The sequence below is a fragment of the gamma proteobacterium symbiont of Axiagastus rosmarus genome (assembly GCF_059730925.1).
In genome coordinates, this window is record NZ_AP035926.1 from 114141 (window position 1) to 344826 (window position 230686).

At 58.2% G+C, this 230686-nt stretch carries 196 protein-coding genes and 1 pseudogene (1 of these 197 running past the window's edge); 99 read left to right on the forward strand and 98 right to left on the reverse strand.

Going from position 1 to position 230686, the window contains the following annotated elements:
• Window positions 1-536: 536 nt before the first annotated feature.
• The 3 genes from AC6I8F_RS19965 to AC6I8F_RS19975 all read right to left on the reverse strand — a co-directional run bounded on the left by AC6I8F_RS19965 (window position 537) and on the right by AC6I8F_RS19975 (window position 2274).
• Window positions 537-755 carry a tyrosine-type recombinase/integrase gene (locus tag AC6I8F_RS19965; protein ID WP_082678709.1) on the reverse strand — a complete coding sequence of 73 codons (219 nt, stop codon included), beginning with the start codon at window positions 753-755 and terminating at the stop codon, window positions 537-539.
• Window positions 756-788: 33 nt separating this feature from the next.
• Window positions 789-1046 carry an excisionase gene (locus tag AC6I8F_RS19970; RefSeq protein ID WP_058785627.1) on the reverse strand — a complete coding sequence of 86 codons (258 nt, stop codon included), beginning with the start codon at window positions 1044-1046 and terminating at the stop codon, window positions 789-791.
• A 421-nt stretch (window positions 1047-1467) separates the two neighbouring features.
• Complete coding sequence (locus tag AC6I8F_RS19975) at window positions 1468-2274, reverse strand: helix-turn-helix transcriptional regulator (protein ID WP_498028950.1); 807 nt, start codon at window positions 2272-2274, stop codon at window positions 1468-1470.
• A 111-nt stretch (window positions 2275-2385) separates the two neighbouring features.
• Here AC6I8F_RS19975 and AC6I8F_RS19980 point away from each other — a divergent pair, with 111 nt between their 5' ends.
• The gene (locus tag AC6I8F_RS19980) at window positions 2386-3465 is read left to right on the forward strand and encodes a zinc-binding dehydrogenase (protein WP_211725359.1); all 1080 of its coding nucleotides are present in this window, start codon (window positions 2386-2388) and stop codon (window positions 3463-3465) included.
• A gap of 111 nt (window positions 3466-3576) precedes the next feature.
• On the opposite strand, the gene AC6I8F_RS19985 is transcribed toward AC6I8F_RS19980, so the two are convergent.
• The 5 genes from AC6I8F_RS19985 to AC6I8F_RS20005 all read right to left on the reverse strand — a co-directional run bounded on the left by AC6I8F_RS19985 (window position 3577) and on the right by AC6I8F_RS20005 (window position 5479).
• Entirely contained in the window at window positions 3577-3804 is a 228-nt protein-coding gene (locus AC6I8F_RS19985; RefSeq protein ID WP_021508704.1) for a YgdI/YgdR family lipoprotein, read from the reverse strand.
• A gap of 22 nt (window positions 3805-3826) precedes the next feature.
• The gene (locus tag AC6I8F_RS19990; protein ID WP_021508703.1) at window positions 3827-4054 is read right to left on the reverse strand and encodes a YgdI/YgdR family lipoprotein; all 228 of its coding nucleotides are present in this window, start codon (window positions 4052-4054) and stop codon (window positions 3827-3829) included.
• A gap of 187 nt (window positions 4055-4241) precedes the next feature.
• Entirely contained in the window at window positions 4242-4496 is a 255-nt protein-coding gene (locus AC6I8F_RS19995) for a biofilm development regulator YmgB/AriR family protein (RefSeq protein WP_498028951.1), read from the reverse strand.
• Window positions 4497-4514: 18 nt separating this feature from the next.
• Window positions 4515-4718: a hypothetical protein gene (locus AC6I8F_RS20000; RefSeq protein WP_498028952.1), complete on the reverse strand. Its 204-nt coding sequence runs from the start codon at window positions 4716-4718 to the stop codon at window positions 4515-4517.
• A 143-nt stretch (window positions 4719-4861) separates the two neighbouring features.
• On the reverse strand, window positions 4862-5479 hold the full coding sequence (locus tag AC6I8F_RS20005) for a TetR/AcrR family transcriptional regulator (protein ID WP_166710702.1): 618 nt from the start codon (window positions 5477-5479) through the stop codon (window positions 4862-4864).
• Between the two features lie 187 nt (window positions 5480-5666).
• Here AC6I8F_RS20005 and AC6I8F_RS20010 point away from each other — a divergent pair, with 187 nt between their 5' ends.
• Together AC6I8F_RS20010 and AC6I8F_RS20015 are read left to right on the forward strand one after the other, a co-directional pair.
• Window positions 5667-6395 carry a YoaK family protein gene (locus AC6I8F_RS20010; RefSeq protein ID WP_010615793.1) on the forward strand — a complete coding sequence of 243 codons (729 nt, stop codon included), beginning with the start codon at window positions 5667-5669 and terminating at the stop codon, window positions 6393-6395.
• 11 nt (window positions 6396-6406) lie between these two features.
• On the forward strand, window positions 6407-6979 hold the full coding sequence (locus AC6I8F_RS20015) for a pyridoxamine 5'-phosphate oxidase family protein (RefSeq protein WP_166710704.1): 573 nt from the start codon (window positions 6407-6409) through the stop codon (window positions 6977-6979).
• A gap of 3 nt (window positions 6980-6982) precedes the next feature.
• Here AC6I8F_RS20015 and AC6I8F_RS20020 read toward each other — a convergent pair whose 3' ends face one another.
• From AC6I8F_RS20020 to treZ, 5 genes are all read right to left on the reverse strand, one after another.
• A complete protein-coding gene (locus AC6I8F_RS20020) occupies window positions 6983-8179 on the reverse strand; it encodes an MFS transporter (protein WP_498028953.1) in 1197 nt (398 codons plus the stop codon).
• 187 nt (window positions 8180-8366) lie between these two features.
• Complete coding sequence (locus tag AC6I8F_RS20025) at window positions 8367-10010, reverse strand: methyl-accepting chemotaxis protein (protein ID WP_498028954.1); 1644 nt, start codon at window positions 10008-10010, stop codon at window positions 8367-8369.
• Between the two features lie 573 nt (window positions 10011-10583).
• The gene (glgX, locus tag AC6I8F_RS20030) at window positions 10584-12659 is read right to left on the reverse strand and encodes a glycogen debranching protein GlgX (RefSeq protein WP_104093542.1); all 2076 of its coding nucleotides are present in this window, start codon (window positions 12657-12659) and stop codon (window positions 10584-10586) included.
• 59 nt (window positions 12660-12718) lie between these two features.
• A complete protein-coding gene (gene treY, locus AC6I8F_RS20035) occupies window positions 12719-15214 on the reverse strand; it encodes a malto-oligosyltrehalose synthase (RefSeq protein WP_498028955.1) in 2496 nt (831 codons plus the stop codon).
• Window positions 15211-16995, reverse strand: a complete 1785-nt coding sequence (gene treZ, locus AC6I8F_RS20040; protein ID WP_152390841.1) for a malto-oligosyltrehalose trehalohydrolase — start codon at window positions 16993-16995, stop codon at window positions 15211-15213. The genes treY and treZ overlap by 4 nt, the downstream gene beginning before the upstream one ends.
• 328 nt (window positions 16996-17323) lie before the next feature.
• On the opposite strand from treZ, the gene AC6I8F_RS20045 reads away from it, so the two are divergent.
• Window positions 17324-17533: a CsbD family protein gene (locus AC6I8F_RS20045; RefSeq protein ID WP_021509571.1), complete on the forward strand. Its 210-nt coding sequence runs from the start codon at window positions 17324-17326 to the stop codon at window positions 17531-17533.
• A gap of 226 nt (window positions 17534-17759) precedes the next feature.
• Here the strand turns inward: AC6I8F_RS20045 and AC6I8F_RS20050 are convergent, their stop codons facing one another.
• Together AC6I8F_RS20050 and proP are read right to left on the reverse strand one after the other, a co-directional pair.
• The gene (locus tag AC6I8F_RS20050; RefSeq protein ID WP_498028956.1) at window positions 17760-19043 is read right to left on the reverse strand and encodes an MFS transporter; all 1284 of its coding nucleotides are present in this window, start codon (window positions 19041-19043) and stop codon (window positions 17760-17762) included.
• Window positions 19044-19178: 135 nt separating this feature from the next.
• Entirely contained in the window at window positions 19179-20612 is a 1434-nt protein-coding gene (gene proP, locus AC6I8F_RS20055) for a glycine betaine/L-proline transporter ProP (RefSeq protein ID WP_031280122.1), read from the reverse strand.
• A gap of 285 nt (window positions 20613-20897) precedes the next feature.
• On the opposite strand from proP, the gene AC6I8F_RS20060 reads away from it, so the two are divergent.
• A complete protein-coding gene (locus AC6I8F_RS20060) occupies window positions 20898-21116 on the forward strand; it encodes a hypothetical protein (RefSeq protein ID WP_498028957.1) in 219 nt (72 codons plus the stop codon).
• Here the strand turns inward: AC6I8F_RS20060 and AC6I8F_RS20065 are convergent.
• Complete coding sequence (locus tag AC6I8F_RS20065; protein ID WP_498028958.1) at window positions 21097-21636, reverse strand: nuclear transport factor 2 family protein; 540 nt, start codon at window positions 21634-21636, stop codon at window positions 21097-21099. The two genes, AC6I8F_RS20060 and AC6I8F_RS20065, sit on opposite strands and share 20 nt — an antisense overlap.
• A gap of 120 nt (window positions 21637-21756) precedes the next feature.
• Between AC6I8F_RS20065 and AC6I8F_RS20070 the strand changes: the two genes are divergently transcribed.
• From AC6I8F_RS20070 to AC6I8F_RS20085, 4 genes are all read left to right on the forward strand, one after another.
• Window positions 21757-22650 carry a LysR family transcriptional regulator gene (locus AC6I8F_RS20070; protein ID WP_498028959.1) on the forward strand — a complete coding sequence of 298 codons (894 nt, stop codon included), beginning with the start codon at window positions 21757-21759 and terminating at the stop codon, window positions 22648-22650.
• A gap of 230 nt (window positions 22651-22880) precedes the next feature.
• Entirely contained in the window at window positions 22881-24200 is a 1320-nt protein-coding gene (locus tag AC6I8F_RS20075; RefSeq protein ID WP_164861073.1) for an MFS transporter, read from the forward strand.
• Between the two features lies 1 nt (window position 24201).
• Window positions 24202-25392 carry an enolase C-terminal domain-like protein gene (locus AC6I8F_RS20080; protein WP_498028960.1) on the forward strand — a complete coding sequence of 397 codons (1191 nt, stop codon included), beginning with the start codon at window positions 24202-24204 and terminating at the stop codon, window positions 25390-25392.
• Between the two features lie 129 nt (window positions 25393-25521).
• A complete protein-coding gene (locus AC6I8F_RS20085) occupies window positions 25522-26220 on the forward strand; it encodes a GntR family transcriptional regulator (protein ID WP_498028961.1) in 699 nt (232 codons plus the stop codon).
• Window positions 26221-26259: 39 nt separating this feature from the next.
• Here the strand turns inward: AC6I8F_RS20085 and AC6I8F_RS20090 are convergent, their stop codons facing one another.
• Entirely contained in the window at window positions 26260-26835 is a 576-nt protein-coding gene (locus AC6I8F_RS20090; protein WP_127834824.1) for a TetR/AcrR family transcriptional regulator, read from the reverse strand.
• Window positions 26836-26923: 88 nt separating this feature from the next.
• Between AC6I8F_RS20090 and bdcA the strand changes: the two genes are divergently transcribed.
• Complete coding sequence (bdcA, locus tag AC6I8F_RS20095) at window positions 26924-27637, forward strand: SDR family oxidoreductase (protein WP_498028962.1); 714 nt, start codon at window positions 26924-26926, stop codon at window positions 27635-27637.
• Window positions 27638-27639: 2 nt separating this feature from the next.
• Here the strand turns inward: bdcA and AC6I8F_RS20100 are convergent, their stop codons facing one another.
• The 4 genes from AC6I8F_RS20100 to gcvA form a co-directional block, all read right to left on the reverse strand.
• On the reverse strand, window positions 27640-27885 hold the full coding sequence (locus AC6I8F_RS20100) for a hypothetical protein (RefSeq protein ID WP_127834826.1): 246 nt from the start codon (window positions 27883-27885) through the stop codon (window positions 27640-27642).
• A gap of 173 nt (window positions 27886-28058) precedes the next feature.
• Window positions 28059-28949: an oxidoreductase gene (locus AC6I8F_RS20105; protein ID WP_498028963.1), complete on the reverse strand. Its 891-nt coding sequence runs from the start codon at window positions 28947-28949 to the stop codon at window positions 28059-28061.
• Between the two features lie 19 nt (window positions 28950-28968).
• Window positions 28969-29796, reverse strand: coding sequence for an EamA family transporter (locus AC6I8F_RS20110; protein ID WP_021509559.1), 828 nt, complete (start codon window positions 29794-29796; stop codon window positions 28969-28971).
• Window positions 29797-29871: 75 nt separating this feature from the next.
• The gene (gcvA, locus tag AC6I8F_RS20115; RefSeq protein WP_031280119.1) at window positions 29872-30777 is read right to left on the reverse strand and encodes a transcriptional regulator GcvA; all 906 of its coding nucleotides are present in this window, start codon (window positions 30775-30777) and stop codon (window positions 29872-29874) included.
• A 272-nt stretch (window positions 30778-31049) separates the two neighbouring features.
• Between gcvA and AC6I8F_RS20120 the strand changes: the two genes are divergently transcribed.
• Window positions 31050-31751, forward strand: a complete 702-nt coding sequence (locus AC6I8F_RS20120) for an OBAP family protein (RefSeq protein WP_132463639.1) — start codon at window positions 31050-31052, stop codon at window positions 31749-31751.
• Window positions 31752-31765: 14 nt separating this feature from the next.
• On the opposite strand, the gene AC6I8F_RS20125 is transcribed toward AC6I8F_RS20120, so the two are convergent.
• Genes AC6I8F_RS20125 through AC6I8F_RS20140 form a run of 4 tightly spaced genes read right to left on the reverse strand, consistent with a single transcriptional unit; the run spans window position 31766 to window position 36601 of the window.
• Window positions 31766-32545 (reverse strand): SDR family oxidoreductase, encoded by a 780-nt coding sequence (locus tag AC6I8F_RS20125; protein WP_104187187.1) that lies wholly within the window; start codon window positions 32543-32545, stop codon window positions 31766-31768.
• 10 nt (window positions 32546-32555) lie between these two features.
• Window positions 32556-33635 (reverse strand): M24 family metallopeptidase, encoded by a 1080-nt coding sequence (locus AC6I8F_RS20130; protein ID WP_498028964.1) that lies wholly within the window; start codon window positions 33633-33635, stop codon window positions 32556-32558.
• Entirely contained in the window at window positions 33628-35271 is a 1644-nt protein-coding gene (locus AC6I8F_RS20135) for a GMC family oxidoreductase (RefSeq protein WP_498028965.1), read from the reverse strand. The genes AC6I8F_RS20130 and AC6I8F_RS20135 overlap by 8 nt, the downstream gene beginning before the upstream one ends.
• A gap of 10 nt (window positions 35272-35281) precedes the next feature.
• A complete protein-coding gene (locus tag AC6I8F_RS20140) occupies window positions 35282-36601 on the reverse strand; it encodes an MFS transporter (protein ID WP_059011891.1) in 1320 nt (439 codons plus the stop codon).
• A gap of 207 nt (window positions 36602-36808) precedes the next feature.
• Between AC6I8F_RS20140 and AC6I8F_RS20145 the strand changes: the two genes are divergently transcribed.
• Window positions 36809-37981, forward strand: a complete 1173-nt coding sequence (locus tag AC6I8F_RS20145; RefSeq protein ID WP_498028966.1) for an ROK family protein — start codon at window positions 36809-36811, stop codon at window positions 37979-37981.
• Window positions 37982-38083: 102 nt separating this feature from the next.
• Complete coding sequence (locus tag AC6I8F_RS20150) at window positions 38084-39520, forward strand: sugar porter family MFS transporter (protein WP_498028967.1); 1437 nt, start codon at window positions 38084-38086, stop codon at window positions 39518-39520.
• 61 nt (window positions 39521-39581) lie between these two features.
• Here the strand turns inward: AC6I8F_RS20150 and AC6I8F_RS20155 are convergent, their stop codons facing one another.
• Window positions 39582-40331 carry an SDR family oxidoreductase gene (locus AC6I8F_RS20155; RefSeq protein ID WP_498028968.1) on the reverse strand — a complete coding sequence of 250 codons (750 nt, stop codon included), beginning with the start codon at window positions 40329-40331 and terminating at the stop codon, window positions 39582-39584.
• A 144-nt stretch (window positions 40332-40475) separates the two neighbouring features.
• On the opposite strand from AC6I8F_RS20155, the gene AC6I8F_RS20160 reads away from it, so the two are divergent.
• Window positions 40476-41381 (forward strand): LysR family transcriptional regulator, encoded by a 906-nt coding sequence (locus AC6I8F_RS20160; protein ID WP_372774695.1) that lies wholly within the window; start codon window positions 40476-40478, stop codon window positions 41379-41381.
• 213 nt (window positions 41382-41594) lie between these two features.
• Window positions 41595-42458, forward strand: coding sequence for a DMT family transporter (locus AC6I8F_RS20165; RefSeq protein ID WP_498028969.1), 864 nt, complete (start codon window positions 41595-41597; stop codon window positions 42456-42458).
• Between the two features lie 29 nt (window positions 42459-42487).
• Here AC6I8F_RS20165 and AC6I8F_RS20170 read toward each other — a convergent pair whose 3' ends face one another.
• Both AC6I8F_RS20170 and AC6I8F_RS20175 read right to left on the reverse strand, forming a co-directional pair.
• Entirely contained in the window at window positions 42488-44302 is a 1815-nt protein-coding gene (locus AC6I8F_RS20170) for a glycoside hydrolase family 15 protein (RefSeq protein ID WP_498028970.1), read from the reverse strand.
• A gap of 74 nt (window positions 44303-44376) precedes the next feature.
• A complete protein-coding gene (locus tag AC6I8F_RS20175) occupies window positions 44377-45270 on the reverse strand; it encodes an SDR family oxidoreductase (RefSeq protein ID WP_498028971.1) in 894 nt (297 codons plus the stop codon).
• Window positions 45271-45573: 303 nt separating this feature from the next.
• Here AC6I8F_RS20175 and fdhF point away from each other — a divergent pair, with 303 nt between their 5' ends.
• Genes fdhF through AC6I8F_RS20195 form a run of 4 tightly spaced genes read left to right on the forward strand, consistent with a single transcriptional unit; the run spans window position 45574 to window position 51356 of the window.
• On the forward strand, window positions 45574-48546 hold the full coding sequence (gene fdhF / locus AC6I8F_RS20180) for a formate dehydrogenase subunit alpha (RefSeq protein ID WP_498028972.1): 2973 nt from the start codon (window positions 45574-45576) through the stop codon (window positions 48544-48546).
• On the forward strand, window positions 48546-49031 hold the full coding sequence (locus AC6I8F_RS20185; RefSeq protein WP_498028973.1) for a DUF1641 domain-containing protein: 486 nt from the start codon (window positions 48546-48548) through the stop codon (window positions 49029-49031). The genes fdhF and AC6I8F_RS20185 overlap by 1 nt, the downstream gene beginning before the upstream one ends.
• Window positions 49024-50394, forward strand: a complete 1371-nt coding sequence (locus AC6I8F_RS20190; protein ID WP_031280112.1) for a cytochrome ubiquinol oxidase subunit I — start codon at window positions 49024-49026, stop codon at window positions 50392-50394. The genes AC6I8F_RS20185 and AC6I8F_RS20190 overlap by 8 nt, the downstream gene beginning before the upstream one ends.
• An 11-nt stretch (window positions 50395-50405) precedes the next feature.
• On the forward strand, window positions 50406-51356 hold the full coding sequence (locus AC6I8F_RS20195) for a cytochrome d ubiquinol oxidase subunit II (protein ID WP_498028974.1): 951 nt from the start codon (window positions 50406-50408) through the stop codon (window positions 51354-51356).
• A 130-nt stretch (window positions 51357-51486) separates the two neighbouring features.
• Here the strand turns inward: AC6I8F_RS20195 and AC6I8F_RS20200 are convergent, their stop codons facing one another.
• Both AC6I8F_RS20200 and AC6I8F_RS20205 read right to left on the reverse strand, forming a co-directional pair.
• The gene (locus AC6I8F_RS20200) at window positions 51487-52626 is read right to left on the reverse strand and encodes an ABC transporter substrate-binding protein (RefSeq protein WP_021509541.1); all 1140 of its coding nucleotides are present in this window, start codon (window positions 52624-52626) and stop codon (window positions 51487-51489) included.
• A complete protein-coding gene (locus AC6I8F_RS20205) occupies window positions 52616-54748 on the reverse strand; it encodes a TonB-dependent siderophore receptor (RefSeq protein WP_127834833.1) in 2133 nt (710 codons plus the stop codon). Before AC6I8F_RS20205 ends, AC6I8F_RS20200 begins: the two co-directional genes overlap by 11 nt.
• A gap of 407 nt (window positions 54749-55155) precedes the next feature.
• On the opposite strand from AC6I8F_RS20205, the gene AC6I8F_RS20210 reads away from it, so the two are divergent.
• The 4 genes from AC6I8F_RS20210 to AC6I8F_RS20225 all read left to right on the forward strand — a co-directional run bounded on the left by AC6I8F_RS20210 (window position 55156) and on the right by AC6I8F_RS20225 (window position 59421).
• The gene (locus AC6I8F_RS20210) at window positions 55156-56049 is read left to right on the forward strand and encodes a MurR/RpiR family transcriptional regulator (protein ID WP_021509539.1); all 894 of its coding nucleotides are present in this window, start codon (window positions 55156-55158) and stop codon (window positions 56047-56049) included.
• A 208-nt stretch (window positions 56050-56257) separates the two neighbouring features.
• The gene (locus AC6I8F_RS20215) at window positions 56258-57172 is read left to right on the forward strand and encodes an alpha/beta fold hydrolase (protein WP_498028975.1); all 915 of its coding nucleotides are present in this window, start codon (window positions 56258-56260) and stop codon (window positions 57170-57172) included.
• A 131-nt stretch (window positions 57173-57303) separates the two neighbouring features.
• Window positions 57304-57900 carry a TetR/AcrR family transcriptional regulator gene (locus AC6I8F_RS20220; RefSeq protein ID WP_088517674.1) on the forward strand — a complete coding sequence of 199 codons (597 nt, stop codon included), beginning with the start codon at window positions 57304-57306 and terminating at the stop codon, window positions 57898-57900.
• 48 nt (window positions 57901-57948) lie between these two features.
• Window positions 57949-59421 (forward strand): MFS transporter, encoded by a 1473-nt coding sequence (locus tag AC6I8F_RS20225; protein WP_058758832.1) that lies wholly within the window; start codon window positions 57949-57951, stop codon window positions 59419-59421.
• A gap of 55 nt (window positions 59422-59476) precedes the next feature.
• Here AC6I8F_RS20225 and AC6I8F_RS20230 read toward each other — a convergent pair whose 3' ends face one another.
• Entirely contained in the window at window positions 59477-61657 is a 2181-nt protein-coding gene (locus tag AC6I8F_RS20230) for a TonB-dependent siderophore receptor (protein ID WP_058781407.1), read from the reverse strand.
• A gap of 492 nt (window positions 61658-62149) precedes the next feature.
• On the opposite strand from AC6I8F_RS20230, the gene AC6I8F_RS20235 reads away from it, so the two are divergent.
• The 4 genes from AC6I8F_RS20235 to AC6I8F_RS20250 are packed head-to-tail and all read left to right on the forward strand — an operon-like array spanning window position 62150 to window position 67067.
• Window positions 62150-63046, forward strand: coding sequence for an ABC transporter substrate-binding protein (locus AC6I8F_RS20235; protein WP_021509534.1), 897 nt, complete (start codon window positions 62150-62152; stop codon window positions 63044-63046).
• Window positions 63043-63966, forward strand: coding sequence for an amino acid ABC transporter permease (locus tag AC6I8F_RS20240; RefSeq protein WP_498028976.1), 924 nt, complete (start codon window positions 63043-63045; stop codon window positions 63964-63966). The genes AC6I8F_RS20235 and AC6I8F_RS20240 overlap by 4 nt, the downstream gene beginning before the upstream one ends.
• Window positions 63959-64720 (forward strand): amino acid ABC transporter ATP-binding protein, encoded by a 762-nt coding sequence (locus AC6I8F_RS20245; protein WP_498028977.1) that lies wholly within the window; start codon window positions 63959-63961, stop codon window positions 64718-64720. Before AC6I8F_RS20240 ends, AC6I8F_RS20245 begins: the two co-directional genes overlap by 8 nt.
• A gap of 34 nt (window positions 64721-64754) precedes the next feature.
• A complete protein-coding gene (locus tag AC6I8F_RS20250; protein ID WP_498029015.1) occupies window positions 64755-67067 on the forward strand; it encodes a molybdopterin-dependent oxidoreductase in 2313 nt (770 codons plus the stop codon).
• Here the strand turns inward: AC6I8F_RS20250 and aptA are convergent.
• Entirely contained in the window at window positions 67060-68391 is a 1332-nt protein-coding gene (gene aptA / locus AC6I8F_RS20255) for an omega-aminotransferase AptA (protein WP_498028978.1), read from the reverse strand. The two genes, AC6I8F_RS20250 and aptA, sit on opposite strands and share 8 nt — an antisense overlap.
• Before the next feature lie 99 nt (window positions 68392-68490).
• Here aptA and AC6I8F_RS20260 point away from each other — a divergent pair, with 99 nt between their 5' ends.
• Complete coding sequence (locus AC6I8F_RS20260) at window positions 68491-69408, forward strand: LysR family transcriptional regulator (RefSeq protein ID WP_498028979.1); 918 nt, start codon at window positions 68491-68493, stop codon at window positions 69406-69408.
• A gap of 173 nt (window positions 69409-69581) precedes the next feature.
• Here the strand turns inward: AC6I8F_RS20260 and betA are convergent, their stop codons facing one another.
• Genes betA through betI form a run of 3 tightly spaced genes read right to left on the reverse strand, consistent with a single transcriptional unit; the run spans window position 69582 to window position 73369 of the window.
• Complete coding sequence (betA, locus tag AC6I8F_RS20265) at window positions 69582-71261, reverse strand: choline dehydrogenase (protein ID WP_021509528.1); 1680 nt, start codon at window positions 71259-71261, stop codon at window positions 69582-69584.
• A 25-nt stretch (window positions 71262-71286) separates the two neighbouring features.
• A complete protein-coding gene (gene betB, locus AC6I8F_RS20270) occupies window positions 71287-72759 on the reverse strand; it encodes a betaine-aldehyde dehydrogenase (protein ID WP_222987074.1) in 1473 nt (490 codons plus the stop codon).
• A 13-nt stretch (window positions 72760-72772) separates the two neighbouring features.
• Window positions 72773-73369, reverse strand: coding sequence for a transcriptional regulator BetI (betI, locus tag AC6I8F_RS20275; RefSeq protein ID WP_058758824.1), 597 nt, complete (start codon window positions 73367-73369; stop codon window positions 72773-72775).
• A gap of 241 nt (window positions 73370-73610) precedes the next feature.
• On the opposite strand from betI, the gene AC6I8F_RS20280 reads away from it, so the two are divergent.
• Together AC6I8F_RS20280 and AC6I8F_RS20285 are read left to right on the forward strand one after the other, a co-directional pair.
• Complete coding sequence (locus AC6I8F_RS20280) at window positions 73611-75641, forward strand: choline transporter (RefSeq protein ID WP_021509525.1); 2031 nt, start codon at window positions 73611-73613, stop codon at window positions 75639-75641.
• A 105-nt stretch (window positions 75642-75746) separates the two neighbouring features.
• Complete coding sequence (locus AC6I8F_RS20285) at window positions 75747-76703, forward strand: apurinic/apyrimidinic endonuclease family protein (RefSeq protein ID WP_498028980.1); 957 nt, start codon at window positions 75747-75749, stop codon at window positions 76701-76703.
• An 8-nt stretch (window positions 76704-76711) separates the two neighbouring features.
• On the opposite strand, the gene yfiB is transcribed toward AC6I8F_RS20285, so the two are convergent.
• The 5 genes from yfiB to ascF form a co-directional block, all read right to left on the reverse strand.
• Complete coding sequence (gene yfiB / locus AC6I8F_RS20290; protein ID WP_059011298.1) at window positions 76712-77185, reverse strand: outer membrane lipoprotein YfiB; 474 nt, start codon at window positions 77183-77185, stop codon at window positions 76712-76714.
• Window positions 77182-78396, reverse strand: coding sequence for a diguanylate cyclase DgcN/YfiN (dgcN, locus tag AC6I8F_RS20295; RefSeq protein WP_058770539.1), 1215 nt, complete (start codon window positions 78394-78396; stop codon window positions 77182-77184). Before dgcN ends, yfiB begins: the two co-directional genes overlap by 4 nt.
• A 1-nt stretch (window position 78397) precedes the next feature.
• Complete coding sequence (gene yfiR / locus AC6I8F_RS20300; RefSeq protein WP_498028981.1) at window positions 78398-78961, reverse strand: regulatory sequestration protein YfiR; 564 nt, start codon at window positions 78959-78961, stop codon at window positions 78398-78400.
• A gap of 326 nt (window positions 78962-79287) precedes the next feature.
• The gene (locus AC6I8F_RS20305) at window positions 79288-80721 is read right to left on the reverse strand and encodes a 6-phospho-beta-glucosidase (protein ID WP_141496052.1); all 1434 of its coding nucleotides are present in this window, start codon (window positions 80719-80721) and stop codon (window positions 79288-79290) included.
• Window positions 80722-80746: 25 nt separating this feature from the next.
• Window positions 80747-82186: a PTS cellobiose/arbutin/salicin transporter subunit IIBC gene (gene ascF / locus AC6I8F_RS20310; protein WP_498028982.1), complete on the reverse strand. Its 1440-nt coding sequence runs from the start codon at window positions 82184-82186 to the stop codon at window positions 80747-80749.
• 263 nt (window positions 82187-82449) lie between these two features.
• Between ascF and AC6I8F_RS20315 the strand changes: the two genes are divergently transcribed.
• Window positions 82450-83469 (forward strand): LacI family DNA-binding transcriptional regulator, encoded by a 1020-nt coding sequence (locus AC6I8F_RS20315; protein ID WP_371221443.1) that lies wholly within the window; start codon window positions 82450-82452, stop codon window positions 83467-83469.
• 2 nt (window positions 83470-83471) lie between these two features.
• Here the strand turns inward: AC6I8F_RS20315 and AC6I8F_RS20320 are convergent, their stop codons facing one another.
• A complete protein-coding gene (locus AC6I8F_RS20320; RefSeq protein WP_058770544.1) occupies window positions 83472-84146 on the reverse strand; it encodes a GntR family transcriptional regulator in 675 nt (224 codons plus the stop codon).
• Between the two features lie 114 nt (window positions 84147-84260).
• Here AC6I8F_RS20320 and AC6I8F_RS20325 point away from each other — a divergent pair, with 114 nt between their 5' ends.
• From AC6I8F_RS20325 to AC6I8F_RS20340, 4 genes are read left to right on the forward strand one after another with little or no spacing between them, the layout of a single operon-like run.
• On the forward strand, window positions 84261-84941 hold the full coding sequence (locus AC6I8F_RS20325; RefSeq protein WP_477529994.1) for a DUF2848 domain-containing protein: 681 nt from the start codon (window positions 84261-84263) through the stop codon (window positions 84939-84941).
• Between the two features lie 10 nt (window positions 84942-84951).
• The gene (locus AC6I8F_RS20330) at window positions 84952-86307 is read left to right on the forward strand and encodes an amidase (protein WP_498028983.1); all 1356 of its coding nucleotides are present in this window, start codon (window positions 84952-84954) and stop codon (window positions 86305-86307) included.
• Between the two features lie 2 nt (window positions 86308-86309).
• Window positions 86310-86951: a hypothetical protein gene (locus AC6I8F_RS20335; RefSeq protein ID WP_498028984.1), complete on the forward strand. Its 642-nt coding sequence runs from the start codon at window positions 86310-86312 to the stop codon at window positions 86949-86951.
• Entirely contained in the window at window positions 86938-88251 is a 1314-nt protein-coding gene (locus AC6I8F_RS20340) for an MFS transporter (RefSeq protein WP_021509513.1), read from the forward strand. Before AC6I8F_RS20335 ends, AC6I8F_RS20340 begins: the two co-directional genes overlap by 14 nt.
• A 30-nt stretch (window positions 88252-88281) precedes the next feature.
• Here the strand turns inward: AC6I8F_RS20340 and AC6I8F_RS20345 are convergent, their stop codons facing one another.
• The gene (locus tag AC6I8F_RS20345) at window positions 88282-90876 is read right to left on the reverse strand and encodes a bifunctional diguanylate cyclase/phosphodiesterase (protein WP_498028985.1); all 2595 of its coding nucleotides are present in this window, start codon (window positions 90874-90876) and stop codon (window positions 88282-88284) included.
• Between the two features lie 450 nt (window positions 90877-91326).
• Here AC6I8F_RS20345 and AC6I8F_RS20350 point away from each other — a divergent pair, with 450 nt between their 5' ends.
• A complete protein-coding gene (locus AC6I8F_RS20350; RefSeq protein WP_104093578.1) occupies window positions 91327-92394 on the forward strand; it encodes an acyltransferase family protein in 1068 nt (355 codons plus the stop codon).
• 32 nt (window positions 92395-92426) lie between these two features.
• On the opposite strand, the gene AC6I8F_RS20355 is transcribed toward AC6I8F_RS20350, so the two are convergent.
• Complete coding sequence (locus AC6I8F_RS20355; protein WP_021509510.1) at window positions 92427-93713, reverse strand: methyl-accepting chemotaxis protein; 1287 nt, start codon at window positions 93711-93713, stop codon at window positions 92427-92429.
• Window positions 93714-94122: 409 nt separating this feature from the next.
• On the opposite strand from AC6I8F_RS20355, the gene AC6I8F_RS20360 reads away from it, so the two are divergent.
• On the forward strand, window positions 94123-95181 hold the full coding sequence (locus AC6I8F_RS20360; RefSeq protein ID WP_498029016.1) for an NAD(P)H-dependent flavin oxidoreductase: 1059 nt from the start codon (window positions 94123-94125) through the stop codon (window positions 95179-95181).
• 30 nt (window positions 95182-95211) lie between these two features.
• Here AC6I8F_RS20360 and AC6I8F_RS20365 read toward each other — a convergent pair whose 3' ends face one another.
• Window positions 95212-95598 (reverse strand): acyl-CoA thioesterase, encoded by a 387-nt coding sequence (locus AC6I8F_RS20365; protein ID WP_021509508.1) that lies wholly within the window; start codon window positions 95596-95598, stop codon window positions 95212-95214.
• A gap of 335 nt (window positions 95599-95933) precedes the next feature.
• Here AC6I8F_RS20365 and AC6I8F_RS20370 point away from each other — a divergent pair, with 335 nt between their 5' ends.
• On the forward strand, window positions 95934-97274 hold the full coding sequence (locus tag AC6I8F_RS20370) for an MFS transporter (RefSeq protein WP_021509507.1): 1341 nt from the start codon (window positions 95934-95936) through the stop codon (window positions 97272-97274).
• Between the two features lie 123 nt (window positions 97275-97397).
• Here AC6I8F_RS20370 and AC6I8F_RS20375 read toward each other — a convergent pair whose 3' ends face one another.
• Genes AC6I8F_RS20375 through AC6I8F_RS20390 form a run of 4 tightly spaced genes read right to left on the reverse strand, consistent with a single transcriptional unit; the run spans window position 97398 to window position 101363 of the window.
• Window positions 97398-98765: an MFS transporter gene (locus AC6I8F_RS20375; protein ID WP_058775064.1), complete on the reverse strand. Its 1368-nt coding sequence runs from the start codon at window positions 98763-98765 to the stop codon at window positions 97398-97400.
• Window positions 98766-98803: 38 nt separating this feature from the next.
• Entirely contained in the window at window positions 98804-99736 is a 933-nt protein-coding gene (locus AC6I8F_RS20380; protein ID WP_238562288.1) for an SMP-30/gluconolactonase/LRE family protein, read from the reverse strand.
• The gene (locus AC6I8F_RS20385; RefSeq protein ID WP_104187238.1) at window positions 99733-100671 is read right to left on the reverse strand and encodes a hydroxyacid dehydrogenase; all 939 of its coding nucleotides are present in this window, start codon (window positions 100669-100671) and stop codon (window positions 99733-99735) included. Before AC6I8F_RS20385 ends, AC6I8F_RS20380 begins: the two co-directional genes overlap by 4 nt.
• Window positions 100671-101363 (reverse strand): RraA family protein, encoded by a 693-nt coding sequence (locus AC6I8F_RS20390; protein ID WP_058781426.1) that lies wholly within the window; start codon window positions 101361-101363, stop codon window positions 100671-100673. Before AC6I8F_RS20390 ends, AC6I8F_RS20385 begins: the two co-directional genes overlap by 1 nt.
• A 170-nt stretch (window positions 101364-101533) precedes the next feature.
• Here AC6I8F_RS20390 and AC6I8F_RS20395 point away from each other — a divergent pair, with 170 nt between their 5' ends.
• The 9 genes from AC6I8F_RS20395 to AC6I8F_RS20435 all read left to right on the forward strand — a co-directional run bounded on the left by AC6I8F_RS20395 (window position 101534) and on the right by AC6I8F_RS20435 (window position 108861).
• On the forward strand, window positions 101534-102247 hold the full coding sequence (locus tag AC6I8F_RS20395; RefSeq protein ID WP_021509502.1) for an IclR family transcriptional regulator: 714 nt from the start codon (window positions 101534-101536) through the stop codon (window positions 102245-102247).
• Window positions 102248-102394: 147 nt separating this feature from the next.
• Entirely contained in the window at window positions 102395-102820 is a 426-nt protein-coding gene (locus tag AC6I8F_RS20400; protein ID WP_021509501.1) for a RidA family protein, read from the forward strand.
• A gap of 13 nt (window positions 102821-102833) precedes the next feature.
• Entirely contained in the window at window positions 102834-103508 is a 675-nt protein-coding gene (locus AC6I8F_RS20405) for a DUF1028 domain-containing protein (RefSeq protein ID WP_498028986.1), read from the forward strand.
• A gap of 15 nt (window positions 103509-103523) precedes the next feature.
• Window positions 103524-104675: an acetylornithine deacetylase gene (gene argE / locus AC6I8F_RS20410; protein WP_132463735.1), complete on the forward strand. Its 1152-nt coding sequence runs from the start codon at window positions 103524-103526 to the stop codon at window positions 104673-104675.
• A 38-nt stretch (window positions 104676-104713) separates the two neighbouring features.
• Window positions 104714-105856, forward strand: a complete 1143-nt coding sequence (locus AC6I8F_RS20415; RefSeq protein WP_325924253.1) for an ABC transporter ATP-binding protein — start codon at window positions 104714-104716, stop codon at window positions 105854-105856.
• 3 nt (window positions 105857-105859) lie between these two features.
• Window positions 105860-106867: an NAD(P)H-quinone oxidoreductase gene (locus AC6I8F_RS20420; RefSeq protein WP_498028987.1), complete on the forward strand. Its 1008-nt coding sequence runs from the start codon at window positions 105860-105862 to the stop codon at window positions 106865-106867.
• Entirely contained in the window at window positions 106864-107478 is a 615-nt protein-coding gene (locus AC6I8F_RS20425; RefSeq protein WP_498028988.1) for a glutathione S-transferase, read from the forward strand. Before AC6I8F_RS20420 ends, AC6I8F_RS20425 begins: the two co-directional genes overlap by 4 nt.
• Window positions 107479-107488: 10 nt before the next feature.
• Entirely contained in the window at window positions 107489-107935 is a 447-nt protein-coding gene (locus tag AC6I8F_RS20430; RefSeq protein WP_058758800.1) for a type II 3-dehydroquinate dehydratase, read from the forward strand.
• Window positions 107932-108861: a 2-hydroxyacid dehydrogenase gene (locus tag AC6I8F_RS20435; protein WP_195910940.1), complete on the forward strand. Its 930-nt coding sequence runs from the start codon at window positions 107932-107934 to the stop codon at window positions 108859-108861. Before AC6I8F_RS20430 ends, AC6I8F_RS20435 begins: the two co-directional genes overlap by 4 nt.
• A gap of 5 nt (window positions 108862-108866) precedes the next feature.
• Here the strand turns inward: AC6I8F_RS20435 and AC6I8F_RS20440 are convergent, their stop codons facing one another.
• Window positions 108867-109829, reverse strand: a complete 963-nt coding sequence (locus tag AC6I8F_RS20440) for a LysR family transcriptional regulator (RefSeq protein ID WP_498028989.1) — start codon at window positions 109827-109829, stop codon at window positions 108867-108869.
• A gap of 364 nt (window positions 109830-110193) precedes the next feature.
• Between AC6I8F_RS20440 and AC6I8F_RS20445 the strand changes: the two genes are divergently transcribed.
• The 4 genes from AC6I8F_RS20445 (at window position 110194) to AC6I8F_RS20460 (ending at window position 114328) form a co-directional block, all read left to right on the forward strand.
• The gene (locus tag AC6I8F_RS20445; RefSeq protein WP_058758799.1) at window positions 110194-111225 is read left to right on the forward strand and encodes a polyamine ABC transporter substrate-binding protein; all 1032 of its coding nucleotides are present in this window, start codon (window positions 110194-110196) and stop codon (window positions 111223-111225) included.
• A gap of 69 nt (window positions 111226-111294) precedes the next feature.
• On the forward strand, window positions 111295-112149 hold the full coding sequence (locus tag AC6I8F_RS20450) for an ABC transporter permease (protein ID WP_021509491.1): 855 nt from the start codon (window positions 111295-111297) through the stop codon (window positions 112147-112149).
• Window position 112150: 1 nt separating this feature from the next.
• A complete protein-coding gene (locus AC6I8F_RS20455) occupies window positions 112151-112969 on the forward strand; it encodes an ABC transporter permease (protein WP_058781434.1) in 819 nt (272 codons plus the stop codon).
• A gap of 108 nt (window positions 112970-113077) precedes the next feature.
• Window positions 113078-114328, forward strand: a complete 1251-nt coding sequence (locus tag AC6I8F_RS20460; protein WP_058775056.1) for a flavin-containing monooxygenase — start codon at window positions 113078-113080, stop codon at window positions 114326-114328.
• A 109-nt stretch (window positions 114329-114437) separates the two neighbouring features.
• Here AC6I8F_RS20460 and AC6I8F_RS20465 read toward each other — a convergent pair whose 3' ends face one another.
• The 3 genes from AC6I8F_RS20465 to mqo all read right to left on the reverse strand — a co-directional run bounded on the left by AC6I8F_RS20465 (window position 114438) and on the right by mqo (window position 117305).
• On the reverse strand, window positions 114438-115199 hold the full coding sequence (locus tag AC6I8F_RS20465; RefSeq protein ID WP_348879611.1) for a Fic/DOC family protein: 762 nt from the start codon (window positions 115197-115199) through the stop codon (window positions 114438-114440).
• Window positions 115196-115459: a hypothetical protein gene (locus AC6I8F_RS20470; protein ID WP_104187249.1), complete on the reverse strand. Its 264-nt coding sequence runs from the start codon at window positions 115457-115459 to the stop codon at window positions 115196-115198. The genes AC6I8F_RS20465 and AC6I8F_RS20470 overlap by 4 nt, the downstream gene beginning before the upstream one ends.
• 199 nt (window positions 115460-115658) lie before the next feature.
• Window positions 115659-117305, reverse strand: a complete 1647-nt coding sequence (gene mqo, locus AC6I8F_RS20475) for a malate dehydrogenase (quinone) (RefSeq protein WP_021509488.1) — start codon at window positions 117303-117305, stop codon at window positions 115659-115661.
• 367 nt (window positions 117306-117672) lie between these two features.
• Between mqo and leuC the strand changes: the two genes are divergently transcribed.
• Genes leuC through AC6I8F_RS20495 form a run of 4 tightly spaced genes read left to right on the forward strand, consistent with a single transcriptional unit; the run spans window position 117673 to window position 121623 of the window.
• Window positions 117673-119094 (forward strand): 3-isopropylmalate dehydratase large subunit, encoded by a 1422-nt coding sequence (leuC, locus tag AC6I8F_RS20480; protein ID WP_058775055.1) that lies wholly within the window; start codon window positions 117673-117675, stop codon window positions 119092-119094.
• Window position 119095: 1 nt separating this feature from the next.
• Window positions 119096-119719, forward strand: a complete 624-nt coding sequence (gene leuD / locus AC6I8F_RS20485; protein ID WP_058775054.1) for a 3-isopropylmalate dehydratase small subunit — start codon at window positions 119096-119098, stop codon at window positions 119717-119719.
• Complete coding sequence (locus tag AC6I8F_RS20490) at window positions 119716-120630, forward strand: alpha/beta fold hydrolase (protein WP_338671318.1); 915 nt, start codon at window positions 119716-119718, stop codon at window positions 120628-120630. Before leuD ends, AC6I8F_RS20490 begins: the two co-directional genes overlap by 4 nt.
• Before the next feature lie 30 nt (window positions 120631-120660).
• A complete protein-coding gene (locus AC6I8F_RS20495; protein ID WP_021509484.1) occupies window positions 120661-121623 on the forward strand; it encodes a LysR family transcriptional regulator in 963 nt (320 codons plus the stop codon).
• A 25-nt stretch (window positions 121624-121648) separates the two neighbouring features.
• On the opposite strand, the gene AC6I8F_RS20500 is transcribed toward AC6I8F_RS20495, so the two are convergent.
• The 5 genes from AC6I8F_RS20500 to AC6I8F_RS20520 all read right to left on the reverse strand — a co-directional run bounded on the left by AC6I8F_RS20500 (window position 121649) and on the right by AC6I8F_RS20520 (window position 126924).
• On the reverse strand, window positions 121649-121954 hold the full coding sequence (locus tag AC6I8F_RS20500) for a YdgH/BhsA/McbA family protein (protein WP_058770126.1): 306 nt from the start codon (window positions 121952-121954) through the stop codon (window positions 121649-121651).
• Window positions 121955-122237: 283 nt separating this feature from the next.
• Window positions 122238-124106 (reverse strand): low affinity potassium transporter Kup, encoded by a 1869-nt coding sequence (gene kup / locus AC6I8F_RS20505; RefSeq protein WP_058775052.1) that lies wholly within the window; start codon window positions 124104-124106, stop codon window positions 122238-122240.
• 709 nt (window positions 124107-124815) lie between these two features.
• Window positions 124816-125616 carry a MetQ/NlpA family ABC transporter substrate-binding protein gene (locus tag AC6I8F_RS20510; RefSeq protein ID WP_021509481.1) on the reverse strand — a complete coding sequence of 267 codons (801 nt, stop codon included), beginning with the start codon at window positions 125614-125616 and terminating at the stop codon, window positions 124816-124818.
• A gap of 114 nt (window positions 125617-125730) precedes the next feature.
• On the reverse strand, window positions 125731-126534 hold the full coding sequence (locus AC6I8F_RS20515) for an MBL fold metallo-hydrolase (RefSeq protein ID WP_058775050.1): 804 nt from the start codon (window positions 126532-126534) through the stop codon (window positions 125731-125733).
• A gap of 48 nt (window positions 126535-126582) precedes the next feature.
• A complete protein-coding gene (locus tag AC6I8F_RS20520) occupies window positions 126583-126924 on the reverse strand; it encodes a gamma-glutamylcyclotransferase family protein (RefSeq protein ID WP_058775049.1) in 342 nt (113 codons plus the stop codon).
• Window positions 126925-127138: 214 nt separating this feature from the next.
• Here AC6I8F_RS20520 and AC6I8F_RS20525 point away from each other — a divergent pair, with 214 nt between their 5' ends.
• The gene (locus AC6I8F_RS20525; RefSeq protein ID WP_282954355.1) at window positions 127139-128158 is read left to right on the forward strand and encodes an MBL fold metallo-hydrolase; all 1020 of its coding nucleotides are present in this window, start codon (window positions 127139-127141) and stop codon (window positions 128156-128158) included.
• Between the two features lie 42 nt (window positions 128159-128200).
• Here AC6I8F_RS20525 and AC6I8F_RS20530 read toward each other — a convergent pair whose 3' ends face one another.
• Together AC6I8F_RS20530 and AC6I8F_RS20535 are read right to left on the reverse strand one after the other, a co-directional pair.
• Window positions 128201-128737 (reverse strand): RNA polymerase sigma factor, encoded by a 537-nt coding sequence (locus tag AC6I8F_RS20530; protein ID WP_088517637.1) that lies wholly within the window; start codon window positions 128735-128737, stop codon window positions 128201-128203.
• A gap of 5 nt (window positions 128738-128742) precedes the next feature.
• Window positions 128743-129189 (reverse strand): hypothetical protein, encoded by a 447-nt coding sequence (locus tag AC6I8F_RS20535; protein WP_282954356.1) that lies wholly within the window; start codon window positions 129187-129189, stop codon window positions 128743-128745.
• Window positions 129190-129355: 166 nt separating this feature from the next.
• On the opposite strand from AC6I8F_RS20535, the gene AC6I8F_RS20540 reads away from it, so the two are divergent.
• Window positions 129356-129940 carry a TetR/AcrR family transcriptional regulator gene (locus AC6I8F_RS20540; protein ID WP_088517635.1) on the forward strand — a complete coding sequence of 195 codons (585 nt, stop codon included), beginning with the start codon at window positions 129356-129358 and terminating at the stop codon, window positions 129938-129940.
• A gap of 10 nt (window positions 129941-129950) precedes the next feature.
• Here AC6I8F_RS20540 and AC6I8F_RS20545 read toward each other — a convergent pair whose 3' ends face one another.
• Together AC6I8F_RS20545 and AC6I8F_RS20550 are read right to left on the reverse strand one after the other, a co-directional pair.
• Entirely contained in the window at window positions 129951-133457 is a 3507-nt protein-coding gene (locus AC6I8F_RS20545) for a response regulator (protein ID WP_498028990.1), read from the reverse strand.
• A complete protein-coding gene (locus AC6I8F_RS20550) occupies window positions 133457-134080 on the reverse strand; it encodes a response regulator (RefSeq protein ID WP_498028991.1) in 624 nt (207 codons plus the stop codon). Before AC6I8F_RS20550 ends, AC6I8F_RS20545 begins: the two co-directional genes overlap by 1 nt.
• Window positions 134081-134897: 817 nt before the next feature.
• Here AC6I8F_RS20550 and AC6I8F_RS20555 point away from each other — a divergent pair.
• The 4 genes and pseudogenes from AC6I8F_RS20555 (at window position 134898) to AC6I8F_RS20570 (ending at window position 142584) form a co-directional block, all read left to right on the forward strand.
• Complete coding sequence (locus AC6I8F_RS20555; RefSeq protein WP_498028992.1) at window positions 134898-138431, forward strand: autotransporter outer membrane beta-barrel domain-containing protein; 3534 nt, start codon at window positions 134898-134900, stop codon at window positions 138429-138431.
• Between the two features lie 353 nt (window positions 138432-138784).
• Window positions 138785-141202: pseudogene (locus AC6I8F_RS20560) on the forward strand (autotransporter outer membrane beta-barrel domain-containing protein); the annotation flags it as partial.
• 85 nt (window positions 141203-141287) lie between these two features.
• On the forward strand, window positions 141288-142085 hold the full coding sequence (locus AC6I8F_RS20565) for an autotransporter outer membrane beta-barrel domain-containing protein (protein ID WP_498028993.1): 798 nt from the start codon (window positions 141288-141290) through the stop codon (window positions 142083-142085).
• Between the two features lie 73 nt (window positions 142086-142158).
• Window positions 142159-142584 carry a thiol-disulfide oxidoreductase DCC family protein gene (locus AC6I8F_RS20570; RefSeq protein WP_058758774.1) on the forward strand — a complete coding sequence of 142 codons (426 nt, stop codon included), beginning with the start codon at window positions 142159-142161 and terminating at the stop codon, window positions 142582-142584.
• On the opposite strand, the gene arsC is transcribed toward AC6I8F_RS20570, so the two are convergent.
• The 3 genes from arsC to AC6I8F_RS20585 form a co-directional block, all read right to left on the reverse strand.
• Complete coding sequence (arsC, locus tag AC6I8F_RS20575) at window positions 142581-143009, reverse strand: arsenate reductase (glutaredoxin) (RefSeq protein ID WP_498028994.1); 429 nt, start codon at window positions 143007-143009, stop codon at window positions 142581-142583. The two genes, AC6I8F_RS20570 and arsC, sit on opposite strands and share 4 nt — an antisense overlap.
• Before the next feature lie 17 nt (window positions 143010-143026).
• On the reverse strand, window positions 143027-144310 hold the full coding sequence (locus AC6I8F_RS20580; RefSeq protein WP_127834867.1) for an arsenic transporter: 1284 nt from the start codon (window positions 144308-144310) through the stop codon (window positions 143027-143029).
• 69 nt (window positions 144311-144379) lie between these two features.
• Window positions 144380-144733, reverse strand: coding sequence for a metalloregulator ArsR/SmtB family transcription factor (locus AC6I8F_RS20585; RefSeq protein ID WP_021509466.1), 354 nt, complete (start codon window positions 144731-144733; stop codon window positions 144380-144382).
• A 348-nt stretch (window positions 144734-145081) separates the two neighbouring features.
• Here AC6I8F_RS20585 and AC6I8F_RS20590 point away from each other — a divergent pair, with 348 nt between their 5' ends.
• Window positions 145082-146377 (forward strand): MFS transporter, encoded by a 1296-nt coding sequence (locus AC6I8F_RS20590; RefSeq protein ID WP_222952343.1) that lies wholly within the window; start codon window positions 145082-145084, stop codon window positions 146375-146377.
• Here the strand turns inward: AC6I8F_RS20590 and psrA are convergent.
• From psrA to AC6I8F_RS20625, 7 genes are all read right to left on the reverse strand, one after another.
• Window positions 146374-147273: an L-proline-binding transcription factor PsrA gene (psrA, locus tag AC6I8F_RS20595; protein WP_104093600.1), complete on the reverse strand. Its 900-nt coding sequence runs from the start codon at window positions 147271-147273 to the stop codon at window positions 146374-146376. The genes AC6I8F_RS20590 and psrA overlap by 4 nt on opposite strands.
• A 142-nt stretch (window positions 147274-147415) precedes the next feature.
• Window positions 147416-148531, reverse strand: coding sequence for a M20 family metallopeptidase (locus AC6I8F_RS20600; RefSeq protein ID WP_127834869.1), 1116 nt, complete (start codon window positions 148529-148531; stop codon window positions 147416-147418).
• On the reverse strand, window positions 148531-149286 hold the full coding sequence (locus AC6I8F_RS20605; RefSeq protein ID WP_127834870.1) for a glutamine amidotransferase: 756 nt from the start codon (window positions 149284-149286) through the stop codon (window positions 148531-148533). Before AC6I8F_RS20605 ends, AC6I8F_RS20600 begins: the two co-directional genes overlap by 1 nt.
• Window positions 149287-149300: 14 nt before the next feature.
• Entirely contained in the window at window positions 149301-150380 is a 1080-nt protein-coding gene (locus AC6I8F_RS20610) for a phosphotriesterase family protein (protein ID WP_059012264.1), read from the reverse strand.
• 3 nt (window positions 150381-150383) lie between these two features.
• Complete coding sequence (locus AC6I8F_RS20615; RefSeq protein ID WP_164861075.1) at window positions 150384-151385, reverse strand: ABC transporter permease; 1002 nt, start codon at window positions 151383-151385, stop codon at window positions 150384-150386.
• An 18-nt stretch (window positions 151386-151403) separates the two neighbouring features.
• Window positions 151404-152150, reverse strand: coding sequence for an ATP-binding cassette domain-containing protein (locus tag AC6I8F_RS20620; protein ID WP_021509459.1), 747 nt, complete (start codon window positions 152148-152150; stop codon window positions 151404-151406).
• A gap of 360 nt (window positions 152151-152510) precedes the next feature.
• Window positions 152511-153548 (reverse strand): LacI family DNA-binding transcriptional regulator, encoded by a 1038-nt coding sequence (locus AC6I8F_RS20625; protein WP_127834871.1) that lies wholly within the window; start codon window positions 153546-153548, stop codon window positions 152511-152513.
• 341 nt (window positions 153549-153889) lie between these two features.
• Between AC6I8F_RS20625 and AC6I8F_RS20630 the strand changes: the two genes are divergently transcribed.
• Window positions 153890-154840 carry an ABC transporter substrate-binding protein gene (locus AC6I8F_RS20630; protein WP_058758765.1) on the forward strand — a complete coding sequence of 317 codons (951 nt, stop codon included), beginning with the start codon at window positions 153890-153892 and terminating at the stop codon, window positions 154838-154840.
• 35 nt (window positions 154841-154875) lie between these two features.
• Here AC6I8F_RS20630 and AC6I8F_RS20635 read toward each other — a convergent pair whose 3' ends face one another.
• Window positions 154876-155739, reverse strand: a complete 864-nt coding sequence (locus AC6I8F_RS20635; RefSeq protein WP_021509456.1) for a PfkB family carbohydrate kinase — start codon at window positions 155737-155739, stop codon at window positions 154876-154878.
• 27 nt (window positions 155740-155766) lie between these two features.
• Between AC6I8F_RS20635 and AC6I8F_RS20640 the strand changes: the two genes are divergently transcribed.
• Genes AC6I8F_RS20640 through AC6I8F_RS20670 form a run of 7 tightly spaced genes read left to right on the forward strand, consistent with a single transcriptional unit; the run spans window position 155767 to window position 162256 of the window.
• The gene (locus AC6I8F_RS20640; protein WP_021509455.1) at window positions 155767-156612 is read left to right on the forward strand and encodes a BtpA/SgcQ family protein; all 846 of its coding nucleotides are present in this window, start codon (window positions 155767-155769) and stop codon (window positions 156610-156612) included.
• Window positions 156612-157268, forward strand: a complete 657-nt coding sequence (locus tag AC6I8F_RS20645) for a TenA family protein (RefSeq protein ID WP_159377741.1) — start codon at window positions 156612-156614, stop codon at window positions 157266-157268. The genes AC6I8F_RS20640 and AC6I8F_RS20645 overlap by 1 nt, the downstream gene beginning before the upstream one ends.
• Window positions 157261-158028, forward strand: a complete 768-nt coding sequence (locus AC6I8F_RS20650) for an ATP-binding cassette domain-containing protein (protein ID WP_325970923.1) — start codon at window positions 157261-157263, stop codon at window positions 158026-158028. Before AC6I8F_RS20645 ends, AC6I8F_RS20650 begins: the two co-directional genes overlap by 8 nt.
• Window positions 158029-158052: 24 nt before the next feature.
• On the forward strand, window positions 158053-159024 hold the full coding sequence (locus tag AC6I8F_RS20655; RefSeq protein ID WP_498028995.1) for an autoinducer 2 ABC transporter substrate-binding protein: 972 nt from the start codon (window positions 158053-158055) through the stop codon (window positions 159022-159024).
• Window positions 159025-159035: 11 nt separating this feature from the next.
• Window positions 159036-159977, forward strand: a complete 942-nt coding sequence (locus tag AC6I8F_RS20660; RefSeq protein ID WP_058758759.1) for an ABC transporter permease — start codon at window positions 159036-159038, stop codon at window positions 159975-159977.
• Entirely contained in the window at window positions 159974-160918 is a 945-nt protein-coding gene (locus AC6I8F_RS20665) for an ABC transporter permease (protein ID WP_498028996.1), read from the forward strand. Before AC6I8F_RS20660 ends, AC6I8F_RS20665 begins: the two co-directional genes overlap by 4 nt.
• 3 nt (window positions 160919-160921) lie before the next feature.
• On the forward strand, window positions 160922-162256 hold the full coding sequence (locus AC6I8F_RS20670; RefSeq protein ID WP_498028997.1) for a M20 family metallopeptidase: 1335 nt from the start codon (window positions 160922-160924) through the stop codon (window positions 162254-162256).
• 50 nt (window positions 162257-162306) lie between these two features.
• Here AC6I8F_RS20670 and AC6I8F_RS20675 read toward each other — a convergent pair whose 3' ends face one another.
• The 5 genes from AC6I8F_RS20675 to paoA form a co-directional block, all read right to left on the reverse strand.
• Complete coding sequence (locus AC6I8F_RS20675) at window positions 162307-162594, reverse strand: type II toxin-antitoxin system RelE family toxin (protein WP_058770149.1); 288 nt, start codon at window positions 162592-162594, stop codon at window positions 162307-162309.
• Window positions 162591-162842 carry a type II toxin-antitoxin system Phd/YefM family antitoxin gene (locus tag AC6I8F_RS20680; RefSeq protein ID WP_104093611.1) on the reverse strand — a complete coding sequence of 84 codons (252 nt, stop codon included), beginning with the start codon at window positions 162840-162842 and terminating at the stop codon, window positions 162591-162593. The genes AC6I8F_RS20675 and AC6I8F_RS20680 overlap by 4 nt, the downstream gene beginning before the upstream one ends.
• 131 nt (window positions 162843-162973) lie before the next feature.
• Window positions 162974-165163, reverse strand: coding sequence for an aldehyde oxidoreductase molybdenum-binding subunit PaoC (paoC, locus tag AC6I8F_RS20685; RefSeq protein WP_283342291.1), 2190 nt, complete (start codon window positions 165161-165163; stop codon window positions 162974-162976).
• Window positions 165160-166116, reverse strand: coding sequence for an FAD binding domain-containing protein (locus AC6I8F_RS20690; protein ID WP_498028998.1), 957 nt, complete (start codon window positions 166114-166116; stop codon window positions 165160-165162). The genes paoC and AC6I8F_RS20690 overlap by 4 nt, the downstream gene beginning before the upstream one ends.
• A complete protein-coding gene (gene paoA, locus AC6I8F_RS20695; protein ID WP_498028999.1) occupies window positions 166113-166733 on the reverse strand; it encodes an aldehyde dehydrogenase iron-sulfur subunit PaoA in 621 nt (206 codons plus the stop codon). The genes AC6I8F_RS20690 and paoA overlap by 4 nt, the downstream gene beginning before the upstream one ends.
• Before the next feature lie 236 nt (window positions 166734-166969).
• Between paoA and cscK the strand changes: the two genes are divergently transcribed.
• From cscK to AC6I8F_RS20720, 5 genes are all read left to right on the forward strand, one after another.
• Entirely contained in the window at window positions 166970-167896 is a 927-nt protein-coding gene (cscK, locus tag AC6I8F_RS20700) for a fructokinase (RefSeq protein WP_498029000.1), read from the forward strand.
• Window positions 167897-168026: 130 nt separating this feature from the next.
• Window positions 168027-169583, forward strand: coding sequence for a carbohydrate porin (locus tag AC6I8F_RS20705; protein ID WP_498029001.1), 1557 nt, complete (start codon window positions 168027-168029; stop codon window positions 169581-169583).
• Between the two features lie 64 nt (window positions 169584-169647).
• Window positions 169648-171018 carry a sucrose-specific PTS transporter subunit IIBC gene (locus AC6I8F_RS20710; RefSeq protein ID WP_498029002.1) on the forward strand — a complete coding sequence of 457 codons (1371 nt, stop codon included), beginning with the start codon at window positions 169648-169650 and terminating at the stop codon, window positions 171016-171018.
• Window positions 171018-172427, forward strand: a complete 1410-nt coding sequence (locus tag AC6I8F_RS20715; RefSeq protein ID WP_166710307.1) for a sucrose-6-phosphate hydrolase — start codon at window positions 171018-171020, stop codon at window positions 172425-172427. The genes AC6I8F_RS20710 and AC6I8F_RS20715 overlap by 1 nt, the downstream gene beginning before the upstream one ends.
• A 29-nt stretch (window positions 172428-172456) precedes the next feature.
• On the forward strand, window positions 172457-173467 hold the full coding sequence (locus tag AC6I8F_RS20720; protein WP_058770156.1) for a substrate-binding domain-containing protein: 1011 nt from the start codon (window positions 172457-172459) through the stop codon (window positions 173465-173467).
• Between the two features lie 24 nt (window positions 173468-173491).
• On the opposite strand, the gene AC6I8F_RS20725 is transcribed toward AC6I8F_RS20720, so the two are convergent.
• On the reverse strand, window positions 173492-174196 hold the full coding sequence (locus tag AC6I8F_RS20725; protein ID WP_498029003.1) for an MgtC/SapB family protein: 705 nt from the start codon (window positions 174194-174196) through the stop codon (window positions 173492-173494).
• A gap of 294 nt (window positions 174197-174490) precedes the next feature.
• On the reverse strand, window positions 174491-175153 hold the full coding sequence (locus tag AC6I8F_RS20730; protein WP_498029004.1) for a class I SAM-dependent methyltransferase: 663 nt from the start codon (window positions 175151-175153) through the stop codon (window positions 174491-174493).
• A gap of 548 nt (window positions 175154-175701) precedes the next feature.
• Here AC6I8F_RS20730 and AC6I8F_RS20735 point away from each other — a divergent pair.
• On the forward strand, window positions 175702-176394 hold the full coding sequence (locus AC6I8F_RS20735) for a hypothetical protein (protein ID WP_278706693.1): 693 nt from the start codon (window positions 175702-175704) through the stop codon (window positions 176392-176394).
• A 263-nt stretch (window positions 176395-176657) separates the two neighbouring features.
• Entirely contained in the window at window positions 176658-177050 is a 393-nt protein-coding gene (locus AC6I8F_RS20740; RefSeq protein WP_498029005.1) for a VOC family protein, read from the forward strand.
• A gap of 29 nt (window positions 177051-177079) precedes the next feature.
• Here AC6I8F_RS20740 and AC6I8F_RS20745 read toward each other — a convergent pair whose 3' ends face one another.
• From AC6I8F_RS20745 to AC6I8F_RS20755, 3 genes are all read right to left on the reverse strand, one after another.
• The gene (locus tag AC6I8F_RS20745) at window positions 177080-178471 is read right to left on the reverse strand and encodes an ISNCY family transposase (RefSeq protein ID WP_498029006.1); all 1392 of its coding nucleotides are present in this window, start codon (window positions 178469-178471) and stop codon (window positions 177080-177082) included.
• Window positions 178472-179098: 627 nt separating this feature from the next.
• A complete protein-coding gene (locus tag AC6I8F_RS20750) occupies window positions 179099-179653 on the reverse strand; it encodes a hypothetical protein (protein WP_136546502.1) in 555 nt (184 codons plus the stop codon).
• Between the two features lie 1127 nt (window positions 179654-180780).
• The gene (locus tag AC6I8F_RS20755) at window positions 180781-181857 is read right to left on the reverse strand and encodes a LacI family DNA-binding transcriptional regulator (protein WP_498029007.1); all 1077 of its coding nucleotides are present in this window, start codon (window positions 181855-181857) and stop codon (window positions 180781-180783) included.
• A gap of 195 nt (window positions 181858-182052) precedes the next feature.
• Here AC6I8F_RS20755 and AC6I8F_RS20760 point away from each other — a divergent pair, with 195 nt between their 5' ends.
• The 7 genes from AC6I8F_RS20760 (at window position 182053) to AC6I8F_RS20790 (ending at window position 189818) form a co-directional block, all read left to right on the forward strand.
• The gene (locus tag AC6I8F_RS20760; protein ID WP_058759175.1) at window positions 182053-182874 is read left to right on the forward strand and encodes an ABC transporter substrate-binding protein; all 822 of its coding nucleotides are present in this window, start codon (window positions 182053-182055) and stop codon (window positions 182872-182874) included.
• Window positions 182875-182947: 73 nt separating this feature from the next.
• A complete protein-coding gene (locus tag AC6I8F_RS20765) occupies window positions 182948-183754 on the forward strand; it encodes an amino acid ABC transporter permease (protein ID WP_241798454.1) in 807 nt (268 codons plus the stop codon).
• Window position 183755: 1 nt separating this feature from the next.
• Window positions 183756-184502 carry an amino acid ABC transporter ATP-binding protein gene (locus AC6I8F_RS20770; RefSeq protein WP_021509433.1) on the forward strand — a complete coding sequence of 249 codons (747 nt, stop codon included), beginning with the start codon at window positions 183756-183758 and terminating at the stop codon, window positions 184500-184502.
• Complete coding sequence (locus AC6I8F_RS20775; RefSeq protein WP_498029008.1) at window positions 184502-185575, forward strand: Gfo/Idh/MocA family protein; 1074 nt, start codon at window positions 184502-184504, stop codon at window positions 185573-185575. Before AC6I8F_RS20770 ends, AC6I8F_RS20775 begins: the two co-directional genes overlap by 1 nt.
• Before the next feature lie 33 nt (window positions 185576-185608).
• Entirely contained in the window at window positions 185609-186727 is a 1119-nt protein-coding gene (locus AC6I8F_RS20780) for an NAD(P)/FAD-dependent oxidoreductase (protein ID WP_498029017.1), read from the forward strand.
• A 271-nt stretch (window positions 186728-186998) separates the two neighbouring features.
• Complete coding sequence (locus tag AC6I8F_RS20785) at window positions 186999-188009, forward strand: GlxA family transcriptional regulator (protein ID WP_498029009.1); 1011 nt, start codon at window positions 186999-187001, stop codon at window positions 188007-188009.
• 159 nt (window positions 188010-188168) lie between these two features.
• Window positions 188169-189818: a methyl-accepting chemotaxis protein gene (locus tag AC6I8F_RS20790; protein ID WP_498029018.1), complete on the forward strand. Its 1650-nt coding sequence runs from the start codon at window positions 188169-188171 to the stop codon at window positions 189816-189818.
• A gap of 83 nt (window positions 189819-189901) precedes the next feature.
• On the opposite strand, the gene alsS is transcribed toward AC6I8F_RS20790, so the two are convergent.
• A complete protein-coding gene (gene alsS, locus AC6I8F_RS20795) occupies window positions 189902-191581 on the reverse strand; it encodes an acetolactate synthase AlsS (RefSeq protein ID WP_021509428.1) in 1680 nt (559 codons plus the stop codon).
• Between the two features lie 14 nt (window positions 191582-191595).
• Entirely contained in the window at window positions 191596-192378 is a 783-nt protein-coding gene (budA, locus tag AC6I8F_RS20800; RefSeq protein ID WP_031280091.1) for an acetolactate decarboxylase, read from the reverse strand.
• A gap of 104 nt (window positions 192379-192482) precedes the next feature.
• On the opposite strand from budA, the gene AC6I8F_RS20805 reads away from it, so the two are divergent.
• Entirely contained in the window at window positions 192483-193364 is an 882-nt protein-coding gene (locus tag AC6I8F_RS20805; protein WP_166719201.1) for a LysR family transcriptional regulator, read from the forward strand.
• A gap of 498 nt (window positions 193365-193862) precedes the next feature.
• Window positions 193863-195644 carry an EAL domain-containing protein gene (locus AC6I8F_RS20810; RefSeq protein ID WP_498029010.1) on the forward strand — a complete coding sequence of 594 codons (1782 nt, stop codon included), beginning with the start codon at window positions 193863-193865 and terminating at the stop codon, window positions 195642-195644.
• 117 nt (window positions 195645-195761) lie between these two features.
• Here AC6I8F_RS20810 and AC6I8F_RS20815 read toward each other — a convergent pair whose 3' ends face one another.
• From AC6I8F_RS20815 to malT, 3 genes are all read right to left on the reverse strand, one after another.
• Window positions 195762-196049 carry a type II toxin-antitoxin system RelE family toxin gene (locus AC6I8F_RS20815; RefSeq protein ID WP_021509424.1) on the reverse strand — a complete coding sequence of 96 codons (288 nt, stop codon included), beginning with the start codon at window positions 196047-196049 and terminating at the stop codon, window positions 195762-195764.
• On the reverse strand, window positions 196049-196288 hold the full coding sequence (gene relB / locus AC6I8F_RS20820) for a type II toxin-antitoxin system antitoxin RelB (RefSeq protein WP_058759167.1): 240 nt from the start codon (window positions 196286-196288) through the stop codon (window positions 196049-196051). Before relB ends, AC6I8F_RS20815 begins: the two co-directional genes overlap by 1 nt.
• Window positions 196289-196415: 127 nt before the next feature.
• Window positions 196416-199118, reverse strand: a complete 2703-nt coding sequence (malT, locus tag AC6I8F_RS20825; RefSeq protein ID WP_278427287.1) for an HTH-type transcriptional regulator MalT — start codon at window positions 199116-199118, stop codon at window positions 196416-196418.
• 276 nt (window positions 199119-199394) lie between these two features.
• On the opposite strand from malT, the gene malP reads away from it, so the two are divergent.
• Both malP and malQ read left to right on the forward strand, forming a co-directional pair.
• Complete coding sequence (malP, locus tag AC6I8F_RS20830) at window positions 199395-201797, forward strand: maltodextrin phosphorylase (RefSeq protein WP_166710323.1); 2403 nt, start codon at window positions 199395-199397, stop codon at window positions 201795-201797.
• Window positions 201798-201805: 8 nt separating this feature from the next.
• Window positions 201806-203875 carry a 4-alpha-glucanotransferase gene (malQ, locus tag AC6I8F_RS20835; RefSeq protein WP_498029011.1) on the forward strand — a complete coding sequence of 690 codons (2070 nt, stop codon included), beginning with the start codon at window positions 201806-201808 and terminating at the stop codon, window positions 203873-203875.
• A 94-nt stretch (window positions 203876-203969) separates the two neighbouring features.
• Here the strand turns inward: malQ and malM are convergent, their stop codons facing one another.
• The 3 genes from malM to malK all read right to left on the reverse strand — a co-directional run bounded on the left by malM (window position 203970) and on the right by malK (window position 207448).
• A complete protein-coding gene (gene malM, locus AC6I8F_RS20840; protein WP_166710327.1) occupies window positions 203970-204881 on the reverse strand; it encodes a maltose operon protein MalM in 912 nt (303 codons plus the stop codon).
• Window positions 204882-204995: 114 nt separating this feature from the next.
• Window positions 204996-206297, reverse strand: coding sequence for a maltoporin (locus AC6I8F_RS20845; RefSeq protein ID WP_127834896.1), 1302 nt, complete (start codon window positions 206295-206297; stop codon window positions 204996-204998).
• Window positions 206298-206338: 41 nt separating this feature from the next.
• Complete coding sequence (gene malK, locus AC6I8F_RS20850) at window positions 206339-207448, reverse strand: maltose/maltodextrin ABC transporter ATP-binding protein MalK (protein WP_127834897.1); 1110 nt, start codon at window positions 207446-207448, stop codon at window positions 206339-206341.
• A 361-nt stretch (window positions 207449-207809) separates the two neighbouring features.
• On the opposite strand from malK, the gene malE reads away from it, so the two are divergent.
• The 3 genes from malE to malG are packed head-to-tail and all read left to right on the forward strand — an operon-like array spanning window position 207810 to window position 211491.
• A complete protein-coding gene (gene malE, locus AC6I8F_RS20855) occupies window positions 207810-209000 on the forward strand; it encodes a maltose/maltodextrin ABC transporter substrate-binding protein MalE (protein ID WP_164861076.1) in 1191 nt (396 codons plus the stop codon).
• A 58-nt stretch (window positions 209001-209058) separates the two neighbouring features.
• Entirely contained in the window at window positions 209059-210591 is a 1533-nt protein-coding gene (gene malF / locus AC6I8F_RS20860; protein ID WP_141495996.1) for a maltose ABC transporter permease MalF, read from the forward strand.
• A 9-nt stretch (window positions 210592-210600) separates the two neighbouring features.
• Window positions 210601-211491: a maltose ABC transporter permease MalG gene (gene malG / locus AC6I8F_RS20865; protein ID WP_058759158.1), complete on the forward strand. Its 891-nt coding sequence runs from the start codon at window positions 210601-210603 to the stop codon at window positions 211489-211491.
• A 133-nt stretch (window positions 211492-211624) separates the two neighbouring features.
• Here the strand turns inward: malG and AC6I8F_RS20870 are convergent, their stop codons facing one another.
• From AC6I8F_RS20870 to AC6I8F_RS20885, 4 genes are all read right to left on the reverse strand, one after another.
• On the reverse strand, window positions 211625-213682 hold the full coding sequence (locus tag AC6I8F_RS20870) for a pyrroloquinoline quinone-dependent dehydrogenase (protein ID WP_498029019.1): 2058 nt from the start codon (window positions 213680-213682) through the stop codon (window positions 211625-211627).
• A gap of 31 nt (window positions 213683-213713) precedes the next feature.
• Window positions 213714-214097 carry a hypothetical protein gene (locus AC6I8F_RS20875; RefSeq protein WP_150360275.1) on the reverse strand — a complete coding sequence of 128 codons (384 nt, stop codon included), beginning with the start codon at window positions 214095-214097 and terminating at the stop codon, window positions 213714-213716.
• A 349-nt stretch (window positions 214098-214446) separates the two neighbouring features.
• The gene (locus AC6I8F_RS20880; RefSeq protein ID WP_211727145.1) at window positions 214447-215475 is read right to left on the reverse strand and encodes a methionine synthase; all 1029 of its coding nucleotides are present in this window, start codon (window positions 215473-215475) and stop codon (window positions 214447-214449) included.
• A gap of 27 nt (window positions 215476-215502) precedes the next feature.
• On the reverse strand, window positions 215503-216486 hold the full coding sequence (locus tag AC6I8F_RS20885; protein WP_132463844.1) for a DUF1852 domain-containing protein: 984 nt from the start codon (window positions 216484-216486) through the stop codon (window positions 215503-215505).
• Window positions 216487-217061: 575 nt separating this feature from the next.
• On the opposite strand from AC6I8F_RS20885, the gene AC6I8F_RS20890 reads away from it, so the two are divergent.
• Complete coding sequence (locus tag AC6I8F_RS20890) at window positions 217062-218102, forward strand: tyrosine-type recombinase/integrase (protein WP_498029012.1); 1041 nt, start codon at window positions 217062-217064, stop codon at window positions 218100-218102.
• Window positions 218103-218246: 144 nt separating this feature from the next.
• Complete coding sequence (locus AC6I8F_RS20895; protein ID WP_498029013.1) at window positions 218247-219941, forward strand: thiamine pyrophosphate-binding protein; 1695 nt, start codon at window positions 218247-218249, stop codon at window positions 219939-219941.
• Here the strand turns inward: AC6I8F_RS20895 and AC6I8F_RS20900 are convergent.
• Together AC6I8F_RS20900 and AC6I8F_RS20905 are read right to left on the reverse strand one after the other, a co-directional pair.
• On the reverse strand, window positions 219931-220851 hold the full coding sequence (locus AC6I8F_RS20900) for a LysR family transcriptional regulator (protein ID WP_498028811.1): 921 nt from the start codon (window positions 220849-220851) through the stop codon (window positions 219931-219933). The two genes, AC6I8F_RS20895 and AC6I8F_RS20900, sit on opposite strands and share 11 nt — an antisense overlap.
• Window positions 220852-220974: 123 nt before the next feature.
• Window positions 220975-221877 carry a LysR family transcriptional regulator gene (locus AC6I8F_RS20905; RefSeq protein WP_238562340.1) on the reverse strand — a complete coding sequence of 301 codons (903 nt, stop codon included), beginning with the start codon at window positions 221875-221877 and terminating at the stop codon, window positions 220975-220977.
• Between the two features lie 137 nt (window positions 221878-222014).
• On the opposite strand from AC6I8F_RS20905, the gene AC6I8F_RS20910 reads away from it, so the two are divergent.
• Together AC6I8F_RS20910 and AC6I8F_RS20915 are read left to right on the forward strand one after the other, a co-directional pair.
• Window positions 222015-222608, forward strand: coding sequence for a UbiX family flavin prenyltransferase (locus tag AC6I8F_RS20910; RefSeq protein ID WP_104093282.1), 594 nt, complete (start codon window positions 222015-222017; stop codon window positions 222606-222608).
• Between the two features lie 10 nt (window positions 222609-222618).
• A complete protein-coding gene (locus AC6I8F_RS20915; RefSeq protein ID WP_498028812.1) occupies window positions 222619-224118 on the forward strand; it encodes a UbiD family decarboxylase in 1500 nt (499 codons plus the stop codon).
• On the opposite strand, the gene AC6I8F_RS20920 is transcribed toward AC6I8F_RS20915, so the two are convergent.
• A complete protein-coding gene (locus AC6I8F_RS20920; protein ID WP_498028813.1) occupies window positions 224115-225668 on the reverse strand; it encodes a GGDEF domain-containing protein in 1554 nt (517 codons plus the stop codon). The two genes, AC6I8F_RS20915 and AC6I8F_RS20920, sit on opposite strands and share 4 nt — an antisense overlap.
• 606 nt (window positions 225669-226274) lie before the next feature.
• Between AC6I8F_RS20920 and AC6I8F_RS20925 the strand changes: the two genes are divergently transcribed.
• Window positions 226275-227006: an N-acyl amino acid synthase FeeM domain-containing protein gene (locus AC6I8F_RS20925; protein ID WP_127834908.1), complete on the forward strand. Its 732-nt coding sequence runs from the start codon at window positions 226275-226277 to the stop codon at window positions 227004-227006.
• Between the two features lie 42 nt (window positions 227007-227048).
• Here the strand turns inward: AC6I8F_RS20925 and AC6I8F_RS20930 are convergent, their stop codons facing one another.
• Entirely contained in the window at window positions 227049-227963 is a 915-nt protein-coding gene (locus tag AC6I8F_RS20930) for a LysR family transcriptional regulator (protein WP_058776352.1), read from the reverse strand.
• A gap of 118 nt (window positions 227964-228081) precedes the next feature.
• On the opposite strand from AC6I8F_RS20930, the gene AC6I8F_RS20935 reads away from it, so the two are divergent.
• The 3 genes from AC6I8F_RS20935 to AC6I8F_RS20945 all read left to right on the forward strand — a co-directional run.
• Window positions 228082-228819, forward strand: a complete 738-nt coding sequence (locus AC6I8F_RS20935; RefSeq protein ID WP_498028814.1) for an SDR family oxidoreductase — start codon at window positions 228082-228084, stop codon at window positions 228817-228819.
• Window positions 228820-228855: 36 nt separating this feature from the next.
• On the forward strand, window positions 228856-229770 hold the full coding sequence (locus tag AC6I8F_RS20940; RefSeq protein ID WP_498028815.1) for an SDR family oxidoreductase: 915 nt from the start codon (window positions 228856-228858) through the stop codon (window positions 229768-229770).
• 360 nt (window positions 229771-230130) lie between these two features.
• Window positions 230131-230686, forward strand: partial view of an NADH:flavin oxidoreductase/NADH oxidase gene (locus AC6I8F_RS20945; protein ID WP_058759145.1) — the 5' portion only. 545 nt of this gene lie beyond the right edge of the window; 556 of the gene's 1101 nt are visible here — the first part of the coding sequence; its start codon is at window positions 230131-230133; the stop codon falls past the right edge of the window.

Sequence of the window (230686 nt, forward strand, 5' to 3'; positions counted from 1 at the left end):
GTGAGACGGTCGTAAAAAGCATTATCTGCGAATCTGTAGTGACAGCCCCTATCATAAGTGCCTTTCGCATAAAACTTATTCCTGTCAGTTACCTCACTCAGACATTTTTCTTAAGATTTTACCCTAAATAAACGCTATCGCTGCATTACAAAACCGGCAATTTGTCGGACACTGAGGCCCGCTTGCATGGTATCCAGAACGCTTCACCATAACCTGATGTTTACCACTGCCAGTCGCGCCATGCTTTTTCTTCTCAGTCCAGGTAAACTTTATTCTGGCTGGTAAGGGCGGGCCGAAATCCGTCCGAAAAAGGCCAAAGAAAAATCTAACTGTCTGATTATAAAGTTATGAATTAGTAAGTATTACTACCATTTATATGCAGGCATCGTGCCCATATATCGTTGAATTTTCTGGATTAAGCGGGCGGTTTTTAACAAATATGATACATATACCGCATATTCAGAAATGCATGATTTGCAAGTTCAGATTTTCGCCTGTACGAAAATGTCCGAAATTTGTCCGTAATTACATATGCCTCATACCAGTACGTACTCATCGCCACGGAAGTCGGGATACTTCTGCGTCATCGAGAGATTCTTATGACCCAGCAACCGCTGTGTAAACACCTCACCATAATGCGCTTCAAATAACCTTCCCGATAAACTGCGGATCTCATGGAAAGCTGGCGGGTTGTCCGCCTCATCCAGACCGCAGCGGGTTCGCGCCTGCGTCAGATTTTCCGGGCGCGGCGGCAGGTCTGGTTACGGTGGAGGTTAGCATCATAAGTTTCAGGCCTTTTGATCATATTTTACTTTTTCCATCAGCAAATTACCCCCGACAACACTATGCGAATGAACGTTTGGATTCCTGGCGTGTTTATGGGAATTGAGATAAATCGCTTCCGGATGAAGCCGGCACTCTTTGCCGTGTAGCTCCGGGCATGGGTAGATTCGCCCTTCGCGTGCCCAGCGGCGCATAGCGGACAGGGAAGGCGGCTGAGAATAGGTTTCGCTCGCCCACTCGGTCAGGGTGAGCAGCTTAGCCATGATTAACTTCCAGATTTCGGTCCATTAAAAAACCCCGCAAAAACGGGGTTTCATTGTTTATCTCTGTCACGTTTATCCTGCTCAGGCTTCCATTCAAGCCCGCACATATCGCAGGAAAACTTCCCGTCAGGGCGCTTTCGTGGTCCCACAGCGGCTTAAAATGCGCCCTGACGCAGCGGTTTCACCGCGGGCGTTAATGAATGGCGCCTTATCTCATCACTCCGGACCTTAGCCCCCAATAGACCGGGTCTAACACCAGATTCCAGGTGAAATGGAGCGGCAGCAGCCTGAAGAAATGTGTAATTACATCCGTGAACGCCTGGCGTGAAGTTAATGCGTATTTTTCGTTTCATGGCAACGCCCCCTGATTAAGATAGCGTTGCATCGAACCGTTGAACTCACAGCGCAGAGCGGCCTGAGATTATATCGATTGCTCTGCTGACATGCGGACGTCAGCAGATACCAGCGGGACATAAATTGCCAGTTTGAGTGCAGGGGAGTCATTTGACGTAAACGTTGAATAGCAGTATGTCCGCGTTATCCCGTCCTTCCCTGTGAGTTTTTTCTCTCCGGAAACCGGCGCCGTTATCACATGCTCGCTCCACCATGTATCAAACTCCGGGCATTCACGGCTTAAGCGTTCTACCAGCGCAGTGAAGGTCTCATCGTCTGCATTTCGTGAATAACTGGAATGAAACAGGCCAAGCATTCTCTGTGCCTCTGCAGGCCAGGTGTCGCCAAAAAGGTATCTGGCCTGCTCTGTAGTGAACATGAAAACCATGATATTTCGCTCATCTGCAGCCAACAGGCTGAAATCCGTGATGAACTGTTCTGCTGCAGAATTCCACACCAATACATCCCATCTGTCATTGGTGACGTAGGCAGGCTCACTCAGCGCCCTGACCAGATGCGATAAGCTAGCCGGGACTTCATGTTCGATATCTGCACTTTTTTTCCGGCCTGTCAGTGTTTTCAGGTGCAGAAATTCTGCCTTGCTCAGCTGCAGAGCTTTAGCCAGGGCGTTAACTATCCGTGCGGAAAGCGTGCTGACCCGTCCCTGTTCGATTTTGGTATACCATTCCGTACTTATTCCCAGCATCGCCGCAACTTCCTCACGCCTTAGCCCGGGCGTTCGCCGTCTTTCTGGCCCGGCAGAGGGGGGACGCTCAGGCTTAACCCTTGCACGTCGTGAACGTAAAAACTGACTGAGCTCAGTATTCTTAACCATTTTTTTAACCTGGTAGTAAATTATACCTGTATAAAAATAGTGTATTTTACGCCGTTTTTGGTCGCCCTATGATGGTTTCATATTGTTCTATGCCCTCAGGAGAATATGACCATGAAAGCTGCTGTGCTTACTGCCTTTGGCCGTCCGCTAGACGTTAAGAATGTGCCTGCACCGGTGATGGGAACCGGGGAAGTCATTGTCGATGTGGTTGCGGCGCCCGTTCTTTCCTACACGAATGAAGTACTGAGTGGGGAAAGAAAATATCTTTTACCTGTGCCGGTCATCCCGGGCTGTGGTGCCATCGGAAAGGTTCGCCAGACCGGCCCTGACTCAGCCTGGCTGAAACCAGGAGACTGGGTATTTTGCGATCCGACGGTGCGTTCCCGTGACAACGCGCTGTCGCCAGAAATTGTCCTTCAGGGCTGGAGTGCCCGTGGTGAAGGAGGACAAAAAATCCAGCAATATCACCTGAATGGCAGTCTTGCTGAACAAATACGCATTCCGACTGAAAACGCAGTGCCGATTGGCGACATATCGCCTGCAGAAGCGGGGCGGTGGTGTGCCATCAATACGCTGCTTATAGCCTATGGCGGATTGTTATCTATGGATTTGAAAGCGGGAGAGCGCCTGCTGGTCAGTGGTGCAACCGGTAATTTCGGCAGCTCCGCTGTGCTTGCTGCCCTGGCCATGGGAGCCCATAAAGTCATCGCACCGGGCCGTAGTGAACGGGTACTGAACGATTTGAAAAAACGTTTTGGATCGCGTGTGGAAACAGTAAAGCTCACAGGTACAGCAGAGATCGATATTTCTGCCATGAAACACATGGCCGGGGGACCTATTGATGCGGTCCTTGATTTCCTTCCGCCGTCTGCGCAGGCCTCTGTCGCCCGGAATGCGATTATGTCAGTCAGACCTTATGGTCGTGCAGTCCTTATGGGCGGTGTTGGCATGCTGGGAGGGGACGATCTTTCGCTACCTTATCCCTGGATAATGCGCAACCTCATTACCGTAAAAGGGCAGTGGATGTATGACCCTTCGGCAGTCCCTACGCTCTGCGGCCTTATACGCGCGGGACTGCTTGATCTGAGCCACTATGACGTAACCGAGTTTCCGCTTGAGAGAGTGAATGATTCAATCGCGCATGCTGCGAAAAACAGCGGGCCGTTTAAACTCACCGTCGTGCGTCCCTGACCAAAGGCGCCGCGATGGACCGGATGGCTCTCTTGCGACGGCCCTGCGTATGGGTTCAATCACAAAGTTCTGGCACAAAAAAGCCCGCTGCGCGGGCTTGATAAGAACCGATTAATGCGGAATCTCAGAGACCTCTTTGACATCCGCTTTGTTGATCTGCTGTTTGACACCATTGGCATCAACGTAGCCCAGCAGTCCGCTTTCCGCTTCCTGCGGTTTACCATCGCTGACAATGGTACGGCCATCATTGGTATGAATGGCGTAGCTGGTACGGGTACAGCCGGTCAGGGCGCTCAGTGCCACAATGGCTGCCAGTGGTAACAAAATCACTTTTTTCATGTCGCTCTCCCTATCGAGTAGATCAGTTGTTCAGTTCACTCATATTGGTGATCTGATCACGGTTAATCTGTTCTGTTTTACCGGTTTGCGCATCTTTATAAGAGACCAGGCCAGTATCACTATCCACCTGTGGCTTACCATCGGTGACGATAGTGCGTCCGTCGGTGGTTTTAATCGCCTGATTCGATGAACAGCCGGCGATGGCAAAAATCGATGTCAATAACACAGCCGCTACAGTCAGTTTCTTCATAGTAATTTCCCTGATTGGTCTGAAGTCCAGCTATAAGCGTAGAACAAAATCCGGATTCTGGTCTGACCTGACTCGCTTTCTTTGCACAATTAATGCGGTTTAGCGTGCAATTGATGAGGAGGAAATTACCAGGCGCGGCTAATGTGTTTCGCCGCGTATATTGGGAAGGCAGGATAGCGTTGCGATATTACTCAGCGGCCAGGCGACCAAGCAGCAGAGAAAAAATAGCCTCGTAATGCGTTTTCAATATTACATCGTCGCACTGGTCGAGACGTGCTATTAGCGCGACAAACAGGGTTTTTCGGTTCAGCAACTTGCCGCTACACACAATTTCCTGCACCAGCGTGCCAAGTAACTCATGCTGCTTTGCCTGCAGCGATCCACCAGTCCATGGTAATGCATCTTCAGAATTATTATGAAAAGGATCGTATCGCATCATCATTACCCTGATAGCAGTGCGTTAATTCAGCTTTTTGGCCAGCAGCATGATCGCATTATCGCAGGCCTGCTGGATGGCCGGATTCTCCGAGCGCAAGCCCGTGCGATACAGCGCGCCAATTATTTGCTGAACAGATAAGGTTTCACCCGGTTGTACAATCTGTGTGACGACTTTGCCCAATAAAAGATAGATCTCATCGGCATCTTCTAATTCATCGTGCTTCACTCAACCCCCGGAACAAATAAACATAAATCTAAGTAATATGTTACTGACTGATAAATATTATTAAGCGCGCGATTCCAGGGTTTAAAAAATTATCGCGGCGAATATTAATTAGGAAACGCCTATTTCCTAATAGGCCAGACGAATCAGTCCAGAATGCCGAGCACCATATTAATGGTTTCTTTGCCATTAGTCACATCCTGAATTTTGCCTACCACGCGCATACCAAATGCCACGCAAAGCAGCAGTCCGGCGGCGGTGTCGGCATCCAGTCGTGGCGAAATCGATCCGTCCTCTTGTCCCTGTTCAACCAGCGAAGTCAGGAAGTTGCGGTTGCGTAATACCGCTTCACGCACCAGCTGGGATAACTCTTCGTCCAGCGTTTGCAGTTCCACGGTACTGCCAACCACCAGGCAGCCGCGTCTGCCCTCGATCTCGCTGGCTGAGTCGAGATAAAACTGCAACAGCTCAGCAATGCGCGCCCGGCCGGTCGGGTACTGTTGCAAACGGGCGCGCAGGTCCACGTTGCGCAGCAGGATGTAGCGCTCAAACACCCGCAGAAACAGGGAACGTTTATCCTGAAACGCTTTATAGATACTGCCCGCCGTCAGGTTCATCGCTTCACCTAAATCGGCAATCGAGGCCGCATGAAAACCCTTCTGGCGGAACACGATCATGGCGCTGTCGAGCGCTTCGTCGATATCAAAATTGCGCGGTCTGCCGCGCTCTCTGGCAGCCGGCGCCGGATTGGGTTTACTGGTCATAATGCGGGCTATTTAGAATGAATCGTTTCCAAATTATCCGGCTTATCGGTGACAGGGTCAAATCCTGCCCAAACGCCTGGCCCGGCGTACGCTGATCGACAGCGAGCCGCGTTAATGTCAGCCCTGCTAGTTGAGAATTTTTGACCGCCGGAGGATGATAAACCTTTTGCCGGGCCGGGACCTTTTCATGCTGATCTCCACTGAGGATACGCGCACTTTCAACACCGACATCCGCCTGGCGGCGACGCTGGCCGCCGTGGCGGGCGCACTGAACACTGCAGCGTTCGAAACGGTTGGTTTCTTCTCCGCCAACATGACCGGTAACGTCTCATCCCTGTCCGATCATCTGGCGAAAGCCAATCTGCATATCGGGCTGTTCTTCCTGCTGATTGTGCTGTTATTCATCGCCGGTTCGTCTGTCTCGACGCTGATCATCAATTCCGGCCGCAGGCGGCAGATACGCGGCATCTACGCCATCAATATTCTGCTGGAGGGCATCGCGTTGCTGGTGCTGGGGATTGTCGAAAGCGGCTTTCATTTCAGCGAGGGCGGTGTGTTACTGATTCTCAGCCTGAGCTTTCTGATGGGGCTGCAAAATGCGGTAGTAACGCGCATCTCCAATGCCCGGGTGCGCACGACGCATGTCTCTGGCACGTCAACCGATATCGGCATTGAGCTGGCGATGCTGTTCGACGTGCTGCGTCGCAAAGAGTCACCGAAAGACGCGCCGCTGTACATTGAGCGGCTAAAACTGCATTGCTACACCGTGCTGGCATTTCTCGCTGGCGGGGTGCTGGGCATTCTGCTGCTGCAGTGGCTAAGCTACGCGCTGCTGATCGTCATTGGGTTACTGCTCAGCGCGCTGGCGCTGTCGGCGCTGAAACGTGCTGGCAGCAACCCGCTTCACGCCCGCTAAGGAAGGGAATCATGATCTCGCTCGACGACCGCCTGCAAGTTATCTGGCAGTTGCTTAGCACTGCCACCACATCGCGTTCAGCTTTCACCCTGATGCAGCTGGCAACGGTGAGTGCCGACGGTCAGCCCAGCCTGCGCACCGTGGTGATACGGCAGTTTTTGCCCACGCTGCCGGCCCTGCGTTTTACCGCCGATCGGCGCAGCGCCAAAATGCAGGATATTGCAGCCCAGCCGCAGGTGGCGTTACTGGCTTATGATGCCGCCAGGCGCGTTCAGCTCAGGCTGGCAGGCACGGCTCAGCGCGTTGACGATGCACAACAGCGTGCCGCAGCCTGGCATGCATTGCGCCCGCATTCGCACGCGTTGTTTCAGTCACCGGTCAGGCCGGGCAGCGTGATTGCTCATCCTGATGACGCACTGCCTGCCAGCGCGCAAAAGGCGGGCACCGGGCCCGACGAGCACTTCGCGCTGGTGCAGATCACCTTGCATAGCGTGGAGTGGCTGGATGTCAGCCGCGAGCCCCATCAGCGCGCGCGATTCGAGGCCACTGCGGCTGGCTGGCAGGGCAGCTGGCGCGTGCCCTGAGATTTATTGTTCCGCCGGTGTTTTTGCCTGACGCGGGCGGCCAGCCGCACCGGCGCACACCAGCGCAAGTAGCACCATGATCAGTACCGGCAGCATCGCCATGCGCAATCCGGCATGTTCACCGATAAAGCCCAGTCCGGGCGGGCCGACCAGAAATGCCAGATAACCCAGCGTGGCGGCAATCGTGACGCGCACCGCGCTGTTATGGTCATCGCCCGCCGCCGAGACCGTTAGTGGGAAGCCGAGCGACGCGCCGACGCCCCAGAACAGCACGGCCGCCGCCGCCAGCCATGGGTTATCGGAGAAAATCACCAGCGTCAGCCCCAGCGCGGCGGAGAAAGCGCTGGCGCGCAGTACCCAGACGCGGCCCAGACGATCAACCACCAGCCCACCGAGAAAGCGCCCCAGCGTCATGCCAGCGGTGAAGCCCGCGTAGACCAGCGTGCTTAGGGTATGATTGAGGTTATGGCCGTCGATCATCAGTAACGGCAGCCAGTCGTTAGCCGAGCCTTCCGCCAGCGCCATCGCCAGAATCACCACGCCGAGCACCAGCAGCTGGCGGTCACGCAGTTCACGTCCTACCTGGGCCAGAAAGCCGCCGTGATGCGGCTGTTCACTGCGTTCGCTGTCGCTGGTGGCGGGCAGATGGCGCAGCGCCAGGGCGGCAATCAGCAGGTTTACCAGCAGCACCACGCTAAAGTGCCAGTGGGTGCTGATATCGGCTGCGGTCATGGCCAGCCCCGCCAGTGCGCCGATCAGCGTGCCGAAACTGAAGAAGCCGTGAATGATCGTCATGATTGACTTGCCGATGCGCCGCTCAAACGCTGCCCCTTCGACATTAACCACCACATCCATCAGCGCGGTTCCGCCGCCCAGCAACACCAGACTGGTAAACACCAGCCCGCTACTGGCGAGCGTTAACGCAACGGTCATCAGCACCAGGCCACCGAGCAGGATCAGGTAACCCGTGCGCATCACCCGGCTGGTGCCAAAGTGCGCGACCAGCTTACCGGCAAGCAGCACGCCCAGCATGGAGCCACAGGAGAAGCTAAACAGAATCAGGCCCATCATTTCCGTCGAGGCGTGCAGCACATCGCGCATAAAGGGGGTGCGGCTAACCCAGGAAGCCCAGGTAAAGCCAGGAATAAACATCAGGCCAAAGATGGCCCATTTACCGCGTGTCTGTTGCTGAGGGTGCATAAGATTCCTTTAGGGAGCGGCGGGCATGCGGAGGTGAAACGCTTTCGTTGCTGATTACCATTAGTATGGTTCACAGAATAGCAGTTTTGCTGACGCTCGTTGAGGCAATGTCGCTCGCGCCAGCGCGCCGGGGGAGTTTGTCAGTGGGAGAAAGCCCCTCCGCGCGACGACGCGGAGGGCAAAGGGATTAGAAACTCTGCCAGTCGGCATCGCTGGCCACTGCCAGGCGCGCAGGCTGTGGCGCTTTGTGGCTGACTGCCGCAGGCCTGATCGCCGGCGTTGCGCCGGATTCCGCCAGCACGAATCTGGCGACCAGCTGGTTGAGGGTTTCGGCCTGCTCCTGCAGCGATTGCGACGCGGCTGAGGCCTGTTCCACCAGCGCGGCGTTCTGCTGCGTCACATCATCCATCTGATTCACCGCCTGCTGCACCTGGCTGATGCCCTGACTCTGCTCAACCGCGGCCGCGGCGATTTCGCTCATCAGTTCGCTGACCTGATGGATAGCGTCATTCATCACCTGCATATTGCTGCTGACGTCGCTGGCCTGGGCGGCCCCGGCTTCAGTCAGGCGGTGTGACTCTTCGATCAGTCCCTTAATTTCGCGTGCGGCCGAGGTTGAGCGCTGCGACAGGCTGCGTACTTCACCCGCCACCACCGCAAAGCCCTTGCCGTGCTCACCGGCGCGTGCCGCTTCGACTGCCGCGTTGAGCGCCAGAATATTGGTCTGGAAAGCGATACCTTCGATCATCGAAACAATGTCCGTGACCTTACGCGAGCTGCCACGAATGTCATCCATGGTCGAGAGCATGGTGCTGAGCGAGATACCACTTTTTTCCGACAGCGAACTGGCGTTAGCCGCCAGCTGGCTGGCCTGACGCGTGTTATCGGCGGTCTGACGTACGGTTTCACTCAGTTCAGTCATGCTGGCCGCGGTCTGCTCCAGCGAGGCGGCTTGCTGTTCGGTACGCGCAGAGAGATCTTCATTGCCGGCGGCGATTTGCACCGATGCGCTGCTTACCGAATGCGACGCGCTGCGCACGGCACTCAGCGAACCGGCCACGCTGCGCATCAACTGATTAAAGGAGCGCGCCATATTGCCCACCTCATCGCGACGGCTTTCGTCTGCGCTGAGCGTCAGGTCAAGATTTTCACTGGCGCGCATCATCACTTTGCCGACATCGGACAGACTGCGACGAATGCGCAGCACGGTGAACAGGGCGAACAGGCCAAAAATAATCACTGTGGCTATCACGCCGGTAATGGTGGTCCACAGCACTTCATGGAAGGTGCTGAGGTTGGTGGCGCGTAACTCATCGCCGATAGAAATATTTAGCATCAGCTGCTGCTGGTAATTGGTGACCAGCTGGCGAATGGCGGCACCAATGCCGTTCTGCCCCTCGATCAGATCAAGGCTGATGGCGTTCTGATGCGCGCGCGAGGCAGTGAGAAACGCCGGCAGCCGCTCGCTCACGCGCCGAATATTGGCAAAAGCCAGCTCGGTCAGGCGTTTATCTTCCTCGCTGGAAATGTTGTGAGTCAGGTAGTAATCGGTGAGCGATTTCAGGCCGCCGATCTGTTTATCAATGTCCGCTTCAACCGCAGGCATATTGCTGTCCTGCAGCTGAGTCTGGTGTTTGTAGAGCGTCAACGCCAGCTGATTGCTGCGATCAATTAACGTGTTGAGGTCTTTGATCGAAGGGATGGCGTTGGTTTGCACATATTCAAAGCGCTCCTGGAAGCCGGAAAGCAGTGAGATGGCGAGCACGGCTTGCAGAATGATGGCGCCAAACAGCATGGTAAAGGTCAGTAACAATCGTTGGGAGATGTTCATCTTATTATCCTTAATCTAAACGCACCCCGACGCCTGACGCGGCGGGTACAAGGGCAGATTAAAGAACATCGGCAGATTGTGGTTTTTAGTTAATGAAATTTTAGTGCCGGGTAGCAGACGAGTCTGGCGGGTTAACAGTGGAGCCGGTCGCCGTGAACGGCGACCCTACGGTGCATGTCCCGTTATTTCCGTAGGGTGCGCATTCATGCGCACCTGGATACCGGGAGTGCATGTCCCGTTATTTCCGCAGGGTGCGCATTCATGCGCACCTGGAAACAGGGAGTGCATGTCCCGTTGTTTCCGCAGGGTGCGCATTCATGCGCACCTGGAAAGCGGGGTGCATGTCCCGTTTTTTCCGCAGGGTGCGCATTCATGCGCACCTGGAAACCGGAAGTACATGCCCCGTTTTTTCCGCAGAGTGCGCATTCATGCGCACCTGGAAACGGGGAGTGCATGTCCCGTTGTTTCCGCAGGGTGCGCATTCATACGCACCTGGAAACGGGGAGTGCATGTCCCGTTGTTTCTGTAGGGTGCGCATTCATGCGCACCTGGAAACCGGCACCCGTGTTCCACTCACGGCCGGCGGAACAGCGCCAGGCTGCGGCCCTCCAGCTCAAAATCCTTCTCTTTGGTAATCACCAATCCCTTACTGGCGCTGTCGGAGGTGGTCAGCTCCAGCACCCAGCCGCCTTCACCAAACTGCGGGATGCGGAACGGCACATTGCCTTCAAACGGATTGAACAGCATCAGCACATCGTGCCAGATACCCTCTTCGGTTTGCAGGTCCGGACGCCCGATGTACACGCCGAGCGTCGAGCCCTCATCCCACTGTTCCGCCTGCTGGAAACCGCCGCCGGCGTTAAACCATTTAATCTCCATGCCGTCGCGCCAGCTTTCACGTCGCAGCAGCGGCTGCTGTGCGCGCAGTGCAATGATTTGACGGGTGAAATCGCGTAACGCATCAGCGGAAGCCGGCAGATCTTCCCAGTGCAGCCAGGAAATCTCGCTATCCTGACAATAGCCGTTGTTGTTGCCCATCTGGCTGCGGCCAAACTCATCGCCCGCCAGCAGCATCGGTGTGCCGTGAGAGAAAAACAGCGTGGCGAGGAAGTTACGCTTCTGCCGCTCGCGTACCGCGTTGATGCCTTCGTCGTCGGTGGGGCCTTCGGCACCGTAGTTGTATGAACGGTTATCGTTGTGGCCGTCGTTGTTATCTTCCCCGTTGGCATCGTTGTGCTTGTCGTTGTACGAGACCAGATCATTCAGCGTAAAGCCATCGTGCGCGGTGATGAAATTGACGCTGGCCCACGGGCGGCGGCCGCGTTGATCGTACAGATCGCCGGAACCAAGCAGGCGCGCGGCAAAGTCGGTTGAAACGTTGTCGCCTTTCCAGTACTCACGCACCGTGTCGCGATATTTGTCGTTCCACTCAGCCCAGCCGGGCGGGAAACCACCCACCTGGTAGCCACCAGGGCCGATGTCCCAGGGTTCGCCGATCAGCTTCAGCTTTGACAACACCGGATCCTGCGTCATGGCATCAAAGAAGCCGCCACGCTGATCGAACCCTTCCGGCTCGCGGCCGAGAATGGTGCCGAGGTCGAAGCGAAAACCGTCGATATGCATCGATTCTGCCCAGTAGCGCAGCGAATCCGTCACCAGCTGCAGCACGCGCGGATGGGAGGTATTCACCGTGTTGCCAGTGCCGGTATCGTTGATGTAATAACGGTGCTGATCCGGCAGCGTGCGGTAGTAGGAGAAGTTATCAATCCCTTTGAACGACAGCGTCGGCCCCAGTTCGTTGCCTTCCGCGGTGTGGTTATACACCACGTCGAGAATCACTTCGATGCCGGCATCGTGGAAAGCGCGCACCATGTCGCGAAAGCCCTGAATACCGCGCGGGCCAAAATAGCGGCTGGCAGGCGCGAAAAAGGCCAGCGAGTTATAGCCCCAGAAGTTTTTCAGTCCGCGATCCAGCAGATGCTGATCGTCCGGGAACCAGTGTACCGGCAGCAATTCCACTGACGTCACGCCGAGGCTTTTGATGTAGTCGACGGTGGATTTGTGGCTCATGCCGTCATAGGTGCCGCGCATCTCTGCCGGAATCGCCGGATTAAGCTGGGTGAAACCTTTGACGTGGGTTTCATAAATCACCGTACTGGACCACGGAATGCTGGGCCGGTTATGGTCCTGCCAGTCAAACTCATTAGTGTCAATCACCCGGCACTTGGGAGTAAACGGCGCGCTGTCACGGGTATCCAGCGTCAGATCTTTATCTTCGTGCAGTAAATCGTAAGCGAAGTGCGCTTCATTCCAGTCGATGTTGCCCTGCAACTCGCGGGCGTAGGGATCAATCAGTAATTTGCTCGGGTTAAAACGGTGACCGTTTTCCGGATCGAACGGTCCGTGAACGCGATAACCATACAGCGCGCCGGGTTTCAGCCCGGGCACGTAGCCGTGCCAGATTTCGTGGGTATATTCCGGCAGATCGAAGCGGGCAATTTCATGCTGACCGCTCTCATCGTACAGACAGAGTTCGACCCGTTCCGCGTGTGCTGAAAACAGCGCAAAATTTACGCCGTCCCCATCAAAGTTGGCGCCGAGCTGGTGCCCCGATCCAGCGGTGATTTCTAAAGGTTTACCGTTAGACATTCAATCCTCTCCATCCAGTGAATAGATAGTCATGTAAAACAACAGGTTTATCGGGGACACTACTGGCTAATCAGCACCAGCGGCGCGCTATAGCTCACATTGTCCAGCGTAATATCATCATTAATCACTACGGTTTCACCGGTCAGCACATTGCGATAGTGGCGATGCGCCAGCGATTCCGGCAGTGCCAGTCGGGTATGACTCCACTGTGCACCATTGAAAATCAGCCGTGGCGTGATCACCAGCAGCGCGTAGTCGCTGTCCTGACGGGAAAAGGCGATCACTTTTTCCGCATGTTCGCCCGATGCACTGAGCGGTTGATAATCACCGAAGCGGAACAGCTGCGCATGGTCGCGGCGCAGATGCAGCAGGCGCGCAACCATCTGCTGCTTCAGCCGGCCGCTCAGCCAGTCCTGCTGGCTGGCGAAATCCGGCGCGGCGTGGACATCCAGCTGCGCCGTCAGCTGAGCGAAATCCGGCTCGCGTCGGTTATCCGGATCGACCAGGCTGAAATCCAGCGCTTCGCAGCCCTGATAGATATCCGGCACGCCCGGCGCGGTCAGTTTGATCACCGTCTGGCTCAGGCTGTTAACCAGTCCGGCCCGGATGAACGGCTGCAGTGCGTGGCTGAAGTCCTGCAGAAACGCCGGATTGGTGGGTGACAGCAGCTGGCGGGCGTACTCCAGCACGGCATTTTCATAAGCTTCATTGCTGTCCGCCCAGTCGGTGCGTAACTTCGCTTCGCGCAGGGCTTTTTCCACAAACGGCAAAAAGCGATCGCGCAGCGCGTCCAATGCCGCCGTGTCCTCCGGCTGCAGCGTGGTGGGCCAGACGCCGGCCAGCGCCTGGTACAGCATCCACTCAACCGGCGGTTCGGGCGCCGGTCCGTCCGCCAGCGCGACCACGTGCGGCTGATTCATCTGGCGCCAGCGCGTCACATTCTCCGCCCACAGCGCCGGCGCTTCACTCAGGGTATACAGCCGCGCGCGTGCATCCTCGCCGCGTTTGGTATCGTGCGTGGAGGTACCCGACAGCCCATCCGGCTGGTGCTGCAGGCGGGTTTGCATTTCGTGGTGAAAGCGTTCAAGCGAAAACGCATGCGGCAGCGGTTCGGCACCCACTTCGTTGATCGCCAGCGCCACGTGATTGCGGAAAAACAGCGTGTCTTCGACCGATTTCGCCATCAGCGGGCCGGTCAGCTGCTGGAAGCGGGCGCGGAATTCCGCCGCATCCTGCTCGCCCTGTTCAGTGATCGCCCCCAGCAGTAATGCCTGCAAAAAGCTCAGCGCCGCAGGCGAGGCGCTGTGTTTAACCTGCTCCAGCACCTGTAATAGCAACGCTTCGCCTTCCAGCGGCATACCGGCTTTCCGGCCGTAGGTGCGATACACCGGGAAGGCGATCAGCAGCTCGCGCAGCGCCACGTGCAGCTCAGCCTCACTGAAGTTGCGATGCACCAGATCGGCTGCCTCGGTAGCCAGCGCCAGCAGGCGGCTGAATTCCCCGGCAAAGTTACGATCGACCATCAGTTCACGTGCCGCACGCAGGCCAGCCGCCACGTCGTTACGTTCAGCGGATACCGCTTCATAGGCCAGATGCAGCATATCGATCTGATTATCATCAATCAGCGCATGCGACAGCGCGGCGATAAACTCGTAACCGGTGGTGCCGGACACCGGCCAGTCGGCGGGCAGTTGCTCACCGTCAGCGAGAATCTTCTCCACCGTGATATAACACGCGTCGCCCGCGGCCTGACGCAGCTGTTGCAGATAGCCGAGCGGATCGGCCAGCCCGTCAACGTGATCGACGCGCAGCCCGCTCACCACACCGCTGTGTACCAGTTCAAGAATCAGGCGATGCGAAGCCGCGAACACCTCTTCATCTTCGACGCGCACGCCGACCAGCCCGGTAATTTCAAAGAAGCGGCGGTAGGAGAGCGCGCTGCGCGCCTCACGCCAGTTCATTAGCTGCCACGGCTGTTGCGCATGCAGTTCCGCGATGGCCGCGCGATCGCGCAGCGCCAGCACCTCGTCTTTACGCTGCTGCCAGCTGGCGGGCGTCAGCGGGTAGTAACTGTCGTAATAGACCAGCGCCGGATTGCCGCTGTGCGGATCGGCCTTGATGCTGAGTTCATCATTGGCCAGCACGCGGTCAAAATCATCGCCAAGGAACGGCAGCGTCAGCCTGCGTGACCAGTCGATATCAAAGTAGCGCGCGTAGCGGCTGGCTTCCCCGTGTTCAATCACATCGCGCCACCAGGCATTTTCCAGCGACGCCGCCATGTGGTTAGGCACAATATCGAGGATCAGGCCAATCCCGGCCTGCTGCAGCGCCGCGCTGAGGCGGTCAAAACCGGCGCGTCCGCCAATTGCCGGGTCAATCTCATTGGCGTCGGTGACGTCATAGCCGTGCGTCGAGTCGCGGGTGGCGGTAAAGATCGGCGAGGCGTAAAGATGGCTGATACCCAGCTGCTGCAGATAGGGCACCAGCTGCGCCGCGCGGTCAAACGTCATGCCGTTACGGAACTGGATACGGTAAGTCGCGGTTGGAATACTCATTGCGCTGCTCCTTTTGCCAGACGCACGATGAGAGAGTGCTGCGGCAGCTCGCCGCTTTCCTGTGGCCACGCAAAGAGCGTCTCGCCGGGCATAGCGGGCAGCGGCTGGCTCTGCTGTCCAATATTCAGCGCCAGCGACAGCTGGCCCTGCGGGAACTGCCAGCTGACGGCGACAAAGCCTGGTGCGGTGCGCAGCACCTGGCCGTTATGCCTGCGGGCATCCGGCAGCAGCGGCACGATGTGCTGCTGGCGCAACGCCAGCAGCTGGCGCGTAAGCGTCAGCCACGCCTGGCCTGCGGGATTTTCCACTTTGCTCCAGTCCAGTTTCGAACGCGTGAAGGTCTCTTCAGCATTGGGATCCGGTACCGTATCGTCATGACCGGCGTGACCGGTAAATTCGCGCGCCCGTCCTTCACGCACCGCTTTCGCCAGATCGCCGTGGAAATCGGTAAAGAACAGGAACGGGTTGGTTTCACCGTACTCTTCGCCCATAAACAGCAGCGGAATATGCGGTGACAGTAGCAGGGTGGCGAGCAGCACTTTGGTGCGATCGACACCGGCCAGGCTAATCAGGCGTTCGCCCTGGGCGCGATTGCCCACCTGATCGTGGTTCTGGATGAAGTCGACAAACGCCACCGGCGGCTGGCCTGCGCTGGGTACGCCGCGCCGCTGGCCACTCTGTGGTGACAGCTCGCCCTGATAAGCAAAGCCCTCGGTGAGAATGCGCGCGATTAATTTCTCCGGTACGTCGGCGAAATCCTGGTAATACGCGTGCGTCTCGCCGGTGGCAAAGACGTGAATGGCATTATGGAAATCGTCGTTCCATTCACCGCTGAACAGTGGCGCGTTACCGTCCGCATCGCGCGGATGCAGGAAGATCACGTTGCGGCTGTCTTCGGTAGTGAGATGGATCGGGCGAGAGTGGATTTCACTGCGAATGCGTTCGGCAATCTCGATCAGCACATGCTGGCTGGACGTATCTTCAATCTGGTCGATGGCATCGAAGCGCAGGCCGTCGAGGTTAAACTCTTTCAGCCAGTAGAGCGGCGCTTCGACGATATAACGCCGCGCGGCATCGACATCGTACGCAATCCCGGCACCCCACGGCGTCATGCGCTCTTCGTGGAAAAAGGCCGGTGCCAGCAGCGGCAGGTAATTGCCTTCCGGACCAAAGTGGTTGAGCACAATATCCAGCACCACCGACAGTCCCAGCGCGTGCGCGGCATCGACAAAGGCCTTGAAATCATCCGGTGAGCCATAAGCCGAGTGCGGCGCATACAGCAGAACGCCGTCATAGCCCCAGCCGCGCGTGCCGCCAAACTGCGATACCGGCAGCACTTCGATCATGGTGATACCAAGCTCTGCCAGCGCAGGGAGTTTTGCGATAGCCGCGCGGAAGGTGCCTTCGGCGGTAAAGGTGCCGATGTGCAGCTCGTAGACCACCGTTTCATGCCAGGGCCGTCCCTGCCAGTTGCGCTGCTGCCAGGCATAATGGTGTGGGTCGATGACCAGAGAAGGGCCGTTGACATCGGCGCGTTGTGCCCGCGCGGCCGGATCGGGCACCGTGCTGCCATCGGCCAGCTCGTAGTGATATTCGCTGCCGTGACCAGGTCCGCGCAGCGTCAGGCTGAACCAGCCATCCTGCTGCGGCTGCATGGCATGCTGCTGACCATCGGCGTGAAGGGTAATTTGCTGCTGACCGGGTGCCCAAAGGCGAAACCGCACGCTGCCGTCAGCAAGGATTTCAGCACCCCAGGATTTTTCCAACGTTGTGGATTCCATTCTATTGCCTCGTTAAGCCCCGCACGGGGAATGGACGACATCAAGCGATTCGCGTTCCTTAAAACCATTTACTCTCTGAATACAAAAGACTAAATGCCCTGGTAGCAAACGGGTACGCAGATAAATCACTGAGTACCCTGAAAAATCATAGCCTATATTTTCAGATTTAACTCCCGCTGCGCTTTAAACAGTACCGTTACGTAAATTTTCCGATTTGTTCGCTTAAGCACCTTTTAATCTCAGTCATAGGCTACGCTTATCTCTGCGCAGTTAACCGATGCGCGAAATAATGCCAGGCGGCACTGTCACCTAAATGAGGAGAACACTGATGAACGAAGATCGTATCAGCGGAAACTGGAAGCAGTTCAAAGGAAAAGTGAAAGAGAAATGGGGCCAGCTTACAGATGACGATTTAGACGTAGCCGAAGGGAAACGCGATCAATTAGTCGGCCGCATTCAGGAGCGCTACGGCTACGGTAAAGATCAAGCAGAGAAAGAAGTCAAAGAGTGGGAAGATAGTAATAAATTTAACTGGTAGTGTTGGTTATCCCCGGCACACTGATGTGCCGGGGTTTTGTTATTTATAATGGCACTGTTTTTGAGCTGGATAAAATATCAGGCATGTCTTGATTTATTTTCTATGTTATTTCAGACATATATATGCCTATATATTCATCACTCCTGTAAAAAAAATCTTTCGGCCCCTGTAGGGTCGCCATTGATGGCGACCAATGATAGGTGCTTACCTGCACAAACGCTTTTTCTCAAAGGGGTCTGCGGTGATCGTCCTTATTTAGCGAAAGCAGCGCGACAAAACTCACTACGGCGGTGGCCATCACATACCAGGCGGGAATGTCGGCGTTGCCGGTTTGCTTCATCAGGCCGGTAATGATCAGACCCGCGCAGCCGGAAAACAGCGCGTTGGAGAGCGAATAGGCCAGCCCCAGCCCGGTGTAACGTACGCGGGTCGGGAACATCTCGGCCAGCATCGCCGGTCCCGGTCCGGCCAGCATGCCCACCAGCGCACCGGCGATAAATACCACCAGCGCCTTGATCGCCATACCGCTCTCCGGATGCTGCAGCACTTTTAGCAGCGGGAAAGCCAGCACCAGCAGCAAAAACGTCGCCAGCAGCATTAATGTGCGGCGGCCATAGCGATCGCTGAGTATGCCGGCCGGCAGAATGGTGGCGGCAAAACCGAGGTTAGAGATGACCGCAATCAGCAGCGCCTGGTTAAAGCCGGTATGCAGCGCAGCCTGCAGATAGGTAGGCATAATCACCAGGTAGGTATAACCGGCGGCCGACCATACCATTAACCGGCCAATGCCCAGCCCGATAGCGCGCAGCGTGACACCCAGCGATGCCTGCTGTTGTGGTGCCGCCGGTGTCTGGCTGAACTGCGGTGATTCGTCGAGTCCGCTGCGCAGCCACAGCGCCACTGCGCCGAGCGGCAGCGCCAGCAGGAAGGGAATGCGCCAGCCCCAGGCGTTCATGGCGGCGTCTCCCAACAGCAGCGGCAGTACTGCCACCACGCCCGCGCCCGCCAGCAGTCCGAGCGCCACCGTCAGCGACTGCCACGCGCCATAAAATCCGCGCTTGCCGGGCGGCGCCGATTCGGTCATCAGCGAGACCGCACCGCCGTATTCTCCGCCCGCAAACAGTCCCTGCAAAATGCGTAGCAGTGTAATCAGCAGCGGCGCAGCCACGCCAATGCTGGCATAAACCGGGACCAGACCGATGGCAACGGTGGCCAGCGTCATCAATACCAGCACCGCGATCAGCACCGGTTTACGGCCATAGCGATCGCCCAGGCGGCCAAACAGCATCGCCCCTAACGGGCGAAAAAAGAACGCCACCGCAAAGGCCGCATAGGTGAGGATCAGGCTGGTGAGGGCGCTTTCTCCTTCCAGCTGGAAGAAATGTTTAGCGATTAGCGTGGCCATGAAACCGTATACGGCGAATTCATACCACTCGATAAAATTGCCGACGGATCCGGCAATCAGTACGCGTTTTTGATTAACGGCGGGAGCCACGGCAGATGACATCATTATCCCTTAATGAGTAAAAAACAGTCAGAGAGGGGCAGTCTACCGCAGCCCGGGGCGATTATCTGAGTTATAAGTCTGACGCAGGGCACAAAAAAGGTGCGCATTGAGCGCACCTGATGTGAATATCAGCGGGGATTATGCTGGCTGCTGTTTTTTACGGCTGCGCTGTTTACGCAGTTTATCAATCAGTTTATGCGCTTCGGCTTTGGTCGCCACCGCAGGGGATGAACCTTTCAGTGGCTTACGTGCTGTCTCACTCAGCGTTAATACTGTTAACAAACCAATCACGCCGGCACCCATCATGTAATACGCCGGCATCATGGTATTGTGCGTGGTGTCGACCAGCCATGCGGTAATCAACGGTGTGGTGCCACCGAACAGCGAGACTGACAAATTAAAGCCGATAGCCAGCGCGCTGTAACGAATATCGGTGACAAACAGTGCCGGTAATGTCGCTGGCATGGTGCCGCTAAAGCAGGTATGTAGTAAGCCCAGCACGGCCAGACCGGCAAATACCCATAGCATGTTGCCAGAACCAATCAGCATGAACGCCGGGATCGCCAGCACTAATAATCCCAGCGCGCCGAAACCAATCACCGGTTTACGGCCGATGCGGTCGGTAAAATGGCCCCACATTAAGGTCAGCGGCATCATGATAAACATCACCACCATCACCAGCAACAGGCCGGATATTTCGCTCAGCCCCAGAATGCCGGTTAAATAACTTGGCATGTAGGCGGTCAGCATATAATTAGACACGTTAAACAGCAGCACCAGACCAATACACTTCAATAGCGGCTTACTCTGCGTGCGCAGCATTTGCCACAGCGTGAGCTGCGGCTTGTTATGTTCGGCCTCTTCACGCTTATCCATATGCTCTTTAAACGCGGGGGTCTCTTCCAGCTTCAGGCGGATATACAGGCCAAACAGCCCCAGCGGCGCGGCCAGGAAGAACGGAATGCGCCAGCCCCAGTCCATCATCGCCTGATGCGGCAGCAGCGCAATCATACCTGTCACCAGGCTGGCGCCCAGCAGATAGCCGGCCAGCGTACCAAACTCCAGGAAGCTGCCCATAAAACCGCGGCGTTTGTCGGTGGAGTATTCCGCAATAAAGGTGGCGGCACCGCCATATTCACCGCCGGTGGAAAAGCCCTGCACCAGACGCGCCAGCAACAGCAGGATCGGCGCGGCAATACCGATACTGGCATAGCTGGGAATCAGGCCAATACAGAAGGTACCAATCGACATCATAATCATGGTAAAGGCCAGCACTTTCTGCCGGCCAAAGCGATCGCCGAGTGGACCAAATACCATGCCGCCAATCGGGCGCACTAAAAACGCGGCCGCAAAAGTACCAAACGACGCAATAAGCTGCGCGGTATTACTGGCGTCCGGGAAAAATACCTGGCCGATAATCACGGCAAGGTAACTATAAACGCCGAAATCAAACCACTCCATGGTATTACCCAGCGCTGCGGCGCTGACGGCGCGTTTCAATAATTTGTTGTCAATGACGGTAATATCGTCAACGGTCAAATCAGGTTTATTGGTCATCGTTCCGGTGCTCATAAACTCCCCATGAGTAAAATTGGAGCGATCTTATAGCTTTCGCAGCCGGCACTTCACAAAGGGAAATGAAAGCTATAAGAGGCTGAAAGGCGGTCACCTTAGGAAATATTTTATCTTTACGCAAGTTTGCGACATATATCCTTGCAATTAAGCGTAGCGTTAGAGTATGGGACTGTCAAAAGGCGCAGCGGCTGAAATAACCCATTATGCTGATGTTTAAGGCTGATAGCATTCTGCACATGATATTCTTTGGTGAGGCGATGATTTATAGGGGAATATGCTGCATTGCTACAGGATAAGAATGTCGGCTTTGATAAATTTCATACGTTACAGGCAAGTACATCATCAAAGAATTTGGCTGAAAGGAATAGCCAGACTGTTGCCATGCTGGACACCAACCTGCGCCGCCAGTCTCGTAGCGGATTGTCATTGATGACGTCGCTGCATATCGTGGTCTGGCTCAATGACTGTCTTGTCGCGTTAATTATCGTGATTGTCGGCTGAATACATCTTTCAGACCCTGGGAAAGCAATGCGCGTGATAAACCGCTACCGTCCACCGGAATCAACGTCCTGCGATGAATTTTCCATTGATCCGCAATGCGTTTTAACTCCCAGCGATTCACTACAACGCGGTGTATGCGATACCCAGGAGAGCTGCCGTGATTGGCCAGCATGCGTGATTCGCCTTTATCATCCAGATAAATTAACTGTAAATAAGAGGTGACTACCGCGCTGTCTCCGCGCAGATCAATCAAGGGTAATCCGGTAAAATGCGCTAATCCGCTAGCCAGTGCTTCCTCATGCTCAGGCCGCAAAATAAAGGCGGCTATCGCCTCTGCACCCTCCGCACCATCAAGATGAGGGCCACGATTGAATTCACTCTTTTCCAGATAAACCGATAATGTATATTCCGCCATTGCAGTATCTGCGCTGGGAGGATGTGACGCAATCAATTCATAAATCGCCAGTTTGTCTTCGATAATTTGTAATCTCTGCGCTAATTCAGGGTTTTCCTGCAGCATAAAGTGCTCCTGGTATTATTTATTAATTATGATTTGAGTGATTATAACGAGATACTTACAGGCGTGAAGTTCCTGTATCTTAATGGTGTGTTAAGTGGCAATTAATAAAGGACATCAATAATGATTAACAGCGCGGAGTATCTGGCTTTACGGGCTTTTGTCGTGGTTGCTCAGCAACTGAATTTCAGAGCCGCTGCGGAAGTACTAGGGGTATCCGCGTCAGCCGTCAGTCAGCAAATCACCGCGCTGGAAGCACAACTCGGGCAACGTTTGCTGAACCGGACCACCCGGGCGGTATATCTTACCGATGATGGCAAGTCCCTGTTTCTTCAGACTGCACCCATTATGACTAATCTGCATGAGACCCTGCAGCAGGCACACGCCAGAAGCCAGGATATTAAGGGGCTGATTCGCGTTCATGCTTTTCGATCGGGGGCTGAAATGTTTCTTGATCACAATATTGCCGGGTTTCTTACTGATTATCCCAACGTGCAGCTGGATATCACAACCAGCGATGCGCCGGTCGATCTGAGCCGCGGCGGCTATGATTTATCACTGCGCTTAGGCGAGGTGCTGGAACCGGGATTTGTTGCTATTCCATTAGGCAAGCCGCTCCATCAGATTGTGGTCGCTGCGCCAGCATATCTGGCAAAGCATGGTGTGGTTGAAGTCCCGGAAGATCTGCTCAATCACAATTGCATCGGCTGGCGCTGGCCGGGAAGTAGCAGGGTAGAGCCCTGGCAGTTTTTAAATGAGGGGAAAATTTTTGATATTCCCGTGCATGGAAATCTGGTGGTAGACGATCGCGAAAGGCAGCGGCAGGCCGCTATTGCTGGCGCAGGGATTGCCCAGTTAACGGCGGAACGGGTCAGTGCATCGCTGGCCGCCGGCAAGCTTTGTCGCCTTCTGCAACCCTGGGAGATGGAATTCCCGGGTTATTCACTTTGCTGGATAGCAGGTAAAGCCATGTCACCTGCCATGCGCGCGTTTATACAATGGCTGCGCATAAAATAATCCTGCCCGGAGTGTGCCAGCGCACTCTGTTCACTTCGAATAATCACCACGTATTTAGTTCATCTTCGCCCGGCTCAACCCTCTTATAAACGTTTACCAGCGGCTTCACGCTGAAACGTTTCATATCTCATTTCCTTACTAAGCCCATTGAAGAGTGATCAGTTGATGTATACAACAGAACTTGTATACAAGTGCATTTTTTATCCATGACACCAACATCGGGAAAGACCATGCAAAGTACAGATACTGAAATTGAAAAGCGGGTGATCCGTAAACTGTCGTGGCGACTGATTCCGCTCCTGATTGGCTGCTACGTGATTGCGGTGATCGATCGCGCCAATATCGGCGTGGCTGCCCTCACCATGAATGCCGATCTCGGCATCAGCGCCGCCAGTTTTGGCCTCGCCGCCGGTCTGTTTTTCCTGCCTTACGCCATCCTTGAACTGCCCTCCAATCTGCTAATGGAAAGGGTGGGCGCGCGCTGGTGGATCGCCCGCATTATGGTGACCTGGGGCATCATCTCCGGTGCGCATATGTTTGTGTGGAGTGAAAACAGCCTCTATGTGATGCGCGCGCTGCTGGGTGCCGCTGAAGCCGGTTTCTTCCCCGGCATCGTGTTTTATCTCACCCTGTGGTTTCCGGTGGCGTGGCGCGGACGCATCATCGCCTCGTTTATGACCGGCATTCCGATCGCGCTGATTATCGGCACGCCGGTTTCCAGCCTGTTGTTAGAGCTGCACGGATGGCTGGGGCTGCGCGGCTGGCAGCTGATGTTTCTGCTGGAGGCCATTCCGGCGATTGTGCTGGGATTGATCGTCCCCTTTGCGTTGCCCGATCGGCCGGAAGATGCCCGCTTCCTCAGCGCAGATGAGCAGCACTGGCTGGTGACAACACTGGCTGCTGAGCGGCAAAAACTGCCGTCGCGCGGCCATGGCGGTCTGCTGAAAGCGCTGTTCAGCCCGCTGGTGTTGTTGTTCAGCCTCACCTATTACGGACTGGCGAACCTCAACGGTGCGGTGAGCACCTTCCTGCCGCTGATCATCAGCGAAACCGGCTTAAGTCATGTTCAGACCGGGTTCATCACCATCATCCCTTACGTATTTGGTCTGGCCGGCATGCTGGTGCTGGGACGCATAGCCGATCGTCCCGGGTCACGGCTGCTGGCCAATTATCTGGCGCTGATCTTCTCCTTTGTCGGGCTGTTATGCGTTGCGTGGTTCGATAACTCGCTGGTGAAAATGATGTTTTTGTGCTGTTCGGCATTTGGCTTTTTCGGCGCGATGCCGGTGTTCTGGGGATTGCCCGCGCAGTTTATCCCGGCATCCGTGGTGGCGGGCGGCCTCGCCCTGATCAATGCGCTGGGCAGTATTGCCAGTGTGGTGAATCCGTGGGTCATCGGCGTGATACGCGACCGCAGCGGCAGTTATAACGGCGGATTTTACTGGCTGGCGGCGATGGCGATGCTCTCGATCATTACCCTGAGCATCATCTTTCGTCGCCAGCGTATACCGGCTTACCAGGCCAGCAATGAACAACGTGAGGGGCAGTAGTATGAAGATTATTGATGTCCGGTTACTTCAGGTGAAAGGCGTGATGCCGGGAGAGGGCGATTTCTGGGAGGAGCGTCTCGCACGTCCCACCGATGTCTATGCGCAGTTTCGTACCGTGAATAATCATGACGGTGGCGTTCAGCTGGAAGACGGTTTTGCCATTACCACTGTGTTTCTTGAGATCGTTTCGGATGAGGGCGTAGACGGGCTGGCAGGGCCGGTGCCGCATGCCGTTGCATCAATCATTCACGGCCAGTTGCGGCCGTTGTTGCTGGGTCAGGATCCGCGCGACACCGAGCGTTTGTGGGATCAGATGTACCGGGCGCAGATTCATGGGCGTCAGGGCGATGGCATGCTGGCGATCAGCGCGGTGGATTGTGCCTTGTGGGATTTGCGTGCCAAATGGATGCAGCAACCGGTGTTTCGCCTGCTGGGCGGGTCGTTACGGGAAGAAATTCCGGCGTACGCATCGATGCTGGGCTTTGCGGTGCAGGATATGGCGCGGGTGCACGAGCGGGCGCTGGAGTATAAGGCGCTGGGATATCGCGGACAAAAATGGTTTTTCCGCCACGGCCCGATGAGCGGCAGAGAAGGGCTGAAGAAAAACATCGAACTGGCAAAAACGCTGCGCGAAGCCGTGGGGGATGATTACGATCTGATGTTTGATTGCTGGCAGTCGATGGATGTGACGTATTTGCTTGAACTGGCAAAGGGCATCGAGCCGTATCGCCCGCGCTGGCTGGAAGAGTGCGTAATGGCTGACAGAATCGGCAGTATGCAACGACTCAAAGATAAACTGTCCATCCCGATGGCGGGAGGCGAACATGAGTACACGCGCTGGGGCTTCAAACGCTTCTTTGAATCCGGGGCGCTGGATGTGATTCAGCCCGATATTTACTGGTGCGGTGGGCTTTCAGAAACGCTAAAAATTGCCGCTATCGCCACCCTGTACGATTTGCAGGTAATCCCGCACGGTCATTCCAGCATCGCAACGGCCCATTTCAGCACCACGCAATCGCCAATCCACACGCCTTATCAGGAGTATCTGGTGAAATGGAACGATATTCATCAGTACTTCCTGCGCGATCCGCTGGTGCCGCAGAACGGGTTAATCCCGGTACCGCAGGGACACGGCATGGGCATGGCACTTAATCCAGCGCATATCCAGCAGCAGACATACTTGTTCACCTGATAACCCAACGCTCCCTCAAACAGGCCTGTTATTGTTTGGGGGATCTGTCTCTTGTATACTACAAAACACAGTGCCCATCGTCATTCTGACCCCCTAAATGCTCGCTGTTTAAAGGACGCTCGCCACGCTATGCCCGCCGATAAACTCATCATTGACTGGTCATCGAAAAACATCCTCCGCCCGCAGTCACTGAGCAGCATTCTGGCCGATCATATTCGGGACCTGATCGTGAATTGCCAGATTGCACCCGGTGCATTAATTTCCGAGAACGACATTGCCACCCAGCTTAACGTGAGCCGGACGCCGGTAAGAGCGGCGCTGCAAAAGCTGGAGATGGAGCGTCTGGTGCAAATTATCCCGCAGCGCGGCACTTTTGTGTTTTCGTTTAATGAACGGGAGATGCGCGAAACCTGTGAGATGCGGCAGATTCTGGAATCAGGCGCATTAAAGCTGGCGCTGCAACACGATCGTCAGGCGCTGATCGCGCGCCTGAACGAACAGCTGGCGCGTGGACGCGATGCATTACAAAACGCGCCAGAGACCTACCGCGAAACCGATGCGGCGTTTCATATGGCACTGATTGAAGCCAGCCAGAACAGCGAGCTGGTCGGTTTTTACAAAACCAGCATCAACCGCATTCGCGCCTTTCTCAATCACCTGACGCGCACGCCGGATGAATTTCAGGGCTCGCAAAACGATCATGAAGCGATCGTGGCGCGGTTAACTAATTACGAGGATGAACAGGCGCTGGAACTTCTGCACTGGCATCTTGGCGGCATTATGCGCATGTTCCAGCGGTCGGTGGCGGACACCGGCTCAGCCAGTTAACCGGCATCCCTTCGCAGTCAGAACATCGCTGAAAAGCGATCACGCCTCAAGCGCTGCAACCACCGCCAGACCCGCCAGCTCCGCGCTGGCCAGAAGTTGCTCAACGCTGTGGCCCTGACGCGCTCTGGCAGAAAGTCCGGACATCACGGTACTGACAAAATCGGTCAGGCGCTGCGCGTCTTGTGGGTAGCGGGCTGCAATATAGCGCCGGATAGTATCCTCAGCCGCGCGATGAAACACTCTGGCCGCCTCGCGCGCCTGCTGATCCTGACAGCGAATCCCTTCCAGCACCAGACAACCCGCACACACCTCATCCCGGGCATAATGCAGCGCCGCCGCTTTCAGTAATGCATCGAGGGCTTCGGCCACCGGGCGGTCGTCGCGCAGTATCTCAGCCAGAGGAATCGAGCCGGTGGCGGCGTAGCGATCGAGAACGCGGGCATACAATCCGGCCTTGTTACCGAACGCGCTGTAAAAGCTCGGCGGATTGATGCCCAGCGCGTCAGTGACATCGGCGACGCTGACGGCGTCATAACCTTTGGCATGGAATAACCCCTGCGCAACCGCTACGGCGTGTTCGGGGTCAAAGTTACGGGGACGACCAGGTGATTTCATATTTTATAGTGCTCGCTACAAAATTACATTGACATTAAATCGGGCTCATTTTGTAATGCATACTAAGAAATCACACGTGGAGATGCAAATGAGCGTATTTAAAGATAAGCAGGTTCTGGTTCTGGGCGGCAGTCGCGGTATTGGTGCGGCTATCGTGCGTCGCTTTGCTGATGAGGGTGCCAGCGTGACCTTCACCTTCTCAGGTTCGCCGGAGGCCGCCGAAAAACTGGCGCACGAAACCGGTTCGGCTGCCGTTCATACCGACAGCTCAGAGCGCGATGCGGTGATTGCTACCGTGCGCGACAGTGGACCGCTGGATGTGCTGGTGGTTAATGCTGGCATCGCCCTGTTTGGCGATGCGCTGGAACAGGATCCGGACGCGGTCGATCGCCTGTTCCGCATTAACATTCACGCGCCGTATCATGCTGCGGTTGAAGCCGCCCGACAGATGCCAGCCGGCGGCCGCATTATCATTATCGGTTCGGTCAATGGCGACCGTATGCCGATTCCCGGTATGGCGTCTTATGCGCTAAGTAAATCCGCTTTACAGGGGCTGGCGCGCGGCCTGGCGCGGGATTTCGGCCCGCGCGGCATCACCATTAACGTGGTGCAACCGGGCCCGATTGATACCGATGCCAATCCGGAAAATGGTCCGATGAAAGAACTGATGCATAGCTTCATGGCCATCAAACGCCATGGCCGTTCTGAAGAAGTGGCAGGCATGGTGGCGTGGCTGGCAGGACCCGAAGCCGGTTTCGTCACCGGCGCTATGCACACCATTGATGGGGCGTTTGGCGCATAACGTCAGTGTCTGAACAGGGCGCTGACCACCGCGCTGAATACCGAACCGGTGGCAAAAGCGTGTTCGGTCATGCGCTCTTCATGGCGAATATCAGCCAGCCGCCGCAGCGCCGCCTGCGCGCTGGCTGCATTAATTTCTTCATCCAGCTTGCTGTAACCGTCCGCCATCAGCAGCCGGGCACGTTCCACATCCGATCGTTCCAGCGTGGCGATAACCTGTTGTTTGCGGTAAAAAACGTAATCTGTCATAAGTGCGTCCTGTTGCCGTTATCGTGATTATGCCGCGGAGGCGATGGTTTAAATCAGCTGAACATCGCATCCTATTTATCGCGCAACACTTTGCGCCGCGATCAAAACCTGGCCGTTGTATTAACAATTCGCAGCATAGCTGTTTCTCCCCGCGCGTCAGGCAACTTATTTTATCAGCCCGGCCCTTCGCTGCCCGCTGCCAGCAGCGGCACCACGACATCGCTAATCGGCGTAGCAATAGCATGCTGACGGCCATAGCGCTGTACCACACCATTGCGGGTATCCCACTCCAGCGGGCGGTTGGCCTGACGATCGGCGAGGATCGAGGTGCTCAGATCGGGCGGCGCGCGGTGAAAGCCATCGATAATTTCCTGCGGCACGCTGTCGTCCAGCACCGCACCGGCCGCGCGCGCCACCGTCAGGCACTCCAGTAAATAGGCTAATCCCAGCTGCGTGATATCGCCGCGGCTAAACATGCCGGCGCGACGGTTGGCCAGCACCATCAAACCGGCGGCGGCATTTTGTAACAGTTTGCGCCAGGCGATGGAGAGAAAGTCGGCGGCCAGTGCCACCTCACAGCGCGTATCGCGCAGCGCATCCACTACGCGCACGGCCTGCGGCACATCCGGCAGGGTCAGGCGAGGCTGGGCGCGCAGCCAGACTGACGCATCCGGCTCGCGCTGCGCCGGGAACCACACCACCGAAGGTAATACCGTGGCGCCGTTGACATAAGGCGCCAGCTGGCTCTGCTGCTCGACGCCATTTTGCAGCGCGCACACCACGGTTTTTTCATCACACAGGGTGGCCAGCCACGCGGCGCTGTCCGCGACTTGGGTGGTTTTAACCGCCACGAACAGCAAATCGCAGCGTTGAGTAACCTGCGAGGCATCATGCAATACCGGACAGGGCACGCTGATTTCGCCCGCATCGTGGCGCAGCGTTAACTGGGCATGGGCCGTGCGGCCGCACAGCAGCGGGGTGCGTCCGGCTTCATGCAGCACCGCCGCGACGGTGGTGCCAATTGCACCGGGGCCCAGCAGGGCGATTTTACAACGTTCAGACATGCTGCCATCTCCTCATCGCTTAACCGATCATCAGCGTGCCGAGTGCAATCACCACGCACGCCAGCATTTTTCTTACCGTTAATGCTTCACCGAGAAACAGCGCGCCCAGCACGGCGGCAAACAGCACGCTGGTTTCACGCAGCGCCGACACCGCGCCCATCGGCGCTGCCGTCATGGCGTAAATGATGATGCCGTAGGCCAGCAGCGAAACCAGGCCACCCGCCGCGGCGCTCAGCACGCCCGGTCGCCACTGCAGCAGGCTTTTGCTGTCGCGCAGCGCGATGTAGACCGCCGGCATTAATATGCCCCACAAGCTGCACATCCACGCGGTATACGCAAACGCATTGCCGGCAACGCGCACGCCCATGCCGTCCACCACGCTGTACGCGGCGATAAAGGCACCGGTCGCCAGCGTGTAGCGCAGGCCCGGCAGCGCCAGTTTGCCGCCGCGCAGCGCCAGCGACACAATGCCAGCGGACACCAGCACAATGCCGCACAGCGTAGTAAAGGCGATGTGCTCGCCGGCAAACAGCGCGGCGGCGCAGGTCACCAGCAGCGGCGACGATCCGCGCGCAATCGGATAGGTCTGGCCGAGATCGCCGCTCTGGTAGCTGCGCACCAGGCACAGGTTATAGCCGACGTGCAGCAGCGCCGAAAGCAGCGCATATTTCCAGCTGGCGCGCGCCGGCAGCGGCAGAAACAGCGTACTGAGCGCACACACCAGCGCGATCGCCACGCACATAATGGTCATTGACCACAGGCGATCGGATCCGCCGCGCAGTAAAGTGTTCCAACTGGCGTGCAGCAGCGCGGCGCACAGCGTTAAGACAATAATGTAATCAGGCATAGGCTGATGCTATGCAGCCGCAAAAGGATTGGAAAGCGAAGATTTATCATTGCGCTATGAGTAAATACTCATACTTCACTGATAATCCTGCTGCGCCTGACGTGATTCGGCGAGCAGCCAGCGTCGAAAATCAACGATGTGCGGCTGGCTTTCAATACCCTGCGGACAGACGAAATAGTAGGCGGCGGGCGAGGAAAACGCGACGTTGAACAGCCGCACCAGGCTGCCGTCGCGCAGCTCTTTTTCAACGTGACCGCTGCGCGCCAGCGCCACGCCTTGCCCCAGCAGCGCGGCTTCCAGCGTCATATTGGTGTCGGCAAAACGTACGCTCTCCTGTAAGGCATCCAGCGTCAGGCCGACCTGCTTAAACCAGATCTCCCACTTTGGCACCAGATCGGCGCCATCACGCATCAGCAGCGGGTAGCGCAGCAGTTCTGCCGGTTCCTGCGGCGTGCCGAAGCGCTGCAGCAGCGCCGGGCTGGCGACCGGAAACAGCTGTTCACGAAACATAAATTCGCTGTGCAGCGCCGGATAATTGCCATGGCCAAAGCGGATCGCCACGTCAGAATCCTGGCGCGAGAAGGTAATCGCATCATCGGTGCTTTCCAGCGTTACCAGAATTTCCGGGTGCTGGCGCGTCAGGTCCGGCAGGCGCGGCAACAGCCACTTCAGCGCAAATGAATAAGTGGTATTTACGCGCAGCCGCACGCGGCCTTTCTGCTCGCGCAAGTCGGCTAAGGTGGTTTCCAGATTACTGAAAAACTCGCGCACAATCGGTGCCAGCGCCGCACCGGCCGGCGTCAGACTCAGCGTTTTGCCGCGCTGAAACAGCTGTACGCCCCAGATCTCTTCCAGGTTTTTGAGCTGATGGCTGACGGCGCTTTGGGTGATAAACAGCTCTTCCGCGGCGGCGGTAAAGGTCGGATGGCGCGTTGCCACTTCAAACGCGCGCAGCATGGCGGTAGGCGGTAACTCTCTCATCGGTGCAGCCTTGTTTTATGAGCGTTCACTCATGATAGCGGAATCGTCTGTTCGCTCACGAAACTTATTCACCCACCCTCCAGTTTAGCCTCACAGCCTGTCACTTTGCTGACAGTGGCCGACACATTCATCACTGAATCGGCGGCCAGCTGAATGGTTGGTTATTTACCGCGTGGCGGTTTTAATTCGCAGCCGGATAGTGTTCCCGCTGCGCTCGCGTCCTGACACTGATTAACTATGTTTATCACTCAATAAAAGAATGGGGTGATGAAATGCGAAACCGTGTATTTAGCGCGCTGGCGTTATTGTTATTATCCGGCTGTGGCGCGAATAACAGTGCCTCGCCGGTTACGGCACCTGGTGCGCCGGAGGCGGGGAAAACCGCGCTGCTGGAGAGCGGGGCGGCGGCGTTGCAGTCGCGGCCGCCGATTGAGGCGATCAATACGTATCTGGATGGTTTTCATTATTACTGCGGAAATCAGCAGGGACAGATGGAGGCCCATCACTACGTCACCATTCTTAATGACGATGTGATGCAGGCGGTTATTTATGACGGTAACAAAAAAGACGCCAAATTAATGGGCGTGGAATATATCATCAGCGAACGTTTATTTAAGCAGCTGCCGGCGCAGGAAAAGCAGTACTGGCACAGCCATCGCTATGAAGTGAAATCCGGTACGCTGATTGCCCCTGGCCTGCCGCCGGCCGCGGAGCACGCGCTGATGAGCAAAATCGTCAACACCTACGGAAAGACCTGGCACACCTGGCATACCGACCGCGATAAAACGCTGCCGCTGGGCGCGCCGACGCTGATGATGGGCTTTACCGCCGACGGTCAGCTGAATCCGGCGCTGCTGGCTGACCGCGACAAGCGCTTTGACGTCGATACCGCGACAATCCGCGCCGACCGCGCTGATATCGCCGCCCATCCGGTGGCGGCGGGTGCCGATCATTGCCGGCGCGTGCATCCGTAACCGGTGATTCCGGCTCACTCGTGATACATCTGGCTGCGCCCACCGTCGATCAGGATATCGGTGGCATTGATGAAGCGCGCCTCGTCGCTGGCGAGAAACAGCGCGGTGTAAGCCACTTCATCCGGCTCGCCGATGCGTTTACACGGCAGCAGCGCCGCCTGACGCGCGCGCTCGGCCTGCGGATCCGGACAGCTCGCCAGCCAGGCTTCAGCGGCTGGCGTCATGATCAAACCGGGCGAAATACTGTTTACGCGGATGCCTTGCGCGGCGTACTCCACGCCCAGAGAACGCGTCAGGCCGATCAGCCCGTGTTTAGCCACCGGATAAGGGAACGCGCCGGGAATGATTTTGTGCCCGTGCACTGAGGCAACGTTAACGATGTTGCCATACTGACGGGCCAGCATCGCCGGCAGGACGCTGCGTATCAGGTTGTAAGGCCCTTTCAGATTGGTGTTCATGCAGCGCTGCCAGTCATCCTCGTCCAGCGTCAGCGGATCGCGAAAAACGTTTACGCCAGCGCAGTTGATCAGGATATCAATATCCCCCAGCGCCTGCTGCGCCTGCTGTACCGCGCGGCTAACCTGCTGCGGCTGCGTGACATCGGCTGCGCAGGCCAGACAGCGCTGGCCGGACTGCTGCTGTAGCTGCGCCGCCAGCGCTTCGCTGCTGTGTGCGTCGCGATCAAACAGCGCCAGGCGGGCGCCTTCGCGCGCAAACAGGGTGGCGATGGCGCTGCCGATGCCGCTGCCGGCACCGGTAATGATGGCGGTTTTGTTGGCTAAACGTGGGGACATAGTCGCTTCCTTATGAGGATGTCGGGAGAATCAGCCAGTCGGCCAGTTCAAGGGTATTATCACCGCGCTGCAGGCGAATCAGCGGCCAGCTGTCGCTGCGCGTGAGCGGCACCAGCCCGCTGCGGCTGAGCAAAAAAGTGTCTTCGCTTTTCACGCCGCTCAGCGTCGGGTTCCACGCCACGGCGGTCTCGGGCTGCACCTCGCCGCGACTCTCCGGGGGGATAATCCAGTCGCGGCAGCCGTAGCCGGCCGGACCGCCCTGATGATGATCGCGCCATGCCTCAGCGTGGCCGTGGCGTTGATAAGACTGAGTGATGTCGGCAAAAACCGCTGACCAGCTGCGCTGCGCCTGGGTGGCATACAGCATATCGGCGTGGATCTCCGCCAGCGTCACAATGCGCTGGCGCAGCGCCGCGTCGGGTTCGCCAAGATGCACCAGGCGCGTCAGGCTGACATGCAAACCGTGCCGTTCGGCACCGAGGGTGATCAGCATCATGCGCTGCAGCGTTTTGCGTGTCGGCACCGGATGTTTAAATGCGGCGATGCGCTCATCAGCGGCCACCAGCGTGCACATCGGGCGAATGCCGCGCGCCAGACAGCCGGCGGCAATCTCGGCTTCGACCTGCCATTCGCTCACTCCCGCGCGCAGCTGGCGCGCCACCGTTTCGACAATCTGCGCCGTCTCCTGTCCCAGCGTGCGAAAGCGCTGCTGTTCCGGTGCGCTCAGCCCCTGGCGCAGCGTGATCATCTGCGGCTGGATATCGCTCAATCCTGCCATGGGCGTATCGCTGCCGATATTGCCCGCCGGCAGCACGCTGCTCAGCGACTGGTACCACGGGTAGTGCCGGGTCGCACAGCTGAACGGCAGCGGCTCTTCGGCCAGAATGCGCGGTAATTCATTGTCCGGTGCCAGCAGCAGCACGCTGTCGCGGCCGATCAGCAGGCTGGCAACGCCGGTCTCGGCGCGATCCACTACATAATAGCTGGCCCCGTCGGTCAGCCAGGCGATGTTATCGCGGCGCGTCAGTAATACTGCATCCAGCTGCCAGTGCGCCAGCGCCTGTTGCAGGCGCGCCAGTTTGTCACTCATACACGGCCTCCTTGTGCTCAATGCGCTGCGACAGCAGAACCAGCTCCGCAGCGCGATGCGCCACTGCCATCACCACCGCATTGGTGTTGCCACTGATAATTTTCGGCATCATCGAGGCATCCACCACGCGCAATCGCTGTACGCCGCGCACGCGCAGGTCATCGTGCAGCACCGCCAGCGGATCGTCATCGTGGCCCATGCGACAGGTGCCGACCGGGTGATAGCCGGTTTTCACCATACGCCGGCAGTGGGCGCCAATCGCGTCATCACTGGTGACTTCCGCACCAGGGAAAATCTCTCTATCGACCATCTCGCGGATGGGCGCGGCGGCCAGCACCTGACGCGCAAAGCGAAAGCCGGCGAGGGTGCGCGCTAAATCGTCCGGATGGCCGAAAATCTGCGTATCGATCACCGGCAGGCTACTGGCGTTGTTATCGCGCAGCGTCACTTCACCGGTGGCTTTGGGGCGCAGCAGCAGAGAATTCACCGTGACACCGTCACCGGGATCGGCACCCATTACATCGCGATCGAGATAGACCGTCGGCACGCAGAACATCTGAATGGTGGGCGTCGCCGTGAAATCGAGCGGATCGAAAAAGGCGCAGGTTTCCACGCCGGTGGTGGTCACCGGGCCGCTTTTGAACAGCAGATATTGCAGTCCGGCTTTGACCATTGGCCAGCCGCGATCCTGGCCGTAGTAGCCAAACGCACCGCGCGTGCTGGCAACCACCGGCACTTCGTAATGGTCCTGCAGGTTTTTACCCACGCCCGGCAAGGCATGGCGCACGGTAATACCGTGCTGTTTCAGCTGCTCCTGCGGACCGATGCCAGAGAGCATCAGCAGTTTTGGCGTCTGGTAGGCACCGGCGGCCAGAATTACTTCGCGGCTGGCACGCGCCTGTTGCGGCTGGCCATCCTGACGATAGCGCACGCCGCTGGCGCAGGTGCCGTCAAACAGCACCTCTTCAACCTGTGCACCAGTGACCAGCGTCAGCCGTGCGTCATGGCGCAGCGGGTTGATAAACGCATCCACCACGCTGCAGCGCTGTCGTGTCTGACCGTCAATGGTGTGCTGCATGAAGCCGACGCCAGACGGATTGCCGCTGTTAAAATCCGGCGTGTAGGGAATACCCAGCCCCTGCAGGGTTTTGACATAGGCGCGGCTCAGCGGACTGAAGTGGCCGAGATGCGACACTTTCATCGGGCCGCCAACGCCGTGATTGGGTGCGCCGAGGTGATCGTTATCTTCGATGGCGGTAAAGTGCGGCAGCAGCGCCTCCCACGACCAGTCGATGCCCTGATGGCCCAGCGCCTGGTTCCAGTCGGCGTAATCCTGTTTATGGCCGCGCATGTAGACCATGGCGTTGACAGTCGAACCGCCGCCCAGCACTTTGGCCTGCGGCACGATCACGCCGCGTCCGTTGAGCTGCGGCTGCGCTTCGGTTTGATGCATCGTCAGAAACCGGTCGCTGGCGAGAAACTTCATATAGCCGGCGGGCATTTTCAGCACCGGATGGTATTCGTCGCGCCCGGCCTCCAGCAGCAGCACGCGCGCATTTCCTTCGCTGACCAGGCGCGCGGCAACGATACAGCCCGCGCTCCCGCCGCCCACCACAATGTAATCGTACTCTTTCATAACGCTCCGTTTACTCCGATGCGATGGAATCTAACCGGCGCAGGCGCTGCGCCGCCGGGTTGTGCTGCTCGCCCGGATCGAGCGGACTGAGCAGATAACGCCACGAGATAAACGCACTCACCAGATACAGGAAGGCGTAGCCCCAAATCACCCCGAGCGTGCCGAGCAGTGCATTGATTGCGCCGTACAGCGCCGGACCGAAGAAGGTGGACAAACCGGCGGCGAAGCAGTAAATCGCCATGGCGTTACCTTTGTCCTTCGGCTGGCACAACGATGAGAACAGCGCGGCGGCGGGCACGTAGCCGCACAGCGTGATGCCGTACAGGCACGCGCAGATCACGCTGAGCACAAAGCTGCCGTGACTCCACTGCGGCACAAAGTACATCAGCAGCATCGAGACGCCGGAACCCAGGCCGCCGAACACCGTCAGCACTTTGCGCCAGCCGATGCGGTCGCTCAGCTTGCCAACGATCGGATTAAAGCTCATGCCCACCAGTCCCATGATGGTGATCAGGCTGAGGTATTCGGTCTGGGAAAAGCCAATCTGTTCGGTGAAAAAGCCCGGCAGAAAAATAAAGAAGCCGAAGTAGGGCGTGGTGTTGATGATGCGCACCACTGCCGCGGCAGCGATGCGCGGCTCACGCCACAGAATATCGATGCCGCCCATCAGCGTGCGCAGCGTGCCCTGCTGACGATGTTCGGCATCCAGCAGCGACTGATAACCGCTGCGCTCTTTCAGCGCCAGCAGCATCACCAGCAGACCGATCGCCACCAGACCCAGCGACAGCCAGAAGGTGGCGTATTCGCCCACCAGGCGGATAGAGAAGATCGCTACCAGCGAACCGAGCGTCGGCAGCCCGCCGGTAAACGCCAGCCAGAACCAGCCGGTGGCGGAGCCGCGCATCTCCGCCGGGGCCGCCGACTGAATCCACACCAGAAAGGCGTAGGCAAACATCGGATAAGCCACGCCGCGCAGGCCATAGGTTAGTGCCAGCAGCAGCACGCTGTGCGACGGCAGCGCCACCGCCAGAAACAGCACTTCAAACACAATCCAGATCAGGCCGCCCGCCAGCATCACTTTACGCGGGCCGATTAGCGTTGACAGCGAACCGGCCAGCCATGAGCCCAGCGTGACGGTGACGCCGTAAAAGGCGATTACCCAGGCAGCGATATTCAGGGAGAAGCCGTTTTCGTGCAGATAGGGCGCGAGATAGTTGGACTCGACGCCGTCGCCAATCATAAACAGCAGGACCGCCAGATAGCCCCAGGCCAGCGCGGGCGGAATGCCGAGGCGGATCAGCCACGGATGGGTTGCAGGTGATGTTGTCATTATGTTTTCTCTGTAGGGTTGGTGTCAGCACAGCCAGATAAAGCGTTCGCCCGGCATTATCAGAACGTTTTTTACCGGGATAGCGCGAACAGGTTGTTATGAGCAGGGACTCTAAAGCACGGCAGGCGCGCAGGATGGCGCAACCATCACAGAAGTCAGTAAACACTGTTTAGTAAGATGGGCGCGGATGAAGCGAAAGGAGGCCGCGTGAAAACCGTCGGACTGAATAATTTCCAGGTGCGTAAGCACAACAAAGCGCTGTTTATGCAGCTGATGTGGCGTCATAAACGTCTGAGCAAATCGCAGCTGGCGCAGCTCAGCGGCCTGACCATACCGGCAGCCAGCAAGATTTTGCAGGAGCTGCTGGAGCAGGGCCACGTGCAGCACTCCAGCGCCACGCTGAGCACGCGCGGCAACAGTAACGGCAGTTTTCAACTGCCGGCCGAGGGTGCGTGGACGCTGTGCCTGTGCGTCAAGCCGACCAGCATTGAACTGCAGCTGGCGGATGCGCAGCTGGTGGCGCAGGGCGACTATCAGCAAATCAGCATCAACGCGCAGACGCCAGAGCAGCTGCTGGCTGAGATTGAAACGGTATGGCGCGCGACCTGTAAACGCTGGCCGAAGCGGCAGATTAATCTGGCGCTGGCGGTGCACGGGCAGGTCGATCCGGTAACCGGCGTCTCGCAGCATATGCCGCAGGCGGCGTGGCGCAGCCCGCTACAGCTGAAGTTTCTGCTGGAGGAGAAGCTGGCGGTTGACGTCCGCGTCGATAACGACTGTGTGATGCTGGCGCTGGCGGAAAAGTGGCTGAACCGCAATGCACTGGCCGAATTCTGCGTCATCAATGTCGATTACGGCATCGGCTCATCGTTTGTCATCAACGGCGAGATCTTTCGCGGCAACCTGTACGGCAGCGGGCAGATTGGCCACACCATTGTTGATCCGCACGGGGAGCGCTGTAACTGCGGAAGGCAGGGCTGCCTGGAGACGGTCGCCTCGCTCAGCACGCTTAAGCGGCTGGCGCATCAGCGCGCGCCGCAGGCGGTGCAGCCCACCAGCCGTCAGCTGCTGGCTGCCTGGCAGGCCGGCGAGCCGTGGATCGTCGAGTGGGCGCAGCGCAGCGCGGAAGCCATCGGCATGAGTCTGTACAATTTCCTTAATACGCTGAATATCAATCAAATCTGGCTGTACGGTCGCAGCTGTACTTTTGGTGAGAGCTGGCTGCAGACCATCGTGCACCAGATTGATTTCAACCCCTTCGATCCGCGCGATGCGCTGAAAAGCAAAGCCACCAACGTGCATTTTGGTCAGCTGGATCGCGCGCGTCAGGTCCTCGGCATCGGTTATCTCTATGTTGAGGCCGATCCCGGTACGGCCTAGTTTACTAAACTCCTGTTACTAAAATCTGTGAGGGCCTGAACTTTCACCCTGCGGTATCGGTGGTGAGATAGCGGCACTTTGACCCTGGTGCGGAGAGTGGCCGTGAACAATCATCAACATCTGAATATGCGTTACGTGTGGAGCATCTGTCTGGTGGCAGCCTGCGGCGGTTTGCTGTTTGGCTATGACTGGGTGGTGATTGGCGGGGCCAAACCCTTCTATGAGGCCTGGTTCAACGTCACCGATCCGGCGGCATCCGGCTGGGCGATGAGCTCGGCGCTGGTGGGCTGCGTGTTTGGCGCGCTGGTGTCCGGCTGGTCAGCGGACAAGCTGGGGCGGCGGCTGCCGCTGATTGTCGCCGCACTGCTGTTTGTGGTGTCGGCGATCGGCACCGCGCTGGCCAGCAGCTTTACGCTGTTTGTCTGGTGGCGCATTCTCGGCGGCGTCGGCATTGGTATCGCCTCGGCGCTCAGCCCGATGTACATCGCGGAGATCAGCCCGGCAGACAAGCGCGGCAAGTTTGTCGCGGTTAACCAGCTGACAATCGTCATTGGCGTGCTGGCGGCGCAGCTGATCAATCTGATGATTGCCGATCCGGTCGTCGGCGCATCAACCCATGCGGCGCTGCGTGAAAGCTGGAACGGTCAGGTTGGCTGGCGCTGGATGTTCGCCTCGGCCGCCGTGCCGTCGCTGGCGTTTCTGCTGCTGATGATGTGGGTGCCGGAATCACCGCGCTGGCTGATGCTGGTGGGCCAGCCGCAGCGCGCGCTGGCGATGCTGAATAAAATTGGTTCGCCTGCTTATGCGCAGCAGACGCAGCGCGAGATTGCCCGCGCGCTGGAGCAGGATCGCCAGCAAACGCGCGCCCATGCGGGCTCGCTGCTGGCACCGCGCACGCTGCCGATTGTGATTACCGGCGTGGTGCTGGCGATTTTCCAGCAGTGGTGCGGAATCAACGTGATTTTCAACTATGCGCAGGAGATTTTTGCTTCGGCTGGTTTCGATATCAACGGCACGCTGAAGTCGATCGTGGCCACCGGCCTGATCAATTTGCTGGCAACAGTGCTGGCACTGCCGCTGGTGGATCGGCTCGGCCGCCGCAAACTGATGCTGATCGGTGCCGGAGGACTGACGCTGTGCTACGCGCTGATCGCCGGTGCCTACACGCTGGGCATCACCGGCTGGCCGGTGCTGATTCTGGTACTGGCGGCGATTGCAGTTTACGCGCTGACGCTGGCGCCGGTCACCTGGGTGCTGCTGGCGGAAATTTTCCCCAACCGCATTCGCGGTCTGGCGATGTCGGTGGCCACGCTGGCGCTGTGGATTGCCTGTTTTGTGCTGACCTACACCTTTCCCATCCTCAATGCCGGACTTGGTGCAGCGGGCAGCTTTATGCTGTATGGCGTGATTTGTGCGGCGGGCTTTGTCTTTGTGCTGCGTCGCGTGCCGGAGACCAAAGGCATATCGCTGGAGCAGCTGGAGCAGCAGCTCACCGCTGGCGAGCCGGCAGCGGTAGCAGGTGAGCATTCTCTGCGTTAACCGCAGCCATGCTTCAGGCAGAAAGCCGGTGCGCCTGGCGGCGCACCGGTGCAATACCCGCTTACACCTGCGCCATACCGCCATCGACAAACAGCTCGGCTGCATTAATAAAGCTGGCTGCGTCGGAGGCGAGAAACGCCACCACCTTGCCAATCTCTCCCGGCTCACCCAGACGACCGAGCGGCACCTGTGCGGCCAGCGCATCGAACAGCCCCTGGCGCTGATCCTCCGGCACCAGGCCGCCTAAGCCTGGCGTCTGCACCGGGCCAGGGCTCACCACGTTAATGCGGATGCCGCGATCTTTCACATCCAGCGCCCACGAGCGGGCAAAGTTACGCACCGCCGCTTTACTGGCGCTGTAAACGCTGAAGCCCGGCGTACCCTGAATTGCGGCGGTGGAGCCGGTGAGAATCACCGACGCCTTATCGCTCAGCAGCGGCAGCGCTTTTTGCACGGTGAACAGCACGCCGCGGACGTTGGTGCTGAAGATACGATCAAAATGTTCTTCTGTGATGGCCCCCAGCGGCAGCATGTCGCCGCCACCGGCGTTGGCAAACAGGATATCCAGCCGGCCGGCCTGGCGCGCAATCTGCGCATAGACGGCATCCAGATCGCTTAACTGTGCCGCATCGGCGCGAATGCCGGTGGCGCCGCCGCCGATGCTGGCGACGGCTGCATCCAGCTCAGCCTGACGACGACCGGTGATAAATACGCGTGCGCCCTGTGCCGCCAGTTCCTGGGAGGTGGCGAGGCCAATACCGGAGGTGCCGCCGGTCACTAAAGCAATTTTGTCTTGCAGAATCAGGTTCATAGTATGTACTCCACAGTTGATCAGGTTAGGTGGTGACGGCCTTGCCGTCGCTGAAGTGCACTGTAGCGCTGCCGCTTTTACGGATAAATGGTGTAAAATCGAAAGGACTATTTCTCTGGATGGATAATCAGGTAAGGGGCGACCATGGATCAATTGCTGGCAATCCGGGCGTTCGCCCGCGTGGTTGAGGCAGGCAACTTTACCCGGGCCGCCAATTCACTGGATATGCCTAACGCTACCCTGAGTAAGCTGGTGCAGGAGCTGGAAGCGCATCTCGGCGTGCGCCTGTTGCAGCGCACCACGCGCCGGGTCACGGTGACGGCAGAAGGGCGCGATTACTACGAGCGGGCGCTGCGCATCGTGCGCGATCTGGAAGATATCGATTGTGCGTTCAATAGCGTCACGACGAAACCGCACGGTCAGCTGCGTATGGATATCGGCGGCTCAACGGCGCGTGATGTGCTGCTGCCGGCGCTGCCCGATTTTGTCGCCAGGTTTCCCGACATCACCCTGGACCTTGGCGTGTCCGATCGCACCGTGGATCTCATCAGTGATAACGTGGACTGCGTAGTGCGCGGCGGCCCGCTGAGCGATTCGTCACTGGTGGCACGGCACTTAGGCAATGCGCAAATGATCACCTGTGCCACGCCCGGCTATCTGCGGACCTACGGCATTCCGGCGTATCCGCAGGAGCTGAACAACGGCCATCGCATCATCAGCTATCTGTCGCCGCAGAGCGGGCGCGCGTTTCCGCTGCGCTTTCGCCACGGTGAAGAGCGAATCGAGGTCAAGACCGCGCACCGCGTTGGCGTTAATGAGAGCAACGCGCACCTTGCCGCGGCGGTGGCGGGTCTGGGCATCATTCAGACGTTCCGTTACGCTGCGGCCGCGGATTTGCAGGCCGGACGGCTGGTGGAGATCCTCGTCGACTGGCGTCCGTCCGACTATCCGTTCCACGTGGTTTATCCGCAGAGCCGCCATCTCACCCAGCGCCTGCGGGTGCTGATTGACTGGCTGCGTGAGGTGTTTCCGCAACGGCTAAATGGATGACAGGGTGTAAACAATCTGTTAACGTTTGGCCTCAACCCCATGCTACAGGCGCGTTTATGACACTCTCTGCTGATTCCGCATCGTCATCTGACTTTCGCCTGTATGCGCCTTGCTGCCCGCCACCTCCGGCACGCGTTGTGATTCGCTAAGTATCGAACTTCCTGCGCCTCGCTAAGCGAGCGCGCTAACAACGTTTGTTTCAGGAGCAATGCTATGCGTTCTTCTTCTTCGCTGACTTCGCAGGCAGCGACGTCAGGCTTTGTGCTGCTGTGGGGCAGCGCAGCCATTTTCTCGCGTCTCGGGCTGGATAATGCCTCACCGCTGGCACTGCTGGTGGTGCGTTTCAGCATCGCGCTGGTCGCGCTGTTGCTGGTGGGACTGTTTCGCCGCCGCAGGCTACCGCAGCCCGGTACGCGCCCGCGCGTAATGCTGACCGGCCTGGTATTGATCGGCGCTTATTCGCTGTGTTATTTCCAGGCGATGGCGGAGGGCGTGACGCCTGGGCTGATCGCCACCATCATGGGCATCCAGCCTATTCTGACGCTGTGCCTGGTGGAGCGGCGTCTGCCGGGCAGGCGATTGCTGGGCTTAACGGTCGCGCTGGCGGGGCTGATACTGCTGGTGTGGCGTAGTCTGGCGGCGTCACAGCTGCCGATCAGCGGCGTGCTGTTTGCGCTGGCCGCGCTGCTGTGCATGACCTTCGGTGCCATCATGCAGCAGCGGGTGACGCAGCATCCGGCGCAGGTGCTGCCGCTGCAGTACGGCGTGAGTTTACTGCTGTGCCTGCTGTTGCTGCCGGTTAAACCGTTTCATGTCAGTTTCACGCTGCATTTCTGGCTGGCCGCGCTGTTCCTCGGCGTGATGATCTCCGTGGTGGCCCAGCTGCTGCTGTATCGCTTACTGAGCGCGGGCAGTATCGTTAACGTCACCAGCCTGTTTTATCTGGTGCCGGTGATTACCGCGCTGCTCGACTATCTGCTGCTGGGTAACCGACTGCCGTGGCTGAGCCTGCTGGGCATGGCGGCGATTCTGGCGGGTATCCTGCTGGTGTTTCGTGCGCCACAGCCTTCGCGTTAACATCATGCCCCGCCAGCCGGCGGGGCATTTCAGCCATGATCGGTCAACGCCTGTGCGGCGCAAATCAACGCCAGATGACTGAGGCCCTGCGGCATATTGCCGCGCCACTCATCGCTGCGCACGTCGAACATTTCATTGAAGGTTTCCACGTTGCCGCGCTGGCACAGCTTGTCGAGGATCTGCTGCATAGCGCTTTCGGCACGCGTTGTCTCGCCCAGCGCCGCCCAGGCTTCCACCAGCCAGAACGAGCAGGCGATAAAAGTGCTCTCTTCCTGTTCCGTGCCGCTGTAGCGATACAGCATGGCGCTGCCGTGGCCCAGTTCCTGCTCAATGGCACGGTAGGTGGCCTGCATACGTGCCGGGTTGACGCGGCTGCCATAGGGATGCACCAGCGCCAGCGCAGCGTCCAGCCTGCCGTTGCTATCGGGATAAAACACATACGCCTGTTTCTCTTCGTTCCAGCAGTGCGCTTCAATCCAGCTGCTGATGCGGTCGCGCTCGCGCTGCCAGCGTTTCAGCCAGGTCGGTTCAATGTGGCGCGCTTCGGCCAGCGCCACGGCACGGTCGAGGGCCAGCCAGCAGGCCATCTTTGAATGCGTATAGTGCTGCTGCTCCGGCAGTTCCCAGATACCGCTGTCTTTCAGCCGCCACCGATCGGCACAGTGATTGGCCAGCGCACCCAGCATGCGCGAGGTGGCTAAATCCAGTACGTGCCCGGCGCGTATAAACAACTCGGCGGTCGCCAGCATATCGCCGTACATGCTCAGCTGCAGCTGGTCGCGGGCGTTGTTGCCCACGCGTACCGGCTGGGAATGATGATAGCCACGCAGCGGCACAAAGCGTTCGGCAGGCACTTCGTTACCCTCCAGCGTGTAGCAGGTGCGCAGCGCGGTACCGTGGCGGATAATGGTTTTCGACAGCCAGGAGAACGCCGCTTTACAATCTTCCAGCGCACCGAGAAAAACAAAGGCTTTGATGATCAGACAGGCATCGCGTACCCATGCATAGCGGTAGTCATAATTCTTTTCCCCGCCAATGCCTTCCGGCAGCGAGGTAGTGGCTGCCGCCGCCAGCGCGCCGGTGGGGGAATACCATAAAAATTTCAGCGACAGCGCCGAGCGGCGCACGTGCTCAGCAAAGCGCCCCTGATAGCTCAGGCTGCGGGTCCAGTCGCACCAGGCGGTATGGCTGGTTTCAATCCGGGTATCGATCGCCTCCAGCGGCGGCACCGCCAGCGGTTCGCGCTCGGTGACCAGCAACGCCACCAGCGATCGACTGTCCGCAGCCGTCCGCAGCGTAGCGCTGATTTGCTCATCGTCACGCTGTTCGATCTGCCAGTCCTCGCTGGTGCGCAGCATCGCCATCAGATCGCCGATATGGTACACGTCGCCCTGTTCGGTGCTGTCCTGCCACGGCGAGCGCGTTTCGGCAACGGTGCCAAAGCGCAGCGTCAGACGCAGGGTCACTTCGCCATCAATGCCTTCCACGCGCCGCGCCAGTTCACTCCAAGGCAGACGGCCGGCCAGCGTGCTGTTCAGTGATTCGGTCAGCAGCACGCTGCCATCATCGGTAAAAAAGCGGGTTTCCAGTACGTTACTGTCGGCGCGATAAGCGCGCTCAATGCGGTAAGGGACGTCAGGTTCAATCTGGAAAAAACCGCCAATCTCCGGGTCGAGCAGGCGGTCAAACAGCGGGGCTGAGTCGAGGTTGGGCGCGCACCACCAGTCAATGGCGCCGTCGGGCGCAATCAGCGCCACCGACCGGCCTTCACCGATGGCCGCGTAGTCGCCTAGACGGGCAAAGCCCTGATCGCGCATCGGCGACTGCAGCGTTTGATTATTCATGGATCTTCCCTGTCAGCACAAACGGCAACGTGGCCGCCCGCGGCAGCCACGTAATCCGGATGAGCACCCGTATGTCAGAGGGTGCCGGTACCGCCATCAGAGCACCATACCTGGCCTGAGGTGAAGCTGTTGGTGGTCTCTGCAAAGGTCACATACAGCGGCGCGATTTCAGCCGGCTGGCCGGGGCGTCCCAGCGGCGCGCTGGCACCAAACTGCTCGACTTTTTCCTGCGGCTGGCCGCCGCACACCTGCAGCGCGGTCCAGTAAGGCCCTGGCGCGACGGCATTGACGCGAATTTGCTGTTCGCCCAGCTGTTTCGCCAGCGCTTTGGTAAAGGCAGCGATAGCGGCTTTGGTTTGCGCGTAATCCAGCAGGATGGCGCTCGGTTCATACGCCTGAACCGACGAGGTATTAATAATGGATGATCCGGCAGGCAGATATTCCAGTGCCGCTTTGGTGATCCAGAACATTGCATAAACATTGGTCTTAAAGGTGGCGTCAAAATCTTCCGTTGAGAGCGTGCGAATTGACTCATTAAATTGCTGGCGACCGGCGTTATTCACCAGAATATCCAGACCGTCGAGTTTTTCTGCTGCCTCTTTTACCAGCTGCTGGCAAAAAGATTCTGAGCGAATATCACCCGGAATAGCCACCGCTTTACGGCCTTCCGCTTCGATTAATTGCACCACTTCAGCGGCGTCCTGCTCCTCTTCCGGCAGGTAGTTGATTGCCACGTCAGCCCCTTCACGGGCGTACGCAATGGCTACTGCGCGGCCAATGCCGGAGTCACCACCGGTAATCAGCGCCTTGCGCCCGGTTAAACGGCCAGTGCCGCGATAGCTGGTTTCACCGTGATCGGGACGGGGTTCCATCTTACTGGCTAATCCCGGAACGGGCTGATGCTGCTTTTTGAATGGCGGCTTTGGATATTCCTGGGTAATCAGCGTTTTGTTAGTAAATGAAGTCATACCTATCTCCTTGTACAGTGGAACGAGTAAATTAAGCCTGGCAGAGATGTGATATTTGTCACGTCAAAAAATAAGCAGTCGCGTTTTATTAAAGCGTGGCGGTAGTGGCTGAAATGATATTTTTAGTTACAAAATCACTAACGTAATGATTATTTTAGCGCTGCGTAAGCTGTGCGCATTATTAAGCGAATCGGTCTGCTTGCGGGATAAAGATTTGTTCCTAAGCTCTATGCATAACTTTACATAATAACCGGCGCTGGCCGGCCCGAATAATTATGAGCGATGGCTTAAACGAGGCGTTAAATGAGCGAAGCACAATGTACCATTATATTTAATGGTGAACGCTTAAGCGGAACCGCAAATCAACCGTTAATTGATTTTCTGCAGGAGCAGGGAAAAAAACTGCCTCACGTCTGTTATCACCCGGCGCTGCCGCCGCTGCAAACCTGTGATGTCTGCTGGGTGGAGGTGGATGGCGAACCCGTGCGCGGCTGCACGTTACGCAGCGCCGAGGGCTTGCGCGTGGTCAGCCAGAGTGCGGTACTGCAGGCGGCACAGCAGGAGGGCATGGACCGCATCCTCAATCGCCACGAGCTTTATTGCACTGTATGTGAACACAATACCGGCGACTGCACGTTGCATAACACCGTCGCGGACATGCACATTCCGATTCAGTATTACCCCTACCAGCGCAAACCGGACAGCAAAGACCACAGTAATCCGTTTTATACCTACGATCCGGATCAGTGCATTCTGTGCGGACGCTGCGTGGAGGCCTGCCAGAATGTCGAGGTGAATGAGACGCTGTCGATTGATTACAGCGCCGATCACCCGCGCGTGCTGTGGGATGGCGGGACGCAGATTGCCGGTTCCAGCTGCGTCAGCTGCGGGCATTGCGTGACCGTCTGTCCGTGCAACGCGCTACTGGAAAAAACCATGCAGCCTGACGCCGGTCCCTTCACCGCGATGGATGAAGACCTGAAGCGGCCGCTGATAGATTTCGTCAAATCACTGGAAAACAGCATCGGCATGGAGCCGATCACCGGAATTTCGCTGATCGATGATGCGCTGCGCAAAGTCGAAATCAAAAAAACCAAAACCGTCTGCACCTATTGCGGCGTCGGCTGCAGTTTTGAAGTCTGGACGCGCGATCGCCACATCCTCAAAATCCAGCCGGTGGCCGATGCGCCGGTTAACGGCATCTCAACCTGTGTCAAAGGCAAATTTGGCTGGGATTTTGTGAACAGCCCAAACCGGCTGACCACGCCGCTGATTCGTGAAAACGGCCAGTTCCGCCCGGCCAGCTGGGAAGAGGCGCTACAGCGCGTGGCCGACGGCCTGCGCGCGGTGGCACGCCAGCACGGCGGTAACGCGATTGGTTTTATTGGTTCCAGTAAAGCCAGCAATGAGGAAGCCTACCTGACGCAGAAGATCGCCCGTCTGATTTTCGGCACCAACAACGTGGACAACTCCTCGCGCTATTGCCAGAACCCGGCGACGGAAGGGCTGTTTCGCACCGTGGGCTACGGCGGCGATGCCGGTACGCTGCGCGATCTGCAGCAGACCGACCTGATCATCACCGTTGGCAGCAACCTGGCGGAAAACCACCCGGTTTTCGCTTCACATATCAAGCAGAGCCACAAACATCGCGGACAAAAGCTGCTGGTGGTCGATCCGCGCCGTCACGAAATGGCTGAGCGCGCCGACTGTTATCTGCGCATCCGTCCCGGTACCGACATGGTGTGGGCATCGGCGATGGCGCGCTACATGTTCGATCACGGTTATGCCGATGAAGCATTCCTGCGCACGCGCGTTAATCAGGTGGCGGAATATCGCGCCTCGCTGGCTCCGTTTACGCTTGAGATGGCCAGTGAAGTCACCGGTCTGAGCGTGGCGCAGTTGACCGAAGCCGCCGAGATGATTGGCAACGCGGGCAGCGCCTGCCTGCTGTGGGCGATGGGCATTACGCAGCACAGCCACGGTGCGGATACCAGCACCGCGCTTTCCAATCTGCTGCTGGTCACCGGCAACTACGGTCGCCCCGGCACCGGTGGCTACCCGATGCGCGGTCACAATAATGTGCAGGGTGCCAGTGATTTTGGCTGCTTAAGCAATGTCTATCCCGGCTACGAAAAAGTGACCGATGCGCAGGTGCGGGAAAAATGGGCGCGCGCCTGGGGCGTGGCACCGGAAGCGCTTTCCGATGAAGCCGGGCTGGATAACTTCATGATGGTGGAAGACGCGCATGAACAGCGGGTGCGCGCCATGTACATCATCGGCGAAGAGACCGCCTTTTCTGATGCGGACTCGACCAAAGTGCACGAAGCCTTCAGCCGGCTGGATTTCATGGTGGTGCAGGACATCTTCATGAGTCGCACCGCTCAGTTCGCGGATGTGGTGCTGCCTGGCTGCCCCAGCCTGGAGAAAGAGGGCACCTTCGTGAATACCGAACGGCGCATTCAGCACTTCTCGCCTGCGTTTGCGCCGCTCGGCGACAGCCGGCCTGACTGGCAGATATTGACTGAGGTCGCGGCGCGTCTCGGCCATCACTGGCACTACCCGAATCCCGGCGCCATCATGGCAGAAGCTGCGGGTATCGCCACGCTATTTGCCGGGGTCAGCTATGAGAACCTCGTCGGCTGGCAGTCACAGCTGTGGCCGGTAAACGCCGACGGCAGCAGCACGCCGCTGCTGTATACCGAGGCGTTCGCCTTTCCTGATGGCAAAGCGCGTCTGTATCCACTGACGTGGCAGCCACCGATGGAAGCGCCCGATGAGCAGTACGATCTGCTGCTGAACAATGGACGTATGCTGGAGCATTTCCAGTCGACTAATCAGACCGGGCAGGGCGGACGCATCAAATCGCTGTCGCCCAACTGGTTTGTTGAGATTTCGCCGCAGCTGGCGCAGGAGCGGCAATTACAGCAGGGCGACTGGGTGGAGCTGCGTTCGCGCCGGGGCAGCGTAGAGGTGCCGGTAGTGGTGACCGAACGGATGGCCGGCAATGTGCTGTTCATTCCTATTCACCATGGCAAACCGGGCATTAACGGGCTGACCGGTGAACATCACGATCCCGACGTCAACACGCCCGCCTACAAGGAAATTGCGGTGATGATGCGCAAACTGGCGCATGCGCCACAGCCGCACCCGATTCCGCTGCACAACTTCCGCCACGGCCAGCGCACGCCGCTGGATCATCTGCCCGTTGAACAAAAATGGCAGCAGCCTGAATACCGGCTGCCGCCTGAACACGTTTCGCATCCGGAGAAAAGCTAATGGCCGAACCGCTGCACTATCAACCCACTCCGACGCGCACCGAACCCAGCGCGCAGGAAGCGCTGAACGAACTGCTGGAGAATCTGCATCAGCACGGTTTCCTGCGCCTGGCTAATGACATGGTAAAAGCCAACAATGACATCGGCAAAATCGTCGCCGCCGGGCTTAACCGGCCCGGCACGCAGAATGCGGTTCAGAACCTGTCGCTGCTGTTTATGACCCTCAGTACCGTACCGCCGGAGCGTTTCAACCATTTGCTGCTGGCGCTGCGCGATGCCCTGCTGGCGATGAAGCCGGCCAGCGACACGGCGCAGCAGGAAAAAAGCGCGCCGGGCGTCAGCGGCGTGCTCAAACTGCTGAATGATGAGGCGCTGTGGCAGGGCATCCGGGCACTGCTGGCGGCGCTGGAAACCTTCGCGCGCGCAATGCAGGGTGATGAGGAGAAGCCGATAACCCGCTACAGCGGTAAGCCGAGCCGTGAGTAGCCAGGAGTGGGTGCTGCTGATCGCGCGCGGTCAGTTTGCCCTGACAATGGGCATGCACATTACCCTGGCAGCGCTGACGCTGGGGCTGGCCCCGTTTCTGGTGTGGTTTGAAGCGCGCTGGCTGTGGGGCAGACGGCCGGAAGCGCATCAGGCGCTGCACTTCTGGATCAAGGTATTCGCGCTCACCGTGGCGATTGGCACCGTCTCCGGCGTGATCATGGAGTTTCAGTTCGGCACCCACTGGTCGGTGTTTGCCAGCAAAGCGGGCGGCATTATCGGTCCGCTGATGCTGTATGAAGTGCTGATCGCTTTTTTCCTCGAGTCGGCGCTGACCGGCGTGATGCTGTTTGGCATCGATCGGGTGAAACCCGGCGTGCATTTCGCCATTACCTGTCTGGTGGCGCTCGGCGCGATTTTTAGCGCTTTCTGGATCCTCGCCGCTAACTCCTGGATGCAAACGCCGCGCGGTTTTACGCTCAACGACGCCGGCCAGTTCACGCCGGACAGCGCCTGGAGTTTGATTTCCGCGCCCTCGTTTGGCTGGCGGCTGGCGCACATGCTGCTGGCCTCGTGGATCAGCGTGGCGTTTTTGCTGGGTGGTGTCGCGGCGTGGCGCCTGCTGCGTAATGCTGGCGAGGCCGCCAGCCGGCTGATGCTGCGCAGCGCGCTGACGGTGTCGCTGTGCATCCTGCCGCTGCAGATGGTGGTGGGCGATTTGCACGGCGAAAACACCCGTGACTATCAGCCCGCCAAACTGGCGGCCATCGAGGGCAGCTGGCAGCCGCCTGCGCCAGGGGAGGGCGAGCCGCTGCGGCTGTTTGCGCTGCCCGATCAGGCGCAGCAGCGGAATCACGCCGAGCTGGCGATCCCGGCTATCGGTTCGCTCTACCTGCGCCATAACCTCAGCGGCCACATCAAAAGCCTGCGTGAGTTTCCGCGCGACAGCCTGCCGCCGGTGCTGCCGGTGTTTTTTGCCTTTCGCCTGATGGTGGGACTGGCGCTGCTGATGCTGCTGAGCAGCCTGGCGGGCAATGTGCAGCGCTGGCGCGGTCGCCTTGATCAGTCGCGGCGCGTGCTGCGTCTGCTGGCGCTGATGTCACCGGCTGGCTTTATTGCGCTGCTGGCGGGCTGGGTGGTGACGGAGGTTGGCCGGCAGCCGTGGACAGTATACGGCATGCTGCGTACCGCCGACAGCCTGGCGCCAATGTCCCTCGGCAGCAGCGTCGCCATTTTCGTGTCGGTGGTGGTGATTTACGCACTGAGTTTTGCCTTTGGCCTGGGTTATCTGCTGCGCCACCTGGCGGCGCCGCTGCCGGATCCGCAGGCGACGGCGGTAGCGGAAACCATACAGACGCCAGCCTGAGGAGGGTGAGGATGTTGGTCGAACTTTCTGCTGTGCTCCTGCTGTTTGCCCTGCTGATGTATCTGGCGCTGGATGGCACGGATAGCGGCGTGGGGATGCTACTGTACAGTTTCGACCAGCCAGAAGAACGGCAGTGGATGGTGCATAGCCTGCTGCCGCTGTGGGATGCCAATGAAACCTGGCTGGTGTTGCTGGCAGGCGGCATGCTGGCGCTGTTTCCGCCGCTGTACAGTCTGCTGCTACAGACGCTGAAGGTGCCGCTGTTTCTCTTCCTGCTGGCGCTGTTTTTGCGCGGGCTGGCGCTGGCGTATCGCGGTCAGCCTGACGAGACCGGGCGACGCTGGCTGGACCGGCTGCTGATGGTCAGCTCGCTGCTGGCGGCGTTTCTGCCAGGCTGGATGAGCGGGTTGATGCTGGTGTCGCGTCCGCCCAGCGGGATTGTGATTGATTTTTCGCTGGTGCCGCTACTGTGCGGCCTCGGGCTGGTGGCGGTTGATCTGCTGCTGGGCTGCTGCTGGCTGTGCTGGCGCATTGGCGAGCCGGTGGTAGAGCGGGCGCGGGCGCTGGCCATGCTGTGGTGGGTGGTGACGCTGGCCTGCTTTATTGCCGTGCTGCTGCTGGAGCCGGCGCTGTGGCAGCAGAGCTGGCCGGGAAAAGTGTTGCTGAGCCTGTTGCCTGCGCTGTGGCTGCTGCAGCTGCTTACGCTGTGGCGGGAAGCGATGGTGGCGTTATTGATGATCACGCTGGTGCAGACGGGCGTGGTGGTCGCGGCGCTGGCGTGCGGGCTTTATCCGTGGTTGCTGCCGTGGCAGCTGGAGATGCACCAGCAGGCCTCCTCGCCGGTGACGCAGGGGTTTGTGGTGACGGGTTTATTGATTGTGTTGCCGCTGACGTTGCTGTACCACAGCTGGGCGTTCTGGGTGTTTAAGCGCCAGCCGCAGGCAGCGCAGCGGTCGCCATAAATGGCGACCCTACAGGGACCATTCCCGGGGGCCATTAATGAATACCGGCATCGGATCTGAGGTCATCTGTAGGGTGCGCATTCATGCGCACCGGAATGGCTGCACAGAAATATCAGGGTGAACAGCACGGTTAATCCACCGCCGGAATGCGCATAAACAGCGTGCCGCGATAGGGGATCGGCAGGAAATCACGGAACAGGGTTTCCAGCGTCTGCTGCGGATCGATGTCGGCGAACAGCTGCGGATATAGCGTTTTTGCCATGAACTCGGTCACCGCAATGTGCCACGGGCTGAGATAAAAATTCATCCAGATGACCGCCGCATGGCCGTTGCGAATCGCTTTCAGCTCGCGCAAGCCGTTCTGCTGCGCGGTGAGCTGGCGGAAACTGCTTAGCACCGCGTCGGGCGCGACGTCCGGTCCGAGGCGCAGCAGGCCTGCGCTGGCGTTATCGCCAAAGCCGGTGGCAAAGTAATATTCAGGCTGGGCTGCGATCACCTGCTCCTCACTCAAACGGCCAAACACGCCGTGCTGGGTTTTGCCAGCAATATTGTCGCCGCCGGCGGCGTTGAGCAGCTCGCCCAGACTGCCGTTAATCGCCGTCACGCAGCACTCGTTGCGCCGTCCCAGATGCAACTGCAACAGCACCGTGGGTTTCGGCCCGTGATAGCGCGCCAGCCGTTCCTCGATCACCTGCAGATGCGCACTGTAAAAGCGGTTGAACGCCGCCGCGCGCGCCTGCTGATTCAGCACCTCACCAAAAATCTCTACGCTGCGCCGGGTGTTCTTTAACAGATGTACGCGCAGATCGATCTTCACTACCGGAATATGCGCAGCATTCAGGATGCTGACCAGCCTCAGATCGGCATCATCGTAGCGCGCCAGACTCGGCAGAATGACCACGTCCGGTCGCAGGGCGAGAATCTGCTCCGGATTGATCGCCTGAGGGCCGCCCGATCCGAGCGTCGGGATGTTCAGCATCTGCGGAAACCGCTGCGCAAAACTGTTCCACGTCTGGCTGTCATACTTTTGCAGATCGCGCGGCCAGCCGACGATGTGGCGGAACGGGTCATCCGGCGCCAGCAGTGCCAGGGTATACAGCATGCGGCTCTCACCCAGCACGATGCGCTGCGGATTATCGGGAATCTCCACCCGATTGCCGTCAATATCGGTGATCACCCTGGCCAGCGCGCTGGTGCTGAACGCCAGCAGCAGGAGGGCAGCCAGCCAGGCTCGCCACGTCAGCGGCTTTTTCGCTCGATCAGAATTCAACGCTGGCCTCGACCATCAGGTTACGGGTTTCCCCTTCGCGCACGCGCAGGTTGCCGCCGCTGGAGGTGTAGTAGTGCTTATTGAACAGGTTATTCAGGTTAAGCTTCAGCTGGGTTTTCTCGCCAAACAGCTGATTATTCCAGGCGATAAAGCTGTCGGCGACCACATAATCCGGCAGCGTAAAGCTGTTCTCCGGATCGCCGGCGCGTGAGCCAACGTAGCGCGCACCGCCGCCGACGCGGAAGTCACCGGGAATGCCGTTCAGCGTCAGGTTATGGCTCAGGTAAAGCGCCCCGGCGTGACGCGGTGCATTCTGCAGGCGGTTGCCATTGTTCGCCGGATTGACGCCATCGTCGACGATTTCGGCTTTATCGTAGCTGTAGTTGGCGCTCAGATCCCAGCCCGGTAGCACTTCACCATTGAGCTCAAATTCAGCGCCGCTCGAACGCGCTTTATTGATGGCGCGCGTGGTGCCGTTGATATTAAGCGACATATCGCGTTCGTCGATGCGGTACAGCGCTACGCTGGCAAACAGCCGGGGCGAAATCTGCCACTTGCTGCCCACTTCCCATGTGGTGCCCTGTTCAGGCTTGCCGACGTTGCCGTCATCGTCGACGTCAGTCGACGGCGTGAAGGATTTGCTCACGCTGCTGTACAGTGAGACATCCGGCGTCAGTTTGTAAATCAACCCGGCCTGCGGCAGGAACTTGTTGCCCTCGCTGTCCAGCGTTTGCACCACCGGATCGAAGCCCTTTGACGCGCGCTGTTCATAGTGCTGATAGCGTCCGCCCAGCACCGCAATCCAGTCGTCGGTGAGCGAAATGCTGTCTTTGGCGTATACCGAGCGACTGTGCAGGCGGTTAAGCAGGTTGGCGTTGGCGCTGTTTTCACTGCTGCTGTTGGTGATCGGTGCCAGCATATCGTATTGCGGATCGTACAGGTTGAAGGCGGTGTTCGCTTTGCCCTGATACTGGTGCGCACGGTAAGTCTGGTTCATTTCATAATCGGTGCCGAACACCACATCGTGCGTCATGCCAAACAGCTGCGGCGAACCGATCACATCCCATGCTACGTATTTGGTTTTATGGTTGAAGCCGCGGTTGGCATCGGCGCGGCGCGTCACCACGCCGGTGGCAGGATTGAGCGCCGTGACCCGCACTTCGTTGTTGTCGTACTGACGCTGGTTCCAGCCAAAAGTCAGGCGCGTGCTCCATGCCTCATTAAACTGCCAGTCGTAGTGCGCGTTCAGGGTTTTATTGTGGCCCCACGCATGGTTAGCTTTATCGTCAAGGCGATCTTTATAGCCAATCGCCACCGGTTGACCGTTAACAAACGCCGTGCCGCGATCGTAAGGAATATCGTACTGATAATCTTCGTAGCTGATGAGGAAGCTGGCCTGCTCGCCATACCACTGTAGCGAGGGGGCGATTAAGGTGTGTTTATCGCTGCCGAAATTGCGCCAGTAATCCTGACTTTGCTTTTCAGCAATCAGGCGAAAAGCAAAACCGTTGCCGAGCGGGCCGGTGACGTCCAGCGTGCCCGCGCCGCCGCCTTCGCTGGCCGCGCGACCGCTGACTTTGCTGTGCCAGGCATATTGCGGCTTTTTACTCACGATATTGATTACGCCACCGGGATTCTGGATGCCGTACAGCAGTGACGCTGAGCCCTTCAGCACCTCAACGCGCTCGGTGGTGGCGTCGAAATTCAACCCCTGGCTGCTGCGCACGCCATCACGGTAGATGGAGCCGTCCGAGTTGCTGCCAAAGCCGCGCCGGACAAAGCCATCTTCAGTGCCCGCCAGCGTGTTGCCTTCGCTCACGCCGCTGACAAAACGCAGCGCGTCGGCGAGGTTGGCGGCCTGATAATCCTCCAGCTGCTGTTGCGTCACCACGCTCACCGATTGGGCTTCATTGAGGCGCGACACCGGCGTTTTACTGGCGACCGAACTGCTGGTGGCGCTATAGCCGTCGTCACTGTTTTGCTGCTGCGCCGTCACGGTGAGGGTGCTGTTTTGTTCAGCGGCAAGGCTGTCAGTACTGCTGAGTGCCGTTACGCCGTAAATAGCGGCAAGGATAGCCGGATGGCACAGTAATTTAACCGCCCGCGGTGAGTTGTTCTGCATCGAATATAAACCTGGTGTAATTGCGGGATTATTTATTCCGCGCAACGAAGCTATCAGTAAAATGCTGCCGGTGACGAACAGGACATTCGCGGCCCGGCATTGTTATGCCATCAGTCAGCGGAAAAAGGCGGCTGAGATGTAATTGAGAATCATTCAAACATGAAAAAATGTAGTAGTAAACGTAAATGATGGTGTGGATACTACAGCAGAACGCGGCAGAAACTTTTGAACCGTTATTGTCATAAAATTTATTTACAATCAGTTAATTATGATTTTTCTGTGGTTTGAAGCTGGCCGGGTTAAGCCAGGCGCGAAGGGAGTGGGCAGCGGTAGCGGCGCAAATTTTTACTACAAGCCGGCCTGCCGACGCGGTTCACAACGATGCGATATTACTAACAGGCAACATAATGGCGGCAAATAACATTAAAAATCGGGTGGATGTATTCGGTGAACGCTACCGTGCGCGCGTCACGACATTATCGGCCAGCCTGCAAACGGTGGCGCGATATATCCACGAACATCGTGAGGCTATATTAGACGCGACTGCATTGGATATCGCCCAGGCCACCCAAACTTCTGACGCCACCGTGGTGCGCACCGTGCAGGCGCTGGGCTTTGCCGGTTTGCGCGATCTGAAAACCACGCTGGCCGCGTGGTTTGGCCCGGCGCAAAACTCGGAAGAGAAGATGAGCGCGACCATCAGCGAACTGTCGTGTGACATCAACTCCGGCATCGATTTTGTGCTGGGCGGCCATCAGCGCGCCTGCGAAGTACTGGCAGAACCGGTCAACCGCCAGGCGGTAGCGGCTGCGGTGACACTGCTGCTGGAAGCGCGTCAGGTGGCGCTGTTTGGCATCAACGCTTCCGGCATTCTGGCGGAGTACAGCGCGCGACTGTTCCGGCGCATCGGCCTGCCGGCGGTGACGCTTAACCGTGCCGGGATTGCGCTGGCGGAACAGCTGATAACGCTACAGCGCGGCGATGTACTGATCATGATGGCGCAGAAATCGGCGCACCGTGAGGGCATGACGACGCTGAAAGAGGCGCAGCGGCTGGGTATGCCGGTGATTCTGCTGACCCACGCGCTGGATTCGGCGTTTGCGCAGCAGGCGGATGTGGTGATTAACGTGCCGCGCGGCGGTGAAAATGGTCGCATGCCGCTGCACGGTACGGTGCTGGTGTGCCTCGAAATGCTGATTCTGGCGGTGGCCTCCGCCAGTTCGGCACGCACGGTTAAAACCATGAAACGCATTCAGGATCTCAATCGATCGCTGAAACCCACGGCGAAGAAGGCGGGATAACCGCACATCACTCAGGCGCGGCGGCGGGACGATTCACTCCGCCGTTCGCTTCCGGATCTATTTCACAGACTCGCTTGCAAGGCGCGCGTGGCTGTCGTTAATATTAAGGAAATAAACATTTCCTTAATGAGTCCGCGTTAACGGCGCGGTAGCGCAGAATCGCATCCAATAAGGAAACACTCTTTACCAAAATAACCGGAGAACGCTTATGTCACTGCCTGCCCTGGACGCCGCGCCGCGCTGGTCACAGCCCGTCGATCACCTGCCGCAATTTAACCATGCTTACGCCACGGTGGCGGGTGTGCGGCTGCACTACGTCAGCGGCGGCAATGTGCAGGGGCCAACGCTGGTTCTGCTGGCGGGCTTTCCGCAGAGCTGGTTTGCCTGGCGTAAGGTGATGGCGCAGCTGGCGGCAGACTATTTCATCATTGCGCCGGATCTGCCCGGCCAGGGCGACTCCGACAAGCCTGCCAGCGGTTATGACACCACCTCGCTGGCGCAAAGCGTGCAGGGATTGTTGCAGCAGTTAGGGGTTGAGCGTTACTACCTGGCCGCGCATGACGTGGGTGCCTGGGTTGCCTGGCCGCTGGCGATGCTGCACGGTGATGCCATCAGCAAACTGGCGCTGCTGGATGCCGGCATTCCCGGCGTGACGCTGCCGGATGCGCTGCCTGCGACGCCGGACAAAGCCTGGAAAACCTGGCACTTTGCTTTTCACCTGTTGCCGGATCTGCCGGAAGCGCTGATCGCCGGTCGTGAAGCGCTCTATCTACAGTGGTTTTTGCAGCGCAAAGCAGCCAGCCCGATGGTGTTTGGTGACGAAGAGATGGCGGAATATGTGCGGCTGCTGCAGCAAAACGGCGCGCTGCGCGCCGGCATGGCGGCGTATCGTGAGGTCAGCACCTCGGCGGAGCAGAATCGTCAGTTGTTGCAAACCCGGGGCAAACTGGCGATCCCGCTGCTGGCGGTGAGCGCCGATCAGGGTTCGATTGCCGATATGGCCCAGCCGCTGCGCACTTTTGCGGCCGACGTCAGCGGGATTCGTCTTGCGCACTGTGGTCACTTTATCCCGGATGAGCAACCGCAGGCGCTGGCCGACGCGTTACGTCAGTTTTTTGTGTAACGCATCACTCAACCCTGATTATCCACGCGTAAGCGGCCGCGCCGTGAAGGGGCTGCGGCTGACTTGCAATAGCCACTGCATTGCGGCTAAGATAGGAACCAATCAGTTTATAATCACAGGGGAGGGCAGTGATGAAGAACCTGACCGTCATCGGTCGCCCGCGCGAGTTTGAGCTGGAAGAGGCCGCCCGCAGCGCCATGCACGTTTTCTGGGATCGCGGCTATGAAGCGGCGTCGCTACCGGATTTGATCGCCGGGACCGGTTTATCGCGCGGCAGTCTCTACAAGGCGTTCGGCGATAAAAAAGGGCTGCTGCTGGCCGCGCTGGATATCTACATGACCGAAGGCCTGAAAGCCACCTCGGATATTCTGGCGCAGCCCGGCGCGGTTAAAACGGCGATTCGCGCCTCACTGCTGCGTTATGCCGCGCTCTCCAGCGGTGAGAAAGGGCGGCGCGGTTGTCTGGTGGTGTCACTCACCACCGAGATGGCCGCGCATGATGAACAGATTGCTGAACGCACGGGGCGCATGTTCCGGCGTTTGCAGCAGCTGTATGCGGCAACGCTGGTGCGCGGTCAGCTGAGCGGAGAACTGCCCGAGCGTGATGAGCAGGTGCTGGCCCGCTTACTGGTTTGCCAGATTGAAGGGATGCGCATCCTCGGTAAAACCGGGGCAACGGAAGCAGAAATGAACGCCGTTGTGGACTGCACAATGCGTCTGCTCGACTAATTTTTTTATCCATATTGGAACCAATCGGTTCCTTAGTGAGGTGTTGTGATGTCCGATCCGCACGCGTTAAATCCCGAGCCACGCCGCTGGGCGATGTTTATCGTCCTGCTGACAGGCGCATTTTTACCCCCGCTGGACTTCTTTATTGTCAATGTGGCGCTGCCGTCGATTCAGAGCGATTTGGCCACGTCCGGCTCGGCGGAGCAATTTGTCATCTCGTCCTATGCCGGGTTTTATGCCGTCACGCTGATCACCGGCGGTCGCCTCGGCGATCTGTTTGGCCGCGGGCGCATGTTCTTCGTTGGCCTGACCGGTTTTGCAGCGGCTTCTGCGCTGTGTGGCTTTGCCTGGTCACCGGGTGCGCTGATCGCTGGCCGCGTGCTGCAGGGCATCACTGCAGCGATTATGGCACCGCAGGCGCTGGCCTCGATTCAGGCGATTTTCCCGGAGGCGGAGAAATCGCGCGCGCTGAGCCTGTACGGCGCGGTATTTGGTCTGGCCTCGGTGATTGGCCAGGCGCTGGGCGGCATCCTGATCTCACTCAACCTGTTTAATAGCGGCTGGCGCGCCATTTTCCTGGTCAACCTGCCGGTGGCGCTGCTGGTGGTGCTGTTTGGCATCCCGTTGATTAAAGAGACGCGAGCTCAGCACGCGCGCAAGCTGGATTTTGGTGGAATGGGACTGTCGATGATGACGCTGGGTCTGCTGATCGTGCCGCTGATTGAAGGGCGGGAAGCGGGCTGGCCGCTGTGGGCGTGGCTATCGCTGCTGCTGGTGCCGGTGCTGGGCACTCTGTTCTGGCGCTATGAAAGCCGGCTGGCAAAGCAGGGCGGCGATCCGCTGATCGATCCGGCGATTTTCAGCGTGCCGGGGCTGGGGCTGTCCCTGCTGCTGGCGCTGCTGTTCTACTCGATTGGCGTATTCTTCCTGCTGTTCTCGATCTATTTACAGGGTGCGCTGCATCAGGGCGTACTGAGCGCCGGGCTGATCTTTCTGCCCTTTGGTGCGGGTTTTCTGCTGGGGCCGTTATCCACGCCCTCTGCGCGACGGCTGATTGGGCCTTACGTTAACGCCACTGGGATGGTGCTGGAAGTGGTCGGCCTGCTAGGCCTGGCGTGGCTGATGGCCAGCACGCCGGTTGGGATGTCACCGGCGGCGCTGCCGCTGGCTCTGGGACTGTTTGTGGTGGGGTTTGGCCAGGGGCTGGCGCTGCCGACGCTGATGCACATCGTCACCGGACGCGTGGCACCCGCCTGGGCCGGGATGATTGCCGGTATCGCCAGCTCCACCTTGCAACTGAGCACGGCGCTGAGCGTGGCCATTATCGGCGGGATCTTTTATGCCGTGCTGGGCACGGGCAAGGGGCCGGGAGAGATTACCCATGCCTTCATCGTGGCGATAGTGTGTATGTCGTTCTGCCTGGCGGCCGGCGCGCTGCTGAGCATCCGGCTAGCGCGCAGGCCTGCCGCACAGACGGCGGTGCTTAAAACACGCGGGAGTTCCAACGCGTTGCGGGACTGATGGTTGAAGACTGGGTGTGATCACCCCCATCACTTTACCCGATGGCGTCCATTCCTCAGAACGACATCGTGACACCGGCGTACCAGGCGCGGCCCGGTTCGTTATAGGTCGATGCCCCGGCATTTTCGCGATAAACGCGCTTGTCAAACAGGTTGTTGATACCGGCGTTGGCGCTCAGGTTTTTAGTGATGTCGTAGTTGAGGTTCAGTCCGACAATGGAATACGGGCTGATTTCACGCTGCGACAGACCACGGCTGGCCTCGAGGCTGGTTTCCGCATACTGACGTGGCTTCTGCCGCCCGTATTGCGTCCAGTTGATGTTGGCGCTGAGCGCCTCGGTCGCCTGCCATTCCAGCTGCGAATTGATGGTGAATTCCGGAATTACCGTCAGCGGGTTGCCGGTTTTTTTGCTCTCCGAGCGGAACATATAGGTGGCATTGGTGCGCCACTCCAGCGTGTCGGCGATCAGCGGGATGCTCAGATTGCCTTCCAGCCCTTCGACGATCGCTTTGCCGCCGTTTTCCCAGCGCAGCAGGTTATACGAGCCGGTTGAAGCCACCGGCGTGGTGCCGGAGATGATTTTGTTTTTGTAATCATTGCGGAACCAGGTGATGCCCGCGACATAGCCCTGATTACTGAACTCGATGCCCACTTCTTTATTCACGCTGATCTCGGGATCGAGGTCTTTGCTGCCCAGCAGGTAACAGCGTGACAGGCCAATCGGACAACCGTTGCCGCGCGTCGACAGGATATAGCCCTCAGTGGACTGATACAGGTTGGGCGCTTTAAAGGCGCGCGCAATTCCGGCTTTCAGCGTGAAGTAATCACCGAGGCCCTGCGACAGGTTGAGGCTCGGGCTCCAGTTAGCGCCAAACTGATCGTGATAGTCGAAGCGCAGGCCGGGAATCACTTCGGTGGAGTCGGTGGCGGCGATGTTGTCTTCGAAATAGAGCGAGCTGATGGTGGCGCTGTTTTTACTGTCACGCTGCGAACCGTCGCTGGAAACGCCGCCGAAATCGACGCCCGGTGCGCTGGTGGCCTGTACCGATGCCGGATCGTTAAGCTCATCGCGATTCCACTCAGCACCCAGCGTAACGGTTTGATCGACCAGCAGCTGCAGCGGGAAATTGATCTCGCCGCCGGCGCGATAGCTCTCCAACCGGCTGGTAGCGTACGTATCGCTGTTGATCATCCCTTCGGTGCTGCCGCCGGAGCCTTCTTTCAGGCGGGTGTTATTGGTTTTCTCATAGCTAAAGTTGAGCTTTGAGGTGCCCCAGTCCCAGATGCCGTTGTGCACCACTCCATAGTTCTGGCGATACAGGCGGTTGGTTTCGCTGCCGTACAGCGCTTCCACCAGCCCGTTGGCGCTGGCATTGCTGTTGCTGTTTTGCGTGTCGCCGGCATAAATATTGCCCTGGCGACTGTAGCCATAGCTGAAATCGACAATCTGCGTCGGGGTGATTTTCCACGACAGCACGCCGTTGATGTCTTTGTTACGCACCCCTTCGCGTCCGGCGGCATAAGCGCCATTTTGCGCGGTATTGATGTCGAAGGCGTCGGCATCCGTTTTGTTCAGGTTGCCGTACAGCCGCATGGTGAGTGCCTCACCGGCCAGCGGACCGCTGAGGTTGAAGTTCGCGCGGCGGGTGGCGCCTTCCTTGTCATCTTCTGGCTGGTTAGTGAACAGCGAGAGCGAGCCGTGCCAGTCATTGGTCGGGCGTTTAGTAATAATGTTGACCACACCGCCGGCAGCACCGGAGCCATAACGGGCAGCGGCCGGACCGCGTATCACCTCAATGCGTTCCACCATTTCCGGCGGTACCCAGTTGGTATCCCCGCGTGAGTCGCGCTCACCGCGCCAGCTGTAGCGCACCGAGTTACGGGAGGTGACCGGCACGCCATCGATCAGCACTAAGGTGTTTTCCGGGCCCATGCCGCGAATGTCGATCTGACGGTTGTTACCGCGGCTGCCGCTGGCGCCGTTACCGGTGAGGTTAACGCCGGGCATTTTGCGGATGATGTCCGCGAGGTCGTTAACGGGCGGACTTTTTTTGATGTCTTCAGCGGTAATGGTGGAAACCCCCGGCTGCTGCTTCAACTCCTGCTCTGCCGTCACAATCATCGACTCATCGTCAGCCAGCTTCTCCGTGGGTTCAGCGGCAAACACCGGTGAGGTTAACAGGCCCGCCAGGCACAGTGCGACCGGACGCTTTTTGCCACATACAGTTACATTCACTTATATCATCTCCCTGATGCGTTAACATTTGTAAGCAAATGCGCATGATAATGAGAATGGTTTGCATTGTATATTGATGTGCGACTTCTTTACATTCCTGCGCAAATCGCCTCGACGGGCCGCTTTTTTGTCAGTTTTTGTCAGCAGGGCGATACGCTGGCTTAGACAGGAACGTTATGGCTAATAAGCAAATCATTCAGCATGGCAGCATAAGCAGGTGCCTGATTTGCGGTAACAATCTGATTTTTGCGCGACGACAGGGCCGCATTCAGGCCAGCAAAGAACCCTATTGCCGGATTTCGGCAATAGATATCTGTTTTTCGCATTTGTGATCGCTGCCTATCTTCCAGAGAATGGCTGCGGGACGTTCAGAGGATGACAATCCTTTGCGCCGCGCGGCTTTACGCGACATGGGCAAAGGGAAAAATACATCGCTACCTCGACGCCTTTTCCCTGCCGGGAAACATTTTAAATATCAGGAGAAAGGTTCCAGTGAAATTCGCAAAAGGTATCACCCTTTTCGCACTCGCTCTCAGTGCGCACACCGCGTTTGCCGCCGAACAATCCGTCCCAACCGACAGCTCACTGCATGTACAGGCTGATGCCGCGCTGAAAAGCCTGGTGCCCGCCGACGTGGCGAAGCGCGGCTATATTGTGGCAGGAACCAACCCCAACACGCCGCCCACCACCTTCTATAAAGAAGACAACAAAACGCTGGCCGGCCGTGAAATTGACATTATGAACGCGGTCGGTGAGCGTCTCGGCATTCAGGTGCAGTGGCGTGACACCGGCGGCTTCGACAACATCATTCCGGGACTGAAAACCGGCCGCTACGATGTGGCCTTGTCCAACATCAACGCCACGCCGGCGCGCGCCAAAATTATCGACTTCGTGAGTTACTACGACGCCAGCCGTCTCGGCATTATTTCGCGGAAAGACGCCAACGTCGCGCCGTTCAAAACCCTCGACGAGGTGTGCGGTAAAGAAGTCGGCGCCGGTTCCGGCACCACCCAGGTGACCCGTCTGGAAGAGGCCAGCAAAGCCTGTGAAGCGGCCGGGAAAAAACCGATTAAAGTGTCAGTGTTCCCGGATCGCCCGGCGGGTGTTCAGGCCGTGGTCAGCGGGCGTGTGCCGATGTTCCTCGGTCCGTACGAAGGCCTGTTGTGGCAGGTGAAAGTGATCAAACCGCTGACCATGAGCGGCGAAATCACCGTGCATGATGCGCCGGTATCGGTCGCCTTCCCGAAAGATTCCGCGCTTGAACCTGCCGTACAGGCAGCGCTGAACTCGCTGATTAAAGATGGCAGCTACCAGAAGATCCTGGATAACTGGGGCATCGGCTTTGGCGCGGTTAAAGAGTCAAAACGTAATCAGGATATCTTTCAATGAGTGACTTTCACGACCACACCGACGATCTGAAAATCGTCGGTAAACGCTACTACGGACGCTGGCTCAGTGCGCTGGTGGTGCTGTTGTGCGTGGTGGCGATGGCGCATTCGATGATCAACAATCCGCGCTTCGAATGGGGCGTGATTGCGGAAAACTTCACCGGCGAGTCGATTCTGCAGGGCGTGCTGATGACGCTGCAGCTGACCGCGATTTCGGTGGTGCTGGGCTTTGCCTTTGGCACGGTGCTGGCGCTGATGCGCCTGTCATCCAACCCGGTGCTGGTCGGCGTCAGCTGGTTCTATACCTGGTTTTTCCGCGGCGTGCCGATGCTGGTACAGCTGTTCCTGTGGTACAACATCGCGGCGCTGTACCCGACCATTTCGCTGTCGCTGCCGGGTCTGGGTGAGATCTGGAATACCCAGTCTAATGCGCTGGTCAGTCCGTTCAGCGCGGCGGTGATCGCGCTGGTAATGCATCAGTCTGCCTATGCGGCTGAGATCGTGCGCGCCGGGATTCAGAGCGTTGGCAACGGCCAGCTGGAAGCCGCCCGTGCGCTGGGTTACCGTCCGGCGCAGATTTTCCGCCATACCGTACTGCCGCAGGCGATGCGCGCCATCATGCCGCCGGCCGGTAACGAAATCATCGGCCAGCTGAAAACCACGGCGGTGGTATCGGTGATCTCCCTGCAGGATGTGCTGTTTTCGGCGCAGATCATCTATCAGCGCACCTATGAAGTGATCCCGCTGCTGCTGGTGGCGACGCTGTGGTATCTGCTGATGACTTCGGTACTGTCGGTTGGTCAGTTCTACGTCGAGCGCTACTTTGGCCGTGGCGTCACGCGCCGTGAAAAGCGCAGTTTACTTAAGTCACTGCCCGGTTTCTCCGCGCCTAAAGCCGAAAGGAGCGTAAGCAATGGCTGAAGCGATCGCCTTACGTAAGGTGACCAAACGTTTTTCCGGCGTCACTATACTGGATGAAGTTAATCTTGATATCCCGGCTGGCTCGGTGACGGTGATCCTCGGACCGTCCGGCTCGGGCAAATCGACGCTGTTGCGCTGCATTAATCATCTGGAAAAACTGGATGGTGGCACGATTCGTATCGGTGGCGAGATCATTGGTTACAAACAGAAAGGCCAGGCGCTGCACGAGCTGAGCAGCAGCGAGATTGCGCGTCAGCGCGCCGAAATCGGCATGGTGTTTCAGCAGTTCAACCTGTTCCCGCACCGCACCGTACTGCAAAACATTGTCGATGCGCCGATGCGGGTGAAAAAACAGAGCCGCCAGCAGGCGACCAGCAAAGCGCTGTCGCTGCTTAAGCAGGTGGGGCTGGCCGGGCGCGAAGAAGAGTGGCCGCAGAATCTCTCCGGTGGTCAGCAGCAGCGCGTGGCGATCGCCCGTGCGCTGGCGATGGATCCCGGCGTGATGCTGTTTGATGAGCCCACGTCTGCGCTCGATCCGGAACTGGTGGGTGAAGTGCTGCAGGTGATCAAACAGCTGGCGCACTTCGGCATCACCATGGTGATCGTGACGCACGAGATCGGTTTTGCGCGCGAGGTGGCTGACAACATCGTGTTTATGGAAGGCGGGCGGATTGTGGCGGCGGGGCCGACGCAGCAGGTGCTCGACGATCCGGAAAACGGACGTGTAAGAAACTTTATTGCAACGGTGCTGTAAGCACCGTTTTTCATTTTTGACTCCAGGAAGCATGATGACGCAAAAACCGGTGATGCACAGCGCCCACTGGGGTGCTTTTACTGCCCGCCAGCAGGGCGATCGACTGACCATCGAACCGTTTCACGGCGATCCCGATCCCAGCCCGCTGCTGCAAAACTTTCACAATGTCCTGCATCACCCGGCGCGCGTGGCGCAACCGATGGTGCGCCGTGGCTGGCTGGAAAATGGGCCCGGCGCGGATCCGCGTCGCGGTAATGACGACTATGTGGCGGTGAGCTGGGAGCAGGCTTACACGCTGGTGGCACGCGAACTGCAGCGCGTCGGTGACGCGTATGGGCCGGAAGGTATTTTTGGTGGCTCATATGGCTGGTCAAGTGCCGGCCGTTTTCATCACGCGCAGAGCCAGGTGCACCGCTTTCTTAACACGGTGATGGGCGGCTATGTGCGCTCGGTGAACAGCTACAGTTCCGGCTCGGCTTCGGTGCTGTTACCGCATATCGTTGGCGACATGAATGAGATCGCCCGCCGCGGCGTCAGCTGGGAAGAGATCGCCCGGCATAGCGAGATCGTGCTGGCGTTCGGCGGCCTGGCGCTGAAAAACTCGCAGGTGGCAAGCGGTGGTCTGAGCGAACACACCGAACGCGGCTTTATGCAGCAGGCGGCAGAACGCGGCGCGCGCTTTATTTCGGTGAGCCCGTTACAGAGCGATCTGCCCGATGAGGCGCAGGGAGAGTGGCTGGCGCTGCGTCCTGGTACCGATGCGGCCTTCATTCTCGGTCTGCTGTCGGTGCTGATTGACGAGCAGCGCACCGATGAGGCTTTCCTCGCGCGTTACACCGTCGGCTGGCCGCAAATGGTCGCCTATATTCGCGGCGAAGAGGACGGTACGCGGCGCGACGCGCAGTGGGCGGCTGAGATTTGTGGCGTCAGCGCGGCAACAATCACCAATTTTGCCCGCCAGCTGCACGGCAAGCGCGTGCTGGTTACCGTGGCGCACGCGTTGCAGCGCGCGGAACACGGTGAGCAACCGGTATGGCTGGGGCTGGTGCTGGCGGCCGCGCTGGGCCAGCCGGGGCTGCCGGGCGGAGGCTACACCTATGCGCTCGGCGCACTCGGCCATTACGGTAAGCATCATAATCTGGTGAGTTTCCCGGCGCTGCCGCAGGGCAGGAACGGTATTGACCGGCTGATCCCGGTGGCGCGCATCGCCGATATGCTGCTGCATCCCGGCACGCAGTTTGACTACAACGGCCGGCGTCTGACCTATCCGCATATCCGTCTGGCCTACTGGGCGGGCGGCAATCCGTTCCATCATCATCAGGATCTGGCGCGGCTGCGGCAGGCGTTTTGCCAGCTGGATACGCTGATTGTGCACGAGACCGCGTGGACCGCCAGCGCGCGCCATGCGGATATCGTGCTGCCTGCCACCATGACGCTGGAGCGTGAAGATATCGGCGGTGCGCCGACCGATCGTCATCTGTTTGCCATGCAGCCGGTGGCGCAACCTTACGCGAAGGCGCAGGATGACTACACCATTTTTGCTGAACTGGCGCGTCGTTTAGGCCGTGAAGAGGCGTTCACCGAAGGACGCGACGCCCGCGGCTGGCTGCGCCATCACTATGCGCAGCTGCAGGAAAAACTGGCCGCGCATCAGGTGACGATTCCTGATTTCGACCAGTTCTGGCTGCAGGGCGTGATTGCACTGCCGCAGCTGAAAGATGGCGGGCGGATGATCAATGCGTTTCGGGCCGATCCGGCGGCGGCACCGCTACCGACGCCGAGCGGCAAAATCGAAATCTTTTCCGCCACCATCGCCAGCTTTGGCTATGAAAATTGCCCCGGCCATCCGGTATGGCGCGCGCCGCAGCAGCAGCCGGATGCGGAACATCCGCTGTGGTTGATCGCGAATCAGCCGGCCACGCGTCTGCACAGCCAGCTGGATTTTGGTGACTACAGCCTGAGCGGCAAACGCGAAGGACGTGAGGTGTGCAGCCTGCATCCGCACGATGCCGCCGCGCGCGGCATTACCGACGGCGACATTATCGAGTTGTACAATCAGCGCGGTCACGTGCTGGCCTGCGCTCGTGTCACCGAAAGCATTATGCCGGGTGTGGTGCAGCTGCCGACCGGCGCCTGGTACGATCCGGTCGATCCCACCGCGCTGCGACCGCTGTGTCGCCACGGCAATCCGAATGTGCTGACGCTGGATATCGGCACTTCATCGCTGGCGCAGGGCTGTAGCGGACAAATCACCGTGGTGCAGCTGCGCAAATACCGCGGCGAACTGACGCCGGTGCAGGCATTTATTCCGCCGCAGCCGGTCAGCTACAGCACTGAGATTATCTGAGGCCGTGCAGGGCTTCGCCTACCGCATCAAATAGCCGGTCCAGTTCGGCCGGCTGGGTATCAAACATCGGGCCGAACTGCAGCGTATCGCCGCCAAAGCGGACGTAAAAGCCGGCTTTCCACAGCGCCATGCCCGCTTCAAACGGCCGCACGGTCGCGTCACCTTCACGGGGTGCCAGCTGAATGGCACCGACCAGCCCGCAGTTGCGGATATCCACCACCTGCGGACAATCGCGCAGCCCGTGCAGCGCGCGTTCAAAATGCGGTGCCAGTTCGGCCGACTGGCTAATCAGCGCCTCGTTTTCCAGCACGTCCAGCGTTGCCAGTGCGGCCGCGCAGGCCACCGGATGCGCCGAATAGGTGTAGCCGTGCGCAAACTCAACCGCGTGCTGCGGCAGCGGCTGAGACATAAAGGTGTGATAGATTTCACTGCTGGCCACCACGCCACCCAGCGGAATGGCACCGTTGGTAATCTGTTTGGCGAAGTTGAGCAGATCCGGTGTGACGCCAAAATACTCCGCGCCGCTCCAGCGTCCCATGCGGCCAAAGCCGGTGATCACCTCGTCAAAAATCAGCAAAATATCGTGCTGCGTACAGATTTCACGCAGGCGCTGCAGGTAGCCGTGCGGCGGAATAATCGCGCCGGCAGAACCGGACAGCGGTTCAACAATCAGCGCGGCAATAGTCGAAGCATCATGCAGTTCAATCAGCTTCAGCATCTCATCTGCCAGCGCCTCGCCGCCCGTGGCGGGCTGGCCGGGGGTGAACGCCAGCTCTGGCTGCAGCGTATGCGGCAGGTGATCAACCTCCAGCAGCTGACCAAAGGCCTTACGGTTGCCGCCGATTCCACCAAGGCTGGTGCCGCCAATGTTCACGCCGTGATAGCCGCGCGCGCGACCAATCAGCCGGGTTTTATTGGGCTGGCCTTTGGCCCGCCACCAGGCGCGCGCCATTTTCACCGCAGTATCCGCCGACTCCGACCCCGAACCGGTAAAGAACACGTGGTTGAGATGGCCGGGCATCAGGCTGACGATGCGCTCGGCCAGCTGAAACGACAGCGGATGGCCATACTGAAAGCCCGGCGAGTAATCCAGCGTACCGAGTTGCTGCGCGACCGCCTGCTGGATTTCAGGGCGCGTGTGGCCCGCGCCGCAGGTCCATAAACCGGACAGACTATCGAAAATCTGGCGGCCGTCGCCATCGGTCAGCCAGTGGCCGTGCGCGGCGACAATAAAACGGGGGTCCTGCTGAAAATAGCGGTTAGCAGTGAACGGCATCCAGTGCGCCTGTAAATTCAGGTCGGCGGTATTGATCGGCTGTGACATCGGGTTTTCTCCGGCGGGTGATAAGCAGAGTTTGCAATCCGCCGCCGGTTAAGTTAAATGCTAATTAACTTGTCTTCACTTATGGATTTACTCACCTGAATGAAAAAGAAAACGCTGGCCCAGGTGACCGACTTTGACCTCAGACTGCTGCGCGTTTTCAAAACCGTCAGCGAGTGCGGCAGCTTTTCCGCCGCCGAAAGCCTGCTCGGCATTACGCGCTCGGCCATCAGCCTGCACATGAGCGATCTGGAAAAACGGCTGGGCATGCGCCTGTGCCAGCGCGGTCGCGCCGGGTTTGCGCTCACCGAGGAAGGGCGTGAAATTTTACGACACAGCGAGACCATGATGGCGGCGGTGGAAGATTTTCGCCAGCAGGTGAACCAGATGCATCAGCAGCTGCGCGGGGAGTTCAACATCGGCATCATCAATAATCTGGTGACGCAGCCGCGCATGCGTCTCACCCATGCACTGGCGGCGCTGCGGGAGAGCGGGGCAGGGATCCGTATCAACATCAGTATGTTAACCGCGGCGGATATCGAGCGAGGTCTGCTGGAAGGACGCCTGCACGTGGGCGCGCTGCCGATGGCGGCGCCGGTCTCCGGGCTGGCGTACGCACAGCTGTATGATGAACATGCGCAGCTCTATTGCAGCCACGCGCACCCGCTGTTTAACCAGGCGGAGCGGCCGGAACACCACGCGCTGGCGGCCTGCGATGCGATAGCGCCGCTGTTCCGCATGCCGGCGGAGGCGATTGCGCTGCACCAGCAGCTGAGCTGCAGCGCCACCGCTTCCGATCGCGAAGGGATCGCATTTCTCATTCTCACCGGGCGCTATATCGGTTTCCTGCCGGACCACTACGCCGCGCAGTGGGTGGAGAAAAAGCAGATGCGCGCCCTCGCGCCGCAGCAGTTCCATTACCACAGTCAAATCGCGCTCGTTACGCGCCAGGGCTCGCGTCACAACGCCATCCTGCAACGCTTTTTGCAGGCGCTGGCGCTGGACGAGCCCGGCGCTTAGCGGAGGCGTTTAGGCTATCTAGTTACAACATACTGTTAGTGTGCTACATCAATCCGGACGCCAGCACCGTGCGGCGCAAAGTCTGACAGACCTTAATGGCAGGCAGGGTGGCGAGAGAGAAGAGGGCGAAAAAAAGGGGAGAACCGTACGTTCTCCCCTGAGATATCACTGCTTTATGCGCGCAGCGGCTCGCCGCGCACCGGGCGATCGCCCGCCACGAAGTAATCCGCTTCGCTGCGCGGCAGCGGCTGGCGGCCACGAATGTTGTCGGCGATCTTCTCACCAATCATGATGGTGGTGGCGTTCAGGTTACCGGTGATGATCAGCGGCATAATTGAGGCGTCGACCACGCGCAGCCCCTGCAGGCCGTGTACGCGACCTTCGCCATCCACAACCGCCATCTCATCGCTGCCCATTTTACAGGTGCCGCACGGATGGTAAGCGGTCTCAGCATGGTTGCGCACAAACTCATCCAGCTGCTCGTCGCTCTGGCACTCCAGCCCCGGACTGATCTCTTTGCCGCGATACTTATCCAGCGCCGGCTGGTTGATGATTTGCCGCGTGATGCGGATGGCATCGCGGAACTCATGCCAGTCCTGCTCGTGCGCCATGTAGTTGAACAGAATCGCCGGATGCCGGCGCGGATCGCGCGACTTAATGCGCACGTGACCGCGGCTTGGTGAACGCATCGAACCGACGTGACACTGGAAACCGTGCGCTTCTACCGCATTCGAGCCGTTGTAGTTAATCGCCACCGGCAGGAAGTGGTACTGAATGTTGGGCCAGGCAAACTCTTCCCGGCTGCGGATAAAGCCACCGCCTTCAAACTGGTTGCTGGCGCCGATACCGGTGCCTTTGAACAGCCACTCGGCACCGATTTTCGGCTGGTTCCACCACTTCAGGGCCGGATAGAGCGATACCGGCTCTTTGCACTCGTACTGCAGGTACATCTCCAGATGATCCTGCAGGTTTTCACCGACGCCCGGCAGATCATGCACCAGCGGGATATCGTGCTGCTTCAGCAATGCCGCCGCGCCAACGCCGGAGCGCTGCAGAATCTGCGGCGAGGCGATAGCACCGGCGCACAGCAGCACTTCACGCCGCGCATGCACGGTGTGCGACGTATCGCTGGCGCCGTGCAGATACTGCACGCCGACCGCGCGTTTGCCCTCGAACAGAATGCGATCGGTGGTGGCGTGAGTGATGATTTTCAGGTTCGGACGCTGTTTTGCCGTATCCAGATAACCGCGCGCGGTGCTGGAGCGGCGGCCCTGCGGCGTCACGAAACGGTCCATCGGACCAAATCCTTCCTGCTGATAACCGTTGAGATCGTCGGTGCGCGGATAGCCCGCCTGCACGCCGGCTTCAATCATCGCGGCGAACAGCGGGTTGTTGCCAGGCTTACAGGTGGTGATGCTCACCGGGCCTTCGCCACCGTGATAATCATTAGCACCGATATCGCGCGTTTCCGACTTGCGGTAGTAGGGCAGGCAGTCGCGGTAAGTCCAGTTTTCCAGACCCGGCTGCTGCGCCCAGTTGTCGAGATCCATGGCGTTACCACGGATGTAGCACATGCCGTTGATCAGCGACGAACCGCCCAGCCCTTTACCGCGTCCGCACTCCATGCGGCGGTTGTTCATGTGTGGCTCAGGCTCGGTTTCGTACGCCCAGTTGTAGCGTTTGCCCTGTAACGGCCAGGCCAGCGCCGCCGGCATTTGCGTGCGGAAATCAAAGCGGTAATCGGGACCGCCGGCCTCCAGCAGCAGGACGTTCACGCTGCTGTCTTCGGTCAGTCTTGTTGCCAAAACGTTCCCTGCGGATCCGGCTCCGATAATGATGTAATCAAATTCCATTAGTCGCTCCTCAGGTTAAGCTTGATTAAAATACCGACTGAAAACGGGTCAGTTCGACCTGCACAGATTTCACCTGGGTGTAGCTCTGCAGTGTCATCAAACCATTCTCGCGGCCGATGCCGGAGTGCTTGTAACCGCCCACCGGCATTTCAGCGGCGGATTCACCCCAGGTGTTGATCCAGCAAATGCCCGCTTCAATCTGGTGAATGACGCGGTGCGCGCGATTCAGATCCCGGGTGACCAGACCCGCCGCCAGGCCGTATTCGGTGGCATTGGCGCGGCGCACCACTTCTTCCTCGCTGTCATAGGTCAGGATCGACATCACCGGTCCGAAAATCTCTTCGCGTACGATGGTCATCTCATCACGGCAATCGGTGAACACGGTCGGTTCTACCCAGGCACCGTTATCAAACGCTGCGCCGCTCAGACGTTTACCGCCGCACAGCAGGCGCGCGCCTTCGCTAATGCCGGATTCGATATAGCGCAACACATTGTCACGGTGCGGGAAGCTGACCAGCGGGCCAAAGTTGGTGGCCGGATCGTTGACATCGCCAGCTTTGATGCGCGACACGCGTTCAGCGATTTTTGCTTCAAACGCCTGCTGCAATGCCGTCGGCACAAACACGCGCGTGCCGTTGGTGCACACCTGGCCGGAGCTGTAGAAGTTCGCCATCATGGCGATGTCGGCGGCGAGATCGAGGTCGGCGTCGTCAAACACGATCAGCGGCGATTTGCCGCCCAGCTCCATGGTCACCTCTTTCAGCGTGGAGCCGGCCGCGTTGGCCATCACTTTTTTGCCGCTGGCCACGCCGCCGGTGAAGGAGATTTTGTCGATGCCCGGATGGTCAGTCAGCAGCTGACCGGTCACCGCGCCGCGCCCGTTCAGCACGTTGAACACGCCGTCCGGTACGCCGGCTTCGCTGTAGATTTCTGCCAGCTTCAGCGCGCTCAGCGGCGTCACTTCGCTGGGTTTAAAGATCATCGCGTTACCAGCCGCCAGCGCCGGCGCAGATTTCCACAGCGCGATCTGGATCGGATAGTTCCATGCGCCAATTCCGGCGACCACGCCAAGCGGTTCGCGCCGCGTATAGACGAAAGAGGTATCACGCAGCGGGATCTGCTGGCCTTCCAGCGCCGGGATCAGGCCGGCGTAGTACTCCAGCACATCGGCACCGGTAACAATGTCCACCGCCTGGGTTTCACTCAGCGGTTTACCGGTGTCGAGGGTTTCCAGCGCCGCCAGCTCATCGTTACGCTCGCGCAGGATATCCACCGCACGGCGCAGGATGCGTGAGCGCTCCATCGCCGTCATGGCCGCCCAGATTTTCTGGCCTTTTTGCGCGGCGGCGACCGCGCGATCGACATCCGCCTGCGCGGCTTCATGGACCTCGGCCAGCACTTCGCCATTGGCCGGGTTGATAGTCTGGAATGTATCGCCCGCTGCTGCGGCAACGTATTGACCATCAATGTATAAATGCTGCTCGGTGAATCGGGACATGGTTGCTCCTTCCTCAGTGATTCGCGGCGCCAGCCAGCTGCTGGCGAATGAATTGGGTGGTGAGCGTTCTGGCAATCGCCAGATCAAACGGTTTGCCGCTCAGCGCGGCGCGCAGCCACAGGCCATCAATCAGCGAGGCCAGACCGTGCGCGGCCAGCCGCGCCTGCTCACGCGGCAGCTCGCGGCGAAACTCGGCAGCGAGCGTGGAAAACAGGCGACGGCTGCTGACGCGTTCCAGGCGACCCAGCTGCGGCTGATGCATGCTGCTGGCCCAGAAGTCCAGCCACGCTTTCATCGCCGCGCTGTGCACCTGGGTGTCGTCGAAGTTACCTTCGACAATCGCCAGCAGGCGCGCTTCGGTGCCGGCTCCCGCCAGCGGTTTCAGTCGCGCTGCCACCGCATCACGCAGCTGACGCGTCACGTCGCGCATGGTGGCTTCCAGCAGACCGTTTTTGTCTTTGAAGTAGTGGCTGATGATGCCGGTCGAGACGCCGGCGCGCCGCGCAATCTGCGCAATGGTCGCGTCATTAATCCCGACTTCGTTAATGGTACTCAGGGTCGCATCAATCAGTTGCCGACGACGTATCGGCTGCATTCCCACCTTTGGCATGACTCCAGCTCCACCGCAATGTAAGACCCCTATTAAAACTTTTTTTGATTGCACGTTCAATATAAAAAAGAAAGTTGTTAGGATACTGTGCTTCGGTTGTTATAAAAGCGCAACGGGATGGTGAATGCTGAACCGTGCCGGACAATCAGGAGGGAAAACAGTAGAACTATACCGATAAGGCCGATCGCTACGGCCCTGCTACTTCATTGAATAATTACAGGAAATTAACCAGAGGTAACCGATGATTAATCCACCTGCCAGTGAAAAAGACAGAATCAATCCCGTGGTGTTTTACACCTCTGCCGGACTGATTCTGACATTTTCACTTGTCACCATTTTGTACAGCGATCTCGCTGCCGGCTGGATCCAGAGCGCCGTCAACTGGGTATCGTCCACTTTTGGCTGGTACTACATGCTGGCCGCTACGCTGTATATCGTCTTTGTCATCTATATGGCCTGTTCACGCTACGGCGCCATCAAGCTGGGCCCGGAGCAATCCAAACCCGAATTTAGTCTGCTGAGCTGGTCGGCGATGCTGTTTGCCGCCGGCATCGGCATCGATTTGATGTTCTTCTCGGTGGCGGAACCGGTCACGCAGTATATGCAGCCGCCGGAAGGGGCCGGGCAGACCCTGGAAGCGGCGCGTCAGGCGATGGTGTGGACGCTGTTCCACTACGGTCTGACCGGCTGGTCGATGTATGCGCTGATGGGCATCGCGCTCGGCTACTTCAGCTACCGCTATAATCTGCCGCTCACCATTCGCTCAGCGCTCTATCCGATCTTCGGCAAACGCATTAACGGCCCGATTGGCCACACGGTGGATATCGCGGCGGTAATCGGCACCATTTTTGGTATCGCCACCACGCTGGGTATCGGCGTGGTACAGCTCAACTACGGGCTGAAAGTGTTATTTGATGTGCCGGAAGGGCTGACGGCGCAGATGGCGCTGATTGTACTGTCGGTAGTGATCGCCACCATTTCGGTGACCTCGGGCGTGGATAAAGGCATCCGCATCCTGTCGGAGCTGAATGTCGCGCTGGCGCTCGGTCTGATTCTGTTTGTGTTGTTTATGGGCAAGACGGATTTCCTGCTCAACGCGCTGGTGCTGAACGTCGGTGATTACATCAACCGCTTTATGGGCATGACGCTCAACACCTTTGCGTTTGATCGTCCGACGCAGTGGATGAACAGCTGGACGCTGTTTTTCTGGGCGTGGTGGGTGGCGTGGTCGCCGTTTGTCGGCCTGTTCCTCGCCCGTATTTCCCGTGGCCGCACCATCCGTGAGTTTGTGCTCGGCACGCTGATTATCCCGTTCACCTTCACGCTGCTGTGGCTGTCGGTGTTCGGTAACGCGGCGCTGTACGAGATCATCCACGGCGATGCCGGTTTTGCCCAGGAAGTGATGGCGCATGCCGAGCGCGGGTTCTACAGCCTGCTGGCGCAGTATCCGGCGTTTAAGTTCAGCGCCTCGGTCGCCACCATTACCGGCATGCTGTTTTATGTTACCTCGGCGGATTCCGGCTCGCTGGTGCTGGGGAACTTCACCTCGAAGCTGAAGGATATCAACAGCGATGCGCCAAACTGGCTGCGCATTTTCTGGTCGGTGGCGATTGGCGTGCTGACCATGGGCATGCTGATGACCAACGGCATCTCTGCGCTGCAAAACACCACGGTGATCATGGGTCTGCCGTTCAGCTTCGTGATCTTCTTTGTGATGGCCGGGCTGTATAAATCACTCAAAGTGGAAGATCACCGCCGCGCCAGCGCCAGCCGTGATACCGCGCCCTATATTCCGGCGAGCAATGATCGTCTGAGCTGGAAAAAGCGGCTGTCGCGCCTGATGAACTACCCGGGCACGCGCTATACCCAGCAGATGATGGAAACCGTGATCTATCCGGCGATGCAGGATGTCGCCAAAGAGCTGGAGCTGCGCGGCGGTCGCGTATCGCTGGAGAGCGTTGCGCCGGAAGAGGGCCAGCCGCTGGGCTACCTTGATCTGCGCGTGCACCTCGGCGAGGAGCAGGATTTCGTCTATCAGGTGTGGCCGCAGCAGTACTCGGTACCGGGCTTCACCTATCGCGCCCGCAGCGGTAAGTCGCACTATTACCGGCTGGAAACCTTCCTGCTGGAGGGCAGCCAGGGCAACGATCTGATGGACTACAACAAGGAGCAGGTGATCATCGACATTCTTGATCAGTACGAGCGTCACCTGAACTTTATCCATCTGCATCGTGAAGCGCCGGGTAGCAATATCACTTACCCGAGCGTGTAACAGTGCGGGCAGCCGTGCAAGGCGGCTGCCCGTTTAATCACGCGGCGTTCCTCGCATAATTGCCAGCGGCAGCTAGACTCACTAGCTGACCTGAAGGGGAACATAATGAAATTGGGTTTTGCGTGTAAGTACTTTGATTCTGAGGCTAAACAGCCATTTCCATTTAAAACCACCACCCGCACACGCTTTCTCGATATGGAGCGTAACGCGGCGGCCACGCTGCTGCTGACACTGGCACAAAATAACCTGCAGAACCTCTCTCTAACGCTGGAACAGCTGGCGCAGCAGCCGGATGCATTACGCATGATGCGCATCGGCAGCGATCTGCTGCCGCTGTACACCGTGCCGCTGGCCACTGAACTGTATGGCGATATTCTGCCCGAGCTGCAGCCGCTGTTTAGCCGCTGCGGTGAATTGGCCCGCGCGCACAACATTCGGCTGTCGTTCCATCCCGGCCAGTATACGGTGCTGGCTTCGGATAATGATGACGTGGTGGATCGGGCGCTGGAGGATGTCGAATACCATACGCTGTGCGCGGTACTGATGGGCTACGGCAGGCAGTTTCAGGATTTCAAAATCAACATCCACATGAACGGCAAACGCGGTATTGAGGGTTTTTGCGCGGCGTTTATGCGTCTCAGCCCGGAAGCCCGCAATATGCTGACGGTGGAAAATGACGAAATTTCCTGCTCGCTGGATGACGTCTTGCAGGCGCGTGCGCTGTGTCCGGTGGTACTGGATATTCACCATCACTGGGTGAAAGAGAATCAGTTTATTCAGGCCAGCGATGCGCGCGTGGCGCTGATTCTGGAGTCGTGGCGCGGCGTGCGGCCAGTGCTGCACTATTCGATCGCCCAGGAAGGGCTGATCCCGGAGAGCGGCTTTCCCGATCAGGAGCAACTCGCCGCCTCAAAGCCGAAGCTGCGCGCCCATTCTGACTACTATTTCAACCAGACGCTGAATGACTGGGCGCTGTCGTTTGATCGCTTCGACATCATGTGCGAAGTCAAAATGAAGAACCTCGCACGCGATCGCCTGTATGACTATGCGCAGACGCGCTGATTAACCGCTTACGGCGCCGTGATCACAATGGCGACGCGGCGATTTTGCGCCCGGCCCTGCGCAGTGTTATTACTGGCGACCGGCGCGCTCATGCCCAGCCCGCGCGTCACGATGTTTTGCCGTGGAATCGCCGCGCCGGTGGCCCACTGATCGGCCACCGCGTTGGCGCGTTTCAGCGACAGCTGCTGGTTGTAATCCGCTTTGCCGTAGTTATCGGTGTGGCCGTCAACGCGCAGATGTTCAATGCCGGTGGCGGCCAGGCTTTTCGCCATCTGCGCAATGCTGGCTTTGCTGGCGGGCGTCAGGTCAGATTCATTGATGCCAAACAGGATTTTATCGGACAGGCCCAGTCCCCAGCCTTCGGCGTTTTCGCTGAAGCCGGCGTCGCGCATCGCTTTAATCTGCGCGTCGCTAAAACGCCCGGTTGACTGACAGCCGACACAGGCCAGCACCATAACCAGCAAACATGATTTCAGTTTCATACGCGTACCTTACTCATTCCTTTGTTTTTATACATGTGCATATCGGCGCGTTCCAGAATCGACGCCACCGAATCGCCATGCTGCGACCAGGCGTAGCCGATGGTCACCGATGTGGTGATCTGCGTGCCTTCCGAAATCACAATCGATTGCGCGATTGCGGTACGAATATCTTCCGTCAGCTGCTGCAGATCGGCTTCTGAGGTGCGGCTGGTGATCAGCATGGCAAACTCGTCGCCGCCCAGCCGCGCCACCAGATCGTCCTGATACGCCAGCGCGCTGAGGCGCGCCGCGATGGCCTTCAATACTTCATCACCGGCGGCATGGCCCCAGTTGTCGTTAATGCTCTTGAAACGATCGCCGTCGAGAAACAGCAGCACAAAATTCTCATGCGCCAGCTGCTGATCCAGCAACTGCGACAGGCGGCCAACAAACGCCGAGCGGTTGGCCAGTCCGGTTAACGGATCCTCCAGCGCTTTGGCCGCCAGTGAACGGTTATCGCGCAGCAGCGAGGCTTTTAGCGTCTGCATTTCACTCAGCAGCGAGTTGAGATCTTCAGAAAACAGCTGAAACTCTTTGGTCGGATTTTGCGGTACGCGCGTCGAGAAATCGCCAGAGCGAATCACGTAATGGATGGCGCTGGTGATATTGCGCAGCGAGCGCAGAATACCGCGATGCAGAAATTCACTCAGCAGGCAGGAAATCACCAGCACGCACAGCATACCGATGGATAAAATCATCACCGAATAGCGAATAAAATCGGCCGCACCGCTGACGGTGCCGGCCAGCATTAAATGGCCGACCTGGGTTTCGGCGTGATTAATTTCCACCGCCAGCGGCTGCTGATAGATCCAGCGACGCAGTAGCGTTTCATACCAGCCGCTCTCTTGCTGGCGATCGTGCCAGTCCACCAGTACGGTATTGCCCGCCGTGACCAGCTTCGCGGAGGCAAACATCCCTTCATTGCCGAGCAGGGCTATTTTGTTGCGGGCATCATAGCTGTCTTCAAATACCGTCGCGGCGGTCAGGCTGGTGCTGAGTGTGGCGGCAATGAGTTCGAGGTTTCTTTTCTCATAGCGTTTAATAAACAGTAAAGACGTCGATGTCAGCAGCAGCCAGCACAGCAGTAATATCACGGCGGCATTGACGGTGCTGATACGACGCAACTTATTGCGAATCGATGATTTATCTTTTTTTATGCTATCAAACTTCATCTTATTTGCTTCCTTTGCGGGACAGCAACAACACGTCCGGGCTCACTCTGACACCGCTGCGCGCCAGCGAGTCAAGGTTGACGGAAAATGCGGTGTGATCGCGGTTAAAGATCAGACAAAAGGCCGCGCCAACCGCACAGTCCTGGTTGTTTTCCGCGATGGACAGGACGGCTTTACCCTGTAGCATCGCCAGCAGTTCAGTTTGCTGCTGCGGCGTCTGATCGCCGAAGTAAATGGCATCGCAGCGCTGGCGGCTGAGTTCGCTGGTCTGGTTAATCCACACCACGCTGAACGGCGTCGGGCCCTGAGGCTGCGCAAGGTGCTGTGCTGAAGCGAATACGCACAGCTGTGGCGGCTGTGTTAACTGTGGCCAGTGGCTAAAACTGATGATGCCGCTGACGATGCGGTTAGCCTGATCGTCACGCTGAACCGCACTGTTTGCCGCCTGAGCAGCAGGAAAACAGAGGAGATAAATGAGAGAAAATACGGGAAGAAATGCGCGTAAGCCCTGCAATAAATAGAGCAGCTGGCTGTCGCCCTTCACCTTTAATTGTAGTTGTAACATAGCGCTATCTCTGAACAGCAACCGGGAAATAGTACCATCGCGCTGTACAAAAGAGTACCGCCGTACAGGCGCTGATACCGCGATCGGGCAGGGTAGAATAAATTCGTCAGGACCAGATTTAAATAGAGAGTTAAAAGAGTAATGAATAAAAACGCAGCAGAATAAGCCTATTAAGGCTGAATTCTGCCGGATATGCCCGCAGCAAAATTAGCGCAGCGGCGCGATTTTTCGCAAAATGATTTGCCCGGCGCCGCCGGATATTCCCTTTGTGGCGCAATGGCCCTGAATTGAACAATCATTCAGCGCCATTCACCGCATTTTTTTAATTAAAAATCCAAATCCCGGCCGTTGCTGGCAATGACCCGCTGATACCACCAGAAGGATTTTTTGCGCAGCCGGTTGAGCGTGCCGTTGCCGTGGTCGTCGCGATCGACATAGACAAATCCGTAGCGTTTACTCATTTCACCGGTCGACGCCGCGACCAGATCGATGCAGCCCCAGGTGGTGTAGCCCATCACCGGCACGCCGTCAGCAATTGCTTCACCCATGGCGCGAATGTGCTGTTGCAGGTAGCTGATGCGGTAATCGTCTGCAATTTCCCCGCTGGCATTGATTTCATCGTGCGCGCCGAGACCGTTTTCCACCAGAAACAGCGGTTTCTGATAGCGGTCGTACATCATATTCATGGTGATGCGCAGGCCAAGGGGATCAATGCCCCAGCCCCAGGCGCTGCGCGCCAGATGCGGATTGGTCAGTGACTTCACCACGTTGGCGGCGCTGCTGTTCTGTTCATTCATCTCTGCCGATGCGCAGCGTGAGGCGTAATAGCTGAAGGAGATGAAATCGACGGTATGGCGCAGCAGTTCGCTATCGCCTTCCGCCATGACAATCTCCACGCCTTTCTCGCGGAATACCCGGGCGGCATAAGCGGGATAAGCGCCGCGCGCCTGAACGTCGATAAAGAATAAGTTCTCGCGATCTTTCTGTAACGCGGCCCACACATCTTCCGGCTTGCAGGACCACGGATAAAAGTTGCCGCCGGCCAGCATGCAGCCAATCTGATTCTGCGGATTGATCTCATGGGCGATTTTGGTTACCAGCGCGCTGGCGACCAGTTCATGATGCGCTGCCTGATATTTCACCTGTTCGTGATGTTCATCCGGCGCGAACACCAGACCGGCACCGGAGAACGGGCTGTGCAACAGGATATTGATCTCATTGAAGGTCAGCCAGTATTTCACCAGACCATCAAACGCTTCGAAGCAGGTGCGGGCGTAGCGCGCGAAGAAATCGATCATTTTACGGTTGCGCCACGAGCCGTATTCGGTGACCAGATGCATCGGCACATCGAAGTGACACAACGTGACCAGCGGTTCGATGCCGTACTTGCGGCACTCTTCAAATACGCTGCGATAGAAGGCAATGCCTGCCGCGTTCGGCGTCAGCTCATCGCCGTTGGGATAAATGCGACTCCAGGCGATGGAGGTGCGAAACACCGTGAAGCCCATCTCCGCCATCAGGGCGATATCTTCTTTATAGCGGTGATAAAAATCGATGGCGTCGTGGCTCGGATAGAACTCATCGTCGCGCAGCGTATAGCGCGGCTCCAGCCCCAGTTTAACCGCCATGCGGTGCTCGCCGTGTGGAATCATGTCCACTGTGGTTAAGCCTTTACCGCCGGCGCGATAACTCCCCTCTGACTGGTTGGCGGCTAACGCGCCGCCCCATAAAAATCCCGCAGGAAATGTCACTTCAGACATCACTCACCTCAATCACAGTCCATTATTAATTCGCGCTGAGCGGCTTTGCCGCTTCCGGCTTACCGGGGCGCAGCGCGGTCTCCGTCACCGGAATATCTTCAAAGCCAAGAATTAGCGTCAGAATGAACGACAGCACCACTGACAGCACCATCACGCCAGCCACCCAGACGATGCTCATCGGGTTGGTGGGATCGAAAAACTGGACGCTGGTAAACAGGCCCGGTGAGGCCATCGAGTGGCTGGCGAGGCCGCCAATGCCGGCCACCGCGCCACAGATAAAGCCGCTGATCAGGCTGGCAATCAGCGGGCGCTTCAGGCGCACCGCCACGCCGTACAGCGCCGGTTCGGAAATGCCGGCGACGATGGCGGAAGCTGCCGCCGCGAACGCCGTCTGCCGCAGTTCCGGATTTTTGGTTTTGAATGCCACCGCCAGCGATGAGCCGCCCAGTGACAGGTTGGCGCCAATTTCCGACGGCATCACCATGCCTTCTTTGCCGGTCTCAGCGATGGTCTGAATGATGGTTGGGGTAAACACGCGATGCATGCCGGTCATCACCAGCAGCGGCCACAGACCGCCCATGATCGCCACCGACAGCCAGCCGAGATAACCGTGAATGGTGTACACCAGCGCCGAAATACCGCTACCGATCCAGATACCCAGCGGACCAATAAAGACAATGGCGATGGGGGCAGCAATCAGCACAATCAGCATCGGTTTAAGGAAGTTTTTGGTCACCGCCGGGGTAAAGCGATCGACCCAGTATTCGATGTGCGACAGAATCCACGTCATCACCAGCGCGGGGATCACCGTGTAGGTGTATTTCACCGCGGTGACCGGCACCGAGGCGAATTCCACCACCTGACCCTGCGCCGCTTTGGCCATCAGGTCGATAAAATTGGGATGCACCAGCACGCCAGCAATGGCAATCGCCAGCGACATATTGGTTTTAAATTTCAGCGCTGCCGAAGCCGCCACCATCACCGGCAGGAAGAAGAAGGCGCCGTCACCAATCACATTCAGGATGATCAGCGTCGACGAGCCTTTGGGCAGCACGCCGCTCATCTCCAGCATCATCGCCAGCAGTTTCACCATCGATCCGCCAATGATCGCCGGGATCAGCGGTGACATGGTGCCGACCAGCGCATCGAGAATGCCCGCGCCGATACTGCGCAGCGTGATTTTCCGTTTCACCGGCGCGCTGTCACTGTTGCCCGGCGTGCCGAGTTTCATCACTTCCTGAAAGGCGAGATTGACGTTGTTGCCGATGATCACCTGACACTGGCTGTCGGTGTGCACCACGCCCATCACGCCGGGAATGGCTTTCAGCGTGGCGTTATCGACGCGCGCGCTGTCTTTCACCACGAAGCGCAGGCGTGTCATGCAGTGGGTAACGGCTTCAATATTCTCTAATCCGCCGAGCGAGGCCACAATGGCTCGTGCGGCGTCAGCGTAGTTGGTCGCCATGAATGTTTGTCTCTGATTGTAGGGTAGAGGAAACGTCGGTTTCGTCTGGCTATTATGTGTTCATGAGAAACCGGTTTCACAAAATCATGAACAGGCGCATTCATTCAGACAAGAAAAATCGCTATCTTCGTTTTAATTTTGTGATGTTGATCGGCTGACGTGCGGCGGGATCTTCACCCGCAGGCGCAGGGCGACAAGAAAATTCCCCGTCTTATTCATCGCTTAGGTACACTGAGGCGATGAGCAGCGAAGCAGAGTGAAGCATGGCAACCATACTTGAGGTGGCAAAAAAGGCCGGCGTGTCAAAAGCGACGGTGTCGCGCGTGTTGTCCGGCAACGGCTACGTCAGCCAGGAGAAGCGCGATCGGGTGTACCAGGCGATTGCCGAGACCGGCTTCCGGCCGAATTTGCTGGCGCGCAATCTGGCGACTAAATCCAGCCAGACCATCGGCCTGGTGATCACCAACACGCTGTATACCGGCAGCTATTTCAGCGAAATGATGCAGCATTCGGCGCGTATTCTTGAGCAGCAGGGCCGTCAGCTACTGCTGGTGGATGGCAAACACAGCGCCGAAGAGGAGCGTGCGGCGATTCAGTTTCTGCTCGATCTGCGCTGCGATGGTGTGATCATCTATCCGCGTTTTCTCACCATCGATGAGATGGACAGCATCATTGCCCAGCACCGCCATCCGATTCTGGTGATCAACCGGCGGCTGCGTCAGCACGACAGTTACTGCATCTACTCCGATCAGCAGCGCACCAGCGCCGAGGCGGTGGCGCAGCTGATTGCACTCGGCCATCGCGATATCGCTTTTATCACCGGATCGCTTGACTCGCCGACCGGGCGCGAGCGCCTGGCGGGTTATCACGCGGCACTGGCGCAGCATCAGCTGGTGGCGGATGACGCACTGGTGGTGGAGGGCAAATGGCAGGCGCAGCACGGGGCAGCGGCAGTGGAAACGCTGCTGGCGCGTGGTAAACCGTTCAGCGCGCTGGTCGCCAGTAACGATGAAATGGCGGTGGGCGCGCTGAAAGCGCTGGCGGCGCATAACATTCGCGTGCCGCAGCAGGTGGCAGTGCTGGGTTTCGACGATATTCCGCTGGCGCCCTATACCATTCCGGCGCTGGCCAGCGTGCGCATGCCGGTGACCGGCATGATCGAGGAGACCATTGAACGCCTGGTGTCGATGCTCGACGGCGGCGAAATGCGTAACCGCAAAACCTTTGCCGGCGAGCTGATTATGCGTGAATCCATTGGTCCCGGCCCGTTTTACCCTGGCTGAAATCAGGCGTTCAGCAGCGCCTGCTTGAACGAATAGATGTGCACACGCGCGGCGTCTTCTGCCCGTGTTACGTCACCCTGCGCCAGCGCCGCAATGATTGCGTCATGCTCGGCAATCACCTCCTGCATGTGCTGTGCGCTCGACAGGGTGGTTGCCCAGAAGCGCTGCGCCTGGGCGTGGATGATGCTGAGAATATCTGACAGACGACCGTTACCGGCGATGTCAGCCAGCACCTGATGAAATTCACGGTCCAGCAGCATCATCTGCTCACGATCGCGCGCCACGCTGGCGGCGGCGATGCGCTGATTCAGCGCCTGTAGCTGGGCAATCTGCGCCGGATTCACGCGCTGCGTCGCCAGCCGCAGGCACAGCGCTTCATTTACCAGCCGCACTTCAATCAGCTCCAGCGCATCGTCAATCGACAGCGGTGCCACCATCACCCCTTTACGCGGGATAATCTGCAGTAACCCTTCGGTCGCCAGCCGGTGTACCGCCTGATTAACCGGCGTGCGGCCCATTGCCAGATCCTCCATCACCTGCGCGGTATTGAGATATTCACCTGGCTTATAGCGCAGCGTAATCAGGCGATGCCTGAACGCCAGATAGGCCTGTTCATTCAATGAAACGCTTTTTTGTCCGGCCTGTGACTTCACATTTTCAGCAACTGAATCACTCATCACGCAGATCCTTATTAGGGTACTGAGACATCTTACACAAAAACCTGGCATGAAAATGGCTATCTTGAAATTGCAGTGAAATTTCACACGCATTTTTCATCAGGAGATCATCGCATGCATTTACGCTTTACAACCGACTCACAAGCCGCCCCGGTGCTGGATGTCGACATTAAGCAGCTGGTCATTGCCGGGTGGGTAGGCCGCGACCAGGCGGCGGTGCTGCACCATATCAGGGAGCTGAAGGCGCTGGGCGTGCCCGCACCTGGTGCAGTCCCGCTGTTTTATCGCGTAGCCACCCAGCAGCTGGCGCAGCACAGCCCGCTGGAAGTGGTGGGCGAGCAAACCTCCGGCGAAGCCGAGCCGTTTGTGTTTTTCCATCGCGGCGAATACTGGGTGTCGCTGATTTCCGATCACACCGACCGTCACCTGGAAACCTTCAGCGTGGCACTGTCGAAGCAGGCCTGCGTTAAGCCGGTCGCCGGTCATGCGTGGCGTATGGCAGAGGTTGAGCCGCACTGGGATCGGCTGGAGCTGCGCGCGTGGATCAAAGTCAACGGCGACTGGGTGACTTATCAGCAGGGCACGCTCGACTCTCTGCTCACGCCGATGGATCTGCTGGCGCGCTACTTTGGCGATCGCCCGGTCAGCGAAGGCTTTGCGATGTCATGCGGCACGTTGAGCGCGATTGGCGGCATCCGTCCGGCCAGCGAGTTCCGCATGGCGCTGCACGATCCGCTGCTGAATCGCACGCTGGAACACCACTATGTCACCGGCACGCTGCCGGTGATTGCCTGAGGAGACGCGTATGACCACCTTATGGCAGGCGAGCCAGCAACTGCGCGCCGGAGACCTCACCGCAAGCGCCGCGACGCAACAGGCACTACGCGCCGCTGAGCACCCGTCGGGCGAAGGCGCACGCGTGTTTACGCGGACCTACGCCAACAGCGCCGTTCAGCAGGCGCAGCAGGCTGATACGCGCTGGCAACAGCAACAGCCGCGCAGCCCGATTGATGGACTGCCAATCAGCATCAAAGACCTGTTTGATGTGGCGGACGAACCCACCTGCGCCGGCTCGCGCGTGCTGGCGGATGCACCGCCCGCTGCGCGCGACGCGCATATCATGCAGCAGCTGAAACAGGCCGGTGCCGCTATCGTCGGCAAAACCAACATGACCGAGTTCGCTTTTTCCGGGCTCGGTATCAATCCGCACTACGGCACGCCCGCTAACCCATGGCAGCGCGGCGAAAAACGCATTCCCGGCGGTTCTTCATCCGGCGCGGCGGTGGCGGTGGCCGACGGCATGTGCCTCGCGGCGGTCGGCACGGACACCGGCGGCTCGGTGCGGATACCGGCGGCGCTGTGCGGGCTGACCGGCTTCAAACCCAGTGCCAGCCGCATCAATCAGGCCGGCACGCTACCGCTATCGGTGGCACTTGACAGTATTGGCGTAATCGCCCATGACGTGCGCAGTTGCTGGCTGCTCGACAGCGTCATCGCCGATCGGCCTTTGCAGCTGGCAGAGCGTGATATCACGCGGGCGCACTTTGCGATTCCACAGACCCGGGTGCTGGACGGGCTGGATCTCGCGGTCAGCCAGGCGTGGCACCACGCGCTGGCACAGCTGCGCGCGCAGGGTGCCACGCTCACCGAGCTGCCGCTGTCTGAACTGGCGGAACTGGAAACCATGAACGCCCGTGGTGGCATCACCGCCTGGGAAGCCTGGCAGTGGCATCAGTCGCTGCTGCAGTCGCTGCTGCAGTCGCACGCGACGGGTTATGACCCGCAGGTACGGATGCGCATTGAGCGCGGCGCGTTGCTGAACGAGGCCGACGCACAACTGTTGTATCAGCAGCGCGCCGACTGGCGGCAGCGGGTGGAGCAGGCGGTGGCACCGTACGATGGTCTGCTGCTGCCCACTGTGCCGCTGATTGCGCCGACCATCGCCGAACTCGACGACCCGGAGCGCTATCGTCAGGTCAACCTGCTGATGCTGCGCAACACCAGCGTGATCAACATGCTGGACGGCTGCGCCATCTCCCTGCCTTGTCATCAGCCCGGCAGTGCGCCGGTGGGTCTGATGCTGGCCGCCACCCATGGCCACGATGCCGCGCTGCTCAGCTGGGCGCTGGCGCTTGAATCCATCCTGCAACGGAGTCTCTGAAAATGACACATCCTCACGGCATGCTGTTTGTCGCCACCAACGTCGCCGCTGAAAACGAAGCTGATTTCAATCAATGGTATGACCATGAACATGTCGCCGAGCGCGTCGCCATTGACGGCTTTCTCAGCGGCACGCGCTATCAGGCGCTGGAGGCTGAACGCAAGTACCTCGGACTGTATGAAACCCGCTCGCTGGAAACCTTCACCAGCGCCGATTACTACGCCGCCTTCACGCGCCAGACGCCGTGGTCGGTTAAAAACCTGGAGCGGATGATCGAACCGATGCGCCGCGTGTGCGCCATCACTCAGCAGCACGGTCAGGGCAGCGGCAGCCACCTTGCGGTGCTGACGCTACAGGCTGGCATTGAAACTGCAACGCTCAACGCCTGGCAGCAGCAGGTTGCCACGGTGCCGGGCTATATCGCCTCGCGCTTACTCACGCCGGACACCACGCTGAGCACGCCGCTGCCGCAGGAAGATCGGGTGCAGCGCGCCATGCAGCCGATGCTGCTGCTCAGCTGTTCGTGCGCCGATGCCTGCCAGACACTGGCGGCCGCCGCGGCACAGGCGCTCAATGCCCGCGCTGAATTTTATGCGCTCAGCTGGCAGCTCACTAAACAGGAGATGGCTCATGGCGAATACTGATTCTACTCTGCCGCACGCCGCGCGTGCCGCAGCAGGGAAAACCCACACCGGACGTCTTGCCGCGGCCAGCTCCATCGGCACCGCGCTGGAGTGGTACGACTTTACCGTTTACAACATCATGGCGGCGCTGGTGTTTAACCATGTGTTTTTCCCCAGCTTCGACCCGCTGGTCGGGACCATTCTGGCGTTTTCAACTTACGCCGTGGGTTATGTGTCGCGTCCGGTGGGCGGTTTTATCTTTGGCCATCTCGGGGATGTCGCCGGACGCAAGGCGGTCTTGATCACCACGCTGGTGATCATGGGCGTGACCACGGCGCTGATGGGCATGCTGCCCGGTTATGCGCTATGGGGCATCTGGAGCCCGATTCTGCTGGTGGCGCTGCGCTTTGTGCAGGGCATCGCGCTGGGCGGCGAATGGGCCGGCGCGGTGTTGCTCTCCATGGAGCACGGCGAAGCCAGTAAGCGCGGGCGTAACGCCTCGTTCGCCCAGGTCGGGCCTTCCTGCGGTACGCTGATTGGCACCGGCTTTATCACTTTAGTGACGTTGTCACTCAGCGGCGAACAGTTTCAGGAGTGGGGCTGGCGCATCCCGTTCCTGCTCAGTCTGCTGCTGGTGATGTTTGGCCTGTGGCTGCGGCGCGGCGTGGAAGAAACCCCGACTTTCGTGGCGATGCAGCAGGCGGAGAAAACCAGCCACACGCCGCTGAAAGAGGTGTTCCTGCGCTATCCACGTGAACTGCTGATCGCCGGCGGCTCGCGCATCGGCTCCGACGTGCTGTACGCGCTGGTGGTGGTGTTCACCCTGACATACGTCACCACCGTGCTACAGCTGCCGCGTCCACTGGCGCTGATGGCGACGATGGTCGGCGCGATTGGCAACGCGTTGACGGTGCCGTTGTTTGGCGCGCTGTCCGACCGCCTTGGCCGCCGTCCGGTGTACATTGCCGGTGCGCTGCTGGCTATCGTCTGGTCGTTTGTGTTTTTTGTCCTGCTCGACAGCACCCAGCCGTGGCTGATTGTGCTGGCGGTGGTGATTGGCCTGCTGATTCACGCCATGATGTACGGTCCGCAGGCGGCGTTTGTCACCGAGCAGTTCCCGAGTCACGTGCGCTATGCCGGTTCGTCACTGGCCTATACGCTGGCCGGCATCATCGGCGGCGGTTTTGCCCCGCTGATCATTACCTCGCTGTATAAAGAGCTGGGCAGCACGCTGTGGGTGTCGCTATATGTGACGCTGGCGCTGGCGATCACCCTGTTTGCCTTATGGAAAGCCAAAGAAACCGCGCACCAGTCGCTGTAATCACCTCTGGCGAAGGATCGCCACCTTTTATCAAATATTCATGTGCAGCGCCGGTTCACTCTGCGGCGGCTCGGTCGAGATTTGCGGCAGCGGCAGCGGTCGTCCGATGTAGTAACCCTGAATGGCATCGCACGCCAGCTCCTGCAGCTGCGACATTTGCACCGGCGTTTCCACGCCTTCCGCGGTTACCGAGAGGGAATAGGCTTTGCCGAGTCCAATCATGTTTTCCACCACCTGGCGCGCCTGGGGCGAATCGGCCAGCGGAAAAATAAAGGATTTATCGATTTTGATGCCGTCGAACGGGAAGGCGCGCAGGTAGCACAGCGACGCATAGCCGGTGCCAAAATCATCAATCAGAAATCTCACCCCCAGCGCTTTTACCGCCTGCATCACCGCCAGGGTTTTATCCGGATCGCTCAGCAGCGCGTTTTCCGTGACTTCAATTTCCAGCCGCTGGCTCGGCAAGCCGCTGAGCTGCAGCACCCGGGTGATGCGTTCGGCTAAGGCGCTATCCTGCAACTCGCTGGCGGAAATATTCACTGAAACCGCCATTTCCGGCCGGTAACGGGCGATATCCTCGCAGGCATTGAGCAGCACCCAGTCGCTCAGTGCGCTGATCAGGCCGGTCTCTTCGGCCAGCGGAATAAACTGATCGGGCATCAGTAAGCCCAGCCGCGGATGCTGCCAGCGTACCAGCGCCTCGACCGCGCTGATGTGCTGCGCGATCAGGTCATAGCGCGTCTGATAGACCAGCCGCAGCTGGTTCTCCTGCAGCGCTGCGCGCAGCTCATGCTCCATTTCGCGCCGCTGCACAATTTTCTCTTCCATGTCACGGTCGAAAAATATCCACTGGTTGCGGCCGCTGTTTTTCGCTTTATACAGCGCGATGTCGGCGAAGCGCAGCAGATCGCTGGCGTTGTCGGCATCCTGCGGGGCCAGCGCGATGCCGAGACTGCCGCCGATGTGGATGTCGTTGTCGTACACCGGGAACGGCAGATTGAGCTGGGCGATGAGCTGCTGACACAGCGCGTCGACCTGCTCGCGGCTGCCCGCCTCCGGCAGAATCACCACAAACTCATCGCCGCCGAGCCGCGCCACCAGGCCGTTGCCGTTCAGCGTGCGCCGGATACGATCTGATACCGCATGCAGCACCTGATCGCCCGCCGCATGACCGTAGAGATCATTGACCGGTTTGAATTTATCCAGGTCGATCATAATCATCGCCAGTAGCGGCTGCGCCGGCAGCGGCAGGCTCAGCTGCCCCGTGAGGAATTCGCGCATCTGCACGCGGTTGGCCAGTCCGGTCAGTTCATCGAAGTGCGACAGATAGTGCGCGCGCGCCTGCGCTTCAACTTCCAGCGTTACGTCGCTGGCGCTGCCGCGAAAGCCGCTGACGCCATGCGCCAGGCTGACGCGCTTGAGGGTCAGATTGCAGTAGCGCGGCTGATGCTGAGCGGAGAGATAGCGGCAGCCGTTCAGCGTAAGCTGACCGCCAGAGTCTGCCAGCTGCAAAAGCCGGGCGCGCTGGTGTTCATCGCACAGCAGGAAATCCAGTAGCGTGCGCTGCAGCCACTCCTCGCTGGTAAACCCGGTAACTACCGGGAAACGGCCGGAAACCCAGCTGAAGCGCAGCTGTTCGTCCATCTCCCAAATCCAGTCGGTGGTAATTTCGGCGATATCACGGAAGCGGCGTTCGCTGGCGCTGAGCGCCCGCTGGCTTTGCGCCAGCAGCAGCGTATTTTCATCATTGAGCTGCGCTTTACGCAGCGCGTTGCGCATCAGCATGATGGCGCCATACAGCGTGATTAGCATGGCGATCACCAGCAGCGGCAGCAGGGCGGTCAGCAATTTACCGCCGGGGTTGCTGCTGGTCCAGCGCAGCGTGGAGTCATGGCCGTCGGCGGCGAGGCGCAGGCTTTCCGCCACTGGCGCGCGGGGTGCAGCGAATTCCACCCGCAGCGCGTTGATGCCGTATTCATGCCCCAGCTGCAGCAGCTTGTCCGGCGTCAGGCGATCGGCAAAGATCATCAGCGATGGCGGGCCGGGCTCCTGCGGCACGCTGTTATCGCCACCGGTGGTGATCCATGCGGCGCACAGCAGCACCAGTTGCTGGTTTACCACCACAAAGCGCGACAGCGCCTTACCGTCATTGTGCTGTAACTGCTGACGCAGCGCGGGCAGTTGCTGGCGACCGAGCCAGTCGGTGAAATCGCGTTGCTGCAGCTGACCGTCGATCACGCTGTAAACCGTATCGCCGCGCGGCGCGATGACAAACACGCCCTCGTAGGCAAAGGTCTGGAACAGCGACTCACCCAGATTCTGCCGCGTCCACGCCCAGTCGGTATTCAGCGTGCGGTGCAGGTTTTGGTAGGCTTCGCCCCATTCTGCATTATCGGAGAGGTGAAACTGCATCACTTCCTGACGCGTCTGCAACGCCTTCTCCAGCAGCAGGCGGTTTTGCCGCGCCTCCTGCTGGTTGAGATCGCTGGCGATAAAGCACAGCGTCACCAGCGCCACCATAAAGGAGAGAAAAATCAGCAGCACCATCAGCAGCATCGGCTGGCGCATCAGTCCGCGCATTCGACCATCGGTCGGGAAATCCATCAGTGAACGTTTCGCCATCATAGACTTATCACAAACCAGTAAAATGATATTTCATAAGTACGTTATGAGTATCGGCATGACTGCGCCGAACCTGGGCGAAAAAGTAAAAAAAGCGTGAGCGGAGCGGCAAAAACAGATCGCATATTCGGCCAGAAGCCCGACGATGCCGTGGCGCAATCAGATCTGCATAAGGTCTGTTAATAAAAGGCCCTGCCGCTGCGTTTGCACCAGGGCAATTCGGCGAATGCCGGTAAATTTTTCCCGTTGCGCTAATAGCTTAGTGTTTATTTCATGCTGATGACGATAAATATATTACAGCCATAATTTATCAGAGCGTGATTTAACGTTCAGGACTTAAAGAATTTCCTGGTTAAATGATGGTGCGTTATCCAGGACTATTCTTGTTGAGTGTAAATCTTTGTCAGTGCTAATTTGCTGAAACCCATCTGCTCCTCTTTCCAGAGACCACTTATGCAACCACGTATCACGCATCTTGATGGCATGCGCGGATTAGCGATCCTGCTGGTGATTGCTTATCACGCCTATGCCCGCTGGCCCGAACTGTTGCCGTATGCCGCCACTACCCAGCATATTCCGCTGCTGGCATTTGGTTGGGTTGGCGTGCAGTTGTTTTTTATGATCTCCGGCTTTGTCATATTTATGACGCTGGATAAATCGTCCGGCTACCTCAGTTTTCTCAAAAAACGCTGGCTGCGCCTGTTTCCGGCAATGCTGATAGCCAGTCTGCTGCTGTACGTTGCCGGCGGCTTTTTTCCGGAGTGGTCGCTGATGACACCGGAAAGCCGCAACCTGCTGCCCGGTCTGATATTTATTAATCCTGAGACGCTGACGCAGCTCACCGGCATTGAATTCCGCTCCATGGCCGGATCGTTCTGGTCTCTCTATGTTGAAGCGCTGTTTTATCTGATTATTGGCGCGGTTTATTTTACCTTTGGACGTAAATATTGTCTGCCGGCGCTGATTGTGCCGATGTTATTACTTTCCGCCTCATCGGTATTGAAATCACTCGGCCATCCATTATTAATCGATGTAATTTCAAAATTCGGTTTTATTCACTATGCCTGGTTTATGGTCGGCTGTCTGGTTTATGAACGTCTGCATGGGCGCGATAAACGTTATCACTACGCGCTGACCGCGCTGGCCTTGCTGATTAATTTCAGCTACTACGTTAAAAACAGCGGCGTGGTCGCCGTGGTGCCGCTGTTACTGGTAATGCTGTTTTTTATCGCCAGCTTTTATTCCAGACAGATTGAGCGCTGGCTTTCCCTGCGCTTTTTCACCGCCATCGGATTTGTCAGTTACGCCCTGTATCTGATTCATGAAAATTTAATGATCGCGATATTGATAAAGCTTAATGGCTATATCAAAAATGAAGCGGTGATGACGATGCTGCCGGTGGTGGTGGCCAGCGTACTGTATTATGTTGCCTGGCTGATCAGTAAATATGCGGAACCGGCGCTGCGTAATGCGCTGAAGTGGAAGCGGCAGCCCGCGCCGCAGGCGGGCAGCGGGCTGTAATCGCGCGGGAGCCAGCGCTCCCGCGTACTCTGTCACACATCCAGCCGGTGAATGACGTTCACAAACTCGTGTACGCCACTGTTGATTTCCCGCAGGCTGCGCGACAGCACGCTGATCTTCTCCTGTTCAGTCACCACAAATTGCCTGACCTCATCCAGCTGCTGATACATCTGCTGGATCAGGTCGGCGTTTTGTTCCACGACCACGGATATCTGTTTGGTGGCACTGGCGGTCGAGGCCGCCAGGCGGCGCACTTCACCTGCCACCACGCTGAAGCCACGTCCGGCCTCGCCGGCGCGTGCGGATTCGATGGCGGCATTCAGTGCCAGAATGTTGGTCTGTGAGGCAATCAGGTTGATGGTTTCCACCACGTCGCTGATGCTCCTGGCCGAGGCGGTGAGTTGCGCGCCAATTTCGGCGGCGGCATTCACCTGCTGCGCCACCAGTCCGGAGTTACGCACCGTTTCATCCAGCACTTCATTAGCGTTATCGGTAATTTGTGAGGTCTGCTCAGAGGTGGTCAGTGCGATATCCGCCACGCGCTTCGCCGCCTCGACGCGCGCGGTGATATCCGAGGCGATCTTAATCACTTTGTAGACCTTACCATCGCCGTCAAACACCGGGTTGTAGCTCGCCTCCAGCCAGATGCGCTCGCCGCTGGCGGTCTTACGCTCAAAACGACCGACAAAATGCTGACCATTGCCAATTTTGCGCCAGAAGTCCGGGTTCTCGCGGTAAAAATTGTCGAAGCAGAACAGGCGATGATGCTGGCCGGCGATGGCTGGCAGGGTATAGCCCATGTGGGTTAGGAAGTTGGCGTTGGCGGTAATGATGTGACCGTCCGGCGTGAATTCAATCACCGCCATCGAACGGTCCAGCGCCGTTATCACCGCCTCTTTATGCTCCAGCTCCTGATGGCGCGCGGTGATGTCGCTCGCGACCTTGATCACTTTGTACACTTTGCCGCGCTCATCGCTCACCGGAAAATAGGTCGCGCTGAGCCAGAAGCGCTGATGCTGCTTGTTGAAACGCTCAAAAATGCCGTTCACCGATTCGCCGGCGGCCAGCGTTTGCCAGAAGGCGTAATAGTCGGATGACTGGCTGTAAGCAGGGCTGCAGAAAATCCGGTGATGCTGTCCCTGAATTTCATGCAGCTGATAGCCGGTGACCTGTAAAAATTGTGCATTGGCGCTGAGGATTTCACCGGCCGGTGAAAACTCAATCCACGCAACATGCTGCTTTATCGCTTCAATATCCTTAGCAATGTCGCCACTTTTGGCAAATGGCAGAGAAAGGCTCGATTTTTTCACCCCGAACATGAGAGACCTCAGGCGCTTGGTATGCTGTTGAACGAAATGCAGGCGCAGATGCGCGCGTGCTAACGCATTCGGCGCCTCCAGTGGAGGGCACCGCATGATTACCCCGGTTGTCCATTACAGCCGTGCCACAGGCACCGGCTGCTGTCTCGCTACGCACCGATGTGCGCAGGTGGGGTGTGTAATAGTGTTACCTGCCTGATGTTGTTACAGCGCAAGCTGAAAGCTGTTTTTGCTATGCAACTTTGATTATCGACCGTGGCGTTAAAAATGTGAGAAAAAAGTGATCAACGCCGCGCGTGCGGGTAAGAAAAGTGTCCAGCGGACTTGTTAAAAGATGCATGTTAAATGTATGTTAATGCCCGAGACGTGACGCAATCAACGCCCGATGACGGGTTGGAGAAAAACCACCATGACGACCGCGCTGTGCCAGCTGTTAAAACTGCAGTATCCGCTGATTCAGGCACCGATGGCCGGTGTCGCCACGCCGCAGCTGGCCGCAGCGGTATCCAATGCCGGGGCGCTGGGATCGATTAGCGTCGGCGCGGTGACGCCGCAGCAGGCGGCAGACATGATTGCCCACACCCAGGCACTGACGAGCGAGCCGATCAACGTCAACGTATTTTGTCACGCGCCGGCAAGGCGGGATGCCGCGCGCGAGGCGGCGTGGATCAGCCGATTCAGCTCGCAGTTTGCGCAGTACCAGACGGCGCTGCCGCCAGCGCTAACGGAGATCTATCAGAGCTTTTTGCACAATGAGGCGATGCTGGCGGTACTGGAGCAGGCGCGGCCGGCGGCGGTCAGTTTTCATTTCGGCCTTCCCGATGCCACGGCCATCGCCCGGCTAAAGCAACGTGACATTGTCACGCTAGCGACCGCCACCAGTCCGCAGGAAGCGCGGGCAATTGCACGCAGCGGTATCGATATCATTGTGGCGCAGGGTTATGAAGCCGGTGGCCATCGCGGCCATTTTGATCCGGGCGCGCCAGACCAGCAGCTTTCGACCGTTGCGCTGGTGCAGGCGATTCGGCAGCACACCACGCTGCCGGTGGTGGCAGCGGGCGGCGTGATGGACGGTGCCGGCATCGCGACGATGATGAAACTGGGTGCCAGCGGTGTACAGCTCGGTACGGCGTTTGTGCTGTGTCCCGAATCGGCAGCCAGTGCGGCCTATCGTCGCGCGCTGCTGGCAGCTGGCGAGCGTGGCACGGTAATGACGGCGGCGATCTCCGGGCGTCAGGCACGCTGCGTGCGCAACGCATTTTGTGAATTGTGCCATGACGTAACGCCGGAGGAGATTCCCGACTATCCGCTGGCCTATGCGCTGGGTAAAGCCCTGGCGGCAGCGGCGGCTGCGCACGGCGAGGACGGCTTCGGTGCGCAGTGGGCCGGTCAGGGCGTGGCGCGGGTGCGCGCGCTGCCAGCGGCACAGCTGGTGGAGACGCTGGTTGCAGAGTGGCAGCGGGCGTAAAAGCAGGCTGCTGCCACATACTTTGTAACGTTACAGACCGAGCGCGCGCGTTACCGCTTCCGGCATTGACGGGCGCCCATTGGCGAGGCAGGTGGCGACAAACGTGGCCTCGGCATACACCACGCCGTCGACCTTGATTTGCTGCACGAAGTTCACGCGGTTGCGCTTCTCATTCTGCTCCAGCGCGCAGGTGACTTCCACCTTATCGCCTTTCACCAGGCTCTTGCGGAAGCGCAGCGTGTACTCCAGCACCATGTAAATCTTGCCCTGACTGAACTCTTCTTCAATGTCGATACCCAGCGCCTCGCGCATGTAAGCGTGGCGCGTCCACTCCATGTAAAACGGGTAGTACAGCCCGTCGACCACGCCCTGAAAATCGATATGGCTTTCATCTACGTCATAGTGCTTTACGAACATTTTTGCATCCTGATAAGCGCGTTATGCGGTGAGGCAATGGGTATACCGCAGAATGACGCCGCGGGAAAACGGCAAGATGTTGCAAAGTAATTCCACTGTCGCCTGACGGAATGAATGCTGGTATTTTCCCGTGCTGCAGCAGAAACTGACAGCTGCATCACATATCCATAATCAACTGGCTACCTTTTTGTGACAAATCACGCAGCCCGGACACATTTTTCTGCGCAGGGTCGCGCGGCCAAACATAATGGTTTTACTATGTACACACATGTTGTACAGAGTAAAACAACAACTCTGGCCGATTTGCGTTAAGCCATGACTCTGTGAGGAACTCTATGTCTGACAAGATAACCCGCGCGGCCGCTGTGCCCGATATTGAGCAGCAGACCGTAAAACGCGTCATCTGGCGCATTCTGCCGTTTCTGATCGTCTGCTATCTGATCGCCATTATCGATCGCGGCAACATCGGCATGGCGTCCCTGCAAATGAATGAAGATCTCGGGCTGAGCAAAGCGGTGTTTGGCCTGGCAAGCAGCCTGTTTTTTGTTGGCTATTTTCTGTTTGAGGTGCCAAGCAACCTCGCGATGCAGAAGATTGGCGCCAAAATCTGGATTTCGCGCATCATGGTGACCTGGGGCATTGTCTCGGTGTGCACCGCGTTCGTCAGCAGTGCGGAAATGCTGTACGTGCTGCGCTTTCTGCTGGGCGCCGCCGAAGCCGGCTTCTTTCCCGGCGTGATCCTTTATCTGACTTACTGGATTCCGGCGAAATACCGCGCGCGCGTGATTGCGACTTTCATGGTGGCGATCCCGGCAGCCAACTTTATTGGCTCGCCGATCTCGGGCGCAATCCTGACGATGGACGGCTGGTTCGGCCTGCGCGGCTGGCACTGGCTGTTTATCATCGAAGGATTCCCGGCGATTGTGCTGGGCGTGCTGGCTTTCTTCCTGCTCAGTAACCGTCCGGAAAATGCCCACTGGCTGACCAGCGAACAGCGCAACTGGCTGAGCGGCAAACTGGCTGAAGAGAATGCCCAGCGCAAAGCGATTGGTCATATCACCCTGTGGCAGCTACTGCGCCACAAGCATATCTGGGTGATGGCGCTGATTTACGCCGGCGCGTCGGCAGCGGGTTCGACGCTGAGCGTCTGGTCACCGCAGCTGCTGAAATCATTTGGCCTGGATAACTTCACCACCGGTTTGATGAATGCGATCCCGTACGGTCTGGCATCGATTCTGATGATTGTCTGGGGCCGCAGCTCTGACCGCAGCGGTGAGCGTCGCTGGCACACCGCGCTGACGCTGTTCCTGATTGCCGGTGGACTGCTGGCGGCGTTCCTGACCGATACGCTGGCGGGCAGCGTGGTGATTCTGTCACTGGTGCTGATTGGTGCTTACTCGATGAAAGGGCCGTTCTGGGCACTGGCCTCGGGCTGGATGTCCTCTACCACCGCAGCGGCCGGTCTGGCTGCTATCGGCGCGATGGCCAACCTGATTGGTGGCGGGCTGATGGTGAACGTTTACGGCATCATCAATGAGAAAACCGGCAGCCATGCGATGGCGATGATTCCTCTGGCACTGCTGTGCGCGGCGGGCGGCATTGCGGTATTGCTGATGGGACGCAGCAAAAAGCTGCACGTTGAAGCGGAACAGCCGGTGGCCAGCACCGGGAAATAATCTCATGAGCCTGTGCCAGGGAGGGCACGCATCTGGCTCATCACGTCTGACGTTATCCTGCTTTCATCCTCTAAAACATCCGTTTCCCGATGCGCCACAGGCACACCGGGAAACGCGGCGTTATTATCTCTGCTCAGCGCTGCGCTGGCGCCACGGATCTTTCACCATGGCGACCGCCAGTGCGCCAATCATCAGGACTGCCGCCACCGCCAGCAGCGCCCACATAAAGCCGCCGGTAGACTGACGCACATAGCCGATCAGCGACGGGCCGAAGAAGCCGCCGAGATTACCAATCGAGACAATCATAGCTAAGCCGCCTGCCGCGGCATTGCCGGTCAAAAAGCCGGAAGGCAGCGCCCAGAACGAGGCCTGAAACGCCAGAATACCGCTGACGGTGCAGCACAGTGCCAGCATTTTGATCACCGGCGCATCGCTCAGCGCGCTGCACATCAGGGCTAAGGCGGCGATCACCAGCGCGCCGCTGATCCAGCGAATACGGTGCGCTGATGCATTAGCGCGGCGCGCCCACAACAGCATGCTCACGGCACCGCAGACATAGGGCAGCGCGGCAAGAAAGCCGGTTGCCGTATGGCTCACGCCGAGCTGTTTGATGATCTGCGGCATCCACAGTCCCACGCCGATCGAACCCACAATGCCGCAAAAGTTAATAAACGCCAGCAGATACAGCAGCGGATTGCGCAGCGCGTCGCGCATCTGGGAACCGTGCGTTGCCGCGATTTGCTGCTGCTCATCAGCCAGCCGCCGGCTCAGCAACTGCTGTTCACGCGGCGCCAGCCAGCGCGCTTTCTCCGGCCGGTCGCTCAGCACAAACAGGCACATGACGCCGAGGATCACCGCCGGTAAGCCTTCAATCAACAGCAGCCACTGCCAGTTACGGATATGCTCATGGCCGGTGATCTGCATCAGCGCGCCGGAAATCGGTGAGCCGATGATATTGGCCACCGGAATGCCGACCAGGAACGCGGCGGTGATTTTGGCGCGCCAGCTGCCGGGGAACCAGTAGGTAAAGAACAGATAGATGCCGGGGGTAAAGCCGGCCTCTGCTACGCCGAGACAGAAGCGCGCAACGGCAAAGCTGACGGGGCCACTGATGAACGCGGTCGCCATCGAAATCAATCCCCACGAAATCATGATGCGCGCGATCCAGATGCGCGCGCCCACTTTTTGCATGATCAGGTTGCTGGGAATTTCAAACAGGAAATAGCCGATAAAAAACATGCCTGCGCCGAAGCCAAACTGTTCGGCGGTGATGCCGAGATCGGCGTTCATGCCCAGCGCAGCAAAGCTGACGTTGGTGCGGTCAAGGTAGCTGACCACATAGCAGATAAAGATAAACGGCAGAATGCGACGAAAGGCTTTGGCGGCCGCCTGCTCACTGTCCTGGAAATCCTGTTCACTGAGCGTTTCATGGCGGGGTGGCACCGCAGCCGGCTGAGCCGGCGCAGGGCTGGATGTTGAGTGCAGGGTCATAGTAATCTCCGGTGCGTTCGGATGACGCAGAGTTGTAGTCAGAGAAACGAGGTATCGATGGCCGGCAACGCGCGGCCTGGCGTGTTCTGGGTACAGGTCAGGATGCTGCCGCTGACCGATTCGGTGATAAACAGCTGGTTAAGGTCGGCCCCGCCGAAGCACAGGTTGGTGGTGGAGCGACCCAGCGGACTAAGCAGAATCTCTTCCGGTTCAGCCAGTTCGTTAAGACGCCAGACGCGCCCCAGGCCGGGATTGGCGATCAGCAGTTCGCCGCGCTGATTGATGGTCAGCCCGTCCGGCCCGCTGGGTCCGTGCGAGGTAAAGAACAGTCCAACTTTGCTCACCGAACCATCCGCCAGCAGCGGCACGCGCCACACGCAGTTGCCGCGCGTCATCGCCACGTAGAGGATTTTCTCATCCGGCGACAGAACCAGGCCGTTCGGGCTCGGGCAGTTATCCAGCAGCAGATCCAGCCGGCCATCCGGGCTGAGCCGATAGACGCGTCCGCTGGCATCGTGCAGCCCGGTCTGGCCCTGATCGGTGAAATAGAGATTGCCGCGGCTGTCGGGGGTTAAATCGTTGACGCCGCGAAAGCTTTCGCTGTTACGCCGCGTCAGCCACGGCGTGATAGTGGCGCTGCTGATTGACAGCTTCATCAGGCCGTTACGGTAATCGGTGATGATCAGCGTGTCCGGATCGGTCAGCTTCATGCCGTTGGGCTCACCGTCATACTGCACCACCAGCTCCCAGTTGCCGCTCATATCAACGCGAAAGATGCGGCCATAGGGAATATCGGTGACATACAGACAGCCGGAGGGATGCCACACCGGGCCTTCGAGAAAGGAGTCGGTAAGCTGGCCGCCGCGATTGGCGGCAGCCCAGACATTGCCGGCGTCCGGCCGGCGAAACGCTTCCGGCAGGCGCGAAAACAGCGTTAACTCGCGCACCTCCGGTACGGTGAGCATGGTCATGATACCGCCTCCTGCTCCTGCAGAACCTGCAACGCGTTGCGCGCGGCACCGGTGCCCATGCGCACGTAAGCATTGTCGCTCACACCGCCAATGTGCGGCGTAATAATCACGTTGTTGAGCGACTGCCACAGATGCGGTGCAGTCAGCGGCTCGCTGGTGAAGCTGTCCAGTCCGGCGGCACGCAGCGTGCCGTTTTGCAGCGCGGTCGCCACGGCCTGATCGTCAATCAGTCCGCCGCGCGCGGTGTTGACCAGAATCGCGCCAGGCTTAAAACGGGCGAGGGCGGCCGCGTTGATCATCTGGTGATTGCTGTCCGTCAGCGGACAGTGCAGCGACACCACATCGGCACGGCTGTACAGTTCATCCAGTGATTCAACCGCTTCACAGCCAGCCGGCAAGGTTTGCGCATAAGGATCGTAGGCCAGCACCTGCATACCGAAGGCCTGGCCGATGCGCGCTACGCGGCTGCCGATGGCACCCAGACCGACCAGGCCGAGCGTGCGTCCTTCCAGCTCCAGCGATTTATGCTGCGCTTTATCCCAGTGCCCGTCGCGCATCCGGCGGTCCAGCTGCGGCACCGATTTAGCACAGGCGAGGATCAGCGCCCACGCATGCTCCGACACGGCGGCGGCATTGGCGCCCACTGCCGCGCGGACCGCAATCTGGCGTTCCGCCGCTGCCTGCTGATCGATAACGTCAATACCGCTGCCGTGCTTGGAGATCACGCGCAACGCCGGCGCGGCGTCCATGATGCGCCCGTTGATTTTGCCGTAGCGCACAATGATCGCCTGAGGGTTATGGCGCTCACACAGCGCGATCAAATCGGCTTCCTGCGGCTGGCGTCCGGCATAAATCAGCTGATAGTCCTGCAGCAGCTCGACGGCTTCAGCAGCCAGGTCGCTGCCGGTGATGAGGATAGTTTTTACGTTGCTCATTACAGCGATTCTCCTTCTGCTAACATACCTGCCGCGCGCAGGGCATCTTCCAGCCAGCCCGGACGCAAATCGCCCTGCTTAATACCCGCGATGCGGCGCGTTTCGGCGTCCAGCTTCTTCGCCGCCAGGGCAATGATGCGTTCCACATCCTGTTTAGCGATCACCACCACGCCATCGGCATCGCCGACCACCAGGTCGCCCGGCTCAATCGACGCACCGGCCACCGACACCGGATGGTTCACGCGTCCGGGAATACTTTTGGTGGGGCCGCTTGGGTTGAGGCCGGCAGCAAACACCGGATAGCTGCCCTGCGCGAGGGCGTCAGCATCACGCACCGCGCCATCAATGATGATGCCGGCGATGCCGGACGCTTCGGCCTGGGTTGCCATGATTTCACCCAGCAGCGCGCAACTGATGTCGCCTTTGCCGTCTACCACCAGCACATCACCCGGCTGGGCGATAGCCAGCGCCGCGTGAATCGCCAGGTTATCGCCCGGACGGACTTCCACCGTGATGGCCGGCCCGGCGACTTTCATCTGCGGCGACAGCGGCTTAACGCGGCCATGCAGAGTGCCGCGACGACCGGCGACATCGGCCAGAATCGCCGCCTGGAATGCGGCGGCCTGGCTGACGGACAGGGCGCTGACGCGCTCGATGTTGCGGTTGATCAGGTTATTTGCAGACACAGACATAATTCACCTCGTGGTTTGTTTTACCTGGTACAACAATGTTGTACAATATAAAACAACTATATCGACGATCTGACGCCGCATGCCAGTGTTACGAAGGTGTTTGTGATGTAAACACGATGTGACTCACAGTTTTCAGGTACACTCAGGACGGCACAAATCAGGAGGAAAAAATGGGAAATGAAGGCGTTAATGCGGTGGAGAAGGCGTTGTCCCTGCTGGATTGTTTTAAGCCGGGCGAAGAGAGCCTGTCGCTGACTGCGCTGTCGCAGCTTTCCGGCTATCACAAAACCACTGTCTATCGTCTGATGAACTCGCTGGAAAGGATGGGCTATGTGGTGCGCAGTGACAGCGGGGTCTACACGCTCGGCCCGCGTCTGTTATACCTCGGCAAGCTTTATGAGCAATCATTCCATCTGGCCAGCGTGGTGCAGCCGGAATTGCAGGCGCTGGCAACGGCGACCAACGAGAGCGCCAGCTGGTACGTACTGGATAACGGCCAGCGTCTGTGCCTGTTTCGTGCTGAATCGTCTGATGGCCTGCGTCATACGCGCCTGCCGGGGACAATTTTTCCGCTCGATAACTCAGCCATCAGTAAGGTGCTGCGTTTCTGGGGCATGAATGAAAATCTCTTCGATGCGCTGCCGTCGCTGCCAATATTCAGCTCAGGCGCGCGCGATCCGCACATCGCGGCCTTTGCCGTACCGGTATTCGCCGAAAATGACCGGCTGACCGCTGCGCTGGCGCTGACCGGCCCGGTTTCGCGTCTGACGCTGAATCGCAAAGATGAAGAGTTAGGCGTGTTGATGCGCGAAGCGGCTGCACGCCTGTCAGCCAAACTGGGCGCGCGCAAAGCATTTTGTGATGCGGTTTATGCGGCCAAATAAGGCTGCGCATTAATCACTCACCGGCGGGCCAGCAGGCCTGCCGCACTCCTTCGGATTTTTCAAAGCAACACCTCAGTTAATGCTGTTTTCCCTGCTGCGCTAAGCCCGGTATACCTTGCGGAAACCAATTAAACGCTGGCAGGCATCATGAGCACCCATACCCGCATCCGCAAATTCAACACCAAAGATACCTATCCTAATCAGTCGCTGGACAACGACCTGTGTCAGGCCGTGCGCGCCGGCAACACCGTTTACGTGCGTGGACAGATTGGCACCGACTTCGAAGGCAACCTGGTGGGGCTGGGCGATCCGGCAGCGCAGGCCGAGCAGGCGATGAAAAACGTGAAGCAACTGCTCGAAGAAGCGGGCAGCGACCTGTCGCACATCGTGAAAACCACCACCTACATCATCGACCCGCGCTATCGCGAGCCGGTGTATCAGGTGGTGGGCAAGTGGCTGAAAGGCGTGTTTCCCATCTCCACCGGTCTGGTGATCTCGGGACTGGGCCAGCCGCAGTGGCTGATGGAGATCGACGTGATTGCGGTGATCCCCGACGACTGGCAGCCGCAATAAGGAGCGCCGCATCATGACGTTATCGATTGTTGGACGCTGTGCGAAAACCGGCCAGCTGGGCATTGCGGTCAGCTCGTCGAGTATTGCGGTCGGCGCACGCTGTCCGTGGCTGCGCGCCGGCGTCGGCGCGGTCTCCACACAGAACATCACGCTGCCGGCGCTGGGCCCGCGCATCCTTGATCGGCTGAGTCAGGGCGAGACGGCGCAGCAGGCGCTGCAGAGCGGTCTTGCCAGCGATGACTTTTTTGATTATCGCCAGCTTACGGTGCTGGCGGCCGACGGCAGCAGTGCCTGCTTTAGCGGAACGCACACGCTGGGGGTGAATCACGCGCTGTGCGGCAGCGACTGCGTAGCGGCCGGTAATTTGCTGGCGAATCCCGAGGTGATTGCGGCGATGGTCAGCGCGTTTACGCAGCAGCCGGGCGAACTGGCCGCACGGTTAATCGCGGCCATGCAGGTCGGGATGGCCGCCGGAGGCGAAGCCGGGCCGGTTCATTCGGCGGCGCTGGCAGTGGTGGGCGAACCGTCGTGGCCGCTGGTTGATCTGCGCGTTGACTGGACGGAGGGCGATCCCATCGCGGAACTTCATCAGCTGTGGCTGGCCTATCAGCCGCAGATGCAGGATTACCTGACGCGCGCGCTCAATCCCACGCTGGCACCCCGTTACGGCGTGCCGGGTGATGAATAAGCGTGAGGAGACGCGATGTTGACCAGCCGTAACCTGCTCGAACATCTGGTGGCTTTCGACACCACCAGCCGCGAATCCAACCTGGCGCTGATCGATTTCTGCTGGCGCTACCTCAGCGGGCTGGGCGTGACCTGTGAACTGATGCACAACGCAGAACGCAGCAAGGCCAATCTCTATGCGCGGCTCGGGCCAGCCGGCAGCGGCGGGGTGATGCTATCGGGTCACAGCGATGTGGTGCCGGTTGATGGCCAGACGTGGACGGTGCCGCCGTTTGCGCTCACCGAACGTGACGGCAAGCTGTACGGACGCGGCACGGCAGACATGAAAGGCTTTCTCGCCTGCATGCTGGCTGCGGTGCCGCATTTTCTCGCCCAGCCGCTGCGTCAGCCGCTGCATCTGGCTATCTCCTATGACGAAGAGGTGGGTTGCCTCGGCGTGCGCTCGCTGGTGGAGGCGCTGGCGCAGCGCAGCGATCGACCGGCGATCTGCCTGATTGGCGAGCCGACAGAGCTGCGTCCGGTGCTGGGCCACAAAGGCAAGCTGGCGATGCGCTGCGAAGTGCATGGCGCGGCCTGCCACTCGGCGTACGCGCCGCAGGGCGTCAATGCGATTGAATACGCCGCGAAGCTGATCCAGCGCTTGACCGTCATCGGTGAACGTCTGGCGACGCCGGAACGACAGGATGCGCGCTTCGATCCGCCGTTTACCACCGTGCAAACCGGGGTGATCCACGGCGGACGCGCGCTGAATATCGTGCCCGACGCCTGCAGTTTTGATTTCGAAGTGCGCACGCTGCCGCAGGAGGATGCGCAGCAGGTGGCAGAGGAGCTGGTGGCGTATGCGCAGCAGACGCTGGAGCCGCAGATGCGCGCGGTGCAGCCCGCCAGCGCCATCCGCTTCTCGCCGCTCAGCGCCTATCCAGGACTGGATACCGCCGCGCACAGTGCCGCGGCACAGCTGATTGCCCGGCTGAGCGGCAGCGACAGCTTCGGCACCGTGGCGTTTGGCACTGAAGGCGGACTGTTTGCCGCCGCCGGCATCCCCTGTGTGGTGTGCGGTCCCGGCAGTATGGAGCAGGGCCATAAGCCCGACGAATTTATCACCCTCGCACAGCTGGACGCCTGTGACAGCCTGTTACGCCGGCTGGCGACCTGGATGTGCGAATGAACCCGCGACGAGCCACCCCGTCCGAATCCGGAGATTGTATGGTCAGTGCAGAAGTAACCCCGTTTCCGCAGCCGCTGTCATCGGCGCCGCATAAGGCCAACGTGGCGGTGCAGCTGGATGGCGTCCTGAAGCGCTTTGGTGATGCCATCGCGCTGCATAAAATTTCTCTCACCATCCACGAAGGTGAGTTCATTACGCTGCTCGGCCCGTCCGGCTGCGGTAAAACCACGCTGCTGAACCTGATGGCCGGCTTTGCCGAAGCCGACGGCGGTGAGATTTTTATCGATGGCGACCTGGTAACGGAAATCCCGCCCTATCAGCGCGAGATCGGCATCGTGTTTCAGAACTACGCGCTGTTTCCGCACATGACGGTGGAGAAAAACGTCGGCTACGGCTTGCGTATGCGCGGCGTGCCGAAAGCGGAAATCGCCGAGCGGGTCGGGCAGGCGCTGGCGCTGGTGAAGCTGGCGGGTTACGGCCAGCGCAAGCCGCGTGAACTGTCCGGCGGGCAGCAGCAGCGCGTGGCGCTGGCGCGTGCGCTGGTGATTCGTCCCAAAGTGTTGCTGCTGGATGAGCCGTTCTCCGCACTGGACAAAAATTTGCGGTTATCCATGCAGGTCGAGCTGAAAGCGATTCAGCGCAAACTCGGCGTGACCACGGTCTTTGTTACCCACGATCAGGGCGAAGCGCTGAGCATGAGCGACCGCGTGGTAGTGATGTCGGCCGGTCACGTGCGCCAGATTGGGCCGCCGGATGAGATCTATCGCCGCCCGCAGGATCCGTTTGTCGCCAGCTTCGTTGGTGACGTGAATATTCTGCCGGGCCGCTACGCCGGCCGCGACACCAGCGCGCTGCTGGAGCTGGGCGGCAACACGCTGCGCCTGCCGGCCAAACGGGTGCAGGCCAGTGTCGGCGACCGGCTCGATGTGTATGTGCGTCCGGAAAATGTGCAGCTGGCGCCGCTCGGTCCGCAGGCGCTGCTCAGCGCCACGGTGCTGACGCACGTGTTTCAGGGCGATCACGTTGACGTGCACCTCGATATCCCGGCGCTTGGCAGTGCCTCACTGTTTGCCCGTCAGTCCGGACTGGACGCGCTGACGCGCTGGCCGGTCGGCAGCGTGGTGGGGCTGACTTTTGATGACGAGGGCGTTTGCGCCTTCGCCAGCGACGCACAGGGTTAACGCATGGCAACGGAAACCATGACGGCGATCATCGCCGCGCAGCCGGGGGGTGCAGAAGTGCTGACTGCGGTGCAGCGCCCGGTGCCGCAGCCGGGACCGGGCGAAGTGCTGCTGCGCGTGGTCAGCGCAGGGGTTAACCGGCCCGATATTCTGCAGCGCAACGGCATGCCACCGCCGCCAGGCTGCAGCGATATTCTCGGACTGGAAGCGGCGGGCGTCATCGTTGCGCCCGGCGCAGGCGTCAGTGAACTGCAGCCGGGCATGGCGGTGATGGCGCTGCTGAGCGGCGGCGGTTATGCACAATACTGCGTGGCGCGCGCCGACCTGTGCCTGGCGGTGCCGGACACGCTGCCGCTCAGCCACGCGGCGGGTTTTCCCGAAGCCGCGTTTACCGTCTGGCACAACCTGTTTGAGCTGGGGCGTCTGATGCCGGGCGACAGCGTGCTGATTCACGGCGCGGCCAGCGGCGTGGGCACGCTGGCGATCCAGTGCGCCCAGGCTTGTGGCGCGCGGGTGATTGCCACCGCCGGCGGTGCGGAAAAAATTGCCGCGCTGCAGCAGCTGGGCGTGTGGCGCGCCATCGATCGCCATAGCGAAGATTTTGTGGAGGTGATTCGAACGCTGACCCGGGAACGCGGCGTGGATGTGGTGCTGGATAACGTCGGCGGCGACTACATTGTGCGCAACCTCAGCGTGCTGGCAGCGGGCGGGCGGCACGTCAGCCTCGCCTTTATGCAGCGGGCCACGGTAGAGATCGATTTACAGCTGATCATGCGCAAAGGCTTAAGCCTGACCTCTTCCACGCTGCGACCGAAAAGCGCGGCGGAAAAAGCGCGTCTGGCGCAGTGCGTGCGCGCCCATCTGCTGCCTTTACTGGCCGCCGGGCGCATCACGCCGCAGGTGCACCAGCGATTGCCGCTGACGGCCGCCGCGCAGGCGCACCGCATCCTCGAAGCCAATGCCAATATCGGCAAAGTGCTGCTGCTGCCAGATGCGGAGGCTATGCCATGATGGAACTCTATTACGCCTCTACCTCGGCTTACGTGCGAAAAGTGATGGTGTGCGCCCGGCTGCTGGGTCTGGCGCCGGAGATCACCCTGCTGGCGTCGGCGGCGCACCCCATCGAGCGCGATGCGCGCATTGCCGCGTTTAATCCGCTGGCTAAAGTGCCGGCGCTGCGCACCGAACAGGGACTATGTTTATACGACAGCCGGGTGATCTGCGAATACCTTAACCAGCGCGCCGCGGGCCAGTTGCTGCCGGTAGACGGCGAGGCACGCTGGCTGTGCCTTACGCGCCAGGCGCTGGGTGATGGGCTGCTGGACGCCGCGCTGCTGGCGCGCTACGAAACCAGCGCCCGCCCGCTGGAAAAGCAGTGGTCAGCGTGGCGCGATGCGCAGCTGACCAAAGTGGCGGCTGCGCTGGCGGCCATTGAGCAGCAGGCGGAGGCGTTCAGCCGCACGCCTAACGATCTCGGGCTGATCGCCATCGGCTGCGGATTGGGCTACCTCGACTTCCGTTTTGCTGAACTCAACTGGCGCGCCACGCATCCGCAGAGCGCCGCCTGGTTTGCCCTCTTTGATGCGCATCCGGCGATGGCCGCGACGCGCCCGCACCTGTAACGGAGCCGCCATGTCTCAGATTTTCTTTCTCAATGGGCCCAATGCCAATCTGTACGGCATGGATCGCCACGGTACTTACGGCAGCGACAGTTTCGCCAGCATCGGCGAGCGCTGTCAGCGGCGCGCCGACGCGCACGGCCTCAGGCTGCAGTTTCGTCAGAGCAACCATGAAGGGGTGCTGGTGGACTGGATTCAGGAAGCGCGCCAGCAGGCGGACGGGCTGATCATCAATGCCGCCGGGTTGTCGTATCGCTCGGTGCCGATTCTGGATGCGCTGCTGATGTTTGATGGCCCGATCATCGAAGCGCACATGAGCAATATCTGGCAGCGCGAGCCGTTTCGTCATCAGTCGCTGGTGTCGAAAGCCGCCACCGGGGTGATCGCCGGGCTGGGCGCGCTGGGTTATGAACTGGCTATCGATGCGCTGGCGACGCTGCTACAGGAGCCCAGCGCATGACGACGCTGGTGTTTTATAGCGAGTTCGACAGCTTCGAGGCGTGGTCGGCGCTGCTGGCACCACAATTACCGGATGTCACTATCTGCCGTGCCGACCAGGTCGAGGATGCCGATAGCGTGCAGTTTGCGCTGGCGTGGAAGCCGCCGCGCGGTTTTTTTGCCCCGTATCGCCAGCTGAAACTGCTGGTGAATCTGGGCGCGGGCGTCGACTCGCTGGTAGGGCGCGACGACCTGCCTGACATCCCGATCGTCCGGCTATCGGACCCGGATATGGCGCGCATGATGGCCGGTTACGTGCTGTTTGCCGTGCTGCGTTACGCGCGTGACATACCGGCATTTGAGCGCGCACAGCGTGAACGTCGCTGGCATTATCTGCATCCGCGCGAGCCGGCGTCGATTCGCGTGGGCGTGTTGGGGCTGGGCGAACTGGGTGCGTATGCGGCGCGCGAGCTGGCTCGTCAGGGCTTTGACGTGCGCGGCTGGTCGCGGTCGCCCAAAGCGCTGGACGGCATTCACTGCGTCAGCGGTGCGCAGGCGCTGGATGCGTTTCTGGCCAGCAGCGACATTCTGGTGGTAATGCTGCCGCTCACGCCGGAAACCCACGGTTTGCTGGATGCGCAGCGTCTGGCGCGGTTGCCGCCGGGCTGCGCGCTGATCAACGTGTCGCGCGGCGCGATTGTCGATCAGCCCGCGCTGACCGCGGCGCTGCAGAGCGGACAGATCGCCCACGCCACATTAGACGTGTTCGATCGTGAGCCGCTGCCGCCCGACGATGCGCTGTGGGGCATGGAGAATGTGCTGATCACGCCGCATCTGGCGTCGGTAGCGATCCCGGCCAGCGCCGCGCGTCAGGTGGCTGATAACATCCAGCGGGTGATGCGCGGCGAGCCGGTGCTCAACCAGGTGTTTCCCGCGCGGGGTTACTGAGCGCGTCAGGCGACGCGCACCACCTGCGGGTCGAAGTAGCTTGGCGCGGCCATACCGGGAATGTATTGATCGGAGATGAACATGCGGCAGCGTTCGGCGAAGGCGTTGACCACCATCGACTGCTGCACGTGGGCCACCGTGGCGTATCCCAGCAACATCGGCCGGTTCACGCCGGCAAGGCGCACGCGGATCACCCGTTTGCCATCCTGCGACAGATTGGCTTTGGGCCGCACATTGGCGATGCCAAATCCCACGCCGTTGGCCACCATCGCGCGTACCACTTCCATATTGCCGGAGCGCATCACAATGTTGGGCGTCACGCCCGCTTCGCTAAACAGGCTGAGAAAATATTCGCGGCTCCACGGCATATCCAGCAGCACCATCGGCACCGTAGCGAGATCCTGAATGGTCACCGCAGACTGACTGGCAAACGGATGATGTTCGCCGACCATCACATACGGTGGCAGCTGCGCCAGCGACTGAAACGCGATGTCGCTGGCCGGCACCAGATCGTAGGTCAGCGCGATATCGATATCGGCGGCGCGCAGCTGTTTCAGCAGCTGTTCATGATTGCCCTCCACCAGCGTGATGCGCACGCCGGGGAAGGCGCGGCCAAAGCCAAACACCAGCTCCGGCGTCAGCATCGGGGTCAGCGTGTCGAGACAGCCGACGCGCAGCGGGCCGCGCACGTTGTTCAGCGACTCTGAGGCGATGGTATACAGATTCGACATCTGTTCCAGGATCAGCTTCGCCTCTTTTAATACCTGATGGCCAATGGCGGTGAGCGACACGCCCTGCGCGTGGTGGCGCACAAACAGCTGCACCCCCAGCTCGGATTCGATGTGGGTAATGGCGGCAGAGATCGACGGTGACGACACGTGAATACGTTCGGATGCGCCAATAATGCTGCCGGCTTCGCCGGACGCGACGAAGTATTCCAGCTGGCGCTGGGTGATGCGACTGAGCATGCAGATTCTCCTGGTGTCGCCAGCGCGATCTTGTCGCGCCGGCTTTTCTATTTACCCCTGTTTCCATGCATTTATCATGCCGGACAGCGAATAGCAGCATAATCCCCTGCCTGACCCTTCACGCCCATTCGCTTCTGCCTCACTAAGGCTTAAGAAAATCCGTTGCAAAGCAGCGACTTTTTTAGCGTCAGAAATTCCGATGCAACGGCGAGGAAAAGGCTGTTTTACCGCAGCAGCGGCCAGCGGCAGAATCGCTGTGACACCTGCTTTTCACTTTCGCACTGTTTTGGCGCAGCGCGCCGTGGCGAATCAACGGTGGTTCAGAGCAGCGATAACAGCCTTTTCATTCACTGGGGACAAAAATATGTTGCGTAAGATGTGTGCCTTAACGTTGTTAACCACGGGAATTCTGAGCGCAGGGAATGCCATGGCCGCCGACAAGCTGATTGTCAGCACCTGGGGCGGCAGCTTTAAAGATCTGATCGATCAAACCATCGCCAAAGAGTTCACCAAAGAGACCGGCGTCGAAGTGCAGTTCGTCACCGGCGGCACCATCGATCGCCTCAACAAAGCCAAACTGGCGGGCGGGTCGCCGGAAACTGACGTGACCTTCACCACCGCGCACGTCGGCTATCTGTATGCCAACAGCGGCCTGTTCGAGAAACTCGACATGAGCAAAATCCCTAACGCGGTCAATCTGGTGCAGCAGGCGAAAGTTAGCCCGTATCACCTTGGCGTGTGGGGCTACGTCTACACCATCGGCTACCGTCCGGATCTGGTGCCGAAAGGGGAAACCTTCACCAGCTGGAACGACCTGTGGAAGCCGGAGCTGAAAGGCACGCTGGCGCTGCCCGACTGGGATCCGAGCCACATCATCGCCGTGGCCGCCAAACTCTCCGGCAGCGATGCGGCGCACTGGCAGCAGGGCCAGGCGAAGCTGAAAGCGCTGATTCCTAACATCAAATCGTTCTACACCGATGATGCCAACAGCCAGCAGCTGATCTCCACCGGAGAAACGCCGGTGCAGGTGATGCTGTCAATGAACGCCTACAGCATGATTGCGGAAGGGGTCAACATTAAGCTGGCGATACCGAAAGAGGGCGCGATCCTCGGCGTGGATACCGTCGGCATCAATAAAGGCAGCAAACATGCCGATCTGGCGTACAAGTTCATCAACATCGCGCTGAAACCGGAAATTCAGCAGCAGGTGGCGAAGATCTATCGCGGTAGCCCGACGGTGACCAACGCGCATATCGATCCGGAGCTGGCGAAGCTGCCAGGCATGCTGACCACGCCGGCGCAGTGGAATGCCACCATCAATACCGATCCGCAACTGCGCGCGGAGAAAACCGCCGAGTGGCGTCAGTGGTTCTCTGAAAACATCATGTCTCACTGATTGTCCTGGTGCTGCGGCGGGGCGGGTGCCTCGCCGCAGCCGGTAACACCTATGCAGGCAGTAACGTCCATGACGAAAAAACCGACATTTTTACCCTGGTTCATTCTTCCCGCCACGCTGACCGCGATGGGGCTGGTCGTCGCGATGTTTGCGGTGATGCAGTTCAGCGTGCGCGCGTACATCCCCGGCTCGCTGGATGTCGGCGGCTTTACGCTGGCCAATTTCAGTGGCCTGTTCAAACGCATCTACGGCGATGCGTTTCTCAATACCGTGCTGCTCAGCGCCAAAACGGCCTTATTTGGTTTGCTGATGAGTTACCCACTGGCCTATGCGCTGGTGCGCACCCGCACTGCGTGGATCAAATCCACCATTCTGATCATCGCGATTACTCCGCTATTTTTGGGGGAAGTGGTGCGCACCTATTCGTGGATTATCGTGCTGGGTAACAGCGGCTTTCTTAATAGCCTGCTGCTGGCGCTGGGCATCATCAGCCAGCCGATCCAGTTTATGTTTACCCAGACCGGTGTGGTGGTCGCGCTGGTGCATGTCACCATGCCGATCATGGTGCTGATGCTGGCGACGGCGCTGTCACACATCAATCCGGACTACGAAAAAGCCGCCACCAGCCTTGGTGCCGGACCGGTACGCGCGCTGCTGACGGTGACCATTCCGCTATCCATTCCCGGCATCATCGCCAGCCTGACCACCGCGTTTGCCTGGACCTTCAGCGCTTTCGCGACGCCCCAACTGATTGGCGGCGGGCGCGTCAGTACCGTGGCTACGCTGGTGTATCAGCTGGGCTTCTCCTCGATGAACTTCCCGTTTGCCGCAGCGCTGAGCATTGCTGGCCTGCTGCTGACCATTCTGCTGCTGCTGGCGCTGAAGCGCATGACGCGCTTCCTGCACGCCATGGGAGGGCACTGATATGACCCGTTCTCACAACGACAAACTGATCGCGCTGCTGGGTAAACTGCTGGTGATCGCCATTCTGACGTTTGTCATGTTGCCCACCGTCGTGGTGTTTATCTCGTCGTTCAGCAGCACCTCCGTGCTGTTCTTCCCGCCGAAAGGCTGGTCGCTGCGCTGGTTTGAGCGGGCGCTGAGCTACGACGATTTTCGTCACGGCTTCTGGTCCGGACTGATTGTCACAGCATGGGCGTCAACGCTGGCGGTGATCATCGGTGCCACGCTGGCGATTGCCATCGAGCGCTATCGCTTTCCCTGCAAGCAGGTGCTCGAAAGTATTCTGCTGTCGCCGCTGTTTATTCCGCATTTCACCATTGGCCTCGGCCTGCTGATGCTGGTGTCGCAGCTCAATCTGGGACGCGGCTACGCGCTGGTGATTTTCTGCCACGTGGTATTAGTACTGCCGTTCGTGCTGCGCAGCGTCTATGTATCGCTGAAAAATCTTGAGCAGCGGATAGAACTGGCGGCGGCCAGCCTCGGCGCATCGCCGCTGCGCGTGGTATGGACCATTACCGTGCCGCTGATTCTGCCGGGCCTGTTTGGTGGCTGGCTGTTCGCCGCGATTCTCTCTTTCAATGAATTTACCGCCTCGCTGTTTATTACCACCCAGGCGACGCAGACGCTGCCGGTGGCGATGTACAACTACGTGCGCGAATTTGCCGACCCGACGCTGGCGGCGCTGTCGGTTATTTATATTGTGGTGACCGCCGCGATGTTAATTATCGCCAATAAATTTTTCGGGCTGGGAAAAATATTAAACGTTGAGGCCGGGCATTAATTTCGCTGTGCCATTAAGCCGCCGTTAAACATGACAACCTGGTGTTAATCGCCAGCGGCGCAATATTTGCGCCGCGCTGGTGGCATGCCAACTATTCGGGGATGACCTATGTCAGTAGAAAAAATCAATACCGTGATCGTCGGAGCGGGCCAGGCGGGTATCGCCATGAGCGAACATCTGGCGCAGATGCAGATCCCGCATGTGGTGCTGGAGCGCAGCCGCATTGCCGAGCGCTGGCGTTCCGAACGCTGGGATTCGCTGGTGGCCAACGGTCCGGCGTGGCACGACCGCTTTCCTTCGCTGAAGTTTGATAACATTTCACCGGAGGCGTTTCCGCCGAAAGAGCGCATGGCGCAGTATTTCGAGGATTACGCAAAGATGCTCAACGCGCCGGTGCGCACCGGGGTTGAAGTACAGCAGGTAACGCGGCTGCCCGGACGCAGCGGCTTCCGGGTGGTGACGTCGGTGGGAGAATTCGACGCGGACAACGTGGTGGCTGCCACCGGGCCGTTTCAGAAGCCCGCGTTCCCGGCCATCGTGCCTGAAGGCGCGGTGCCGCAGCAGATCCACTCATCGGCGTACAAGAATCCACAGCAGCTGGCGCCCGGTGCGGTGCTGGTGGTGGGTGCGGGTGCGTCCGGCACCCAGATTGCCGAGGAGCTGCGTCAGGCCGGCCGCGAGGTGTTTCTGTCGGTCGGCGAGCACTACCGCCCGCCACGCGCCTATCGCGACCGTGATTACTGCTGGTGGCTTGGCGCGCTGGGGCTGTGGGACGAAGTGAAAATCAAGCCGAAGAAACAGCACGTGGCCTTTGCCGTCAGCGGCTATGAAGGCGGTAAAACCGTGGATTTCCGCCGGCTGGCCCATATGGGCATTACGCTGGTCGGCATCACCGAGCGCTGGGATAACGGCGTGCTGCGCTTTGCGCCTGGGCTGGCAGAGAATATCGCCGAAGGTGACAGAGCCTATTTCGAGGTGCTGCGCGATGCGGATGCGTACATTGAGCGCAACGGGCTGGATTTACCGGCCGAGCCGCAGGCGTGGGAGCTGTTGCCGGATCCGGACTGCCTGTTAAATCCGCTGATGCAGCTGGACGTGCAGGCGGCGGGCATCAGCACCATTATCTGGGCCACCGGGTTTAAATTTGATTTCAGCTGGCTGCAGGTGGATGCCTTCGATGAACAGGGCCTGCCATTCCACAAGCGCGGTATTTCTGCCGAGCGCGGTATTTATTTCCTTGGCCTGCCCAATCTGGTCAACCGGGCGTCGTCGTTTATTTACGGCGTGTGGCACGATGCGAAATATATTGCCGACCACATCGCGCTGCAAAATGCCTATTCGGATTACGTAAAATCGTAATTATTTTCCAGGTGCGCATGAATGCGCACCCTACGGAGAACGTTCACCCTTAAATTGTATCACGTAGGGTCGCTATTAATAGCGATCCGCTGTAGCGACTGAACCGTATTTATTCTGGCTCTGCTGGTGGATGAGGCAATCGGGAAGATGACGTATAGCTCTGATAGAGCGCTTTGATATCTGGATCGTCAACCGCACCGTAGTAAATATCTTCTTTATCTAAACCGTCCAACCCTTTTATGCCACTAATCATTGCCGGCCATTCGCTTCTACTGGCAATATCAACAACGCAGGGGAGTAAATAATTATCCAGATGGCCTTTAGCGGGTTCACGAATCTCAGCGCTGAGTGCGCTAAGATACGCATCTTTTTTGGTTCTTGCCCATTCAATGGCAAAGCCAGCACGGTAGGTCATTTCCATAAATAGCAACAGCAACGTTCGACCATTACCATCCAGAAAAGGATGGGCAAAAGCCAGTTGTCCCATAACCTCACCCGGTTTTTTTCTGAACCGCGATGAGTCGCTGGCAAGGCGCAGAGCATAATCAACGGCGAGCTGAATCGAGTGGGGCTGCTCAAACATGGTAAATTGAGCATCTTCTGGCATGCCTTTAAACACAGCAAGATGAGGAACTAACTCGTTGCGATCTTTACCCGCCCAGGGATAAAAGTCAGAAAACAGAATTTTATGAACTGACAAAAAAGTGCTGTAAGTGATTGCAGGTTGAAGTGCCAGGAAATGAAGCGCATCTTCGACGCTCGATTCAAAGGCCAGATGCTCAGCTTTTTTTACCTCATCCGCATCTTTAAGCCCCAACGCGTTTCTCAGGTAGCCAGAAGTAGAAAAATCGCTGAAAGGATCAAACGTCATGCGCTGAAGTTCTGCTTGTGCTCACGTTTTTCCTGCAGATAAGAACCCTGAAGCTTCAGCGTTTCTGCTTTAGTCAGTACACCTTTTCTTTTGAGATTAACCAGCAATTGTTCAACGTAATCCAGTTCTACTCTGTCGCCTGCCAGATGAGTAATCGCAGCAGCCATCAGGCTGACACCGTCACGCTCTGCGGTGATATGGTTAGCCTTCGCTAAATTCTGGATCTGGCTGGCAATACTCAGAGATGCATTTCTGCTCATAATTAATCTCCCGTCAGAAGTTCAATTTTAGCACGCTGCATCGTCAAAGTCAGTGGGAAGAGACGCTGAACCACAGGGCATCTCTCAGCGGTAACACTGGTGAAGTCTGACACAGCAATCATCAGATCCCAGACAAAAAAATGCCGGTGGGCGATGGCTCGCGCACCGGCATCGGTTCGATTGACTCAGCGATGGCGTATTACAGCGCCATATCCTGCTTCGCGGACTCTTCGCGCGGTTTGGCCTGCGCAGGTGCCGACTGCTGATCGTCCATGTTAATCACTGGCGGTTTGGTCAGCTGCAGCACGGATGCGGTGTTATCCCATACCTGCTGGGTCAGCGCGGTGTTGCCGTTCAGCTTCTGGCCGAAGCTTGGCACGATAGCGCGGATCTTCTGCTGCCACTCTGGTGACGCGAACTGCTGTGGGAACAGCTTCTGCATCACGTTCAGGGTGATCGGTGCCGCGGTAGATGCACCCGGTGAAGCACCCAGCAGGGCCGCCACGGTTTTCTGCTGATCGGTCACGATTTCGGTACCCAGCTTCAGCACGCCGCCTTTCTCAGCATCTTTCTTGATGATCTGCACACGCTGGCCGGCCTGAATCAGTTTCCAGTCCTCTTTACGCGCGTTCGGGTAGTACTCCTTCAGCGCGGCAAAACGGTCGTCATCGTTCAGCATCACCTGACCAATCAGGTATTTCACCAGGTCAAAGTTATCGATGCCCACGTGCGTCATCGGCATGAAGTTGCTGGTGGTGGTGGCGCTCAGCAGATCGAACAATGAACCGTTCTTCAGGTATTTGGTTGAGAACGTGGCAAACGGCCCAAACAGCACCACTTTCTTACCGTCGAGGTTACGGGCATCGATGTGCGGTACCGACATTGGCGGTGCGCCTACGGAAGCCTGACCATACACTTTCTGCAGGTGACGGCTGGTGATTTCCGGGTTTTCGGTCATCAGGAACGAACCGCCCACCGGGAAACCGCCGTAGTTATCGGCTTCAGGAATACCGGTTTTTTGCAGCAGCTTGATCGCCGCACCGCCCGCGCCGATGAATACGTATTTCGCATCCACTTCACGGTTTGCGCCGCTCTTCACGTCTTTGATGGTGACGTGCCAGGAGTTGTCGCTGTTGCGTTTGAAATCGGTGACTTCAGAGGAAGTTTCCAGCTTGAAGTTCTGATCTTTCTGCAGGCTGCCGATCAGCTGACGGGTAATTTCACCGTAGTTCACATCGGTACCCACCGGCGTCCAGGTGGCGGCCACTTTCTGATTCGGATCGCGACCTTCCATCACCAGCGGTGCCCACTGCTCGATCTGCTTGTGATCGGTAGAGAACTTCATGCCCTGGAACAGGGTCGTTTTCTGCAGCGCCGCATAGCGTTTGGTCAGGTATTCGACATTTTTGTCGCCCCAGACAAAGCTCATGTGCGGGGTGGAGTTGATGAACGAACGCGGATCGTGCAGCACGCCACGCTGTACCTGGCTGGTCAGGAACTGGCGGGTAATCATGAACGATTCATTGATTTCCAGCGCCTTGCTCACATCGATGGAACCGTCTGCACGCTCTGGCGTGTAGTTCAGCTCCATGTTGGCAGAGTGGCCAGTACCGGCGTTGTTCCAGCCGTTGGAGGATTCCAGCGCGACGCCGTCGAGACGCTCAACCATCAGTTGTTTCCAGCCCGGTTGCAGCTCCTGCAGCCAGGTACCGAGCGAGGCGCTCATGATACCGCCGCCAATCAGCAGCACGTCGGTTTTTTCTGGTGCGTTCTCAGCGTGAACCGCTGAAGAGACAAGCAGTGCCGTCAGCGAAAGCGCGGACACAAGTTTTTTGGTCTGAGTCATGCCAGTCCTGTTTATTCTTTGCAGATGAACGTTAAAAATTCGGTTGGCAAATTAAAAGATTGTTACGAAAAGATTAACTTGTTTTTAGTTAATTAACTATTGATGGCAATTAATTAACTTTCATAAAAGCGGGATGGCGAAATAAACGGCAGGAATACAGCAGCAATGCGGGAAAAAGCAACAATATATCCGCTAACGGAGCGCGGTTATTATTTATAACCACGGGCACGACTTAGGTCAAATTAAATCCGCTGCCGCGATGACAAATCATGCACTATCACTGCACGGAGCGTGTTGATGATCTGACGCCGAATGGGTTTACCCTAAGGTCTCTGATGGCTTGTTTAACTTTCGCGTGGACATGAGCATGGCGGGCAAAACCCTGTATGAAAAGCTGATCGAACAGCATGTGGTACGTCACCTGGACGATGAGGGGCACGTGCTGCTCTACATCGACCGGTCAATCCTCAATGAATACACCAGCCCGCAGGCGTTTAGCGGTCTGCGCGACCGGTCGCGGCGCGTGCGCCATCCGGCCACCATTCTACTCAACGTTGACCACGTGAACCCGACGCGGCCGGTGCGCGATGCGGCGATGACCGACGCAGGCGGTCAGCTGCAGGTCGATTACTTCCGCAAAAATGCGGAGCACTTTGGCATTGAACTGTTTGACGTGCTCGACCCGCGACAGGGCATTGAACATGTGGTGGCGCACGAGCAGGGGCTGGTGATGCCGGGGATGGTGATTGCCGCCGGCGACAGCCATACCACCACTTACGGGGCGTTTGGCGCGCTGGGGTTTGGCATCGGCACCTCGGAAATCGAGCACCTGCTGGCGACACAGACATTGATTTATCGCACGCTGAAAACCATGCGCGTTGAAGTTACCGGCGAGCTGCCGTTTGGCTGCGCCGCCAAAGACATCGTGCTGGCGTTGATCGAACAGATTGGCGCATCCGGCGCTACGGGGTATGCGATTGAGTTTACCGGCAGCGCGATCGATGCGCTGAGCATGGAAGGGCGTATGACGCTGTGTAACATGGCAGTGGAAGCCGGTGCGCGCGGGGCGATTATCGCGCCGGATGACAAGGTCTACGCTTACATTGCCGGCAAACCGCAAATGCCGGTGGGCGAGCTGTGGCAGCAGGCGCTGGCCGAGTGGCGCACGTTGCGCAGCGATGATGATGCGGTATTTGACCGGCAACTGACCATTGATTGCAGCGATCTGGAACCGAAAGTCACCTGGGGCATCAGCCCGGATCAGGCCTGCGCCATCAGCGGCCACGTGCCCAATCCGGCTGACGAACCCGATCTGGTGAAACAGCAGGCGATTAAAAATGCACTGCACTACATGGGGCTGCAGGCCGGCACGCCGCTGGCCGACATTGCCATCACCCACGCGTTTATCGGCTCCTGCACCAATGGGCGCATTGAAGATTTGCGCGCTGCGGCAGCAGTGATTGGCACCCGAAAAATCGCGCCGCACGTGCGCGGCATCATTGTTCCGGGCTCAACCCAGGTGCGGCAGCAGGCGGAGGCGGAAGGGCTGGCGGCCATCTTTATCGACGCCGGCTTCGAGTGGCGTCAGTCGGGCTGCTCGATGTGTCTGGCGATGAACGAAGATGTGCTGGCACCGGGCGATCGTTGCGCATCGGGCACCAATCGTAACTTTGCCGGCCGTCAGGGCGCGGGCGCGCGCACTCACTTAATGAGTCCGGCGATGGTCGCCGCCGCTGCGCTGGCGGGCCATCTGGTTGATGTTCGTCACTATCTGCAATCCGGGGTTTAATATGCAAGCTTTCACTACCATCACCGGCAAGCTGGCACCGCTGCCGGCTGCTAACATCGATACCGATGTGATTATGCCCAAGCAGTTTCTCAAAGGCATTGACCGGCAGGGGCTGGATCGCGGCGTGTTCTTTGACCTGCGCTTTCTGGCCGACGGTGCACCAAACCCTGATTTCATCCTCAATCAGCCGGGCTGGCAGAACGCGACGTTTTTGCTGGTCGGCGCCAACTTTGGCTGTGGCTCCAGCCGCGAACATGCAGTGTGGGGGCTGAATCAGCTGGGCATCCGCGCGATTATCGGCACCAGCTTCGCCGGCATTTTTGACGACAACTGCCAGCGTAACGGCGTGCTGACGCTGAGCCTGAGCGAGGCGGATTATCAGCGTCTGAGCGCGGTGGCCGCCGATGCGCAGCGCAACACCATCAGCGTGTCGCTGGAGCAGCAAACCATTCAGTTCGCGGATGAAGTGATTCACTTTACGGTGAGTGCCCTGAAGCGCGAAATGCTGATCGGTGGCGGCAGCGCGGTGGACTGGACGCTGCAATATGAAGCGGATATCAGCCAGTTTGAAGCGCAGCACTTTGCGCAGCGTCCGTGGCTGCAACGCACCAGGGAGCAACCATGAGTAAGATTATCGATCGCGGCCCGTCGCCGTTTATCGCCGGTTTTACCCTGCAGGATGTGACGCTGGATAATGCCGTTACGCTGCGCGTGGCCAGTGGCGGCAAGGGCACGCCTTTGCTGATGCTGCACGGCCATCCGCAAAATCATCTGGCCTGGCGTAAAATCGCACCACAGCTGGCGCAGCACTATCAGGTGATCCTGCCGGATTTGCGCGGCTACGGTGACAGCGACAAGCCCGCCAGTGACGCTGAACATCTGCCGTATGCCAAACGCAGCATGGCGCAGGATATCAGCCAGCTGATCGACGCGCTCGGCCTGCAGCGCGTGGCGTTTGTCGGCCACGATCGCGGCGGGCGCGTCGGGCACCGGCTGGCGCTCGATCACCCGGAGAAAGTCAGCTGCTGCGTGTTTGTCGATATCGCACCCACTGCCACCATGTACGCGCTGACCGATCAGGCGTTCGCCACGCGCTATTTCTGGTGGTTCTTCCTGATTCAGCCGCACCCGCTGCCGGAGACCATGATTGGTCACGATCCGGCGTTCTTTTTGCGTAAACACATTGATGGCCAGCTGAAAACGCCGGGTGCGACCGAAGCGGCGATATTCGAAGATTATCTGCGCTGCTATCGGGATCCGGCGATGATCCACGCAGTATGTGAAGATTATCGCGCCGCCGCCAGCATCGATTTGCAACACGATGCCGCTGACAGCGACCGGCGCATTGCCTGCCCGCTGTTACTGCTATGGGGCGAAAAGGGCACGGTCGGTCAGCTGTATGATGTGGTGCACACCTGGCAGGACAAGGCGCTGCGGGTGCAGGGCGAGGCGTTACCGTGCGGCCATTCACCGCAGGAAGAGGTGCCAGAGCGGTTTCTGCACTCGCTTCAGCGCTTCCTGGGATCTGTGTTATAACCACGTGGCGTTCACTCACCATGTGCTGTTATGAAAATACTGCTTGCCGGAAAAAGTTATCAGAAGCCGTTACAGGGTTGGCCGTCGATTGAAGACCTGTACGTGTTTATCAGCGTGGCGCGGCATGACGGTTTCGGCCGCGCGGCGATTGAGCTGGGTCAGTCACCGTCTTACATCAGTAAACGCATCGCCATTCTGGAAAAACAGCTGGAGACGCGGCTGTTTTTCCGCACTAACCGCGTGATGCGCCTGACGCCGGAAGGTGAAAAAGCGCTGGAGGGCGCGCTGCAGGTAGTGCAGGAAATGGATGGCTTTCTCAATAATTTCCGTCAGTGGCGCGGCGAGCTGACCGGGGAAATTACCGTCGGCTGCTCATTTGGTTTCGGTCAGGACTATTTATCGGATGCGGTTTCGGCATTTATTCACCAGCATCCGTCGCTGAATATTAAACTGATGCTAAGCGATCGGGCATTCGACCTGCTACAGAGCGGCACGGATGTGGAAATCTGCGTTGGCGACGATCTCAATCCTTCCTATATTGCCCGCCGGCTGATTGCCAACCGGCGCATTTTATGTGCCGCGCCGGCGTATTTATCCCGCGCCGGTATGCCAGCCTCGCTGGATGCGTTAATTCATCACAGCTGTCTGATCATTAATGAGCGCGATAATTCATTTGGTAACTGGGCACTGACCAATGGCGAGCAGCAGGTGTTGTGTCGCCTGAACAGCCATTACTCTTCCAATAGCGGCAAGGTGATTCTGCACTGGGCGTTGCAGGGGCATGGTATTGCGCTGCGTTCAGCGTGGGATGTGGCGCCGTATCTGGCCACGGGCGAGCTGGTGGCGGTATTACCGCAGTGGTATCAGGAAGCCAATATCTGGGCGGTGTATACGCAACGCGCCGCAGAATCGCAGCGTATTAAAGTTTTTCTCGATTTTCTCGCCGCCTATTTTAATGAAAAAAGCCTGCCAGAAATGACGGGCAGGCCATAAAAATTAAAACGCGTTAATCCCAGCATCAGCCGTAAGCCACTTTGTCATTGATGTGATACAGCGTGGCAGTGGCGGCCATCACGTGCTGGCCGTCGTGGCCCGGCTCATGCGATTCAACGTCGGTGATGTGATAACCGACGGCTCCGGCCGCCTGGGCTTTTTTCACAATGGCGTCTGTTAACTCTTCCATTGACGTGGCCCAGCTTACAGTAGTGACACCCGCCGGATGGATTGAAGATAATTCGCGGTGCGTTAAATCGGCGCGAATTAAAACCGGTTTAACATTTTGCGGCGTAAAAATGGAAATCACATCGTTAATTAACGCTTTCATGGTATTACTCCTCAAAAATAACAACAGAGCCGGAAGTGAATTAACCGATCCTGAGATCGTGGTTTATTGGTTTATACATTCCGGCAAAGCGCACGGTGAATCATCATGCCGGTAGGGTTAATAAACACCTTTTGAGGTTATGCGTTTTAGCTTTAATTGCTAATCAGATGTTAAGAAAAGTTCCGCCACAACTCAGGTAATGTTTCGCTACTATTTTTTCATCTGCTTACATTTACCGCGCAGAATAAAAGGCGGGAGGAGCAGGCCATCCGTGGCCTGAGGTTTAAAATTCGCGCTGACCGCCCAACTCAATCACCCGGTTGGGCGGAATATGAAACTGCTCATGGGCACGTAATGCATTGCGCTGGCAGAAGTGAAAAATTCCGCCGCGAATGCGCGCCAGGCCGCGGCGTTTTTTCATCACCAGCGTATCGTGCGCGGTAAAAAATGACGCTTCATTCACCGTGCAGCCAAAACCTTCCAGTCCGCACAGATGCAGAATCTCGGCCATCGACGGCACTTCACGCCAGCCGTAGGCGGCAGTGACCTGCCAGAACGACGGCGACAATTGCGTAATGCTGATGCGCTGCTGATTATAGACGCGCGGCGTGTCGGTGGTGCGGATATGCAACAGCACCACGCGGCGGTGCAGCACGCGGTTATGCTTGAGGTTGTGTAACAGCGCCTGGGGAATTTCAAACTCCTTGCGCGCGAGGAAGATGGCGGTGCCCTCGACGCGGTTCGGCGGATTGCTCTCCAGCGATTTCACCAGCGCCAGTAAACCGTCCTGATCGTTATTCAAACGGCGAATCAGGCGGTTACGCTCGCTGCTCCAGATCAGCATCAATCCCATCATGGTCAGCGCCAGCAGCACCGGCACCCAGCCGCCGGACAGCAGTTTCATCAGGTTGGCGATGAACAGCGGCACGTCGACCACCAGCATACACAGCAGGAACAATAGCGCCAGCGGCAGCGGCCAGCGCCAGTTACGCAGCGCCACCACGCCCGCCAGACACGCAGTGATCACCATGGTGCCGGTCACCACGATGCCGTACGCCGAGGACAACGCCGACGACTGACGGAAAGCCAGCACAATCAGCATCACGGCGGTGAACAGCAGCCAGTTAACCACCGGAATGTAAATCTGCCCGGACTCGGTATGCGAGGTAAAGATGATGCGCATCGGCGGTAAAAAGCCCTGGCGAATGGCCTGATGCGTCAGGGTATAGACGCCGGAAATCACCGCCTGCGCCGCGATGACCGTGGCCAGCGTTGACAGCACAATCAGCGGAATCTGCGCCCAGCCGGGAGCCAGATTAAAGAACGGATTGTTCAGCGCCTGCGCATCGGCGATCACCAGCGCGCCCTGGCCGAAGTAATTCAGTATCAGCGCCGGCATGGCAATCACCAGCCAGGCGAGACGAATCGGCGCTTTGCCCAGGTGGCCCATGTCGGCATACAGCGCTTCCGCGCCGGTCACCGCCAGCACCACCATGCCCATCGCCGCGAGCGAGAGCGCCTTGTGGCTGAGCAGGAAGGTCAGCGCATAGGACGGACTGAGCGCGTGCAGCACTTCCGGGTTGAGCAGAATACCGCGTATGCCAAGTGCGCCGATGGCCACAAACCAGACAAACATCACCGGGCCAAACACCCGGCTGACCTTTTCCGTGCCGTGTTTCTGGATAATGAACAGCAGCGCGAGAATGGTGAGCGCCAGCGGCACCACATATTTTTCCAGCCCGGGCGAGACCACCTGAATCCCTTCGATGGCCGACAGCACCGAGATGGCTGGAGTGATCACGCCATCACCATAGAAAAATGCGCCGCCAATCAGACCGGCCAGCACGATGATATGACCGGCTTTGCGGCCAACGTTGCGGCGTGCCAGTGACATCAGGGTGAGTATGCCGCCTTCGCCGTCGTGGTCGGCGCGCATCACGAAGCAGACATATTTCAGCGTGACGATGAGCGTCAGCGCCCAGAAGATGAGTGACAAAAAGCCCATCACCGCCAGCGCCGACGGCGCGCCGCCCGGCAAAATCGACAGGCATTCTTTCAGTGTATACAGCGGGCTGGTACCGATATCACCAAACACGATGCCGGCGGCGGCCAGCATGCCAGCAGGCAGAGACTGTTTCTCTGATTGACTCATACATTTCCTGTTTTTTCAGGGAGAAAGGGCGAGCGCCATCAACCGCACTGGCGTGTCGCAATCACCCACTTTTATGCTGGCGAAGATAGCGTTTCAGCGGCGTAATCGGTAGGGGTTGGCGTTTTTTTGTACACGATTTTTATACCAATCGGCCAAATTTTTACGCCATTTTTACACCGCTGCGGCTTTTTCAACCTGAAGTGTAGACGATTCAGACAGCAGCAGAAGCGGGCTGGCTGGCAGAAAATGGGATGGGGGAGTGCAGGTAGCGAGATGATTAAAAATGCAGGAAATAGCGATGCTAAGACTTTGTACCAAAAATTATGTCCGTACCCTCTGACCGCACAATATGTAGCGGCGCGATTTATCGCGCTAAGTTAAACATTTCACAGTTGCCGGAATGCGCAATGAATTGCGCCGCTACGATCCGTGCGGCATTGTATTTCGGCACCGCCATCCTGCACACATTGTAGCGGCGCGATTTATCGCGCTGAGTGAAACACCGCACAACTACCGGAATGCGCAATGAATTGCGCCGCTACGATCCGTGCGGCATTGTATTTCGGCACCACCATCCTGCACACATTGTAGCGGCGCGATTTATCGCGCTGAGTGAAACACCGCACAACTGCCCGAATGCGCAATAAATTGCGCCGCTACGATGGGTGCGGTAATCCTGTTCCTGCCTGCATCAACAGGCAGGTAATCCTTACCAACCCTTAATAATATCGCCTTTATAAATCTCGTTGGCTTTATCCAGTACCGGCTGGGACTGGAACGCTTCTTTCAGCTTCTGCACGTTCGGGCTGTCTTTATTATCTTCGCGCGCCACAATCGCATTCACGTACGGCGACGCTTTGCCTTCCATAAACATCCCGTCACGCGAGGCGGATAAATTCACCAGCGCGGCAAAGTTATTATTAATGATCGACAGATAAACCTGCGGATCGTCCAGCGTGCGCGCCAGCTGTGGCGTATCCACTTCCACAATCTTCAGCTTTTTCGGGTTATCGGTAATGTCCAGCGTGGTCGGCAGCAGACCGGCTTCAGGTTTCACCTTCAGCAGGCCCTGCGCCTGCAACAGCAGCAGGCTACGCCCCAGAGTGGTCGCTTCGTTAGACACGGTCACGGTAGCGCCATCCGGCAGATCCTGCAGTGATTTAATCTTGCGTGAATAACCGGCAATCGGGAATACGAAGGTATTGGTCACGACGGCAAATTTATATCCGCGCTCTTTGGACTGCATCTCCAGATAAGGCAGGCTCTGGAACGCGTTGGCGTCCACATCTTTATTGAATAGCGCTTCGTTCGGCTGCACGTAATCGTTAAACGCCACCACATCAACATCGAGCTGATATTTATCGTGTGCCACCTGCTTCACGGTCTGCCACAGCGCCTCATCCGGTCCGGTATTGATCGCCACTTTGATTTTGTTGTCGTTGTGGTTGTCACAGGCGCTGAGCAGGGTGACAGAGGCCGCCAGCAGGGCGGTAAGCCATGTTTTTTTCATTGTTTGCAGGTTTCCTTATGTTTGCAGGAAACCGACTATAGTATACGTCCAGACGTCTGTACATCCGTGTGCGGTGCGATCGCCTGGTATTTATCCAGCGCGGCTGTGTAAGCGCTACGGCTGTGGATGTTGCAGACAGGCCAGATAGCGGCGGCCCGACTGCTGCACTGCCTCATCGGCACGCGCGAGAATTTCGCGGCCGGCAAACGCGCCGTACAGGCGCGTAAACTTCACGCCCTGCAACCGCTGCAGCATGGCCGTCACCGTGGCGCCGGCCAGCGGTAACATATTGGGATAGCTCCACATAAACGAAACCGCACTGGCACCGGGCGTTACCTGCAAGATATCGCCGCTCAGCAGCACGCCGCCGTCGTGCGCCCAGTGCAGCACCGTGCCGCCGGCAAAGTGACCGCCGAGACGTAACAGCCGCACGTCCGGTAGCAGATCACAGCTGTCGCCGTGCCAGGGCTGCAGACGGGGCGATGCGCGCATGATCCACTCGCTGTCGCTGGCGTGCAGATACACCGGCGCGTCGAAGGCGTCGGCCCAGTCCTGCATGGTGCTGTAATAATGGGGGTGGGAGATGGCGATGGCGTGCAGGCCGCCGAGCGCGCGCAGCAGCGTGACGGTGGCGTCATCCAGATGCGCGATGCAATCCCACAGGATATTGCCGTGCGGCGTTTGCAGCACTAAGGCGCGCTGGTTGATGGCAAAATCCGGTACGGTTTGCAGGCTGAGCAGCCCGGACTCCAGCTGTTGCCACTGGTTTTGATGCGAGGCGCGCAGCGCAGACTGATCGATCCACTGCTGCCCGCCGGGCGACACAAACTGGCGTTCATCCTGACAAATGCGACACTGCGTAAGGGCAGGTTGCTGCTGCTGATAAGACGTGCCGCAGGCGGTACAAATGGTGATCATGTTTTCTCCTCACAGTCCGGTGAGGATCAGTTTAGGCAAGGTACGAAATTAGCGCGCGATGACCTGCTGTGGTTGCAGCTGATAAATCCACGCCGTCCGCTGCTGGCCGTCGGTCGTGGTGACCTCAACCGGCACCCGGTCGTAGCCATCTTCAAACTCATCCAGCATCGGCCAGTGCAGCGCCAGCCGGTCCGAGATGAACAGATAACCCGGCACGCGCGCGCCGTGCTCATCCAGTACGATGCCGGGAAAATCAGCGGCCGCGCCCCAGCCGTTGGCATAGTAAGTGCCGGCGACCGTCCCTGCCAGCCACTCACCGCCGATATTTTCCAGGATATGCGCATTGCACTGGCCCGGCTGCAGCGTGCCGTAAACGAAAAGCGTGTTCATTTTCCCTCGTAAAATCATGCAAAAGCGCTACTTTACCTGCCTGCTGCCGCCCTGTCATCCGCCAGGGAAAGGCCATACCGGCAGCGAAATTCTGCGTTACCGGTGGTGCGATGGCTCGTAATGTGAGGACGCGCGCGGCATAAAACGGTTAACGTAGCCGCAGATGTTTACCGCTGCTGCCAGCCAGCTTTCTCATTTTCGAGGTATCCGCGCTATGTTGAAGGGTTCCAGCCTCTGCCGGGGTGCAATCAGGGAGTATCCGCACTCTGCTCAGTTTGATGGCAAAAAGTTTCGCAATGTCCAGCCGCGTCAGTCGCTGAGCTTTGGCGACTACCGCAAAATGCTGTGGGATTTCCTGTTCAATAAACCGAAAGATACCCAGCCGCCGGCCGCGCTGCCGGTGCAGCCCATCACGGCCGCCGCGCTGGCACAGGCCGCGCCCAACAGCGTCTTTCGCCTCGGCCACTCTTCGCTGTTGCTGAAGCTCAATGGCCAGTTCTGGCTGACCGATCCGGTATTCGCCGAGCGCGCGTCGCCTTTTAAGCGACTGGGACCAAAGCGCTTTCAGCCAGCGCCGATTGCCGTGGCCGAGCTGCCGCCGATCGAAGGCATTATTTTGTCGCACGACCATTATGATCATCTCGATTACCACACCATCGTGCAGCTGAAAGATCGGGTGAAGTACTTTCTCACGCCGCTCGGCGTCGGCGATTTGCTGATTAAGTGGGGTGTTGCGCCGGAGAAAGTCATCCAGCTCGACTGGTGGCAGTCGCGGGATATCGGCGATATCCATTTTGTCGCGACGCCGTCGCAGCACTTTTCCGGACGCGGCCTGTTCGACAGCAACAAACGGTTGTGGTGTTCGTGGACGCTGATTTCTGATCAGTTCCGCCTGTTTTTTGGCGGTGACTCCGGTTACTTCGACGGTTTCAAAGCGATTGGCCGGAAATACGGTCCGTTTGATGCGGCGTTTCTGGAAAATGGCGCTTACGATGCGCGCTGGGCCGACATTCATATGCTGCCGCAGGACACGTTGCGCGCGTTTCAGGACCTCAACGCGCGCTGGCTGTTTCCGATTCACAACGCGGCTTTTGATTTAGCTTTTCACCGCTGGGACGATCCGTTTACCCAAATCGTCCAGCTGGCGGCGGAGCATCAGGTTGCACTGTGTCTGCCGATGCTGGGCGAGGGCATTGATCTGTTACAGCCGCAGCCCACCGCGGCCTGGTGGTAAAGCACGCAACCCGATGGCCGTTTGGCTATCGGGTCGCGCAGGTCAGGCCGTGAGTTCGTCGTACAGGCTGCGCAGCCGGGTGCGCAGAAACAGAACCGCTTTATGTTTGCGCGACAGCAGCGCCTGCACGCTGTCGCCGCTTTCAGCGGCCAGATCCTGATAGCTGAAGCCGAGCAGCTCGGTCTTTTCAAATACCTCGCGCTGCGCAGCAGGCAGTTCCGCGAGCGCATCGTCCAGCTCTTCCCACAGCAGCGTCTTCAGATACTCATCCTCCGGCGTCTGCGCCACGCCAAACAGCGTTTCGGCAATTTCATCCTCGGGAAAATCCTCGTCTCCGGCGGCGTTAAACAGCGAGAGCTCGCGTTTTTTTCGTGATCGATCGGTGATCTCGTTGCGCGCGGCGCGAAACAGCCAGGCGCTGACGTTCTCCACCGGCTGTTCCACCTGCAGCAGTTTCCAGCTGATCTCCTGCAGGATATCTTCGGCCTCATCGTGCCGCTCGCTGCGGCCGCGAATAAAGGCGCTGAGCTTAGTGCGGCAGGCGCTGAGGGCCGCCAGCAGCCGCGAATCCTGCGCCATGCCGTTTACTCTGCATCCGGGGATTTGGCGGGCGCATCTTCCGCGGGCGGGCGCGGATCGTCACGCTGGCTACGGCGATCGTGCCAGTCACAGCGTCCGCCATGATGACCACGGCCGCCAAACCGCTCGCGCCGCTGCTGCATAAAGGCTTCACGCTGCTCCGGCGTCATCTGCATCCAGCGTTCATGCATGCGGCGGCGTGCCATGCCAAACATGCCGGGATGGAAGCCCAGCCCGCCAAACAGGATGCGACACAACACCAGCAGTCCCAGCGCCTGCCAGAAGCCAATACTTTTTACGCCGGTCAGTTCCGGCAGCAGCGCATTCCACAGCGACATCACCAGCAGGCCAAGGGCAGCAAACAGCACCACGCCGAGCAGCAGCGGTTTCGCCATGCGGTGATGACCAAAACGGTGACCACGTGAATGCTGATGTCTGTCAAAATCTCTCATTGGGGTTCCTCATTACGGTGATAAACAGGGTTGGTGATGAGGTAGACGAATCAGCGATGAAAATATTGCTGAACAAATGAAAAAAGTGCGCGCCAGGCCGCTGGCTTGACTTCTTCCCTGCCTGTCAGTAGGTTGACCGATCTCTGTTGTTCTACCGGATTGCGTTATGACTGCCCGTTCCTCTAAAGCCCGCGAAATCATGGCCTGCACCCGCCAGTTGCTCACTGCCGGCGGCTATAAAAGCTTTAGCTATGCCGATATTGCCGCCCAGGTGGATATCCGCAAGGCCAGCATCCACCACCATTTTCCCGGCAAAGCCGATTTGGTGAAAGCGGTGGTAGAGGAATATCGTGCTGAAGCGCAGGCGGGCATGCAGGCGATGGATGAACAGATCAACGATCCGCTGAACGAAGTAAAAGCCTACGTCGATTACTGGGCGCACTGCATTAAAGAGGGAACTTCGCCTTTCTGCATCTGCGCGATGCTGGCGGCGGAAATGCCCACGCTGCCGCCGGATGTCGCTACGGAAGTCAGCGGCCACTTCAGCGATCTCTCCGGCTGGTTAGCGCGCCAGCTGAGCAAAGGCGCCGCCAGCGGCGTTTTCCAGCTCAGCGACAGCGCTGAAAACGAAGCCAAAACGCTGATGGCCAGCGTGCACGGCGCGATGCTGGCGGCGCGGGCATTTAATAACGCCGGGATGTTTGAGCAGATTACTCATCCGCTGCTGCATAAGCTGATCAAAAACGCCTGACGGCGCGCAATCAGTGCGCGCCGGCCTGGGCGGGTGTGGTTTGATTTCGGAACGAAGCTTCCATCCTGTCCACCAGCGTTAGCGCTTCCCGTAAATGCAGCAGGATAATTTCCCGGTCCTCCTGCATTTCCGCCAGCTCTTCCAGCATTTCGCACTGCTCCGTCAGCTGACGGATGCCGGTGACGCGCAGCGATCCGGTGATGCGATGAAACAGGCTGGCGGCAGTGGCGAGATCGCCGCTTTGCACCACGTCAATCGCCTGCGTCAGATCGGTGCGTGCTTCATTAATCACGATGTCGAGAAAATCCGCGATAGCGCCGGGGCTGTTGGGCATATATTTCTCGATTTCGGCGATGTCGACCCAGTCAGAAAAATCATCACCGACCGACAGCGCGCTGGCGCTGTGAATCTGGCTCAGAATCGTGGTTAACTGCGCCAGCTTAACCGGCCGGAACACGCATTCGTTCATCCCCGCTTCGAGACAGCGCTGACGTTCGGACTGCTGCGCGTTGGCGGTGATACCGATGATGTAGGTGCTCTTATCTTCCCGGCGGATGTTGCGCGTCATGTCCAGACCGTTCATCACCGGCATATTGCAATCGGTAATGATCACATCCGGCTTCTGCTGCCGCCACTGCGCCAGGCCTTCTTCACCGTTGTTCGCTTCGCGGAAACTATGACCTAACAGCGTCAGCTGACGCGAAATCAGCAGGCGGTTGGCCGGATGATCGTCAATGATCAGCACATTCAGCGCCACCTGCGGCGCAGCGGGCAACGGTTCCGCGACCGGAGACGGCAGCGGGGTAGCGATATCACGCACGCTGACCGGCACGGCGACGTTCAGCACGGTGCCGACGCCGGGTTCGCTCTCCAGTTCGATGCTGCCGCCCATCAGGCGGGTGATCTCCTGGCAGATAAACAGGCCCAGCCCGGTGCCGGCGTTATCCGACAGGCCCGCCTGTTCGAACGGGCGGAACAGCGCATTTTGCGCCGCTTTATCGATGCCGCGTCCGGTATCGGCTACCTGAATCCGCAGCTCGGTATGACTTTCCAGCGGCGTCAGACCCACCGTCACCTTCACTTCACCCTGATCGGTGAACTTAACGGCGTTACCGACCAGGTTAGACAGCACCTGGCGTACGCGGCTGGCATCGCAAAACAGATCGTCATCGCCGACCGGCAGCATCAGGTTCAGGTTGATGCCTTTTTGTCGCGCCAGTCCGTCAAAGGCACAGATCACCGGGCGCACCAGCGCATGCAGGCTAACCCACTGCGGCTGCAGCGTCATGCGGCCGGACTCAATTTTCGCCATATCCAGAATATCGCCAACGATATCCATCAGGCTGACTGCCGCTTCGTGCGCCACGCGAATCAGTTCGGTATCGGCGCGGCCTTCCTGCGTCTGCAGTTCCAGCAGGCCAATCACTGCGCTAAGCGGCGTGCGAATTTCATGGCTCATGGTGGCCAGGAAGTCGCTTTTGCTCTGGCTGGCCAGCTCGGTGGCTTCGCGTGCCAGCGAAAGATCTTCCAGCAATTGCAGGTAGTCGGTGACATCCTGCCAGCCGCAAATCAGCCCGCCGCTGCCGACTTCATCGCCGGTGTACGAAGTCATCCAGTGGCGGATATGGCGCTTCTGCCGCCCGTCATCAATAACAAATTCCGCCTCTTCCGGAATGTCGCCGGGCTGGATGTTTTTGTCGATTTGCTGCCACACGTGATACAGCGGATGGCGACAGTCATACAGCGAATAGCCCAGATGGGTTTGTTCTTCCGGGGTGAAAAACTGGGTAAACGCCGGATTGGTGTGCACGATCATCCCATCCAGCGAGGCCACATAAAACGGCCGCGGCGGACCATTGATCAGGCGATCGCGCAGCTGAATTTCCTGGCGCAGCAGCGCTTTGGTGCGGCGCGTCCGTTTGACCTGCCGCATCAGCAGCACCGCCCAGACAAAGGTGACGGCGATGATGGTGGCTGCGCCCAGCGCGCCGACATAAAACTCTTTGCGATACAGCTTCCAGGTGTCGAAATGCGCGGCGGGCGTGGCCTGCCAGTGGGTTAATACATCGGTCATCATGCCAGCCGGAATGGCGGCCAGCGCTTTGTTCATGATGTCCTGCAGTTCCGGCTCGCTGCGGCTGACGCCAAAGGCGATAGCCGCTTCCTGCGCCGGTTTCAGCTCAGTTAAGCGCAGTTTGCCGGGATACAGACCTTCAGAGAGATAGCGCGCGCCCACCAGCGTATTAATGGTGGCGTCGGTTTGCCCATCCGCCACCCACTGCATCGCCAGGCTGGGATTGCCAACATAATCGACTGACACATCAGGATATTTTTTCAGGAACCAGTGGGAGGCATCCTGCTCGCGCACCAGCGCGGCGCGCTTTGGCGGCGCATCCTGCGCGGCGGTGTTGGTCACCAGCACTTCCGGCGTGAACATAAATGGTGTGGTCATCAAAAAGTCACGGCTGCGCTGCTGGCTCCAGATCAGCGGTGCGGCAATCGTCACATCGCCGCGTTTCATCCGCGCGGCCAGATCGCGACTGTCGCTGATCTCAACAAAGTTGAAGCTCAGCCCGGTGCGCATTTCGATCAGGTTGAGCAACTCCGGCACGATGCCGGTGATTTCGCCCTGCGCGTTTTTGATGAAGAACGGTGCCACCAGGTCCGTGACCGCCATGTTGATTTGGTTATGCGTCTGCAGCCAGGCCTGCTCGGTGGGCGTCAGCGCCAGCGGCGTGGTGACAAAGCGCGTGATGTTGGCGATATCCCAGCGTGCGGCAATGATCTCACCGGCCGCGTGGCGCTGCAGGGCGTCAAACGCAATGCGCATCGCCCGCGCCAGCACGTGTTCTTTACTGTTGACCACAAAGCGATACGGCGAGCTGAGATCGGGCAGAATGTGATCGATGGTCAGCGTATTCAGATAGTTGCGTTCAATCAGGTAATAGGCTTCCACCGCCGGCACATCGGCATAAGGCAGGGTGCCCATCGCGACCTGCGGCAGCTGGCTGTAGGGAGAGGTTATCGCCGGGCCGGGTAAAAACTCCTGACCGGCCAGCGGGTTACTGCTGCTGCGTACCACCCGAACCGGGCTGGCTTTCAGCGCGGTTACGCTGATGGTGTCGTTAACATGCGCCGGCACCGCTTCACCGGCCGGCACAAATATCATATCCAGCTCTTCGCGCGCCAGCGCGGCAAAGGCTTCGGGCGCGGTGTCATAATGTTTGACGCGAAAACTGATACCCAGGCTGTGCAGCGCAGCGTAAGCCGCATCGGGAATGTAGCCAAACACTCTGCCCTCAGGATTGGTGCGCAGCATCGGTGGCCGATCCGGCCCATAGATGCCAATCACGCTGTCGCGCTTTTGCCCCAGCCAGTGCCAGTCGGCGTCATTGAGCATCGGCGCGGGCATCGCCGGCAAATCGTTGGGCTGATAGTTAAGCTGCTGCACCGCCGCGCGCAGTGGGGCGACCAGCAGCAGCGCGCAGCACAGCGCGCACAGGGAAAAAAGTCGCATCAGTTAATCTGGTTCCGGCGAGTGAAATCGAGTAAATCCTTTTGATTTTTCAGCGATAACTTTTCCATCAGTCTGGCTTTATAGGTGCTGACCGTTTTATTGCTGAGTTTCATGCGGCTGGCGATTTTAACAATCTCGGTGCCTTCGCCGAGATAGCGCAACACTTCATATTCGCGGTGCGATAACAGCAACAGCTTGTCGCTATCCTGCACCATCTGATCGCTCTCCGCCTGATGACTCAGGCGCAGCGGGAAAAAACTATAGCCGGAAAGCACCGCGTCAACGGCTTGTGCCAGGTCGTTCAGATTGTTCTTTTTACTGATAAAACCATTGGCACCGGCTTTTTTACTCTTATAGGCGTAAAATTCCGCGTTTTTCCCGCTCATGACAATCACCGGAATTAATGAGCCCGCGGTGCGAAGATTCCTGACCGCTTCAATACCATCAATGCCGGGCAGATCTATATCAATAATTGCCGCATCGGCGCCATTCTCTTTGATCAGGCTAAATATATTGTCGCCGTCGCCAGCCTCTGCTGAAACACGATGCCCGGCATTTTCCAGCACCAGTCTTATCGCCACGCGCACAATGGGATGATCATCAACAATAACAAAGTTAGCCATACGCACTGCCTTTCTCTTAATTAAACTGAGTACGCTCGTTCAAAAGCACACTTATATAATGTCATCTTAATCAACTCAAGATCATTCTGTACATGGGCATTTATTTTTAAATGTAGTCCATAGCTTACAGCTGATTACTGGCTGTCTTATTTACAACGATAAAATCTCGCCTGCGACTTTTCTGCTTAGCATAAAGATTATTCACTAAGGATAAACGGCGCGAATTTATTAAACTTAAGTGCTGAAGATTAAAGGTTCGTAAGTTTTTAAAAAGTTAACATGGCAACAGAGGGTGGCAAGGTTAGCGCTTTAATAACAGCGACTTACCGTAACCCTTTAAATGTTTGATGTTATGGGTAAGTTATGAGATCTGCATCAGATGAATTATTTGATAAATAAATTAGCCGTTGTTGTTGTATTTAGGTGAAAAGCCGGACGTGCAGTAATTCGGGTAAATGAATAAACGCTGAATTAACCACGCTGCATTGCAGGTTGCAAAGGGAGACGTGGCGTTTATTCTCTGCGCACTCAGGTTGCGCTGATGCATTGTTTTTGAATTATTTAAATTTCAAGGTGAGTAAACCTGTAGTCCTCAGCCTACAGCGTAACCTGATGGTTTTTATTTGTCTGGCGATTGGTTTTGAGACAGGTCTTAAAGAGGTTAAGACCTGTCTCAACGTTAGAATTCAGCCCAATCCCGTAGCTTTAATTATTTTGCGGCATCAGGTGAAGGAGAAAATTCTTATCGCATCGCCGCCGTTTAAAACGTTACGTCGTATCCGTCAGGGTTCGACATAATCAGAATCAGGAAAAAAGCATGAACAAAAATTATCGTGTTATCTGGAATTACGCCCAGCAATGTTATGTCGTGGCCTCGGAACTGGCGCGCGGCAAAGTGAAGTCTTCCTGCTCTGGTGCAGCGACAAATAAATCATCACTGATTATAGGCGCGCTGGGTTCAGCGCTGCTGCTGGCCGGTTCACCGGCGGCGCTGGCAGATAATGGCGCGACTGCAACAGGACCGGAACAAACTCTGAATCTCAGCAACCAGACGTTACAGGCGACGGGTAAAGATCATTACGGGTTGCTGGTTGAGAGCGGCGCTAAGGCCAGCGCCACGGATGTAACGGTATTAACTGATGGCGCTGATGGCTACGGTGTATTCTCCACGCTCGCTTCTTCTGATATTCAGATGACGCGCGGCAGCGTGCAAACCACGGGCGATGGCGGCTACGGCGTGGTCGCCAGCCTGACCGGCGCATTTAAACTTGATGGCACCCGTGTAGAAACCAGCGGAAAAAACGCCTACGGCGCATACGCTTCTTCGGCCGGAATCATTAATAGCCAGAACGCAGACTATATAACTCACGGTGACAGTGCTTATGGTGTTTATTCCCGCGCTGCGGGTACGCTGATCGATATTACAGGCGGCAGCGTCACCACCAGTGGCACTAAAGCTTATGGTCTGGTGGCGGGTTCCGGCGGCAGACTTAATGCCAGCGATGTGACCGTTATTACCCAGGGTAACGATTCATCGGGTGTTTTTAGCAACCTGGCCCGCACGGAAGTCACTCTGCAAGGCGGCAGCGTCACCACCAGCGGCACTAAAGCCTACGGTCTGGCGGCGGGTTCCGGCGGCAAACTCAGCGCCAGCGGCGTGCAGGTGAACACCAGCGGTGACCAGTCGAATGGCGTAACTGCCAGCAATGCCGGTACGAAAGTGAATCTGGATAACAGCAAGGTTACTACCGCCGGAGCCAGTGCATTTGGTCTGTATGCCAGTGGTGCTTCAACGTTGGATGCCAGTAATGTGCAGGTCACTACCAGTGGTGATAAGGCCTATGGCGTAGTGTCCGAAAGTGCCGGCACTGCACTGACTTTCACGGGTGGAGAAGTGACGACTGGCGGACAAGGTGCATATGGCTTATATGCCAGAACTAATTCAACTCTTAACGTCGGCAACGTGATAGTCAACACCGCTGGCAAAAATGCGCACGGCGGCTACGTTACTGGCGAAGGCTCTGTACTGAATGTGGACAACAGTTCGTTTATTGTCAGTGGCGCAGAAGCTAATGGCCTGCAGGCGGACGGAAAATCGACGCTTAATGCCACAAACACCGCGATTGAGATTACGGGCGACGGCTCAGGCACTTACGCATCGGGAACAGGCACGGTGCTGAACCTGTCCGACAGTCACATTCACATGGGGCAGAATGCCGGAAACGCAGCACTGGGGAAGTATAACAGCACGACCAACCTCAAAAATGTTGAAATCATCACTGACGCCAGTAATGCTGCTTTGGCAGTGGGTTATGGCGCTACATTAAACAGCGATAATGTTAACGTGCAGGCGCGCAGCGGGGGTTTTGGCATTCAGGTCCAGGATGGCAGTACTTTCAGCGGTAATAATATTACAATTCAAAAAAGTGGCACGGACTCTGAAGGGTTTAATGCTGCAATAAATATGACGAATTTATATTATCCTGATGCACGGAATACTCTTTCCCTGAGCGATTCAGATATCAATGTATCCGGCGAAAATGCCACCGGCATTCTTTCCAGACGACAGGCCACGCTGGCGGACATTAAGCTTGCGAATACCACCATCACCGCCACTGACGGCACCGCCGTCAACGTGCTGACCGGCACCGATATGAATATCGACGCCGACAACTCGCTGCTGAGCGGCAGCACGCTGCTGAAAACCGGCTATGACACAGCAGATGGTTCGACCGCCGGCTCGGTGGTGCTGAACGGCAGCAACCACTCGCTGTTCGTCGGTGACGTGGACATTGACCGCAGCCAGACGCAGGACAGCCAGATCAACCTAAGCGGCAGCTCGGTGTGGACTGGCGCCTCCAGCGACCTGCAGACGCTGACGCTCAGCGACAACAGCCAGTGGAATATCATGGACAACAGCAGCGTCGATGCGCTGACCGCGAACAACAGCGTGATCAACGTAGCGCACAATACCGCGAACTTCACGGTGCTGACCGTCAACGGCAACTACACGGCGGACAACGCCACGCTGGTGATGAATGCGGCGCTGGGCGGCGACACCTCGGCCACCGACCGGCTGCACGTGCTGGGTGACGTGAACGGCAACACCGAGGTGATGGTAAACAACGCCGGCGGCAGCGGCGCGCAGACCATTCAGGGCCTGCAGCTGATTCAGGTGGACGGCGCGACCAACGGCGAATTCCGTCAGAAAGGGCGTATTGTCGCCGGTGCCTATGACTACAACCTGGTAAAAGGCGCGGATCAGCACGGCTGGTATCTGGTGAGCGACAAAAACGGCAGCGAGACCGATCCGGTTAACACCGATCCGGTGACCGCACCGGGCGAAGGCACCGGCGGTGACATCATCGCGCCGCCGGTGGGGCAGCACAATATGATCGTGCGCCTGGAAGCGGCGAGCTACAGCGCCAACCTCGCGGCGGCCAACACGCTGTTCGCCACCAGCATGGACGACCGCCCGGGCGTCACGCAGTACACGGACGCGAACGGCCAGCAGCAGCACACCCGCCTGTGGCTGCGCAACAGCGGCGGTCACAACCATCAGAAAGACAGCAGCGGCCAGCTGAAAACCGACACCAACCGCTACGCCATCCAGCTGGGCGGTGACGTGGCGACCGGCACGCTGCACGGCACGGACAGCCTGCGCCTCGGCGCGATGGCCGGCTACGGCAACGCGCAGAGCAAATCGCGCTCGGCGGTGAGCGGCTATCAGTCGCGCGGTCAGGTGCACGGCTACAACCTGGGTATTTACGGCACCTGGCAGCAGAACGCGGCGGCGCGCAGCGGCGCGTTTATCGACAGCACGCTGAGCTACAGCTGGTTCGACAACAGCATCAAGGGCGAGGACATCGGCGAGGAGTCCTACAAGTCTAAGGGCATCCTGGCGTCGCTCGCCGGCGGCTACAGCGCCGAAGTGGCGACGCTCTCCGAGTCGACCGGCTTCTGGCTGCGTCCGCAGGCGATGCTGAACTGGCAGGGCGTGAAGGGCGATGACCTGACGGAAGGCAACGGCACCCGCGTGCGCGGCACCGGTGAAAATAACCTGCAGAGCCACGTCGGCGTGCGCGCTTCACTGCGCTCTGCGCTGGACCAGGGGCGCAGCGTGGAGCCGTACGTCGAGGCCAGCTGGGTGCACAACACCCGCGCGCTGGGCACCTCAATGAACGGCGTTACCATCCATCAGGCCGGCACGCGCAACGCCGGTGAGCTGAAGCTGGGCGTCGACGCCACGCTGAACGCCAACGTCAACCTGTGGGGCGGCGTGGCGCAGCAGCTGGGGAATCACAGCTACAGCGACACTAGCGCCATCGCCGGCGTGAAGGTCAGCTTCTGATGAACAACGGCTCCCGCAACGGGGGCCGTTTTTTTATGCCCGCCCGCGTTCTCCGCTTTTTTACTGCTCACCTGACGTGTTAACACCTAATTAATTGATCTGGAACATAGCGCGGCGACTTACTTTTTGTAGTCCTGCGACTACAGCCGTATTCCGGTGCTCTCATATTCACCCTTCCGCGATTTTGCGAATATTTTCCCATCAGCCGCTCTGGCAGAGATTAATTAAGGCCGGTCAGACAGCGAGTCACCGTAAATAGCGTGATGGCTGTGTATTCCGCGCCTGTCCGTTAATAACCGCTTATTCCGCTTATTGCCGGAAGGGATTGATTTAACCTGAATCAGGAAAAGAATATGAACAAGAGCTATCGCGTTATCTGGAATTATGCCCTGCAATGTTATGTCGTCACCTCGGAACTGGCGCGCGGCAAAGTCAAATCATCCTGCTCCGGTAAAGCGGCGAATAAATCAGCACTGATCGGCGGCGCGCTGGGCTCGGCGCTGCTGCTGGCCGGTTCACCGGCGGCGCTGGCGGCCAACGGTGCCACCATCAGCGATCCGGCGCAGCCGGTTGAACTGAATAATCAGACGCTGCAGGCGACCGGGGACAAAGCTTACGGCCTGCTGGTGCAGAACGGTGCGAAAGCTAGCGCCACCGACGTGACGGTGCTGAATGCCGGCACCAGCGGCTACGGTGTGTTTTCCACCGCCGGCGCTGCCTCTGCGGAGATGACGCGCGGCAGTGTGACCACCACCGGCGCCGGCGGCTACGGCATCGTGGCCAGCCTGACCGGCGCGGTGAAGACCAACGGCACTAAGGTGGAAACCTCCGGCCAGAACGCCTACGCCGCCTACGCCTCTTCTGGCGGTATCATAAACAGTACTGATACGGACTATATTACCCACGGCGACGGCGCGTTCGGTGCTTATTCCCGTGCAGCGGGTTCGCTGATCGATCTGACCGGTGGCAGCGTTACCACCAGCGGCAACAAAGCCTACGGCCTGGTGGCGGGTAACGGTAGCAAACTCAACGCCAGCGGCGTGCAGGTTACCACCAGCGGAGATCAGTCCAGTGGAGTGGTCGCCAACAATGCCGGCACGGAAGCCACGCTGATGGGCGGAACCGTGAACACAACCGGTAGCAAAGCTGTCGGCCTGGCGGCGAATTCCGGCGGCAAACTCAACGCCAGCGATGTGCAGGTAAGCACGACCGGTGCAAACGCTTATGGGGCCTATGCCGCAAGCGGTGCAAGGCTCAGCATTTCAGGAACAAAGCTAATCACTTCAGGTAATGATGCTGATGGTGTTTATACCAGTGGTGAAGGCTCTCTTCTGAATGTGAGTGACAGTACGGTTGCAATCAGTGGTAACGGGTCTAATGGCCTGAAGGCGGACGGGAAATCGACGCTGAATGCCACAAACAGCGCGATTGAGATTACGGGCGACGGCTCAGGCACTTACGCATCGGGAACCGGCACGGTGCTGAACCTGTCCGACAGTCACATTTACATGGGGCAGAATGCCGAAAACGCAGCACGGGGGATGTATAACAGCACGACCAACCTCAAAAATGTTGAAATTATTACTGACGCCAGTAATGCAGCTTTGGCAGCGGCTTTTGGCGCTACATTAAACAGCGATAATGTTAACGTGCAGGCGCGCAGCGGGGGTTTTGGCATTGAGGTTCAGGATGGCAGTACATTCAGGGGTAATAATATTACAATTCAAAAAAGTGGCACGGACTCTGAAGGGTTTAATGCTGCAATAAATATGACGGATTTATATTATCCTGATGCACGGAATACTCTTTCCCTGAGCGATTCAGATATTAATGTATCCGGCGAAAATGCCACCGGCATTCTTTCCAGACGACAGGCCACGCTGGCGGACATCAAGCTTGCGAATACCGCTATTACCGCCACTGACGGCACCGCCGTCAACGTGCTGACCGGCACCGACATAAAAATCGACGCCGACAACTCGGTGCTGAGCGGCAGCACGCTGCTGAAAACCGGCTATGACACAGTAGAAGGTTCGACCGCCGGCTCGGTGGTGCTGAACGGCAGCAACCATTCGCTGTTTGAAGGCAACGTAGACATTGACCGCAGCCAGACGCAGGACAGCCAGATCAACCTGAGCGGCAGTTCGGTGTGGACCGGCGCGTCATCCGGCCTGAATACGCTGACGCTCAGCGAAAACAGCCAGTGGAACATCACCGGCGACAGCAGCGTTGATGCGCTGAGCGCCAGCAACAGTACGCTGAACTTCACCCACGACGGCGCCGGCTTCAGCACCCTGACGGTCAACGGTAACTACATCGGCGACAACAGCACGCTGGTGATGAACGCGGCGCTGGGCGACGACAACTCGGCGACGGATAAACTTCACATCCTCGGCGACAGCAGCGGCAGCACCGACGTGGTGGTCAACAACGCCGGCGGCAGCGGCGCGCAGACTATCCAGGGCCTGAACATCATTCAGGTGGACGGCGCTAACAACGGCGAGTTCCGTCAGAAAGGGCGTATCGTCGCCGGTGCCTATGACTACAACCTGGTGAAGGGCGCGGATCAGCACGGCTGGTATCTGGTGAGCGATAGAAACGGCAGCGAGCCCGATCCGGTGGTGACGCCGGGCGAAGGCGAGGGCGGTGAAGTCGTCGAGCCACCGGTGAGCCAGCACGACATGATCGTGCGTCCGGAAGCGGCGAGCTACAGCGCCAACCTCGCGGCGGCCAACACGCTGTTTACCACCAGCATGGACGACCGTCCGGCGGAAACCGTCTACACCGACGCCAGCGGCCAGCGGCCAGCGGCAGAGCACGCGCCTGTGGCTGCACAACAGCGCCGGTCACAGCCGGGTGAAAGACGACAGCGGCCAGCTGAAGTCCGACACCAACCGCTACGCCATTCAGCTGGGCGGCGACGTGGCGAGCGGCACGCTGACCGGCAGCGACAGCCTGCGCCTCGGGGCGATGGCCGGCTACGGCAACGCGCAGAGCAAGTCGCGCTCGGCGGTGAGCGGCTATCAGTCGCGCGGCCAGGTGAACGGCTACAGCCTGGGCGTGTACGGCAGCTGGCTGCAGAACGCGGCGGAGCAAAGCGGTGCGTTCGTCGACAGCTCACTGAGCTACGGCTGGTTTAACAACAGCGTGAAGGGCGACGACATCGGCCAGCAGTCGTATAAATCCAAAGGCATCGGCGCGTCGCTGGCCAGCGGCTACCGCGCACAGGTGGCGACGCTGAGCGACAGCACCAGCCTGTGGCTGCGTCCGCAGGCGCAGCTGAACTGGCAGGGCGTGAAGGCGGACGACGTGAAAGAGCAGAACGGCAGCCGCGTGCAGGCCACCGGCCAGGACAACCTGCAGAGCCGCCTGGGCGTGCGCGCCTCGCTGCGCGCACTGCTCGACCCGCAGTCGCAGAGCGCCATCGAGCCGTACGCCGAGGCCAACTGGCTGCACAACAGCAGGGCGTTCGGCACCGCGCTGAACGGCGTGAACATCCAGCAGGCGGGCACGCGTAACGCCGCCGAGGTGAAGCTGGGCGTGGACGCGCGGCTGAACGCGAACGTCAATCTGTGGGGCGGCGTGGCGCAGCAGCTGGGCAACCACAGCTACAGCGACACCAGCGCGGTGGCGGGCGTGAAAGTCAGCTTCTGATAAGTGACATATAATAGAACCGGTGGGGCGTGTCGCCTCACCGGTTTTTTTGTATCTGCAATGCGGAGGTAAGGTGTCATCATCCGTACAACCCGAGTCCGGCCAGCCGATCATTCTTTATGATGGACAATGCAAGCTGTGTAATGCCTGGGTGATTTTTCTGCTGCGCCACCGCTTGCCGCGCGATTATCACTTTGCGGCGATCCAGAGCGAGCGCGGCAAACAGCTGCTGCAGCGCGCCGGATTACCGCACGATAACATCCGCACTATCGTGTTACTGCGCGATGGGCAGCACTGGCTGCGCGCGCAGGCCATCTGTCGCATTATGTACTCGCTGCCCTGGCCGTGGCGCGCCTGTGGCGTTCTGCGTTATCTGCCGGACGGGCTCACTAACCTGATCTACAACCTGATTGCCCGCAATCGCTATCGCCTGTTTGGCCGTTATGACCAGGTACACGCGATTGAAGCAGATTATCCCGGACGATTTCTGACCGACTAAAGACTGACGCGCCGGCCCTGCGCATCAATCACCACCTCACCATCCTCTTTAGTAAACGGACCGCGCTGCGCATCGGGCAGGATATCCAGCACCTGCTCAGAAGGACGGCACAGACGCGTTCCCAGTGGCGTCACCACAATCGGGCGGTTGATGAGAATCGGCTGCGCCAGCATGGCATCCAGCAGTTGCTCATCGCTCAGCGTTTCACGTACGGGCCCCAGCGCCTGCCAGGCGTCGGTGTTTCGACGCACCAGCGCGCGCAGACCAATCCCCATGGCGTCGATCAATTGCTGCAGCGTTTCACGCGTGGGTGGCGTAACCAGATAAAGCACAATGGTGGGCTCGACGCCGCTGTTGCGAATCAGTGCCAGCGTATTGCGCGAGGTGCCGCAGTCCGGGTTGTGATAGATGGTAATGTTAGTCATTGTCAGTCTCTTAACGGTCAAAGGGAAAGGCGCAGCGCCAGAGCTGCCAGCGTCACGGCCAGCACCGGTAACGTCAGGGTGATGCCGACGCGAAAATAGTAGCCCCAGCTGATGCGAATCTCTTTTTGCGCCAGTACGTGCAGCCATAGCAGCGTTGCCAGACTGCCAATCGGAGTGATTTTCGGACCCAGATCGCAGCCGATAATGTTGGCGTAAATCATCGCCTCGCGCACTACGCCCTGCGCCGTGCTGGCATCAATCGCCAGGGCGCCCACCAGCACCGTCGGCATATTATTCATGATGGAGGAGAGCAGGGCGCTGAAGAAGCCGGTGGCAAACGTTGCGCCCCACAGGCCAGTGGAAGAAAAATCGTTGAGCAAGCCGGTGAGCCAGACGGTCAGCCCGGCGTTGCGCAAACCATACACCACCAGGTACATGCCGAGCGAAAACACCACAATCTGCCACGGAGCGCTGCGCAGCACTTTACGCGTATCAATCACCTGACCCCTCCGCGCCACCAGCCACAGCATCAGTGCGCCTGCGGCGGCCACGGCACTCACCGGTACGCCCAGCGGCTCAAGGGCAAAAAAGCCAGCCAGCAATAAGAGCAGCACCAGCCACCCCGCGCGGAAAGTAGCTCGATCCCGAATTGCCGCCGCAGGCGACGTCAGCCGGGCGCGATCGTAGCTGAGCGGTAGCTCTTTGCGGAAAAACAGGTGCAGCATCAGCAATGTCGCCAGCACCGCCGCCAGCGTGACCGGCACCATCACAGCGGCGTAATCGCCAAAGCCGATCCGGAAATAGTCGGCCGAGACGATGTTAACCAGATTGGACACCACCAGCGGGAGGCTGGCGGTATCGGCGATAAAACCGGCCGCCATGACAAACGCCAGCGTGGCCCCCCGGCTGAAACCCAGCGCCAGCAGCATCGCGATCACGATAGGCGTCAGAATCAGCGCGGCGCCGTCATTGGCAAACAGCGCGGCGACTGCGGCACCCAGCAGGATAATAAAGGAGAACAATTTTTTACCGCTGCCACCGCCCCAGCGCGCCACGTGCAGCGCCGCCCAGGCAAAAAAGCCGGCCTCATCAAGCAGCAGGCTAATGATGATCACCGCAATAAAGGTGGCGGTGGCGTTCCAGACAATCTGCCACACCGCCGGGATATCGCCGGGATGCACCACGCCCGTCAGTAGCGCCAGAAGCGCGCCGGCGCTGGCACTCCAGCCAATGCCCAGCCCGCGCGGTTGCCAGATCACCAGCAGTAAAGTAATGGCGAAAATAGTCCCTGCCAGTAACATGTTTCCTCCGGAAAGTCAGGTTGTGTTCGTTTCATATATGGTAAATCGAATATGTATGGGTAAAATTTTTTACAGACACACCGCCCGGCCATCGGTGGTCAGCTGGTCACGCTGCACCGGCAGCAGCAGGGCATGGATCGCATCGCGCTGGCATTGCCATGCCTGTTCGATCACCGTCGCTGCCCACACCGGCATATGTGGCGAAAGGCGATAGTGGATCCACTTGCCGTCACGACGATCGCTCAGCAAACCGCTGTTGCGTAGCAGCGCCAGATGACGGGAAATCTTCGGCTGCGGCAGTTGCAGAATGGCAGACAGCTCGCACACGCACAGCTCCTGACGTTCTTTCAGCAGCAGCACCAGCGTCAGACGCGTCTCATCGGAAAGGTTTTTAAACAGCTGCAGTGGCGTTAGCGGCGACATAATCCCTCCTGAATGGAAAGCAAACAGTGTGGTGCGGCGACGTGATGAAGTCAAATACATATGCGAAAAAAAAGATGTGTTTATCCTGTGATGCGCCAGGCTCACCGTGAGCGGCTTGAAGCTGGTCACAAATCTGTATTGTGGTGCCCGCGGGCCTGAGCGGAGTAAAAACGGGGCTGGCTTTGTTAACTCATTGTTAATATTGAGGGTGGCCCGTTGCCGGCAGCGATTAATGCGCCGCACGCATCACGCCATGCGTTTATTGCGCTTATTAACCTTAACGTTCTGATCCAGTCTTCCGAAGCAGGCGCGATTGATAACAGCGCCAGGGACAAACTGGAGATACTTATGCATTCCTCTGCCTTACCGATGACCACCCGAGCCCGGGTTGGCGCTATTTTCCGCGTCACCTCCGGCAACTTCCTCGAACAGTTCGATTTCTTCCTGTTCGGTTTCTATGCCACCTATATCGCGCACACCTTTTTCCCCGCCAGCAGCGAATTCGCGTCGCTGATGATGACCTTTGCGGTGTTCGGTGCCGGCTTCCTGATGCGGCCGATTGGCGCGATTGTGCTGGGCGCTTATATCGATAAGGTTGGCCGGCGCAAAGGGCTGATCGTCACGCTGTCGATCATGGCGGCGGGCACCTTCCTGATCGTGCTGATCCCGTCGTACCAGTCGATTGGCCTGTGGGCGCCGCTGCTGGTGCTGATTGGCCGTTTGCTGCAGGGCTTCTCGGCCGGGGCAGAACTGGGTGGCGTGTCGGTTTATCTGGCAGAGATTGCCACGCCAGGGCGCAAAGGTTTCTACACCAGCTGGCAATCCGGCAGTCAGCAGGTTGCCATCATGGTCGCGGCCGCAATGGGCTTCGCGCTCAATGCTGCGCTGGAGCAGAGCGCCATCAGCGCCTGGGGCTGGCGTATTCCATTCCTGTTTGGCTGCCTGATCGTGCCGTTTATCTTTATTCTGCGTCGCCGTCTGGAGGAAACGCAGGAGTTCAGCGCGCGCCGTCATCATCTGGATATGCGTCAGGTATTTAGCACGCTGTTACAAAACTGGCCGGTGGTGATTGCCGGGATGCTGATGGTGGCGATGACCACCACCGCGTTCTACCTCATTACCGTCTATGCACCTACCTTCGGCAAAAAAGTGCTGATGCTGAGCGCCTCGGACAGCCTGCTGGTGACGCTGCTGGTGGCGATCTCCAACTTTATCTGGCTGCCAGTTGGCGGTGCGCTGTCGGACCGCTTTGGGCGTAAACCGGTGCTGCTGGCGATGACGCTGCTGGCGCTGGCGACCGCCTACCCGGCACTGACGCTGCTGGCGCAGACGCCGACCTTCAGCATGATGCTGAGCGTGCTGCTGTGGCTGTCGTTTATTTACGGCCTGTATAACGGTGCGATGATACCGGCGCTGACTGAAGTGATGCCGGCAGAAGTGCGCGTCGCCGGTTTCTCGCTGGCCTACAGCCTGGCAACCGCGCTGTTTGGCGGCTTCACGCCGGTGGTGTCTACCGCGCTGATCGAATACACCGGCGACAAAGCGTCACCGGGTTACTGGATGAGCTTTGCGGCGATTTGCGCGCTGCTGGCGACGCTGTACCTGTATCGCCGCCGCGCGCTGACGTTGCAAACCGCGCGTTAAGCGTGCTGAGACTGTTCGATAATCAGCTTTTCCAGCTCCGCAGCGACGTAAGATTGCATACGTCCGCTGCGGCGAATTAATCCTACCGAACGGGTGACCTGCGGATCGGTCAGCGCCAGCTGGCGCAGCAGCGGATGCCCGTTCGCCGGCATCGACATCGCGGGCACGGCAGCAATGCCGATGCCCGCTTCTACCATCCCCAGCAGCGTCGTGACATGGCGCGTTTCGCAGATACTTTGCCGGGCGGGCGTAAGATGCGCCAGCGCACTGTCCAGCAGATTGCGGTTACCGGACACCTTATCCAGCGCCACATAATCCTGCAAAAAATACTCCTGCCAGCTGAGCTGCTGGCGCGTCGCCAGCGGATGATCGTGGCGACAGGCGGCGACGTAAACATCCTCCACCAGCGGCGTGAAGGTGAGCTCCGGCGGTAAATTGCGCGCAAAGCAGATACCGAAATCGGCCTGTCCGCTGCTCACTGCATCCATCACGTTGCCGACGCTGCTATCAATCAGCTTGATGCGCACGCGCGGGTAACGCGTCTGAAAGCGGCGGATCACCTCCGGCATAAAATAGTAAGCGCCTGAGGGCACGGTAGCGACGGTGATCAGGCCAGTGCGATCCTGGCTGGCGCGCTCGACGTCGGCCAGCATCGATTCGACATTATCCAGCAACTGCTCCGAGCGCTGAGCAAAGTTCTGACCATACAGCGTCAGCGTGACGCGCCTCGTGGTGCGGTCAAACAGCCGGGCACCGAGCGCCGCTTCCAGCTTCTCAATTCTGCGGCTGAGCGCTGATTGCGACAGGCAGATTGACTCCGCCGCCAGACGAAAGTTGCCGTACTCCACCAGCGCGCGGAAGGCGTAGAGATCGTTGAGGTCAAAATTGACGGGCATAACCGCGACTATCCTGCGTAATAACGCCAGCACACTGCGCCGCTGACGTTAAAAAGTTGTTATAGCCGACGAGTGTAACAGGCTGCAGGGCGTTTCCGGCGGCGCAGAGGGAAAAAATCCGCTTTTAGCGCATCAGCGGCACTCAGCGCATCCATTCAGCGATGAGCTGCCCGTAAATCTGCTCAGCCTCGCTCAGACGGCTCACCAGGCAGTATTCATCAGTCTGGTGCGCCAGCGTCGGCTCACCGGGACCGAGAATAATGCAGGGCGGATCGCTGAGCGCCGGCAGCAGCAGCGAGGCATCGGTAAAATAGGGCACGATACGCGCTTCCGCAGGTTCCTGCGTCACGGCTTCGCAGGCACGGTACACCGACTGAATCCACTGGTGCCGCTCCGGGCTCAGCACCGCCGGCAAATCGACCAGCGTGCTGATGTGCACGCTGTCACCGAGAAAGGTCGCCAGCTGCTGGCGAATCACCGCGTGTTGCAGGTTGGGCGCGCTGCGGATATCCACATCAAACGCGGCGCGGTCCGGCACCGAGTTAATGTTGAGGCCGCCCTCAATGCGGCCGACGTTCAGCGTCGGCTGTTTCATCAGCGGATGCGGCGCGCCCGGTGAAAAGTGACGAATCTTACCCAGCGCATCGGCCGCCAGATAGATAGCGTTGATGCCCAGCTCCGGCATGGCACCGTGCGCGGTTTTGCCACGCGTCTCGCAGCGCAGCCACAGCGCGCCTTTGTGGCCGATCACCGGCTGGTTGGCGGTCGGCTCGCCCACGATCAGCGCGCCAACTTCAGGCAACTGCCCGGTCGCGATCAGCGCCTGGGCACCGTGGCAGCCGGTCTCTTCACCGCCGGTCAGCAGCAGTACCACGCCGCGCCCGGCGGCAATCGCCGCTTTGTGCTGCACGCAGGCCAGCACAAACGCTGCTATCGCCGCTTTCATATCGCTGGCGCCGCGTCCGTACAGCCGGTCGCCATCAATGTCGTGACCAAACGGATCAAACTGCCAATGCTGATTACCCAGCGGCACGGTGTCCAGATGGCCGGTAAAGGCCAGCGGTTTGCCCGGCATCTGGCCCGGCAGGCGGGCGATCAGGTTCGCGCGCTGCTCGCCAAACCCCGTCAGTTCGACCACAAAGCCCTGCTCCTGCAGCCACGCTGCGAGGAATTGCACACAGGCCAGCTCATTGCCCGGTGGATTGATGGTGTCAAAGCTCAGCAGCTGCTGCGCCAGAGGCAGTGAGCGCGGTGCCATCAGTCACGCTCCGTCAGCCAGTCGAGACAGTTGATCCACAGCTGGCGATAGCCCGGCCAGCGGCTGAACTCTTCCGGCAGCCAGTGGGCTGACATGTCACTGGTCCACACCAGCGAGCGGCCTTGCTGATATTCGCGCACCGCCAGCAGCGGATGACCGGTGCCCGCCACGGTGGCCAGCAGCGTGCCTTCCGGCTGCATCTCCACTTCGTTATAACCGAGCAGCCACGGCCAGTCGCCGGCAAGATCGGTAACCACTTTGTGTGACGTTGTCACCTCAGCGTAACTGCCTTCCGGCGTTTCGATGCGGTCATCCCAGGCCAGACAGCGCACCGGCAGCACTTTCTCCACCAGCGTATTGCGATAGCGTGCGCCGCCGTTAATTCCCTGAAAACTGTAATAACCGCCTACCATCATCAATGCGCCACCCGCGGCAACATAGTCGTGAATCAGCGACAGGCGATTGGGCGTGCGCCGGCTTTTCAGCCAGGTGTCCGGATGCAGCAGCAGGGTATTGGCACCGATATCGGACAGAATAATCACATCCCAGCGCTGCAAATCCTCCAGCGTCTGCGGAAAATCAGTGGCGGCGGCGTGGGCCGGCATATGCGTCACGGCATAGGCGCTCTCCTGCAGCGCGGCAAGAAAATCCGCCGCACCGCTGTGCCAGGTGGCGGTAGCAAACTGATCAAAGCCTTTTACGTGCGTTGCGGTACTGGTCCAGGATTCACCGACCAGCAAGACGTTCTTTTGCATGCCAACTTCTCCGTTTATCCGCCAAACACCCGTTGCGGATTAGTGATCATCAGGGTTTCGAGTTGTTCGCCGCTGACGCCATGACGTTTCAGGCGCGGCACAAAATGTTTGAGGATGTAGCCATAGCCGTGACCGCCGTAGCGCGTCAGCATGGTTTTCAGGAACACGTCCTGGGACAGCAAAATCTGCTGCAGATAACCGTCGTCGATCAGTGCGCAAATGGCGCGCGCGTTCTCCTCATCGGACGGTGACTGCGCCGATTCGTCGGCGTAGTAGTAGCTCATGCCGATCATGTCGTATTCGAGGAACACGCCGCGATCCGCCAGCTCGCGCTGGTAGGTTTTGTCGGCAAAGCTGGGGTTCATGTGACACAGCACGGTGTGGCGCAGATCGGCGCCTTCCTGCGCCAGAATATCCAGCACCTTATGGCCGAGCCGCTCCCAGCCCGGCAGATGCACCTGAATCGGTACGCCGGTGGCCGCACTGGCGCGCCCGGCGGCACGCAGCGATTTTTCTTCATCAGGCGTGAAGCGGCTGGAGATACCGATTTCACCGATCAGCCCGGCCAGCACCTCCGGCTTGTCCGGCAGCCCGCCCAGGTCATAAATCAGCTTGTCGGTCAGCTGTTCCACGCTGATGTTTTTTACCCACTCCGGATGCGACGGCTCCAGATACAGGCCGGTACCCATCACAATATTCAGGCCGGTAAGACGAGCGATGCGCTGCAGTGCTTTACCATCGCGGCCGATGCCGATATTGGTCGGATCGATCACCGTTTCGCCGCCCAGCGCGCGGTATTTCATCAGCTCGTCAATCGCGGTATCGACGTCAAACAGCTGGCAGTTGTCGCGACTCATCAGCGGGTTGAGCGACAGCTCGCCGAGGTTCTCGATGCGCACCGGCATTTCAGCAATGTGGCGGTCGCTACAGCAGCAGGGCGGCACCCATTTACCGGAGGCATCCAGTAAAATATGCTCATGCATCAGCGTTACACCCATCTCCGCCACCGGCAGCGGACCGAGCACCGTCATCACCTGACCGCTGCTGACGCCGAGCGGCAACGGATCCGCATGGCGAAAAATTGATCCTTTCATGGGCTATCCTTTGGCGGGCGCGCGGCTCGGGTTGAGAATGCGGGTGTTGAGCCAGATGGCGAGCAGAATGATGGTGCCAGTGGCGATCTGGGTATAAAACGGCGAGATATGCGACAAAATCAGGCCGTTCTGGATAATGGCAATCGACAGCGCGCCGAGCAGCGTACCGATCACGGTTCCAAAGCCGCCAAACAGGCTGGTACTGCCCAGCACCACCGCCGCAATCACCTGCAGTTCAAAACCTTCGCCCTGGTTAGAAGAGCCGCTGCCGAGGCGCGCGGTGATGATCATGCCAGCCAGCGCCGCCGCCATACCGCTGAGAATGTACACTTTCATGGTCACCGCTTTGGTATTGATACCGCTGCGGCGTGCGCCTTCCGCGTTGGCACCGATGGCGGTGACGTAGCGGCCAAAGCGCAGGTGATTAAGCACAATGTGACCGGCCAGCAGCACCACGATGCCGATCAGCGCCGGCATGGGAATCCCCAGCACCCAGGCGCGACCCATAAAGGTGAACAGGCTGTCAGCCGGCACCGGAATCGAATAGCCCTGCGTCACCAGCAGCGCGATGCCGCGCACCACTGCCAGCGTGGCCAGCGTGACGATAAATGCCGGTATCCCTTCCCAGGCGATAAAGAAGCCGTTGATGGCGCCCACCAGCGCGCCGAGCAGCAGCCCGCCAATCAGCACCACCGGCCACGGCAGGCCCCAGTTATTGAGCGCAATCGCCGACAGCGCGCCCACCAGCGCCAGTGTTGAGCCGACTGACAAATCGATGCCGCCGGTAGTGATCACCAGCGTCATCGCGGTAGCGACGATCAGCAGCGGGGCACTTTGACGGATGATATTCAGCCAGTTGGTGCTGGTGAGAAAGTTGCTGGTGATCAGCGAAAACACCACGCAGCAAAAGACAAAAAACAGCGCGATGCTCACCACACCCGAATGGTTATGCAACAAGCGGCGCGGCAGAGAGTGCTGGATCATGCGTGAACTGCCTAAATTCATGATGCTCATCCTGTTACCTCAGTGTGCTGCCGCGGACTGCGCGGTAAATTTCTCACCCACGATCAGGTTGACGATATCGCTCAGGCTGGTGTCCGCCACGCGGCGATCGGCCACGTTAGTGCCCTCGTACATCACCATGATGCGATCGCACACCAGGAACAGATCCTGCAGCCGATGGGTGATGAGGATCACACTGACGCCACGCGCCGACACGCGGCGAATCAGCTCCAGCACCGCCTCGACTTCCGCTACCGCCAGTGCGGCAGTGGGTTCATCCATAATCAGCACTTTAGGATCGAACGCGGCGGCACGGGCGATAGCAATGGCCTGGCGCTGCCCGCCGGAGAGGTTACGCACCAGCAGACGGGTATCGGGAATCGAGATGCCGAGGCCTTTCAGCATCTCACGCGCCTGCGCATGCATTGTGGCCTGATCGAGAAACGGCACGCCGAGGATGCGTCTGGTCGGTTCGCGGCCCATGAACAGGTTACCGGCCACGTCGACCGTGTCGCACAGCGACAGATCCTGATAAACCATTTCGATATGGCAACGGCGCGAATCCGCCGGATTGCTGAAGTGCTGCTGTTCGCCATCAATGCGGATCGCGCCGCTGGTGGGGATCACCGCGCCGGACAGCACTTTGGTCAGCGTCGATTTGCCGGCACCGTTGTCGCCCACCAGACCGAGCACTTCGCCGGGGGCCAGCTGCAGATTGACGCCGCGCAGAGAACGAATTGAGCCGTAGGTTTTGGTGATGTTAATCATCTCAACCCGGGCCGGAAGAGCTTGTAATTGCTGCATTGGATCACTCCCATCAACGCCTGTGGGAAATGTTTAGCCGGTCGCGAAAAAGAGGCTATCTGACACGATTTACAATCTAGTAAACCGGTTTACCTGTCAGATAAACCCTTAATTCACAGCAACAGGGTAAACGCTACAATGATATTTACTCGCCAGGTATGACATTGCAGCATCCATGCCAGCCTGAATAACAGGCACTGCACTCGCGGCTAACTTGTTGTAATACATCGTATGTTATGTAATCAGCAAGTAAACCGGTTTACTCACTATACCGCTAACGGAAAAAATCGCTCACTTTTTGCGCCATAATTGTGCGGTTTTGCCTCATTTTGGGACATCGCTAACAAATCCCACCGAATCGCGACCAATCCATTCCACCGGTAAACGTGTCTCCATCGGGATGCTGCTGTCGTTGTTGAGCAGGCGCAGCATGATGCTCACCGCCGTGTGGCCCAGCTGGCGCGCTGGCTGGCGGATGGTGGAGATGCGCGGCTGGGTCAGATCGCTGTAGTTGGCGTCATCGAAGCCGACCAGCGACAGCGCCGCCGGTGCCTGCAGGCCGATGGCGCGCAGACCGTCGAGCAGTCCCAGCACCAGATAGTCACTGGCGGCGAACACGGCGGTAGGGCGCGGCGTGCAGCGGAACAGGTGCTGCAACGCCTGCTGACCAAATGCGCGTTCGTAGTTGCCATACATCACCCATTGCGGCGGTACGGTTAAACCGGCCTGCTGCATCGCGGTGCAAAAGCCAAGATAGCGTTCGCGCACGCTCATCAGCTGCTCCGGGCCGCCGATAAACGCAATCTGCGTGTGCCCGGCGGCGATCAGCTGCTCGGTGGCCATGCGGCCACCCTGCACGTTATCCGCAAAAACCTTCGGCACGTTACTGCCGGGAATGTCTTCATCCAGCAAGACCACATGGCGCTGGCGCTGAATTTCATCGCGCAGCAGGCCGTTGTCCGGCCGGTTGGTGGTGAACAGCAGGCCATCCACCTGGCGCGTATCCAGCCAGCGGATAAACTGCGCCTCTTTGTCCGGGTTGTTACGCGTGATGCACAGCACCAGACTGTAACCGTGCGCTGACGCCGCTTCTTCGGCGGCATCCGCCAGTTCGGCAAAGAATGGGTTAGTGATATCCGGCAGCACCAGGCCCAGGGTTTCGCTGCCGCCTTTGCTTAAACGCCGCGCAAGAGAATTACCGCGATAGTCCAGCGTGCGGATCGCGCTTTCAATGCGGTCAACGGTGTCCTGCGGCAGCACAATACTGTGATTCAGATAGCGTGACACCGTGGCTTTTGACAGGCCAGCCAGCTTTGCCACGTCAGATAACAACACGCGTTTTGTACTCATCCATTTCGCCATGTTTGCCGGGGTGGCTTATCTGTAACACAGTTAAGCGCGACTAATACAGCGCTTTCCCGATTGCGTTGCTGGAGAAATAAACACTTGACAAAAAAATTCGTCGGGCGAATTGTATAAAGCGTTTACCGCAGTACCGGGATTAACTTCCCAACCCGACATTGTTTTTTTTCACCCCGCACTCCCAGTGGATGGGATGCCGAAAAAGACAACGCCGGCGGCATCAAAACACGGCATTATCGCCGTGCTCAGAATCATTGAACTGATATTTACCTGCCAAAAAAAACGCTCAGCGGTACGTCGCTGAGAAGCGCTGGTTATTATTATTCCCGACGAGGAACTCAATGATGTCATCTTTCAGCGGAAAACTGCGTTCACTGTTCATTGCGAGTGGTTTACTCGCCGCAGGTTCATTATGCGTTCAGGCTCACGCCGCACCCACTTATGCGTTAGTCCAGATTAATCAGCAGGCGCTGTTTTTTAACCTGATGAATCAGGGCGCACAGGAAGCGGCCAAAGCCAGCGGTAAACAGCTGGTGATTTATAACGCCAACGATAATCCCGTGGCGCAAAACGATGCGATTGAAAACTATATTCAGCAGGGAGTGAAAGGCATTCTGGTGGATGCGATTGATGTCAACGGTATTATGCCAGCGATAAAAGAAGCCGCAGCGGCGAATATTCCGGTGATTGCGATTGATGCCGTATTGCCTGCCGGTCCGCAGGCAGCGCAGGTGGGGGTAGATAACCTCGAAGGTGGAAAAATCCTCGGCAAATACTTTGTCGATTATGTTGCGAAAGAGATGGGCGGCAAAGCGCGACTGGGAATTGTTGGCGCGCTCAATTCGGCCATCCAAAACCAGCGCCAGAAAGGCTTTGAAGAGACGATTAAAAGCAACAGCCAGATAACGGTCGCCGATGTGGTCGATGGCCAGAATATTCAGGACAACGCCATGACCGCCGCCGAAAACCTGATTACCGGCAACCCGGATCTCACCGCGATCTATGCCACCGGCGAGCCGGCGCTGCTGGGTGCCATTGCCGCAGTAGAAAACCAGGGGCGGCAGAAGGACATCAAGGTATTCGGCTGGGATCTTACGGCAAAAGCCATCAGCGGCATTGACGGTGGCTACGTTACCGCCGTGCTGCAGCAGGATCCGAAGAAAATGGGTGAAGAAGCGCTGAAAGCGCTGAATAGCCTGACGGCCGGCAAAACCGTGAGCAAAACCATTCTGGTTCCGGCCACGGTGGTGACCAAAGCCAACGTCGATAGCTACCGTTCGCTGTTTAAGTAACCGCCAGGCGCAGACGCGAACGTCTGCGCCCAGGCTTAGCGCTGCGCCAGAATACGTTGTAATTCATCAGCATCGGGAAACGCGTTCAGCGTGCCAGTGCGACTGACGGTGATCGCCGCCGCCGCGCTGGCATGCTGCAGCGCCAGCAGGTCGGGCGCGACGCCGCGCAGCAGGGCAGACGCCAGCAGCACGGCGAGGAAGGTGTCACCGGCGCCGGTGGTATCGACGGTCGCGACGTTCATCGCCGGGCAGTACACGCGCTGATTGCCGCGCATCAGCAGCGCACCGGCAGCACCCTGGGTAATCACCAGCGTGTTAACGCCGGCGGGTTGCAGCAGATCGGCTTCCGGTTGATTGACCACCGCGATGTCAATCAGTGGCCAGAGATCGGCGAAGTCCGGATTGACCGGTGAAGGATTAAATACCGTGGTTAAGCCATGCGCTTTTGCCCAGCTAAATAACCGGCGGGTTTTCTCCGCAGAAAAATTGCCCTGCTGCAGCAGAATATCGCCGGCAGCGGCATCGGCTAAGTAAGCCAGGATAATATCCGCTGCCAGTGCGTCGGCCGCGGCGGTGGTAGTAATAATGGCATTATCGCCATCGCTGCTATTAAAAATAATTGAGGTGTCACTGTGAGCAGACAAAAACTGAGGCGGCAGTAAGGTTAATTTCTCGTGCCGGATGCGTCCGCGGATCCACTGGCCGTTAATATCATCGCCGGTGGCGCTAATTAAGCGCGTATCGATGCCGCAACGCGAAAGTATGATTGCCTGATTGGCGCCTTTGCCACCGATATCCTGCGCAATTTTTTTGCCATGAATTGAGGCGCCTTTTTCAGGGAGTTGATCGATGGACCAGGTTTCATCCACCACAATATTGCCTGCAACATAGACACGCATAGTTTTCTCGTTAATAAGGTGAAAGAGATGGCTTCTATATCAGCAGAAAAAAGTAACGCAATACAAGATATTTTTTCACGCAGTAAAGCGGTGATTGGTGTTATTCACTGCGATGCCTTTCCCGGCTCGCCGAAATATCGTGGTAAACCGGCGAGTGAAATTATCGATTGCGCCCTGCGCGATGCGGATAATTATCTCGCTGGCGGCGTGCACGGTTTAATCGTTGAGAATCATGGCGATATTCCCTTTGCCAAGCCCGACGATATTGGTCCGGAAACGGCGGCATTTATGGCGGTGATCACCGATAAAATCCGCGAGCGTTTTGCTGCACCGCTGGGAATTAACGTGCTGGCCAATGCGGCAATCCCGGCAATTGCCACGGCATTAGCCGGCGGGGCGGATTTTGTGCGCGTTAACCAGTGGGCCAATGCCTATATCGCCAATGAAGGTTTTATCGAAGGGGCAGCCGCTAAAGCGCTGCGCTATCGCAATCAGCTGCGGGCCGATCATATCCGCGTATTTGCCGATAGCCATGTTAAACACGGCAGCCACGCGATTGTCGCCGACCGCTCAATTCAGGAGCTGACGCGTGACGTCGACTTCTTCGAAGCCGATGCGGTGATCGCCACCGGCCAGCGCACCGGCGACAGCGCCACGCTGAGTGAGATCGACGAAATCCGCGCCGCAACTGCCTTGCCGCTGCTGGTGGGCTCAGGCGTGACGCCGGACAACGTCTGCCAGATCCTTGGCCGCACGCAGGGGGTGATTGTCGCCAGCACGCTGAAAGTCGATGGCGTGTGGTGGAACCCGGTGGAACTGGCGCGCGTGAAGCACTTCATGGCGGTGGCGCAGGCTGCGCTGGAGGAGGCGTAATGGAAAGCTTCAGCGATCGGCTGCTGACGCAGCATCAGGCGCTATGGCAGGCGATGCAGCAGCACCGCTTTGTCGTCGACATTGAGCACGATCGGCTGCCGGACAGCGTGTTTAATCGTTATCTGGTGTTTGAGGGTAACTTCGTCGCCACCGCCATCGCTATTTTTGCGCTGGCGGTGAGCAAGGCGCCCGGCATTCGTCAGCAGCGCTGGCTGATTGGCGTGCTCAATGCGCTGGTGGATACGCAAATCGCCTGGTTTGAGGCGGTGCTGGCGCGGCGCGGCATTCAGCCAGCGGATTATCCGGACGATCTGCCCGGCGTCAGCGCATTCCGCGATGGCATGCTGAAAGTCGCGCAGCAGGGCAGCTATGCGGAAATCATCACCCTGATGTTCGGTGCCGAGTGGATGTATTACCACTGGTGCCTGCGCGTCAGCGCGCAATCGCAGCAGGACGCTGACGTGCGCCGCTGGGTAGAGATGCATGCTGAAGACGAGTTCCATCAGCAGGCGCAGTGGCTGAAAACCGAACTCGACCAGTGCGCACTGACGCTCAGCGCGGCGCAACAGGCGCAGCTGTCGCAGCTTTACGCCCGCGTGCTGCAGTGGGAGATCGATTTCCACAGCGCAGCTTACCCGGAGAGCGCCCATGACTAGCTGTTTCATCGAAGCGCGCAACATTGGCAAACGCTTCGGCGCGTTAACGGCGCTTAGCCAGGTCAATCTGTCGATTCATCGCGGTGAAGTGCTGGCGCTGCTGGGTGACAACGGCGCGGGCAAATCCACCTTCACCAAAGTGTTATCCGGCGCGTACAGCGCCAGCGACGGCGAACTGTGGGTGGATGGCAGGGCGGTGAAATTCACTTCTCCGCGTCAGGCCGCCGAGCACGGTATTGCCACGATCTATCAGGAGCTGGCGCTGGCAGAAAATCTGTCAATTGCCGAGAACGTGTTTCTCGGCCGCGAGCTGAAGCGCCGCGTGCTCGGCATTCCTTTTCTGCGTCGCCGCGCGATGCGGGAAACGGTAGATCGGCTGCTGACCGAGCTTGATGCGCACATTTCCGATGCCGAAGCGGCGGTCGGCAGTCTGTCCGGCGGCCAGCGTCAGGCGGTGGCGATCTGTCGCGCGCTCAATCTCAACGCACAGCTGGTGATCATGGATGAACCCACCGCCGCGCTGGCCGTGGCGGAAACGCAGAAAGTCCTGCAGCTGACGCGCCGCCTGGCGGAGCGCGGCTGCGCCGTGGTGCTGATCAGCCACAACATCAGCGATGTGTTTGCCGTCGCCGATCGCATGGTGGTGTTTCGTCGCGGCCGCAAAATTGCCGAGCGCCGTCACGCGGACACCACGCCGGATGAAATCGTTGCACTCATTACCGGCGCGCATCCTGATGCGCGCCTTTTCGAAAACACCTAAGCACGCACACCAGGGGAAATCATCATGCATCGCATTGCAACTGCTGTTTGTTCGCTGTCACTGCTGGTATCGGGTTACGCCCTCGCGGCGCAAAAGGTGGCCTTTGTGCCGCAAATTATCGGTATTCCTTATTTTCAGGCGATGGAGGCGGGCGGCAAGCGCGCCGCGCACGATCTCGGCGTGGAGTTTGTCTATAGCGGTCCTGTAGATACCAACCCGATGGGTCAGCTGCAGATCGTGCAGAACCTGATTGCGCAGAAGGTCAATGCGATTGGCATCAGCGTGCTGGATGCCTCCAGTATTGCGCCGGTGATGGCGCAGGCGCAGGCGAGTAATGTGCATCTGTTCACCAGCGACAGCGATGCGCCCGACAGCGGCCGGCCGGTTTATGTGGCGCAGGCCACCGATGAGGGACTGGGCGATACGGTGATCGATGAGATGGTCAAACGCGTCGGCGAGCGCGGCAAAATTGGCATCGTCTCCGGCGAAGCCACCGCGTCCAACCTCAACAGCTGGATTGGCTTTATGCAGCAGCGGGTGAAAAGCAAATATCCGCACATTACGCTGCTCAAACCCCAGTACGCCGGCGGCTCCGCCAGCCGCGCGGCGCAAATCACCACCGATTTGATGTCCGCTAACCCCGATCTGAAAGGGGTGATTGCCATGGCGTCCACGACCTGTCCGGGCGTGGCGCAGGCCATCGAAACCGCTGGCAAAAACGGCAAGGTGATCGGCAGCGGTTTCTGCAGCCCGAACACCGCGCGCGCCTACCTGAAAAGCGGGGCGTTTGGCTACACCGTGCTGTGGGACCCGGAAAAGCTTGGCTATCTGACGGTGTGGGCGGGCAAACAGCTGATCGACGGTAAAGCCTTTGCCGCCGAAAATCACGTTCCCGGCTTTGCCCAACCGGTGACCTTTGACAGCAAAACCGGTGTGCTGCTGCTCGGCAAGCCGGCGGTGTTCACCAAAGATAACGTCGACCAGTTCAAATTCTGACGAGGCCTGTGATGCATATGACTTCGCGGGAAATCGTTCTGCTGGCGATCGCCGTGCTGGCTGGCGCCTGCTTTACGTGGTTTTCGCCGTGGTTTGCCACCGCTGACAACCTGCTGACCATTCTGCGCAATAGCAGCGAACTGCTGCTGATTGCGCTGGGTATGACGCTGGTGATCGCCATGGGCGGCGTCGATGTGTCGGTCGGCGTGGTAATGGGCGTGGCCGCGTGGGGCGTCGGACAGCTGCTGATGTTGCAATCTCCGCTGCTGGCGGCGCTGGCCGGCCCGCTTATTGGCCTGCTGGCAGGGCTGATTACCGCGCTGGTGGTGGTGATTGGCCGCATTCCGGCAATTGTCGGCACGCTGGGGCTGTTCGGCGTCTGGCGCACGGCGCTGTTTGTGCTGCTGGGCGGGCAGTGGCTTTCCGGTCTGCCGGGCGATCTGACGCATGCGCTGATGCGGCCTTTGCTGGGGCTGCCGCTGATGGCCTGGCTGATTGTCGCGGCCTGGGCGCTGGTGTGGCTGGCGCTGCGCCATACGCCGTACGGGTTATGGCTGCTGGCCGCCGGCAACTCCGAAGAAAAAGCGCGGCTGGCGGGCATTCCGGTAACCCAGGTGCGTGTCGCGACCTTTGCCCTCAGCGGCGTGCTGTGCGGCCTGGCCGCCACCTGCTACATCGCCACCTATCGTAACGTGGAGATGACCGTCGGCGGCACGCTGGCACTGGAGGCGATTGCCGCGGTGGTGCTGGGCGGCACGCGCATTACCGGCGGCTCCTGCAGTCTGCTCGGCACGCTGCTCGGCGTGCTGCTGTTGCGCATTCTGCAAAATGGCCTGCTGCTGATTGGCGTGCCCTCGCTGTGGCAAACCGTGGTCACCGGAGCGGTGCTGTTGCTGGTGCTGAGCAGTGAAGCAGCCAGTGGGCGGCTGTTATCGCTAAGGAGGCTGGCATGAAACTGTGGCGCAAAGCCCCCGATCTGACGCTGCTGCTGGCGCTGTGGCTGTTGCTGCTGGGCGCCATCGCGATTGCGCTGCCGCAGATGCTGGCGGCATGGTCGCTGACCTCCATCCTGCAGTTTGCCACGCTGCTGTCGCTGGTGGCGCTTGGGCAGTCGCTGGTGGTGATGACTGGCGGCGGCGGCATTGATTTGTCGGTTGGCGGTAACGTTTCGCTCTCGGCGGTCATTGGCATGCTGGCACTCGATCAGGGCATTGCGCCCGGCTGGCTGCCGCTGATTTGCCTGCTGAGCGGTAGCCTGGCCGGCGCGCTGAACGGCCTGCTGGTGGCGCGCTTACGCCTCTGGCCGCTGATCGTTACGCTGGGCAGTTTTTATCTGTTTTCCGGCCTGGCGCTGGCATTAACCGGTGGCGCGGCGGTGGCCGGCGTGCCGACGCTGCTGACGCAGTGGGGCCGGGCGGCCATGCTGTCCGTTCCGTTGCCTTTCTTAACCTGTGTCATCCCGGCGTTTCTGCTGGCGTGGCTGATCCTCAGCAATAGCGCGTGGGGCAAATGGATCTACGCCTGCGGCTTCAACGAGCACGCCACGCGGCTGGTGGGCATTCCGGTCGATCGCCTGCGGCTGCTGGTTTACTGCCTGAGCGGCGCGCTGGCGGGCTGCGCCGGCTTTATTTCCCTGTGCTGGCTCGGCAGCGCCCGCCCGGAAATCGGCGTCAATCTTGAGCTGGAATCGCTGACCGCCGCGCTGCTGGGTGGCGTGGCGATCTTTGGCGGGCGAGGCAGTGTCATCGGCGTTCTCGCCGCCGCGCTGATGCTGGTCACCCTCAAAACCTGCATGTTGCAGCTGGGGCTGAACAGTGTGTGGCAACTGGGCGTGGTGGGCATGCTGTTAATTATGGTGTTAATGGCACAACGACTTTTTATCTATCGGAGATAACACATGAGTCTGACTGAAAAAATTAGCGCACACGTCGATGCCAGCGCGCAGCGTATCGCGCAGACATTGTGCGACCTGCTGGCGTTTCCCTCGGTGGTGAAAGTCGATCCGCGCGAGGCCGGGCCGGGCGAGCGCGACTGCCAGCACTATCTGCAGCAGCGGCTGATGGCGCTGGGCATGGACACCGATCTGTGGGATCCGGATGGCCCCACGCTGTACCAGAAGTATCAGGGCCGCCCGGGCGCCAATAAAGGCCGCACCTTTGAAGGCCGTCCCAATCTGGGCGGCACCCTGAGCGGATCCGGTGGCGGCAGGTCGCTGATGCTTACCGGCCATATTGACGTGGTACCACCGGGTCCGGCTGAGCACTGGCACAGCGATCCCTTTGTGCCGGAGATCCGCAACGAGGCGGTGTATGGTCGCGGTGCGGTGGACATGAAAGGCGGCGTGGCCTGCATGCTGATGGCGGTGGAGCTGCTGCAGGATCTCAACGTGCAGCTGGCCGGCGACGTGGTGTTCACCACGGTGGTGGATGAAGAGATCGGTGGCATGGGCTCGCTGGCAATGGTGGATCGCGGCTTCAAAGCCGATGCCGGTATCATGACGGAGCCAACGGCCAATCGCATCGCGCCGATTTGCCACGGCATTTTGTGGGCGCGCATCATTCTGGATGGCATCGGCGGCCATGCGGAATTAACGCCGAACAGCTGGGACAGCAGCGGTCCGGTTGATGCCGTAATGTTGTGTCGCCAGATGCTGGACGGGCTCGATGTGCTGAACCGCCGCTGGCAGACGCAGCCCGACAAAAACCATCCACTCATGGATCTGCCCAACCAGATTATCGTGACGCAGCTGAAAGTGGGCGAGCACCCGGCGTCGATTGCCGGCCGCGCCGAGATCGTCATCGACGTGCAGTATCTGCCGGCAGAAAAGGATGAGATGGGGCTGGGCGGTAAGGTAAAACAGGAGATTGAGGCGCACGTGGCGAAGGTGTGCGCGCTGGATCCCTATCTGGCAAAGCATCCGGCGCGCGTGGAGTGGATACTGGATGCCGACTGCGCCGAGATCCCGGCCGATCATCCGTTTGTCAGCGCTTTTCAGCAGGGTGTCAGCGCCGCGGCACTGAATCCGCAGCTGGCCGGCTTTGGTGCCCACAGCGACATTGGCCTGCCCAGCACGCTGGGCCAGACGCCGACGGTCAACTTTGGTCCCGGCGATCCGGCGTTGTCGCATCAGCCTAACGAACATGTGCCGATTGCCGATCTGGTGGCCTGTACCAAAGCCATTGCGCTGACGCTGGTGCACTGGTGCGGGCTGGCGAAGGAAGCGGGGCGCTGAGAGCATTAACCACCGCAGTGACGCTGGCCGCAGAGGGCCGGCGTCATGCGTTAGCGCATTCTGTCACTGGCAAGGTGATAAACGTCACTGCGCTCGCGTTTACCCACCGCGACCACGGCGATGATCAACTGGTCATCAATCACCTGATAAACCAGGCGAAACCCGGAAGCCCTGAGTTTAATTTTGTAGCAGTCTTTAATGCCACGCAATTTGGCTGAGGGGATATGAGGATTTTCACAACATTTTTTGAGCTTTTTGGCAAACTGCTGCTGAATGGCTTTATCCAGCTTATGCCACTCCTTCAGGGCTTCTTCCCTGAACTTAACTGTCCATGTCACAGAAAGCTGTCCAAATCCACGTCAATCAGCGGCTGCTGTTGGCGTTCAGTTACCTTTTTAACCAGTTCCTGATCGTCCAGCGCTTCCAGCATTTGCTCGTAAAGTTGTGCGGGAACACAATAAAAGGCGGGCTGATTACGATTGAGAATCGCCACCGGCAAGCCTTCTCCCGCATTGACGGTCGCCATAGGATTCTTTTTTAATTCACTGACGCTGGCGCTCATATCGCTGAGAATGATGTTTGGCATACGTCTCTCCAGACTGGTTAACAGGTCTCAATATTATCAGCTTGATGACCTGTTAACCAGTCCTGACGGCTTAGCCATTCACATTTTTCCCCCCTCCGCCAGCCCGCATGCATTGGCGGAGGGGGCCTGCATTACGGCTGGTCAGGCAGCGCGGCGAGTAACTTATCCAGCGTCACCGGATAGTCTCTCACCCGGACGCCGGTTGCATTGTAGACCGCATTAACCAGCGCAGCACCGACGCCACACAGCCCCAGTTCACCGACGCCTTTGGCTTTCATCGGCGAAGAGACCGGATCGGTGTCATCGAGGAAAATCACCTCCTGCTCAGGCACATCGGCGTGTACCGGCACTTCATAGCCTGCCATGTCGTGATTGACGAAGTAGCCGAGCCGGGTGTCCACCGCCAGCTCCTCCATCAGCGCGGCGCCGAGGCCCATGGTCATCGCGCCGATCACCTGACTGCGCGCGGTTTTGGGGTTGAGGATGCGCCCCGCAGCACACACCGCCAGCATGCGCCGCACGCGCACTTCACCGGTGGCGCTATCGACCGCCACTTCGACAAAATGGCCGGCAAAGGTGGATTGCTGGAAGGTTTTGTCAAGATCGCCGAATTCCATGGTCTCTTCCGCCATCAGCGGACCCGCCGCAGTGAGCGGCAGGCGCTGCCCGTTGGCGTGAATGTGCCCATCGGCAAACTCTGCACTTTCCGCATCCAGACCCAACTGTGCGGCAACCTTCTCGCGTAGCCGGACGCAGGCCGCATAAACCCCGGCCGTGGAAGTATTGGCTCCCCACTGGCCACCCGAACCCGCCGAGACAGGAAACGCCGAATCGCCGAGCCGCACGCTGACCTGCTCAATCGGCACGCCCATCATCTCGGCTGCCGTCTGGGCGATGATGGTATAGCTGCCGGTGCCGATATCGGTCATGTCGGTTTCGACGGTGATTGTGCCTTGCGCATCCAACTGCACGCGCGCGGCGGAGGGCGCCAGCAGGTTATTACGGAAACCGGCTGCCACGCCCATGCCCACCAGCCAGCGCCCCTCGCGCCGTTGCCCGGGTTTAGCACAGCGCTCCGCCCAGCCAAATTTGCTGGCGCCGGTGCGCAGGCATTGCACCAGCTGGCGGCGTGAAAAGAAGCGCTCCGGATGCAGCGGATCGACCTGTGTATCATTGATGATGCGAAACTCAACCGGGTCGATACCGGCGATGGCGGCCATTTCATCCATGGCGATCTCCAGCGCCATCAGACCGGGCGCTTCACCTGGCGCACGCATTGCGTTGCCCTCGGGCAGATCGAGTTCGGCGAGGCGCAGTCCGGTAAGCCGATTGGCGGCGGCGTAAAGTAATTCAGTCTGCTGCACCGCAGTTTCCGGCGTTCCGCCCGGCAGGTTACCGGACCAGCTTTCATGGGCAATGGCGGTGAGATGGCCTTGCGCATCGCTAGCTAATCGGATGCGCTGCCGCGTTGCTGGCCGGTGCGTGGTGTTGTTAGGGATCATCGGGCGCGGCACCATCACTTTCACCGCGCGTCCCACGGCGCGCGCACCCAGAGCCGCCAGCAGCGCATCGCTTCGTAGAAACAGTTTGCTGCCAAAGCCACCGCCGACGTAAGGAGAGAGCACGCGCACCTTTTCCATCGGCATGTCGAGCGTGTGCGCCAGGTCGGTGTGGCACCAGTTAATCATCTGATTCGAGGTCCAGACCGTCAGGTGATCATCCTGCCACAGCGCCATGGAAGCGTGCGGTTCCATTGCCATATGGCTTTGATCGGGCGTGGTGTAGGTGGCGTCCAGCGTAAAGGCTGCGCTGTGCAGGGCAGCATCGACGTCGCCCAGTGTTTTATCCGGTTCACCTTCGGGTGACGTTGTCACTTCAGGCTGGGCCGCTTCAAGATCGTAAGCCCCCGTTTCAGCCTGGCAGTTAACCTTAACCAACTGCGCGGCCGCACGTGCCTGCTCGAAAGTCTCCGCCACCACCAGCGCCACAGCCTGGTGATAGTGTTCGATTCTATTATTTGCCAGCAGCGTCGCGGTGTTGCGCTCTGCCTTGTTGAGCTTGCCGGCGGTTGCTCCGGTGACGATGCCGAGCACGCCCGGTGCCTGTGCTGCGGCGTGGGTGTCAATCGAGAGAATATTGCCTTTGGCAACTGGCGCGCCGACCACATAACCGTAGGCCGCATCCGGTGCTTCAGCGTGCCATTCATAGGCGTAATGCGCCGAGCCGGTGGTTTTTAACGGCCCGTCGATGCGCGCCAGCGGCTGGCCGACGACGCGCTGCCGATCGATAGGATTGGCGGTTGCTGGTGTGTCAAATTTCATGCGTTGCTCCTCGCTTCCGCGATCGCTGAGGCGAGCGTACGCTGCGCCAGCAACAGTTTGTATCGGTTGGCTTCAGTGGGACGCGCATCAGCAAACAGCACATCGCAGACCGCCTGCGCCCCGTGAGGAAGTTCGGCATCCGCCGCCGCGCTGCGCCACGGCTGATGGGCCACGCCGCCGACGGCCACCCGGCCGCTACCCTCAGGCAGGATAACCGTTGCCACCGAGACCAGCGCAAAGGCGTACGAAGCGCGATCGCGCACCTTACGGTAAATGTGCGTGCCACCCAGCGGTGCAGGCAGGGTAACCGCGATGATCAGCTCACCCGGCTGCAGCACGGTTTCGATATGCGGCGTGTCGCCCGGTGCGCAGTAGAATTCAGCGATGGGAATGGCCCGCTGGCTGCCATCAGGGCTGACGGTTTCAATCACCGCATCCAGCAGTCGCATAGCCACCGCCATATCGCTGGGATGGGTGGCAATACAGGCTTCGCTGACACCCACTACCGCATGCTGGCGGCTGAATCCCTCGCGTGCGGCACAGCCCGTACCCGGCTGACGCTTGTTACAGGGTTGATTAACATCGTAAAAATAGGGACAGCGCGTGCGCTGCAGCAGGTTGCCGGCGGTGGTGGCCTGATTGCGCAGCTGGCCTGAAGCGCCAGCCACCAGCGCGCGCGTCAGCACGGCATAGTCGCGCCGGATGCGCGCGTCTGCCGCCAGATCGGTATTGCGCACCAGCGCACCAATACGTAAGCCGCCCCCGGCGGTGGGTTCAATGCTGTCCAGCGCCAGTCCGTTAACATCAATCAGGTGCGATGGGGTTTCAATTTCCAGCTTCATCAAATCGAGCAGATTGGTACCGCCGGCAATAAAGCGTGCGCCCGGATGCTGCATCGCGCTGCTGGCAGCCTGTGCGGGCGTCGCAGCCCGTTCAAAGGTAAAGGCTCTCATGCTTTCTGGCCTCCGGCGTACTCTTCAATGGCGGCAAGAATGTTGGCATAGGCGCCGCAGCGGCAGATGTTGCCGCTCATGCGCTCACGAATTTCTTTATCGCTCAGCGCTGGCGCGGCGGTCAGATCGCCCGTGACATGGCTGGGAATGCCCGCCGCAATTTCCTGCAGCACCGCCAGCGAGGAGCAGATTTGCCCCGGCGTGCAGTAGCCGCACTGATAGCCGTCGTGGCGGATAAAGGCGGACTGCAGCGGGTGCAGATCATCAGGCGTGCCGACGCCTTCAATGGTGGTCACTTCGGCATCCTGCTGCATCACCGCGAGAGTGAGGCAGGCGTTGATGCGGCGGCCATTGACCAGTACGGTACAGGCACCGCACTGACCGTGATCGCAGCCTTTTTTGGTGCCGGTCAGGTGTAAATGTTCGCGCAGCGCGTCCAGCAGCGTGGTGCGGGTATCGACGTTAAGCTGCTGAGGTTTGCCGTTAACCTGCAGCGTGACCGGCACTGTGACAGGTGCCGGCGCGGCGGAACCGGCACCGGCCGTCAGCCGGGCTCGCTCTGTCTCTTCCTGCTGCGGTGAATACCGCTGCGTCTTCTCATCGCGTGGGTTGCTCATGCCTTTGCCTCCGGACAAGTGGCGAAATGAAATCTCAATGACACCGATTTTTATAAGGTTTTGGAAAACTTTAAGCATAGACGTCAATACGCAGACGACCATGCGGCAGGGGGAAACGGATCCCAGCAACGGACAAGTCTGAAGCCTGTCGGACTGTTCACGGTGACAAATACCCGTATTCATGATTAATATGCCTGCTTTGCTAAACCGTTTTAGCGATCAAGTGAGACTGAATCATGATGAAACGTATCTGGTGTCTGGGTGATGCCGTAGTGGATTTGCTGCCTGATGACGCAGGCCGTTTGTTGCAGTGTCCCGGTGGCGCACCCGCCAACGTGGCAGTGGGTATCGCCCGGCTGGCGGGCAGTAGCGGATTTATCGGACGGGTGGGCGACGATCCTTTTGGCCAGTTTTTGTGTCGCACGCTGGCGCAGGAAAAGGTGGATGTTTCCCATATGCGCAAAGATGCGCAGCAGCGCACCTCCACGGTGGTCGTGGCCCTGGATGAGCAGGGCGAGCGCACCTTCACCTTCATGGTGCGCCCCAGCGCCGACTTATTTCTCACGCCAGACGATTTGCCGCGGTTTCAGTGTGGCGAGTGGCTGCACTGCTGTTCGATTGCGTTACTCGCCGAGCCGTCGCGCACGGCGGCGTTAACCGCCATGCGGCGCGTGCGTGAGGCGGGCGGTTTTGTCAGCTTCGATCCCAATATCCGTCTTGATTTGTGGTCCGATGCGGCGGAGTTGCTGCAATGCCTCAGTGCGGCCCTGCAACGGGCGGATGTGGTGAAGCTCTCCGTGGAAGAACTGGCCTTTATGACGGACACCGCCGACATTGACAGCGGCATCGCGCAGCTGGCGCAGCGCTTCTCCGTAAAATTGTTGTTAGTCACACAGGGCAGTGCTGGCGTGCGTGCTTATTTTGATGGCCGGCAAACTCACTATCCCGCGCGTGCGGTGATCAGCGTGGATACCACCGGTGCCGGCGATGCCTTCGTGGCGGGACTGCTGTGGGAACTGGCGCAGCGGGGTCTGCCGGCGGATGAAGCGCAGCTGGCGGCCTGCCTGCGCACGGCGCAGGTGTGTGGGGCGCTGGCCACTACCGCCAAAGGCGCGATGACCGCGTTACCCAACTATCAACAGCTACAGCAGCACAGTATCTGACCCCGCCGTTTTCCCTGTTTTGCGATGTATCTCACATCCACTAAATCGGTTTAGCAAAATCCATTGCGCTTTAAAAATCGGCATCGCTATGATGCGGTGCCTAAACCGGTTTAGCAAAAAAATACATCTGATGATAGCCTTGCCTCAGGGATGCAAAACAGTGAAAAAAAGCATAATCGCTATAACCCTTAGTACCGTATTAGGCTCAGGCTCAGCCTGGGCGGCAGACGACATGAGCAGTATTGAAGCGCGCCTGGCGGCGATGGAAAAACGACTGGCCGCGGCTGAACAGCGTGCCAGCGTGGCGGAGCAGCGCGCGCAGGCGGCGGAACAGCAGGTGCAAAAGCTGGCTGCGGTGCAGCAGCAGAACCCGACGCCAGTTGCCGTCGCACAGACCGAACCGCGCGCCGCTCAGCCTGTGGCGCCCGCCGCCAGCAGCGAGTCAGAGGGCTTTGAGTTTCATGGCTACGCGCGCTCCGGCCTGTTGATGAACAGTTCCGCCGCCAAAACTCAGGGCGGGCCCACCCTCACGCCGGCCGGTGAGACCGGCGGTCACGTCGGGCGGCTCGGCAATGAGCCGGATACCTACGTTGAACTTAACCTCGAACATAAACAAACGCTGGCCAACGGTGCCACCACGCGCTTCAAGGCGATGCTGGCCGACGGACAGCGCACCTACAACGACTGGACTGCCGCCAGCAGCGATCTCAACCTGCGTCAGGCGTTTGTCGAACTGGGGCAGCTACCGACCTTCACCGGTGCGTTCAAAGACTCCACGGTGTGGGCCGGTAAGCGTTTCGACCGCGATAACTTCGACATCCACTGGATCGATTCCGATGTGGTGTTTCTCGCCGGAACCGGGGCCGGTATTTACGACATGAAGTGGGGCGATGACGCTCGCAGCAACCTGTCGATTTATGGCCGCACCTTCGGGGACATCGAAAATAACGACAACACCGCGCAAAACTACATCCTGTCGCTGAATAACTTCGTCGGGCCACTGCAGCTGATGGTGAGCGGCATGCGCGCGAAAGATAACGATCAGCGCACCGATATTGACGGCAACCGCGTGAAAAGTGATGCCGCCAGTGACGGTGTGCACGCCCTGGTCGGATTGCACAACGACAGCTTCTACGGCCTGGGTGAAGGTTCAGCGAAAACCGCGCTGCTGTACGGTCATGGCCTCGGCGCAGAAGTGAAGAGCATCGGTTCCGACGGCGCGCTGTTGCCGCAGGCGAATACTTGGCGGCTGGCCAGCTACGGAATGACGCCGCTGGGCGCTGGCTGGCACATCGCGCCGGCGCTGCTGGCGCAGAGCAGCAAAGACCGCTATGTCAAAGGCGACAGGTATGAGTGGGCCACCGTGAACCTGCGCCTGATTCAGGCATTTACGCAGAACTTTGAGATGCAGTATGAAGGCTCATATCAGTACATGGATCTGCGGCCTGAAGGCTATAACAATCGCCAGGCCGTCAGCGGCAACTTCTACAAGCTCACCGTCGCCCCCACGCTCAAAGCCAGCGACGTGGGCGAATTCCTCAAGCGTCCGGAAATCCGCCTGTTCGCCAGCTGGATGGACTGGGATCATCGTCTGGATAACTACGCCAGCGATGACGCCTTTGGCAGCACCGGCTTTAAGTCCGGCGGCGAGTGGAACTTTGGCGTGCAAATGGAAACCTGGTTCTGATGAAACGGCCCGCGTGCGGGCCGCTTAGCGCATGATGGCATAACAACCAAAAACAGAGGTTACTATGGATTTTGTTACTCTTTCCCGGTCGCTGCTGCCGCTGCTGGGAGGCCGGGAAAATATCGCCAGTGCGGCGCACTGTGCCACACGTTTACGCCTGGTGCTGGTGGATGACGCCAAAGCCGACACCGCCGCGATTGGCAAACTGGAGGGCGTGAAGGGCTGTTTTCGCAATGCCGGACAGCTGCAGGTGATTTTTGGCACTGGCGTAGTGAATAAAGTGTATGCCGCGTTTATCCGCGAAGCTGGCATCAGTGAAACCAGCAAATCGGAAGCGGCGGATATCGCCGCGCGTAAGCTCAACCCGTTCCAGCGCATTGCGCGCCTGCTGTCGAACATTTTCGTGCCGATCATTCCGGCGATCGTCGCCTCTGGTCTGCTGATGGGCCTGCTCGGCATGGTCAAAACCTACGGCTGGGTTAGCCCCGACAACGCGCTGTATATCATGCTGGATATGTGCAGCTCGGCGGCCTTTATCATCCTGCCGATCCTGATTGGCTTTACCGCGGCACGCGAGTTTGGCGGAAACCCGTTCCTCGGTGCCACGCTCGGCGGCATTCTGACCCATCCGGCGCTCACCAACGCCTGGGGCGTGGCGGCCGGCTTCCATACCATGAACTTTTTCGGTATCGAAGTGGCGATGATCGGCTACCAGGGCACGGTGTTTCCGGTGCTGCTGGCGGTGTGGTTTATGAGCGTGCTGGAGAAGCAGCTGCGCCGGGTAATTCCGGACGCGCTGGATCTGATCCTGACGCCGTTCCTGACGGTGATTATCGCCGGCTTCGTTGCGCTGCTGGTGATTGGTCCGGCAGGGCGGATGCTGGGCGACGGTATTTCATTCGTCCTCAGCACGTTGATTGCCCATGCCGGCTGGCTGGCCGGACTGGTGTTTGGCGGGCTTTACTCAGTTATCGTGATCACCGGCGTGCACCACAGCTTCCATGCGATTGAAGCCGGGCTGTTGGGCAATCCGGCGATTGGCGTCAACTTCCTGCTGCCGATTTGGGCGATGGCTAACGTGGCGCAGGGCGGTGCCTGTCTGGCGGTGTGGTTTAAAACCAAAGATGTGAAAATCAAAGCCATTTCGCTGCCGTCCGGCTTTTCAGCGCTGCTGGGTATTACCGAGGCGGCGATTTTCGGTATCAACCTGCGCTTTATGAAACCCTTTATCGCCGGCCTGATTGGCGGCGCGCTGGGCGGGGCCTGGGTAGTGTCGGTGCATGTGTACATGACAGCTGTCGGTCTGACCGGGCTCCCGGGCATGGCGATTGTGCAGGCCAGCTCATTGCTTAATTATGCCATTGGCATGGTGATTGCCTTCAGCAGCGCATTTGTGATCTCTTATCTGCTCAAATACAAAACGGATGCGGAATAATGGCGGCTTCTACATTGTTACCCGATATTTTACAGGCGGTGATGCGCGGTCAGCCGCGCGCGCTGCGCGACCCGCATTATCCGGGCTGGCATCTGGCGCCCGTCATCGGATTGCTTAACGATCCGAACGGCTTTATTCACTTCGCCGGGCGTTACCATCTGTTCTATCAGTGGAATGCGCTGGGCTGTCAGCATCAGCATAAATGCTGGGGCCACTGGAGTTCCGCCGATCTGCTGCACTGGCAGCATGAACCCATAGCGTTAATGCCGGATGAAGAGTATGACCGCAGCGGCTGCTATTCGGGCAGCGCCGTTGATGATAATGGCGCGCTGACCCTGATCTATACCGGCAACGTGAAGTTTGCCGATGGTTCGCGCACCGCCTGGCAGTGTCTGGCGGTGCAGAATGCGCAGGGCGGCTTTGACAAACTCGGGCCGGTGATCGCGCTGCCCGACGGCTATACCGGACACGTGCGCGACCCGAAAGTGTGGCGGCATGGCGAGCACTGGTTCATGGTGCTGGGTGCGCAGGATCAACAAAAGCAGGGCAAAGTATTGCTGCTGCGCTCGGCGGACCTGCGTGAGTGGCACAATCTGGGCGAGATTGCCGGCAGCGGCCTGAACGGGCTGGCGGCAGCCAGTTACATGTGGGAATGCCCGGACATGTTTACCCTCGGCGATAGCACCTTCCTGATTTGCTGTCCGCAGGGGCTTGCCCGGGAACAGCATCGTTTTCTCAATGCACATCCGAGCGCGTGGCTGTCCGGCGATCTTGATTACGCTAACGCCCGCTTTAGCCATGGCGAATTACATGAGCTTGACGCCGGTTTCGAATTTTACGCGCCGCAAACCACGCTAACCGCCGACGGACGCCGGCTGCTGGTGGGCTGGATGGGCGTGCCGGACGGCGAGGAGATGCTGCAGCCCACGGTGGCCAATGGCTGGATCCATCAGATGACCTGCGTGCGCGAACTGGGCACGCGCGATGGCCGGCTGTTCCAGCGTCCGGTCACTGAACTGCAGGCGCTGCGCAGCGCTGAACAGCACTATCAGGGGCCAGCCGCCGATGCGCCGGTCATTGATGCGCAGCGGCTGGAGTTACTGCTGAGCGGGCAGGGCGACATCACCCTGAACTTCGCCGACCAGCTACGGCTGGAGTGGCGCGCCGACGGGCTGCGGCTCGCGCGGCGCAGTCTGGCAAACGGCGAGTGGCAGTTCCGTTACTGGCGCGGCGCGGTGAATCAGCTCCAGTTACTGTGCGATCACTCAAGCGTCGAGATTTTCATTAATGAAGGGGAAGGGGTGATGAGCAGCCGCTACTTCCCGGCGCATCCGGCGCAATTAACCCTGACCGGACACGCAGAAGTGACGGCGCGCTACTGGTCGTTGCGGCCGTGCATGGTAGAATAAGTCATTGTTTCCTTAACCGATGCACTGACGTGAGAAAAACCAAACGCGTTACCATAGCGGATATCGCCGCGCTGGCGGGGGTGTCCAAAGCCACCGCCAGCCTGGTGCTGAATGGCCGTGGCAAAGAGTTGCGCGTAGCGAAAGAGACGCGTGAACGGGTACTGACGCTGGCGCGCGAACATCACTATCAGGCCAGTATCCACGCGCGCTCGCTGCGCGATAATCGCAGCCATACGCTGGGTTTAGTGGTGCCGGAGATCACCAACCATGGTTTTGCCGTGTTCTCGCACGCGCTGGAAAATCTGTGTCGCGAGGCGGGCTTACAGTTGCTGATCTCCTGCACTGACGAAAACGCCGGGCAGGAGCGGGTGGTAGTGGATAACCTGGTGGCGCGTCAGGTGGATGGGCTGATTGTGGCGTCCAGCATGTTAAGCGACAGTGACTACGTTAAACTGAGCGATCAGCTGCCGATCGTGCTGTTTGACCGCTACGTTAATGATACGCAACTGCCGCTGGTGATGACCGATTCGGTCACGCCGACTGCCGAGCTGGTGGAACGGCTGGCGCGCGCCAATCCGGATGAGATTTATTTCCTCGGCGGTCAGCCGCGTCTGTCACCCACCAAAGATCGTCTGGCCGGTTTTATGCAGGGTCTCGAACGGGCAGGTGTGACGCCGCGGCCGGAGTGGATCATTCACGGCAACTATCACCCGAGCAGCGGTTATGAAATGTTTGCCGCACTGTGCGCCCGGCTGGGGCGTCCGCCCAAAGCGATTTTTACCGCCGCCTGCGGTCTGCTGGAAGGGGTGTTGCGCTACATGAGCCAGCATCACCTGCTGCACAGCGACATCCGCGTGGCCAGCTTTGACGATCACTATCTGTATGACTCACTGACACTGCCGATCGATACCGTTGAACAGGATGTGCCGCGCCTGGCGCAGGAGTGTTTTACGCTGCTCACTACCATGATTAACAGCGATGAACCCATCAGCCAGCATACCGTGCTGCCGGCAACGCTGCGGCTGCGCTTTGGCAGGTAGCGCAGCCGCATTGCATTTGATGAATTAATCGGTTTCTGGCTCACACACCTGCCATCTGACCGAGCTGACGCCTTTTTCCAGGCTGATGCGGCTGACCAGATTTTCCAGCTGATCGGTCAGGCTGGGTTTACCCAGCACTTCCGCATTTACCGCCATGCGGTGTGAGGGTTCCAGATCCTCACTGTGCAGGGATTGCAGCCGCAGACCGCTGCCTCCGAGGCTGTGCAGGATCAGGCTGCGCACCTGCACCTCATCGGCCGCCAGACAGATGATCTGCACTTTGTAATACTGGCTGGCGTCTTCCGCAGTAATGATGCTTTGCCGATTGATGCCCTGTGCCAGCTCGCGCAGCAGGATGTTGGCGCACAGAATAACCACGCAACCGATGCCTGCCTCCAGCAACAAGCCCATGCTGCATAACACGCCAATCGCCGCGGTACACCACAGCGTGGCAGCGGTGTTAAGACCGCGCACATTCAGGCCATCGCGCATAATGACGCCACCGCCGAGGAAGCCAATGCCGGAAACCACATAGGCCGCCACGCGCGAGGCATCTGCGGCAATTCCCGGCACGCTTTGCGTCATCAGTACAAACAAACAGGCACCGGTGCTGACCAGCGCATTGGTGCGCAGCCCGGTCAGGCGCTGGCGCAGCTGGCGCTCGCTGCCAATCAGCGCGCCCAGAATCAGCGCGACCGTGACGCGCAATAAAAAGATTTTCCAGTCCATGTCAGACCTCACTCCATCACCGCCGGGCAATGGATATGCAGAGTTATAAGAATGGATTACAGCGGGGCCAGACAGAACGCAGGAAAAAGGGGGAGGAAAATCCACCGTCTTAACGCAGGGCTAAGACAGCGATGAGGCTATCTCAGCATCGGCACCGATTGTAATCGTGTGGGACAGGTGTCCAATTGTGTATCCTCATCAGTAAAAATTTCGCCGGCATTGTAGACGCTTTGATGCGCCAGAGCGAAGACAAATCGCGCATCGTTTAAGCGGGGTTAAACATGCGCGGTATAATTATGCGTCTTTGATGATGTCAATATAAACAACGTTATTGTGGGGATCGGCATAGTTATTGAAGGTGAAGCCTGTCAGATCACCAAATAGCGTGGTTAAAGACGACGTGTCGCGATAAATCAGGTGCCAGTCCATTATCAGTTGTAAATAGCCCCGTCCGGAACTGTCGGGGCTGAAATTGCCAACCACCAGACGTCCTCCAGGTTTGAGCATATTTTTCAGTGACTCACTGAGTGCTTTGGCGTTGCGCTGAGGCAGATAATCATACAAGCCGGCGGAATAAATAAAATCATAGCTCTCCTGTTCAGTGCGTGATGTCTGCAGTAAAGCGTTGATGCCTGCAACCTGCGTTTTTACTCTGCCACCATAAGCACGATTAACTTCAGCGCAGGACTCTGCATCCTGATCGAAGGCGACGATCTCGCCTTTAAATATATCCGAAAGCGCCAGCGTATTTTCAAACTCCCGGCAGTGACCGGAGGCAACCGATAATATGCGTGCCTGTGGATGGTTTAGCACCGTTTCATTGATATAGGCAGTTAACAAGTGTCGTCTGAATAAAACCGATAACCCCATCGAACTCGCTGTTGTGCAGGCAAAGATGCCACGACCATGCAGTGTTGTCTCCGGTGGTACAGCACCCGAATAAATATAATCCAGCATGACAGCATCGCCCGCATAGCCGCGTGGTTTGCTAAACGCTCGGGAGGTGTAAGGATCCTGCTGGCAGAGCATAAAGAAGGGATGTTGACGGGCCGACAGCCAGTAATCATCTGAAGAGCTAATGTTTATCCTGTCGCAGAGCCGAGTGAGTTTTTCTCCGCTGAGTTGAAAAGCAGAAAAGTAATCGCCTCTTTCACAATAAGCCAGCGCGCAGTCCAGTAGGGAATGTAGCTGTGTCTAAAGAGAATCTGATTTTGTTTCAGAGAGTTGCATGTGTATCCCACCTTAAAGGGTAAGTAGCGGATAACGCATAGAGACAGACAAAAATGAGCTTAGCATTCATAAATGAATTTACTAGATCGAGCCGCTACGCTTTTTTGTAAATGTCAGATGGAGGGGTATGGAGCGGGGCAGAGCTGACAGGTTTTCTCAGTGCCCGCAGCAAAAAATGACCTCTACGGTCTGAATCAATTGATAGCCTGTTATATCTGATAGCGATACTATTCATCATCTTCACCGGTATTCACCCAAATGCTGTAAGGTCTGACATGCAACCACTAAGCCTGCAAAACAGATATCGTTCTGCAAACGAAAACACCATCGCGTTGTGGGCGAAAAATGCAGGCATCGGAAACATCCGTGAAGAGAATTACTACGATCCGGTAAAACTGGCGCTTGCCGCAGGGATAAAGCCGTCAGTTTCCTTACCGGTGTTACGTCTGATTGATGAATTGCAACGACTCACACAGGCTGATCCGCTTGCTGATACGCTGCCAGCGCAAGGCCTTCATTTTACTTTTTTGCCTCTGACTTTACCGCTGTATAACGTCAACGAGCCTTTACCAGCGAAAGCGGCACAATTGACCACAATCTGGCAGGAATTTGCTGCGAAAAAAATCGTTATCCGGGATCTGCGCTTAGTGGCGTTGCCCAGTCAGTTATTGCTTGCGGGCATACCTGATACGCCTGCGATTGCCATGCGTCAGTCATTCTGCGACAAGGTTCAGGATTCAGAGTGGAAAAATGAATTGCTGATGCGGCATGACAACAGTCCGTTTCCGGCACCATTCTGGCACAGCACGTTACTGCGCTACAGCGCTGAGTTTTTACCCGCAGTTTTGCGTCAATTCTTTTATGAACGTCAGGACATCAATTTTGGTGCGGTGGCGGGAGAACTGATGCTGGCGAAGACTAACTACAACTGGACGAAGTGTTATCCGTTATTGCCGGCGAGGGTTTAAATATGGTGAGTGCGCCATAATTGGCAGCCATTAAACAAATGGGGCTGTGTGCGGATGTTACTGATTTACCTCTCAGGCTAATGTTAAAGCTAAGCAGAGATGGCCGGGTTCAGGCAAACCTGAGATGTCCAATATATACAATGTAGATGCTCAATGGATTTATGTTAAATAAAGTTTCTTTCAGTGCGGTGCCATTTGCAATATGTGTGGCAGTCCTCAATTATTATCGCTGGTAATCAGCCTGCGAGGTAACTGTGTCTGTAATGAAAATTGACCATATTCATCTCTATGTGAATAATCTAGAAGTGGCCGAGGTTTGGTACAAAGAAGTGCTGGGATTTGTTCGTGATGAGTCCTTGTTTTTCTGGTTTACTCAGGGTGGACCTTTAGTTCTGAAGAATAATGAAGCGGCGCTTTCACTTTTTGAAAGACAGCACCAGTCTCCGGGGCATACCGTGGCCTTCAGTGTTAAACCTTTTTATTTCAGTAATCTGATGAAAACACTGTCGTCTCATTCTATTTCATTTACCGTCAGCGACCATCAGGTCTCCATGTCTGTTTATTTTGAGGATATAGCGGGAAATAAAATTGAAATGACGTCTTATGAATATCATGAGGCTCGAAAGAATATACAGAGTTATTATGCAAGGCATTAATCTGAATGCTGCGGAAATATATCCTGATCCTAAGCCTGAGCCTGAGCCTGAGTCTGTAAATCGATCAGAGCTTCAATCAGATCATCTTCGTCTAACGCACGCTGCCGCTTTTTAGCCGGATTTTTCTTGGCACTTCTGCGACTTGGTCCGTTACCAGCCGGCAGAGCCTGAGACCGAGTATTATCGCGCTTTTCCTGCATCAGCTGAGCAACAGCCAGCGCGTGGCCAAGCCGCTTGTTATCCACGATCGCCCCCTGATCTACTTCAGACAGCCGGTCGTAAGCCGAGTAGGGAAGAACCGTACCGTTGCTTCTGAGTTCAACGCGGCCGTCTGGGTACTGCCAGGCATCCAGATATTTTCCCATCGCGCGGCGGCTGTCATCGTTATCCTCAAGCAGCAACAGCATCTTATCGTAGCGGACCGTAAGCGCTTTTGAGACCTTACGTAGCTCGCGCCAGGTAAATATCTGGTTGAGGTCGTCGTCAGCATCGAGCGGACGATGAACATCAAAATCGTGCCTCGGTGCCTTCGCGAAACGGCGGTTGTAGTCCGCCATAAACTCAGCGGCAAACGCGTTAGCCGCATCCGGCGTACTGATATCACGCAGCCTGAGCTCCTTGACCAGCCGATCCTGCAACGTGAGATGCGCACGCTCCACGCGGCCTTTGGCAGAGCTGGTATTAGCGCAGATGCCGGTGATGTTCAGCTCGTTCATCGCGCGCCCGAACTGCGTCTGACCGTCGCCGCCAGCCGCATTTTTGTTGTTGATGCGGAACACGCTGGCCTTGTCGCTGTAAAATGCCAGCGGCTTGCCGTGCTGCTCCAGGTAGCCGCGCGTGGCTTCAAAGTAGGTGAACGTGGACTCGGAGCGGACGAAGTGAAGCTGCATCAGGCGGCTGGTCGCATCATCCACGTAAACCAGCAACGTGCAGGCCGGGCCGCGCTCTTCAAACCAGCGGTGATCGCAGCCGTCGATCTGTATCAGTTCGCCGACGCAGGCGCGGCGGTAACGTGGTTGCTGGATTTTTGGTGCACGATGCCTGCGCGGGATCCAGAGGCCAGACTGCATCATCAGCTTGCGCACGGTCTCTTTAGACAGCGTCACGCCGTGCAGCTCGGCCAGCTTCTCGCAGGCGAGGGTCGGGCCAAAATCAGCGTAGCGCTCACGGATGATCTGAATCGCACGTTCAGCAAGGCCCGCCGGCAGTTGATAGTTGCTGGGCTTGCCACGGCGGCGGTCAGCCATACCCAGCGGACCGTCTGTACGGTAGCGCTGAAGCAGGCGACGGCAGTGCCTGTCGGAAATCCCGAGACGCTCAGCAGCGAGATGGGTTGTCAGCCGCCGGTCGACAACGTCCTGAATAACTTTAAGCCGGTTAACTTCGTTCATCGTGAAAAACTCCGCACCAGAAGCCGCCATATCAGGATCCTCAGCAGGTAGCCCCAAGCGGCCAGGTAAGCTTAGCTCAGAACGGCCAGGTCAGCTTTGCCTCTATAGCTAAAGTACGCATAATCATGATTATGTTAAATAAGATATCTGATCACGTATCTCAATCCTTCAGTTTCGCCCTTCACGCCTCTTAACAGGCCCACAACTCATTCCACCACGGCGATACTATGTGAAAACTTATCCCACCGGTCCGTTTGATGGACACCACGGCGATATCCTGGTGCGCATCAATGCGCACCCTACAACAGACTGTCCGCTGCCCCCTCGCGCTGTCGTTAGGTTTCGCCCTTCACGCCTCTTACAAGGACCACAACTCATTCCACCACGGCTACACTATGTGAAAACTTATCCCACCGGTCCGTTTGATGGACACCACTGCGTTATCCTGGTGCGCATCAATGCGCACCCTACAACTGAATACCCGGTTAGCTTCGCCCTCGGTGCTTCAACTATCTCTTTAGCTCATCCACAATGACAACGCTACGCGAAAACATCCCGGTTATCCCTCAGCGCTTTCGTCAGATTTCACGTAGCGCTATCGATTTGTTTGCTGGATATAGCTAGTTATTTTCAGAAGGTTTTAATCCAGGCAGTTTCTTATTTCATTACAACAATTTCGTTGTCTTTTTTGTCTTCACATTTACCCTTTCTTTTCTCTAATGTATTGACTTCCTTGCCCGGGTTTATATATTCATAGTCAAAAAGTGATTTAATCTCACTATGAAGCATTTTACAAGAATTTTTATCTAAATTTGTGATAATGTAAGCAAAGTATTTCACATCTTTAGATTTACCATCAAGAGGTGGGATTTCTTTTATAAATAAATTTTCCGGGATTTTCATGTCGATATAAAATCTCTTCAACCAGTCAGACCCTTTGCTCTCGTAACTGATATAACTTTCTTCAAGGTTGTTATAGTATCCATTGGACGGTGAAGATATTAAAGCGACAATTTCCGCTGGTTTATAAATGGCTTTTACTCTATTAATTCCTTCGAAGGTGTGATTTATATTTGATACTGTTTCAGCCACCTCAATAGCCATTAACGGCGAAGCAGAGATGGAAAATGTCGTTAAATTAACTCCTAATAATATTGCACCAAATCTGCACCCAAATGATTTCAATTTTTTATCAAGCGAAAAATTCATCATGGAATCCTCTTTGTCTAAGTTAAAGTTTATGCTTACATACCTGAATAATATATCAAAAAAGTAAAGTTAATCTTATTTTTCAGTTAAAGTTAAATTTATTCAATAAGTTAAGATCGCGCTTCTCGATAATGTTTAAGTAAAAGGATCGGTGTCCGGGCGCATATCACAAATTCACCCTGTCGGCACCGCGAGCCTGAATCGGTGCGCGTAGTTCCTATACTCCAGATCCGGCTTTGCGAGAGGTGAAATGTAGCCCGCGCTGCAAAACAGTCGAGTTCGGGAAACGACATGGCCAGCGATCGCTGGTGCTGGCCATCGAGGCGTATTTCGTCGCGTTTCCTTTCTAGCACCGGAATAACCAGCTCATTAGTCGATAAATCCTGTTCGGTTAAAATGCCCGACTGGTAATATAACCCCGCTGCATGCTGTGGCCTGCGGCGCGGCAGCGTTCCACAGCGCGTCTCGCTGCTGCTGGTCTTACTGCAGTCGCTGTTGCTGCTGGTTCTGAATATAGTCGCGGTCGCCGGGATTCAACGGTGCGGCCAGCGCTGAAGCAGTAAATAAGCTGACGCTTAGCGCCAGTAACTTCCCTGTATTTGCCATCATAGAAGACTTAAGTGAAATTGATTGTAAATGTTTTGTAAGTCTGCTTGCGCAGAATATCACTTAAACAATCAGAAAGTTCCTGATGGAGAAATAAAACGAGAATGATTCTTTGATAGCATTTAATTTGATGTGGTGTGCTGCGCTAACTCAAATCAAAAGAGAGTTATTTTATAATTACTGGCAAGCGCTGAAATTCATCCGGGGTTATTACAACTATCTCATTAATCATAGCGCTGGATTTAAAACTTACCCACTCTGACAAATTAATGAAACGAGGGTATCTCCTTGATTACGCCTATGCAGTGCTATCCAGGTGCGCATGAATGCGCACCCTACGAGATATCGCACAATTTAGTGTTTATGCGGTGCGCATGAATGCGCACCCTGCGAGGCATCACACAATTTACTTTTTCTCTGGCGCGTTTTAAGAAACAAAACCGCGCGGTTTTCTGTAGGGACGCCATTCATGGCGACCAAAAAAAGCAGGGAGAAATTCCACAAGCTCGCCGCGGCGCATGGTATCACCCGGCCGGCGGGTTTTCCCCCACCGAGCCGCGCACCACCATCCAGCTGTCAAACGCGGGTAAAGCGCCGGCGGATTGCTGGCGGATATGGCAAATCAACCGGCGCGCGGCTTCGCGCCCCATTTCATACACCGGCTGGGCGACCACGGTTAGCGGCGGTGACATCAGCTCGGTCCAGGGAAAATCGTCGTACATCACAAAAGAGATATCTTCGGGTACGCGCAGGCCGCGTTTGGCCAGACCGCGCAGGATGCCCATCGCAATCAGGTTATCGGAGGCAATCAGCGCGCTGGGTGGTTCGGCGAGCGCCAGCAGTTCAGTCAGGATCTGCTCAATGATGGCTTCGCTTAGTGCATTAAGCCGAATCAGCGCTGGATCCAGTTCCTTACCTGCGGCCCGGTAGGCATCAATCATTCCACTAACACGTTGCGCCACCGGCGTGGGGCCCAGCGTGATTGCCGGCGAATACGGTGCAGCGCTGCGCATGCTGGAGAGATAAGCAATACGCTGATGCCCGGCCGCCAGTAATAGCTCCGTCGCCTGTTTGGCCACTGCGACAAAGTTCGCCTGGATGGTCTCCACTTCCATCCCCTGCACTGCCCGGTCGAACATCATTAATGAACGCCCTTCTGCCAGCACCTGGCGCAGATGTTCATTATCCTCAAACAATGAGCTGCATGGCGCGACGATGATGCCATCGACGCGCTTATCCAGCATCACGCGCACGGCTTCCCGCTCCTCGTCCAGCGTTTCATCGCTGTTGCTCAGCAGCAGGTGAAAGCCCGCCTGGCGCGCGACGTCGGCCATGCCGCGCAGCGCGAGGCCAAAGTGCGGGTTTTCGATGTCGCCGACAATCACCCCGATGGTATTGGAGCGGCCGGTGTTCATGCTGCGCGCCAGCTCGTTCGGTCGGTATCCCAGCGCTTCAGCAGCCTGATTCACCCGCGATTGCACATCTTCACTGACGGAACCATACCCGCCCAGCGCGCGTGCCGCCTGAGCTTTGGAAACATTGGCGGCGCGGGCGACGTCTGCGACGGTCGGACCGCGTGAACGAGCATTTTCATTGGTCATAATTATTTCGAATCACAAGTTGATAACAACATAATTGACGCTGCTGATAGCGTGTGCTTAATATCAGTATATCCGAATGAGACCGGTCTCACAACCAGAGCCGGTTTCATTTTGCCCTGCGTTGAGACCGGTCTCAATAACAATAAACCGGCTTGGCGAACTCTGAAGTTTCACCTGCACAGACGGAAGAGCCTTATGACATCGCACAAACGTTTCAATCACCTGACCGCCGCCCTGTTCGGCACGGCAATGCTGGTTTCCGCCAGCTGGAGCGCCCATGCCGCCAGCGATAGTAATCCCTGGGGTTTGATCGAACCCGGTCATCTCCGCGTTGCCAGCCTCGGCGACGCGAAGCCCTACACCTTCACCGATAAAAACGGCAACTTCACCGGCTTTGACGTCGAATTCTTCAAAAATGTGGCGCATCGCATGGGCATCGATCAGGTGGATTTTATCGGTCAGGACTTCTCCGCCATTCTACCGGCGGTGGCAAATGGCCAGTATGATGCCGGCGTCGCCGCGATTGGCATCACGCCGCTGCGCGAAAAAACCGTCGATTTCTCCACCGGCTATCTCGCGGGCTACCTGACAGTGCTGACCCGCAGTGATTCCGGGGTGAAAAACGTAGAAACCCTGGCGCATAAACGGCTCGGAGTGATTCAGGGCACGCTGCAGGAGAACTATGCGCTGCAGCACTTCAAACAGACCGATCTGGTGCGTTTCCCCGATAACAACGCAGCGGTGTCCGCGCTGAATAACGGCACGCTGGATGCCATGTTCCTCGACTACGAAGCCGCCAAAGATTATGCCACCCGCTTTAAGCTGGTCACGGCGGCGAACATCCCTTCATTTGACGCGCCTGCGGGTGTCGCCATCGCCAAAGGCAAGCCGGAGTTCAAAGCGGCGCTGGATAAAGCCATCAAAGCGGCGATGCAGGATGGGACCTGGAAACAGCTGTACCAGAAGTGGTTCCCGGGTTCGCCAATGCCGCAACAGTATCTGCCCGGCGGCCAATAACCCTGCGCATCGTTATGCGTGAGACTGCATCCGGTGACGGCGCATGTCCGTCACCCGCAACCGAGAATCGGCTATGGATCTGATCACTATTCTTTCCCGTACGTTTTTTGATATTCCATCGATGATGGACGTCCTGCCACAGCTGCTGGCAACCGGACTGGTGAACACCATCATTATCTCCGTGGCGGCCACCGTGCTGGGCACGCTATTCGGCCTGATACTGGCGCTGATGGGCATCTCGCCCTCGCGCTGGCTGCGCGTGCCCGCGCGGCTGTATACCGATCTGTTTCGCGGCTTGCCTTCCATCCTCACCATTCTGTTGATTGGTCAGGGCCTGGCGCGTTTTAGCTATCAGCTATTTGGTCCGACGCCGTATCCGCTCGGCATTTTTGCCCTGAGCCTGATTGCCAGCGCTTACATGGGCGAGATTTTCCGCTCCGGTATCCAGAGCGTGGAACAGGGACAGATGGAAGCCTGCCGGGCGCTGGGAATGAGCTATGGCCGGGCGATGCGCCAGGTGATCATTCCGCAGGGCATCCGCCGCGTGTTGCCTGCGATAGTCAATCAGTTCATCGCCATCATCAAAGACTCGTCGCTGGTTTATCTGCTGGGTCTGATGACCGGTCAGCGTGAGCTGTTCCGCGTCGGTCAGGATGCCGCCGTGCTGAGCGGCAACCTGTCACCCCTGATGCTGGCCGGGCTGTTCTATCTGGTGATCACCGTGCCGCTCACCCACGCCGTGAACTACATCGACGTCCGCTACCGTACCGGACGTCGCCGCGCCACCGCGCCACAAAGCGGCCTGAAGGAGCTCGATGAAGTGCAGCAAAAGCGCAACGTGGTTCCGGCGGTCTCCCTTACCAGCGAGCGAGGACACTAATATGGCCATGCCATCTGCATTTCACGGCGCCAGCCTCGAGCTGCGCAATCTGACCCTGGCATACGGCCCGATTGAGGTGCTGCGTAATGTGTCGCTGAGCATCGAACCGGGCACCACCACCTGCATTATCGGTCCCTCGGGATCGGGAAAATCCACCTTACTGCGCGGCATCAATCGCCTGCATGAGCCGAAGAACGGCGATGTCTTACTGGCCGGGCGTTCTGTCCTGAAGGACAAGCCCGATGCGCTGCGGCTGAGAATTGGCATGGTGTTTCAGCATTTCAACCTGTTTCCCGATCACAGCGCGCTGGAAAACGTGGCGCTGGCACCGTGGAAAGTAAAAGGCCGTCCGAAAGCCGAAGCACTGGAGATTGCCCGTCAGCGGCTGGCAGAAGTGGGCCTTGCTCAGCGAGCCGATCACCGTCCGCGCGATCTCTCCGGTGGCCAGCAGCAGCGCGTGGCAATAGCGCGCGCGCTGGCGATGGAGCCGGAAGTGATGCTGTTCGATGAAGCCACCTCGGCACTCGATCCTGAGCTGGTGAAAGGCGTTCTGACGCTAATGGCCGATTTGTGCCAGCGCGGCATGACCATGGTGGTCGTGACTCATGAGATGGGCTTCGCCCGGCGCGTGGCCGACCAGGTGGTGTTTATGGATGAAGGCGAAATCGTGGAAGCCGGCACGCCGGAACAAATCTTTGACCGTCCGCAGTCCGCGCGCCTGCAGCGTTTTCTGTCGGAGGTGCTGTAATGACACATCTTCAGGTTAGCGGCCCAGTCCGCACGGCGCTGGTGGGATTTGGCGTCGCCGGCAGCGTGTTTCATGCGCCGCTGCTGGCCCATAACGCCGACTATCGTCTCGACGTTATCGTCACTGGCGATGCCCAACGCGTAGCGACCGCGCAGCAACGTTACCCCCAGGCGCGCGTGCTGCCGGACTGGCCAGCGCTGCTCAAGGCCATTGATGGCGGCGAGATCGGCATCGATCTCATCGTGCTGGCCACGCCACCGGCGCAACACGCGGAGCAGGCTGTACAGGCCAGCCAGCGCGCGATCCATCTGGTGGTGGATAAACCGTTCGCACCAGACGTGCAGGCGGCAGAAATGATGATCGCCGCCGCGCAGCAGGCCAATACCTTGCTCACCGTGTTTCATAACCGACGCTGGGACGGCGACTTTCTGACGTTGCAGCGCCTGGTGCACCAGGAAGCCTTCGGCACCGTAAGGAGTTTTGAGTCGCGTTTCGAGTGGTGGCGACCGCAGGGATTCGGCAACTGGCGTGACAACGTCACGCTGGCGCAGGGCGGTGGATTACTGCTGGATCTCGGCAGCCATCTGATTGACCAGGCCATCCAGCTCTTTGGCCCGGTAGAACACGCCACGGCAGAGCTGGCGCGCCATTCCGGCCCGCAATCGGACAGCGACGAGGACTGTTTTGTCTCATTGCTGCACCACAACGGCGTGCGCTCGCGGCTGTGGATGAATGGCCAGGCGGCACTGAATGCGCCGCGCTTTCACCTGCTGGGCAGCAAAGGCGCCTTCACCCACTGGGGGCTGGACAATCAGGAGCCGCAGCTGGCGGCGGGCATGTCGCCCGGTGATAGCCAGTACGGCGTCACGCCGGCAGAAAACTCTGCCCGGGCCGGCACGGTCGGGGCAACCACAACGGTGCCGATTGAACGTGGTCACTACCCCGCTTTCTATCAGCTGTTAGCTCACGCGCTGGTACATGGCGGGCCGCCGCCGGTTGATGCGCGTGAAGCGCTCGGCGTTTTACAGCTTATTGAGCAGCTCCATCGGCAGCATCGCGTACGTATTGCCTGAAGGGCGAACATTTTTTAACAGAAGGAATGAATGATGTCTGACAAAACCGTGGCAAAAACCGTCATCGTGCTGGGTGGCGGCATCCTCGGCGTCTCAACCGCCTGGCAGCTGGCGCAGGCGGGCGCGCAGGTCACGCTGGTGACGGAAGCGGCACTCTGCTCCGGCGCCACCGGCCGATCCCTCTCCTGGCTCAACTCCGCGGGCGAGCGTTCGCAGCCTTACCATGCGCTGCGCATGGCGGGTATTGACCGCTATCGCACGCTGTTTGCCCGCCATCCGCAGCTCGACTGGCTGCGCTTCGACGGCGCGATTTACTGGGCCGCTGACGATGACGCGGGCACCAAAGCGCGTCATCACTATGAAAAAGCGCAGGGCTACGACTCAAAGCTGATCAATCGCGCCACGGTCGGTGATGTCGATGCGCAGGTGAATCCGGCCAGTCTGAGTCAGGTGGCGATTGCCAACCCCGGTGAAGGCTGGGTCAGCCTGCCGCATCTGGTTGAGCATCTGGTTCAGGCATTGCGCGCGCTGGGCGGAGAGATCGTTGAGCACGCCGGTAAAGCCAGCGTGATCACCAAAGACGGCCGGGCCAGCGGCATTCGCAGCGAAAAACGCGGTGAGCTGCTGGCCGATCGCGTACTGGTAGCGTGTGGCCCGTGGACGCCGGAAGTGGTTGCCCCGCTCGGCGTGCACATCCCCAACGGTTCCCCGGTCTCTATGCTGGTGACCAGCCAGCCCGGCGATCACCGGCTGCAGGTGGTAATGAATACGCCGCGCGCGGCGGTCCGGCCTAATCCCGGCAACACCATCGCCGTCGATCATGACTGGTATGAAGAGCACATCGTCGCGCAGGCCGACGGACAGTACAGCATTGATACCGCAGTCATTAACCAGCTGATGGCGGAAGCGGGTAACCTGATCGCTGACGGCGCGCCGCTAAAAGCCAACAGCTGGAAAATCGGTCTCAAGCCGATTCCTGGCGATGGCGAACCGGTGGTCGGTGAGCTGCAGCAGGTTCCCGGCTGTTTTGTTGTCTTCACCCATTCCGGCGCTACGCTGGCGTTGATCCTCGGTGAGATACTGACGCAGGAGATACTCACCGGCGTTAAACACCCGATGCTGGCGACCTTCCGCCCGGAAAGATTCAGCTAATGTCAGGACCAGCGCCACAATGATAGTGGCGCTGGCTACGCGCCCTGTTGTCTGTCACACACCTCTCGTTTGCCCGATCCCATCGCTTCATCCACGCGCCCTTTCCGCTTCCCTGCTGGTCTGATATCCGCTTATTGCCGGTTTCTTTTCCGATGACAACCGCCAGGGCCAGATAAACTAAGAGTCCGCTATTGAGGCCACAAAGCTTCAGCGGCGGAAAATGTCACATTTTTCACGCAAATCACGACAATCTGAACACAGGAAACCCCTTATGCGTATCGCCATACTCGCCCTGGAAGGCAGCGTACTGTCCGCCGTTGCCGGAATGACCGACCTTTTCTGGATAACCAACAAAGCGATTGCCTCTTCCCCCGTGCACGCCGCACGCTTTCCCGATAAAGCTTTTGAAACGCTGATTGTCAGCGCCAACGGTGACCCGGTGTGGGATACCGAAGGCCGCCTGATTCACATCGACAGCTCGTTTCAGGGGGCCGGTGCGGTTGATGTGGTGATTGCGCCCGGCATGTTGCTGGGGCCCGACCTGCAACCGATCAACCTTGACAGTATCCGTCAGGCTGCCGGCTGGTTTAACAAACTCTATCAGCAGGGTGCCTGGGTGGCTGCTGCGGGCACCGGTGGCGTGATCCTCGGCGAGGCGGGTTTGCTGAATGACCGTTCCTTTACCACCACCTGGTGGGTCAGCCATATGCTACAGGCGCGCTATCCGCAGGCGCGACTGGCGAAAGGCAAAACGCTGGAGGAAGACGATCGCGTCATTACCAGCGGTGGCTGTTTTTCGTGGATATCTCTGGCCCTGTATATCATTGAAAAAAGCGCCGGCAAGGCGGTGGCGGATCTCACCCGGGAGATGTCGCTGGCCGATAACCCTGTGCTGCACACCCACCTTCCCGGCTCGCCGGGTGCGGGGAAAAGCAGCACGCCGTTTCTGGTACGGGCGCAGGAGATCATCCGCCTGGAAAATCCTGCCATCAATGCCGCGCAACTGGCAGCCGCACTCAACGTTACCGGGCGCACCCTGCAGCGCAGAATGAAAGCCCTGTCGCAGGAGACGCCAAAAGAGTTTATTACCCGCATCCGCATTGAACTGGCCTGTACCATTCTGGCCAGCACCGACGTCAGCGTGCGTCAGACCGCCATGCAGTGCGGCTACAGCGAAGACACCGCCTTCCGTAAAGCCTTCCATCAGGTGATGGCGATGACGCCGGCTCAGTATCGTGAGTGGATAGCACACCGTAAGGCGCAGGTAATTAGCGCCAAATAATACGCCACGCATTTTGAAAGTTTTTTAATTACTTCAAAATTAATGATCCTGAGAAGTTAATTTATTCATATTTTTTGAAATAACCTTTTGTGATGTGATGCCGATTAACGCTGAGTTGTTGTGTTCTTCCTTTTAAACTTTTTTCCAGGTAAACAGATGATGAATATTACTCAAAGACTTACCCTGGCTTTCATTTTGCTCTCAGCTTCACTGGTGGTGACGGGTATTATTTCTGTGCGACTGCTGGGCGGTTTTCAGGACCGTTTTGAATACGTACAGGCTAACGCAATTCCTTCTATTCGCGATTTATCCGAGCTGATCGATCGCAGCAATAAACTCTCTCTGTCGCTATATAAGCATCAAAGCCAGACTGACAATGCGCGCATGCCGCCGGTCGAGAAAGAGATCGCCCAGCGCCTGGCCGATATTAAAACGCTGGCAGAATATTATTTAGCCAATGATATCTCCAGCGACGAAGACAAGCAGATCACCATTAAAGGCCTGGCGACGCTGCGGCTGGTGGAGTCGCGGTTGCCGGCGTTTCTTGCTGCTTCACATGCTCATCAGGATGACGTCACGCTCGGCATGCTGGAAGCCGAAAGCGGTATTGGCGGCGCCATCAGCCGGTTAAAAAATGATTATCGCCAGCAGATGGCGCTTAATTTGTCGCTGGGTGACGGCTTGCGCGTGGTGAACCAGGAGATTTATCACCGCACATTCTGGGGATTGAGTGCCGGGGTCGCGGTGACACTGCTGTTACTGGGTACGCTCACCGCGTTAACCCTGATGCGCATTCGTCACAGCCTGAAAGCAATTGGGCAGGTGATGGATCACGTTGGCAGCAGCCTTGACCTGAGCGTCACCGCCGATGACAGCAAAAAAGACGAAGTCGGCAACATGGCCCGCGCCTTTAACCAGCTGCTTGACCGGGTTGGCAGCGCGCTGGCGCAGGTCAGTACCGCTTCTCACGCCGTCAGTTCGGCGTCGGCACAAATCGCCGCCGGCAACGAAGATCTCTCCTCGCGGACGGAACAGCAGGCCGCCTCGCTGGAACAGACGGCGGCCAGTATGGCGGAACTGAGCGAAACCGTGCGTCAGACGGCCGACAATACCCGCCAGGCTAATCGTCTGGCCGGTAACGCGACAGAACTTTCAGACGCCAGCGCGGTGTCGCTGGGCAATATGCTCAACACCATGGCGGAGATTCGCTCCAGCTCGAAAAAAATCACCGAAATTGTCACGCTGATCGAAGGCATTGCCTTCCAGACCAATATTCTGGCACTGAATGCTGCCGTCGAAGCGGCGCGCGCCGGCGAACACGGAAAGGGCTTTGCGGTGGTCGCGGGTGAAGTGCGCAACCTCTCGCAGCGTTCAACCCAGGCAGCCAGGGAGATCAAACAGCTGATTGATACCTCCTACAGCCTGGTGGAATCGGGTGCGGTACAGGCCGAAGCGGTGGAAGAGAACATGGCCGGACTGAAAACCGCGTTCCGCCAGGTGAATGATTTAGTTAGCGAAATTGCGGCGGCTGCGGAAGAGCAGAATAGCGGCATCTCACAGGTGCATCTGGCGATTAATCAGATGGATGATGTCACGCAGCAGAATGCGGCGCTGGTAGAGGAGGCTTCTGCCGCATCCGCGTCATTGCAGGATCAGGCGCAAACTCTGTCCGGCCTGGTGAATCAGTTTTCACTGGCCGGGTCCGCGCGACCTGCTGAGCGCCCGAAAACGGTCTCCGCGCTGAAACATCCGGCTGCCGTGCCGGTGGCCGCCGGGCATGGCATGGATGCGGACTGGCAGAGCTTTTAACCCCATCCGCCCGGCCAGACCTTAAATTGCGTTATTGTTCCGGACCGCCGTGATGTTCACGGCCGGTCCGGCTTCGCCTCCGCTCACAGCAGCTGGCTGAGGTGCAGCTGCCCCATCAACAGCGGGTTATCGCTGTAATCTACCGGGATGGCGACCACAGCCGGTCCTTCCACCTCCATCGCCCGCCGCAAAGTGGGTTCCAGTTCAGCTGCGCTGTTCACCGAAAATCCAGCGGCACCAAACGCCTGCGCGTAAGCTTTGAAATCCACCGGCCCGAAGTTCACACCGGACACGCGCTGGTATTTCTTCTCTTCCTGAATCGCCACCATGTTATAGCCATTGTCGACCCAGATGATGTGCAGAATATTGGCCTTTAACCTGACGGCGGTTTCCAGCTCCATGCTGGATTGCAGAAAGCCGCCGTCGCCCGACACTGAAACCACTTTACGGGATGGATCGACCAGCCAGGCGCCAATCGCCCACGGCAGCGCCACGCCCATGGTTTGCTGCCCGTTGGAAATCATGATTTGCCGTGCCCGGAAGCTGTAGAGGTAACGGGCAATCCAGATATGAAAACTGCCCATGTCGACCGTCAGGCTGACGTCACTGTTAATGATGTCCTGCATCGCCCGGACGATACGCAGCGGATGCAGGGCGAACTGATCGAGGCTGGCACCCTGCATCGCCAGCAGCTGACGCTGTTGCTGACGATCCTGCAGAATGGTGGCGGCAGCGTCGCTGAGCTGCAGCGGCGACGTGATTTGCGCGGCGATTTTGCGCACTGTCCCGGCGATATCGCCCACCAGTTCAGCGTCGGGTTGATAGTGGTTATCGGTCTCGGCGGGCAGCACGTCGATGTGCACCAGCAAGGCGTTGCTGCTGTTCCACATGGCCGGTTCATACTCCACCGGGCTGTAACCAATGGTGATAATCAAATCCGCCTGCTGGAGCAGGCGGTCACCGGCCTGATTGTTAAACAGGCCAACCCGCCCGGCAAAGCGTGAGAAGTGCTCCTGCCGCACCGCGCCCGCCGCCTGATAGGTGCTGGTCACCGGAATACGGCTTTTGCTCAGCAGTTCATGAATCGCCGCGCTGTTCTCCGGCTGGCTGGCCATCAGGCCCAGCAGAATCACCGGATTTTTCGCCCGCGCAATCTCGCGGCTGACGGCATTCACCAGCGCGTCGGGCGCAGCGCCCAGCGTGATGTGTCCTGAACGCTGTAACAGGCTGCCTGACACCGGCTGGTCAACAATGTCCTGCGGCAGACTGAGGAACGATGCGCCGCCGCGCCCGTTTTCGGCATGGCGAAACGCGTTCGATACGCACTCCGCGAGCGCCGAGGCATCAGTGACTTCTACGGCAAATTTGGTCACCGGGCGAAACATCGCCACCGTATCCATACTTTGATGCACCTGTTTGGCACTGTCGGAGCGCTTAACCGCCCCGCCGATCGCCACCACCGGATCGCCTTCGCTGGTGGCGGTGGCCATGCCGGTCACCAGGTTTGAGCAGCCGGGCCCGGAAGTCACCAGCGCTACGCCGGCGTGGCCGGTCAGACGACCCATTGCTGCGGCCATAAACGCCGCGTTAGCCTCATGACGCACCGGAATCAGCTGAATGGAAGAATCTACCAGCGAATCAAACACCTTGTCGATTTTGGCACCGGGAATGCCAAAAATATGGTTTACGCCCTGCGCTTCCAGCTGAGCGACAACCAGGTCTGCACCACTGTTCCACAGCGTCTGGGTTTTAAGCTGTTTCATGATCACCTCTGCGATTAACTTTCGACGGAACGGATCGCGGCATCCAGATCCTGTGGATTAAGATCGGCCTGTAAAAACTCGCGATCCTGCGGCAGGTCGACCACCAGCTTGCTGATGGCACCAAACGTCAGCGTGCCCTGCTCCAGCACATAGTCGAGGATATGCCCGCCGCCCTGACGATCGTCGGTGATGAAGTGCTCGTGATAGCCGGCGACGTTAATACCCTGCATATATTGCGGCGTGCGGAATCCAATCAGCTCACCGTCGCGCTGGCGAAAATCAAAGGTGGGCTGATTGCCGAGCACTTCCGGCATAGAGCGATACGGACGGCACTGGCAGGGCACGGTGCGCGTCTGTACCGAGGCAAAGCGGCCGCTCAGGCGCAGCGCGCAGAAATGGTTATCGGAGGTGATGATGCGATCAATCACCTGATGGACGTCATCGCGCGTAGCGGTATGCGCAAAGCGGTGCTGATGTTCCGGTTTGAAGAAGGTCATCACGGCGAACGGGGTTTGTTGTTCAGGCCGGGCCGGGCTGGCACTGCCATCGGCGCGCAGCTGATATACCTGCCGGTCAAATGCCACCAGTTCACCATCCAGCTGATTGAACGTGCCGAGGCCAAAATCGCCCTTCTGCAACAGCTGCGCGACGGTGGTTGAACCGTCATAGACGCCGTTGAGCAGCGCACTCATCAGGGAGGTCTGATAGATAACCTTTTCTGGTGATTGCTGTCCGAGTTGAGTGACGGATGCCTTTAGCTGATCTTCGCATGAACAATCAGATACAAAGTTACACATTTGCTGCCTCACAATCAGATAGTTAAGCCGTGTTAATATCATGGTGGGCTACATAGCTCACAGAATCCAATAGTGAAAACTGCCAACTTCGAGACGTTTTTGATATGGAACTTCGCCACCTGCGTTATTTCGTTGCCGTTGCTGAAACGCAGCACTTTACCCGCGCCGCCGAATTGCTGGGCATGTCGCAGCCACCGCTCAGCCAGCAAATCCAGCGGCTGGAGCACGAGATCGGCACGCCGTTACTGAAGCGTCTGACGCGCGGCGTGGAACTGACCGATGCGGGGCGCGCGTTTCTGCCCGATGCGATAGCGATTGTGCAGCTGGCCGATATGGCACTGGAAAAGGCGCGCGGCGTGGCGCGGGGCATGAGCGGCCAGATGTCACTGGGTTTTGCCAGCTCGGTGGCGTTTGGCGCGCCGGTATTTGAGCTGATTCGCGCCTTCAAAACGCGCTACCCGGCGATGGAGCTCATCACCCGGGAAGAGAACATGGCGCTGCTGATGCAGGACTTAGGGGAAGGTTTGCTGGATGCGGCGTTCATTCGTCTGCCGTGTGAGAGCAGTAAGGCGTTTAACCTGAAAGTGATCGCCACGGAGGAGATGAAAGTGGCGCTGCCGGCCAGCCATGCGCTCAGCCAGCAGCAAAGTGTTGCGCTAACGCAGCTGGCCGAAGAATCACTGATTATTTTCCCGCGCGAGGTTGCGCCCAGCCTGTACGAATTAATCGTCAGTGCCTGTCTGCGCGCCGGCTTCGATGCAACACGCTTTCAGCAGGCTCCGCAGATTACCTCCTCGCTCGGCATGGTGGGCGCAGGCTGCGGGATTGCGCTGGTGCCGGCTTCGCTGTGCTGCGTCAACAATCCACAGCTGGTATTTCGTGACATTGAAAACAATACGCTGTTCACCGACATTGCCTTTGCCTGGCGGCGTAATCATCCGGCCAAAACGGTGTTACACCTGCTGAGTTTGATTAACGGGGAATAATTTGAGGGGGAAATCTGATGTCTGTGGTGACAGAGCGGAATGAACAATACGCTTATATAACATTAGCCGGGATAATAAATATACCGGCAGGTGCGTTTTTTATCAGGATAATAATACGCAGCGATACTATTATTTTGCTCATCAATCACTAAAAACCAGCATTATTACCCGACTCATCCCTGCCAGAAATTAATAACGTCTTCATTGGCAATGTCTAATACCTGCACCTTCTACTTAATTAGAGTTAGCAGTAAGGACGCGTAACCTGTTATCAATCAGACTGATAAAAATATTACGATAAATTATCAGAATCGTCGCTGCTTAAAAATTTCGTTAAAGAAAATAAAAATGACAGATGCCGGTGTTAAGCCTACCATGAGAAAGACCATTATAATATTTACGCTTATTAACCACGCCAGCGGCAGGGTGTTGCAGGCCGCATACTGTACTTTTTGCTGTTAAATTTCGCACCGGAACCAGGCCGGCGCGGAGGAAATTATGCTGATGAATTTCAACGGTGACGACGATCGCCGCGCACGGGCATTGAAGGCGCTGCGCAGTCGCGACGAAAGCCGTGACGACGTATTACAAAACTTTGTCCGGCTGACCAGTCAGGCACTGGGTATTCCAGGTAGCTTTGTCTCCGTTCTGGATGATGAACATCAGTATATCTGCGCCGCCCATAATTTTGCGCTGAAGCACTCGTCCCGTGACGACTCGCTGTGCCGCCACGCCGTGGACAGTGACGGCGCGGTAGTTATCTCCGACACCCTGCTGGATGCGCGTTTTGCCCGCCATCCGCTGATCATCGGTGCCCCTTTTATCCGCTTTTACGCCGGTGTGCCGCTCAGGCATCGCGATGGCTATGTGCTGGGCACGCTGTGCGTCACGGACGTGGCGCCACACGCGTTCAGCGCTGATCAGGTGAAGATATTACAGCTGCTGGCCGATCTGGTGATGTCCTTCCTCGAAGCGTGGCACTGCGCCGGCTTCACCGATCCGGTCACGGCACTGCCTAACCGCCAGCGCCTGATTCGCGACCTGCAGCGGCTGGCCTCCATCGGGGACCGGACGCCGCAGCGGCTGATCCTGATCGACTGCATTGATATGCCGCGCGCCTACGAGCTGGCGCGCTCCATGGGCATGGGGCCGGTGGAAAGCCTGCTGAAGCACGTCACCACGTTACTGCCTTTGCGCCTGCAGCCTGGTGCGGACGACATCATATATACCGTCGCCACCGGGCGCTTTGCGATTCTCACCATGGATAACAGCCCGCTGACCGCCGCATCGGTGGCGGAAAACCTGGCAGGGATCAGCGCGGATTTGGACGCGGGCATCTCTGTCGCCCTCAGCTGCTTTACCGGCGAGGTCATTTTCACGCCAGCAGAACTTCGCGCGCAGGAAGTGCTGCGCCGGGCGGTAAGTGCCCTGCATGAGGCGATTGGCAACCGGGTGCCTGCCATGAGCTTCAGCCTGGTAGCCGATCAGCGCCGCACTCAGGACTTTCTGTTGATGAACGATCTGGCTGCGGCCCTGCAACAGGATCAGGGCCTGTGGCTGGCGTTCCAGCCGAAGATCTGCCTGAACAGTGGCCGGCCCGTTGGCCTGGAGGCACTGGTGCGCTGGCGGCATCCGCAGCGCGGCGAACTCGCTCCCGATCTGTTTATCCCGCTGGCGGAACAGACCGAGCTGCTCAGTGCCTTAACCAACTGGGTGACCGACAAGGCCATCGCCAGGTTAAAACGCCTGCAGCACAGCTCCCTCCAGCTGCCGGTGACCATCAATATCAGCAGTCGCGACTTCTCTGATCCCGGCTTTGCCGATGCGCTGGAAATGAAAATGCTGCAGGCCCGCCTGCCGACCTCGCTGCTGGGCATTGAATGCCTGGAGACCGAGCAGATTATTAACAGTCCCGCGGCGCTACAGGGGCTGGAGATGCTGAAGCTGCGTGGGTTTGGCATCTCGCTGGATGACTTTGGCACCGGCTACAGCAATATCGGCTATCTGCGACGGATGCCGCTGGATGTGATCAAGCTTGATCGTGCGCTGATCAGCGAAATTGCCTCAGACACCGCGTCGCGGATTATCGCGCGCAGCATCATTACCATGCTGAAACAGCTGGATTACACCGTACTGGCTGAAGGCGTTGAGAATGTCGACACCGTTGCCGCGCTGGCGGAGTACGGCTGCGATCAGGCGCAGGGTTACTTTTATGCGCGCCCGCTGCCGGAAAGCGAGCTGGATGCGTGGCTGACGCGCCAGCTTGCGGCACAACGCTGAGGTGTGGTTCAGTGTACGCCGGGGAGCGTCTGGAGCAGAGTCGTGGCAATACGATGACTCTGTTAGCTTAAAGCAGAATGATACTTCAAAGGTGAAACAGAAATACCCGGCTTAGTTTTAGAGAATGCGCTTCACGGCCTCGTTATAAACCTCCGCGCGTTCTCTTTTACCAACCGAAATCACGAAAACCACCACCTTCTCGTCTATCACCTGATAGACAAGGCGATAACCTGAAGACCTGAGCTTTATTTTGTAACAGTCAGGCATACCGCGAAGCTTGTTCGCTTCAATACGGGGTGCCTCAAGTACTTCAGCCAGCTTTTTTTTTAATTGTTCACGTACCGTCGAGCCCAGCTTTCGCCATTCCTTTAGTGCCCGCTCGTCAAAATCCAGAAAATAGGCCATCAAAGGTCATCCAGCGTCACACGAACTGGCTTAGGATTGCGAAGCCGCTCTTTCACTATTTCGACCAGCTCAGCATCTTCGTCGCTCAGCAGTGTCTGTTTGAACGGTAAACGTTCATTTTCGGCGATATACTCAAGCATGAGACGAAGCGCTTCAGAGGGAGTCACCCCCATTTTTTCAAGCGCAGCGTAAGAACGTGCTTTGAGTTCATCATCAATACGCAGGTTGATGCTGCCCATGTCCTACACCTCTTGTACATACAAATGTCATTACAAGTATTTCACTCCCTCATGCATATATCAAGTCATGCCCAGCGTTATACGCGCTCTGCGAGGTGATGAGATCCACCGCCACACGACTTCTGCCTTAAACGTAGCCCATCAGTTTCAGCATTGACTGTGCCTGGTGCATCGCTTCGGCGCGATGGGTGACGCCCAGCTTCTGGTACAGATTACGGATATGAGTTTTGATGGTGGTCGCCGCGACGTCCAGCTCGCCGGCGATCTGATCGTTGCTGTAGCCGGAGTAGATCAACCCCAGCACCTGCCATTCGCGCTGGGTCAGCGGGCTGGTGCGAATCAGCTCCGGCACATCCGGGTGGTTCAACAGCCGGCTGACGAAGCCCTCATCGAAATGGGCAAACTTATGCCGGTGATACTTATTGATCTCACTGAGAATGCGCCGGGCCCGATGCTGATCGAGTTCGCTCAGCGTATTGAGCTGAATTAACTGGCGCAGCTGCTGCGCCATCATTTCGCCCTCAATCACGAAGTGGCTGACGAAGCCGGTGCTGCGTGCCAGCTTCAGCGCTTCGATAAGCGCCTGCTGCGCCTCCGCTTTGCGCGCGGTTTGCCAGTAGATTTGATTTAGCAGCAGCAGGTTACGGTTTAAATCACTCATCAGCCGCAGCGCATGCGCATTTTCATTCAGCTCATCGAGGATCACTTCGGCCTGGCTGAGATTGCCCAGCAGGATCTGCGCCCGCGCCACATTGCGCCACTGGCCCTGCAAAAAATGATTGTTGGCAAAGGCGGGTTTATCGGTATGGCGCATCCAGTGGCTGGCGCTCTGCGCATCGCCCGTCATCTGCCAGTAGATCAGCCGCACTTTGTCGGCGTTGGCAATCCAGTCGCTGTGCAGCACGCCGTTATTCATCAGATTCTCCAGCCGGCTGAGATAGCTGCGCGCATTATCCAGATTGCCGCGTGCCAGCGAGCACTGAATCAATAGCCCAAGGCACTGGATTTGCTGCTGGGGCGGATAGCCTTTCAGGACTTTGATGCCTGCGCGCGCGGCGTGTTCGGCCTCATCCAGCCGGCCCCACGCCCACATCAGCTGCGCACGGATGCGCAGTAAAAACTCGTGCAGCGGGATGTTCGCCAGATGCTGTTCACTCACCAGCACAAACGCTTTTTCCTGAATCTCCCACGCAGACTGTAAAAAGCCCTGCGCGAACAGGATTTCGCTTTGCTGAATCAGGCTCCACAGCGCGTAGTGCCAGGCTTCATCGCGGCGCGCCATCTGTTCGGTTTGCCGCATCAGCGCCAGCGAGTTGGTCAGATCGCCTTTGCAATGCATCACTTCGCCGTGCACTGAAGTGGCCACAATGCGGCTGTAGCGACGCGTTTCCGGCAGCGTTTCCAGCGCCAGCCGTGCCAGCCGCTCTGCTTCGTCGGCGTTGCCGTGATTGATGGCCACCTGTGCGCGCACCGCATTGAATTCGCCCTGCAGCGCGGCGTCAATTTCGCAGTCGCAGCCTTCCTCAAAGCGCGCCAGCAGCCGGTTAACTTCAGAAAAGCGATGCTGGCTCTGCATCAGCCAGGCCTGCAGCAGTACCAGTTTCGGACTGGCCAGCAGCGTGCGCCACGGCAGCGCATTCAGCGACTGCTCCAGCAGTGCCAGTTCGCTGCGGTTGAACAGCGTCCACGCATGCTGCAGCAGCACGTCACGCAGCATATCGGTATCGCCGGACGCCAGCGCATGATGAATCGCTTCGCCGGGAAAACCCTGCGCCATCCAGCTTTGCGCAGCCGCGCGGTGAATGGCCGGTAGCTCGCTGGCCAGCTCCCATTCGCAGCGCTGACGCAAAAAGCTGCCGAACAGCGGGTGATAGCTGAACCACTGTCCTGAATCATCCATGCGCTGAATAAACAGCCCCTGACGTTCAATTTCTTCCAGCCGCATGCGCCCGTTGTCTTCACCGGTCACGCAGGCGACCAGCGCATCATTCATCGACTGCAATAACGCGCTCTTCAGCAAAAAATGGCGCGTGGCGGCATCGACGTTATCCAGCACTTCCTCGACCAGATAATCGGAAAGGTGGCTGGCATTAATACCGGAGAGCCGGCGAGCGGAGTCCTGCGCCGATGCCGCGCCCTGACGGGTGGACAGTGCGATCAGCTGTAACGCGGTCGCCCAGCCTGCTACATCATCACACAGACGGTTGCTCTCATCCGGCGCGAGCGGCGCACTCAGGCGGCAGTCGAAGAACTGTTTCGCCTCCTGATGGGTGAAGGCCAGCTGCTGGCTGCCCAGCTCCAGCAGTTGTTCACGCACGCGCAGATTAGCAATACCCAACTGCGGCAGATTGCGGGACAGCACCACCAGCGTCAGGTTATCCGGCTGATGGCGCAGGAAAAAGCGCATCGCTTCATGCACGGCGGGATTAGTGATGTGATGATAATCATCGATGATCAGCCACAGCGGCTGCTGCCACGCGGCCAGCTCATTGAACAGCTGGGCGAACAGCGCATTGAGGTTCACGTACTGACGCTTTTGCGCCAGCGTCTCGCTGCGGCTGCATGCGCCGCGGGTAGCCTGCTGCAGCGCGGCGATCAGGTAATCGGCGAAGCGCTCCGGCTGATTGTCGCCCTCGTCTAATGAATACCAGCCCAGCTCGGTTTTATCAGCCGCCCACTGCGATACCAGCGTGGTTTTGCCGTAGCCCGCCGGGCTGGCAATCAGCACCAGCCGGTAATTCGCCGCTGCGCTGAGCTTTTGCAGCAGACGATCGCGGGTAACCGTGCTTTCAGGACGAACGGGACGACTCAGTTTTGAGGGTATCAACATGGGCGCACGCTTCTCCGTTAACGTTCAGCGCATCATTTTTTTACGCTTCGTAATTAATAGTCATACACGTTCGGAGATTCGGTTACTGAATGCAAGCGAACTGATTAGTTACGCTTTACAAAAGCGAGTGTTATCACACTCCTGCCGCGCTTTCAGATTTACCTCAGCCTCTCCACCCTCCCTGTCCTCCCCGTGGAATTTTTTACAGGAGGAGGTAGCCGCCTGGCGGCAGCGTCACACTGCCTGTAACCCTATTTATTCGACTGGAGTTTCCCTATGGCACTGCCCACATTTGACCCTGACCGTTTTTCTGCCGCGCTGGTGCGCCAGAGGCAACGTTTTGGCCTGCCGGATGCGCAGGAAATGAGCCCCGACCAGTGGTGGCACGCGCTGAGCGGCGCGCTGGCCGAACTGCTGGCGGATATACCGGCGCAGCCGGCCGCTGGCGGACAGCGCCACGTTAATTATCTGTCGATGGAGTTTCTGCTGGGCAGGCTGACCGGCAACAATCTGCTGAATCTCGGCTGGTACGACGGCGTCAAAGCGACGCTTGCCGCAGCTGGAGTGACGCTGAGTGACGTGCTGGAGCGTGAAACCGATCCGGCACTGGGCAACGGCGGTCTGGGACGGCTGGCCGCCTGTTTTCTCGATGCGATGGCGACCACCGGCCAGCCTGCGATCGGCTATGGCCTGAACTACCAGTACGGCCTGTTTCGCCAGCATTTTGTCGGGGGCGCGCAGCACGAACAGCCGGATGACTGGCAGCGCGATCGTTATCCCTGGTTTCGCCACAACGCGGCGCTTGACGTGCAGGTCGGACTGGGCGGCAGTGTGACCACCATTGACGGCGTGACGCACTGGCAGCCTGCTTTTGTTGTGCAGGGTGAAGCCTGGGATCTGCCGGTGGTCGGTTTCCGCAACGGCATCACGCAGCCCTTGCGTCTGTGGCAGGCAAAGCATGCCCGTCCGTTTGATCTCCAGCGTTTCAACAACGGCGATTTTCTGCGTGCGGAACAACAAGGCATTGAGGCGGAAAAACTGACCAAAGTGCTTTATCCGAATGACAACCATCAGGCCGGCAAAAAGCTGCGTCTGATGCAGCAGTATTTCCAGTGTGCCTGTACGCTGGCGGATATTCTGCGCCGTCATCAGGCTGCGGGACGATCCATCGAAACGTTAGCGGATTATGAAGTGATCCAGCTGAACGATACGCATCCGACGCTGGCCATCCCGGAGCTGTTGCGGCTGCTGCTGGATGAGCACCAGCTTAGCTGGCAGGACGCATGGCGCATCACCCAGCGCACCTTCGCCTACACCAACCACACGCTGATGCCGGAAGCGCTGGAGTGCTGGAACCTGCGCCTGGTGCGTAGCCTGCTGCCGCGCCATGTGATGATCATCAATACGCTCAATGCGCAGCTGAAACAGCAGGTTGAGGCGCGCTGGCCGGGCAATCAGGCGATCTGGTCAAAACTGGCGCTGGTGCACGATCAGCAATTGCGTATGGCGAACCTGTGCGTGGTCGGCAGCTTTGCGGTCAACGGCGTGGCGGCGCTGCACTCGCGGCTGGTAGTACAGGACCTGTTCCCCGAGTATCACGCGCTGTGGCCGGAGAAGTTCCACAATGTCACCAACGGCATCACGCCGCGTCGCTGGATCAACCAGTGCAATCCGGCGCTGGCGGCGCTGATCAACAAAACGCTGCAGCGTCCGTGGCTTAACGATCTTGATGCACTGCAGGATCTGACGCCGTTCGCCGATGATGCCGCCTTCCGCGCCGAATATCGCGCCATTAAGCAGCACAACAAGCAGGCGCTGACGCAGTGGATCGCCGACCGAACCGGCATTGCGGTTCAACCTGATGCGCTGTTTGACGTCCAGATTAAGCGGCTGCACGAATACAAACGGCAGCACCTGATGCTGCTGCACATGATTGCGCTGTGGCAAACGCTGGTCAGCGATCCGCAGGCCAATCTGGCTCCGCGCGTGATGCTGTTTGGTGCCAAAGCGGCGCCGGGTTATGCGCTGGCAAAAAACATCATCTACGCCATCAATAAAGTGGCGGAAACCATCAACCACGATGCGCGCGTTGGCGATCGGCTGAAAATTGTTTTTATCCCTGATTACAACGTGTCGGTTGCCGAGCACCTGATCCCGGCCGCCGATCTCTCGGAACAGATCTCGACTGCGGGCAAAGAAGCATCCGGTACCGGCAATATGAAGCTGGCGCTGAACGGCGCACTCACCATCGGTACGCTGGATGGGGCCAACGTTGAAATCGCGCAGCAGGTGGGTGAAGAGAATATCTTCATCTTTGGCCATACCGTAGAGCAGGTCAGCGCGCTGAAACAGGCCGGTTACTCGCCATTGAACTGGCGCAGCAAGGATGCGCAGCTGGATCGCGCGCTGACCGCGCTGGAAGATGGCACCTTCAGTAACGGCGACCGCACGGCGTTTAGCGATCTGGTCAACAGCCTGGGCGCGCAAGGCGGCGATCCTTATCTGGTACTGGCTGATTTTCGCCACTATCTCAACGCGCAGCAGCAGGTTGAAGCGCTGTGGGCCGATCCTGAGGCCTGGACGCGCGCCGCAATCCTCAATACCGCGCGTTGCGGCATGTTCAGTGCCGATCGCGCCATTCGTGACTATCAGCAACGTATCTGGCAGGCCAGCCGCTAAGGAACGCCATGAAACCCAAAGATGCTCTTGATCGCCGTGCTGACGCGCTTATTGCTGCGGAATATATTGATGCGCACGGAAAACCGCGGCAGATTTCTGCTCTTACCCATCAGCGTCTTGCTGAGCTGATGCAGGCCCCTGCAAACGGCTCCGCACCGCTGCCGCCGGTGGTGATTTTTTATGTCGGACAGCCACTGAGTCTGGCACCGCTGCTCAACGCCAACGCGGAATGGCAGCTGACGAGCGAAAGCGGCGAAAGCTGGTCCGGGCGCTGCCAGCCGGGTCAGGCATTGGTGTTGCCCGCGTTGCCCGCCGGTTATCACCAGCTGACATTGACCCAAGAGTTACAGTGTCACCGTTGCCCGGTTATTGTGGCACCCCGCCGCTGCTACGAACCTGCGAAACTGCTGGCGGGCGAATCGCTGTGGGGCAGTTGTATTCAGCTGTATACGCTGCGCTCTGCGGCTAACTGGGGCATCGGGGATTTCGGCGATCTGCGGCAGATGATCGCTGAAACCGCGCGGCGCGGCGGCGCGTTTGTCGGGCTCAATCCGCTGCACGCGCTGTTTCCTGCCGCACCGGAGAGCGCCAGCCCTTACAGTCCCTCTTCCCGGCGCTGGCTCAACATCCTCTATATCGACGTAAGCGCCGTGGCAGATTTTGGCCTCAGCGACGCGGCGCAGGCCTGGTGGCAAGCTGAGGAGACGCAGCAGGCGATTCGGGCAGCGCGTGACGCCGCGTGGGTGGATTACACTGCCGTCACCCGGCTTAAGTTGCAGGGACTGCGGCTTGCCTGGCAGCAGTTTCGCCGGCGCACGGCAGATGATGCACAGGCGCAGGCGTTTGCGGAGTTTGTGCGTGCCGGGGGCGACAGCCTGCTGCATCAGGGACTGTTTGATGCGCTGCACGCGGCGCGCGGCGCGCAGGATGGCACGGGCTATGGCTGGCAACACTGGCCGGCCGAATGGCAGCAGGCGAACAGTGCGACAGTGCTGGCGTTTCGCATTGAGCACAGCGACGAGGTGCGTTTCTACATGTGGCTGCAGTGGCTGGCGGCAGAGCAATTCGCCGCCTGCTGGCAGCTGTGTCAGCAGCAGCAGATGGCGATCGGGCTGTATCGCGACCTGGCGGTGGGCGTGGCGGCGGATGGCGCGGAAACCTGGCGCGATCGGCAGCTTTACTGCCTGGACGCCAGCGTTGGCGCGCCGCCGGATATCCTCGGTCCGCTCGGTCAGAACTGGGGATTGCCGCCGATGGACCCGCAGGTGATGGCCGCGCGCGGCTATGAACCATGGATCGCCCTGCTGCGCGCCAGCATGCGCGACTGCGGCGCGCTGCGCATTGACCATGTGATGGCGCTGCTGCGTTTATGGTGGATACCGAAGGACGAAAGCGCGGCGCACGGCGCCTATGTGCACTATCCGGTGGATGATTTGCTGGCGATTCTGGCACTGGAGAGCCAGCGCCATCGTTGCATGGTGATTGGCGAGGATCTGGGCACCGTGCCGGAAGCCATCGTTGATAAACTGCACGACGCCGGTGTGTACTCCTACAAAGTGCTCTACTTTGAGCAGGAATCGCAGCGCCACTTCCGCGCACCCGCGGCGTGGCCGCGTCAGGCGATGGCCGTTACCACCACCCATGATATGCCGACGCTGCGCGGCTGGTGGCAAAGTGACGATTTGCGGCTGAGCAGTGCGCTGGGGCTTTACCCCGATCGGGCGATTCTCGCTGGCCTGTATCGCGATCGGCGCCTGGCTAAACAGGCGTTGCTGCGCACGCTGCTGCGCAGCGGTGATCTGCCGCCGCGCCGCCGCTTCCGGCGGGCCAGCGTACGCATGAGTCATCAGCTTAGTCAGGCGATCCATCGCTATCTGGCCCGCAGCCAGTGTGCGCTGCTCGGTTTGCAGCCGGAAGAGTGGCTGGATATGGCACTGCCGGTCAATGTGCCGGGCACCGTCGATCAGTATCCCAACTGGCGACGTAAGCTAAGCGTAACGCTGGAAGCGATGGCGGAAGATGACAGAATCGATGCGTTGCTGACGGCGGTACAATCACGTCAGCGTCAGCGTAAGTAGCACGAAACCGACCTGCTGCGTGCAGGTCGGAGTGCCATAAAAAAGGTGCGCCGAAGCGCACCAGGTGGGGCAACTCAGCACTGTCGGGGCAGTTTCACCCCTTGCCTTTAACACTGCTGATAAAGGTTTGCCGCGCCGAGGTCGAACCCAGACGCTCCGCTTCATCCAGCAGCTTCAGCGCTTTATCGATATTGCCCTGTTGCACCGCCTGACGAATGCTCTGATTGAAATAGCTTTCCGTCTCATTCACCAGCGGTGCCGGTTCAGGCGCTGGCGCGCGCGCCGTCGTGGCGGCCATGGCCGGCCGGGTGCTGCCAACGGTGACAGCGGCAGGCGCGGCTGAGCCAAACAACGGGCCAACCAGAATCGACGAGCCGGAACTGGTTGCTACTCTCAGTTTGATTTTGCCGTCGCGGCTGTGACGCGCCACCGGATCGGGAATATCCGGTACCGCATGGCCGGTGCCTTTGGCATAAGCTTTGGCTGGATCCAGCAGCGTCGTGGTCTGGGTTAAATCCTGGTCGGTGGTGAACACCAGCAAATAGATTTTCTGCTGGCCCGGCACCGGCGTCAGCTTCATCACCCCTTCCAGCCGGTCGGCGCTCATCACGCCGGGCTGCTGATAGCTAAAGAAGCGGCTCGGAAACCACGCGGCCGGCTGCAGGTTTTCATCCAGTACCAGCACATTAGGGGCAAAGACCTGATTGTGTACCACCTCGCTGCTTAGCGTAACCGTCAGCTCGCCCTGATTGGCAGGCAGGCTGTAAGCCGCGATGGCCCCCGTGACGCCACGTACATCCAGCGGCGTTGCACTTTGTGTCAGCGTGGTGGTTTGTGCACGCGAAGCATCTACCGGCTGCCAGCTGAGCTGCTGCAGCCGCGCTGTGGGAATGGACGGCGCCGCGGAAAGATCCTGCGGTACCAGATTGATGTCGGCCTGGACTGGCATAATGACGCCGGTCAGCAGCGCGCTGCTCAGGCAGAAGGCAATAAGATGTTTTTTCATTGTGATATCCCAACAAGCTGTCAGACAGCGGCGTGGACCAGGCAATGGCCGCCGCTGTCCGAAAACGCCATGCGTCTGACGCACGGCGGATGTTTGCTTAACCTGCGCAGCGCCTTACCACCAGATTTCCATCTGTGCGCCGAAGGTCCACTCATCGTTGTCGCCACGGCTGTTGGTGAACAGACCGTTGCCGCTGCTGTCCGCCGCGGCCAGCGACGTGATATCGCCGGAGGCGTCTTTGCTGTAGCCCCACTTCTCATCCCATTTGGCGTAGGTGGCGAACAGGCGCAGCGCAGGACGTGACCAGATGCTGTCGCCAGCCTGCCACTGCTGCGCCAGGGTAATTTTGTACTGGCCGTTGCGTTCGCTGACCTGCTGTGACTTAACGTTGTCATAGCCTACTTCCAGCAGGGTGCTCATGATCGGCGTCCATTTGTACATAGGACGTACGCCGACGGTGTACCACTCGGTTCCGCGGTTGTTATCCAGATCGACGTTCTGGTACATCGCCACGTACATCAGATCCCAGCGATCGGCCAGCGAGATCGCGCCGTGATCGAGGATGCGGTACATCTTGCCGTTGTTATTGATGTTGCTGCCCTGTGGCAGGCCTTTGCCCTGCGAGGTCAGCGCATCAGTGGCGTACTGCAGCACAAACTTGTTGTAGCCTTTCAGCATGCTCTGCGTGTGTTCCGCGGTGAACATCCAGCCATCTTTCGACGCGCCGTCATCTAAGCGATAGCCGTCACGCGCGTTGGCGCGGCCATAGTCGACACCCAGTTCCAGCACGCCATTGGGGTTAGTTTCCAGGCCGGCGAGACGCACATCAAAAACGTCATTGGCGGTACTGGTGGCGTAATCACGAATCTGGTCACTGGAGAAAGTGTAAGAGCCGCCCGCTTCGGAAGAGCGCGTCGCAGCGAACGAGAGCTTACCAAACCCGAGATCGACATCTTCCAGACCGGCACCCGGACCGGAGATATCCCAGTAGTAGAAGTCGATCATGTGAACATCGTGACGCTGATAAAAGCGTTTACCGGCCCAGAGGGTGGAACCCGGCAGCGCATCGATCAGGTTTTTTCCTTTCACGTTGGCTTCACGGAAGGCCGGTGAGGTCGCTTCCCAGTCATTCTGCTGGGAAACGGAATAGGCGACGTTGGTATCGAAATAGAAACTTTTATCGCCCTCTTTCCACACTTCCTGGCCCAGTTTCAGTTCAGCATAGGTTTCACATTCGTTGCCCAGACGGTATTTGCTTTGCGCGCCGGTAGCCTGAAAGCACTGTTGCTCGCCGCCGCTGCCGGTCCAGCCGATACCCGAACGGGCGTAACCCGTAAAATCGACCGCCATGGCTTGAGCGGAGAGCGTACCCGCTGCGATGGCAATCGCGATGGGAAGTTTGCGCAGAGTTAACATTTTCTATCTCCTGAGGTCATTGCTTTTATTGTTTTGCAGGGCTAAACACCGGGTTCCTGATGCAGCCTGCGGCAGGCGCTCCCGTCCTCGCGGAACAGGTGACAACGCTCCGGCGGCAGGCCAATACCCATCAGGGCGCCCTCTTCTACCAGCACCACGTCCTCCTGGCGATACACCAGGTTCTGACGAATGGCGGGGATCTGGATATGGATTTGCGTCTCGTGGCCGAGTTGCTCAACCACCTGCACTTCGCCCTCCAGCGTGACATCGGCGATGTCGCTGGAGAGCAGATGTTCCGGACGAATACCCAGCGACATGTTGCTGCCGATCTGGACGCCGGCGCTCTCCACCGGCAGCCATACAAGCTGATCGTTGGGCAAACGCACCTGCACCTGATCGATGGCGGTGGCGGTCACTTTGACGGGCAGAAAATTCATGCGCGGCGAGCCGATAAAACCGGCAACGAAGCGGTTAGCGGGATAGTGATAGAGTTCGAGCGGCTTGCCGATCTGGGCGATGCGACCGGCGTCCAGCACCACGATCTTGTCGGCCAGCGTCATCGCTTCGATTTGATCGTGCGTCACGTAAATCATGGTGCGCTTCAGCCGCTTATGCAGGCGTGAAATTTCAATGCGCATCTGCACGCGCAGCGCGGCATCGAGGTTGGACAATGGCTCGTCGAGCAGAAACACACGCGGTTCGGCCACCAGCGTACGCCCGATGGCCACGCGCTGCCGCTGTCCGCCCGACAGCGCTTTGGGTCGCCGTTCCAGCAGATGCGCCAGCTGTAACACCTCCGCCACCTGATTGACGCGCTGCTGAATTTCAGCGCGCTTTACGCCCGCCAGCTTCAGGCCAAACGACATGTTTTCGGCCACCGAAAGGTGGGGATAAAGGGCGTAAGACTGAAACACCATGCCGATGCCGCGCTCAGCGGGCGGAACATCGTTCATGCGCTGACCGCCAATCAGCAGATCGCCGCGGGTGATGGTTTCCAGGCCAGCGATCATGCGTAACAGCGTTGATTTGCCGCAGCCGGAGGGACCGACGAACACCACAAATTCCCCTTCGCCGATCTCCAGATTGATGTCTTTTGATACCTCAGTATCGCCCCAGGCCTTGGTGACATGGTGTAACGCAACGCTCGCCATGATGCTTTCCTCTTCGCAGGCTCATGCTTGCCTGCAGCACCGCAGGCAGACTCCGGCGACCACTATGGGCAGGGGCAGACGGCGCAACATCCTCCACCGTGTGGGTTTTTACTGGGGGATGAGGCGGGAGGAGGAGTACACGTACGCCAGCCGCGCCGGCGCGACGTTCACGGCAATTTTGTGAGCTGTCACGCAGAGCTGACGCGTCAATAGTGTGCGCCAGCGCGTATTAAGGCGCTGTTTTGCAAGCGCGATCACGGCTTAGTGCCGTTGGGCGTAGAGCGCAGGAGGATGAGGAAATGGCATAACGCCGCACAATGATGCCACTAGTGATTTCCGCTTCCGCTAACAGGATGGAGTTATGACAATGAAAACCGGCGCACGCGTTCTGGCCCTTTCCGCCCTTACGGCCGTACTGTTTTCGGCTTCGGCCGTGGCCAAAATTGAAGAAGGTAAACTGGTCATCTGGATCAACGGTGATAAGGGCTATAACGGCCTCGCCGAGGTAGGCAAAAAATTCGAGCAGGACACCGGTATCAGCGTGACGGTCGAACACCCTGACAAAATGGAAGAGAAATACCCGCAGGTCGCCGCGACCGGGGATGGGCCGGACATTATCTTCTGGGCGCACGATCGCTTTGGCGGCTATGCCCAGTCAGGGCTGCTCGCCGAAGTCACACCGGATCAAAACTTCCAGCAAAAACTGTTTCCGTTTACCTGGGATGCGGTGCGCTTCAACGGCAAACTGATTGGCTATCCGGTGTCGGTGGAGTCGCTGTCGCTGATTTACAACAAAGATCTGCTGCCCACCCCACCGAAAAGCTGGGAAGAGATGGCGGCGCTGGATAAGCAGCTGCGCGCCAAAGGCAAGAGCGCCATCATGTTTAACCTGCAGGAACCCTATTTCACCTGGCCGCTGCTGGCCGCCGGTGGCGCCTATGCTTTCAAAAAGACCGATAGCGGCTATGACGTGAAAGATACCGGCGTCGACAACGCCGGCGCGAAAGCAGGCATGCAGTTCCTCGTCGATCAGGTGAAAGCCAAAATCCTTAATGCCGATACCGACTATTCGATTGCCGAAGCGGCCTTCAATAAAGGACAAACCGCGATGACCATCAACGGTCCGTGGGCGTGGAGCAATATCGACAAAAGCGGCATTAACTACGGCGTTACGCTGTTACCTACGCTGAACGGCAAGCCGACCAAAACCTTTGTCGGCGTACTGAGCGCGGGCATCAACGCGGCCAGTCCTAATAAAGAGCTGGCCAAAGAGTTTCTGGAAAATTACCTGCTGACTGACGCCGGTCTCAATGCGGTTAACAAGGACAAGCCGCTGGGCGCGGTCACCCTGAAGTCTTTCCAGCAAACGCTGGAGAAAGACGCGCGCATCGCCGCCACCATGAACAATGCGCGCAATGGCGATATCATGCCTAACATCCCGCAGATGGCGGCCTTCTGGTATGCGATGCGCACCGCGACGCTGAATGCACTGAACGGTCGTCAAAACGTCGATGCGGCGCTGAAGGATGCGCAGGCGCGTCTCAATAAGTAATGCTGTTACGGAGCCGACGGCTGTCGGCTCGCCACTGGCTGTTAAGGAACACCGTATCATGTCAGGAATACCGCAAAAGAGACGGCACAGCCTGGTGCTGCGCAGCCTGCTGGTCGGGATCGGCTGTCTGCTGGTCGGCTACCTTCTGGTGCTGATGTATGCTCAGGGTGAATACCTGTTTGCGCTGGTCACGCTGGTAGTCAGCGCCGCAGGCCTGTGGATTTACACCAACCGGCGCGCCTATGCCTGGCGCTATGTGTATCCGGGACTGGCCGGCATGGCGCTGTTCGTGCTGTTTCCACTGGCCTGTACCGTCGCCATTGCCTTCACCAACTACAGCAGCACCAATCAGCTCAGTGAGGCGCGCGCGCAGCAGGTGCTGCTGAGTCGCCAGTATCAGGCCGGGGACGCGATGAACTTCGCGCTCTATCCGCAGGGCGATCGCTGGCAGCTGGCGCTCAGCTCGGGCGAAAACAGCTTCCTGTCTGTGCCGTTTACGCTGGGTGGTGAACAACAGCTCAGCCTCACGCCAGCCGCGCTGCCCGCCACCGCGCGCGCCAGCTTAAAAATCATCACCCAAAACCGTCAGGCGCTGAGTCAGTTAACTGCCCGACTGCCGGACGGTCGCGAGCTGGTGATGAGTTCGCTGCGCCAGTTTTCCGGCACGCGGCCGCTGTATGTGCTGGACGCACCGGGACAGCTGAGAAATCAGCAAAACGGTGCTCGCTATCAGGCCAACCGGGACACGGGGTTCTATCAGCAGATCAATGCAGATGGCAGCTGGGCCAGCGAACAGCTCAGCCCCGGCTTTACCGTTGGCGCGGGCTGGAAAAACTTTGCCCGCGTGTTCACCGATCAGGGCATCCAGAAACCGTTCCTGGCGATATTTGGCTGGACGATGCTGTTTTCGCTGTTGACCGTGCTGCTGACGGTCGCGGTGGGCATGGTGCTGGCGTGTCTGGTGCAGTGGGAAGCGCTGCGGGGCAAGGCCATCTATCGCGTGATGCTGATTCTTCCCTACGCGGTACCGGCATTCATTTCGATACTGATTTTCAAGGGGCTGTTTAACCAGAGTTTTGGCGAAATCAACGTCATGCTCAATGCGCTGTTTGGCTTCAAGCCAGCGTGGTTCAGCGATCCGACGCTGGCGCGCGCCATGCTGGTGATCGTCAATACCTGGCTGGGTTATCCCTACATGATGATCCTGTGCATGGGCTTGCTCAAGGCGATCCCGGACGATCTTTATGAAGCGTCCGCGATGGATGGCGCCGGGCCGCTGCAGAATTTCTTTTTGATTACGCTGCCGCTGCTGCTGAAACCGCTATTGCCGCTAATGATCGCCAGCTTTGCTTTTAACTTCAATAACTTCGTGCTGGTGCAGCTGCTGACTAATGGTGGCCCCGATCGACTCGGCACCACTACGCCGGCGGGCTACACCGATCTGCTGGTCAACTACACCTGGCGCATCGCTTTTGAGGGCGGCGGCGGTCAGGACTTCGGCCTGGCGGCAGCCATCGCCACGCTGATCTTCCTGCTGGTCGGTGCGCTGGCGGTAATTAACCTGAAAGCGCTACGCATGAAGTTTGATTAAGGAGACGTTATGGCCATGGTACAACCGAAATCGCAGAAGCTGCGTCTGCTGCTGACGCACCTGCTGCTGCTGCTGTTTATCGCGGCAATTCTGTTCCCGCTGCTGATGGTGATTGCCATCTCGCTACGCAGCGGCAATTTCGCCACCGGCAGTCTGATCCCGGAACAGATTTCATGGGAACACTGGCGGCTGGCGCTCGGGTTCAGCGTCACCCATGCCGATGGTCGCGTGACGCCGCCGCCCTTCCCGGTGCTGCTGTGGCTGTGGAATTCAGTGAAGATCGCCGCCATCAGCGCGCTGGGGATTGTGGCGCTCTCGACCACCTGCGCCTACGCGTTTGCCCGCATGCGCTTCGCCGGTCGCGCCAGTTTGCTAAAGGGCATGCTGATTTTTCAGATGTTCCCGGCGGTGCTGTCGCTGGTGGCGCTTTATGCGCTGTTTGACCGGCTGGGGCAATATCTGCCGTTTCTCGGCCTCAATACCCACGGCGGCGTAATTTTCGCCTATCTGGGCGGTATCGCACTGCACGTCTGGACCATTAAGGGCTATTTCGAAACCATCGATGGTTCGCTGGAGGAAGCGGCGGCGCTGGATGGTGCCACGCCTTGGCAGGCGTTTCGTCTGGTATTGCTGCCGCTTTCGGTGCCAATCCTCGCGGTGGTGTTTATCCTGGCGTTTATCGCTGCGGTCACCGAAGTACCGGTCGCCTCGCTGCTGCTGCGCGACGTCAACAGCTATACCCTCGCGGTCGGGATGCAACAGTATCTTAATCCGCAGAACTATCTGTGGGGCGATTTCGCGGCGGCGGCGGTGCTGTCCGCCATTCCCATCACGCTGGTGTTTTTACTGGCACAGCGCTGGCTGGTGAGCGGGCTGACGGCGGGCGGTGTAAAAGGTTAAAGATTCATCAGTACCACTGCTTCCTCAACGGCAACCACCTGTTGAGGTTTTGGCGGCCAATGGCCGCCGTTTTTATTGCAGGCATAAAAAAGTGGGGCACCGTGGCCCCACTTTGTTGGTTTACTGCGCTGGGTTATTCCGGCAGTGCGTAAACCACCACCTGATCGCCCACCTGATCCTTCAGGATGGTGTTACCACCGGCGACAAAGGCAACATACTGCCGGCCTTTGTATTCATACACCGAGGGGTTGGCAACTGCGGGCGCTTCAACCTGATCGGACCACAGCTCTTCGCCGCTATCCAGTGAATAGGCGCGTACTTTGGCATCCATTGAGGCACCGATAAAGATCACGCCGCCGGCGGTGACTGCCGGACCGCCAATGGTTGGCGAGCCCCAGCTTTCCGGCATGAAGAAGCCGTACTGCTGCGACGCGCCGACCGGTCGACGCCATTTCACATCACCGGTGTGCATATCGAGCGCAACAATCTCGCCAAACGGCGGCTGCCAGCACGGCATGCCTAGCCAGTTATTCGCCACCATCAGGCGCAGGCCGTAAGGCGCGCCTTCCTGCGGGGCGAAACCACTCTCGTTACCCGAGCCGTTATCGGCCTTGTCGTAATCGGCGCGGCTGTAAAGCTTCACGTATTGCACGATGTGCGAAGTATTCACGATGGCGATCTGTTTTTGCGGATCGAACGCCACGCCGCCCCATTGCACGCCGCCCGCGCTGTCCGGATAGGTCAGTGCGCCTTCGCCTTGGGTGGTTGGTGGTGTGTACATGCCGTCATAGCTCAGATTGTCCCACAGGCGTGAGCACTGACCGGCGCCAACAATATCGGCCAGCTTCCAGATCGCCGGTTTTTTGGATTGATCCAGCAGCGGTGCCGGTTTGGTCGGGAATGGCTGGGTTGGCGACAGTTTCTCGCCCTGCACTGAACCATCGCCCTGCGGCACCGGACGCTCCTCAATCGGCCAGACATCTTCACCGGTCAGGCGATTGACCACAAACAGGAAACCCTGCTTGGTGGCCTGAATCAGCGCCGGAATCTGCTTCCCGTTCACGGTAATGTCCATCAGCGTCGGTGCTGAGTTGATGTCGTAATCCCACACATCATGATGCACCCACTGTCGCGACCACACCACTTTGCCGGTATTCACATCCAGCGCAGTCGTGGAGGTGCCGAGCGGAATTGGATCGACGCGGTTGCCGCCCCAGTAGTTTGGCGAAGGTGATGACACCGGCAGATAAACCAGGCCATGCGCTTCGTCGGCCGACATGTGGGTCCAGACGTTAGCCGTACCGGTGCGCTGGCGAATGCTGGCCGGGATGGCGTCAAAAGTCCATTCACGTGCCCCGGTCTGCGCGTTGATTGAAAACACCGTGCCCGGCGGCGCTTCTGCGTAAGCCCAGTCTTTGCCCGCCCAGCCAACGATCAGGTGATCACCCACCACCGTCGGCGGCTGGAGCAGGGACAGCGGGAATTTAGCGTTAACCGTATTCCACTGATTGACGTTGAGCACGCCCTTATCTGCAAAGTTTTCGCACGGCTTGCCGGAATCGGCATCCAGTGCGTACAGCTTGCCGTCAACGGTGCCCATATAAACGATTTTCTGGCAGGCCTGACCCGCCTGCGGATTTTTCGCCTGCCAGTAAGAGACGCCACGATTTTTCAGTACCGGCTGGGTCAGCGCCTGACGTGGCGATTTAGTATCGTAGTGCCACTTCTCCTTGCCGGTGCCCGGATCCAGCGCAATCAGCCGATCAAATGGCGTGCCGATGTACAGCGTATCGTTGGCAAAAATTGGCGTGGCGGACCAGACGGTCGCTGGCGTGTCGCCCTTGCCATCCGAAACGTCACCGGTGTGAAACTCCCAGATTTTTTTCAGCTTGCTGACGTTGTCAGCAGTGATTTGTTTCAGTGGGCTGTATTTCTGCGCGTTGAGCTGGCCGTGAAAACTGTCCCACGTCGCCGTGGAGGGCACCAGCGGCGTGGCCGGCTGGCTGGCAGAGGCCACTTTCTCGCCGTCGCGCTTGCCGCTGGAGACATCATCAGTGGCGTGCGTGGTGCCGGGCGCCTGCTGATCGGCCGCATCCACGTTGAGTTTCTCCTGCGTACCCATCGACGCCTCAGCGGCTTTATCCTCGGCGCGTAGCGTGGCAGGTACCATCAGCAGCGCCAGGGCGGTCATGCCGACTTTGAGCAGCGGAATGTATTTTTCATTATGCACGGTTAGCTCCTTGTGCAGTGGCGTGGCGAACGCGATGCGCCGGATTGCGCGCCAGCATAATCAGACCAATCAGGCCGATGATCATCGCCAGCGTAATGATCCCCTGATGCAGCAGCGCGGCAGCAAAACCGATCGCGCATAGCAGCAGCAGCGTGATGACGATCAGGAAAATGCGCCCGGCACGGCCGGTGGCCGCGCGCAGCAGAAAGGTCAGCACCGCCAGGACGACGCTGGCAATGGCGACGCCCAGCGCGCCAATGGTGCCGGTAACACCGGTGAGTGGCGTGAGCCAGGCATACAACGCGACAGCAAAGCCGATGAGTGCCGCCAGCAGCAGCAGTAAACTGCCCAAACGGGAGGATTGAGATTGCAACATACCAGGAAGTCCCTAAAGGATGAAAGCACAGAAAAAAGCGTGTACTGATGAGTCAATGCGGCTGTTGTTCACACAGGCTGGTTGAATTAACGCCAGCGCAGCGTGAAAAGCAGCGGCATATATCACTTCGCGTTGCTGAGTATAGACGATGATATTCAGGCTGCCCGCCGGATTAGAGGCAGAGAATGAATCCGGTATAAATGGGGGATTTATGACCGTGGCCGCCGGGTGTTTTACAGGATTATTTAGCGAGGCCAGCGAGTCAGGCAGGGAAGTTAATTACAAACGCTCAGTCCGCAGGATATTTAAACCCTGCGGACTGAGTAAGAGACCAATAAGGCGTTACGTGTTAGCCCAGCAATTCTTTACGCACAATTTCTGCACCGGCACTTAATGCCTGCAGTTTGCCATATGCGACCTGACGTGACAGCGGCGTCATGCCACAGTTGGTGCTTGGATAAAGTTTATCGGCATCAACAAACTGCAGCGCTTTACGCAGCGTGGCAGCCACTTCTTCCGGTGTTTCGATGGTGTTGGTGGCGACATCAATCGCGCCAACCATGACTTTTTTACCACGAATCAGTTCAATCAAATCCATCGGAACGCGTGAGTTCTGACACTCCAGCGAAACGATATCAATGCCAGAACTCTGCAGTTTAGGGAAGATCTCCTCATACTGGCGCCACTCGGTACCCAGCGTTTTCTTCCAGTCGGTGTTGGCTTTGATGCCGTAGCCGTAGCAAATATGCACCGCGGTCTCACATTTAAGTCCTTCGATGGCGCGTTCTAAGGCGGCAATGCCCCAGTCATTCACCTCGTCGAAAAAGACGTTAAAGGCGGGTTCGTCAAACTGAATAATATCAACGCCAGCGGCTTCTAATTCGCGCGCTTCCTGGTTGAGAATTTTAGCGAATTCCCACGCCAGCTTCTCACGGCTTTTATAGTGATCGTCATACAGCGTGTCGATCATGGTCATCGGGCCCGGCAACGCCCATTTGATTGGACGCTGCGTCAGCTGACGCAGGTATTTGGCATCATCAACAAAGACCGGTTTCTGCCGGCTCACTTCGCCCACCACGCCGGGGACGCTGGCATCATAACGATTACGGATGCGCACCGTTTTGCGGTTTTCAAAGTCAACGCCGTTAAGGTGCTCTATAAAGGTGGTGACGAAGTGCTGGCGCGTTTGCTCGCCGTCGCTGACGATATCAATACCAGCCTGCTGCTGGTCGTCCAGACATAAACGCAGCGCATCCTGTTTGCCCTGAATCAGCTCATCGCCCTGCAATTTCCACGGCGACCATAATGTCTCTGGCTGCGCCAGCCAGGAAGGTTTTGGTAAGCTGCCAGCCGTTGACGTCGGTAATAATGTTTTCATTAATCAATAACCTTATTTATTCGTTAATCAAAGAGCGAAATGATCAGACCACTGTTTCAGAATGCTGTGGTAAGGCTTAATAAATTGCTCTTCGGTAAATTTACCCTGCTCAATCGCCAGGCGGGTACGCTCTTCGCGATCGTAAACAATTTTGGTCAGCGAGTGATCCTGATGATACAGGTCTGGCTGATATTCAATGCCCGCCGGTGAGTTCGCATTGTAAATCTCCGGGCGGTAAATCTTCTGGAAGGTTTCCATGGTACTGATGGTGCTGATCAGCTCCAGGTTACTGTAATCACTGAGCAAATCACCGGCGAAGTAGAAGGCGAACGGCGCCACGCTGTTGGCCGGCATGAAATAGCGCGCCCTGAGTCCCATTTTGGCGAAATAGAGATCGGTCAATGAAGATTCATTTTGCTGATATTCAATGCCCAGCACCGGATGCTGATTACCGGTACGACGGTAAATATTTTTGCTGGAAACGCTGAGGCAAATGACCGGCGCTTTGCGGAAGTTGGCCTTATACGTCTCTGAGTTGACAAAATGGCGGAAAATATTGCCGTGCAGCACGCCGAAGTCATCCGGAATACTGAAACCGGAACGATCTTTATTATGCTCGGACAGCAAAACGCTGAAATCATAATCACGCACGTAGGAAGAGAAGTTGTTGCCGGTGATCCCTTCAATGCGCTCACTGGTTTTTTTATCAACAATATTGGTTTTCAGGATCTCAATGGCCGGGAAGCTTTTACCCTCGCCGCCTGCACCCAGATTCATCTCCACAGAGATGATATCCAGTTCAATCGCATAGCGATCGCCTTTGGGGTTGTCCCAGTTCGCCAGCGAATTGAAACGGTTGTTCATCATGATCAGCGCGTTGCGCAGATTCTCTTCACGATTGCTGCCGCGCGCCAGGTTGGCAAAATTGGTGGTAATGCGCGTATCTTTGGAGGGATTGTAATTCTCATCGAAGCGCGTGCTTTTTATACTAAAGGTAAAATCATTTTTCATCGCGAGCGGGCATCCTGATTTCTGCTTGCAACCTGACGCTGTTCTCTCCTTTATCGGAGTTCTCAAAACGTTTACAGGTTTGCAAATTCAGCAGTGGTCATATTGTCGAAAATATTTAACATGACCTTAGTTATGCCAGAGTCCCTGCATGAGGAAAAGTGATTAAATTTCAAAGCAAGATGAGCTAACTTCATGTTGCCTGCACCAGGCTCGCGCTAAGGGAAAGTAAGCAAAGGTTGGGCGAAAAACCTGCAAAATCAGGCGCTAATCTGAACCATTGAGCTGGCAACCCTTAGCCTGTCAGCTGACGGCGCGGTTGTCAGTTGAAAAAACTTCACCATCACCGTTTTCCATCCCCTTTACCGCTATCCATCCAGATTTTGAGCGGTTAGAATAGCTGACTTCATATAATTGGCATTATATGAAGTCAGGATCCGCAGGATCATCACCTTTGGTTAACATGAGGCAGTGTGTCTGCTCCACGCCGTGCATAAAAAACCGGCACCGCTACGTTAAATCTGGCGGGTGATGACCCTGCTACATGCACAGAATTCACGTAGCGACATCATAAATTAATGAGTAAAACGGACACCCTGCCCGGGATTACCGCCAGCCCGGCCCTGATGCACAGTGCTGATGAGGATATTGCTGAACGCCTGAGAGAATTTGTCAGTGATAAAGAGGCGTTTTCTGATAACACGTGGCGACAGTTGCTGAGCGTTATGCGGATCGGCAGCCGCTGGGCGACTGAACATGGCCGGCAATTTTTACCGATGGATCCTGCCGATCTGCGTGATTACCTGCTGTGGCTTCAGGCATCGGGACGCGCCTCTTCTACCATCGCGACTCATGCGGCATTAATTTCCATGTTACACCGTAACGCCGGTCTGGTGCCGCCCAATGTTTCGCCGCTGGTGTTCCGCGCGGTGAAAAAAATCAATCGCAGCGCGGTGATAGCCGGTGAACGTGCCGGCCAGGCCATCCCCTTTCGCATTCGGGATTTACTTAAGCTGGATCAGCGCTGGGCGGGCTCTGATCGCCTGCAGAAACAGCGCGATCTGGCATTTTTGCATGTAGCTTACGCCACGCTATTACGCATTAGTGAATTGAGCCGCCTGCGGGTGCGTGACATTTCGCGTTCGGCCGATGGCCGTATCATTCTTGATGTCGCCTGGACCAAAACCATTGTGATGACCGGGGGACTGATTAAGGCACTCGGCGATCTCTCATCACAACGGCTGACCGAATGGCTGGTGGTATCCGGGCTGATCGCAGAACCCGACGCGTTCATTTTTGGCCCGGTGCACCGCGCCAACCAGGCGCAGATTGTCTGCGATAAACCGCTCTCGACTCGCGCGCTGGAGGATATTTTCGTCCGCGCCTGGCGTGAAGCGGGACCGGGCACCGGCGTGCAACCCAATAAGAATCGCTATCGCGGCTGGTCGGGACATAGCACCCGGGTCGGTGCCGCCATCGACATGGCCAGCAATAAGTACAGCACCGCGCAGATCATGCAGGAAGGCACCTGGAAGAAGCCGGAAACGGTGATGCGCTATATTCGCCACGTTGATGCGCATGCCGGGGCGATGGTGGATTTGATGAATGGGCACCTTTAATCACGCGGCTTTGCTTCATAGCCATACCTTTTAGGGTATCAAACCGGCCAATCTTAGTATTGGAATCAACGCTCACCCTGCTTCTAAGATAAATTCAGCCCGGAAACTGGCGGATTATTAACCGATAGTCAGAGGTGAACAACGATGAATAAACCAATTGCAAAATTAAACGACACCCCGGTACGCCGCGGTGGTGATGTCCTGCTGGAAGTGTTAGAGAGCGAAGGCGTTGAGTATGTGTTCGGTAACCCAGGTACGACTGAATTACCGTTCATGGACGCCCTGCTCAGAAATCCCAACATCAACTATGTGCTTGCCTTGCAGGAAGCCAGTGCGGTTGCGATGGCCGATGGTTACGCGCAGGCTGCCGGTAAGCCTGGTTTTCTCAATCTGCACACGGCCGGTGGTCTGGGACACGGCATGGGCAATCTGCACAATGCGGTTTGCTCGCAAACGCCATTAGTGGTGACGGCTGGCCAGCAGGATTTACGCCACAGCATCACCGATCCCCTGCTGTTGGGGGATTTAGTGAGTATGGGTAAGATTTTTTCCAAATGGTCGAAGGAAGTCACCAGCGTTGACCAGCTGCCAATCCTGGTTCGCCGTGCTTTTCATGATGCGGACGCTGCGCCCAAAGGCCCGGTTTTCCTCTCTTTGCCGATGGATGTGATGGAAGCCATGAGTTCCGTTGACATCGGCGCGCCGTCTAACGTTGATCGTAAAGCGGTCGCAGGTTCACTGCCGCTGTTAGCCAAAAAGTTAGCCGCCTTCACCCCCGGCAAGGTCGCGATTATTGCCGGCGATGAGATTCATCAAAGCGGCGCGGCTGCGGAAGTTGTCGCACTGGCTGAGTTGCTGGCCGCTGACGTTTATGGCTCAACCTGGCCGAATCGGATTCCGTATCCCACCGCGCATCCTCTGTGGCGAGGCAATCTCTCTACTCAGGCGATAGACATTGCCAAAGCGCTTGATCAATACGATGCAATCTTTGCGCTCGGCGGTAAATCGCTCATCACCATCCTCTACACCGAGGGGCGTGCCGTGCCGGAGCATTGTAAAGTGTTCCAGCTCTCAGCTGATGCCGGCGATTTGGGACGAACTTATCGTAGCGAGCTCTCAACTCTCGGCGATATTAAATTATCGCTGGCGGTGCTGCTACCTGAGCTGAAAGAGGCTACCGCGCATAATCGCCCGGATTATCAGCGTCGTTTCGCGGCTGCGGCAGCACAGTTCGAACAAACTAAAGAGAACTTATTACAGTCGGTACAAGAGCAGCAGTCGGCCACGAAGATCACGCCATTGATCGCCGCATTTGAGGCCGCGCGCGCTATTGGTCCGGATATAACAATTGTTGACGAGGCCATTGCGACCTCACAATCGCTGCGTAGATCGCTGTCGAGTAACAGAGCAGATCAATATGCTTTTATGCGCGGTGGCGGTCTGGGCTGGGGTATCCCCGCTGCAGTGGGGTATTCCCTCGGACTGGGCAAAGCCCCTGTTGTCTGTTTTGTTGGGGATGGTGCGGCAATGTATTCGCCTCAGTCGCTGTGGACCGCCGCCCATGAGCAATTGCCGGTAACCTTTATTGTGATGAACAATACTGAATATAATGTTCTTAAGAACTTTATGCGGTCTAAAGATGATTATACCTCGGCGCAAACCAATCGCTTTATCGCCATGGATTTGGTAGATCCGGTGATTGACTATCAGGCACTTGGCACCGCGCTGGGGCTGAAAACGCGTAAGATTGAGGTGGCTTCACAGATCGCTGCGGCTGTCGAGGAGGCTATCGCCAGCGGTAAACCCAGCCTGATCGAAATCGTGATTGCTAAGGACTGATGCGGGTATCCGATGCCGTGCTTAACTCCTCTGCGAGGGCATGGCATTGGTTAACAAAGTGTTCCAGCGCTGGATTTTTATTATCAGAAGACCACATCAGGATATTTTCGATGGTATTTGCGTCCGCAATTTTCCGATAATTAATGCCTCTTATCTGCGCCGTCGCCATACTTGCCGGGATGATGGCCACCCCTAATCCATGAGCGACGAAATTAACGATGGTTTGCTGGACGGAAACCTCAACGCCAATATGTGGACTGAAGCCGGCTTTCAGACATTGATTAAAAATTCTGTCATAAAGCAGCGGCGACATAGGGCGAGGCACAATGATAAACGGGTCATTAGCCAGCGTTTCCAGAGTGAAATTTTCAACACTGGCCTGGGGATGATCCGCAGGAAGCGCGACGATTAACGGTTCACGCAATAACACCAGCGAGTTAATCGCGGAGCTGGTGACTTCCGAAAAGCTGATCGCAACGTCCAGCCGCCCATCCTCCAGCGCAGCGTTTAACCCGGTCGGGATCATTTCCTGGAATTGCAGATCAATACTGGGATAATTCATTCTGTGTTTCATGACCAGTTGCGGCACCACACTGTACGATGCGTACATGGTTGCGCCCAGCTTAATCAATCCCATTTGCCCTTCTGAAACAGCCTGCACATTACTACACGCCTGCTGCATCATTCTTAATACAGCGTAAGCATCTTTTAAGAATTGCTCGCCGGCAAAGGTAAGTTTCATGCCTTTGGCATTACGGGTAAACAGTTTCGCACCCACATCGCGTTCGAGCTGGGCTATTTGTCTGCTTAGCGGTGGCTGCGAAATATTCAGCTTTTCTGCTGCCCGGCCTATATTCCCCACTTCTGCCACGGTACAAAAACTCATTAGCTGATTCAGTGTTGGCTTCATGACTGCGCTTCTCACGCATAATCTGACAATAGATACGTCAGTGAATCACAATTTAGCCGATATGGCATAGCAATTCGCCGTATTGATCCCCATAACGCCGCTGAGGCTGGAATGCCCGGCTGATTACGCAGCGGGTTCCTCACCATAGTGTGACTGCGCGTACCCGGCAAAGCGCCGTATCTCCGGGTTAGCCGCGCCGGTTTTCCAGCACAGGTAGAGTGCCGTCGTGACATCCTGCTGCGCCAGCGGCAGCAGTGCCACATCCTGCCGCAAAAATCTCTCCGGGGCGTGGGGGATGAAGGTCACGCCCAGCCCCAGCGCAGCGAGGTCAACGGCGGTGGCCACATCGCGCGCGCGGAGAACGCTGGCGGGAATCTGCCTGGCGGCGGCATAGAGATTAAGTACCGCACCACCCAGCCCGATGCCTTCCGGATCTTCCTGCAAAATCAGCGGCTCCGCTAGCAAATCAGCGAGCGAGACGCAGGCCTGCTGCGCCAGCGGATGGTCGTCGGCCAGCACCGCACACAGCGAGGTTTGATGCAGAATTTGCCGGCTAATCTGACGACGTTCCGGCAGTGGCCCGCGCAGGATGCCGATATCCAAATCGCCGCTCTCCAGCAGGCTTAGCTGTTGGTTGACGCTGTACTCCACGGGTTGCAGCGCGATCTGGGGAAAATCACGTCTGAAGGCACGGATAATTTTGACCAGCGCCGGCTCCAGCATGGACGTGCCCACATAGCCTATGCGTAACATGCCGCGTCGCCCGGCGGCCACCTGCTTAATCGTGTCCTGCAGATGCTCCACACGTTGCACCGTCTGCTGGACTTCCCCGAGCAGCAATGCGCCTTCGCGCGTCAGACTCACCTTACGCTTGTCGCGCGCAAATAACTTCACGCCCCACTGCTGCTCCAGTGCCTGAATATGCTGAGACAATGCCGGTTGCGTCAGGTTAACCGCCGCCGCCGCCCGTGCGAAATGCAGCGTATCGGCGAGTGCCAGAAAAGAACGCAGCTTACGGTAATCCATGGCACACCTGATAAGGATTCGTTATTAATGAAAGCATAATACCAATTAGACCCTGATTAGCGAGCGCATTATCTTTGCCTGCAGGACGGCGACGGCAGGAACGCGCCGGAAATATTTTGCCTTTCACAGGAGGCCTTATGCGCATCATTGTCGGCGTAACCGGCGCTACCGGTGCCCCACTCGCGCTGCGATTACTGCGGCAGCTGGCGGACATTCCGCACATCGAAACGCATCTCATTTTGTCACGCTGGGGAAAAGTGACGCTGGAACATGAAACCAACTGTTCTCTCAACGACATCAAACAGCTGGCCGATGTGTTTCATCCCGCCGGTGACCAGGCCGCGACTATCTCTTCGGGCTCATTTGTCACCGACGGGATGGTGATTATTCCCTGCAGCATGAAAACGCTGGCCGGTATCCGCAGCGGGTATGCGGAAGGGCTGATTGGCCGCGCGGCGGATGTCGTCCTGAAAGAGCAGCGCAAACTGATTCTGGTACCGCGCGAAACCCCGCTCAACACCATTCATCTGGAAAACATGCTGGCGCTGTCACGCATGGGCGTCAGCCTGATTCCCCCTGTGCCGGCCTGGTACAACCATCCGGCCACGATCGCCGATGTGGAAAATCATATCGTGGGTCGCGTGCTGGATCAGCTTGGTATCGACACTGCTGGCGCCACGCGCTGGCAGGGTTTGCATCCCGCCAGTGATGACCTGACACTCTCAAACTAAGGAACAGCCTATGTCAAACACATCTCCCTCTTCGCACAGCAGTGAGGTTTACGATCTGCGTTCTGCCATCGAACTGCTGAAGCAATTTGATGGTGAGTATATTGAGACCGATGAACCGGTGAATCCCGAAGCGGAACTGTCCGGTGTCTATCGTTACGTTGGCGCGGGCGGCACCGTGATGCGTCCCACACAGACCGGACCGGCGATGGTGTTTAATCACATCAAAGGTTACGCCAACTTTCGCGTACTGATTGGCTTGCTGGCTTCACGGCAGCGCGTGGCGCGCCTGTTAGGGGTGCCGAAAGAAAAGCTGGCGCATCTGCTGCGTTCATCGGTACATAACGCCATAGCACCGGTGGAAATAAGCCAGCAGCAGGCAGTTTGTCAGGAAGTGGTGCACCTCGCCACGGATGACGGTTTTGATATCCGCCGCCTGCTGCCCGCGCCAACCAACACGCCTGAAGATGCCGGCCCTTATTTCACCATGGGGATGTGTTATGCCGCCGATCCGGAAACCGGCGAACACGACGTCACTATTCACCGCTTGTGCGTGCAGGGCAAAGATGAGATCTCGATGTACTTTGTACCGGGCCGCCATCTTGATCAGTTCCGCATCAAGGCTGAGCAGGCGGGCAAAGCGTTGCCGATTACCATCAGTATTGGCGTCGATCCGGCCATCGAAATTGGTGCCTGTTTCGAGCCGCCGACCACGCCGCTCGGTTTTGATGAGCTGGCGATAGCCGGGGGCTTGCGCGGTCGGGCGGTTGAGCTGGTTAAGGGTGTCGCCGTTGATGCCCGCGCCATTGCCCATGCAGAGATCGTGATTGAGGGTGAACTGGTGCCGGATTATCGCGTACAGGAAGATCAGCATACCCATAGCGGTAAAGCGATGCCGGAATTTCCGGGTTATACCGGTGAAGCACAGGCGGCAGTGCCGGTGATTAAAGTCAAAGCCGTGACGCACCGCAAAAATCCCATCCTGCAAACCTGCATCGGACCGAGCGACGAGCACACCAATCTGGCCGGTATCCCGACCGAAGCCAGCATTCTCGATATGGTTGAGCGTGCGTTACCCGGTCTGGTGAAGAATGTGCATTGCCCTTCGCCAGGCACCGGGAAATATGTTGCGGTGCTGCAAATCAATAAGCGCGGCCCACATGATGAGGGACGCCAGCGTCAGGCTGCCCTGCTGGCTTTCTCGGCCTTTTCAGAGCTGAAGCACGTGTTCCTGGTCGATGAAGATGTTGATGTGTTCGACTTAAATGACGTGATTTGGGCGATGACCACGCGTTATCAGGGCGACGCGGATACCATCTTTATTCCCGGCGTGCGCTGTCACCCGCTCGATCCCTCACAGGATCCGTCCTTCAGCAACTCGATTCGCGCCCATGGCATTACCTGTAAAACCATTTTTGACTGTACGGTGCCGTATGACCTGAAACACAATTTCCAGCGCTCGCAGTTTATGGAAGTCGATGTTTCACGCTTCATTCCTGGTTTTAACCGTTAATCACTCACTGCCCGCCAGGCCTGCGCCTGATTGCGTCCGCTATGCTTGGCCTGGTAGAGCGCCACATCAGCATGCTCGATCAGGTTGCCGGCCTGATCGTCATGCCAGGTGGTGGCACAGCCCGCGCTGAGCGTCACCTGCGCGTCGGGCAGCGCGGAAGCGGCGTGAGGCAGATGCAGGTCAGCAATCGCCTGTACTGCCTGACGCGCAATATTCAGCGCCGCCTGCTGATCGGCACCGGCGAGGATGATGGCGAATTCCTCACCGCCATAGCGCGCGACCATGTCGCTCTGCCGTAGCTTAAGGCGTTTGAGCGCGTCGGCCACCTGGCGTAAACAGTGATCGCCTGCCACGTGCCCGTAGCGATCGTTGTAGTGTTTGAAGTAGTCAATATCCATCAAAATCAGCGACACCGGCGCTGATTTTTCCCGCAGATTATGCAAAGCATTCTGCAAAAAGCGGTCAAACTGTCTGCGGTTAGCCAGACCGGTCAGCCCATCAAAAAACGCCAGCTGATCCAGATGGTGATTGGCATCGGCGAGGTCGTTTTTAAGTTTGAGCAGCGCTTCCTGATAATGCTGGCTATGCCGAGCCTGACGAATAACAAACAGTCCCAGCAGGATAATCGCGACCAGCAGCGCCACGTTCAGGGAAATATCCTGCAGTCGCCCTTTCACCCAGCGCAGATACAGATTGCGCTTGTCATAACCCGCCGCGACGACCAGCGGATAGCGTTCTGAGCTGGCGAAGCCGAAGATGCGCACCTGCCCATCCAGCGCTGCGTTCCACTCGCCGCTGCCGCGATCGGCTTTCACCAGCATTTGCTGGAACAGATGGCTGGCGGAAAGACTCTTGCCGATGTAGCTGTCGGGCATCGGACGGGCATAAAGCACCGTGCTGTCTGCCAGCATCAGTACCAGCACGTCACGCGGCCCCAGTTCGTAGTAACTGTAAAAACGGCGGAAATAATCCACTTTAATGGTGGCTAACAGGATGCCTTTGAAATCACGCGCGGCATCGCTGACGCGCAGGGAAACCGGAATAACCAGATCGCCAGTGCTGCGGCTGCGGATCACCGGGCCGATGTGCAAACTGTCACGGCTGTTGTTGCGGTGATAGCGGAAATATTCACGGTCAGAGTTGTTGGTGCCCACCGGCATGCTGCGCGTGGAGGTGGCGATCCAGCGTCCCTGCTCATCATAGTAAAACAGCCCATGCAGCTGCGGCAGACGGCTTTGCAGATCGCGCATAATCTGGCTCAGGTTGGCGGCGTTGAGCTTTTCCAGCGGCTGCGCCTGCAGGTCGCGCTGCACTTCACGCAGGGCCAGTTCGGTCTGGAGCACGGTATCTTCCGCCTGACGTGACTGTGACAGGGAAAGATTGACCGCCATCTCTTCCGTCTGGCGCACCGCGCCGTGCCAGTCTTCGCGCAGCGTCCACAGGGTGAGCGCAATGATCGCGCATATCAGCAATCCGCCGGACAGCAAAATACTGCGCAGCAGCGAGGAACCTGAAATGATTGCCGCTTCATTTTTCCTTTTAAACGTCATGTTTCACCCTGTTGCCGTGTTAACGCTAAGTTAAGCACATAATCAGCGACGGGATTTTCAGGATTAAAGACGGTAATGATGTCAGGCGTGGCGATGGCCACTGGACGACGGGTGAATGCTGCATAAATCGCCAGCGATCAGTTCGCCCAACCCTGGATTGAACGCGGCGAACTCAGGCAGGTACTGGGCGAGTGGTCTGCAGTGTTTTCAGGTCTTAATCTCTATTACGTTAACAATCCCCATATGTCGGCCTCGCTGAGAGCGTTTATTGACCAGTTAAATCCTTTGTCGCGACGAGGCGTTGAAATCAGCCAGCGCCATGCTGCTGGTCCCGCCACGAATATTAAATCACGCTAATCATTAACCCTGCTGTCGTTCCGGTTGTTACCGCCGGTATTTTCTCCCCTGTAACGCGCCTTATCCCCTGCCGCCACGCTTTTCTGAAGATCTAAATTTGCAGCAAAAATTTATTCAATCATTAAATTATATTTATTATATTAGCGAAACTTTAATGTGGACTGGTTGAGGATTACAGTGCATTTAACAAGGAAATCAGTGATTAGCAGCGCTATCTCTGATGGCGTACTGACAAAAAGAACCCACAGAATGTGCAGGATACTTAATGGTATCGATCAGCGCATTAGCATTACACCGGCAAGCGGATTGATTGACTTCCTTAAAGGGATGGAGGTGACCAACGAACAGTACCGGCGCAGTGGAATCGTTAAGGAAAAACGCTCAATTTTTCTCTATAACGAAGGGCTGCTGAATCCGGAAAGCACGCTGTTTCTCGCCCGCAAAGGCCAGGATATCCTCGGCACGCTAAGCGTCATCGCCAATCACAATAACCGTCTGCCGTGCAGCAAACTTTTTCGTGAAGAGATGGCCGCCCTGCAGCTGGAAAAGCGCAAAGTGGTAGAGCTTGGCACGCTGTCGGTACGCTATCAGGCAGACAGTGAAAACATCGTGTTTATGCTGTACCTGAAAATCATGATCTACACCATTTTCATTGAACAGGTGGATGACATCTTTATTCAGGTTAAAGAGAAGGTTGCTGCGTTTTACGAGCGCAATTTCCTGTTCAAACAGGTCGGCGGCACGAAAAAGCACCCGGATTACAGTGACCTTAACGCCGCACTGCTGCGCGTGGATGTGAAAAGTATCCGCGACAAAATTTATGAGCAGCAGTGTTATGGCCCGATGGGCTGGCTGCGCATGCTGCGTGAACTTGGTTTACTGCAGCACTACCGCACGCTGAGCCAGCAGTGCCACAGCTGCCCGCGCTTTACGCCGGATCAGCGGGACGCGGAGCTCTATCAATATCTGTGTAATCTGTGACGGCGCCAGACTCCTCTGCACCGTTTTCGATTTTCACACAGATCACTTGCCGGCATTGCTATCCACGTCGTGCTGCAGGAAGAGTTCTTTTAGCCATTCGATGAAGACCCTGACTCTGGGCGATAGCTGTCGGTTACGCGGATACAGGACAGAGACGGGAGACGGTTCAGGTGGAAAGGCTTTGAGCAATTCGACGAGGGCCCCCGTCTTCAGATCATCTTCCACGTGATAACGCGGCACCTGGATGATGCCGAGTCCCATGCGCGCCACGGATACAAAGGTATCAGCCGCATTAACGGTAATTGAAGTTTTGATCGTCGTGGTGATGCGCTTGCCGTCCACCCTGAAGGCCAGCGGCAGGATACCGCTGCTGCCCGTGGTGCGGAATCCGATCATCCTGTGGCCGGAATGCAGTTCATCCGGATCCGACGGAAGCCCGAACCGGGAGACGTAACCGGGCGAAGCGACCGTGACCTCTTCCAGCGTGGCGACGCACCGCGCGATCATATCGCTGTCCTGCGGCGTTCCGACACGCAAAACACAATCAATTCCCTCACGCACCAGATCGACCAGCCGGTCACCCTCGCTCAGATAGATTTCGATATCAGGATAAGCTTCGAGGAAACAAGGAAGGTGCGGCAGAACAAAATGTCTTGCCAGCGTGCCATGAACATCGACACGCAACAATCCCTTCGGCCGGGCGCCGGCAAACGCCCCCTCGGCATCCTCGATATCGTCCAGTATAGAAACGCAGCGCTTGTAATAGGCTTCACCGTCCAGCGTCGGGCTGACGTGACGCGTGGTGCGTTCCAGCAGCTTAATGCCCAGGCGCGATTCAAGATGCTTAATCGCGTCCGTTACGGTCGAGCGTGGCAGGCCGAGGTCTTCCGCCGCCCTCGTAAAACTGCGGCGCGCTACCACACGCGTGAAAACGCGCATCGTATCAATTCTGTCCATAGCATTGTTCGTTATTATCGGATTCTGATACCAGATAGTGACTGATTATCCGGAAAAGATACAGTGCTAGATTTCTCCTTGTTCAGGCGCGATACCGCGCGAAAATCGGAGAATATCTATGTCTGCTTCAGAGAAAGTTGCAATCGTAACCGGTGCATCCCGCGGAATTGGTGCCGCCATTGCCAGGCAGCTTGTTGCGGACGGCTTTGCCCTCGTAGTGAACTATGCCGGCAACGCAGAGGCTGCCGCCGCCGTGGTTGAGGAGATCAAAGCCGCCGGTGGCAGAGCCATCACCGCGCAGGCAGACGTTGCTGATGCCAGCCAGGTCAAACGCATGTTCGATTTAGCCGAATCTGCGTTTGGTGGTATTGATGTGCTCGTCAATAATGCCGGCGTAATGATGCTGTCTCCGCTGGCCAGCGCCGACGATCAGAGTTTTAGCAAGCAGATCGACATCAATCTTGAGGGGACGTTTAACACCCTGCGCGAAGCGGCAAACCGCCTGCGTTCTGGCGGGCGCATCATCAACTTCTCCACGTCGGTTGTCGGGCTTAAGCTTGAGAATTATGGCGTCTATGCGGCGACCAAGGCGGCCGTCGAAACACTGACAACCATCATGTCCAAAGAGATGCGCGGACGCAGCATCACCGTCAATGCCGTCGCGCCCGGTCCGACTGCGACCGACCTCTTCCTCAACGGGAAAAGCGATGAACTGATCGCGCGCATGTCCAAAATGAATCCGCTGGAACGCCTCGGCACGCCTGAGGATATCGCCAGTGTTGTTTCTTTCCTCGCCGGACCACAGGGCAGGTGGATGAACGGACAGATCCTGCGCGCCAATGGCGGAATGGTCTGAGCCGCAAACTGCAGATTGAGTCAAAGGAGTACTGTTATGTCTCAGAAGATTATCCTGGTGACCGGATCGTCAAGCGGCTTCGGTCGCATGACTGCCGAAGCGCTGGCTCGTGCTGGCCATACCGTTTATGCATCAATGCGGGGTATTGCGGGCCGTAATGCCGCAAATGTCCGCCAGTTAAACGAACTTTCCACGCGGGAAGGAATTGACCTTCGGCCGCTGGAACTTGATGTTCAGTGCGATAAATCGGTTGATGCTGCCATTGAAACGGTAATATCCGACGCCGGAAAGCTTGATGTGGTGGTACACAATGCTGGCCACATGATGTTCGGTCCGGCCGAAGCCTTCACGCCAGAGCAGTTCGCCCAGCAATATGACGTTAACGTACTGGGAACGCAGCGCGTCAACCGGGCCATACTGCCGCATATGCGCTCCCGACGTGAAGGCCTGCTGGTCTGGATTTCCAGTTCCAGCGTGACCGGCGGCACACCGCCCTATCTGGCCCCTTATTTTGCTGCCAAAGCGGCGATGGATACGCTTGCCGTTCAGTATGCGCGCGAGCTCAGCCGATTCGGCATTGAGACGACAATCATCGTGCCGGGAGCCTTTACCAAAGGGACGAACCATTTTGCCCATTCAGGAAGTCCTGCCGACACCGGGCGTGTCGCGGAGTATGAAGCAGGTCCTTATGCCGGATTCGGCGATGTTGTGCAAAAGGCCTTTGCGGGGATAGTGCCGGAGGATGCCGATCCCGCGCGCGTTGCAGCACAGATAACCGATGTTGTCGGTATGCCGTTTGGTACGCGTCCATTTCGTGTCCATAACGATCCGTCCGAAGACGGCGCGAATATCGGCTTTGCGGTCATCGACCGTTTGCGCGCCGAAATGCTACATCGGGTTGGATTGTCCGATCTTCTGACGCCAGCGAAAGCACCGTCATGTGAAGGGTAACAGGCGTGACCGGCGGGATCGCTCGCCGGTTGCTTTACCAAACAGGAGCGCCGGAAATTCACACCGTTGTCATCCTTATCTGTGGCTTTGCGCTATAAAATATCCTTGCTTGTACACCCTACCAACAATTCAGCATCCCTTAGCGTTAGCTTGCATTCTGTTGAGCCTCAGCCCCTGGTTTGAATAAAGGGCGCTAGTTAGCCTTAACGGCACGTTAGCCGAACCCGGCACCATTACTTTAATCACTAATAGTATGTTGTAATTAATGTGTGTCATTGCCGCTTACATCTGGCATTGCTGCAAATCCGGCTGCAGCTCCTATGCTGTAGTGAGTCATTAACGTGCGGATATGAGGTATGCATGAGTTTACTTTTTAGCGCGACGCAGCTTGGCGAGTTGTCGCTGGAAAATCGCATTGTGATTGCACCGATGTGCCAATACTCAGCGGAAGAAGGTCAGGCAACGGCCTGGCACCGCATTCATCTCGGCCAGCTGGCGCTCTCCGGCGCGGGACTGCTGATTATCGAGGCGACGGCGGTGGAAGCTATTGGCCGTATCACGCCGGGCGACCTGGGGTTATGGGACGACGCGACAGAAGCCGCGCTGGCCAGCGTGCTGCAGGACGTGCGGCGCTACGCTACCCTGCCGATTGGCATTCAGTTGGGTCACGCCGGGCGCAAAGCGTCCTGTGCTGCGCCATGGCAAGGCGGTGCGCAGCTCTCTGAGGAACACGGCGGCTGGCAGACCGTCGCGCCGTCTGCGCAGCCGTTTGCACAGGATGAGCGTCCGCCGGCCGCACTCAGCAAACAGGATCTGGCGCAGCTGAAACAGGCCTTTGTTGATAGCGCCCTGCGCGCGGTACGCATCGGCATTCAGCTGGTCGAACTGCATGCTGCGCACGGCTATTTGCTGCACC

Bases quoted from the DNA above. Each gene is read 5' to 3' on its own strand.
- treY (WP_498028955.1), bottom strand. From the start codon at position 15,214: ATGAGTATTCCAACCGCGACTTACCGTATCCAGTTCCGTAACGGCATG.
- AC6I8F_RS20525 (WP_282954355.1), top strand. From the start codon at position 127,139: ATGTTGAAGGGTTCCAGCCTCTGCCGGGGTGCAATCAGGGAGTATCCG.
- cscK (WP_498029000.1), top strand. From the start codon at position 166,970: ATGATGAAACGTATCTGGTGTCTGGGTGATGCCGTAGTGGATTTGCTG.
- AC6I8F_RS20020 (WP_498028953.1), bottom strand. From the start codon at position 8,179: ATGCACCCTCAGCAACAGACACGCGGTAAATGGGCCATCTTTGGCCTG.
- AC6I8F_RS20435 (WP_195910940.1), top strand. From the start codon at position 107,932: ATGACGACGCTGGTGTTTTATAGCGAGTTCGACAGCTTCGAGGCGTGG.
- leuD (WP_058775054.1), top strand. From the start codon at position 119,096: ATGCAAGCTTTCACTACCATCACCGGCAAGCTGGCACCGCTGCCGGCT.
- AC6I8F_RS20705 (WP_498029001.1), top strand. From the start codon at position 168,027: ATGATAGCCTTGCCTCAGGGATGCAAAACAGTGAAAAAAAGCATAATC.
- AC6I8F_RS20325 (WP_477529994.1), top strand. From the start codon at position 84,261: ATGCATTTACGCTTTACAACCGACTCACAAGCCGCCCCGGTGCTGGAT.
- malT (WP_278427287.1), bottom strand. From the start codon at position 199,118: ATGTTGATACCCTCAAAACTGAGTCGTCCCGTTCGTCCTGAAAGCACG.
- AC6I8F_RS20585 (WP_021509466.1), bottom strand. From the start codon at position 144,733: ATGTCGCCGCTAACGCCACTGCAGCTGTTTAAAAACCTTTCCGATGAG.
- AC6I8F_RS20925 (WP_127834908.1), top strand. From the start codon at position 226,275: ATGTGCAGGATACTTAATGGTATCGATCAGCGCATTAGCATTACACCG.
- AC6I8F_RS20105 (WP_498028963.1), bottom strand. From the start codon at position 28,949: ATGTCTGAACGTTGTAAAATCGCCCTGCTGGGCCCCGGTGCAATTGGC.
- AC6I8F_RS20135 (WP_498028965.1), bottom strand. From the start codon at position 35,271: ATGAAAGAGTACGATTACATTGTGGTGGGCGGCGGGAGCGCGGGCTGT.
- AC6I8F_RS20885 (WP_132463844.1), bottom strand. From the start codon at position 216,486: ATGAAAAATGATTTTACCTTTAGTATAAAAAGCACGCGCTTCGATGAG.
- AC6I8F_RS20330 (WP_498028983.1), top strand. From the start codon at position 84,952: ATGACCACCTTATGGCAGGCGAGCCAGCAACTGCGCGCCGGAGACCTC.
- AC6I8F_RS20805 (WP_166719201.1), top strand. From the start codon at position 192,483: ATGGAACTTCGCCACCTGCGTTATTTCGTTGCCGTTGCTGAAACGCAG.
- AC6I8F_RS20845 (WP_127834896.1), bottom strand. From the start codon at position 206,297: ATGTTAACTCTGCGCAAACTTCCCATCGCGATTGCCATCGCAGCGGGT.
- AC6I8F_RS20390 (WP_058781426.1), bottom strand. From the start codon at position 101,363: ATGTCTGTGTCTGCAAATAACCTGATCAACCGCAACATCGAGCGCGTC.
- AC6I8F_RS20750 (WP_136546502.1), bottom strand. From the start codon at position 179,653: ATGATGAATTTTTCGCTTGATAAAAAATTGAAATCATTTGGGTGCAGA.
- betA (WP_021509528.1), bottom strand. From the start codon at position 71,261: ATGGAATTTGATTACATCATTATCGGAGCCGGATCCGCAGGGAACGTT.
- AC6I8F_RS20605 (WP_127834870.1), bottom strand. From the start codon at position 149,286: ATGCAAAAGAACGTCTTGCTGGTCGGTGAATCCTGGACCAGTACCGCA.
- AC6I8F_RS20765 (WP_241798454.1), top strand. From the start codon at position 182,948: ATGGATCTGATCACTATTCTTTCCCGTACGTTTTTTGATATTCCATCG.
- AC6I8F_RS20240 (WP_498028976.1), top strand. From the start codon at position 63,043: ATGAGTGACTTTCACGACCACACCGACGATCTGAAAATCGTCGGTAAA.
- AC6I8F_RS19980 (WP_211725359.1), top strand. From the start codon at position 2,386: ATGAAAGCTGCTGTGCTTACTGCCTTTGGCCGTCCGCTAGACGTTAAG.
- AC6I8F_RS20085 (WP_498028961.1), top strand. From the start codon at position 25,522: ATGCCCGCCGATAAACTCATCATTGACTGGTCATCGAAAAACATCCTC.
- AC6I8F_RS20930 (WP_058776352.1), bottom strand. From the start codon at position 227,963: ATGGACAGAATTGATACGATGCGCGTTTTCACGCGTGTGGTAGCGCGC.
- AC6I8F_RS20355 (WP_021509510.1), bottom strand. From the start codon at position 93,713: ATGTTCGGGGTGAAAAAATCGAGCCTTTCTCTGCCATTTGCCAAAAGT.
- AC6I8F_RS20935 (WP_498028814.1), top strand. From the start codon at position 228,082: ATGTCTGCTTCAGAGAAAGTTGCAATCGTAACCGGTGCATCCCGCGGA.
- AC6I8F_RS20260 (WP_498028979.1), top strand. From the start codon at position 68,491: ATGAAAAAGAAAACGCTGGCCCAGGTGACCGACTTTGACCTCAGACTG.
- AC6I8F_RS20425 (WP_498028988.1), top strand. From the start codon at position 106,864: ATGATGGAACTCTATTACGCCTCTACCTCGGCTTACGTGCGAAAAGTG.
- AC6I8F_RS20530 (WP_088517637.1), bottom strand. From the start codon at position 128,737: ATGGCGCAGGATTCGCGGCTGCTGGCGGCCCTCAGCGCCTGCCGCACT.
- AC6I8F_RS20280 (WP_021509525.1), top strand. From the start codon at position 73,611: ATGATTAATCCACCTGCCAGTGAAAAAGACAGAATCAATCCCGTGGTG.
- AC6I8F_RS20775 (WP_498029008.1), top strand. From the start codon at position 184,502: ATGACACATCTTCAGGTTAGCGGCCCAGTCCGCACGGCGCTGGTGGGA.
- AC6I8F_RS20770 (WP_021509433.1), top strand. From the start codon at position 183,756: ATGGCCATGCCATCTGCATTTCACGGCGCCAGCCTCGAGCTGCGCAAT.
- AC6I8F_RS20555 (WP_498028992.1), top strand. From the start codon at position 134,898: ATGAACAAAAATTATCGTGTTATCTGGAATTACGCCCAGCAATGTTAT.
- AC6I8F_RS20395 (WP_021509502.1), top strand. From the start codon at position 101,534: ATGGGAAATGAAGGCGTTAATGCGGTGGAGAAGGCGTTGTCCCTGCTG.
- AC6I8F_RS20070 (WP_498028959.1), top strand. From the start codon at position 21,757: ATGATTAACAGCGCGGAGTATCTGGCTTTACGGGCTTTTGTCGTGGTT.
- ascF (WP_498028982.1), bottom strand. From the start codon at position 82,186: ATGGCGACCAACTACGCTGACGCCGCACGAGCCATTGTGGCCTCGCTC.
- AC6I8F_RS20890 (WP_498029012.1), top strand. From the start codon at position 217,062: ATGAGTAAAACGGACACCCTGCCCGGGATTACCGCCAGCCCGGCCCTG.
- AC6I8F_RS20195 (WP_498028974.1), top strand. From the start codon at position 50,406: ATGTTGGTCGAACTTTCTGCTGTGCTCCTGCTGTTTGCCCTGCTGATG.
- AC6I8F_RS20740 (WP_498029005.1), top strand. From the start codon at position 176,658: ATGAAAATTGACCATATTCATCTCTATGTGAATAATCTAGAAGTGGCC.
- malQ (WP_498029011.1), top strand. From the start codon at position 201,806: ATGAAACCCAAAGATGCTCTTGATCGCCGTGCTGACGCGCTTATTGCT.
- argE (WP_132463735.1), top strand. From the start codon at position 103,524: ATGTTGACCAGCCGTAACCTGCTCGAACATCTGGTGGCTTTCGACACC.
- arsC (WP_498028994.1), bottom strand. From the start codon at position 143,009: ATGACTAACATTACCATCTATCACAACCCGGACTGCGGCACCTCGCGC.
- AC6I8F_RS20125 (WP_104187187.1), bottom strand. From the start codon at position 32,545: ATGTCCCCACGTTTAGCCAACAAAACCGCCATCATTACCGGTGCCGGC.
- AC6I8F_RS20075 (WP_164861073.1), top strand. From the start codon at position 22,881: ATGCAAAGTACAGATACTGAAATTGAAAAGCGGGTGATCCGTAAACTG.
- AC6I8F_RS20365 (WP_021509508.1), bottom strand. From the start codon at position 95,598: ATGTTCGTAAAGCACTATGACGTAGATGAAAGCCATATCGATTTTCAG.
- AC6I8F_RS20185 (WP_498028973.1), top strand. From the start codon at position 48,546: ATGGCCGAACCGCTGCACTATCAACCCACTCCGACGCGCACCGAACCC.
- proP (WP_031280122.1), bottom strand. From the start codon at position 20,612: ATGAGCACCGGAACGATGACCAATAAACCTGATTTGACCGTTGACGAT.
- AC6I8F_RS20285 (WP_498028980.1), top strand. From the start codon at position 75,747: ATGAAATTGGGTTTTGCGTGTAAGTACTTTGATTCTGAGGCTAAACAG.
- AC6I8F_RS20680 (WP_104093611.1), bottom strand. From the start codon at position 162,842: ATGCCAAACATCATTCTCAGCGATATGAGCGCCAGCGTCAGTGAATTA.
- AC6I8F_RS20785 (WP_498029009.1), top strand. From the start codon at position 186,999: ATGCGTATCGCCATACTCGCCCTGGAAGGCAGCGTACTGTCCGCCGTT.
- AC6I8F_RS20455 (WP_058781434.1), top strand. From the start codon at position 112,151: ATGACCCGTTCTCACAACGACAAACTGATCGCGCTGCTGGGTAAACTG.
- betB (WP_222987074.1), bottom strand. From the start codon at position 72,759: ATGTCCCGATTCACCGAGCAGCATTTATACATTGATGGTCAATACGTT.
- AC6I8F_RS20620 (WP_021509459.1), bottom strand. From the start codon at position 152,150: ATGATTAACATCACCAAAACCTACGGCTCAATTCGTTCTCTGCGCGGC.
- AC6I8F_RS20205 (WP_127834833.1), bottom strand. From the start codon at position 54,748: ATGCAGAACAACTCACCGCGGGCGGTTAAATTACTGTGCCATCCGGCT.
- AC6I8F_RS20350 (WP_104093578.1), top strand. From the start codon at position 91,327: ATGCAACCACGTATCACGCATCTTGATGGCATGCGCGGATTAGCGATC.
- AC6I8F_RS20225 (WP_058758832.1), top strand. From the start codon at position 57,949: ATGTCCGATCCGCACGCGTTAAATCCCGAGCCACGCCGCTGGGCGATG.
- AC6I8F_RS19970 (WP_058785627.1), bottom strand. From the start codon at position 1,046: ATGGCTAAGCTGCTCACCCTGACCGAGTGGGCGAGCGAAACCTATTCT.
- fdhF (WP_498028972.1), top strand. From the start codon at position 45,574: ATGAGCGAAGCACAATGTACCATTATATTTAATGGTGAACGCTTAAGC.
- AC6I8F_RS20345 (WP_498028985.1), bottom strand. From the start codon at position 90,876: ATGATGGCGAAACGTTCACTGATGGATTTCCCGACCGATGGTCGAATG.
- AC6I8F_RS20875 (WP_150360275.1), bottom strand. From the start codon at position 214,097: ATGTTGCAATCTCAATCCTCCCGTTTGGGCAGTTTACTGCTGCTGCTG.
- malM (WP_166710327.1), bottom strand. From the start codon at position 204,881: ATGAAAAAACATCTTATTGCCTTCTGCCTGAGCAGCGCGCTGCTGACC.
- AC6I8F_RS20430 (WP_058758800.1), top strand. From the start codon at position 107,489: ATGTCTCAGATTTTCTTTCTCAATGGGCCCAATGCCAATCTGTACGGC.
- AC6I8F_RS20160 (WP_372774695.1), top strand. From the start codon at position 40,476: ATGGATCAATTGCTGGCAATCCGGGCGTTCGCCCGCGTGGTTGAGGCA.
- AC6I8F_RS20215 (WP_498028975.1), top strand. From the start codon at position 56,258: ATGTCACTGCCTGCCCTGGACGCCGCGCCGCGCTGGTCACAGCCCGTC.
- AC6I8F_RS20385 (WP_104187238.1), bottom strand. From the start codon at position 100,671: ATGAGCAACGTAAAAACTATCCTCATCACCGGCAGCGACCTGGCTGCT.
- AC6I8F_RS20220 (WP_088517674.1), top strand. From the start codon at position 57,304: ATGAAGAACCTGACCGTCATCGGTCGCCCGCGCGAGTTTGAGCTGGAA.
- AC6I8F_RS20245 (WP_498028977.1), top strand. From the start codon at position 63,959: ATGGCTGAAGCGATCGCCTTACGTAAGGTGACCAAACGTTTTTCCGGC.
- AC6I8F_RS20715 (WP_166710307.1), top strand. From the start codon at position 171,018: ATGGCGGCTTCTACATTGTTACCCGATATTTTACAGGCGGTGATGCGC.
- AC6I8F_RS20510 (WP_021509481.1), bottom strand. From the start codon at position 125,616: ATGAAAAAAACATGGCTTACCGCCCTGCTGGCGGCCTCTGTCACCCTG.
- yfiR (WP_498028981.1), bottom strand. From the start codon at position 78,961: ATGTTACAACTACAATTAAAGGTGAAGGGCGACAGCCAGCTGCTCTAT.
- AC6I8F_RS20045 (WP_021509571.1), top strand. From the start codon at position 17,324: ATGAACGAAGATCGTATCAGCGGAAACTGGAAGCAGTTCAAAGGAAAA.
- AC6I8F_RS20450 (WP_021509491.1), top strand. From the start codon at position 111,295: ATGACGAAAAAACCGACATTTTTACCCTGGTTCATTCTTCCCGCCACG.
- AC6I8F_RS20100 (WP_127834826.1), bottom strand. From the start codon at position 27,885: ATGACAGATTACGTTTTTTACCGCAAACAACAGGTTATCGCCACGCTG.
- AC6I8F_RS20655 (WP_498028995.1), top strand. From the start codon at position 158,053: ATGCATCGCATTGCAACTGCTGTTTGTTCGCTGTCACTGCTGGTATCG.
- AC6I8F_RS20880 (WP_211727145.1), bottom strand. From the start codon at position 215,475: ATGAAAACATTATTACCGACGTCAACGGCTGGCAGCTTACCAAAACCT.
- AC6I8F_RS20810 (WP_498029010.1), top strand. From the start codon at position 193,863: ATGCTGATGAATTTCAACGGTGACGACGATCGCCGCGCACGGGCATTG.
- malF (WP_141495996.1), top strand. From the start codon at position 209,059: ATGTCAGGAATACCGCAAAAGAGACGGCACAGCCTGGTGCTGCGCAGC.
- AC6I8F_RS20340 (WP_021509513.1), top strand. From the start codon at position 86,938: ATGGCGAATACTGATTCTACTCTGCCGCACGCCGCGCGTGCCGCAGCA.
- AC6I8F_RS19990 (WP_021508703.1), bottom strand. From the start codon at position 4,054: ATGAAGAAACTGACTGTAGCGGCTGTGTTATTGACATCGATTTTTGCC.
- AC6I8F_RS19995 (WP_498028951.1), bottom strand. From the start codon at position 4,496: ATGATGATGCGATACGATCCTTTTCATAATAATTCTGAAGATGCATTA.
- AC6I8F_RS20015 (WP_166710704.1), top strand. From the start codon at position 6,407: ATGATCTCGCTCGACGACCGCCTGCAAGTTATCTGGCAGTTGCTTAGC.
- malK (WP_127834897.1), bottom strand. From the start codon at position 207,448: ATGGCGAGCGTTGCGTTACACCATGTCACCAAGGCCTGGGGCGATACT.
- AC6I8F_RS20120 (WP_132463639.1), top strand. From the start codon at position 31,050: ATGCGAAACCGTGTATTTAGCGCGCTGGCGTTATTGTTATTATCCGGC.
- AC6I8F_RS20360 (WP_498029016.1), top strand. From the start codon at position 94,123: ATGACGACCGCGCTGTGCCAGCTGTTAAAACTGCAGTATCCGCTGATT.
- AC6I8F_RS20540 (WP_088517635.1), top strand. From the start codon at position 129,356: ATGACTGCCCGTTCCTCTAAAGCCCGCGAAATCATGGCCTGCACCCGC.
- AC6I8F_RS20910 (WP_104093282.1), top strand. From the start codon at position 222,015: ATGCGCATCATTGTCGGCGTAACCGGCGCTACCGGTGCCCCACTCGCG.
- AC6I8F_RS20580 (WP_127834867.1), bottom strand. From the start codon at position 144,310: ATGTTACTGGCAGGGACTATTTTCGCCATTACTTTACTGCTGGTGATC.
- AC6I8F_RS20490 (WP_338671318.1), top strand. From the start codon at position 119,716: ATGAGTAAGATTATCGATCGCGGCCCGTCGCCGTTTATCGCCGGTTTT.
- paoA (WP_498028999.1), bottom strand. From the start codon at position 166,733: ATGAGCAACCCACGCGATGAGAAGACGCAGCGGTATTCACCGCAGCAG.
- AC6I8F_RS20900 (WP_498028811.1), bottom strand. From the start codon at position 220,851: ATGAAGCCAACACTGAATCAGCTAATGAGTTTTTGTACCGTGGCAGAA.
- AC6I8F_RS20780 (WP_498029017.1), top strand. From the start codon at position 185,609: ATGTCTGACAAAACCGTGGCAAAAACCGTCATCGTGCTGGGTGGCGGC.
- AC6I8F_RS20760 (WP_058759175.1), top strand. From the start codon at position 182,053: ATGACATCGCACAAACGTTTCAATCACCTGACCGCCGCCCTGTTCGGC.
- AC6I8F_RS20745 (WP_498029006.1), bottom strand. From the start codon at position 178,471: ATGGCGGCTTCTGGTGCGGAGTTTTTCACGATGAACGAAGTTAACCGG.
- alsS (WP_021509428.1), bottom strand. From the start codon at position 191,581: ATGAAACAGCTTAAAACCCAGACGCTGTGGAACAGTGGTGCAGACCTG.
- AC6I8F_RS19975 (WP_498028950.1), bottom strand. From the start codon at position 2,274: ATGGTTAAGAATACTGAGCTCAGTCAGTTTTTACGTTCACGACGTGCA.
- gcvA (WP_031280119.1), bottom strand. From the start codon at position 30,777: ATGAGAGAGTTACCGCCTACCGCCATGCTGCGCGCGTTTGAAGTGGCA.
- AC6I8F_RS20445 (WP_058758799.1), top strand. From the start codon at position 110,194: ATGTTGCGTAAGATGTGTGCCTTAACGTTGTTAACCACGGGAATTCTG.
- AC6I8F_RS20515 (WP_058775050.1), bottom strand. From the start codon at position 126,534: ATGATCACCATTTGTACCGCCTGCGGCACGTCTTATCAGCAGCAGCAA.
- AC6I8F_RS20375 (WP_058775064.1), bottom strand. From the start codon at position 98,765: ATGACCCTGCACTCAACATCCAGCCCTGCGCCGGCTCAGCCGGCTGCG.
- AC6I8F_RS20170 (WP_498028970.1), bottom strand. From the start codon at position 44,302: ATGAATAATCAAACGCTGCAGTCGCCGATGCGCGATCAGGGCTTTGCC.
- AC6I8F_RS20420 (WP_498028987.1), top strand. From the start codon at position 105,860: ATGGCAACGGAAACCATGACGGCGATCATCGCCGCGCAGCCGGGGGGT.
- AC6I8F_RS20870 (WP_498029019.1), bottom strand. From the start codon at position 213,682: ATGACCGCCCTGGCGCTGCTGATGGTACCTGCCACGCTACGCGCCGAG.
- AC6I8F_RS20645 (WP_159377741.1), top strand. From the start codon at position 156,612: ATGGAAAGCTTCAGCGATCGGCTGCTGACGCAGCATCAGGCGCTATGG.
- AC6I8F_RS20600 (WP_127834869.1), bottom strand. From the start codon at position 148,531: ATGGCACCGCGCTCACTGCCTCTGGCGCAGCAGCTGCTGAGCTTTGAC.
- paoC (WP_283342291.1), bottom strand. From the start codon at position 165,163: ATGAAATTTGACACACCAGCAACCGCCAATCCTATCGATCGGCAGCGC.
- AC6I8F_RS20790 (WP_498029018.1), top strand. From the start codon at position 188,169: ATGAATATTACTCAAAGACTTACCCTGGCTTTCATTTTGCTCTCAGCT.
- AC6I8F_RS20640 (WP_021509455.1), top strand. From the start codon at position 155,767: ATGGCTTCTATATCAGCAGAAAAAAGTAACGCAATACAAGATATTTTT.
- AC6I8F_RS20665 (WP_498028996.1), top strand. From the start codon at position 159,974: ATGAAACTGTGGCGCAAAGCCCCCGATCTGACGCTGCTGCTGGCGCTG.
- AC6I8F_RS20690 (WP_498028998.1), bottom strand. From the start codon at position 166,116: ATGAGAGCCTTTACCTTTGAACGGGCTGCGACGCCCGCACAGGCTGCC.
- AC6I8F_RS20905 (WP_238562340.1), bottom strand. From the start codon at position 221,877: ATGGATTACCGTAAGCTGCGTTCTTTTCTGGCACTCGCCGATACGCTG.
- AC6I8F_RS20630 (WP_058758765.1), top strand. From the start codon at position 153,890: ATGATGTCATCTTTCAGCGGAAAACTGCGTTCACTGTTCATTGCGAGT.
- treZ (WP_152390841.1), bottom strand. From the start codon at position 16,995: ATGGAATCCACAACGTTGGAAAAATCCTGGGGTGCTGAAATCCTTGCT.
- AC6I8F_RS20495 (WP_021509484.1), top strand. From the start codon at position 120,661: ATGAAAATACTGCTTGCCGGAAAAAGTTATCAGAAGCCGTTACAGGGT.
- AC6I8F_RS20315 (WP_371221443.1), top strand. From the start codon at position 82,450: ATGGCAACCATACTTGAGGTGGCAAAAAAGGCCGGCGTGTCAAAAGCG.
- relB (WP_058759167.1), bottom strand. From the start codon at position 196,288: ATGGGCAGCATCAACCTGCGTATTGATGATGAACTCAAAGCACGTTCT.
- AC6I8F_RS20895 (WP_498029013.1), top strand. From the start codon at position 218,247: ATGAATAAACCAATTGCAAAATTAAACGACACCCCGGTACGCCGCGGT.
- AC6I8F_RS20110 (WP_021509559.1), bottom strand. From the start codon at position 29,796: ATGCCTGATTACATTATTGTCTTAACGCTGTGCGCCGCGCTGCTGCAC.
- mqo (WP_021509488.1), bottom strand. From the start codon at position 117,305: ATGACTCAGACCAAAAAACTTGTGTCCGCGCTTTCGCTGACGGCACTG.
- AC6I8F_RS20710 (WP_498029002.1), top strand. From the start codon at position 169,648: ATGGATTTTGTTACTCTTTCCCGGTCGCTGCTGCCGCTGCTGGGAGGC.
- AC6I8F_RS20400 (WP_021509501.1), top strand. From the start codon at position 102,395: ATGAGCACCCATACCCGCATCCGCAAATTCAACACCAAAGATACCTAT.
- AC6I8F_RS20545 (WP_498028990.1), bottom strand. From the start codon at position 133,457: ATGCGACTTTTTTCCCTGTGCGCGCTGTGCTGCGCGCTGCTGCTGGTC.
- yfiB (WP_059011298.1), bottom strand. From the start codon at position 77,185: ATGAAACTGAAATCATGTTTGCTGGTTATGGTGCTGGCCTGTGTCGGC.
- AC6I8F_RS20005 (WP_166710702.1), bottom strand. From the start codon at position 5,479: ATGACCAGTAAACCCAATCCGGCGCCGGCTGCCAGAGAGCGCGGCAGA.
- AC6I8F_RS20140 (WP_059011891.1), bottom strand. From the start codon at position 36,601: ATGACAACATCACCTGCAACCCATCCGTGGCTGATCCGCCTCGGCATT.
- AC6I8F_RS20635 (WP_021509456.1), bottom strand. From the start codon at position 155,739: ATGCGTGTCTATGTTGCAGGCAATATTGTGGTGGATGAAACCTGGTCC.
- AC6I8F_RS20210 (WP_021509539.1), top strand. From the start codon at position 55,156: ATGGCGGCAAATAACATTAAAAATCGGGTGGATGTATTCGGTGAACGC.
- AC6I8F_RS20050 (WP_498028956.1), bottom strand. From the start codon at position 19,043: ATGATGTCATCTGCCGTGGCTCCCGCCGTTAATCAAAAACGCGTACTG.
- AC6I8F_RS20915 (WP_498028812.1), top strand. From the start codon at position 222,619: ATGTCAAACACATCTCCCTCTTCGCACAGCAGTGAGGTTTACGATCTG.
- AC6I8F_RS20010 (WP_010615793.1), top strand. From the start codon at position 5,667: ATGCTGATCTCCACTGAGGATACGCGCACTTTCAACACCGACATCCGC.
- malP (WP_166710323.1), top strand. From the start codon at position 199,395: ATGGCACTGCCCACATTTGACCCTGACCGTTTTTCTGCCGCGCTGGTG.
- AC6I8F_RS20465 (WP_348879611.1), bottom strand. From the start codon at position 115,199: ATGACGTTTGATCCTTTCAGCGATTTTTCTACTTCTGGCTACCTGAGA.
- AC6I8F_RS20335 (WP_498028984.1), top strand. From the start codon at position 86,310: ATGACACATCCTCACGGCATGCTGTTTGTCGCCACCAACGTCGCCGCT.
- AC6I8F_RS20755 (WP_498029007.1), bottom strand. From the start codon at position 181,857: ATGACCAATGAAAATGCTCGTTCACGCGGTCCGACCGTCGCAGACGTC.
- AC6I8F_RS20725 (WP_498029003.1), bottom strand. From the start codon at position 174,196: ATGGACTGGAAAATCTTTTTATTGCGCGTCACGGTCGCGCTGATTCTG.
- glgX (WP_104093542.1), bottom strand. From the start codon at position 12,659: ATGTCTAACGGTAAACCTTTAGAAATCACCGCTGGATCGGGGCACCAG.
- budA (WP_031280091.1), bottom strand. From the start codon at position 192,378: ATGTGTAACTTTGTATCTGATTGTTCATGCGAAGATCAGCTAAAGGCA.
- AC6I8F_RS20415 (WP_325924253.1), top strand. From the start codon at position 104,714: ATGGTCAGTGCAGAAGTAACCCCGTTTCCGCAGCCGCTGTCATCGGCG.
- AC6I8F_RS20405 (WP_498028986.1), top strand. From the start codon at position 102,834: ATGACGTTATCGATTGTTGGACGCTGTGCGAAAACCGGCCAGCTGGGC.
- AC6I8F_RS20090 (WP_127834824.1), bottom strand. From the start codon at position 26,835: ATGAAATCACCTGGTCGTCCCCGTAACTTTGACCCCGAACACGCCGTA.
- AC6I8F_RS20370 (WP_021509507.1), top strand. From the start codon at position 95,934: ATGTCTGACAAGATAACCCGCGCGGCCGCTGTGCCCGATATTGAGCAG.
- AC6I8F_RS20080 (WP_498028960.1), top strand. From the start codon at position 24,202: ATGAAGATTATTGATGTCCGGTTACTTCAGGTGAAAGGCGTGATGCCG.
- AC6I8F_RS20500 (WP_058770126.1), bottom strand. From the start codon at position 121,954: ATGAAAGCGTTAATTAACGATGTGATTTCCATTTTTACGCCGCAAAAT.
- AC6I8F_RS20625 (WP_127834871.1), bottom strand. From the start codon at position 153,548: ATGGCGAAATGGATGAGTACAAAACGCGTGTTGTTATCTGACGTGGCA.
- AC6I8F_RS20380 (WP_238562288.1), bottom strand. From the start codon at position 99,736: ATGACCATGCTCACCGTACCGGAGGTGCGCGAGTTAACGCTGTTTTCG.
- AC6I8F_RS20730 (WP_498029004.1), bottom strand. From the start codon at position 175,153: ATGCTGGATTATATTTATTCGGGTGCTGTACCACCGGAGACAACACTG.
- malE (WP_164861076.1), top strand. From the start codon at position 207,810: ATGACAATGAAAACCGGCGCACGCGTTCTGGCCCTTTCCGCCCTTACG.
- AC6I8F_RS20520 (WP_058775049.1), bottom strand. From the start codon at position 126,924: ATGAACACGCTTTTCGTTTACGGCACGCTGCAGCCGGGCCAGTGCAAT.
- AC6I8F_RS20610 (WP_059012264.1), bottom strand. From the start codon at position 150,380: ATGAAAGGATCAATTTTTCGCCATGCGGATCCGTTGCCGCTCGGCGTC.
- AC6I8F_RS20025 (WP_498028954.1), bottom strand. From the start codon at position 10,010: ATGAACATCTCCCAACGATTGTTACTGACCTTTACCATGCTGTTTGGC.
- leuC (WP_058775055.1), top strand. From the start codon at position 117,673: ATGGCGGGCAAAACCCTGTATGAAAAGCTGATCGAACAGCATGTGGTA.
- AC6I8F_RS20940 (WP_498028815.1), top strand. From the start codon at position 228,856: ATGTCTCAGAAGATTATCCTGGTGACCGGATCGTCAAGCGGCTTCGGT.
- AC6I8F_RS20550 (WP_498028991.1), bottom strand. From the start codon at position 134,080: ATGGCTAACTTTGTTATTGTTGATGATCATCCCATTGTGCGCGTGGCG.
- AC6I8F_RS20130 (WP_498028964.1), bottom strand. From the start codon at position 33,635: ATGAGTGACAAACTGGCGCGCCTGCAACAGGCGCTGGCGCACTGGCAG.
- AC6I8F_RS20650 (WP_325970923.1), top strand. From the start codon at position 157,261: ATGACTAGCTGTTTCATCGAAGCGCGCAACATTGGCAAACGCTTCGGC.
- AC6I8F_RS20165 (WP_498028969.1), top strand. From the start codon at position 41,595: ATGCGTTCTTCTTCTTCGCTGACTTCGCAGGCAGCGACGTCAGGCTTT.
- AC6I8F_RS20250 (WP_498029015.1), top strand. From the start codon at position 64,755: ATGACGCAAAAACCGGTGATGCACAGCGCCCACTGGGGTGCTTTTACT.
- AC6I8F_RS20460 (WP_058775056.1), top strand. From the start codon at position 113,078: ATGTCAGTAGAAAAAATCAATACCGTGATCGTCGGAGCGGGCCAGGCG.
- dgcN (WP_058770539.1), bottom strand. From the start codon at position 78,396: ATGAAGTTTGATAGCATAAAAAAAGATAAATCATCGATTCGCAATAAG.
- AC6I8F_RS20670 (WP_498028997.1), top strand. From the start codon at position 160,922: ATGAGTCTGACTGAAAAAATTAGCGCACACGTCGATGCCAGCGCGCAG.
- bdcA (WP_498028962.1), top strand. From the start codon at position 26,924: ATGAGCGTATTTAAAGATAAGCAGGTTCTGGTTCTGGGCGGCAGTCGC.
- AC6I8F_RS20305 (WP_141496052.1), bottom strand. From the start codon at position 80,721: ATGTCTGAAGTGACATTTCCTGCGGGATTTTTATGGGGCGGCGCGTTA.
- kup (WP_058775052.1), bottom strand. From the start codon at position 124,106: ATGAGTCAATCAGAGAAACAGTCTCTGCCTGCTGGCATGCTGGCCGCC.
- AC6I8F_RS20660 (WP_058758759.1), top strand. From the start codon at position 159,036: ATGCATATGACTTCGCGGGAAATCGTTCTGCTGGCGATCGCCGTGCTG.
- AC6I8F_RS20615 (WP_164861075.1), bottom strand. From the start codon at position 151,385: ATGAATTTAGGCAGTTCACGCATGATCCAGCACTCTCTGCCGCGCCGC.
- AC6I8F_RS19985 (WP_021508704.1), bottom strand. From the start codon at position 3,804: ATGAAAAAAGTGATTTTGTTACCACTGGCAGCCATTGTGGCACTGAGC.
- AC6I8F_RS20175 (WP_498028971.1), bottom strand. From the start codon at position 45,270: ATGACTTCATTTACTAACAAAACGCTGATTACCCAGGAATATCCAAAG.
- AC6I8F_RS20470 (WP_104187249.1), bottom strand. From the start codon at position 115,459: ATGAGCAGAAATGCATCTCTGAGTATTGCCAGCCAGATCCAGAATTTA.
- psrA (WP_104093600.1), bottom strand. From the start codon at position 147,273: ATGCCCGTCAATTTTGACCTCAACGATCTCTACGCCTTCCGCGCGCTG.
- AC6I8F_RS20065 (WP_498028958.1), bottom strand. From the start codon at position 21,636: ATGCTGCAGGAAAACCCTGAATTAGCGCAGAGATTACAAATTATCGAA.
- AC6I8F_RS20320 (WP_058770544.1), bottom strand. From the start codon at position 84,146: ATGAGTGATTCAGTTGCTGAAAATGTGAAGTCACAGGCCGGACAAAAA.
- AC6I8F_RS20920 (WP_498028813.1), bottom strand. From the start codon at position 225,668: ATGACGTTTAAAAGGAAAAATGAAGCGGCAATCATTTCAGGTTCCTCG.
- AC6I8F_RS20815 (WP_021509424.1), bottom strand. From the start codon at position 196,049: ATGGCCTATTTTCTGGATTTTGACGAGCGGGCACTAAAGGAATGGCGA.
- AC6I8F_RS20535 (WP_282954356.1), bottom strand. From the start codon at position 129,189: ATGAGAGATTTTGACAGACATCAGCATTCACGTGGTCACCGTTTTGGT.
- betI (WP_058758824.1), bottom strand. From the start codon at position 73,369: ATGCCAAAGGTGGGAATGCAGCCGATACGTCGTCGGCAACTGATTGAT.
- AC6I8F_RS20735 (WP_278706693.1), top strand. From the start codon at position 175,702: ATGCAACCACTAAGCCTGCAAAACAGATATCGTTCTGCAAACGAAAAC.
- malG (WP_058759158.1), top strand. From the start codon at position 210,601: ATGGCCATGGTACAACCGAAATCGCAGAAGCTGCGTCTGCTGCTGACG.
- AC6I8F_RS20590 (WP_222952343.1), top strand. From the start codon at position 145,082: ATGCATTCCTCTGCCTTACCGATGACCACCCGAGCCCGGGTTGGCGCT.
- AC6I8F_RS20155 (WP_498028968.1), bottom strand. From the start codon at position 40,331: ATGAACCTGATTCTGCAAGACAAAATTGCTTTAGTGACCGGCGGCACC.
- AC6I8F_RS20440 (WP_498028989.1), bottom strand. From the start codon at position 109,829: ATGCTCAGTCGCATCACCCAGCGCCAGCTGGAATACTTCGTCGCGTCC.
- aptA (WP_498028978.1), bottom strand. From the start codon at position 68,391: ATGTCACAGCCGATCAATACCGCCGACCTGAATTTACAGGCGCACTGG.